The organism is Nonomuraea sp. NPDC050328 (assembly GCF_044459405.1).
In the GTDB taxonomy this organism is placed as follows: Bacteria; Actinomycetota; Actinomycetes; order Streptosporangiales; family Streptosporangiaceae; genus Nonomuraea.
The window spans coordinates 609,349-831,371 of record NZ_JBITIW010000003.1 but is presented as its reverse complement, the minus strand read 5'-3'; the positions used below and the strand labels follow the sequence as shown (position 1 = coordinate 831,371).

Below are 222,023 nucleotides of genomic sequence, written 5' to 3'. Positions count from 1 at the left end.
AGTTCGTGGAGGCCGCGCGGGTCGGCGGGGCGAGCGGGGCGCACCTGCTCTTCCGCGAGCTGCTGCCCAACCTGTCCGGGCCGGTGCTGGTCTACGTGACGCTCGCCATCCCGGCCAACATCGGCACCGAGGCGGCGCTCAGCTTCCTGGGCGTCGGGGTCCGGCCGCCCACGCCGAGCTGGGGGCAGATGCTCGACGACTCGCTCAAGTGGTACCAGGTCGTGCCGAGCTACTTCATCGTGCCCAGCCTGTGCCTGTTCCTGACCGTGCTGGCCTTCACCCTGCTGGGCGACGCGCTGCGCGACGCCCTCGACCCCCGCGAGGCCCGCTCATGATCGCTTACCTGGGCCGGCGCGTGCTGGCCGTGGCCGGCGTGCTGCTGGTCATCTGCGCGGTGACCTTCGTCATCTTCTTCGTCCTGCCGAGCGACCCGGCGCTGCACGCCTGCGGCAAGACCTGCACCACCGAGCAGGTCGACGCGGTCCGCGCCGAGATGGGCCTCGACCGGCCGGTGCACGAGCAGTTCGCCGGATACGTGGCCAAGGCCTTCACCGGCGACCTCGGCTACTCATACCAGAACTCGCTGCCGGTCTGGGACCTGCTGGCCGACCGGCTGCCGGTCAGCGTCTCCCTCGCCCTCGGCGCGGCGGTGCTCTGGCTGAGCGGCGGCGTGCTGGTCGGGCTGGTGTCGGCGCTGCGGCGCGGCACCGGGCTCGACCGCGTGCTCATGGCCGGCACGCTGGCCTCGGCCTCGGTGCCGGTCTACTTCACCGCGATGATGCTCCTGCTCGTCGTCGTGCAGCACTTCGAGCTGCTGCCCTACCCCGACTACGTGGCGATCACCGAGGACCCGGGCGCGTGGGCGGGCAACCTGCTGCTGCCCTGGCTCACCCTGGCCAGCCTCTACGCCGCCATGTACGCCCGGCAGACCCGCTCGTCCATGATCGAGACGATGGGCGAGCCGTACATCCGCACCGCCCGCGCCAAGGGCCTGCCGGAACGGACGGTCGTCGTCAAGCACGGCATGCGCGCCGGGCTCACCCCGATCGTCACCATCTTCGGCATGGACCTCGGCGGGCTGCTGGCCGGAGCGGTCATCACCGAGCACGTCTTCGGGCTGCCGGGCATCGGCCAGCTCACCTACGACGCCATCTTCAAGGCCGACCAGCCGGTCGTGCTCGGCGTCACGCTCCTGGCCGCCTTCTTCATCACCGTCGCCAACCTGGTCGTCGACCTGGTCTACGCGGTGATCGACCCCCGGGTGAGGTACGCATGATCCTCCAGGTCTCCGGCCTGACCGTCGGCTTCGGCCCCGTCACCGTGGTCGACGGGGTGGACTTCGGCGTCGAGCGCGGGCGCACGCTGGGCATCGTCGGCGAGTCCGGCTCGGGCAAGTCGGTCTCCTCGCTGGCCGTCATGGGCCTGCACCGTACGGCACGCGTCTCGGGGTCCATCCGCTTCGACGGCGAGGAACTCGTCGGCGCCCCGGCCGAGCGGCTGCGCGCGCTGCGCGGCCGCCGGATGGGGATGATCTTCCAGGACCCGCTGTCGTGCCTGCACCCCTTCTACACCGTCGGCGAGCAGATCGCCGAGGCCTACCGGCTGCACTTCCGCGCCTCCCGCCGGGCGGCGCGCGAGCGGGCCGTCGAGATGCTGGCCGAGGTCGGCATCCCCGCGCCCCGCCGGCGGGCCGCCGAGCACCCGCACCGCTTCTCCGGCGGCATGCGGCAGCGCGTGATGATCGCCATGGCCCTGGCCTGCGAGCCCGACCTGCTCATCGCCGACGAGCCGACCACCGCGCTCGACGTCACCGTGCAGGCGCAGATCCTGGAGCTCATCCAGCGCATCCAGGCCGAGCGTGGGCTTGCCGTCATCATGATCACGCACGACCTCGGCGTGGTCGCGCGGATCGCCGACGAGGTGCTCGTCATGTACGGCGGGCGTACGGTCGAGCACGCGCCGGCCCGGCCGCTCTTCAAGGACCCGCGCCACCCTTACACCCGCGGCCTCCTCGCCTCCGTCCCCGGCCTCGCCCCCTCGGTCCCCGGCCTGGCCTCCGGCGTCCCCGGCTTGGCCCCCGGGGCCCCCGGCCTGGACTCGGGGGAGCCCGGCCTGGTTCCGGGAGCCCTCGGCCTGGCTTCAGAGGAGCCCGGGCTGGTTCCGGGGCCGCTCGGTCCGGCTTCGGCGTCGCCCGGCTCCGGGCCGGAGGGCGGTGTGGAATCCGGATCCGGGCGGGCGGCCGGGGGACGCGGCTCGGGGCGGCTGCCGGCGATCCCCGGCAGCCCGCCCTCGCCGTCGGCCTTCCCGCCCGGATGCCGGTTCCACCCCCGCTGCCCCTCCGCCCTGCCCGCCTGTACGGCGGAGCAGCCCCCGCTGCGCCCGGCCGCCGGCGACCGCAAGGTGGCCTGCCACCTGGAAGGAGCGCTCCGATGAACCCCCTCGACACCCGTCCCGCCCCAGAAACCCACGACGGACCGCCCACCCCGGCCCCGCTCCTGTCGGTCCGCGACCTGCGCATGACCTTCGGCAGCGGCGTCCGAGCCGTCGACGGCGTCAGCTTCGACCTCCGCCCCGGCGAGACCCTGGGCCTGGTCGGCGAGTCCGGCTGTGGCAAGTCCACCACCGGCCGCATGATCGTCCGCCTGCTGCAGCCCACCGGCGGCACGATCGCCTTCGACGGCCACGACCTGACCCGGTTGCCGCCGAGGGCCATGCTGCCCTTCCGCCGCGACCTCCAGATGATCTTCCAGGACCCGTTCGCCTCGCTGAACCCCCGCCAGACGGTCCAGCAGATCGTCTCAGGCCCGCGCAAACTCCTCACCCGCCCGCAGGTGATCGAGCTGCTGGAACGCGTGGGCCTGGCCGCCGAGCACGCCGACCGCTACCCGCACGAGTTCTCCGGCGGCCAGGCCCAGCGCATCGGCATCGCCCGCGCCCTGGCCTCCGGCCCTCGGCTGGTGGTCTGCGACGAGCCGGTCTCCGCCCTGGACGTCTCCATCCAGGCCCAGATCGTCAACCTCCTGGCCGACCTGCAGGACGAACGCGGCCTGGCCTACCTGTTCATCGCCCACGACCTGTCGGTGGTGCGGCACATGAGCGACCGGGTGGCCGTCATGTACCTCGGCCGGATCGTCGAACTCGGCTCCCGGGCCGCCCTCTACGACGACCCGGCCCACCCCTACACCCGGGCCCTGCTGTCGGCGGTCCCGGTCGCCGACCCGGACGTCGAGGCCACCCGCGAACGCATCGTCCTGCGCGGCGACCCGCCCAGCCCGGCCGCACCCCCGCCGGGCTGCTCCTTCCACCCCCGCTGCGCCCTGGCCCAGGACCTGTGCCGTACGGCTCCGCCACCGCTGCGCGAGGTCCGCGGCCGCCAGGTGTCCTGCCACTTCGCCGAGGCAACCCCTTGACCTATGGAAGGCCAGGTCCGGGGCCGCGCAGGACGTCGCCGCGGAGGGTGCGTTCAGGTTCGGGGACCGGGCGGAACGTTGGAGCGGCCGGCGAGGTCAGGTCCGAGGATCCCGGAGGCCGCCGCTGCGATGGGTCAGTTCTGGGGATCCCGCAGGACGTTGGTGCGGATGGTCAGGAAGGTGATCAACGCCGACACCCCCATCAACCCGGCGCTGATCAACATCGCCAGCCGATAGCCCACGTCGAACACCGCCGGCTGATCGAAGGCCGTGCCCACCAGCCCCACCATGGGCGGCAGCGCGGCAACGAGGAGCAGGCTGCCGGTGCGGGCCACCGCGTTGTTGATGCCGCTGGCCGTCCCGGCGTACCGCTCGTCGGCGGTGGCCAGCACGGTCGCGGTCAACGGCGCGACCGCCGCCGACAGCCCCAGCCCGAACAGGCTCACCGCGGGCAGCACCTGCAACCAGTAGTCGGAGCCCTCGCCGATCGAGGCCATCCAGAGGAACCCCAGCCCGGCCACCAGGATGCCCAGCGTCATCGGCCACCGCGGCCCGATGCGTTTGGCCAGCTCACCCGCGGGAGCGGAGAGCACCATCATCAGCAGCGTCACCGGCAGCAGCGCCGATCCGGCCGCGATCGGCCCGAACTGCGACACCACCTGGAGCTGCAGGCCCAGCAGGAAGAAGGCGACGCCCATCGCGCCGTACATGATCAGGGTCACCACGTTCACCGCGGTGAAGACGTGGTTCTTGAACAACCCGACCGGCACCAGCGCGTCGGGGGAGCGGCGGATCTCCAGCGCCACGAACGCCACGCCGAGCACGATGCCGGCGATCAGCGGCAGCGGGGTGCCGAGGTCGATCAGCCCGTAGGTCACCCCCGCCAGCGCCAGGGCGGCCAGCGCCGACCCGGCCACGTCGAACTTGCCCGTGGACTGCTCGTCGCGGGTCTCCGGCACGTGCCGCAGGGTCACGAGCACCACCAGCGCCGCGAACGGCAGGTTGATCAGGAACGCCCACCGCCAGCCCGGCCCCTGCACCAGCCAGCCGCCCACCAGCGGCCCGATCGCGCTGGCCACACCGCCCAGACCCGACCACGCGCCCACCGCCCGGGGCCGGTCGTCCCGGCAGAAGGACGCCTGGATGATCGCCAGCGACCCCGGCGTCAGCAGCGCGCCGCCCACGCCTTGGAGCGCGCGGGCCGCGATCAGCACCTCGATGTTGGGCGCGAGGCCGCACATCAGCGACGCCAGCGCGAACCAGACCGTGCCGATCAGGAAGATCTTCCGCCTGCCGTACCGGTCGCCGAGACCACCACCCAGCAGAATCAGGCCGGCCAGGGTGAGGGTGTAGGCGTTGACCGACCACTGCAGGCCCGACATGTCAGTTTTCAGGTCCCGGCCCAGGAACGGCAGCGCCACGTTGACCACGGTGGAGTCGAGCATCGTCAGCCCCGAGCCCAGCACGGTGGCGGCCAGGATCCAGCGGCCACGCGCGGTCTTCAGGTGCACCTGGGCAAAAGACATGACGCCCATCTTGTCACCGGCCCCCGACAAGATCCCCGCAGGGATCGCCCCCGCCAGACAGCCACGACTGCCAAGACGAACCCGCCGACCAGATCCCGCCACCACGCGGCCAGACCCCGCTCACGAAGCCAGCACATGATCCCGCCGCCACATGGCCGGGAGCGCAGAGTGACCTGGGCGACCACGATCACCCACATCAGGCAGCCGGGCAGAGAAAGAGCCCGGCGACCGCGGGCGGCGGTGCCAGGTGATCAGGCACGCTGGACGAGCCCGACAAGGCCATGAGGGTCTGTGCCACGGAGCCCGAGGCACGCACGGCGGGGCCAACGACCCTAAGTGGGCGGTGTCAGGCGCCCCGGCAAGCAGGGGCGAGCCAACGACCCTAGATGACGATGTCAGGCGGCCAAGGCGCGCAGGACGAAGCCGGTGACCATGGCCGAGGCGTCCTCCAGGGCGATGGTCCCGCTGATCAGCGGCACCCGCTCGGCCCCGATCACCGCCAGCACCATCCGGGCGGTCGCTGCCACGTCCGGCGCGTGGAAGTCACCCGACTCCACCCCGTCGGCGATGATGCCCACCAGGATGGCCTGCATGGGCGCGACATGCTCGGCGAGCTGCTGGTAGGCGTCGGGCCCCAGGGTGGCCGACAGGTCGGCGGCACCGGGGTGAGGATGGGCCAGCAGCCCCGCGAGCTGGAGCCGCACGAACGCCCGCAGCCGCTCGGCGGGCGAGGCGTCGGCGGGCAGCTCGCGCTCGAAGCTCTCGATGAAGTAGTGGGTCACCCGCTCGGTGAAGGCCAGCAGCAGCGCGGCCTTGTCGGGGTAGTAGTTGTACAGCACCGTGCGGGTGATGCCGGCCTCGGAGGCGACGTCGGTCATCGAGATCGCGTCGATGCCCTGGACACGCGACAGCCGCGAGACCGCCTGCAGGATGCGATCGCGCGTCTGGGCGCGGTGCTCGCCGATCGTCGCGGCGGTGATCCGGGGCATTTGACCAGTCTAGGCCGCTGCCTTGACCACGTGCAGCAGCTCGGCCAGTACCTCGGTGTTGAGCTGGTAGGCCAGCTTCACCTCGGCGATGATCCGCCGCTGCTCGGCCTCGGACGGCTCCAGCGCGTCCAGCCGGGCGCGGTAGTCGTTCTTGAACCGCGGCAGGCTGCCGACCTCGTCGAAGAAGTAGAAGTCCACCCCGCCGCCCTTGGTGTAGCCGTAGATCTTCTGCAGCTCCATGCGGATGAACTGGCCGCCGGACAGGTCGCCCATGTACCGGGTGTAGTGGTGGGCGATGTACCCGCCGGGCCAGTCGGCGACCTGCTCGATGCGGGCCACCAGGGTGCGCGTGGCCTTGGAGGGCGCGATGCGCTCCCGCCACCCGGCGCCGTAGATCGTCTCCAGGTCACGCTCCAGCGCCGCCTCCCGATACAGCTCCGGGAAGACGAAGCGGCCCGCGACCGGGTGGTCGGCCAGTGCCCTGGAGGCGCCGTCGAGGGCGACGTAGGCGAAGTAGTGCTGCGCCACCATCTCGCCGTACTCCTGCTCCGACAGCCGGCCCCCCATCAGCTCCTTGAGGTAGCTCTCGTCCTCGGCCGACTCGTGGTCGCCCCAGGTCGCGGTCTTGAGAATCTCGGAGAAGGCGGTCACGGCTGGCTCCATGGGGGCGCGAGTGGTTATATGACGAAGTGTCACAAACGACGGAGCCGTTCGTCAAACTGTTGACGACACCATGTCATTAAACCTGCCGTCGCGACGAGCGCCAAGACCAGCACCGGCACCCACACCAGCCGCCCGGCCACCCACCCGAGATCATCGGGCCTCCCGAGCAACCCCACCCAGCCCAGCTCGTCCGGCCCGCCGTACCCCACTCGACCTGGACTCTCGGGCCCGCCATCCAACCCCTCCCGCCCCAGCTCGTCGGGCCCGCCATGCCCCACCCGCCCGAGATCATCGGGCCCGCCATGCAACCCGTTCCCGCCCAACTCGTCGGACCTGTCCCGCTCTACCCGGCCCAGCTCGCCGGACCTGCCGTGCAACCCCTCCCGGCCCGGAGCAGCGGGCCCGCCCTGTACTTCCCGGCCCGGAACGTCAGGCCCGCCCTGTCCTTGGCCCAGATCGTCGGGCCCGTCCCGCCCTTGCCGGCCCGGGTCGTCGGGCCTGTGGTTCAGCCCCAGCCAGCCGAGACCGTCGGGCCTGCCGTACAGGACGGCGGCGCAGACCACCAGCGCGACGAGTACCGTCTGGTGCCAGAGGAAGATCCGCATCGCGTTCAGGTTGACCAGCGCCACGACCGCCCACACCCGCGTTCGTCGCATGAGCCGGCCCAGTGGTTCGCGCGCCAGCATCGCCAGCCCGGCCTGGGCCAGGCCGAAGCTCACCGAGGCCAGGGTGGGCGGGCTGAGGTTGGACACGTCCGCGCCGGGCACGCCGACCATGCTCGCCGGATAGCCTGCCCAGCCGACCAGAACCGCCGTCACCGCGGCGCCGCCGCCGAGCAGCCACCAGGCCATGCTCGGGCGGACCGTCCCGCGGGCCCAGGACAGGCCCAGCAAGTACGGCACCAGCCAGGCCGCCCCGGCGTTCAGCCAGCCCACCCATGCGGGCGCGTCCAGCCCGAACCTGGCCAGATCGACCACGGCCACCACCGCGACCATCACGGGGACGCCGTGCCGTACTCGCATCAGCAGGGGAGTGGCCGAGGTCAGCAGTACGAAGACGCCCAGGAACCACAACGGCCCCAGCGCCGGCTTCCCCAGGGCCTCCAGCGTCGGCCAGGGCATGAACGCCGCCACCACCGCCCAGCACACCACCAGCGGCACCACCGGCCCTAGCAGCCGCCGTAGCCGCCCGCCCACCCACGTGCGGTACGGCTCGCGCACCCCCAGCGCGGCCACATACCCGCCGACCAGGAAGAAGACGGCCAGCGTCTGCAGCACCCAGGACGCCGGGGCGAGGTGTGGCAGGTGCACGAGCGGGCTGGAGATCCGTGGCCCGGGCTCCCACGCGGTCACCAGCCAGTGCCCCAGCACCACCCCGCCGATCGCCAGCGCCCGCAGAGCGTCGATCCCTCGGTCGCGGCTGGGCGGGGTCGCGCGATCCAACCGCCGCACCGCTGCAGCGAGGTCACCCACGGCTCACCTCGCTTGTCCGGCCGCGCGCGATGTGGTGACTGCGGCTCGCCTCGCTTGTCGGGTTGGGGGCGGTGCGGTCGCTCTGGTTCAGATCGCCGGGTGGGTTCGGGGAGGTGCGGTCGTCACGGCTCGCCTTGTCTGTTGGGCTTGGTGCGCTGCGACTCGCCTCGCCAAATGGGCTCAGAGTGCTGAGGTCAGCCACGGCTCACCTCGGCAGTTCGGCCCAAGGTGATGAGGGCGAGGTTGCGCAGTGAGGGGGTGCCTGAGTTGAAGTAGTCGCTGTGCCCGCCCGGGCCGGTCTCGAAGACGTGGCCGGTGTGCATCGGGTCGGTGCCGAATCCGAGCGGTCCGAGTCGCACGCCTGGGACGAAGCGGACCCAGTCGTTCAGTCCGCGTCCGGCCCACAATCGGGGGAGGGCGCCGGGTGGGTCGCCCAGGCCGGGGCTGCCTATCACGGCCAGTTCGTCCACCCGCGCGCCCGGTGCGCCCTGTGCGCAGACCACCGAGCCGTAGCTGTGGCACACCAGCGTGATCGGCACCTGGGGCAGGCTGCGCAGGTAGGTGCGCAATGCGGTCCCGCCGCGCCGGGCCGCTGTGTCGGTCAGGACGTCGGTGCTGAAGGTGGCCGGGCTGTCGTAGCCCAGCCATGCCACGACCGCCAGCCGTACCCCGGGTGACAGCGCGCCGGCCTCGGCGAGCAGGGCCCGGGCGGCGCCGCCGGGGCGGTGGGTGGCCTGCTCGAAGGTGGCCACCCGGGTGTCCGAGCCGGGCACGATCACTGCGATTCGGGTGGCGGTTTCCAGCTCGCCGTACACGCGCACTAGCCGTTCGGGCGGGCTCGGTGAGGGGTGGGCGGAGAGGGCCAGCAGGAGCGCGGTAGTCAAGGTCAGCGGCTTGAACATGCTGTGACGCTAGAAATCGGCGTCTGTAGTCCGCGTCCCGCCGCCGGGTGAAGCCGCGGCCTCCCTCCAAAGGGGGACGAGGCAGAGGGAGGGCGGGACTGAGGGGGCGGGGCTGAGGGGGCGGGGCTGAGGGGCGAGACACAGGGGCGGCTGGACAGAGGGAGGGCGAGGATTGCTCGCCGGGCTAGGTCGTCCCGCGCCCTCCCACGAAGGGGGCCCGGGAAAGGGGACCGGGAAGGGGATGGGGCTTGTAAGCCGGTCGACCGGTGCTCGCCGGAGGGGCAAGCCGCCTTCCGCGCAAGGAAAGGTGGCGGTGGCTCGGGTCGGTTCCGCCTTCTCCCCGTGAAAGGGGAGCACTGTTGAAGGGGGAGCCTGGCGCCGTGACTGGCGGTACGGCAGGCGCGGTGGGGAAGAGGGGGTTACTCGCCGGGGCGGATCAGGCCGGTTTCGTAGGCGTAGACGATTGCCTGGGCGCGGTCGCGGAGGCCGAGCTTCATCAGCACCCGTCCGACATGCGTCTTGACCGTCTGCTCGGACAGGATCAGCTCGGCGGCGATCTCCTGGTTGGAGCGCCCGCGCGAGACCAGCACGAGCACCTCGGTCTCCCGCTCGGTCAGCTCGGCCAGGCGGCGGCGGGTGGGGGCGCGCGGGCCGCCGAGCCGGGCGAACTCGTGGATGAGGCGCTTGGTGACCACGGGCGCGAGCAGGGCGTCGCCGCCCGCGACCACGCGCACCGCCTCGGCGAGCTGGGCGGCGGAGGCGTCCTTGAGCAGGAAGCCGCTGGCTCCGGCGCGCAGGGCCTCGTAGACGTAGTCGTCGAGGTCGAACGTGGTCAGGATGAGGATCTTGGCGGAGATGTCGGGGTGCGCGGAGATCTGCCGGGTGGCTTCCAGGCCGTCCATGTGGGGCATGCGCACGTCCATCAGGACCACGTCGGGTTGGAGGGCGGCGGCCTGGTCGACCGCCTCGCGGCCGTCGGCGGCCTCGCCGACCACGCGGATGTCCGGCTGGGTGTCCAGGAAGGTGGTGAACCCGGTGCGGACCATGCCCTGATCGTCGGCGATCAGTACCCGGATCATGTGGTCCCCTCGGCGGCCATCAGCACCCTGAGCATGTGGTCTCCTCAGCCGTGATCAGCACTCGGATCACGGCGTCTCCTCGGCCGTGGTCAGCACTCGGATCACGGCGTCTCCTCAGCGGCGATCAGCACTCTGATCACGTTGTCCCTCCGGCAGCGAGCAGCATCCGGATCACGTCGAACTCCCCGGTTGAGCAGGTGCCGCCGCACCCCGTCCCATGTCACGCCGGTTCCACCGGTAGCCGGGCCTCCACCGAGAAGCCGCCTTCCGGTGTCGGGCCGGTGGTGAGCGTACCGCCGACCAGTGCGACCCGCTCGCGCATCCCCGCCAGCCCCTGCCCCGCCCCGCCCACCGGGGGCGGGACGACCCGCGGCGCGGCGTTGACCACGCAGACCCGGACCTCGGCGGGCTCACGCACGACGGCCACCGCCACCGGCGAGCCGGGCGCGTGCCGCATGACGTTGCTGAGCGACTCCTGCACGATCCGGTAGGCCGTCAACTGCACCGCCTGCGGCACCCCGTCGGCGGATCCCGACCAGGTGAGGGCCACGGTCAGCCCGGCCGTCCGGGCGTTGGCGACGAGCTCGCCCACCCGGTCCAGCCCGGGCTGGGGAGCCGTCTCGGTACGCCCCTCGGGATCGCGCAGGACGCCGAGCACCCGCCGCAGCTCGGCGATGGCCTCCAGCGACAGGCCCCGGATGTCGGCCATGCCGGATTCGAGCTGGGCGGCGTCGCCCTGGGCGCGCAGGGGCACGGCCTCGGCCTGGATGGCGATCACCGACATGTGGTGGGCCACCACGTCGTGCAGTTCGCGCGCGATGCGCGCCCGTTCGGCCAGCGCGGCCTGCGCGCCTTCGGCCAGCCGGGTGCGTTCCTCCTCCTCGGCGAGCTTCTCGGTGGCGCTGCGCCGGGTGCGCACGTTGTAGCCGAACAGGGCGGCCACGGTGAGCCCGATGCCGCCGGCGCCGAGGGTGTAGGCGTGCTGGTCGACGCTCCACATGAACACGATCGAGACGACCCAGACGGCCAGGGTGATCTGGCGCTCGCACCGCACCGCGACCGAGTAGAGGCACATCACGGCCGCCACTCCCACGCCGGGCAGGAAGACCGGCTGCGCGAAGCGGTGCAGCTCCAGCGGGACGACGACGGTGGACAGGGTGCCCAGCAGGAGGATCCGCCAGGCGGCCAGCGGCCAGCGGTGGCGCAGCACGATGGGCAGCGCCGTGGAGATCGCGGTGAGGTAGATCATGCCGATCCCGGCGTCCAGCGGTCGCCGGTCGTGCTCGGAGATCATCATGTTGAGCGCGGTGCCGAAGACCACCCAGGCGATCACGAAGTCGGCCAGGAAGGCCAGGTGGAGACGGTGCACCGGCAGCAGGCCGAGCCAGCGGGGGGTGGTGACGGTGAAGGCCGGCCGCGCGGGCGCGGGATCGGCGGAACCCTTGACCAGCGCCAGCGTGAACGGCCGTACGAGGTCGGCGAGCACCCTGCCAGCGTAGGAGACGACGGCGTAACCCGCGTCCCTCGAAAGTAGCATCCCAATCTGGCCGATTACCTGATTACATTCGCTCACAGCGAACTCACTCAGCTTCGGGAACAACCCTCGACTCCTCTAAGTTGAGCCCGTATAACTCAACCCTTTGGAGTTCAGATGAGTGAGAGCTTGATCCTGCCGGTGCTGCCGCTCGACGACGAGGTCGTCCTCCCGGGCATGGTGGTTCCGCTGGACCTGTCCGACTCCGAGGTGCGTGCGGCCATCGACGCCGCCCAGGCATCCGGTGGCAACAAGCCCAGGGTTCTGCTCGTTCCCCGGATCGACGGCCGGTATGGAGCGGTCGGCGTGCAGGCGGTGGTCGAGCAGGTCGGCCGCCTGCCCGGAGGCGAGCCCGCGGCGGTGGTGCGCGGCGTCAGCCGGGCCCGCGTGGGCCAGGGCACCACGGGCCCCGGCGCGGCCCTGTGGGTGGAGGCGCACGTCCTGGAGGCGACCAGGACCGCCGACCCCGAGGTGGTCAAGGAGTACAAGGCGCTGACCACCACGATCCTGCAGAAGCGCGGCGCGTGGCAGGTCGTCGACCAGGTGAACCAGATCGACGACGGCGCCGTGCTCGCCGACACGGCCGGCTACGCCCCGTGGCTGAGCACCGAGCGCAAGGTCGAGCTGCTGGAGACCCCCGAGCCGGGCGACCGCCTGGCGCGGCTGGTCGAGTGGGCGCGCGAGCACCTCGCCGAGCTCGACGTGGCCGAGACGATCCGCAAGGACGTCCAGGAGGGCATGGAGAAGCAGCAGCGCGAGTTCCTGCTCCGCCAGCAGCTCGCCGCGGTCCGCAAGGAGCTCAAGGAGCTCAACGGCGACACCGACGGCACCGAGGAGGAGGACTACCGCGCCCGCGTCGAGGCCGCGGACCTGCCCGAGAAGGTGCGCGAGGCCGCGCTCAAGGAGGTCGACAAGCTCGAGCGCACCTCCGACCAGTCGCCCGAGACCGGCTGGATCCGCACCTGGCTCGACACCGTGCTCGACATCCCCTGGAACGAGCGTTCCGAGGACACCTACGACATCTCCGGCGCGCGGGCCGTGCTCGACGCCGACCACACCGGGCTCGACGACGTGAAGGACCGCATCATCGAGCACCTGGCCGTGCGCAAGCGCCGCCAGGACAAGGGCCTCGGCGTCGTCGGCGGCCGGCGCAGCGGCGCCGTCCTCGCCCTCGCCGGCCCGCCCGGAGTGGGCAAGACCTCGCTCGGCGAGTCGGTCGCGCGGGCCATGGGCCGCAAGTTCGTCCGCGTCGCCCTCGGCGGCGTCCGCGACGAGGCCGAGATCCGCGGGCACCGCCGTACCTACGTCGGCGCGCAGTCCGGCCGCATCGTCCGTGCCATCCGCGAGGCGGGCTCGATGAACCCGGTCGTGCTGCTCGACGAGATCGACAAGGTCGGCGCCGACTACCGGGGCGACCCCACCGCCGCCCTGCTGGAGGTCCTCGACCCGGCCCAGAACCACACCTTCCGCGACCACTACCTCGAGGTCGAGCTCGACCTGTCCGACGTGCTCTTCCTGGCGACCGCCAACGTCCTGGAGGCCATCCCCGGGCCGCTGCTCGACCGCATGGAGATCGTCACCCTCGACGGCTACACCGAGGACGAGAAGGTCTCCATCGCCCGCGACCACCTGCTGCCCAAGCAGCTCAAGCAGGCCGGTTTCGAGCCCGAGGAGATCACCTTCGAGGACGCCTCGCTGCGCCGCCTGGCCGCCGAGTACACCCGCGAGGCGGGCGTGCGCTCCCTGGAGCGGGCGGTCGGCCGGGTGATCCGCAAGGTCGCCGCCAAGGACGAGGTGCCCGTCACCGTGACCGCCGAGTCGCTCGTCGACTACCTCGGCCGGCCCCGGTTCGTGCCCGAGTCCTCCCTGCCCGAGTCCAAGCAGCGCACCAGCGTGCCCGGTGTGGCCACCGGCCTGGCGGTCACCGGCGCGGGCGGCGACGTCCTGTACGTCGAGGCCTCGCTGGCCGACCCCGAGACCGGCGACACCGGCCTGACCCTGACCGGTCAGCTCGGCGACGTCATGAAGGAGTCGGCGCGGATCGCGCTCAGCTACCTGCGCTCCCACGGCGCGGAGCTGGAGCTGCCGGTCGGCTCGTTCAAGGACCGCGCGGTCCACGTGCACTTCCCCGCGGGCGCCGTGCCCAAGGACGGCCCCTCGGCGGGTGTCACGCTGACCACCGCGCTCGCCTCGCTCCTGTCGGGCCGCCAGGTCCGCCCGGACGTGGCGATGACCGGCGAGATCTCGCTCACCGGGCGGGTCCTGCCGATCGGCGGCGTCAAGCAGAAGCTGCTGGCGGCGCACCGGGCGGGCATCACCACGGTGCTCATCCCGGCGCGTAACGAGCCCGACCTGGACGACGTGCCCCAGGAGGTGCGCGACCAGCTCACCATCCACGCGGTCAGCGACGTGCGCGAGGTGCTGGAGATCGCGCTCACCTCGGCGAAGGTGGCCGCCCCCGCCGCGGCCTGACCGGCCGCGCCGCGGCGCCGCCGGTCAGGCCCGCCGCACCGCTGCCCCGCCGTACCCGATCAGGTACGGCGGGGCAGCGTCATGTCTGGCGGCCGGCCGCTAGCCGCGGAAGACGAAGACGCCTTCGAAGTCGGTCTGCAGGTAGCGGTGGAAGCGCTCGGCGCGGGTCTTCTCCGCCTGCGCGCCGGTGACGACGGTGGCGACGACGTAGCGGCCGGTGCTGTTGTAGCGGATCTTGCCGTAGGCGAAGTCCTTGTGCAGCAGGTCCATCCGCCAGCGGATCGTGGTGTTGGAGTCGACCGCGATGCCCTTGAGGGCGGCCTTGGCCTGCTCCTCGTCGGGGAAGGCGAGCAGGACGACGTTCGCCTTGATCTTGCCGCCGTAGCCGGAGTAGGCCATCAGGACGCCGTGGTCGCAGTCGTTCTTGGACAGCGGCTTGTTCTTGCCGTCCAGGGGTCCGCAGGTGTCGTGCCGCCAGCCGCCGACGCGTTCGGCCTGGAAGGCGGTCTCGCCCAGGCGGAAGTTCCAGTCGGCGCCGAACTCCTCGACGGTGAGCGGCTTGCCCTGGGTGGTGGTGCTCGGGGTCTCCGAGGGCTCCTCGGCAGGGGTGGTGCTCTCCTCCGGGCTCGGCTCGGGGGTGGTCTCCTCGGGGGCGGGCTCGGTGGCGGGCTCGGTGGGGATCTTGGTGGCCTCGGGGTGGGCCACCACGGTGGTGGACGGCTTGTCGTCGAGGGCGTAGATCAGGGCGACCACCCCGCCGCCGCCGAGCAGGACCACGGCGAAGCCGATGATCAGGCCGATGACCAGGCCGTTGCTCTTGCGCGGGGGAGGGGGCGGCTGGGTGTAGCCGGGGGGCTGGCCGTACCCGGGGGGTCCGCCCGGTCCGGGTGGCTGTCCGTAACCCGGGCCGCCCTGAGGGCCGGGACCGTAAACAGGACCGGGACCGTGAGCAGGACCGGGGCCGTGAGCAGGACCGGGGCCGTGAGCAGGGCCGGGGCCGTGAGCAGGGCCGGGACCGTAAGGACCGGGGCCCTGAGCGGGACCAGGGCCGGGGCCGTAGCCGGGAGGTGGCGGGGGCTGGCCGGGAGCGCCCTGGGGCGGGCCGTAACCGGGTGGGGGAGGAGGGGGACCGCCGGGGACCTGCCCTGGTTGACGGGGGCCGTTGGGGTGGCCGGGCGGAGGTGGCGGCGGGTAAGACATGCCCTCCATTGTGCGACATGTCAGAACATGCGACTCAGCCGTCCCACGGAGTACCGCGAATGATCCACAGCGCGCGAGGGTATCGTCACGCACCGTGACCACACCACTCCTCCGCAAGGTCCGCCGCCGCCTCCTGCCGCTGGTGATCGCCTCCTACGTCATCTGCTACATCGACCGCACCAACATCGGCATGGCCCAGCTCCGCATGGGCGAGGAGATCGGCCTGGACCCGGCCGGCTTCGGCCTGGCCGCGGGCGCGTTCTTCGTCGGCTACGCGCTCTGCGAGATCCCCAGCAACCTCGTCCTGCACCGCGTCGGCGCCCGCCGGTGGATCGCCCGGATCATGGTCACCTGGGGCCTGCTGTCCGGCGCGACCGCCCTGGTGTCCACCCCCGAGCAGCTCTACGTGGTGCGCTTCCTGCTCGGCATGGCCGAGGCCGGCTTCTTCCCGGGCGTCATCCTCTACTTCTCCTACTGGTTCCCGCAGCGCGAGCGCGCCCGGCTGATCGCGATGCTGATGGCCGGCATCCCGGTCTCCTTCCTGATCGCCAACCCGGTGTCCGGCTGGCTGGTGGAGCAGGTGAGCTGGCAGGCGATGTTCGTGGTCGAGGCGCTCCCGGCGGTCGTCCTCGGCGTGGCGGTCTGGTTCGTGCTGCCCGACCGGCCCGCCCAGGCCCGCTGGCTGACCGAGGCCGAGCGCGCCGAACTGCTGGCGGACCTCGCGCGGGAGACCCCGCCGGAGCGCCCGGCCCGCGCCGGCCTGCTCAACCGGCGGGTGCTGGCCATCGCCTTCGTCTCCAGCGGCAGCGTCTTCGGCGCCTACCTGCTCAGCCTCTTCCTCCCGCAGATGGTCGAGCAGCTCTGGCCGCACGCGGGGGAGACCGGGATCGGCCTGATCTGCGCCATCCCGTACGGCTTCGCCGTCCTGGCCATGCTGGCCTGGGGCGCGCACTCCGACCGGACCGGCGACCGGGCCGGGCACCTGCTGGCCGCCTGCCTGCTCAGCGCCGCCGGTTTCGCGCTCGCCGGACTGGCCTCGGCGCCGTTGCTGGTCCTGGCCGGGCTGGTGCTCGCCGCGATGGGCAAGTTCGCCGCCGTGCCGATCACCTACAGCCTGCCCACCGAGTTCCTGTCCGGCCGGGCCGCGGCGGCGGGCATCGCGCTGGTCAACTCGCTGGCCCACCTCGCCGCCATCGCCGGCCCGCCCGTGATCGGCTGGCTGCGGCAGAGCACCGGCGCCTTCTCCGCGCCGCTGCTGCTCGCGGGCGGCTACGTGTTGCTCACCACGGTCGTGGTGGCCGGGCTGGGTGCCACCCGGCCGGACACGGTGAGGCAGATCACACCAGATGTCCGGAATAGCGGCAGGTAAAGGGACTGTTAGCACGAGCGTGAACGAGGCATACGCGAAAACCATGAGCGCCCACGGCGACCTCATGTGTCGCGTCATGCGTATGGGGCGAATGCCGAGCATGCGCGCCACCGGCGGCCTGATGTGCTGCCGACCGGCCCGCTGACCCGCCCCATCCGTTCTCCGCGAAAGTTCTGACGAACCGTGATTCCTCCCAGCTTCGTGCTGCGTCGCCTGACCCACCTGCCCTTTCCCCCGGGTACGCGGTAGCCGTACCGGCTGCGGCTCTGTTGACGTTCCATCCAACTCACGTGGGGAAATTTCGTGATCCAGGCTTCCGGCCTGCGCAAGTCGTACGGCTCGGCCGTCGCGCTCGACGGCGTCGACCTGCACGTGCGCCAGGGCGAGATCTTCGGTGTGCTCGGCCAGAGCGGCGCGGGCAAGTCGACGCTGCTGCGCTGCGTCAACCTGCTGGAGCGGCCTGACGCCGGTACGGTCACCGTCGCCGGCCAGGACCTGACCGGCCTCGGCGAGCGCGAGCTCAACCGCGCCCGGCAGCGCATCGGCATGGTCCACCAGCACTTCGCGCTGCTCAGCTCCCGCACGGTCGCGGGCAACGTGGCCTTCCCGCTGGAGGTCATGGGGGTGCCCAGGGCCGAGCGCGAGCGCCGCGTGGCCGACCTGCTGGAGCTGGTCGGGCTCGGCGGGCGAGGCAAGGACCATCCGCGCCAGTTGTCCGGCGGGCAGAAGCAGCGGGTGGGCATCGCTCGCGCGCTGGCCGGCCGGCCGGAGGTGCTGCTGTCGGACGAGGCCACCTCGGCGCTCGACCCGGCCACCACCGAGTCGATCCTGGAGCTGCTCCGCTCGCTCAACCACGAGCTGGGGCTGACCATCCTGCTGATCACCCACGAGATGAACGTCGTCAAGAGCATCTGCGACTCCGCCGCCATCATGGCCGACGGCCGCATCCTGGAGCAGGGCACCATCGCGAGCCTGCTCCGCACCCCCGGCTCGCGGCTGACCAGGGAGATCTTCCCCCTGCCCGCCGCCCGCCCGGGCGAGGTCACCGTGACCTTCACCGGCGACCCCGAGGAGCCGGTCATCTCCGCGGTCGTGCGCAAGTACGACGTGGACGTGAACATCCTCGGCGGCGCGATCGAGGAGCTGGCCGCCGGTTCGGTGGGCCGGCTGCGCATCGAGCTGGCCGGCGAGGAGCGCGAGAGTGCCCTCACCTACCTGCGCGAGCGCGGGCTGCTGGTGGAGGTGGCCGCATGACCTGGGATGAGCTGATGCCGCTGCTGGCCGAGGAGACCGGCAACACCGCCCTGATGGTCGGCTGGGCCACGCTCTTCACCGTGCTCATCGGGCTGCCGCTGGGCATCAGCCTGGTGGCTCTCGACCGCGACGGGCTGCGCCCGATGCCGGCGCTCAAGGGCGTCCTCGGGCTGGTCGTCAACGTGGGGCGCTCGCTCCCGTTCATCGTGCTCATGATCGCGCTCATCCCGTTCACCCGGCTGGTGGTCGGGACCACGCTCGGCACCGCGGCCATGGTCGTGCCGCTGACCGTGGGCGCCGCGCCGTTCTTCGCCAGGCTCGTCGAGACCGCGCTGCGCGAGGTCGGCCGGGACGTGGTGCAGGCGGCGCAGGCGATGGGCGCGAGCCGGGGCCGGATCATCGCCAGGGTGCTGCTGCCCGAGGCGCTGCCCGGCCTGGTCGCGGGGCTGACGGTCACCGTCGTCGCGCTGATCGGCTACTCGGCGATGGCCGGCACGATCGGCGGCGGCGGCCTGGGTGACCTGGCCAAACGCTACGGGTATGAGCGCTTCGAGACCGGCGTGATGATCGCCACGGTGGTCGTCCTCATCATCATCGTTCAACTGATCCAGAGCGCGGGCGACCGGGTCGCCCGCCGCCTGAGCCACAAGTAAGGAAATCTCATGAAGATCCCCGCCATCGTAGGCGCTGCCGCTCTTGCCCTGTTGCTCACCGCATGCGGCTCGTCACAGCCCGAGACGACGCCGGCCGCGGCCAAGGACGGCGCCAGCCCGGCGGCCGTGCTGAAGGTCGGCGCCTCGCCGGTGCCGCACGCCGAGATCCTGACCTTCGTCAAGGACAACCTGGCCGCCAAGGCCGGCCTGAACCTGGAGATCGTGGAGTTCGGCGACTACGTGCAGCCGAACGTGCAGCTCGACGAGGGCCAGCTCGGCGCCAACTTCTTCCAGCACAAGCCCTACCTGGACGACTTCAACGCCTCCAAGGGCACCAAGCTGTCCTTCGTCACCCCGGTGCACCTGGAGCCGCTCGGCCTGTACTCCAAGAAGATCACCGACGTGAACGCGCTGGCCAGTGGAGCCACCGTGGCCGTGCCGAGCGACGCCACCAACCAGGGCCGCGCGCTCAAGCTGCTCGCCGACAACGGCGTCATCAAGCTCAAGGACGGCGTAGGCACCGCCGCCACCGAGCGGGACGTCACCGACAACCCCAAGCAGCTCACCTTCAAGCCGATCGAGGCCGCCCAGCTGCCGCGCTCGCTGGAGGACGTCGACGCCGCGGTGATCAACGGCAACTACGCGATCGAGGGCGGCCTCAAGCCGGGCTCCGACGCGCTGGTCCTGGAGAAGACCGAGGCCAACCCCTACGTCAACGGCCTGGTCGTGCAGACCGGCCACGAGAAGGACGCCGCGGTCGTCAAGCTCGGCGAGCTCCTGCGCAGCAAGGAGGTCAAGGACTTCATCGCGCAGAAGTACGCCGGCGCGGTGATCGCCGCCGAATAGGGCCGAATTTCAGCTTTCTTTCAGGTAGGCACTTGGATAAGCTGCCTTACCTGCGGCGGGACTTCAGCGTGATCATCCGTGTTAAGTGAATGGAAAGCGTGCTGCAATCCTCGGGGCATAGGAATTGCTTTGACAAATACCTCGTCCCGAGGAGAACACCAGCCATGCGATTCGTTTCACGAATCATGATCGGCGTCGCGGCTGCCACCGCGGTAGCCGTGGGCGCGCCTGTCGCGGCGAGCGCGGCGCCCTCGAGCACGTACCCCGTCGAGGCCAAATGGGGTCCGTACTCATCGCCCAGCGGCAAGTCCACCGCAGAAGGAATCGTCAAGGTGGACAAGGTCGTCGACAAGTACAAGGTCTACAAGAAGAAGTGGAAGAAGGTCCTCGTCTGCAAGAAGAAGGACGGGAAGCTCTACTGCAAGAAGGTCTGGCGCCTGGTCAAGGTGCCGGTGTGGGTGAAGAAGACCACCTACCCCTTCGTCGTGCACAGCACTCTCCACAACAAGAAGTGGTGGGGCAAGTACGGCTGTGCGTGGGAGACCTTCAAGGTCGTCGGGCTCGACGGCTCGACCTACCACAAGTCCTTCAAGAACTGCGGCAAGCACCCGAAGGAGTACTCCTTCTCCGGTAAGAACGCCGCCCACATCACCGTCGATGTGAGCCGCGGCAACCCGTTCGAGCCGAAGACCGACCACTCCGGTTTCAAGGACGTCTACCACGCCTGACCGGAAACAACGCCGAAGCCGTGATCCCGTTTAGGGATCACGGCTTCGCCGTATCTGTGCTTCATGAGAACAATGCTGGCGGTGTGGCTCCTGATGATGCCGCAACCGCCTGTGGCGCGTGCTGTTCAGCAAAGCGAGGAAATCGTCTCGCCCGGCGTTTTCGTCCGGCGCGGCGAGCGCGAGGAGGCCGTCTGGACCGGGCCCGAGCGCCGGTTGCCGTTCGCCGCCGACGAGATCGTGCCGTCCTGGACCGCCGACACCCCGCCCGGTACGCGGCTGCGGGTGGAGCTGAAGGTGCCCGGCTCGCGGTGGTACGTCCTGGGCCGCTGGTCCTATCACGGGCCGCGCACCACCGTGGCGGGCCAGTCCGACGCGCACGGCCGGGTCCGGGCCGACGTGTTCAGCGCCCGCCGGCCGGTCACCTCCTACCGGTTGCGCGTCACGCTGAGCAGGCCGTACGGCTCCGCCGTACAGCCGGTGGTCAGGACGCTGGGCGCGGTGGCCTCGGCGCGCGGGGTGGCGTCGGCGGAGCGCGGCGGCCAGGCGTGGGGGCGGGAGCTGGCGGTGCCGCGCAAGTCGCAACTCGCCCACGCCGGGCACGGCGGCCGCGGCTGGTGCAGCCCGACCGCGACCGCGATGGTGCTGCACTACTGGCGCAAGGGCCCGCCGCCCGCCGAGCTCGCCTGGGTGGCGGCCGGCGACCCCGACCCCCGGGTCGACCACGCGGCCCGGCATACCTACGACCGCGGCTACCGGGGGACCGGGAACTGGGCGTTCAACACCGCCTACGCCGGCCGGTTCGGGCTCGACGCGCGGGTCGAGCGCTTCACCTCGCTGGCCGCGCTGGAGCGGCTGATCGTGCAGGGCGTCCCGCCGGTCGTCTCGCTCGCCTTCACCCGGGACGAGCTCGGCTACGGCAGCGAGGGGCACCTCATGGTCGTCACCGGCTTCACCCGGAACGGCAAGGTGATCGTGAACGACCCGGCCGCCTCCGGCGTGCGCGCGGTCTATCCGCGGGCCGCCTTCGAGCGGGCGTGGCTGCGCGCGAGCACCGGAACCACTTACGTGATCCGGCCCTAACAGAATACTGTTCGGTCATGTACCCCGGAGCCATCGCAGCCGTGACCCCCGACAAGCCCGCTGTGATCCTGGCGGGTTCCGGCGAGGTCGTCACCTACCGCCGGCTGGACGAGGAGTCCAACCGGCTGGCCCAGCTCTTCCGCGCCAACGGCCTCAAACCGGGCGACCACATCGCCTTCATGCTCGGCAACCACCCGCTCTTCCTGGTGATCGCCTGGGCGGCGCACCGGTCGGGCCTGTACTACACCGCGATCAGCCCCCGCCTCCAGGCCGAGGAACTGGCCTACATCGTCGAGAACTGCGAGGCCCGTGCCTTCATCACCTCGGCGGACCTGGCCGAGGTCGCCGCCGCCGTGCCCGAGGTCGAGCTCCGGCTCATGATCGACGGGGTGGCCGAGGGCTACTCCTCCTACGAGGAGGCGGTCGCCGCCCAGCCGGCCATGCCGATCCCGGACGAGTGCCAGGGCGCGGACATGCTCTACTCCTCCGGGACCACCGGGCGGCCGAAGGGCGTCAAACCCGCCCTCTCACGGGCCGAGATGAGCGAGCCCGGGGTGCTCCTGCAGCTCATCCAGTTTCTGTTCGCGCCCTCGGCCGACAGCGTCTACCTCTCGCCGGCGCCGCTCTACCACGCCGCCCCGCTGCGGTACTGCATGGCCTTCCAGAAGCTCGGGGCCACCGTCGTGGTCATGGAGAAGTTCGAGCCGGAGGCCTACCTCGCCGCCGTGGAGCGCTACCGGGCCACGCACAGCCAGCTCGTGCCGACCATGTTCATCAAGATGCTCAAGCTGCCGGAGGAGCGGCGGGCCAAGTACGACCTGTCCTCGCTGCAGTGCGCCGTGCACGCCGCCGCGCCCTGCCCGGTGCCGGTCAAGCAGCAGATGCTCGACTGGTGGGGCCCGATCGTGCACGAGTACTACGCCGGCACCGAGGGCAACGGCTTCCTGTACGTCAGCCCGGCCGACTGGCTCGCCCACCCCGGCACGGTCGGCCGCGCGTTGCTCGGCAAGGTGCACATCCTCGACGAGGACGGCAACGACGTGCCCCCGCGCACCCACGGCACCGTCTTCTTCGCCGACGGGCCCCGCTTCGAGTACCACGGCGACCCGGACAAGACGCGCGCCGCCCAGGACCCCCGGGGACGCGGGTGGACGACGCTCGGCGACATCGGCTACCTGGACGAGGAAGGCTTCCTCTACCTCACCGACCGGCGCAGCTACATGATCATCTCCGGTGGGGTGAACATCTACCCGCAGGAGGCCGAGAACGTGCTCGCCGTCCACCCCCTCGTCGCCGACGTGGCCGTCTTCGGCATCCCGGACGAGGAGATGGGCGAGCAGGTCAAGGCGGTCGTCCAGCCGGTGGACCCGGACCAGGCGGGGCCGGCGCTGGAGGCCGAACTGATCGAGTACTGCCGGTCGAAGCTGGCGCACTACAAGTGCCCCAAATCCATCGACTTCCGGGACGAACTGCCGCGCCATCCCACCGGCAAGCTCTACAAGCGGCTGCTCCGGGACGAGTACTGGGCCTGAGCCGACGCCTCCCGGGTAGGGGGTGCGTATGAAGCTGATGGATCGTTTGCGCAGATATCTCCAGAGCCCCCAGGGCCGCCGGCAGGTGGAGCAGGTGAAGCGGGCGGCTCGCGACCCGAGGAACCAGGCGAGGGTCCGCGGCTGGTTCAGCAGGTTGCGACGCCGCTGACGCGAAGTCCGTGCCCCCGGATTTCCGGCGGAGGACCACGTCCCGAGCAGGGCGGATAAGCCGTCCGTCAGCCGGACGGGCCCGGGACGATCACCGGCTTAAGCAGCTCTTATCGCACACACACCTGTGTCGTGGCCTCACTATATGCAGGTAGGCCCCCACCTGTATCGGCGACTGTTATACGGGCTATCGCCGATCTTGTGGGGGCGAGGCATCGCCGCAGGTCACGAATTAGTGCAAGGGGCGTGCGAGAGAAGCGGACGCCCGTTAGGCGTCTTCGTCGGCAGGCTCGGGGCCCACGAAAGATCCCAGGTTCGGCCGGGTGTAGATCAGGCCAGCCTCGCGCAGCGCCTTGATCGCCTTGCGCGAGGTGTTGCCGGCGACGCCGAACTCTTCCTGGATGGCGCGCTCGGAGATGAGCCGGCCGGGCGGCCACTCGCCGGACTCGATGCGTCGCCGTACGACGCGGACGATCTGCTCCCACCTGGGCAGGTCATCGCGGAAATCGAACACGTCCGCAGCGTAGGTGATCATGGTCCGGGGCCCGTCGGCGGCTGTACCCAGGGGCAGGCATGGGTACCCATAGGGCGGGGTAGTGCAGTGATCACGGCGTGGCCGGTGCGACGTCACTCGCACCGGTCCGCCGGCTACTCCGAAGGCGGCGCCACGAAGGTGCCGATGCCCCGCACCGAGTAGGCCGCGCCCTCTTCGCGCAATCTCGTCAACACCTTCTGGGCGGTGTTGGGTGCGATCTCGAACTCGGTAACCAGCTCATGCTGCGACGGGAGCTGGCTGTCGGGCGGGTAGGTGCCGTCGGCAATTCGCGCCTTCAATACCTCGGCCACCTGCTGCCACTTCGGCGCATTTGCCCGCCACTCGATCGACATGATCCAAACGTATGCAACCATGCTGACCTGCGGATACGCACGCACTACCAAGGTTGAGCATGGTTAACCACGGTCAAGCGGCGTACCATCCGATCTGAAGGCCTGCATAAGTCGGGCCCGGTAGGCGCTGACACGCCGGATCCGGGCCCTCGACCGCACGGGAAGGTGCGACCTAATGGGACACGATACGGCCACCGCGACGGTCTGCCGATACTGCGGACACGAGCTCGTCCTCAACGACATGCGCACCCGCTGGCTCCGCAAGCACGCCCCGGCCGCCGAAGACGCGGTGGTGTGCCCCCAGAGCCCGATCAAGGCCGTCGGCTTCCGCCGCCACGAGCCGCGCGAGGACCTGGCCGAGTGACCACTCCGACCGCCATCGCCTGGGTCCAGTCCGAACGTGTCCCGGAGTGGACGTACGGCTACGTCGGCAAGGTCAGGGCGTTCTGCATCGAGAACCTGTACTCCAGGGCGAGTCTCCAGCCGCACCTGCCCGGGCCGACCGGCTACCCGGCCCAGGAGATCCATCCGTCGGTGGAGGCGGCCAAGGCGCGGGCGGTCGAGATCCTGCGCGACTTCCTCGTCCACTTGGGCGAGGCGTAGACCGCGCGGCCGGCCGGTCGACCTTGCATCTCTCCCGGCCGGTCGCGCCCCCAACACGAAGAAGCCCCGCCCCGGCGGCAACCGGAGCGGGGTCCTTCCGACCCAGACACCAATCTGACCTTGGAGTCCGAGACATGACCGACCTTACGATCGCGGCCCCCGCCGCGCCAGCCGTACCGCGAGCGCCCCGCCGCTGGCCGCTCATCCTCCTCGCCCTCCCCGCCGCCGTCGCCACCTGGTCCGGCTGGGTAGGCCTCGGCGAGAAGACCGGCTTCGGCGTCGTCAAGCCACTCCCCGGCATCCTCGACGACGTCGCCATCAACACCGCGGTGATGCTCCCCATCGGCGTCGAGGCCTACGCCGCCTTCGCCCTGTCCGCGTGGCTCAACACCCACCCCGCGCTGAGCGCGAGCACCCGCCGGTTCGCCGGAGTCAGCGCGCTCGGCTCGCTGCTACTCGGCATGCTGGGCCAGATCGCCTACCACCTGCTCGCCACCCACGGGTACACCACCGCCCCCGCGTGGGTCACCACCGCCGTCTCCTGCCTGCCCGTGCTCGTCCTCGGGATGGGCGCCGGACTCGGCCACATGATCTCCCGCGACCTGCACGCCGCACCCGCCCCCGAACCCGCCGCCCTCCCCGCCGTCGAGGCCTCCGTGGAGCCCGTGAGCGAGGCCTTCGCCGAGGCTCCCGCGCCGGGTACGGCAGAGGCCCCCGCCGAGCCCGCGCAGCCCGTGCACGTACCCGCGCCGAACCCGCTCCTGCCTGCGGAGATCGCCGTCCTCGGACCCGTCCCCGACGCGCTCTATTCGACCGCCGCGTTCAGGTACGCCGAGGAGCTCGGGGCGGGCAAGACGCCCGCGCTGGCCCGGCTGAAGCGGGAACTGCGCATCGGCCAGGAGCGCGCGACCGGCCTGCGCGCGTACCTCGGGATGCTCGCCAAGGCGACCTCATGACCGACACGTTCACGCGCCCACAGACGTCACCCGAGTTCTGGACCCGGCCCCGGCGCGGCGTTCGGTTTGTCTTCCAGAAGGCGCGGCAGGGCCAGTACGTCAGCCGTACCGGCCGGGCCCTCTACCGGGCGAGCACCACCCCGGCGGCCGGAACCAGCCTGCTGGCCAAGACCGCCTGGCGGTGGATCCGCGCCGACGACTACGCCAAGACCGACGACCTCAAGTTCCTGGAGAGCGTCAGGACGCGGCGGCGCCGTACGGCGTGGCTGGCGGCGTCCGGCTACGTCGCCGTGGCCAGCATGGGCGCCTACATGGCCGGCACCACCGCGGCCCTCGTCGCCGCCGGCGCGGTCGTCACGGCCGGCACGGTCGCCGAGACGGCCAGGCGGGTCAAGCACCGCCCGGCCCGGCCGCTCGCCGGGCTCGGCAAGGGCAAGACCCCGAAGGAGGACGTCGTCGTGCGCGCTGCCATCGCGGCGAAGCTCGGCCGGCCCGAGGGGATGCGGCTCGCCGAGCCGGTCATCAGCGAAGACGGCGGCTGGGCGACCATCCTCCAGCTCACCCCCGGCGACAGGGCCCGCGCCTGCCTCGGCAAGGAAGGCGACTTCGCGTCCGCGCTGGGAGTCGGCGAGTCGCAGGTGGTGTTCGACACGATCGACGGCAACGCCGGGCAGCTGCCCATCTTCGTCGCCAAGGCCGACCCGTTCCTGAAGGTCCACCCGTCCCCGCTGCTCGGCTGTACGGAGCCGCTCGACTTCTGGGCGGGCATCGCGGCGGGGGTCAACGCGCGCGGCCGGGAGGTGCGCCTACGGCTCGTGGACGCCTCCCTCCTGGTCGCGGGGGAGCCGCGCGCCGGGAAGAGCGCCGCGGTGAACGGCATCATCGGCACCGCCGCCCTCGCGGTCACGCCGAAGATCCACCTGTGGGACGGCAAGGGCGCCGGCGACCACCGCGCCTGGCGGAAGATCGCCCACACGGCGGAGAAGCGGAACGCGGCCGGCCTGCTGGCGCACCTGCGCAAGATGCAGGCCCAGATGGAGCGCGTCTTCGACCTGCTTGACGACGCCGGCGGCTCGACCAAGCTGTCTCCCGGGCTGTGCCGCCAGCTCGGCGTCGACATCGAGCTCACCATCGTGGACGAGACCCGCTACTACGTGACCTCGCCGCACGGCCAGGAGATCGTCGAGCTGATGGTGGACATCGCCTCGCGCGGCCCGGCCGCGGGGATCCTGCTGGTGCTCGCCTCGCAGCGGATGACGGTGGACGCGATCCCCGGCCCGCTCAAGGGCGTGTGCAGCTTGAGGTGGGCGATGCGCTGCCCGGACAAGACGGCCTCCAACGCGGTGCTCGGCCAGGGGGCGGCGGGCGCCGGGTACGACGCCTCCGAGATCCCGCGCTCGCACCGTGGCGTCGGCATCCTGGACGCGGACGGCGCCGACCCGGTGAAGCTGCGCTCGTACTTCCTGGACGACACGGGCACGGACCTGGCCGACGTGGCGGCGGTGGCGTACGAGCTGCGCCGGGCGGCCGGGATGCTGCCGCCCGCTGTGCAGGCGGTGGCGACGGATCCGGTCGAGGAGATCCTGGCCGCGTTCGGCGAGGCGGACCGGATGCACACCGGCGAGCTGGTCGAGCATCTCGGCCCGGGCTGGTCGGCCGCCCGGATCGCGCAGGTGCTCAAGCCGCACGGCGTGGCTCCAGGCCAGGTTGTGATCGACGGCATCAACCGCAACGGCTACCGACGCCAGGACATCGAGCAGCTCTACGCGGCAGCCTGAGCCGGGGTCTATCCCGGCCTCTACCCGCCGAAGAGGGTCTACCCCGCCTCTACCGCCGCTGACCTGCGAGGTAGAGGCGGTAGACCCTGCGGCGGCACCCCCTGATTCGCCTTCTCCGGGCCCCGCGGAGGGCTGGAAGGAACACGCCATGGAGCTGATGCTCGCCCTCGTGACGCTGGCTTTCGCCTACTGGTGCTGGGACCGGCGGCGCCACCCGATGAAGGCGTGCCCGCGCTGCCGTCGCTCGCCCGGCCGGAAGGTCAGCTCGTGGAACGGGCAGGCGTACGGCACGTGCCGGCGCTGCGATGGCCGCGGCGAGGTGCGGCGCGCGGGCCTGAGATAGGGAGGGCGTCCGGACCCTTCCCCGAGACCGGACGCCCGGTCCCAGGCTACAGGGGCATTCGAAGCCCTGTTCGCATAGCCGACTACCGGGTCGGTTTAGATTTAGATCGGTACAGATTTGGACTGGTCTAAATCTGTACCGTATGCTCTGGGGTAGCCGATCACAGACACGGAGCAGAACATGACCTGGAACCAGCTCAGCAAGGCCCAGCAGAACACCGCCCGCAAGCTCTCCGCCGAACTGGTGGCCGCGGGTGTCGAAGACGCCACCGTCTCCCAGGTCGCCAAGCACTTCGACCAGGCGATGAGGTGGAAGCGTGGGCAGCTCGCCCTCGACCAGCTCGCCGAGACCACCGGCTGGTCTCTTCGTCGGATAGAGCCCGTCATCGAGGTCGGGAAGGCCGCTCAGGCCGAGTTCGAGAGTGCCACCGAGAAGGCCGCTCGATCCGACATCGCAACCGCCGCCGAGAAGGCCGCTAGGACAGATTTCACGCCCGCTGTCGACAAGGCCGCCGCGGAGCTCGCCGAGGCCGTCACCACCACCATCCGCGACGCAGACACCGCCATCCGCGACGCCATCCGCGCGGCCCAGGCTGCGGGCGTGTCCGCCAACGAGATCGCTCGTCGTGCGAGCTACGCGGCCACTGGCGTGCGTGGCTACAGTCGCTCGCTGGTGCTGGAGATCCTCGGTGCGGAAGACATCCTCGCCAGCGCCGTGACCGCCCTTCGCGAAGCCGAGATCAGTGTCGGCGGGCAGTACGCCGAGGAGGTGGAGGCGTGGGCCTGGCGTGACGCCTCCCGTCGCGTCCTGGTCCGCCTGTCCGACGAGATGATGCAGCGGGCGTCGGCTACTCGCTACAACCTGGCCAGCGGGATCGAGAAGGCGATTTCGCAGGCCGGTCTGATGATGTCTCAAGGGGATTACAGCCTGGACATGTGGCAGTGCATAGCCAGGGGTGAGACGGCCGAGATCAGCCGCTCCTGAGCACGACGAAAGCGCCCCCGCCCGTCCCGGAGGACGAGCGGGGGCGATCTTCCCAAGGCGAGCGGTGTAGCGAGGTCCACGGTACGCCTCGGACGTGCGTACGGCTAGAACGCCTTGTCGGAGTGCACACCCGGGTGATAGCCCGGCGTCCGGTCCGGCGCCTTGCCGTACGTCGGGGCGGCCTTCCAGCCGAGCAGCACGCCGGCGCCGGGCCAGACGGCCTCCAGGAGGCGGACGACGGTGTAGTAGCCGGAGATCGCCAGGGAGACGAGGACGACGCTGGCGGGCGCGACGGGGAGGTCGACGCCGTAGGAGGCGAGCCAGGCGGCGAGGGACGGGATCCAGGCGGCGACGTTGGTGCGCAGCCAGGAGACGAGCCAGTCGGACAGGGACATGTGCCTCTCCTTCGGAGATGACGAAGCCCCGGCCGGGAGGCTCGGGGCGGGGTTGACCCTCGAGGGTCGGGGAGCGTTGACCCTCGAGGGTCAGGGACTGGTAGGCGACGAGCTCGGGGCCGGGGTGGGGGTCGCCTTGACGCAGGCGAACTTGGGCAGTCCGGAGGTGCCGGTGCCGCCCGGCTTGCAGACGGCGGTGACGCCGTCGAAGGTGAGCTCGAAGCCCTTGAGCGGCTTGACGAGCTTGTCGACGCCCGCGCGGCTGTAGAAGGTGAGCTTTCTCTCCCGGCTGTTGCACGCGCCGTCCACCGACTTCGCCAGGTTGTCGCGCTCGAGCACTCGGAGCTGGCCGGTGCTCTTGGCGACGCACCCGCCGTACGAGCCCGCGGGCTCCTTCCAGGCGGCCGACGCGGCGCCCGCGCCGAGCAGGAGCACGGCGGCGCCGGCCGATGCGGCGATGGTCTTCTTACCGATCATGAGGGGTTCTCCTTGTCGAGTACGGCCCAGCAGGCGGCGGTCCAGCCGTAGCCGGTGCCGAGCTTGTGCTTGGCCTTGAACCGCGTGACGAGCGTCATCAGGTCGTAGTCCTCAGGCGTGTAGTCCCGGGAGGTCTGGTTGGCGGCGCCGAGCGCCTTCCGGATGCGGATCACGTGCGGGGAGGAGTCGCCCGGCTGGAGCTCGGGACGGCGCGGCGCGGCGGGCCGGGCGGGCTTGGGGGTATCAACGGGCATGCCGTCGTCGACCCAGGCGGCCAGGCGCGGGCCTGGGCAGGCGGTGGCGTACCGGTCGCCGTGGCCCAGCATCCGGAGCTTCCGGCCGGCGCGGCGGCATGCCTCCTCGTACAGCCAGCGGATCGCGCGCAGCGCGGCCGGGGAGGGGCTGTTGTCGCCGATGTACGCGACGCTGACACCGCTGCGGTTGTGCCCGGGGCAGTGCGCGCCGACGGCCAGCCAGCCGCGGCCCTCGAATAGCCGTCCGCGGTCGTCGACGAGGAAGTTGTAGCCCACGTCTGCCCAGCCGCGCTGCGGGCCCTGATGGAACGCCTGGATGCTGCGCACGGTCTGCGTAGTGGGGCCGGTCGTGTGGTGGACGAAGAACTCCGTCCTGCTCGCCCAGGGGACCGTGTAGACGGGCCCCTCAGGGGAGCGGGCGTCCCACTCGGCGCGGGTGACGACGTTCATGGTCAGCCTCCGATCCCGTTCATGACTGCGACGTTCAAGATGCCGATGACGAAGGCCAGCGCTGCGGCGATGAGCGCCGACAGCACCATGCGCCGGTCGGCCGCCCGCCCGTCCTTCTCCCGCTTCTGCTCCTCGCGGATCTGCGAGAGGTCCTCCAGGAGGGCGGTGCGGTGGGCCTCGTACAGGTCGCGGGTGACCATGAGGGAGATGCTGGTGGCGAGAGAGGCAAACCGGTCGCTTGAGTTCCGCTCGAACCTCTCCAGCGTTCGGGCGACCTCACCGAGGGTGGGCTCTTCAACGGACATGCTCAAACACGGCTCCTCGCAGGTGATACGGCAAAGCGCCGCGGCGGGTGGGAAGCGGGCCGCCCGCCCCGCGCATCCTCCAATGGGAGGGCGGGCGGCCACGATCAGGGGTTAGGCGAAGTCCATGAGCCCGGCGCTCTTGAGCGCGTCGAGGGTCGCGACCAGCCGGTTGCCGACGGAGAACAGGCCGTCGACGAGCGCCTGGCTGTGGGAGGAGCTGTAGCTGCCGGGCGCGTTGGAGACGTTGTAGCCGACCGGGTCGAACACAGCGCCGGCGGACGGGACCTCGGGCGGGATGCCGCTGTACTCGCTGCCGTCGCTGCTGCGCCACCAGAAGTCCCCGCCGCTGGCGAACAGGTAGATGCCGCCTGACGGGGTGGATGGCACGCCGTTCGGCAGGAACAGCGGCCCGCTCGTCTTCGTGACCGGGACTCCTGGCCGCTGGCCCAGCAGCTGCTCGACCCTGGACATGCGCGTCGACAGCTCTTGCAGCATCCGGACCGGGTCGTGCACTGCGGTGCCGGCGAACGGGTCCATCGGCATACCCATCTACAGGGCCTCCTGTTCGAGGGTGAGGGTGAGGGTGTCGCGGCCCTCGTTGCGCTGGGCGGGGGTGAGGGACCAGCCGATGATCCGCATCCGCTTGTTGAACGACGGGCTGCCGTTGCGGAGCGGGTAGCGCGGGTTGTTCAGGGTGATGCGCGCGTACTGGCCCAGGCAGTTCGGCGTCCAACTGGAGCCCTTGCCGAGTAGCACCGTGCACTCGAACACGCGGGGCGAGCCCTGTGTGCGGCTGGCCCAGTAGGAGGCGTAGGCGTCGACCTCGGCCTGGTCCGCCGAGTCGTGCCGCAGTCTCTTGTCGATGATGGGCCAGCCGGCCGCGCGGTGAGCGGTCGCGGTCAGCAGCTCGGACCGGGTGGGCGGTGACGCGGTGGTGATGTCGGTCTGCTCGGGGGTGCCGCCGACGACGGCCAGGCGGGTGTGGCCGGACAGCGCGCTGATGGTGCGCGACCAGGACACGATGGTGCCGCCGGATTCGCCTTCGACGAACTCGTGCTCGACCTCGGGGTGGTCGATCTTGGGGGATCCCCATTCCCAGGAGCGGAGCAGGTTGCCGCCCACGATGCGCGGGTTGATCACCGACTCGAAGCCGCCGTCGACGCGGGCGTAGTTCTGCAGGATCTGGCCGATGTAGGCGTCCTGGTCGGCGACGAGCGGCCGGTCCGTCCCGGACAGGCCGGCCTGGAGGGTGAGCCCGATGTTGGAGCCGGGGTCGTCCATCGCGATCTGCAGCAGCGCGCGAGCGTTGGCGATCTGGTCGCCCTCTTCGAGGTTGATGCCGGCCAGCAGGGCGACGTGGGCGAGGTAGCCGTCCAGAGTGACGCCCTGCAAGCCGAGGGCGACCCCGCCGCGGGCGCCGCGCTGCTCGACCGCGGTGTGGATCCAGTAGATGCCGGTCAGCTGGTCGTCGCGCCAGCAGTGGATCACCGTGCGTCCCGGGCCCGACGAGAGGTTCGTCTCGTCCTCGGGGATGATGTCCCGGATCTGCCGGGCGGCGCGGGCCGACCCCAGCGGGATCTCGCCGGCGAACGCGCCGACGTCGCCGATACGCCGGTCGTAGCCGCGCACGGCCATGGACGTCAGGTCCCCGCGGAACTCTCCGGTGAGCAGGTCGTGGGCGGTGTAGCGGGCGAGGGACAGGCCCTTGGCTGGCGCGTAGACCGGGAACGGCTGCGGTGTGGGAGTATTTCCGCCACCCGATCCTCCGCCCGTGTCCGTCGAGCGGATGAGCAGCGTGACGGCCCGTTGGGCGGTGGGGGTGGGGGTAGCCAGCATCCCGGCTGCGTCCAGCTCGGAGGTGGAGGCGTAGGGGCGGGCGGCGAGGGTGGCGGTGATCGCCCCGGTCTGGACCTGGTCCTGGGTGTAGCCGGGCAGGGCCGCCCACGTGGTCGCGCCGAAGGATTGGATGCCGGCCGAGTAGCGGATCTCGATTCCTGAGGGGCTGGAGGGGGTCAGGCCCGGCGCCATGTTGCTGGTGTCGAAGGTGACCTGGAGGCCGGCCAGGGTGGCGTTGCGGATGACGTGCAAGATGACGACGCCATCAGCCAGGGGGTCCTGGGTGACCGTGTACTCCTCCGGCTCATCCGGGCCGATCGTCTTGCCCCAGACGCGGGCTCCCGCCCAGGAGGTGGCCGGGAAGTCGCCGATCGGCTGCCAGGTGCCGCCGCCCGTGATGGTCAGGTCCGCGTTGGCCCCGAAACTCGCGGTGCTCCAGGCGAGGATGATGTCGCCCGGCTGGGCGGCGCCGCGCGCCACCGCGCCGGGGGCGACGCGGGAGACGAGAGAGCGAGTCTCGGCCGGCACGAGCTCACCCCCTTGGGTTGCTGGCTGCTCTACAGGTAGGCGTGTTTCCAGAGGACGACCGCGGGCGGGGCGCTGCCGGTCTCGCTCTCGTAGGCGATCGTGCTGATCCCCTTGCCGAGCACCATGTCCGGGATGCTGACGGATTGGTTCGTCCTGGCTTGGGACTCGTTGACCTCGCCGAGGGCGACGGTGCCGAGCGCCACATCGATCACCAACGCCTGCCCGGCCGGGATTTCGACGTCGTACTCCAGCACGCGCACGTCCTCGGTGCCGTCGGGCAGCATGCGGGTGATCTCGATCAGCGGCTGGTTGGCCGGGCCTGGGATCCGGATCAGCGGCCTGGTCGGCGTGTTGCCGGCGTTGTTGACGTCGACGTCGCCGCCGTCGGGCACGGTGGCGCTCAGCAACTGGCGGCTGTAGAAGCGCGGGTCGGCCATGGCGAACTGGGCGCTGGCCGGGATGAAGCCCAGGACGGCGAGCTGTTCGACAGGGGCGTCCCGGTTGATGCAGGCGCCGTACCCGATGAAGACCGTGTTGTAGATCTGGATCGCGATCGGGAGCTGCTCGTCCGCGTCCGGGACGGGCAGGCCGTCCAGGAAGGCGAGCGCGGCCGCCTCGGCCGCCTCGGTGTCGTTGGGGCAGGTGATCTGGAACTCGGCGGTGACGATCCGCTCCTGGGCGAGCTTCTGGCCCGCCAGCGCTCCGTGCGCGCTGGGATGGGGCACGTCGCCGTTGTCGAGCGGGGCCATGTCCCACGGCGTGCCGGTCAGCCGCATCAGTGTGTACGTGCCGGCGGAGAGCTTGAACCCGTTGTAGGACAGCTCGCCGTGCCCGGTCAGGTCGTCGCCCGGGTTAACCGGGACGGAAACCGTCGGAGCCGGGACGAGCGCGCGGGCGGCGATGAGCGGCGCCGCCACGGCCACGTTCTTGACTGTGCTGACGTCCGGTGCGGGCACCGCGGCGGTGCCGACGATCCGGGGTGCTTCGACGGGAGTGACGCCGCCGCCGACGAAGATGCTCGGTGTCGGCACCGATGAGGTGCCGCCGATGAGCGGAGCTGCGACGTTCCGGCCCAGCGAGATCGCCGGGGTGGGGACGCTCGCCACGCCGGTGATCAGTGGGGGTGTCGCCTCGGCGGGGACCTCACCGGGCAGGAAGATCCGCCGGTGGCCTTGCCTCCAGGGGATGCCGGGCCCGTCGTCCTGCGCCGCGCCGGTCCCGCCGGTCAGGGTGTTGCCGTTGCCGGACAGGTCGGCCAGGTCGGTGGTGCGGATGAGCGGGTACCAGCCGCGCAGCCCGGCCGTACGGCTGGGCATCTGCCGGAAGCACTCGGCCTCCAGCTCGGCCTGCGACAGGCTGGCCGACCACCAGCGGAAGGCCGCGAGCGACCCGTCCATGGGGACGCCGCCCTCGTAGTGGTCGCCGAGCGCTAGCCGGGAGAACTGGTTGCTGCTGGCGCTGCCGTCCGACCAGGTCAGGACAGTGAAGCTGGTGGCGGTGAGGGTGCGGATCACCCAGATGCCGTTGACGCCGTTGTTGCTGTAGCCGACGTAGTGCCACACGCCGGCGGCCGCCGCCGGCCCGGTGTGGCCGGTGTCGCCGGCGATGAGCCGGAACTCGCCCGTCTCGCTGAACAGCATCTCATCGGCGCCGGTGGAGGCGTTGTTGAGCGACCAGATACGGCCCGTCGCCACGACCGGTTTGATCCAGAACGCTACCGACCACTGGTTGCTGGTCGGCGGGCTGGCGATAGTAGCCCTGTACCGGTTGGCCTCGGCCGAGATCCGGACCGCCATCTGCTGCCTCCTAGGAGTCGGAGTAGGAGATGCGGACCTGGACGAGGGCGGCGTCGTTGGCGAGGGTGTCGGCGCCGTTGGAGCCGATCCGTCGGACGCGGAGTGCGACCCAGTCGCCCGCGGCCACGCTGTCGAGGTTGGACAAGGTCACGGTGGCCTTGTGCAGCCGCTTGCTGGTGGTGCCGAGGTGGGCGTCGTCGACCGTCTGCTCGGTGGCCAGCGCTTTGGTCTCGATGTCCTGGCTGTCGGACTCGGGGGTGATCGCGGCCAGGGACACGCCCCACCGGACGGTGCCGGTGGTGGCGTTGACCGCGTACCAGATCAGCTCCACGGTCCAGTTGCCCGACCCGTAGTTGACGGCCTCCAACGACCAGAACGCGGCCTCGTCCGCCGTGGCGTCGTACAGCAGCCGGGAGACGGGGAGGTTGGTGCCGTTGACCTTGTCGTAGGGGGCGATGTTGCTGCCTAGGTGCAGCGCCTCCTCTGGCAGGAGGACCTGCTTGACCGTTGCCACACACGCCCCCTACGGAGTCAGGTCCAGGGCGTAGATGCCGCCCGGATCGTGAGTGACGAGGAACGTGCCGTCCTGGGTCTCCTCGACCGCCCCGAACCAGGTGGCCCACAGGGCGCGGTCGGCGTGCGCGTCGTCGTAGCCCAGGTAGCCCTCGGCGGTGATCGTGCTGGACGGGATGCTGATGTTGTTCGCGTCGAACACCGCGCTCCCAGAACCGGCCAGGAACGTTGTCCCGGTCAGGACCAGACCGCCGGCGGTGTAGCCCGCGCCGGCCGCTTCGTTCGCGAGCAGCCACGTGCCCGCGTTGTAGGCGGTGTCGGTGGTGAAGTTCGGGGTGACGGTGGACTTGAAGAACGCGGCCTTGATGTCGGTCTCGCTGGTCATGTCCGTGGCGAGCTGGGTGTCGTCCCACTTGTCCACGTAGGACGCCACCATGATCCCCGAGGCGCTCCACGCCATGTCAGATCCCCTCCCCGACGTTCGTCTGCGCTCGCGCGGTCGACGGCTGCACGTTGACTGACCCCGGCGGCAGTTCTGTCGCCGGGCTCTGCGGCATCCCGGCGCCGAGCTCAGCCATCGCCTCGATGAGCGGGCCGTGCTTGGCGTGCAGCTCGGCCAGGCGCTCCTGCAGCGCCTCCCGCGCCTCGACCGCCTCGCGGTCGGAGCGGCCGTCGAGCTCGGCCAGCGCCAGGTCGGCCTTGCGGATCGCCTCCAGGGCGCGCAGCCAGCGGCGGGTCTCAGCCAGCGACTCCATCGCCGCGCGCTTGGCCGCCCTCGACTCCTCGCTGCCCTGTTCGGCGTGGGCGTCTTTGGCGTCCAGGAGCACGCCCAGCTCGTCCTCGACCGCCAGCTCCAGCAGCAGCCCGGCCCGGCGCCGCTCGTGTGCTCGCACCATCAGCGTCTCCCTCCCAGCCGGGCCCGGATCAGCGGCACCCGGACCTCCACGTCCTTGTGATCTCCGTGCACCCGGTGGTACTCGCGCGTCAGCACGAGCACCCCGGGCGCGTCAGTGCGCCGCCGTACGATCCGGACGCGGCGGCCGTTGACGATCGGCTCGCGCACATCCGGCTTGGTGGCGCCGGCGTTGGTCTGGATGCTCTTCAGCCGGGCCAGGTCGGCCGGCGTGTATCCCTGCAACCCCATCCGGGGCCTCCCTACATGCGAGGGGCGCGCAGGCCGACCTCCATGCCGACGCCCTTGATGATTCGGTTGAGGTCGGCTTCCGACCGGACGACGGCGCCGGCCAGGTTGACGTTGATGGTGATGCCGCCCGGGCCCGTCATCTGCATGCCACCCGGCCCCACTCCTCCAGCCGAGGCCGCGGCCATGGCCGGGGCGGAGAACCGGACCTGCTGCGGGCGGCTCTCGCGCGCGACGTTCCGCACGCCGGGCAGCGCGGCCTCGGCCTGGCGGAGCATCGCCCGGCCGCGCAGCGGATCCGTGAGCGGGATGACCGCCTCGGCTCCCCGCTCGCCGACCCAGGCCAGGGTGGGCGAGGTGACGATCCCGCCTCTGGCGTAGGCCGCGATCCGCGGTTCGATCGGGCGCGGCTTGGGCTTGAGGGTCCCGGTGATCGAGCTGATCTCGCCCGTGATGCTGCCGGTGTTGCTCTTCTTCTTGGGCTTCTTCTTCGACTTCGGGCCGCTGCCGGCGATCCAGCCGGGATCGTCGTCGTCCTTGCCCTTGGTCCCGGAGATGCTGCCCTGCTCCTCGGCCGCCGCCTTCGCGCCGGTCACCGCGCTGGCCAGTGCCGAAACCGACCCGGTCAGCCCGTCGATCTCGCCCGCCACGGTGTCGCCCATCCCGGTGACCGCCTCGCCCAGGGCGGCCGAGCCTTCGACCCAGCCGCCCGTCATGGCCTCGCCGATCTCACCGACGCGCTCGATCGTCCCGGTCAGAGAGCCGGTCGCACCGAGGGTGCCGGTCAGCTCACCAGTCGCCCGGGACAGCTCGCCCGTGATGCTCGCGCGGGTGGATTCCAGGGTGCCGGTCAGCTCTCCGGTCTGCTTGGAGGCCTTCGCGCTGTAGACCTCCAGGCCGAAGTCGCTGGCGACGTTGCTAAGGAGATCGATCGCGCGTTTCCGGTAGCGGGACTCGTACGGGATGAAGGCTTCCGGGGCGGCGCCCTCGCCGTACAACACGGTCGGCTTGTTGACGATGTGCGGACCCGGCCGCTTCCCGCCCGCCGCGTACGCCTCAATGCCGCCGGCCTCGTACCGGAGGATGCCGCCCGCGCGCTGGGCCTTCTTGATGAGCTGTTCGCGGGTGTATCGAACAGTCGTCTGCTGGATCGTCGTGCTGACGACCTTGCCGTCGAGCTCCTTCAGCTTCCGCTGGTACTCCTTGAGGAGCTCGTTCGCCTCCTTGCCGCCCGGCAACTTGACGTCCGTTTTCACCGCGCCGGGCACCAGGCCGAGGGCGGTTGCCAGGTTGGCGGCCTCCTTCTTCGAGAAGCCCATCGCATCGGCGGTCTTCATGAATGCCGCGCGCTGGCTCTCCAACTTGGCCGCGACCTCAGCCATCGGCGTACCCGCGTCCATCAGGGACTGCCGGTAGCTGTTCGCTGCGGTGGCCAGGTCGATCAAAGCTTGTTTGTTCGCCCGGCCCTTCTCGGTGGTCGTCGAGGTGGCCTCGCCGTTCTTCTTCGCCGCCTCCGTTGCCCGGTCGAGCGCGGCCTGCCAACCGATCTCCGTCTGGATCGCCCCCGACGTGAGCGACACCAGGCTGCTGATTTTGCCGGAGAGGTTGTCGTACTCCCGCGCCGCCTGAGCAGCACTGATCGACATTTTGCCCGTCGACCCGGCGTTCTGCTCGGCCGCGATCTGGGCTTTGGTGATGGCGAGGGAGGCTTCGCTGACGGCACCGGTCAGGTTCTTGACCGTAGTGTGCGACCGCTCCATCTCCTCCGGCAGTGAGCCGCCGAGGAAGAACTTGGACAGCCAGTTGCCGGTCCCCTCCGGATCGAGCGGAGACATGGCGATGGCCTTGACGTCATCCGCCCAGGCGAGCACCTCCGCGCCGACTTTGAGCAGATCCGTCGCATCCTGTACGAGGTCCGCGAGCATGCGCGGGTCCTCGTCAAGCTGCTTGGCGAAGAACTCGAAGGTCTCACCCAGGGTGGTCATGATCTCAGGCATCTGCTGACCCAGCGCCGTCAGCATTTTGCCGAAGCTCCCGCTGACCTTCTCCAGGGGGGGCATCAGCTGCTGGATCCCCTTGGCCACGCCGGCAAGGAACGCGTCGATATCGGGGACAAGGCCCTTGAAGATCCGCGCCAGGGCAGGCTTGATCTTCTGGAAGGTAGAAAGTGCCAGGTCAGCGGCACGAAGCAGGCTGCCTTCCAGCGGCTGCGCGGCGTCGGCCAGCTCGCGCTTGATGACGATGCCCACCCGTCCCCACCGGTTGGCCACCTGCTCCGACTGGGCGGCCGACTGGATGCCCACGGCAGCCAGGCCAGCTCCCAGCGCGAAGACGATGCCGCTGGCTGCTACCTGGGCGACGGTCGGTAGCAGCGCGATGGCGGCACCGACCTTGGCCACCTGACCGGGGCCCACCGAGCCGAGCGTCTCCAGCCCGGCCACGGCCTGGGGGCCGATCGCGCTGGCGGCCTTGCCGAGCAGGCCGAGGGACTGCAGGGCGAGGTTGGTGTCGACGTCTACGTTGACGTCGAGGGTCTGGCCGTCGATGCGCCGCATCTCTGCGAGCACCGTGCCCAGCTCAGCCATGGCCTGCCCGACCTGTGCGCGCACCTCGAACGATGCGCCGTCCTGGACGACGGCGAGCTCGGCCTCCAGCTCGGCTAGCTCGGACATCGCCGGGCCGGCGTCGATATCGACGCCGATCTTCTTCTGGGCCAGCTTCTCCATCCGATCGCGCAGTGCGGCGACCTTGACGTCCGCAGGGCTGGAGTCCGCGTCGATCTTGATGGGCGGCATCTTCCGAACCGCTGCCTCCAGCTTGGACCGGAACCCGCTGGCAAACCCCGCTGTCTCCGTGAACTGGGCGTTCATCGACTTCAAGTCCCGCTTGACGGTCGACGCCCCGGCGGTGAAGCCGCTCACCCCGAGCTTGAGGTGGGTGGTCACGGTGCGATCGGCCATAGGAGCACCCCCTCATTTGTGTCGAATGTCTCGCATGGGACGGAAGGGGCGTGTCATCATCGCCGATGGATCGGGGGGTCCCCGCTGGCGAGACGGAGCCCAACATGACGCACCAGCAGCAGCCGTACGGTCAGCCCGGCCCGGACGGGCAGCAGTCGCCGTACGGCGCACCCTCGCCCGCTTACGACCAGCCGGCCGCACCGCAGAAGGCTGCGGGCAGCAGCAACTGGATCGCCCACTTGACCGCGATCCTCGGCGTCGCCGGCGTGCTCGCGATAGCTCGCGAGAGCAAGGACGCCGCAATCGCTGGCGCCTTCATGGCCAGCCTCGCGGTGATCATCGGCCTATGCGGACTCGTCGCGTTGAAGCGAGGCACCGCGACCAACCGAAACCAGATGATCGGAAGCATCGCAGTCGCTGCGATCATGCTGGCCTACATGATCTTCGCGCTGATCGTCAGGTGATCTCGCGGGCCCGGACGCTGTAGAGCAATCCCGGCTCGCGGCGGCCGGTTTCCGCCTCCCACGCCGCCATCTCCGCTTGACGGCGGTGGACCGCCTCGCAGGCGTGGCATTGGCGCGGAGGCGGCGCTTCCCATCGGCCGGCGTTGTGCTCGCCGGTGGTCTCATCCGTCGGCAGGCCGCACTTGTCGCACCTCGACAGTTGATCGTGGTAGTCGGCCAGAGCCCAGTCTCTGTCGTCGTCGAGCCACTCGGGGTCGTGCCGCGTGACGGCCCGGGCCAGGCGGCCCTCCCCGTCGTACTCGTACGTGGTGACCGAGACGCGTCGTCGGCCGAGCCAGATCGAGCGCGGCACGCCGTACATCCGAGAAAGAGCTATCTCCTGCTGGTGCTCGACAGAATCTCGGATGCGACGAAGGAGAAAGGGACCTCACCCGACCCCGCATTCAGGGCGGCGACCTTTCCCCACAGCTCGTTCCACTGGCCGGCCGTGATCTGGTCGATCACGCGGCCTGCCTGCTCCTCGGTCATGCGCGGGCGGACGCTGCAGGCCGCCAGCGCCGCCACCGGGAACGTCTCGGGGTTGAACGCCGCGCCGGCTCCATCCTCCTTCCGCGGAGGATGGAGCTTGATGAGGTCGGACCACTCCTTCCGGGTCTTCGCCCGCAGGAGGAAGACCCGGACGTGCTCCTTCATCTCGGTGCGCAGCGCCTCCATCTGCTCGGCGACCACGCGAGTGGGATCGACGGCGCCGAGCGAGTCGTTCTTGGGCTGGCGGCGGAGGAACTCCAGCCGCTGCTCCAGCTCTTCCCACTGGGCCTGCAGATCGCCGCGCATGCAGATCGGCATGGGGGCCTCGGGCAGCTTGAGCCCGGCGAGGAAGGCGTCGACGTCGTCGACGTACTGGGTCTGCTCGCTCTGTTCGGTCATCAGACGACGACCGCCTCGGTGTCGGCGTCGGAATGGTTGAACATCGTCTGGACGATCTTCTGGACCTCGTTGAGGACCGGGGGCTGGCGCTTGTAGATGCCGCACTCCAGCGGGTAGATCTCGGCCGGGTCGCCCGCGGCCCAGGCCAGCTCGTGGTCCTTGTTCCGGCGGACCGCGAGGATGATGTCGGTCTTCGGAGTGAGGGTGTTGAAGGCGATGTCGTCCGCCTCCAGCTTCTTCCTCTTGTAGGTCAGCTCGGTGGGGTGCTTGGCCGTACCGCCGCGCTCGGTTTCGCTCCTGGAGCCCAGTGCGGTGGTGTCCACGGAGGCCTGCTCCGGGGTGACGCCGAGGCCTTCCTTGGTCAGCAGCATCTGGATGTCGATGCCGGCGTTGAGCTCGGCGGCGGGCGGCGAGCTGATCGACGACAGAGTGAGGCAGACGGTCACCTTCACCATTCCGTCGCCGAGGAGATCCTCATTGGCCATGATCTACTCCTTCTCCTTCGGCGCCGCACGGCGCGAGGTGGTCTTCGCGGGGTCGGGCTGGGCCGGCTCGTCCGGCTGGGGGGCGGGCTGGTCCAGGCGCTCGTAGTTGCCGGCGAACGCGGCGAACGCCTTCTCGTTGATCACGGCAGTGAGGCCGGTGAGCTTGGACCGGACAGTGATCATGCGGGCAGGCATCAGAGCACCGCCCAGGTGAGCGTGGATCCGGGCGTCGCCGACCAGCCGAGCTCGATGAGGTTGGAGTCCGCGGGGTCGCGGAAGCCGGGCAGCAGCCTGAGCCGGTAGAAGCCCACGGGGATGTTCCACGGCTTGGGCGGGTTGGCGACGCCGTACCCGGTGGTGCCGGGTGGCGTGACGGTGAGGGTCACGGCACCGGCGGTGGCGTTGTTGACGATCAACGTGGTCTCGCGGGTGATGCCGGAGACCTTGTCGTCCGCGGCGGCGTTGTGCATCGTCAGCGCGCCGCCAGCGACCGTAGACGGCTGTGGTGCTCGCGTGGGCATGGGCTCCTCCAGGGCATGCCGGACGCCCCGTGCACGTCACGTGCCGGGCGTGGGCGGGTGATGAGTCAGGCGCGGTCGGAGCGCGCCAGGTACTGGGCGGTCGCGAAGAACAGCTCGCCCGCGGTGTCGTCCCGCTGGACCGGCTGCGTCCCCTCCTGCCGGATCGGCCGCACTCGGCGGCCGGGGACCGACGGGACGGCGGTCAGCAGGATGAGCGCGGTTTTGTCGGCGACGAGCGCGGCCTGCTCCGGCGTCGCGCCCACCGCCGTGATCTGGAACCGCAGATCGGTCGGCACGTCGTCGGCCAGGGACCGGTCGGCCGGCGACTCCATCCCGCCGTCCGGGTACAGCACGGCGTACGGCGGGGTCGCGCCCTGCGGCGCCATCCCCCAGAAGATGCCGATCGTGTTCGGCAGGCCCGCGTCGAGCATCGCGACGATCGCGAGCACCAGCGGCCGGGACTCCAGAGGCGGCGGGGTCACAGGAAGTCCTTCATCAGCTTGTCGACCGCGGCGTTGAACTCCGGGCCGACCTTCTCGACCGCGCGGGCGCCGTCCAGGTGGGGCGGCTGCTTCACGCTGCCGTACTCGAAGCCGCGGCCCATCGAGCCCTGCTTCTTGGCCCTGTCGGGGCCGATCTCCCACTCCGGGCCGGACGTGCTGTAGAGCTGCTCGGAGGTGATCGAGTTCGGGTAGTGGCGTCCGTGCCGGCCCGCCGTCTTGCGGGCGTTGGCCCGCCACTCCTTCTCGACCTTCTTCGCGTACTCCTCGACCAGCGGATACGCCCGCCGGGCGATCTCCTCCGCTTCGTACTCGATGTACTCGATCTCGTCGAGCAGCGCGGAGAAGTCGAGCTCGGCGTCAGCCACGGTCACCCCTCCTTGTCCTCGACGAGGATGCGGCGCGTTGTGGACGTGCCGGCGAGGCTGATCGCCACGACCTCCAGCGGGCGGCCGACCAGCCATCCGTCGTCCGACGTGAGCACCGTCAGCCGGTCCTCACGCTGGATGACCGGCCCGGTGTCCCAGGGCAGGCTGACCGCGTACTGGTGGAGGGTGACCTCATGCTCGCCCCACTCCGTCTCGCTGGAGGCACGGGGCTTCACCCGGCAAATGCCGGCGTGTACGGTCGCCCAGTTCTGCACGTACAGGCCGGTATCCGGGTCGAGGACCGGCGGGCCGTCCTTGCGTTCCACCTCGCAGGTGTCGCGCATCAGCTTGAGCGCCGCCGCCCGGCCGGCCGCCAGCACGCCCTCGACGCTCACGACAGCCTCAGCGAGGTGAGGCCACCGCAGTAGCTGCGCAGCGCGTCCTTATGGTCCTTGGTGAGGCGGGCGTTGCCGACAGTCTCGGTCGCGTACGTCACCTGGTAGTCGTCGATCGACTCCGACCGCAAGCCCGCCACGTTCGTGACGTTCACCGAGGCGAGGTCGAGCACGACGTCCACGATGTCGTCCGGGATCTCGGCGTAGCCGTGGCTGTAGGTCAGCCGCACCCGGGGCGCCCACACGCCGCGCACTCTGCTGTACGGCCAGCCCATCGTCCGGGTGCCCCAGTGAGAGGGGTGGCCGCGCGTGAGCTCGTTGCCGAGCCGGGTGTAGTCGACGTCCTCGGCGAGGGTGAGGTCGATCGCGCCGAAGTCGCCCAGCTCGATCACCGTGAGCGGGTGGTCGCCGTCGACGACGAGAGGGCGCTGCGGGACACGGAGGACCCGGTCGCCGCCCTCAACATCGACGGTGTCGCCGACCACGAGCGTGAGGACCTGCCGGGTGTACTTCCGGACCCGGGCCGAGGCGCGCCGGATGGCGAGCTCCGCCTGGGCGGTCGGCAGGGTCGTCTGCAGGTGGGTGTTGAGGTCGGCCACCGTGGCAAGCGGGGGCAGGGACACGGTGGCCTCCCGTCAGTCGTTGATGATCTCGGCGAGCTTGGCCAGCAGCGTGGAGCGCGGCTTGTCCTTGGCCTGCTCGGCGGCGTGCGCCTCGGCGGCCCGGCCGGGGTCGTCGCCGACCCAGGCGAGCACCTCGTCGATCGTTCCCGTAGCGTCGAGGTCGCCGTCGGCGGGGTCGCCCGGCTGGTCGAGGATCTCGACGCGCGGGTCGCCGGCCAGGTGCTCGGCCAGGCCGCCCTTGACGACCTGCCCCTCCTCAAGCTCGTGGACCTGGTAGTTGAAGTACGCCTTAACCGGCTGGAGTGCTCGGATACGCATCCGTGCCCCCGGCTCAGCCGTGCTCGACGACGACTGCGCGCTTATACAGCGAGGCGTCGCCGTTGGCGAGAGAGTCGGTCGGGATGCCGAAGTCGCCGACCCACGACCAGGTGGTGGACAGGTTCTGCTGGAGGCGGTCGGACGGCGGGCGCACGATCAGCGCGACGCTGACGCCAGGCGCCGCCGGCACCATCGAGATCTCCGGCACGTCGTCCACACCGGTCCCGCCCAGGAGCGAGCCCATCTCGGAGAACGGGGCCGCGATGAGCGCGCTGCCGCCCATCACGATCGGCCGGTGCACGGTCACGTTGCCGGCCGAGCCGCCCAGCACGGTCGGCACCTCGTTGTTGCGGACCCAGTCGATGCCGCCGAACCGGCCGATCGACAGGTCCCGGTAGATCGGGGAGTCGACGCGGCCCTGCAGCGCCTGCTTGAAGTCGGCGTCGGAGAAGAGCTGGGCCTCGGTGTCGGGGTCGATGTGCGCGACGTAGTGGCCGCCGAACGTGGGCACGTTCATCTTCCGCAGGCGGGTGACCGCGGCGCGGAAGAGCGCGAACGTCGCGACGTTGCTCGTGGTGAGGTCGTAGGCGGTGTCGCCGGTCGGCCGGATGGTGACCGGCGCATTGGAGGCCACCACGTAGTCGCCGGCCACGTCCACCCGGGCCGAGCCGAGGGTCAGCGTGTTGGTGCCGGTGTTGACCGCGGTGACGGTGTTCGCGACGCCCTCGATCGTGACCGCGAGCGGGTTGGTCGGGCTGACCGGGGTGGGGACCCCGTTGACCATGACGTGCGTGAAGCCGTTGACCGACTGCACGATGATCGAGCTGTCGGAGGCCGCCGCCGTGGTGCACCAGGTGCGCCCGCCCGCGTAGGCCGCGTACAGCTTGTTGCGGCAGATCTGGTTCAGCGACTGGCCGGCGTTGATGCCGAGCGTCTGCACGTCGGCCGCGTACTTGCTGGCCAGCGCGTGCGCCGAGATCAGCATGTTGGTGTCGACCGAGTTGCCGTACTGGTCCATGGTGACGGACCACTGCTCGATCGAGTACGTGGCCGCGGAGGCGTCGGAGCCGGTGATCGCGTTGGTGACGGGGGCGAGCAGGCCCTTGCGGGTGAAGGTCTTGGTGTCGCCCAGGCCGCCGCCCCACGCCTCGCTGTCGGCCAGCGCCGGGAACAGGAAGTCGGGGCGCAGCGCCTCCTGGAACGTCCGGTCGAGCAGGCCGTTCTGCAGCATGGCGCGGATCGCGGCCGGGACGGTGGACCGCACGTCGTGGCGGTCGAGCTTGAACGCCCAACGGGCGGTCGAGGTGTTCATGTCACTCCTCAGTGATCGTGATGGACACGAGGTCCGGGTGCTGCTGGGCGATCGCTTCGAGCCCGAGCAGCGCGGTCTGTGTGATGGCCGACACCGCGGCGCACACGCGGCCCTGCTCGGCGTGGCCCTCGTGTCCGTCCACCTCGATGGAGGTGTGTCCGGCCCCCAGTCGGGCGCGGATGCGGATCATCGGGCGCGGATGCCCAGCTTGGCCATCTCGGCGTCGTAGGTGGCCTTGTCGACGGTGCGGAAGTCGACGGGGCCTGGTCCCGGGCGGGAGCCCTGGGAGGGGTCCGGCCGCGGCGTGCGCGGGCCTGCCTGCTTGCGCAGGTGCGGCTTGCGCTCCAGGAGCTCGTCCAGGTCGGCCTTGATCTGGACGGTGTCCACGTTGCCGTCGTCGGTGGCGTACTTGGACAGGTCGCCGAGCAGGTCAGCGTCGGTCGGGTCGGCGAACGCGTCACTCGCGAGGGCCTTCACTTCGGCCTTGACCGCTCGGGCGGTCGCGGCCTGGGCGCGCTGCTCGGCCTGCTCAGCGCGGGCGGCGAGCTTCTCGGCCTCGGACTTGTTGCGGTCCTCGAACTCGGCCACCTTCGCGGCCAGCTCGTCGGCGCGCTTCTTCTCCGCGGCGGCTTCCCGCTTGGCGGCGGCGCGCTCGGCCTTCATGGCGTCGAGCGCCCTCTTGCCCTTGTCGCCGAGGTCTTCCGGTTCCGGCTCAGGATCCTGGTTGCCAGGGTCCGGCACCGGCGGCGGGTCCTCATCGAAGCGGGCGAGGTCGAAGCGCCAGGGGGCGGTGTGCATGGTGGGCTCCCGTTGCGGGATCGGCCCGGCCGCCGTTGCGGCGCCGGGGTGAGCTGGGCATGAGAAAGCCCCGACCGGAATGCCCGGCCGGGGCTGCGGTGAAGTAGCGGGTCAGTCGCGTTTGACCATGGCGTAGCCGTTCGACCAGCCGTCCGCGCGGAGTGCTCGGATGGCGTCGGTTTCGGACGCGCCGGTCGCGCGCATCTGGCGCATGACCGCGGAGCGGGCGCTCGGCCCGCCCTCGTAGGTGATGGTGCCGTCATCGCCCAGTGTGACGCGGGACAGCAGGGAGCCGGACGCGACGGAGACGAGTTCCACGACGGTCATGGCGTCACCGTACCCCGGCGACCAGCGGCCGGTCACCGGCCGCATCCTGGGCGAGCAGGTCGAGGACACGCAGCGAGTACTCGAGCCACTCTTCCCGGCCAAGGTGCGCGAAGTCCGGGCGAAGCTGCTGCAGCCGCGTGCGAACTTCGTCGACGTCGCCAGGCGTGAGCGGGTTCCCGCCGCCGCGGGTGTACGGCTCGGAGAACTCCGAGTTGACGTACTCCAGAGTCGCGTCCCAGCCGGGGGTGATGGTCTCGCCGTACGCGAGGCCGTGGTCGATCGGCACCAGCGTGCCGTCCGGCCGCAACATCCAGTTGCCGGCGTTCCGGTCCGCGTTCTGGGTGAGCGCGTCGACCAGGCCCACGAGCATGCCCTGGTCGGAGCGGACCGCCGCCTGGAAGCGCGGGTCGAGGTCACCGCCCCAGGGGCTGGCGTCCTCGGCCGTCTGCCCGTCGGCGACGTACTCCATCCACACTTCGCCGGCGGAACGGCGGTACACCGCGGGCGCGGCCAGTCCGAGCGCCTTGGCCACCAGGCTCGTCAGGTGCTCGGCGTCGGCGTCTTGCAGCTCAGCCGTACCGGTCCTCGCCCGTTTGCGGATGACCTTGGCGCCGCCCTTCAGGGTGACGAGCTCGGTCTGTGCGCTGGCCCCGCCCAGGCGCTTCGTCTCGGCGGGCGGTTGCCCGGCCTCGACCGCTGCGGCCAGGTCGGCGATGCCGTCGAGGCTGCGGTGGTAGCGGCTGGCGGCCTTGGTCAGCTTCTGCGGAGCCGGCTCAGGGATCGGATCCGGTTCGGGGCGCGGCGCAGGGATGACGACCTGCGGCCGGTCCTGCTTCGGCTGCCGGTCGGGCTCGGCGCGAAGGATGTAGCCGTACTGCCGTAGCAGCCGGATCGCTTCCTCGCGGTTGTCGCCCGCGTCGGCGAGGATCTGCTCCGGCATCGGCCGGATCTTCTTCGACCGGCGGTAGCGCTCCCCGGCCAGCCGCCCGGCGTTGAAGTCGCGCATCTGCTTGCCGGCGATGCCGCGGACGGTGGTCCCCTCCGTGGTCACCTTCCGGCCGCCCATGACGGTGCGGATGCCGCGCCGGGCGTTGACGACCTGGCCCAGGTCGGCGCCGAGCCGGATGGCCTCCGCGCCACCGACGGTGAAGGCTCTGGCCTGCTCCTGCTCGGACATCTGGTCGAAGAGTTCCTGCGGGGTCGGCGGTGGGGTGTCGCCCTCCCGATAGGGGACCATCGTGCAGTCGCACTGCTCGTGCCGCGCGAACCCCATCGACCACGAGTAGGTGCGCCCGGCCAGGATGATGCACCGCCCGCACGCCGGCAGCGTGACGTGCCGGACGTACATGACCCACTCCCGGCGGGCGGTGATCCCGACCTGGTCAGCGGTACGGGATGCGTCCGAGATCTCGGTGTCGACGATCCGCACCAGGCTGGCCAGCCCGGCCCGGAGCGCATCCTGATCGTCGGCGCCGCGCGCCAGCAGCCCCAAAGTGCGCAGCGCTGGCTGCTTGAGCAGGCTCGCCAGCGGGCGGCCGTCGGCGGCGACGCCCGCCAACGCGGCCGGGTCCACCACGAGCGGCGCCGGTGGCAGGCCCTGGGCGGCGGCGAGCGCGTCCAGGTACGGCTGGGCCTGCCCCGCGGCGGCGAGCTGGCCGCCGGTCAGCACCCTGATCACGTCGTCGAGGACGGCGAGCCAAGAGTCGAGCACGCCGCGGGAGTCGACCTGCCCCCACAGCTCTTGCGCCTGCTGGGCGGCCTGCCGGGAGATCGCCTGCTGCAGCCTGTAGTGGGCGGCGATGATCTGCTCAACGCTGGCCATCGGCTACCCCACAGGCTCAGGCTCCGGCTCGTCCCGGGGCGGCTTAGGGCCGGTCAGCGCAGCCAGGTCGCCGGCCATCACGCGCGCGAACGCGTCCTCGGCGGCCTTCTCGTCCTCGGCTTCCATCCGCTCGATCTGGACCTGGGTGTAGCCCAGGTCCTCGCGCGTCTGCCGCAAGGGGATGATCTTCGCGGTGTGGAGCTTGACCGCGGCGTCGGCCTTCTGCGCGATCGTCGGCGTGGACGCATCCCGCCACAGCGTCTCCAGGCTCTGAATGTCGTCGCCGACCTGCTCGCCGCGCACCTTGAACACCAGCCGCTTGACCCGCTCCCACGAGCCGCCGAACGACCGCTGCCGACGCTCCGCACGCTTGATCAGCCGCGTCTCGTCCGACCGGATCGCATCCGCGCTGGCCGGGTTGTCCGTGGCGTGCCCGAGGAACCGGGACGGCAGACCGCCGAGCGAGGCGACCAGCATGGCCAGCAACCTGAGCGTCTCGTGGAAGTTCTTCAGGTCAGCCTCGGCGAACTGGCCGATCTCGACCCCGTCTTCCTGCTTGTGCTTCGGGATGGCCCAGATCCGGCCGATGATGCGCTTCAGCGCGGAGACCTTGTTGCCGTTCTCGTCGCGGAAGTCGTCGTCGTCGACCCCGATCGCGTACCGGCGCGGCGCGGCGTGGAACTCCCCGCTGACCATCATGTCCGTGGCCATCTTGCAGGCCGCGTCCGAGAGCGGCACGATCGGCTTCAGCTCGGAAACTCCGTTGGGCCGCTGCGTCCGCGGCCGGTTGACAATCGGCACGACCGGCACTTCGTCCACGCCGTGCTCATCCCGGGGGTAGGCAGCGTCTTCCTCCCAGGTGTCCTCGCCCTTCACCCACCACGACGTCGCCTCGGGCAGGTACAGCGTCGCGTGCTCAACCTGCTTGTCCCCGTCCTGCTCGGTCCACCGCTTGACGGCGGCGACAACCTGCCGGGTGCGCGGGTCGTGCTCGGCGTACACCTCCAGTGGCGACTCGACCGTCACGATCGGCGTCCGCTTGTCGTCCTCGTTCGAGCCGACGATCACGTAGGAGCGGCCCATCACGAGCGCGTCGACATGCGCCTGCTGAGAGCGCTCGTCCAGGTCGTTCGCCTGCCAGATCCGCCACAGCTCGTCGTCGGCGTCGGCCTGCTTGCCGTACCGGAAGCCCTCGACATCGAGCCGCTCCTCCAACGAGTCGACGACCAGGCGCGGCCACTCGATGACCACCTGCTGGATCCGCTCGTCGAGCTCCTGGATCAGCTCGGGCGCCATGTAGGCCAGCGGCTGCTCGCCCTCGTAGTAGGCGTCCCACTTCCGCAGCTCGGGCAGGTCCTTGTCGTGGCAGGCGATGAGGTGCTTCAGCCATTCCAGGTCCGTGCGGGCCATGTCCACCTCACCTCATCGCATCACAATCACCTTGGAGGAGCGGTTCTTCTTCTTCGCGCCGGCCGCGACCGCGTCGCACCGGGCCTCCCACGACAGGCACCCGCCCATGGCGGCGTCGATCTTCTTCGGCGAGTCGGGCCGTTCCTTGCGGATGACCCACAGGGGCTGGCCTCGCTCGTCGAGCTGCTTCAGCTTGTGCTTGCGGGCGTTGCCGACGTGCTGGGCGAATACCGGGTCGCCGCTGTTGGTTACCTCGCCGGCAGCCATCGCGGTCGCGTAGTTGCGCAGCGAGTGGGCCATCTGCAGCATGCGGTTCGTCCACCACTCGATGACCCGCTTCTCGCCGTACTTGCCGCGCCAGACGTTGATGGTGCCGTCCCAGTAGGGCGGGTCGGCGTAGACGCGCCACACCTGCCACCGGTCGAACGCTTCCTCGAGCGCCGCCGACACCTCGTGCTCGGGACACTCCCAGTCCTCGACCCCGACCGGCCGCTCCCAGATGCCGAGCGGCCACTGGAAGCCGGAAACCACGTCGGTGGCGATCAGGCCGGTCGCGTCGTGGAACTGGGCGCCGTCGAACCCGATCGTGATCAGCTCGCCGTCCGGGATGACGAGCCCCGGCCGGGACAGCTCCTTCCAGCGCGCGGCGTCGAACGCCTGCTGCCCGGCCTGCACTCGCCGGTTGAGCCAGACCCGCTCCCAGTAGGAGCGGTCGGTGTCCGGCTGGTTGTACAGCGACACGATCGCGTCGACCTGACCCTCGAAATCGGGCCACCCGGCAATCGCCGGCCCGGACGCCTCGGCGACTGCGGCCCGGATCGTGTCCGGGTCCGACAGGTCTTCCTCTGGGACCGGTGTGGCCTCGCGGTGGAAGAAGAACAGCGTCCGGTCCTGAGCCTTGCCGCGGTCGACGAGCTCGGCGTACTCGTGCGTCCCCTCGGCCACCGAGCCTTCGCCGGGCGTGTACGTCGTCGTCGTCTCCAACGACCACGGATCGGCCAGCATCCGCTTGGGGATGTTGGCCAGCATCGTCTGATGGGCCTGCTTCAACCTCGGCAGGATGAACCGGTGGGTCTCGTCGAAGTGCTGGAACGTCGTCCGCGCGCCGTCGCGGGAGTCCGGGGCCGCGGCCAGCGCGACCGCCTTCCCGTCGCCGCCGGCGCGCATGATGCGCTCCAGGCCCGGGTCGAACAGGTCGACATCCTCACCCTCCAGCACCATCACCAGCAGCGCCGCGTAGGCCAGGTCCTCGGTCTGCTCCTCGGTGTAGGCGACCATCGGAATGTACGGGTCGATCACCGGCACCCCGACCGGCTGGCCGTGGGCGTCGAACCCGTCGCAGCGAACCGGCCCCTCGGGGTGGAGCTCGGCGAACGCGACCGCCGCGGCCAGCTCGGTCTTCGCGGTGCCCTTCCGCACGCTCAGCCCGACCCGCTTGAACCGCCGCTTGCCCGCGCGCGGGTGCGTGCGCGGATACACCTCGTACCAGCGGTAGATCAGCGCCCGCTTCTCCGCATCCAGCCGGTACGGCCTCCCGCGAAGGTCGCCAGGCCCGTGCACGGCCCGCTCTTCGAGCAGGTCGCACACCTGCGGGCCCAGCGTCGGCCACGACTCTTCATCGGCGCGCGGGACGATCAGCAGCCCCACGGCCTACACCGCGTGCAGGATCGAGCGCGGATCCACGGCAGGCGCGTCGGCCTTCGCCGGGGCGGTCCGCCGCTTCTTCGTCCGGGAGGCGGCTTCGTCCCCGCGGTCGATCTCCCACTGCAGCCGCCGGCGGTCGATCGGCGACAGGCCGAACGACTGGCGCTGGAGCCGGATCTCCCCGGCGAGGTCCTTGCTCGGCTTCGTCCAGAACTCGTCGATGAGCACGGCCAGCACGAACAGGCCGTGCCGGTCGGAGGCGTCGAACTCGGGCGCCATCGGCGACGCCCACACGTCCGCCCACCAGGCGAGCGTCATCGGGTGCCACTCGCGCTCGGGCAGCTCGGGGGCACGGAGCTTGGGGTCGGCCTGCAGCTTTGCGCTCGTCGAGGCCTTGTTTCGGCGCTGGCGCATGTGCGCCGGCTTCGGTGCTGGGGGCATGACAGGACCTCATCCCGTTGCGGGGCAACCACCCCTTGCGGGCGGTCACAGAGGGTGACAGATCTCGGGGAGGAAAGTCGGGGGGTTCCGTACGCCCAGAAATCCGCCTCCCCGGCGGTCCCTGAGAATCGGACATTCGGGGGCATCCCCCCAGGGCTCTGACCTGCGGAAACGTGCGACGCTCTGACCTGCGGAGATGTGAGCGCTGGTGTCACGGTGTGTGACTGGTCTGGGCGTGCTACCTGGCGTTCCATCCGCCTGGTTGGTCGCGTGCCGTCCTGCGTGAGTGGCATGCGTGTGCGAGGGCTCGCAGGTTGTCGGGGTCGTGGCCGCGTGGCCCGTTGGGTCCGAGGCCGTCGATGTGGTCGACGTCGGTGGCCTTGGGGCGCTGGCGCAGGGGCAGGGCTGCGCAGGTAGGGCACTCGCAGTGTGGGTGGTCTCGGAGGTAGCGGGCTCTGGTGCGTCGCCATGCTGCGTCGTATCCGCGCTGTGCTGCGCTGCCTCGGGAGCGCTCGGCCTCGGCCTGGCAGGGGGTGCATCGGCCGCCTGTGCAGAGGGTGGGGCAGCCGGGGGTGGTGCACACCTTGAGGGAGGGGGGCATGGTCACCCCCTGAACATGCGAAAGCCCCGCTCGGTGGCGGGGCTGTGGGAGGGCATACCTCCGGTTGGGAGGCATCCTAGATCAGCTTGTGGATAACTGTCCACTCTTGCAGGTCAGGGGCTCTTTCGGGCGTGTCCTCAGACCCCGTAGGCGATGAGGTGGCGGGGGCCGCGGCCGAGGGTGAGGGCGGCGTCCCAGTCGGCCGGGGTGAGGCTCTTCTGGTTGCCTTCGGGGATGAGGATGGCTCCGGCGCGCGTCGCTTGGACGAGCGCAGCGTCCTGCTGGCCGCGAGTGGTGAGCCCGCGACGGTCGAGCTCATCGCGGAGGACGGCCAGGCTGACCCACTCGCAGTTGGTGCGGACCGAGTCGTAAGCGGCACGGACCGGGTCGTCCTTGCGGGCGGCGGCCTCCAAGTAGCGGAGGGACGCGAGCGAGTCCAGGTCGCCGTTCTCCTCGGCGCGGGCGATGGCCCTGGTGATCTGCTCGGTGCTCAGCATGTCGTTCTCCCTGCTAAAAGTGGCTTTCTCTTTTGCGATGACGCAACCCTAGCACAGCCCACTGGAAATTAGGAAGCCACTTCTGGCAGGATCTTCACATGGCCTCCCAGCACGAGCTCACGACCAGCACCTTCCGCCCCGAGCGCGACGAGCTCACCGCAGCCGCCGCCCAACTCCCCGCCGGCCGCACCATGGACGCCTTCCTGCGCGCCTGCCTCCGCACCCTGCGCGACGACCCCCAGCAGCTCCTCGACCTCGTCGGCCCGCGCTTCCCCGAGGAGAAGAAGCGAGGCCGGCCGAAGAAGACCGCGCCGGACGCCTGAGTCACGCCCGCCCGCTCCCGCCCGCCGGCACATCGCCCACCTCGCGCGGCCGGTCGGGCAACTTCGCCAGCCGCTCGATCGCATCCTCGGTGAGCAGCCCGGCGATCACGTCGTCGTGCACCACGCCCGCCCGCCGTCGCATCACCCTGCGCAGCCGCTGCACCCGCTGCGCGACGCCTTCGGGCAGGCGCTTGGCCAGGGCCTCCCACTGCCCGATCGGCCAGCACGGCTGACCGCGCCACCACGCGCCCACCTGGTCGGCCGGGGGGTCGCACAGGCCCTGGCACACGATGGCCACCTGCGCGTTGGGCATGTCGACCACGCGCCATGTCTGCGCGCCCCCGGCCGGGGTCTCGGGGGTGCGCCCGTTGCACCAGGGGCAGAGGACGGGGATGACCTGGCCGGTGTAGGCCATGCCGAGCGCGCGGGCGGCCTGCTCGTACATGGCGTGCACGGTTGGGGCGGCCCAGTCCTGCCACTCGGTGCCGAGCTCGATGAGGTAGCCGCGGATGCGCTGGCAGCGGACGTCCGCGCCGAGGGCACCGTGCCGGAGTGGCGGGTGCGGGGGCCGGCCGAGGGCGTTGGCGAGTTCGGCTTGGAGGTCATCGGCGCGCACGGTGATGTCGAGCGCGGTCTGGAGCACGCTGATGTCGAGCGGGGTGGGGGTCTCGCCGGGTGCTTCGGGGGTGCGCAGGAGGCGTTCCAGGCGGGCTTCGGCGTCGCGTACGGCTCGCGCCTGGGGGCTGATCTCCGACTGGGTCCAGGGCCGGCGGGTGGCCATGGGGTCGCGGGCGTCGAGGAGGTCGGGCCAGTACGAGATGAGCCAGTCGAGGGTCTCGATCGTCGGGTGGGTCACGCGTTCCCCTGGGGTGGTTGTGCTGGTTAGTGGACGCGGTAGCGGGTCTTGCCGCACCAGGCGCACCGCTGGAGGTGGATGAGGCCGTGGGTCTCGGTGGTGATCCAGCGGTGCCGGTGGAAGATGCTCACGACGGAGCCGCTCCAGGCCAGTCGTCTTCGAGGTGGTAGCAGTTGTGGTGGTCGGCGTGTCCGAACGGTCGACGGCACCAGCGGCGGTCGTCGCGCGGGTCGACGATGCCGCACTCGTTCGGCTGGGCGTTGGGGTGCCAGGTTTCGCCGTTCGCGATGAGGGAGAGCACCTGGTCGCCGGTCATGCCGTAGGGGGCCCCGGTTTGGGCGGCGGGATGGTGGAGATCATCAGCCACGGTTGGCCTCCGAGGCGTCGAGGGCGGCGAGCAGCAGTTCAGCACAGTGGCCTGGCATGTCTCGGGGACTGACGCGGTACGGCAAGCCCCAGATCTTGGTGCGCTCGGCGAAGGCGCGTACGCGGGCGATGGCGGCTTCGGCCTGCGCTGCGCGGGCCTGGGGCTCCAGACAGGTGTGGTCCGGGAGGTCGATGTTCGCCCCGGGCATCTGCTCGGTGCGCAACACCTGCTCGCCACAGATCATGCATGCGGCGTCGACGGCGAGGGTGTAGTCAGCCACGGCCGACCACCGCGTTCTCGTTGGCGGCCAGTTGGTAGCGGCGTGCCGGCACGCGCTGGTCGCTGGGGTACCGCGTGCCGTCGACCTGCTTGGCGACGCCTTCGGCGACGAGTTGCCTGAGGACGCGGCGCACGCTGGCGTCGCAGAGGCCGAGCACCCGGCCCAGGTCCCACGCCGAGAAGAGGGAGCTGGGCCAGGTGAGCAGGTGGCCGAGGACTGCTTCTCTGGCCGCGTCACGACGAGGTTCCTGAGGTGGGGGGGTGGGTTTGGGAGGGCGTGCTGGAGGGAGGTCGCCGTTTTCGCGCAGGGCTTTTGCGTACCAGCGGATCGCGTCGCGTGTGACGCCCATTTCGGCTGCGGCCTGGTCGTAGGTGAGGTGGCGTTCGCGTAGGGAGCGGTAGGTGGCGAGGCGTGCGGCCATCCCTGGCCCGTTCTTGGGGCGGCTCATGCGTTGTACCTCGCGTCCTTGAGGTAGTCGTCGACGGCCAGCTCGCTGACGCGGAAGGAGCGGCCGACGCGGATGGCGGGGAGGGAGCCGGAGTGGATGAGGCGGTAGACGGTCATCCGGCAGACGCGCATGGCGGCGGCGACCTCGTGGACCTTGAGGTAGGTGTCCTGCTCGCGCGCGGCGGCGGGGGGCAACGTTGGCCGGGTGGTGGTCATGTTTGGGGCTCCTTGATGTTGAGGAGGTAGGGCCGGCCGCAGGGTGCGGTTCGCCAGGGGTGGTCTTGGGGTGCGTGTCGGTGGGGGTTGTGGCAGTGGGGGCAGTCGCGGACGAGGAGGTGCATGTCTCCGGTGTTGGGCGAGAAGACGATGTGGGCGTCGACGCGGGTGAGGGTGATGCAGACGTCGGCTTTGTAGGGGTCGTTGGTGTGCTTGCAGGTGGTGAGGCAGGGGTTGCAGTAGCCCTCGCTGTCGGCGCGTCCGCAGGTGATGCAGTGGGGTTCGCAGTCGCCTGTGATGGGGGTTTTGGGGAGGGCTCGGTGGCGGGTGCGGGTGTCCCGGTCTGGGGCTGTCCGGGACCCCGTCCTCTCTGTAGAGAGGAGAGGACGGGGACAGGTCCCGGCCACGCTGCCCGGCTCAAGATCGTCTAGCTGTCCGGACGCTGTCCGGGACAGGTGTGAGCTGGTCTTTTCGTGGTGATCGTCTTGGGGCGCGGACAGGTCAAAAAGGGCCTCAACACCCTCGGGGGGTACTTGGACGGTTCGGCGCTGTGACCTGCGGGTACGCGTAACAGACATTTGTTCTGCCTCCTGTCCGGGACAGCTCGGACGGCAGGTCACAGCGTTGCGACACACCTGCCGGGGGGTATATAGCGATCTTGATAGGGGTCCTGTCCCGGACAGTTCCAAGATCTTTAGACAGGTCTGGACGCTGTCCCGGACAGCCGCCGCGACGCTCACGACAACCCCGCCCGACGCGCACCGATCGCAGCCGAGATCGTCTCGTTCGACGCCTTGAACCCCGCCGCCGCGAGCTCCTCCCGGATCGCGTCACGGCCCGCGTCCAACGGCACCAGCAACTGCTCCAGGAGCTCCACGAGCTGCGCAACCTTCGGCGGCAGACCGGAGCCGCCCACGGCCAGCTCGTGACGCAACGGCTCAGCCCGCCGCCGCAGCTCGATCAACGGCACGCCGTGGTTGGCCCGGGACATCTCCCGCTTCAGGTACAGCGACGTCTCCGACACCTTCACCAGCAGCCAGACCGCGTCCACGTCGGCGCCCTTGGCGGACGAGCCGCGCTGACCCTTCTCCAGGTCCTTGCCGGAGTGGTCGAGGCGGATCACGGAGATGCCGGCGCCCTTCAACGGGGCGAGAGCGTGCCGGTAGAGGTTGGCGAAGGTGTCGGCGTCGTTCTCCGACCCTTCGATCACCCGGGAGACGGTGTCGATGATGACGAGGGCGGGCTGGTGGTGCTTGGCCAGCGCGAGCAGGTGCTGGCCGCCCGCGGCCGAGTCGAGGACGGGCAGGCTCGGGAAGGAGAAGTAGATGAGGTTCCGCTGGAGCAGTTCCAGGTCGTCGGGGCCGTAGCCGAGGTTGCCGAGCCGCTCCACGATGTCGGACTGGCTGTTCTCGATGTCGACGTACACGACGACCTCGGGCGGCCGGGCGGGCTGGCCGAGGACGGGCCGGCCGGTGGCGAGGGCAGCCGCGATCTCCAGCGTGAGGAGGCTCTTGCCTGCCTTGGGCGGGCTGTAGATGGCGATGGAACGGCCGCGCTCGATGAGGTTCTCGACGAGCCAGGGGATGTCCTCGGGCTGGGCGGAGAACGCCGCGGTCCAGTCGATGGGGGTGTAGAGGCCGGCGAGGGCGTTGGCGGCGCTGGTGTTGTTCCCTGCGATGTCGCCGAGGGCTTTGCCGAGCTCGTCTTGGGCGGCGGCGAGGGCGTCGTGGACGTTGTCGGCGTCGGAGGCGTTGGTGACCCATTGGAGGCCGCGCTGGAGGGCGTGGAGGGCGCGGCGGGTGGTGGCGTGGCGGGCGACGATGCCGGCGTGCCAGGCGGGGTCTCCGGCGATGGGGGCGTTGCGGAAGAGGTCGAGGAGGTAGAGCTGGCCGCCGTCGTGGTCGAGCTGGTTGAGGGTGCCGTCGCGGGTGAGTTTGTCGGCGACGATGACGGGGTCGGTGGGGCCGTCGGCGTCGGCGAGGTCGAGGATGGCCTGGTAGATGGTGCGGTGGCCGGGGTGGAAGAACGAGGCAGGGTCGGGGAGCGCGGTTCGGATGTGTCTGACCACGTAGGGGGTGGTCATGCAGATGCCGAGCACGGCCTGCTCTGCGGCGCGGTCCCAGAGCTTGGAGTCCTGCTCGGTGATGGTCAACGGGCTCTCCGTGGCGCTTAGAAGAGGGTGTCGGGGGCGGGGCGGGGGGGGCTCTGGTGGGCTACGGCGGGGATTCGCGGGCGTGGCGTTCGAGGTGGGGCAGGTCTTCGGCGGGGATGTCGGGGATGGTCCGGCCGGTGGTGCGTGCGCGCTGCCGGGTGAGGAAGCGCTGGACGACGTCCTTGGGGACGTCGGGGTCGTGGATGAGGTCCCAGAGGTTGATCACGTAGGTCATGAGCTGCTCCTGAGCCTGCGGTTGCGCTCCTGCTGCTCGGCGACGGTGGCCTTGGCCGCGGCGTACTGCTCGGGGGAGGAGCGGCGCTTGCCGGAGGCGATGGCGCGGGCGTCGGTGACCCAGGAGTCGGAGAGGCCGGGGTAGTGGTTGACGGGCGTCCACCAGGGGCAGTCGCCGCAGTAGCAGCGCTTGGGCGCGCAGTACTGGCCGGTCGGCTCGGGCTGGCCGGCGAGGGCGGCCGGGGTGTGGGCGGGGCAGCGCATGCCGGGCAGGTAGTGGCGTGCCGGTACGGCGCCGCAGCGGGTTGCTGTGGCGCCGTACCAGTGGGTGCACGGCCCGGTCACGCCGGCACCGGGGTGAGCTCGTACGTCTCGGTGGGTTGGCCGAGCGCGAGCCGTACGAGGGCGGCGGTGCCGGGGCAGCCGTCCCAGATCGACACGACGACGTGGCCGCCCTGGCGTTCGGTCAGGGTGATGGTGGCGCGTGGCCGTGGGGGGACGGGCCCGGCCGTGCGGCCGGGCCCGATGGTGCTCGTGGTCACGGGGTGGCGCTCCACGAGTTGTCCTGGTCGTCGCGGTGGTCGCCGCCGTGGCCGAGCAGGCGGGTGCACCCGGCGGTCGGCAGGGGGCTCTTGGTGTTGCGGCAGCGGGTGGTGACGTCCTTGTCGCGGAAGACGGCCACGATGACCGGCTGGTCACGGAACTCGTCGAGCGAGTCGGTCTCGGTGTCCCAATCCTCCTGGCGCAGCTCGTCGATGAGCTTGCCGAGCACTCTCCGGGTGATCTCCTCGCTCGCGTTGGCGTCGAGGAGCGCCCGGGCGACGGGGTCGAAGATGCGGTAGCCCGCGGATCCCCAGCCCATCAGGCGCTCGCCGGGGTGCTGGTGTGATCGGAGAAGGTGGTCACTGGAGTCCTTCCAGATCGGTGGTGGTGATGAGGACAAGGCGCATGCCGAGCGCGCGGGCGATGGCGTCGGCCTCGGCCAGGGTGGTCTTGGAGGCGCCGGTCTCCCGGTCGCGGAGCTGGTGCGGGGTGAGGCCGGCGAGCCGGGCGACGGCGCCTTGGGGGTTGCCGAGGACGAGGCGGCGCGCACGCAGCTCGTGGACGAGCGGGTGCACCCGGTGGCGGCGGGCCATCACGCGACCGCCTGCCGCTGCGTGCGGAGGGCGGCGGCGTAGCGCTGCACGGTCCGCTCGGTCACCCCGAGCTCCCAGGCGATCCGGCGCGTGCTGAGCGGCGGCCGGATCGCGGCGAGCTCGGCGTACTGCTCCATGAACCGGCGGGCGGCCGGCCTGGTCGGCCGCCACGTCGAGGGCTGGATGCGGCGGGGGAACCGCTCGATGGTGCCGTGCTCCTGGTGGCGCTCGTAGCAGGCCAGGATCAGGCCGCGCCCCTGGTGGCGGCCGGTCTTACCGCAGCAGGCGCAGGTGATGGTGGGGCGGACGCGATCCATCAGCGCGGCTCCTCGGGGAGAGGTTGGCCGTACCCGGCGGCGCGCAGCAGGGTGCAAGCGTCGGCGAGCAGCATCCGGGCGCGTATGTCACCGACCTGCCTGTCGGCCACCAGGTGACCGGTGGCGACCCAGGCGGTCTGCCACGTGGGCATGTAGGCCCACCACAGGTGCGCGTTGGCGGCGCCGACGCCGTGCCGCTGGATGACCAGCACGCCGATGTCCGCGCGGGCGTTGATCCGCTCGGCCTCGGTCTCGGCCATCCACTGGGCGACGGTCAGATCGGACGGGCGCGGGTGCTTGGTCTGCTGGCCGCCCTTCACCTCCCAGCACACGCCGGGCGTGCCGGTGACGTCGCCCAGGTCGTGGGCACCCGCGAGCGCACGCCGTTCGGCGTGCGGGAAGCCCAGACGCCGGAGGGCGCGGACGACGGCGGTCTCGGCGGCGGTGCCGATGTCCTTCGGGCGGGCCGTCACCGCTGACCTGCCCAGTGCTCGACGACCTCGCGGGCCTGGCCCATCGCCTGGTTGAAGTCGCCCAGAGTCGGGGCCCCGATGAGCCGGTCGAGGACGTGCCGGTAGGCGTTGCGCTCGTCCAGAACGTCGTTGAGCACGGGCTGCTCGGCCGGCGCGGTGAGGCCGTGCTCGGCCTCCAGCACGCTGGCCGCGGTCGTCGCCGCGGTGGCCAGCTCGCGCGCCCACACCGGGTCATCGAGCAGCAGCTCCTGGGTGGCCGAGAGCGTGAGCGGCACGGCGGGCCGCCCTTCGGCGACGTACTCCAGGGCGCCGGCGTGCGGCTTGCCCAGGAGGGGGTGGCGTACGGTGCGCACGAGGTGCGTCATGACGAGGACTCCTGCCGCTGGGTCTCGATGGCGTCGAGGGCGGCGTCCCACGCGGTGATCAGGCCGTCGCAGTCGCGGAGGATGTCGGCGACGTCCACCAGCTCCTGGTCGGTCAGGTCCGCGGGCCCGGTGATGGGCCGGCCGAGCAGGCGGGACAGGTCACGCAGCCGGTCCGGGCCCGACAGGCGCGTGTCCATGCCGTCGAACAGGGAGCCGATCTGGGTCTCCATCTCGGCCCGCCGGCGTGCGTCCTGGACCTGCTGCTGACGCAGGTGGGCAATCGCGGCGTCGGCCTGGTCGGCGGTGAGGGACTTGGTCGTGCCGCTCACCTCGACGCCGAGGAAGTCGGTGAGCCAGGCGAACCGGGCCTGGTCGTTGAGCGTGGTGGAGCCCTTGCCGGTGTTCGCGGTGATGCCGCACGCCGTCATAAGCACGCTCAAGTCGCGGAGCTGGCTGTTGCTCGCCGCTCGCGGGACGTCGGGGGCGGCTGGGTTGGGCTGGCCGCGGCCGCGCAGCACCTCCTCGGAGGTGACCCGGCCGCCGGGGACGACCTCAGCGGTGTAGAAGGTGGCGTCGGTCTCCAGCTCTTCGGCGGCGTACGGCATGGCGTGGAGCACGTCGGAGGCGATGAGGCGGCAGATCTCGCCCGTCGCGCGGGCGATCAGCATCGTCTTCGGCTGCTTCTTCCACTGGTCCTTGCCGGTCAGCCCCATCTGGGCGGCGCGGTCGATCGTCCACTCGACCTCCTGCCACTCCTGCTCGCCGCGGCGCTGGCCGCGCATCACGCACCGGGTGTCGGTGGACTCGGCCAGCACGACCCGGTGCCCGCGGGCCTGGATCAGGCCGCGCATGGCGTGAGCGCGCAGGCCGGGCGTCCCCTGGATGACGTCGATCGAGCGGAGGGTGGCCATCGGCGCCAGGCCCAGCTCCTGCCCGGCGAGGATGGCGGCGGTGACGTCCTCGGGCTTGCCCCGGAACGACGCGGGCACGAACGACGTCCTGGCCAGAGACTCGGCGATCTGGGCGGCCTGGCGGGCTTCGAGCGCCCACTGCACCAGCGGGCTGGCCGGGGCAGGCGGTGCGGCGGCGGCCAGCTCCTGGCCGTGGTGGTCGGGGATGGCGAGCTCGGTCACAGAGTCTCCTCGTAGACGGTGGTGGCCCAGCGGGGCAGCGTGATGTCGTGGATCTCGTCGCCGTAGCCGGGCCAGATGCCGGTGGCGACGCAGTCGGCGTACAGGTCGAGGGCGCGGCGGTTCAGCTCGCGGCCGGCCCGGACGGCGTCGGGGTCGATGGCGACGACGTTGACCAGGTAGGGGGCGGTCTTCTCCTGGAAGATGAAGACCATGACGGGCTGCTCGGCCAGGCCGAGCGCTTCGACGCCGTCGAGGTACCAGGGCTGCTGGCAGTGGTAGCCGTAGGCGGCGACCGACTTGGCGACGTCGTGGGGGGCGGCGGACGCGGTGGTCTTGTAGTCGGCGACGATGAGGCGGCCGTCCCCGGGGTGGGGCAGCCAGTCGAGGCGGGCTCGCCGCCAGACGCCGGTGGCGGGGTCCTGCCAGATGAGCGTCTTCTCGGGCTGGCCGTGGTCGGGGTCGAGCAGCGCGGAGGCGAGCGGGTGCCGGCGGAGGGCGGCGGCCATGTCGTGGACCGCCTGGTGGTCGGCGGGCTTGAGCGGGATCGCGCCGCGCTCGCGCACGGCGGCGACCTCCTCCTTGATCTTGTTGGTGCGCCATTCGTCGGCGTCGATCAGGACGAGCTCGGGGCCGGCGCCGAGGACGAGCTGGTGCGCGGCGGAGCCGATCTCGAAGGTCTTCTTGGGGGCGGGCGCGTGGTCCTGCTCCCACCGGTACTTGGCGGGCCCGGCGGGCTGCAGGAGCCGCCGGGCGCTGGAGGAGGACAGCGAGCCGCCGGGGATCGGGTCGGCGTGGTAGGTGTCCTCGGGGATGTCGTAGATGCCGGGCTGGGTGATGACCAGCTCGGCCGTGGTGGTGGTCACGGGCGGCTGCTTTCGGTGGCCGTGAGCTCGCCCGAGCGGGTGCCCTTCGGCGCGTCGTAGGGGTGGGCCCCCGCGCGGTGCGCGGGGGCGGAGATGGCGGCGAGGTAGTCGGTGATCTCGGCGTCGCTGGGGACGTCAAGGCGGCGGCCCTGGAGGCAGGCGAGCAGGCCGGTCACGACGACGCCTCGCGGCGCACGAGAGCGAACGGGCCGAACGGCTGAACGACGTTCTCGGGGCGCTCCGGGGCCCCGGCCTCGCCGAGGTGGCTGGGTACGAGCACCGTGCGGAAGCCGTCGCCGTTGATGCCCCGCGAGTCCTCGTGGTTGTCGTAGTCCGGGATGTGCCGGGCGGCGAACCACAGGTTGCCGCGACCGTCCCGCCACAGGTCGCCGGGCTGGGGCGGCCACTCCTCGGGGGCGACGCGCTCGACCGTTACGCCCGGGGCGTCGGCCCAGATCGCGCTCGGCCATGACTCGCCGGTCTTGGACTCGTAGCGGAAGCGGAGGTCGTCGCCGTTGCCGTCACCGTGGCGGCAGACCTCGACGACGCGAGCACCCTTGATCGTGATGTCGACGATCTCGCCGGGAACGAAGTAGCTCATCGGCCACCGCCGAAGCATCCGCCCGACACGAGGTCCAGCTCCATCCCGACCGGCACGACCACGACCTGCGCGCGGGTACGGCAGCGCACGTCCTGGAAGCACACCGCCACCACGCCCGGCACCGGCGCGTGCACGCGGTCCACGCGGACAGGGTCGCCGCCGTTCCACTCCGGGGCGGAGACGACGAGCTGCGACTGGAGGTCGAAGGCCACCATCACGCACCCGCCACGGGCTGCTTGGTCCGCGCGACCGCGAGAAGCTCGGCCGGGAGCGTGGACTCGCGGCCGGGGGAGTTGCCGCAGGTGTCGCACGACGACAAGGGCCGGTGCTCGCAGACATCCTCCGCCCGGAGGTACAGGTCGAGGGGCATCCCGTGGATGCGGCCCTCGACTCGGATCTGGAAGGGGCCGGACTCCCGGAGCGACACGACGGGCGGCTCGTCCATCGTGGCGATGTACGTGAGCGCGTCGGCGAGCGCGTTGGCGCCGCTGAAGAAGACGTACTGCTCGACGCAGCCCCCGTGGTAGGGCAGGGGGATGGTGTGCTCGGCCTCCAGGAAGTCGGCGAGCTTGCGGAGGCCGCGGATGTATTCGACGCGGGTCTGGGGGATGATGGTCATGACTCGTGTCCCTTCAGGACGGTTGGGGGATTGCGGGTCTGCGAGGTCCGGCCCTGCACGGCTGGGCCTCGCCGTGGTTCAGGAGCTATGCGGAGCGGCGCAGCCCCTCGGGCTGCGGCTTCTGGCTACGGCGGCGGCGGGCGTCGGCCGCCTTCAGCGACATCCGGCGCATGTGGGCGCGGTAGTAGCTCTCGGCGGCGGCCTGGACGTCCTGCTCGCGCACGACGCCCTCGGCGCGCACCTTGGCGACCCAGTAGTCGATGTGCATGGGGGAGGCCCGACGAGCGGGCTCGGTGCGCTCGCTCCGGTTCGCGGTGCGCGCCCACGAGATGTCCGAGGCGATGGACATCTGGGCCGACTTGCGGCTGCTGTCGCTGGCCATCAGCTGGCCTCGGCGAGCGGGGCGCGGTGGGTGCGGCGGTAAGCGCGCACACTGTCGGCCGTGATGAAGACATGGTGGCCGCGCTTCTCGGCCTTCAAAACGCCGGCCTTGATGAGGCGGCGGACGGTCCAGCGGGAGCGTTCGATCTGCTCACAGGTCTGCTGGATGGTGAGGTACTTGGTCATGGTCTGGGGGACCTTCCGAATGTTGCACTCTGCGTTTCGTGCAACAAGACGCTACAACCATCAACGGCCTACGCGCAACAACGTTCACCAAGTCGCCACATTGACATGCCCTGTGGAGTGATTTGCGTCTGCCTGGGGTCCCGGAAATCCTCATGTGTGCTACAACTTGCAACATGGATGACAGCGGACTTCCCCCCGCGCGTCGCCTTTGGGAGCGCATCGAAGCTGAACGCAATTCGCGAGGCTGGACCACCCTTGAGCTGGAAGAACGCTCCGGAGTGGATCGCTCGACGGTGCACCGATGGCAGAGCGCCAAACGTGCACCCCTGGCGGATTCCGTCGTGCGGATCGCAGATGCCCTTGGGGTGCCGCGCAACGACCTGTTGCAACTCGCCGGTCATGCAGCACTGTCAGATGTCGAGCCGGTCGCGGCCCCCAGTATCGGTGACGTGGAGGGCGATGCTGAGACCGAGGCCCTACTCGCTCGTCTGCCTGAATCGCGGCGCCGCCGGCTGGAGGAGTTCCGGGAGTCTGAGCGGCGACGACTCCAGCGCATGGTGCAAGATGTGGCGCGTGAGGCCAGTGTGGCCAATGAACGATTTGCCGAGTTTGTCCGTCAAGAGGCGAATGATCCGGACTTATCGTGACATGCTAATCACTGAAAGTAGTTGAAAAACTACACCATGAGTTACTTTCATGATACTTAGGGGAAAATCTTCAACCACTGAGCGTTCCTGTGGTCTCCTGTGCCTGCCACAAGGTGCAACATCCCTGATATCGGGGATCAGCACAAACAGGTTCAAGCACGGCAAGGGGGCCCATCCATGCACAAGCTGCTGCCCGCCCTGACGATCCTCCTCTGGATCGCCAACGTCGCCGTCGTGGCCATCGAACATCTCGTATGGCCACAGATCGACGAGTACGACACGGGCCAGCGGCTCCTGCTCGGCATCACGATTACCATCACCATCGCCTGGCTGCTGCACAAGCGCGGCATCGAGTACAAGATCGGATATCGCCAAGGCCGGCAAGACCGCAGCAAGTAGTCCCACCGTCCACCCTCAACCCAGGCGGCCGGCCGCGCGTAGGTGACGATGCGCGCGACCCACCAGCCACCACCCTCCGCGACGAGAAAGCCCGGACCCTGCCGGTGAGGCTCCGGGCCATTCGCTTCTCTAGACCCGATCGCTGGGGGAGCAGCTCAGGTGCGCCGCCCGAGCGCGCTCGTTCGACAGCTCCTCCGTGTAGTGCCGAAGCATGCGATCCGACTTCCAGCCGAGATTCCGCCGGACGTTGTCGGGGTGCGCCCCAGCTTCGAGCTGCTCGTGCGCCGAGGTCCCCCGGAAGCGGTGCGGGTGAACGTTCTCGACGCCGGCGGCGGCGCCGCGGCGCTTCAGCATGTCCTGCACGCCGGCCTGGCGCAGGCGCGGGTGCTTGTACCCCCGGATGCCGAGCCACAGCCACGGCACATCAGCCCGGGCGTGCCGACTGCGAGCGCGCAGGTAGCGGTCGATCGCCTGGACGGTCTTGTGGCCAATCGGCACCCAGTGCTCGTCGCCGCCCTTGAGCGTGACGCGCAGCCGCCGCCCTCGCAGATCTACATCGTCACGGCGCAGGCCCACGAGCCCAGAGAGGCGCACGCCGTTGTCGAGCAGCACTCGGATGATCGCGGCATCGCGCAAGTCGGCGAAGTCCCTGCTGTTGCAGGTCGCCAGGAGTGCGCCGACCTCTTCGAGCGTGAGGTACTTGCGAGCCTTGCTGGGCAGGTGCGGCCGGTCGTCCTTCAGGACCGGAGAGGCGAGCGTCCGGGCGCCGTCGGAGATGAGCCAGGTGAACCAGACGCCGAGGTAGGCGTGCGCGGAGGCCGAGGTGGGCAGGCCGGCTCGCTCGCGCTCGTGTACGAGGAACCCGCGGATCTGGTCTGGTCCCACGGAGTCGGCTTCGGCCGGCTGCCCGGTGTCGTTGAGGTAGGCGACGAAGCGGCGGGCGACGCGCACGTACATCTGGATGGTGGCCGTCGCCTTGTTGGCTGCGAGCAGCGCCAGCTCCCAGGAGTCGATCAGCGTCGTGAGCGGCGTGCTTTCCGGAACGGCGGCGGTGCGACGGCGGGGGCGAGTTGTCCGGCCGCCGTGCGGGAACTCGATGACGTTTTCGGTCACGTCCTGGGTCCTCTCTCGTCTCGTCGGCGTGGTGTGCGCGGAGGAGGGTGGACGACGATTAAACGAGCCCTCATCTGTATCCATGAGCGTGACCAAAGATTTCCGATGAAGCGCCGTTCTCCACCCACGTCCCGAGCAGGGCGGATAAGCCGTCCGTCAGCCGGACGGGCCCGGGACGATCACCGGCTTAAGCAGCTCTTACGCGGGTGTTGGCACTCTTGAGTCATCGGGACTTGAGGGAGTAGACAATGAACGCGAACGAGCCGCGCGAGCCGGGCAACGAGGACCGCACCGAACAACTGCCGGCGGCGGGTGGTGGCTGGACCCAGTTCGGCGCCACCCCGCCCGCGGCGGGCGGGTTCGGACGCACTGACAGCACCACCCCGGCCGGGCCCGCAGGTCCGCCCCCGGCCGGTCCCCCCCGGACGCCGGGGTTCGCCGCGCCGCCCGCGGCGGACACGCTGATCCAGCCGCGGCCCGGGGCGGCCTTCGGGCAGCAGCCGCCGTTCGGCGCCGACCAGCCCAAGCCGAAGCGCGCCGCCTTCAGCGCCGGCCAGAAGGCGATCGCCGGTCTGGCGCTGGCCGCCATGGCCCTCGGCGGCGGCGCGGCCGGGGCGGCGATCGCCACCAGCACGGTGACCGCCAACCGCCCGGCGGCCGAGAGCCCGGTGTTCAAGCAGGCCAGCACCTCCCTGACCGTCGCCGACGTGGCCCAGAAGGTGCAGCCGTCCGTGGTCACCATCGAGGGCCGCACCGGCTCCGGCTCGGGCGTGGTGCTCTCGGCCGACGGCCTGATCCTCACCAACAACCACGTCGTCCAGGGCGCGGGCGGCGACGGCATGACGGTCAAGTTCAGCGACGGCAAGACCGCCAAGGCCACCGTCGTCGGCACCGACCCCAGCACCGACATCGCGGTGATCAGGGCGGCGGACGTCTCCGGCCTGCAGCCGGCCGCCCTCGGCGACAGCGACAAGCTGCGGGTGGGCGACCCGGTGCTGGCGATCGGCAGCCCGCTCGGCCTCGACGGCTCGGTGAGCGCGGGCATCGTCAGCGCCAAGGACCGCACCTTCAGCGTCGGCGACGACGCGCCGCAGGAGCAGTTCCCGTGGGGCAACCCGCAGCAGTCCCAGCAGCAGAGCAGCCGGACGACCATCGCCGGGGCCATCCAGACCGACGCGGCCATCAACTCCGGCAACTCGGGCGGCGCGCTGGTCAACGCCGCGGGCCAGGTGATCGGCATCAACACCGCCATCGCCACCGCGGGCAGCAACGGCAACATCGGCGTCGGCTTCGCCGTACCGATCAACACCGCCAAGAAGGTCGCCGACGAGCTGATCACTTCGGGCAAGGTCAAGCACGCCTACCTCGGGGTCAGCGTCACCGACGCCACCGGGGACGTGCCCGGCGCGCTCATCCGCCAGGTCCTGAAGGACAGCCCCGCCGCGGAGGCCGGACTGCAGGAAGGGGACCTCATCACCAAAATCGGCGACAAGCCGGTCCAGGACGGCGATACGGTGGTAGGAGCGGTAAGAGGTTTCAAAGTCGGCGAGAAGGTCAAGATCACATATATGAGGGACGGCCAGAGCCACGACGTGGAGGTCACCCTCAAGGAGAAGACCCAGTAGAGAATTCCCCCTCGCTGAACGGGTGTGCCGTCGAGATCGCTGCGGACTCGGCGGCACACCCCCCCTTTTCAGCTGAAGCGGCGGCCCTCGTCGCGCCGGTAGGCCCAGGCGGCCAGCGCCCCCAGCACCACGGTCCAGACGCCGAGCATGATGATCGGCAGCCAGTCGACCGGGAAGTCGGTGGTCGCCGCCCAGATGAGCTGCACCGCCCCCCGGCTCGGCACGTACGGCGAGACCGCCGCGATGAAGGCCGGCATGTGCGTCGGATCGCCCATCAGCCCGCCGAGCACCGCGATCGGAAAGAACAGCACCTGTGCCACCCCGATCGCCGCCTTCGACGGCAGCAGGTACCCGACCGTCAGGCCCATCAGCACGAACGGCACCGTCGCCAGCAGCGCCGCCACCAGGCCGAGCAGCAACCGCAGCGGCGGCACGGAGGCGTCGGTGAGCGCGCCGGCGATGATCAGCACCGGCAGCATCGCCAGCAACGAGATCAACGCGTTCGCGATCAGCCGGGCGGCCAGCCGGGGCCCCGGACCGGCGGGCAGCGTGCGCAGGTAGGGGTCCCACGGCAGCTCGCGGTCGGAGGCCACGCCGATGCCCAGGCCCATCAGCGACATCGACATCAGCGTGAACAGCAGCATCGACCCGGTCGCCATGGTCGCCTGAAGCTGGCCGGAGACGTTCGGGACCACGAAGGCCAGCATCGCCGCCGACGGGAAGAACGCGCTGGCCACCAGGCCGATCGGGACGCGCAACTGCTCCAGGATCTGCACCCGGGTGTGCGCCATGACCAGGCTATACATGGCTCGCCTCCGTCGTGGTGATGGCCAGGAAGGCCTCTTCGAGCGAGGTCGGGGCGACCTCCAGGTCGCTGAACGGCGCGCCGCTGCGCACCAGGGCGGTGACGAGGGCGTCGGAGTCGCTGGTCACCAGGTGCACGCGGCCGTTCTGGTGCTCGACGTCGAGCACGCCCGGCAGCTCGGGCAGGGCCGGGGTGCGGAGTGAGACCTTCTTCACCCCGACGATGCCCCGGATCGCCTGGACGGTGTCGTCGGCCAGCACCCGGCCGCCGCCGATCACCACCACGCGTTCCGCCAGCGCCTCGATCTCCTCCAGGTAGTGGCTGGTCAGCAGCACGGTCCCGCCGGAGGCGTGGAAGGCGCGGATGCCGTCCCACAGCGCGCGGCGGGCCTCCACGTCGAGCCCGGTGGTGGGCTCGTCGAGGAAGACCAGGCGCGGATCGCCGACGAAGGCCAGGGCGACGCCGAGGCGCCTGCGCTGGCCGCCGGACAACGAGCCGACCTGCCTGCGGACCAGGCCGTCGAGGCCGAAGCGGCCCAGGAGCTCGTCCTTGGCGACGGCGGCGGGGTAGTGGCGGGCCACGAAGTCGACGATCTCGCCGACGCGCAGCGAGCTGGGCAGGCCGGTCTCCTGCGGGGTGACGCCGATGCCTCGCCGTACCCGGGGGTCGGCGGGGGAGCCGCCCAGGACCTCGACCGTGCCGCTGGTCGGGCGGCGCAGGCCCACCAGCAGGTTGATCAGCGTGGACTTGCCGGCGCCGTTGGGGCCGAGCAGGCCCACGAGTTCGCCCTGCCGTACCTCCAGGGAGACCCCGTCCAGGGCGAGCACGTCCCCGTAGCGCCTGGTCACCTCGACGGTCTTCACTAATGCCGTCATGTCAGTCCTTCCCCGTGTCGAGCAGCGCGCGCAGCGCCGCGTTGTACTCCTCGAAGGCGAGCCGCCCGCGCCTGCTCAGGCAGACGTAGGTGACCGGAGTACGGCCCTTGTGGGTCTTCTCGATCTCGACGTAGCCGGCTTCCTCCAGCTTGGTGAGGTGCACCGAGAGGTTGCCCGCGGTCATGCCCAGGACGTCCTTCAGGCTCGGGAAGGCGAGGTGGTCGCCGTCGGCGAGCTTGCTCAGCGTGACCATCACGCGCAGCCTGGCCTGTGCGTGGATCACCGGGTCGAGGTCCGGGAGCTGCGCCGTCATGGGCGGTGCCTGCCGAGGACCCCGATGGTGATGAACGCACCGCCCAGCAGGAGGGAGAAGAGCAGCCACGCGATGCCCGGGCCGGCGATGGCGCCCGCCGAGACGACGACCGCGGTCCAGGCGCCGAGGAAGAACATCCGCTGGTCGCCCCAGACCGCCGAGCCCGCCATGTAGAGCACCGCGACCAGCACCAGGGTGAGGCAGGTGTAGAACAGCCCGATCTCGGCCGGCGGCAGCAGCGGGCCGAAGCGGGAGGCGGCGGCCATCGCCGTGGGGTAGGAGATGCCCCACGCCATGCCGAACATCGCCGACTTCCGCGCCGACCTGCCCTTGACCCGCAGGCTCGACCGGGTCATGCCGTAGAACATCACCCCGAAGGCGAGCAACTGCAGGGCCAGCAGGACCGCCAGCGCCCACCCCCACGGGATCGGCAGGATCGGCGTCCCGTCCAGCCCGTAGGACAGGAAGAACAGGCCGTAACCGACCAGCCAGGAGACTCCCCAGGGGGTGTAGGTGAACAAGGGGTTCGGCACCAGCCGGTGAATGGTGGCGGCCTCTTGCTGGCGGATGAGGCTGAGGCTCTCCTCGGGCGTCATCCGGGCTTCGTCTTCCATTGTCGACCCTCCAAACTAGTTTGTATCTTAAACCAGCTTGCCGGGCCAACTCCACCCCTGAACGGGTCCGGATTTATCGGAGCAAGTCCTCCAGAGCCTCCGGCAGGCTCGGGTGCCGGAACTCGAACCCCGCCGCGGCCAGCCTCGCCGGCACGCACCGGCGGCCGGTCAACGCCAGCGCCGGGTCCGTCCGCAGCACCAGCGCCCCCAGCCTGACCAGGAACTCCGGCGTCGGCGGGCTGGCCGGCCGGCGCACCGCCCGGCGGAAGGCGGCCATCAGCTCGGCGTTGCGCACCGGCTCAGGGCTGGTCACGTGCAGCACGCCCGACAGCTCCGGGTCCTCGGCCGTCCGGCGGACCACCGCGAGGAAGTCGTCGATGTGCAGCCAGCTCACCCACTGCCGCCCGCTGCCCACCCGGCCGCCCAGCCCCCACCGGGCCAGCCCGGCCAGCCGGTTCAGCGCCGGGGTGTCGCGGTCGAACACCACAGCCGTGCGCAGCACCGCCTGCCGCCCGCACGGCGCCCCCTCGGCCGCCGCCTCCCACGCCCTGGCCACCCCCGCCATCTGCGGCGGGCCCGCGGCCGGCGGCGCCTCCTCGGTCAGGACGGCTTCGCCCGCGTCGCCGTAGATCGCCAGCGTGCTGAGCTGGATCCACACCGCCGGCGGAGCCTCGGCCGCCGCCTCGGCGAGCTTCCGCGTCGGCTCGACCCTGGAGCGGGTCAGCAGCTCGATGTTCGCCGGCGTCGGGCGGCGGTCCACGAGCTCGCCCGCCAGGTTCACCAGCACCGCGCCGCCCAGCTCCTCGGCCAGGCCGGCCCGGTCCCACCCGATCGTCCGGTACGGCCCGCGGCCGTCCGGCCGCCTGGACACCACGACCACCTCGTGGCCGCGCGCGGTGAGATCCTTCGACAGGCTTCGCCCCAGAGCGCCGGTGCCACCGGCGAGCACGAACTTCATGCTTCGAGTATCACGACGCAACCACCCCCACCCCCCACCGGCTCCCTCCCCGGCGCCGCTCTCCTCCTTGCGGCCGGTCAAGCCGTACTTTCGCCCGATCCGCGCCCCTGCCCGGCCTGTCTAACCTCGTCGCTCATGACCCGGATCGCCACCCTCGACGTGCTGCGCGGCTTCGCCCTCTGCGGGATCCTGCCGGCCAACCTCGTCCCGATCGCCCAGGTGCCCCCGCCGCCGGACGGCGTCGCGCTCAACCTCCTCGTGGACCAGCGCTTCTTCCCGATCTTCGCCTTCCTCTTCGGCGTCGGCTTCACCCTGTTCCTCGACGGCTCCGCGCGACGTCACCCGCGCCCGCGGCTGCTCCTGGTCCGGCGGCTGGCCGCGCTGGCGGTGCTCGGCGCGCTCCATCACCTCGGGCAGCCGGGCGAGGCGCTGCTGCCGTACGCGATCTGCGGGCTCGTCGTGCTCCTGCCCGCCTCCTACCTGCCCCGCGCCGTGGCCCTCGCCGCCGGCCTGGCCGCGACCGCGGCCTCGCTGGCCGTCACGCAGGGCGGGATCGGGCTGATACCTGGGATGTTCCTGCTCGGCCTGGCCGCCACCCGGTACGGCCTGCCGTACCGGCTCGACAGCCTGGGCCGGCCTCTGGCGGTGGCGTTCGCCCTCTTCCTGGCCGCGGCCGTGCCCGCCGTGGCGTGGCAATGGAGCGAGGTCGAGCTCACCGGCTTCAGCCTGTCGGGCGCGGTGGCCGGACTGCTGATGGCGGGCGCCTACGTGACCGGGCTGGCTCTCCTGATGCGCACCCGGCTCGCCCCCGGCCTGGAGGCGGTGTTCGCGCCGCTCGGACGGCTGGCGCTGACCAACTACCTGGGCGCCACGCTGCTCGTCCTCGGCGCCGCCCGCCTGGCCGGCCTCGCCACCTGGGGGCACGTCCTCGGCCTGGCCGCTCTGGTGCTGGCCGTGCAGTGGCTCTTCAGCGTGCTGTGGCTCAGATCCTTCCCGGCCGGGCCGCTCGAATGGTGCTGGCGCCGGGTCACCTGGTGGGGCCGCCCACTCCCGCACCGGCCGGCGAGCGAGGTGCGTGGCTAGTGTTCAATGCAGGTAGTCGACTAGGTGAGTAGGTGGAGTCCGGTGCATCCCTTCCGCGCGGCCGTCGAGGCCCGAGACGGCGCGGCCCTTGAGGCGTTGCTGGCCGAGGACGTGGTTTTCACCAGTCCCGTGGCCTTCAAGCCCTACCCCGGCAAGGCGATCACCGCCGCCATCCTGCGCGGGGTGCTGCGGGTGTTCGAGGACTTCGAGTACGTGCGCGAGATCGGTGACGGGGCCGACCACGCGCTGGTGTTCACCGCCACGGTCAACGGCAAGCGGATCCACGGGTGCGACTTCCTGCACGTCAACGAGGACGGCCTGATCGACGACCTCACCGTGATGGTGAGGCCGCTCTCCGGGGCGCAGGCTCTGGCGGAGGCGATGGGCGCCCAGTTCGACCGCATCCAGCAGGAAGCCCTCTCCTCGTCCTGAGGGGACGGGGTCGCGGCTAGCCGAAGGCCCGGCCGATGACCTCGGTGGCCAGCAGCTTGCTCCACGGCCGGACGAGCCCGCGCAGCTCGGTGCAGGCGTCCTCGCCCAGTGCCTCGTAGGGGCGGGCCGAGCGCCGATCGGTGAGGTCTTCGATCTCCTGGCGGACCCGGGCCCCTTCCGGGGTGAGGTGCGGCTCGCTCCCGGAAGCAGCCGGGCTCAGCAGGCCACGTGCCCGCAAGCCGTCCAGCGCCTTCGCCCACCGCTGGGCCGTCCACCCGCGGCTGAGGCGGAGCACCTCGGCCGGTGGCCCGCCGGCGGCCGCGTGCGTGACGAGCGACTCGATCCCGTTGAGGCCTGCCGCCAGGAGCGCGGCGAGGTGCGCGTCGCCGCGATACTCCCGCAGCAACGTCTGCGCCTGCCAGAGCACCAGGTGGGGCGCGTCCGCCCAGGGAAGCGCCGCATGCGCGGCGTACAGCGGCCGGGCCACGGAATCGTCCCCGATGGCCTCGGCCGCCTGCCGGGCGAGCGTCGCGGCGCGCGCCATCTCGGCCGAGGCCACCGCCTCGCCCAGGACCCGCCGCAAGGTGGCGTCGACCGCCTCGAGCCGCGCGGCGAGGAGCTGCTCGGGGCCGGCGATGCCCCACGCGGCGGGTATCGCCTGCCGTACGAGCTCGGGGTTGAAGTTCGCGAACGTCGCGACGACCACCTCGGCCGAGACCGCGCCCATGGCGGCGGACCTGGAGGCGAAGTAGCCCATCCGCCCGCTCAGCCCGAGGTCGCGATAGGCGGCCTCCGCCTCGGGGGAGAAGTAGATCATCCCGTGGTACGGCTCCAGCGTGCGCCAGGTCTTGCGTGCGAGCGTCATGGGGTGAAGATACCGACCAGTAGGTATGGTGTCCATGCCGGCAGGCACTCCAGCGCGCGGACTCACCGCTGCAGGAAGCCGCCCACGACCATCGGCAGCGACGCGTCCAGCCCGGCGAGGTTCAGCACGCCGTCGTCCTCAGGATCGGCGATCGTGAGGCCGTTGGCGGCCAGGGACGCCACCACGACCCGCGCGTGTCCGGCCAGCGTCTGGCGGTAGGCGGTCAGGGCCTGGGAGGCGTGCCTGTGCCCGGCCCAGGTCTCGCTGTCGGTGAAGACCACGATGCCGTCCACCTCCATCCGCTCCTGCTGGGCCCACGAGAACGGCAGGCTGAGGTCGGTGCCGCCGCCCGAGGGGGTCCAGGAGGCGATCTCGCGCAGGTTCGTGCGCGGCGTCACCCTGGAGGCGTGCACCTGGGTGTCCACCTCGATCACGTGGGCGTCGCCGCGCTCGATCCGGCTGAGCATGACCGCCATCGCGCACCCCACCTCGTACGGCGAGCCGATGGGCGAGCCGCCGGCGTGCAGGTTCGCCCAGGTCATGGACCCGGAGGAGTCCACGGCGATCAGCAGCCGCTTGCCGGACGGCGCGACCGCGCCGAAGGCGAGCTCGTAGGTCTCCTCCAAGGCGTCGCGGATCGCCGGGACCGGCTGCCACGTCTGGACGGTGGCCCGCGGGCTCGGCTGCGATCGGCCGGAGCCGTACACCCGCAGCGCGAGCCACGCGTCCATCGGGTGGATGCGCGCCTTGCTGATCGCGTCAGCGTCGGTGAGCCGCGACACCGCACGGGCAGTGGCGTCGGCCATCGGCGCGAGGGTGCCGATGCGGGTCATCCGGGCCAGGTTCCGGATCAGGGCGGTCATGCCGATCGTGTCGACCAGCGCCTCCCAGACCGCGGGCTCCTTCAGCATGGCGTCCGGGAGGAACTCCCACGGCACCCGCGCCTCGGTGACCACCCGGACCGTCTGCTCGACGGTGGTGACCGCCTTCGCGGTCAGGAACCGGTCGACGGCCGGGAGCTCGTCGCGGGCCTCGTCGTCGGAGACGTTCCCGGCGATCCAGCCGAACAGCGCCTTGCGCTGGGCGGTGTCGGCGACCGGGTGCGCGATGCGGAGCACGTCCCGCAGGTCGAACGCCTCGCCCTGCGGTGTCTTCCGCTGCCGGGCCTTGACCGCCTTGAACGCCACCGCGTCGGGCTCGCCCTGCAAGAACCAGGAGCCGAGCGCCGTGCGCAACGACCGGCCGGCGCGCGGTGCCGTACCGCCGCGCGGGCTGGGCTTGCCGCCGAGGTTCTTGTAGTAGCCGAAGAACTGGGCCAGGTGGTCGGTGGTCCGTGCCACCTTCGCGAGCACCGCCTTGGCCGCCTGCCGGGTGCCGGCGTCGCCCTGGGCGTAGGCCGCGGCGAGCGCGAACAGGGCGGGGCGCTGCTTCGGCGCGCGGGGCGGCCGGGCGGTGGAGACGGCGGTGACCAGCTCCACGACCCGCACGCCGTCCTCGCGGATGGCCTGGAACAGGGTGCCCGCGTTGTCGGCGGTCAGCCGGTCCTGGCCGAGGTAGTACGTGCCGCCGGCGGTGCCGAGGATGAGGAAGTCCTCGACCTGCTGCCACAGGTCCTTGGCGAAGACGTAGCCGCCCGCGTTGTCGCGCACCTGCTCGTGCTCGCGGCCGGGGATCGGCTGCGACTGCGGGGTGGCGCTCGCGGAGAGCGCGGCGAGAGGATCGGTGCGGGCCATCAGGTACACCTCCATACGTCACGGTCCGACCCGCCCGTGGCGGGTCTGGTCGTCAGTCCTGCCGGAGGCGCGGATGTGGGGATACCGACCGGTCGTGAGACGTGCTGGGCCGCTGCACCACACCACCCGAAGGTGGCGCCGGGATTCGAACCCGGGTCGTCGCTATTGGAGAGCGATAACCGATCGAGATTCGACCCGCGCCACCGGCAGGACTGACGAGCTTGGACCCACCGGGCCTCGCGCTCAGGGTCCGCGGAGGGGTTGATCAAGATTCACGGTAGCGCGGGATTCGACGGGTTAGCGACCGTTTATCACCGCGGGGGCCGGGGTCAGCGGCGGGTGAGGGCCTCCGACTCCCACAGGTCCCGGTAGTAGCCGTCCCGCGCGACCAGCTCCGCGTGCGTGCCGCGCTGCACGACCCGGCCCTGCTCCAGCACGACGATCTCGTCCACCTGCTCCAGGCCGGTCAGGCGGTGGGTCACCAGCAAGGTGGTCCGGCCGTGGGTGGCGTCGAGCAGGTCGGCCATCAGCTCGTCGGCGGTCTGCTCGTCGAGCGCCTCGGCGGGCTCGTCGAGCAGGAGCACCGGCGGGTCGTTGAGCAGGGCCCGGGCCAGGGCGAGGCGCTGGAGCTGGCCGCCGGAGACCGTACGGGCGTCCTCGCCCAGCTCGGCGTCCCAGCCGACGCGTTCGATCCAGCCGTCGAGCCTGGCCTTCCGGACCGCCTGCTCCAGCTCCTCGTCACCCGCTTCCGGGCCGGCGAGCAGGAGGTTGGCGCGGACGGTGGTCTGGAAGAGGTACGGGTCCTGGGTGAGGCCGGTCATCAGCTCGCGGACCCGGTCGGAGTCGAGCTCGCGGACGTCCACGCCGTTCACCCGGATCGTGCCCGATTCGGGCTCGACCAGCCGCATCAGTGCGGCGAGCAGGGTGCTCTTGCCCGCACCGCTCGGGCCCACCAGCGCGACCCGCTTGCCCGGGACCAGGGTGAGGGAGACGCCGTCGAGCGCTGCGGCGCCGGCTGGCTCCGCCCCCGGCGTGGGGGAGGCGGCGGTCCCGGCCGGCCGGGTGGCGGGGCGGGGGGCCGGGGCGTCCGGTACGGCGTGGCGGACGACGAGGTCGCGGACCTCGACGGTGAGCGGGCCGGTGGGCGGGGAAGCCGGCCGGGAGGGTTCGGTGACGGCGGGGCGGGCGGCGCTGACCTCGCGGAGGCGGCGAACCGCGGCGAGGATGCCGGCCAGCCGCTCGCCCGCGGCGGCCAGGGGCAGCACCGGCTCGAAGGCGACCAGAGACATCAGGGCGAGTACGGCGGTGCCCACCGAACCGACGCCGGAGCGCTGGGCGAGCAGGACGATGGCGGCCACGGTCAAGCCCTGGACGAGGACCCCGAAGCCCAGGGCGGCGGCGTGGACGCGGGCCTGGCGGCGTTCGAGATCGGCCAGGTGGGCGTCGGCGTCGAGGGCGGCCTGGAGGGCGCGGCCCGTGGCGCCGTAGGCGGCCAGGTCGGCGGCGCCGTGCACCACGTCGGCGGTACGGGCGGCCAGGCCGGCTCGGGCCGGGGCGATGCGGGCCGCCCAGCGGCGGGCCGCGCCTGCCGTACCGGCGGGGAGGGCCAGCCCGGCCAGGGCCAGGCCCGCGAGCAGGACCAGCGCGGCGGCGGGGAGGATCGTGAGGCCGATGGTGACGGCGGCCAGCGCGGTGATCAGCGCCGCGGCGGCCGGGAGGAGGCAGCGGACCAGCAGGTCCTGGACCGCCTCGGTGTCGTCGACCATCCGGCTCAGCAGGTCGGCTCCGCCGTGGCGGGGGGACTGCGGCGGGATGAGGGCTTCGTAGAGGCGCTCGCGGGTGGTGGCCTGGGCGCGCAGGGCCACGTCGTGGCCGGTCAGGCGTTCGGCGTAGCGGAAGACGCCCCGGCTGGTGGCGAAGGCGCGCACCGCGACGATGGCCACGCTCAGGGCGGCCAGCTCCGGCTGCTGGGCGGCTCGGGTGATCAGCCAGGCCGCGGCGGCGATCAGGCCGAGCCCGGCCAGCTCGGCCGCCGCCCCGGACAGCACCGCCCAGAGCAGGCGGACGCCCATGCGCGGACTCTCCGCGACGGCCCGGGTCGCGCCCTGGACGCCGGTGTCGGCGGGAGGAGCGGCGGGGCCCTCGCCGGCGGCGGGACCGGGGGTGGCCGCACCGGAAGCCGGTTCGGCGGGAGGGGTGCTGCCCTCGCCAGGGCTCGGCCTGGTGGGGGCGGGGGTGCCGTCGGGGTCGGGTGGGGTGGGCGGCCGGGTCACTGGGCGTTCCTCGTGGGCGTGGGCTGGGCGAGGGGGGCGGTGGTCCGGGTGGTGTCGGAGACGATGCGGCCTCGGTGGATGCGGATGACGCGGTCGGCGAGGTCGATCATGGCCGGGCGGTGGGCGACGATGATGGCGGTGCGATCGTGGGCGAGGTCGCCGGTGGCGGCGACGATCGCGGCCTCGCTCCGGCCGTCGAGGCGGGCGGTGGGCTCGTCGAGCAGCAGGATCGAGGTGTCCGGGCGGCAGAAGGCACGGGCCAGGGCGATGCGCTGGCGTTGCCCGGCCGACAGGTTGGCGGCGCGTTCGCCGACCAGGGTGTCGTAGCCGTGGGGGAGGGCCTCGATGAAGTCGCTCGCGTGGGCGTGGGCCGCGGCTTGCCGTACGGCGGGGAGCGGGGCCTCCGGGGCGCCCAGGCGGATGTTGTCGGCGACCGAGACGGTGAACAGGTGGGGGCGCTGGGGGACGTAGGCCGTGCGGGCCCGCCACTCGGTGAGGTCGAGGTCCTGGAGGTCGGTGCCGTCGACCAGGATCCGGCCGCTGGTGGGGGTGAGGAAGCCGAGGAGGAGGTTGAGCAGGGTGCTCTTGCCGCCGCCGCTCTCGCCGACCAGGGCCACGCGTTCGCCGGGGGAGATGGTGAGGGTGACGTCCGAGAGGGCGGGCTCGTCCTGGCCGGGGTAGGTGGCGGTGACGTGCTCCAGGCGGATCTCGGGCGGGGCCGGATCGGCGGCCGGTGCCTGCTCGGGACGAGCCCGGCCCAAGGCGGGTCGGCGGTCGTCGGCGGGCTCGCCCGGAGTGGGGCGACCGTCCTCGGGGGGCTCGCCGACAGCGGGGGTGCTCGGCTTGGGGAGCTCGGTGTCGAGTCGCGCGGGGTGGGTGTCAGGACGCGTGGGGTCGGTGTCGTCCAGGACGGCGAAGGCGGCGTCGGCGGCGGCGACGCCCTCCATGGAGGCGTGGAAGCGGGTGCCCATGACCCGCAACGGAAGGTAGGCCTCCGGAGCGAGGAGCAGCACCAGCAGCGCGGTGGTGAGGTCGAGGTTGCCGCCGAGCAGCCGCAGCCCCACGGGGACGGCGACGAGCGCCAGGGACAGGGAGGCGCAGAGCTCCAGCACCAGGGCGGAGAGGAAGGCGACCCGAAGGGTGCGCATGGTGGCGCTGCGGTGGGCGTCGGCGACGGAGCGGATGACGGTGGCCTGGTGACGGGCCCGGCCGAAGGCCCGCAGGGTGGGCAGGCCGCGGACGACGTCGAGGAAGTGGCCGCCGAGCCGCGACAACGCGTGGAACTGGCGCTCGGTGACCGTCTTGGTGTGCATGCCGACCAGCGCGCCGAAGATCGGGATGAGCGGCAGCGTGACCAGGACGATGACGGCACTCGCCAGGTCGGAGGTGAACAGCCGGATGAGGACCGCCAGCGGCACCACCGCGGCGACGGCGACGGCCGGGAGGTAGCCGGTCAGGTAGGGGTCGAGCCGGTCGAGCCCGCGGCCGACGAGGGTGAGGAGCTCGCCGGAGCGCCGGGAGGAGAGCCGCACCGGGCCGAGCCGCCCGAAGCGGTCGAGGAGGCGGCGGCGCAGCTCGGACTTGGCGCCGGTGGCCAGCCGCCCGCCGTACACGCCCTGGAACCAGCCGAGCAGGGCACGCAGGCCGACGACGAGGGCGAGCCCGAGCAGGACGGCGGCCGGGAAGCGGCCGGAGAGCACCCCGGCCAGCAGTTCGGCCTGGACCAGCACGAGCACTCCGGCGAGCACGGCGGAGCCGAGCACGACCAGCAGGTGCCCCCGCACCGTGGCCCGGAGCAGCCGCATGAGGTCCTTGTGCACGTCCCCCCTAGAAGAACGACGGTTGGCGGTCGGCGCGGCGGAAGGTGCGCCACACCCATACTTGCGCCCCGACCATGATCGGCGCGAACGGCACCACCATAAGACCGAGGGTGACCAGCGTCGACGACGGGGCCGAGTGGTTGAGAAGGTATCCTGCCCCACCGACGACCACGGCCAGCGCGGGCAGGGCGGCCAGCGCCCCGGTCGCCAGGAACATCCACAGGGTGACCGGCTTGACGGCCACCATGCCCGAGGCGGCCTCGGGCGTGCGCCAGGCCAGGAAGGTACGGCCGTGCAGGGTGAACAGCAGGACCAGGACGACGCCGATCGCCAGCCCCAGCAGGCCGGGTGAGCCGGTGACCAGCGCGCCCAGCACGAGCCCCCAGCCCAGCGTGAGCCCGAGCGAGCCGAGGCCGATCGCCAGGTCCCAGGCCGCCCGCCAGCCGTCCCCGGGCAGCCGCCGCCGGAACCACAGGCCGGCGTCGCGCAGCACCCAGCTCAGGAGCATGCCCACCACGATCGGGTAGAGCGCGAAGACGACCGAGGACTCGAGCTGCGGGTAGACGCCGAACATCGCTCCGGCCAGGGCGATGAGCCAGACCTCGTTGGCCAGCACGAAGGGGGCCATCGCGGCGACCATCTCGTCCCGTTGCCCGCGCGGCCGGCCCAGCAGGTGCATGCCGACGCCCAGATCGAAGCCCTCCAGGGCGAAATATCCCACCAGCAGCCCGCCGAAGACGACGAACCAGATGATGTCCATACCGTGTTCCACCTCCACCGATGTCACTGAGTGAGCGCTAGGCGCCGAGGGCCAGCTCGACCGGGCCCCGCCGGACGATGCGCACGATGATCACGTAGTCGATCACCGCCAAAAGCCCCAATATCCCGACAAATCCCGCAAAAGAGCCGGTGATCATCCCAGGGGTGAGCCCGGGAGACATCGCGTCCTCCACGGTCAGCCGCTCCCAGATCAGCCAGGGCTGGCGGCCGATCTCCCGCGCCATCCACCCCAGGATCGAGATCACGAACGGCAGCGGCGTGAGCCCGATGAGCAGCGACTGCGCCCACCCCCACCGCGGCATCCGGCTCACCGCCGCCCCGAAGAACAGCAGCAGCGGGAACAGCACCATCTCGCCGAGCAGGATCATGAACCCGAGCCCGATCCCCGCCCCCGCGTTCCCCTCGAACTTGCCCGGCTGGATCAGCCCGAACTGCGCGTGCCCCGAGGCCACCGCGACGAAGATGCCCACCGCGGCCGTCACCACCCCGATCCGCAGCGACCGGGTGAACAGCTCCACCTCGGCGGTACGGCGCCGCAACTGGTAGGAGCTGGCCGCCGCCACCACCATCCCGCCGGTGAGCAGCGCCGCCCCGATGACGTGCGGCAGCGCCCCGACCAGGGCCGGATTGCTCACCAGTGCCCCGAAGTCGGCCAGTTCCAGCCGCCCGCCCCGCTCGACCGCCCCCACCGGGTTCTGCAGGAACGAATTGGCGATCATGATGAAGAACGCGCTCGCGTAGGCCGTGAGCACGACCATCCAGATGCACGCCACGTGCAGCCACTTGGGCAGCCGCCGCCAGCCGAAGATCCACAACCCGAGGAACGTGGACTCCAGGAAGAAGGCGACGAGCGTCTCCATGGCCAGCGGCGCCCCGAAGACGTCGCCCGCGTAGTGGGACAACCCGCTCCAGGAGAGCCCGAACTGGAACTCCATCACCAGCCCGGTGACGATGCCGAGCGCGTAGTTGACCACGTAGATCTGGCCCCAGAAGCGGGTCATCCCCTCGAAGACCGGCCGGCCGGAGCGGGCCCAGCGGGTGTTCATGATCGCGACGAGCGGGGCCAGGCCGAGGGTGAGGACGACGAAGAGGAAGTGCAGGCTGCCGGTGACCGCGAACTGCAGGCGGGCCAGATCGAGCACGTCCATGGCGGAACTCCCTTATTGAGTCTGTCTACATATAGAGAGTCTACATACAATGAGGGAGTGAACTCAGACGCGCTCCGCGGCCACATGGACGCCCTGATCCTCGCGGTCCTGGAGGATGCGCCCCTGCACGGCTACGCGATCATCGAGGCGCTCCAGGAGCGCAGCGGCGGCACGCTCAACGTGCCGACCGGCACCGTCTACCCCGCGCTCCGGCGGCTGGAGCGCACCGGGTTCCTGGCCAGCGAGTGGGCCACCGTCGGGGGGCGCAAGCGGCGCACCTACCGCCTCACCGCCTCGGGCGCCGGCCACCTGGCCGGGGAACGCACGGCCTGGGGCGAGTTCGTCCGCACCATCGGCGGCGTCCTCCAGCCCCGGACGGAGAGTTAGGACAACGCGGTCGCTCGCGTCACCCGCAGGCAGCGGGCCGCCCCGACGACCTGCGCCGCGGTGAACGCCAGGCTCGCCGCCGAGATCAGCATGCCGGGCGGGTACCCCCCGAACCCGGCCGGTCCACGCGAGCCGAACATCAGGCACAACGACAGCACGCCGGTGCACGCCAGCAGCGTCCAGGTGAAGATCCCCAGCCGGCGGGTGAGCCGCTGCGGAGGCCGGCGCCGCAGCAGGAGGATGGTCACCCCCGCGACCATCCCGGCGGCGAGCTGCAGGATGTCCAGGGCCCGGGCGACCGGGACGAACCACTCGGGCCGCTCGGTCCACTCCGCGACCGGGTAGGGGAAGACCTGCCACACCAGCGTCCAGCAGAGCGCGGTGGCCGGGACGCCGAGGAAGAGCAGCCACGCCTGCCGCCGCCCGGCGCAGGCGACGAGCTCCTCCTGGAAGCCGGGCGCGATCTCGCCCACCGGCCCGAACTCCTCCACCGCCAGCCGCTCGGCCTCGGCGCGGGCCAGACCCCCGGCCTCCAGGGCCTCGGCGGCGTCGCAGAGCCCGTCCCTGGCCTCGACGACGAGGTCGCGCTTGACCCTCGCGGGGCCGACGAGCGCGCGTTCGAGCTCGGCCACGTAGTCGTCGATGAGCACGACGCCCAGCGTAGACGCGCCGGGTGGGGCGCGGATCGGGGATGTCCCTGAGATGTCCCCAGAGCTCAGGGCGCCGGCGACCGCCACCAGCGCCGCCCGGCCTTGCGCGGCGGTTGCGTCCCGTCCAGGGCGACGCCGGAAGCCGTGTCCCGGTCGTCGATCGAGGCGCGGAGCGAGGCCTGCCCCTCCGTCGTGACCACGACCTCGACCGGTTTGCTCCACCCGCGCCAGCCGTACTCGTCGGCCAGGTGGCGACGGCGGGTGAACCAGCGCAGCGGCGGCCAGCCGAGGCTGAGCCGTACCCCGCGCGGGGTCAGCGGGAAGGAGCACTCGCGCACCCGCAGCCCGCCCGGGTGGGCCAGCCCGGCGAAGCGGCAGGTGGACAGGTCGAGCCCGGTCAGGCTCAGCTCGGGAGCCACCACCCGGCGCAGCGAGTCCAGCCCGGCCAGGCCCCGCCCGCTGAGCGCGGCCCGCCCGCGCAGGACCGCGCCCTCGAGGTCGGCCCGGGAGTCGGTCAGCCGCACGCGCACCGGCCCGTCCACGACGGCGTGCCGCAGGTCCACCCCGCCGCCGCGGACCGCGAGGTCCACCCCCGCGCCGGCCTGGGCGTGCGCGAACGACAACCGCCCGGTCACGGAGGCGTACACCGGCCCGAGCAGCCGCGCCCGCTCGAAGCAGGCCCCGCCCCGCAGCTTGCGCAGCGAGAGGGTGTGCCCGAACCGGGCCCCGCGCAGCGAGGCCGTCTCGCCCAGGACCGCCCCGTCGAAGCTGGTGTGCCCGTCGAAGTGGGCGCGCTCGGCCGACAGCCCGCGGGCGAAGACCGCCTCGCTGAACAACGCGTCGCGGGCGACGCCGGCCGCGTCGAGGCAGAGGTGGCCGAGCACCCGCGCGCCGTGGAAGGACAGCTCGCGGCCGAAGCCGGCGCCGACCAGCGAGACGTTGCCCAGGAATCGGCTGCCGTAGAAGCTGGCCAGCCGGTCGAAGCGAGCGCCGTTCAGCGACACGTCGCCGGCGAACTCCACCTCCGCCAGCCGCGCCTCGCCGGGGAAGCGGGCGTGGTCCAGGCGGGTCCGGCCGGGCCGGTGACGGACGGCGGCCAGCACGCGGGCCAGGAGGTCTGGATCGAGCCGGGTGCCCCGCAGGTCGAGCAGCCGGGCGGGGGCGAGGGCGGCCAGCTCGGCGTCGAGCCGGTCGGGCGGGAGGTGGAACAGGCAGAGACCGTACGGCGGGCGCGCGATCCCCGTGCAGGCAGCGGCGTGCGAGCAGGTGACCCAATCCATGCTGCAGTCATACCCGCCACGAGCTGCTGTCAAGGTTAGATGAATTAACGCTCTATCAACCGTTTTGTCGAAAATTGTGAGGTAAAACCGCCGTAAAGTGCAGCCCATGCGTGTTCTGTCCAGGGCCTTCGCCGCCCTCGTCGCCGTCGGCGTCAGCGCCGCCGGCCTGACGGCACTTTCCGCCCTACCGGCCTCCGCCACGCCGGGTGACGTCGTCATCAGCCAGGTCTACGGAGGTGGCGGCAACACCGGCGCCCCGTACACCCACGACTTCGTGGAGCTGTTCAACCGCAGCTCCGCGCCCGTCTCCCTGAACGGCTGGTCGGTGCAGTACGCCAGCGCCACCGGATCCGGCCACTTCGCCGCCAACACCGTCGCCATCAGCGGTTCCCTCGCCGCCGGCCAGCGTTACCTGGTCCGTATGGGCGGCGGCAGCACCGGCAGCGAACTGCCCACCCCCGACGCCACCGCCTCCATCCTGATGGGCGCGGGCGGCGGGAAGGTCGCCCTCGTCAAGTCCGACACCGGCCTCGCCTGCAACGGCGCGCCGGTCGCGTGCACGCCGGAGCAGCTCGCCCAGGTCGCCGACCTGGTCGGGTACGGCAACGCCACCTTCGGCGAAGGGAGCGCGGCCCCGACCCCCTCGGCCACGCTCGCCGCGCTGCGCAAGTCCGGCGGCTGCCTCGACACCGACGCCAACAACGCCGACTTCGAGACCGGCGCCCCCGCCCCTCGCAACACCGCGAGCGCCGCCACTCCCTGCGGCGGCAGCTCCCCCTCGCCCAGCCCGAGCACCAGCCCCACGACCAGCCCGAGCCCGAGCCCCAGCCCCACCGCCGACCCCTGCGAGGCGCCGGCGACGCACCAGATCGCGCAGGTGCAGGGCAGCGGTGACGCCAGCCCGCTGGCCGGGCAGAACGTCCGCGTCGAGGGCGTCGTCACCGGTGACTTCCAGAAGAGCACCCAGCTCAGCGGCTTCTACCTCCAGGACCCGACCCCGGACAACGACCCCAAGACCTCCGAGGGCCTGTTCGTCTTCGCGCGCGACACCTTCAAGGACGTCAAGGTCGGCGACCGCGTCCTGGTCAGCGGCAAGGCCATCGAGTTCAACGGGCTGACCGAGCTGTCCCCGGTCACCTCGGTCGGCGTCTGCGGCACCGGCACCGTCGCGGCCCAGCCGTACGAGCTGCCCCGGCCGGCCGGCGTCACCTTCGAGCCGGTCGAGAACATGCTCCTCACCTTCCCCGAGACGCTCACCGTCTCCGAGCACTACAACGTCGGCCGCTTCGGCGAGGTGCTGCTGTCCTCCGAGGGCCGGCTGTACCACCAGAACGACCGTCCCGGCGTGACCGTCGAGGCCAACCTGGCCCGCTCGCTGCTGCTCGACGACGGCTCCGGCGACTCCGACCCGCAGACCGTCCCCTACTCGGTCCGCAACGGCGACACCGTCAAGGGCCTGACCGGCGTGCTCGGCTACAGCTTCAACCTCTACCGCCTGCAGCCGGTCAAGCCGGTCGACTTCGCCGCGACCAACCCGCGCCCGGCGCAGCCGGCCAAGGTCGGCGGCAACGTCACCGTGGCCAGCATCAACACCCTCAACTGGTTCACCACCCTCGGCTCGCGCGGCGCCAGGACGCCCGAGGAGCAGAAGCGCCAGCTCACCAAGCTGGTGGCCGCGCTCAAGGGTCTCGACGCCGACGTCGTCGGCCTCATGGAGGTCGAGAACAACGGCCAGGTCGCCCTCCAGGCCCTGGTCGACGCGGTCAACGCCGAGGTCGGCGCCGGCACCTACGCCGCGCTGAAGCACCCCTTCCCGGGCACCGACGTGATCCAGGTCGGCGCGATCTACAAGCCGGCCAAGGTCAAGCCGGTCGGCGAGACCCTCTCCTCCGAGGACCCGGTCAACAACCGCCCGCCGCTGATCCAGACCTTCCGCCGCGTCTCGGGCGGCCAGCCGTTCACCATCGCGGTCAACCACCTCAAGTCCAAGCAGAGCTGCCCGGCCTCCGGCCCCGACACCGACCAGGGCCAGGGCTGCTGGAACCCCACGCGGGTACGGCAGGCGGAGGCCCTGGTGAAGCTGCTGGACACGCTGGACGTCCCGCACCCGATCATCCTCGGCGACATCAACGCCTACAGCGAGGAGGACCCGATCCACACGCTGGAGAGCGCCTCCTACACCAGCCTCACCAAGAAGTTCGTGCCGCTGGCCGACCGCTACAGCTACGTCTTCGAGGGCCGCTCCGGCGAGCTCGACCACGCCCTGGTCGGCAAGCAGCTCCTCAAGCGGGTCACCGGCGCGACCATCTGGCACATCAACGCCGACGAGCCGCGCATCCTGGCTCCGTACGGCACCGGCCACCGGCCTGACCTCTACCAGGCCAACGCCTTCCGCTCCTCCGACCACGACCCGGTCCTGATCGGGCTCGACATGCCCGGCGGCAAGTAGCCTCCACCCGGCACCGCGGCGGCCCCCCTCCCCAGCTCGGGGAGGGGGGCCGTTGTGGAATGCGTTCAGTGGGTAGGTGGTTGAGTAGGGCAAGACCGATAGACCGTGACCGAGTAACGAGGAGCCACGCGTGGCGACCATCGAAGTAACCGAGCAGAACTTCAACGAGATCGCCGACAAGGGCATCGTGCTGCTGGACTTCTGGGCCGAATGGTGCGGACCGTGCCGGGTGTTCGGCCCGATCTTCGAGAAGGCCTCGAACAAGCACGAGGACGTGACCTTCGGCAAGATCGACACCGAGGCTCAGCAGGCGCTCGCGCAGGGCTTCCAGATCACCTCGATCCCCACCATCATGGCCATCCGCGACGGCATCGTCGTCTTCGCGCAGCCGGGCGCGCTGCCCGAGCCGGCGCTGGAGGACCTGATCGGCCAGGTCAAGGGGCTCGACATGGACGCGATCCGCGCTGAGCTGGCCGACGAGATGCAGCAGGCCGCCGAGCAGAACTGAGGCCCGGCCAACCGAAAAGACCCCGCCGCGGCGGGGTCTTTCGTGTGTCCAGGGGTGTTCTGGGGATCCGGTCAGGCCTTGAAGCCGACGCCCGCGTACCCGATCGGCGGCGTCTTCTCCGGCTCGCCCTCGGGCCGCCAGTCCTTGGGGTGCACCAGCCCGGGCTCGACCAGGTGATAGCCCTCGAAGAAGCGCCCGATCTGGCTCTCGGTGCGCAGGTTCAGCCCGGCGGTGGAGCGCCGGTAGATCTCCATCGCCTCGGCCGTCAGATCGGGCGCGGCGTCGATGGCGTGGCTGACGACCAGCGCGCTGCCCGGCACGCTGACCTCGCGCAGCCGGTCGGTGAGCGCGTAGGCGGGCTCGTCGGGGATGAAGTGCAGCAGGCAGAGCATGACGAAACCGACCGGCTCGCTGAAGTCGACGTGCTCGCCGAGCTTGGCGAGCAGGTCCTCCGGCTGCCTGACGTCCGCCTGCACCACGCTGACCTGCGAGCCGGCCAGCAGCGCGCGGGCGTGGGCGCAGACGATGGCGTCGTAGTCGACGTACACCACGCGCGCCTCGGGGGCGGTCTCGTGGGTGTTGCCCTGCGTGGGCAGGCCGGAGCCCAGGTCGACGATCTGCCGCACCCCGGAGTCCACCAGGTGCCGTACGGCCCGCCGCAGGAAGGACCGGTTCTCCAGCGCCGAGTCCCGGGTGTTCGGGAACAGCCGCAGGATCTGGTCGGCGGCGGCGCGGTCGGAGGCGAAGTTGTCCTTGCCGCCGAGGTAGTAGTCGTACATCCGCGCGACGTTGGGGACGCTGGGGTCCACGCCTTCCGGAACCTGCTCGCTCACGATTTCTCCCGAAATATCACGGCATTCGGGGATGATCATACGGCTTGCGCCCCCCTCTCCGAGGGCGCAAGCCGTACAAAGTCACACCGAACGGTAGAGCTCGGCCACCCGGAAGGCGAGGTCGAGCGACTGCCCCCGGTTGAGCCGCGGGTCGCAGGCCGTCTCGTAGCGCAGGGCCAGGTCGTCCTCGAGGATCTCGGCCCCGCCGCCCACGCACTCGGTCACGTCGTCGCCGGTGAACTCGATGTGCACGCCGCCCGGGTGGGTGCCGAGCGCCCGGTGCACCTCGAAGAAGCCGCTGACCTCGTCGAGCACGTCGTCGAGGCGCCGGGTCTTGTAGCCGCCCGCGGCCTCGAAGGTGTTGCCGTGCATCGGGTCGCAGATCCAGGCGACCTGCGCGCCGCTGCCCGAGACCTTCTCCACCAGCGTGGGCAGGTGGTCGCGGATCTTGCTCGCGCCCATCCGGGTGATGAAGGTGAGCCGGCCCGCCTCGTTGTCCGGGTTCAGCTTCTCCACCAGCGCCAGCGCCTCCTCGGGCGAGGTCGTCGGGCCGAGCTTCACGCCGATCGGGTTGCGGATGCGCGAGAAGAACTCCACGTGCGCCCCGTCGAGCTGGCGGGTGCGCTCGCCGATCCAGACCATGTGCGCCGACACGTCGTACGGCAGGCCGGTGCGCGAGTCGATGCGGGTGAGCGCCTGGTCGTAGTCGAGGATGAGCGCCTCGTGCGAGGAGTAGAACTCGACGGTGTGGAACTCCTCGGGGTCGGCCCCGCAGGCGCGCATGAAGGCCAGCGCCTGGTCGATCTCCCGGGCGAGCTGCTCGTAGCGGCGCCCGGCGGGCGACTCGGCCACGAAGTCCTGGTTCCAGGCGTGCACCTGGCGCAGGTCGGCGTACCCGCCCTTGGTGAAGGCGCGGGCCAGGTTCAGGGTCACGGCGCTGGAGTGGTAGGCGCGCAGCAGGCGCTGCGGGTCGGGCGTGCGCGACTCCTCGGTGAAGTCGAACCCGTTGACCATGTCGCCGCGGTAGGCCGGCAGCGTCACCTCGCCCCGGGTCTCGGTGCCCTTGGACCGCGGCTTGGCGAACTGCCCGGCCAGCCGGCCGATCTTCACCACCGGCACCCGGCCGGCGTAGGTGAGCACGATCGCCATCTGCAGCAACGTCTTGAGCTTGTTGCGCACGTTGTCGGCGGTCGCCCCGGCGAAGGTCTCGGCGCAGTCGCCGCCCTGCAGGACGAAGGCCTCGCCCCTGGCCACCGCGGCCAGATCGGACTTGAGCTGGTCGCACTCGCCAGCGAAGACCAGCGGCGGCAGGGTGTTGAGCTCGGCGACGACGCGCCCGAGCGCGGCGGGGTCGGGCCACTCGGGCTGTTGCGCCGCGGGCAGGTCACGCCAGGAGTCGAGGTTAGAGAGTGCGCTCACGAGATACGAGGGTATTCCACCCGCTGAGCCGGTCGGCCGAGTTGTCCACGTTCTGAGAAGGGATTTTCACGTTGTGGTCGACGGAGCGTCCGGCCCGGGGGGAGGCGCGCTCGTCCGGCGCCTGCGCGTGGCCAGGGCCAGCGTGCCGGCGACGATCAGCAGGCCCACGCCGGCGGCCAGCAGCCCGCCGTACCCCGCGGTGAGCAGGGGGTCGGGCCGGACCGCCTCGATGCGGCCGGCCGGGCCGGCCACGAAGCGGCTGCCGGGGGACAGGCCGGCGGCGGGCGGGGCCGCGGTCAGCCGGTCGGCCGCCTCCAGCGCGCCCGCCGGGTTGACCAGGCCGAAGCCGAGGGCGTCGTCGTGTTCGTAGCCGTCCTGGTCCAGCCAGCCGCCGTCCGCGCCGGGGAGCCGGGCGGAGGCGAGCAGCGACTCGACGACGCGGCCCGGCCTCAGCTCGGGGGCGTGCGAGCGCACGAGCGCCGCCGCCGCGGCGACGTAGGCGTTGGACACGGGCGCTCCGGTCAGCTCCCAGAGCCGCTCGCCGGGCCCCGGCAGGGTGGTGCGCCGGCCGGGGGCGGCGAGCAGGACGCCCCCGGCGCCGGCGGCGTACTCCGGCGCCGTGGGCTCGCCCTTGTCGGTGAGGGGGGTCACGCCGATCACCCCCGGCAGGCCCGCAGGGTAGGTCTCGCCCGGGCACTTCCAGCCGGCGGGGCAGACCGGGGCGGGCGCGACGACCACGGCGCCGCGCTTCGTGGCCTCCGCGACGGCGGCCATCATGTCGGAGCCGGGCCGTTCCCAGTAGGTCTCCACGACGATCACGTCGGCGGACTGCTCCGCCGCCCACCTGATGGCGGTGCTGTCGGCCTGGTGGGGCCGCTTGTTCTTCCACCAGTCGTCGTAGGCGGCCGTGGTGGGGAAGTCCTCGGGTTCGAGGTCGACCTGCGCCGACAGGAAGCTGACGCCCGGGGCCAGGCGCTTGATCAGCGTGGCCACGGCGGTGCCGCCGATGTTCGCGGTGCCGCTGCGCCCGGTGAGGTTCTCGCGCGCCTTGACCGACCCGGCCAGGGCGGGGATCTCGGCGATGCCGCTGGAGACGAGGGCGACGCGGACGCCCTGGCCGGTGCTGCGCTCGGCGGCGGCGGTGAAGTCGGCGCCGGCGCTCTCGTAGGGGTCGCCGGCCGGGCCGAGGGCCAGCGTGGCGAGCAGGACCGCCGCGACGCTCTTGATCAGCATGTGACGAGCTCCTTGAGCGTGCAGGGGTCGGCCTTGGCCGTCATGCCCTCGGCCAGCTCGGTGGCCAGCCGGTGGGCGAACCGCGCGGCCACCCCGGACTCCAGGGCGTGCTCTGGCCGGGCGTCGGTGTAGGCCGCGGTGGCGAGCACCAGGTAGGGGCCGCCGGCCGCCACCCCGGTCTCCCGCACCTGCTCCTCCGCCAGCCGCGCGGCAGCGGTGCCGGGCACGCCGAACGGGAGCACGCCCGCCCCGGCCTCCCTGAGCTCGGCGGGCAGCGCCGAGGAGTCGTGGCCGTCCAGCACCACGAGGGCGACGTTGGCGGCGAGGGTCTGGCCCGGGTCGGCGTAGGTGGCCAGCAGCACGCTCGCGCAGGACTGCCGGAGCGCCGTGGCCGCCGCGGGCGTGAGGGAGACGGCGCAGTCGCCGCGCCCGGTGACGGCCAGTCGCTCGGCCCCGGTGGTCAGGGCGGGGAAGACCTCGCCCGCGGTCCGCGTGTACCAGCGGGCCGCGACCTCGGCCCGCTGGGCGCGCTGGATCTCGGCCACGGTGGGCGGCCTGCCGTACTCGGCGGCCAGGGCCCAGGCCCCGCCTCCGGTGAGGACGAGGCCGAGCACGGCGATCAACACAATGGCGATAAATCTGCCTTTATGTGTTGAAAGTCCCTCTTCGTTCACGAAGAGGGACAGTAGGGGATGAAAGTCTCTGAACGGTCACGTGCTCCGGCCGGACGCCGAGGCCGATGAAGCGCCTGACCAGGCGGCCGAGCACCGGGATGCGCGAGATGTCCGGCGGGACGGGCGGCCGGCCGCCGAGGGTGGGACGGATGACCCGGTTCTGGGTGACGACCTGGGCGAACTGGGTCACCTTGGTCGGCCACAGCCGCCGCTTCTGCACCAGCGCGAGCGTCGAGTCGGGGATCGGCGCGCCCGAGCGCAGCGAGCCGGCCAGCAGGTTGGCCGCGGCGACCGCGTCCTGGACCGCCAGGTTGATGCCCACCCCGAAGATCGGCGACATCGCGTGCGCGGCGTCGCCGATGCACAGCAGGCCGGGCACGTGCCAGCGGCGCAGCCGGTTGACCGCGACGGTGAGCACGCTGACGTCCTCGAAGCCGGCGATCTCGCCCAGCCGGTCGGTCAGGAACGGCAGCAGCCGCGCCAGCGGCTCGTGCAGGGCCCGGATGCCGCCGGCCTTGAGCTCGTCGAAGCCGCCCTTGGGGATGACGTAGGCGAGCTGCCAGTAGCTGTCGCGGTTGATCGCGACCATGAAGTGCCCGGCCGACAGGCGCAGGAAGGTCTCGTCCGGATCGCCGGGCAGCCGGGAGGCGCGGAACCACACCACGTCCATCGGCGCGCCCAGCTCCTCCGGGACCAGCCCGGCCGCCACGCGCAGGGCGGAGGTGCGGCCGTCGGCGGCCACCACCAGGTCGGCGCGGATCTCGTGCTCGCCTTCCGGGGTGCGGTAGCGGACGCCGCGCACCACGCCGTCCTCCCGGATCAGGCCATGGGCCTCCGCCTTCATGATCAGCCGGAAGGTGGGGCACTCCTTGGCCGCCTCGGTCACCAGGGTGAGGAAGTCCCACTGCGGGACGAAGGCGATGTAGTCGTAGTTTCCCGGCAGCCCGCGCAGGCTGGCCAGGTCGGCGGTGCCGCGGTCGGTCCACAGCCGGATCGCGCGGGTCTTGCGGTGGGGCAGGTCGTGGAAGCGCTCGGCCAGGCCGAGCTCCTCCAGCACCTGCAGGGTGGACGGGTGGATGGTGTCACCGCGGAAGTCGCGCAGGAAGTCGGCGTGCTTCTCCAGGAGGGTCACCTCCACGCCGGCTCGGGCGAGGATCAGGGCCAGGACGGCTCCGGCGGGTCCGCCGCCGGCGATCACACAAGTCATAATTCATCACCTAGTGAAATTATGCCATCGGCCACCGCAATCCGACAGCCCCGCCGCGCCGAATCACCGGTGTGACCAAGCCAACCGCGCACCCGCTGACCCCGGTGCCACGGGAGCCCGGCCTGGAAGAGCTGCTCACCGCCGTGGCGGCGGGCGGCGAACAGGCCTTCGAACGGCTCTACGACCGGCTCGCCGGCCCGGTGTACGGGCTGGTCCTGCGCGTGCTGCGGGACCCGGCCCAGGCCGAGGAGGTGGCCCAGGAGGTGCTCGTCGAGGTCTGGCGCACCGCCGCCCGCTTCGACGCCGCCCGCGGGTCCGGCCTGTCCTGGGTGATGACCATGGCCCACCGCCGCGCGGTCGACCGGGTCCGCTCGGCCCAGGCCGCCGCCGACCGCGAGCACCGCGCCGGGACGCGCTCGGCCGAGGTGCCGCACGACCACGTCGTCGAGGAGGTGACCGTCCGGCTCGAGGGGGAGCGGGTCCGGCGGTGCCTGGGCGGGCTCACCGAGGTCCAGCGGCAGGCCGTCACGCTGGCCTTCTACGGTGGCTACAGCTATCCCGAGGTGGCGGGCCTGCTGCGCGTCCCGCTCGGGACGATCAAGACCAGGATGCGCGACGGGCTGGTCCGGCTGCGCGACTGCATGGGAGTGGAACGATGAACCCCGAGATCCACGCCCTGTCCGGCGCCTACGCCCTCAACGCGCTCGGCAAGGCGGAGGAGACCGAGTTCGAGCGGCACCTGTCCGGCTGCTCGGCGTGCTCGGCCGAGGTGCGCGGGCTGCGCGAGACCGCGGCGCTGCTGGCCCTGGACGCCGCCGCGGCGCCGCCCCCGGACCTGCGCGCCCGCGTGCTCGCCGCCGCCCGGCACGTACGGCAGGCGCCCCCCGACCTGACCCCGGCCACGCGGGTCGAGCAGCGCACCGGCCCCCTTCCGCGACGCGCCCGCGCGGGAGGACGGACCGGCCCCGGCAAGCGCCGCCCCCGCCGGTCGTGGCCGGTGCGGCTGGCGCTGGGACTCACGGCTGCCGCGACGGTCGCGGCGGCGGTGCTCGGCGTGGTGGCCTTCGACGGGCTGCGCGACCTGGAGCGGGTCCGCGAGACCCAGCGGGAGCTGGTCGAGGTGCTCGCCGCCCCCGACGCCAGGACGCTGCGCCGCCCGGTCACCTCGGGCGGGACGGCGACGCTGGTGGTCTCCCGCGAACGCGGCCGCCTGCTGTTCGCCGCGCACGGCCTGCCCGCCCTGCCGGAGGGCCGCGTCTACGAGCTGTGGCTGATGGGACCGGGCGGCGCCCGGCCCGCCGGGCTGCTCACCGACGACGGCGCGGGGCAGACCCTGCCCCTGCTGACCAGCCCGGAAGCCGACGACCGCCACCTCGGGCTGACCGTCGAGCCCGCGGGCGGCTCCGCGCAGCCCACCACGGTCCCGCTCCTGCTCGCCGAGCTGCCCGGGACCTAGGCGCACCGGACCGCGGGGATCTGGAGAATGTGACATGGTTCGGCGATGATCGGGACGTCCGGAACACCCCCGAAAGGTCCCGCCCATGCGCCGAACCCTCGCCGCGCTCCTGCTGTTAGCCCTCGCCGTCACCCCCGCCGCACCCGCCCAGGCCGAGACCGCGCTTCCGAGCGCGGGGCCGGGCAGCGCCACGGTCGTCCCGGTCCAGGTGACCGGCAGCCCCGCCAAGCGCTTCAACGTCATCGTGATGGGCGACGGCTACACCGAGAGCCAGTTGCCCGCCTTCGCCGCCGACGTCGACCGCCACCTGAACGTCATGTGGTCCATCGAGCCGTTCAAGTCCTACCGCAACTACATCAACGTCTACCGGCTCGACATCGTCTCGGCCGAGTCGGGCATCGACTGCGACCCCGACCTCGGCTCGCCCCGCCGCGACACCCCGCTCAACATGGGCTTCTGGGGCGGCTGCAACCCGGCCAGCGTCCAGCGCCTGGTCACCATGAGCAACTCCGCCGCCAACACCTACGCCAACCTCGTCACCGGCACCTCCTCGGCCAACCGGCAGATCCTCGCCCTCGGCAACAGCGGCACCTACGGCGGTGCGGGCGGCGCCTACGCCACCGCGACCGGCAGCAACGCGATGTCCGCCCTGATCAGCCCGCACGAGCTGGGCCACTCGCTGGGCGGGCTCCAGGACGAGTACGACTACTACCAGCGCGGCGTGCCCGGCGGCGCCTACTCCGGCGCCGAGCCCTCCAGCCCCCACCACACGCTGCTCACCGAGGCCCAGATGGCCGAGCAGCGCCGCAAGTGGTGGCGCTGGCTCGGCGAGGAGAGCGAGTCGGGCGGCCCGATCGGCCGTTACGAGGGCGGCCTGTACTACTCCACCGGCGTCTGGCGGCCCAGCCGGCACTCGATGATGAAGACGCTCGGCTACTACTTCGACCAGGTCAGCCGCGAGATCATGGTCCGTCGGATCTCCGCGAAGACCGACCTGGTGCAGAGCTCCACCCCGGCCGGCGCGCCGGTGGGCGCCGACCGCGTGCTCTGGGTCGAGCCGATGCACCCGGTCTCGCACGCCCTCACCGTCACCTGGTCGCTCGACGGCGCCGAACTGCCCGCCACGGGCGTCGCGCTCGACCTACGCACCCTCGGGCTGAGCCCCGGCACGCACACCGTCCAGGCGGTCGTCGCCGACCCCACCGGCTTCGTGCGCGACCCGGCGATCAAGGCGGCGCTCAGCCGTACCGTCTCCTGGACCGTGGACACCGCGCTGAGCACCCCGCCGGACGGCGTCGAGCCGGGCATCGTGGCCTCGACCCCCACCGAGCGGCCGGTCGGCGGCACCGATGTGGTCTACGTCGAGACCACCCACCCCGCGCGGAGCGTCCCGCGGGTGACCTGGACGCTCGACGGCACGCCGGTCGGCGACGGCGGGCCCGCCCTCGACCTGGAGCCGCTCGCCCTGAAGCCGGGCACGCACACGCTCACCGCCACCGCCGGCGGGCAGAGCCGTACCTGGACCGTGGACGCCACCGCGCCCGCGACCGCCTACGAGCTGTCGGCGCCGCTGGTGCGCTCCGGCGACACCTACGTCTACAACGGCCCGGTCGAGATGCGGCTGACCGGCGCCGACGAGCACCCCGGCTACGTAGTCTCCGAGTCGCGGGTGGACGGCGACGGCTGGTTCAACTACTTCGGCTGGCCCACCTCCTCCGAGCTGCCCTGGCGCTTCACCGAGACCGGCACCACCATCGACCACCTGGTCTTCGGCCGGCTGCCGCGCGGCCGGCACGTCATCGACTACCGCTCCATCGACGCGGCCGGCAACGCCGGCGCGGAAAAATCGTTCACCGTGACCACCATCGCGCCGCCGCCCGCGTGCACCCGCACCGTCACCGGCGCCCACACCGGCCCGCTCACCGTCGCCTCCGGGGTGACCTGCCTGAACGGCGCCCAGGTCAAGGGCCCGGTGACGGTACGGCGAGGCGCCTCCCTGATCGTGTCCGGCGGCTCGGTCACCGGCGCCGTCACCGCCACCGGCGCGGCCGACGTCCAGGTGCTCAACGCCCGGATCACCGGCGCGCTCAGCGTGCACGGCACCACCGGCTCGCTGGTGCTGGCCGGGATGGAGCTGCGCGGCGCGGCGACGCTGACCGGCAACGCGGATCCGATCCTGACCGGCACTACGATCAACGGTGCGCTGTCGTGCGCGGGCAACACCCCGGCCCCGGTCGATCTCGGCGTCCCCAACCGCCTCACCGGAGCCGGCCAGTGCGCAGCCATCCAGGCTGCAGCCGATGCCAAGCGAGCGGCAAGCGAGCCGTACGAGGCTGTGATCAACTCCGCAGCTCCCGAGAAGGGCACCGATGACCATCTACACGACTGACCGGCTGACCGTCCGCATGTGGACCGACAGCCCGGCCGACGTCAAGCGCCTGGACGACATCATGAGCCGGGAGGAGGTCACCCGCTGGCTGCCCGGCGCGGTGCCGCCCGCGGCCGATCTCGTGCCGCGCTACCGCGCGCACAGCGAGCCCGACCCGACCCTGGGCGTCTGGGCGATCGAGGAGCGCGAGACCGGCGTCGTGGCCGGGACGATCCTGCTCAAGCGGCTGCCCAACGGCGACGACGAGGTGGAGGTCGGCTGGCACCTGCACCCGGACATGTGGGGCCGCGGCTACGCCACCGAGGCCGCCCGCGGCGCGCTGGAGCGGGCGTGGGCGGCCGGGATCGGCGAGGTCTACGCGCTGACCTTCCCCGACAACCACCCCTCGCAGGCCGTCTGCCGCCGCATCGGGATGAGCCACATCGGTCAGACCGACCGCTGGTACGGCGTGCAGGCCGAGCTGTTCAGAGTCGAGCGAGCGCTCTGACCAGCGACTCGGTGGTCAGTGCCCGGAGCGGGGCGTAGTCCTCCTCCGGGTACTGCCGCGGGCCGTTCTCCACCAGCATGATCAGGTAGAGGTAGACCCGGTAGAGCGCCAGCCGGGTCTGGTCCACCTCCAGGGGCGCCACCTCGCGGTAGCCGGCCAGCACCGGGTCGTCCTCGGCCAGCTCGCCGAAGAGCGTCGGGGTGACCAGGTCGGCCAGCGGATCGCCCCAGAAGGCGCGTTCGAGGTCGATCACGGCCTGGATGCGCGGCTCGCCGGTCAGGTCGAGGAAGACGTTGCCCGGCCACAGGTCGAAGTGCACCAGCCGCGGCTCGCGCACCGCGTCGAGGGCGGGCGCGGCCCGGTGCACCAGCGCGCGGATCTCCTCCACCGGCGCGGGCAGCGGCGTGGGATAGCGCTCGGTGTCCTTCAGCAGCGCCTCGACCATCGCCAGGTAGCCCGCCCGCCAGCTCGGCGCGGCGATCCACGGGTAGCCGAAGCTGTCGCCGCGCACCGAGTTGAGCCGGGCCAGGTGGCCGCCCAGCTCCCGGCGCAGGGCGAGCTGCCGGTCCGGGTCGAGCCGGGCGTGGTTCCAGGGCACGCCGTCGAGCTCCCGCAGCAGCAGGTAGTCGCCGCCCAGCACCGGGTCGTCGAACCCGGCCGCCAGCAGTCCGGCGAGCGGAACGCCCGCCGCGGCGGCCAGCTCGTAGGCGTGGGCCTCCATGCGCAGCAAGCCGCGCTCGTAGGTGAGCTGATCGAGGTCCGGTGAAGGTGACAGTTTCAGCACCACCCGGCGACCGTCATGGAGGCTCAGCCGCCACACCGCGTTGGCGAAGCCGTCGGTGAGCTCTTCAGAGAGGTTCACCCCGGCGCCGAGCGCGCGGCGGGCCAGCGCGTCGAGCTGCTCGGGGGTCAGACGGCGCTTGGTCCGGCTGTGCATGATCGTACGATACCGGGGCCATACACATTTCATGGTCATTCACGACTTACCGGACCCCGTGACGGAGACGAAGGGGACCAGCCACCGGCCGGTCCTCGCCGCGGGCAGCAGGCTCGCCATGGTGTGGAAGGGCCAGCGCGAGGACCGCGGGCTGTGGTTCGCGCTCTGGCAGGACAGGGAACGCCGCTGGTCGCCCCAGCAACCCGTGCGGGTGAGCGGCGGCGCGCCGGACACCCGCCACGCCCCGGGGCTGTGGTGGTCGGCCGAGGACGAGCTCACCCTCGCCTGGACCGACGCCGCCACCGCCCGCATCCAGGTCGCCAGGGCAGCCGTGGCCAGGGGGAGCACGGCCGACGAGGTGACGTGGACCGGACGGCTCGACCTCGGGCCCGACTACGTCGCCGAAGGCGGCCCGGTGCTCGGCCGCTTCCCCGGCGGCGCGCTGCACCTGGCCTGGCGGGCCAGGACCGGCACGCAGATCCGCTTCAAGCGCCGCGCCGCCGACGGGAGCTGGGGGAGCGGGCCCAAGGCCGTGCCCTCCGCCCGCTCCGACGCCGACCCGGCGATCGTGCTCGCCGACCTGGACAGCCGTCCCGGCCTGCTCTACCGCGCGCCCGACACCGGCCAGCTCAAGTACCGCTCGCTGCACGAGGCGGCCGACACCCCGAGCACCGTCAGCCTGGCCAGCGTCACGGGCGTGCCCGCCTGGGCCGAGATCCCGCACTCCTGGCAGGGCGACTACCTTCGGCTGATGGCGTGGATCCCGCAGGGCGCCGACGACGTGCAGCTCTCGACCAGCTCCGAGACCGGCGGCTGGTCGACGCCGGTCGTGGCCAAGGGCATCCGGCCGACCAAGGCCGGGCTCAGCGCGGCCGGCTACCGGGGCCGGATCTTCCTGGCGTGGTCCGGCGCCGCGCACCAGATGATCGAGTACCTCCGGCTCACTCCGGCCGAGCTGACCTGATCGTCCAGCTCGCGCTGTGGCTCTGCCCCGGCGCAAGCGTGATCAGGTCGTCGCCGGAGTTGAAGGCGTCCGGCGGGCAGGTCATCGGCTCGACCGCCACCCCGCGGTAGCCGAGCTGCGCCCCGGTGCAGACCTGCACCCACGGCAGCACGGCGGGGTCCCACTCCATCAGGACCCCGCCCACCCGGGCCCGGCCCTCGGCCAGCCCGGTGAAGGCGTGGTCCACGTCCACCCCGGCCGTCGTCCTGGCCTGCCCGAAGTCGTACGGCGTCGCCGCCACCTCGGCCAGCTCGGCCGGCAGCAGCGCCGCGTCGGTCAGGAGCACCCGCCCGGCGGGCAGCTCCAGCTCCTCGCCCACCAGCCACGGATGCGGCCCGCAGCCGTAGGGAGCCGGGTCGGCGCCCCGGTTGGCCGCGGTGAGCGTGGTGGTCAGGCCGCCGGCGTCGAGCCGGTGGGTGACCTCCAGGTCGAGGGTGAACGGATACCCCGCCACCGGCGTGACGGCGTGGGCCAGCCGGACCCACGCCTGCTCCTCCTCGACCGCGACCTGCTCCACCGGCCGCCAGTCGGCGGTGGCGACCAGCCCGTGCAGCGCATGGCCGCGGTCGGGCTCGGTCACCTCCAGGTGGTGCTCGCGCCCGCCGAAGCGGTAGCTCGCCTGCCCCACCCGGTTGGGCCAGGGGGCCAGGATCGTCCCGGCGTAGAAGGGCACCGGGCCCTCGGCGGGCCAGCTCGTGATCAGGTCGCGGTCACCGTGGCGCAGGGCGCGCACGGCGGCGCCGCGCACGCTCCACTCGGCGGTGTACCCGGCGGCGATAAGGGGGGATCCTTGCACGGTGCCAGGATACGGGCAGCTCAGGCGCTACCGCGCGGCACCAGGTGGGTGTCGAGGATGACCACCTGGTGCTGCGGCTGCTCGCCGTTGATCCGCGCCACCAGGAGCTGGGCCATCTGCCGGCCCATCGCCTCGGTCGGCTGGTGCACGGTGGTCAGCGGGGGATCGGTGTGCAACGCCACCTTGGCGTCCTCGAACCCGACCACCGCCACGTCCCCCGGCACGCGCCGGCCGGCCGTCTTCAGCGCCCGCATCGCGCCCACGGCCATCAGGTCGGAGGCGGCGAAGACCGCGTCGAGATCGGGATCGGCCTCCAGCAGCGCCGCCATCGCGGTGGCGCCGCTGGCCTCGGAGAAGTCGCCGTAGGCGACCAGCTCCCGGCGGCCGGCCGCCGACAGGGCGTCGCGGTAGCCGGCCAGCCGGTCGACGCCCACCCCCATGTCCTGCGGGCCGGCGATGGTCGCGATGCGCTCGCGGCCCAGGCCCAGCAGGTGCTTGGCGGCCTGCCGGGCGCCGGTGCGGTTGTCGATGTCGATGTAGCTCAGCCGCTGGAACTGCGCCGGGTCGAGGCCGACCGGCCGGCCGCCGAGCACCGTCGGCACGCCGCGGTCCTCCAGCCGGCCCGGCAGCGGGTCGGCGCCGTGCAGCGACAGCAGCAGCACGCCGTCGACGTGCTGGCCGGTGAGGTACTCCTCCAGCCGCTTGTGCTCCGAGCGCGACTGCGACATCGCCAGGATGAGCTGCAGCCCGGTCTCGGCCAGGTAGGTCGCGATGCCGCGGATGGTGCCGGCGAAGTACGGCTCGTCGAAGACCCGCAGCTCCGACTCCGAGACCACCAGGGCCACGGTGTCGGTGCGGCGGGTCACCAGCGTGCGGGCGGCCCGGTTCGGCACGTAGCCGAGCTGGTCGATCGCGTCGAGGACGGCGCGGCGAGCCTTCTCGCTGACGTTCGGCGAGCCGTTGATCACCCTCGACACCGTGCCGCGGCCCACGCCGGCCAGCGCGGCCACGGCTTCGAGTGTCGGTCGGTTCATGCGGACATTATGGTCCGCGAATACCAGTGGGCGCTGTCCTTGAGGATGCGCTTCTGGGTCGGGAAGTCCACGTAGACCAGGCCGAACCGCTTGCCGTACCCCCAGGCCCACTCGAAGTTGTCCATCAGCGACCAGGCGAAGTAGCCCTCCAGCGGCACGCCGGCCTCGATCGCCTCGCTGCAGGCGCGCAGGTGGCCCTCCAGGAAGGCGACGCGCTCGGTGTCGTGCACGGCGCCGTCCTCCAGCACGTCGTCGTAGGCCGCGCCGTTCTCCGAGACCACCAGCGGGATGGCCGGGTAGTCGCGCTTGAGGCGCAGCAGCGTGCGCTTGAGGCCGTCGGGCTCGACCTCCCAGCCCATCGAGGTGGTCGGCAGGCCGTCGCCGAGGAAGGAGACGTGCTCGTTGCCCACCCACGGCGAGCCGGTGTCGGTCGGCGCGGCCGAGGCCGAGGCCTTGCCGCCGGGTGCGCCGGAGACCGTGTACGGGCTGTAGTAGTTGATCAGCAGCAGGTCGATCGGCGCGCCGACCAGCTCCTGGTCCTCCTGGCTGAAGGAGACGCCCCAGTCGTCCAGCACGTCCTGCGGGTAGGCGCCCTTGAGCAGCCCGTCCAGGAAGAAACGGTTCTGGGCGCCGTCGATGCGCCGCGCGGCGTCCACGTCGCGGGGGTCGTCGCTGGCCGGCCGTACCGGGTAGAGGTTGACGCAGCCGCCGACCCGCGAGCCGGTCAGCCGCCGGGCGGCCAGGCCGTGGGCCAGGTTGAGGTGGTGAGCCGCCTGGACGGCCTGCGCGGGCTCGCGCCGGCCGGGGGCGTGCTCGCCGGAGGCGTAGCCGAGGAAGGCCGCGCACCAGGGCTCGTTGACCGTCGCCCAGGTGTGCACCCGGTCCTTGAGCGCGTCGTGCACCGCCTCGGCGTAGTCGGCGAAGCGGTAGGCGGTGTCGCGGTTCGGCCAGCCGCCGGCCTCCTCCAGCGCCTGGGGCAGGTCCCAGTGGTAGAGGGTGAGCCAGGGCTGGATGCCGTGCTCCAGCAGGTCGTCGGTGAGCCTGCGGTAGAAGTCGAGGCCCTTGGCGTTGATCCGCCCGGCGCCGTCGGGCTGCACGCGCGGCCAGGACACGGAGAAGCGGTAGGCCTTCAGGCCCAGCTCCGCCATGATCTGGACGTCCTCGCGGTAGCGGTTGTAGTGGTCGATCGCGACCTGCGCGTGGTCGCCGGCGACCACGCGGCCCGGCTGGGCGGTGAAGGTGTCCCAGATGGAGACGCCGCGACCGTCGGCCGTGGTCGAACCCTCGATCTGGTAGGCGGAGGTGGCGGCGCCCCAGACGAAGTTGGCCGGAAATTTCATGCCTTGACAGCACCTTCCATGATTCCGCCGACAATCTGGCGGCCAAACGCGACGAAAACCACGATGAGCGGAATGATAGACAGCGCGGTCCCCGCGAAGATCAATGTGTAGTTCGTGGCGAAACGCATGTTGAGCTGGGTGATGGCGATCTGCACCGTCGGGTTCTCCCCGGTCAGCACGATCAGGGGCCACATGAAGTCGTTCCACATGAGCATGAAGGTGTTGATCCCGAGCACGGCCATGCCCGGCCGTACCGCCGGGAGCACCACGCTCCACCACACCCGCAGCGTGGAGGCCCCGTCCACGCGCGCCGCCTCCACCAGCTCGTTCGGCACCGCCTGGGTGGTGTACTGCGTCATCAGGAAGACGCCGAAACCGTTGAGCAGGTAGGGCAGGATCACCGCCTGCAGCGTGCCGGTCCACTCCAGGCTGACCATCAGCCGGTAGAGCGGCACCACGCCCATCTGCTGCAGCGGCACCATCATGGTCAGCAGCACCGCCATCAGCAGGATCTTGCTGCCCTTGAAGCGCAGCCGTGCGAAGGCGAAGCCGGCCAGGGTCGAGATCAGCACGACCGAGACGGTCACCGTCGTGGCCACGATCATCGAGTTGAGCAGGCCGGTCAGGAACTTGGCGTCCTCGTGCTGGAGCACCGCCATGATGTTCTCGCCCAGGTTGCCGCCGGGCAGCAGCGGCGGAGGCACGGCCACCGCCTCGGAGTTGGAGCGCGAGGCGATGACGAGCATCCAGTACAGCGGGAAGACGGAGAGGATCACCGTGAAGGCCAGCATGACCCGCGTCATGACGGCCGGCTTCCAGTTCGTCACCTGATCCTCCTCACGAGCACGAAGTTGATCGCCGCGCCGACCAGGATCAGCAGGAACAACATCCACGCCGCGGCGGCGGCGTAGCCGTAGTCGAACTCGCGGAAGCCCTGCTTGACGATGAACATCGCCACCGTCTGGAACTGGCCCTGCGAGCCGCCGTCCACGTTGCCGTTGTAGAACGTCGTCGGCTCGGCGAACAGGGTCAGGCCGCCGATCGTGGAGTTCAGCACGACGAAGATCATCGTGGGCTTGAGCATCGGCAGCGTGATCTGCCAGAACTGCCGGCGGCGCGAGGCGCCGTCGATCGCGGCCGCCTCGTACAGGTCCTTCGGGATGGTCTGCATCCCGGCCAGGAAGATGATCGCGTTGTAGCCGGTCCAGCGCCAGTCCACCATCAGCGCGATGGCGATCCAGCTCGGCAGCCGCTCGGCCCGCCAGTTGATCGGCTCGACGCCGACCAGGCCGAGCAGCCAGTTGGCCAGGCCCCAGTCGCGCGCGAAGAGCTGGCTGAACACGATCGCCACCGCCACCACCGAGGTGACCAGCGGGAACAGCACGCTCATCCGGATCGCCAGCCGGAAACGCAGCCGCTTGTTCAGCGCGTTGGCCAGCATCAGCGCGATCAGCATCTGCGGCACGGTGGCCAGGAAGAAGATGCCCGTCGTGTTGGTGACGGCGTTCCAGAAGTCCTCGTCGGCCAGCAGCTTGGCGTAGTTGTCCAGGCCCGCCCACTCCGTGGTGCCGGCCAGGTCGTAGTCGTAGAGCGAGTACCAGAGCGTGAAGACCAGCGGGAACAGCCCGAAGGCGGCGAACAGCAGGAAGTAGGGGGAGACCAGCAGGTACGGCACGGCCTTGAGGTCGAAGGCGGACCAGCCCCGCCGGCCGGTGGAGGGCGTTCTGCGGCGCGAACCGCGGGGAGGCCGGTGGGCCGCGGGCGGCGGCGCCACGTTGAGGCTCATGGGAGACCTTTCCAGACGGGTCGGGAACGATCCGGTACGGCGGGGCGGCCGGGCCCCCGCTCGGCGAGTCGGCGGGCCGCGCCGCCGTACCGGAGTCCGGGATCTAGGTCAGCCCGCGGCCTTCACCGCGTCGTCCACCAGCTGCTGCCAGGCCTTGTCGTGCGGCACGGAGCCGTCGTCCATGCCCTGGATGACCGACTCGATGGCGTTCTTGACCTGGGCGTGCTTGACGCCGAGGAAGACCGGCTGGAGCGAGGCGGCGGACTTGGCGAAGATCTCGCCGGAGGGCGCGTTGTCGAAGAACTCGCTCTTGGCGCCCTGCACCTTCGGGTCGGCCTGGGCCTTGGTGTTGCTCGGCATGTTGCCGAACTCGGCGAAGACGTCGGCCTGGACGGCGGCGCTGGTCAGGTAGTCGGCGACCTGCGCGGCCTCCTTCGGGTGCTTGCTCTGCTTGGGCACCGCGAGCCAGGAGCCGCCCCAGTTGCCGCCGCCGCCCGGGACCGCGGCGACGTCCCACTTGCCCTTGCCGGCGTCACCGGCGTTGCCCTGGACCACGCCGAGCATCCAGGAGGGGCAGCCGAGGGTGGCGAAGGAGCCCTTCTGGGTGCCGGTCGCCCACTCGTCGGTGAAGTTGCGCAGCTTGGCGGTCAGGCCCCCCTGGCTCATCTTCTGGGCGAAGTCGAACGCCGTCCTGACCGCCGGGTTCTTGTCGACGATCAGGTTGTTGTCCTTGTCGAAGTAGGTGACGTTGCCGTTCTTGGCCGCCTCCTGGTAGAGCAGCACCTGGTAGAGGGTGTTGGTGCCGTCGGTGAACTTCGTGTCGGGCACCTTGGCCTGGAACTGCTGGCCCACCTTCATGAACTCGTCCCAGGTCGGCCACAGGGCGCTGACCTCGTCGCGCTCGGAGGGCAGGCCGGCCTTCTTGAACAGATCCTTGCGGTAGCAGAGGCTCATGCCGCCGATGTCGGTGCCGAGGGCGAAGACCTTGCCGTCGCCGGCGACGCCGTTCTCCCACTTCCAGGCGGGGAAGTCGGCCTGGCGCTTGTCGAGCCCGAACTCCTTCAGGTCGGCCCACCAGGCGCTGTTGGCCTTCGCCAGGCCCATGCCGCCCTCGTCGATGCCCACCACGTCGCCCGCGCCGCTGCCGGCCTGCAGCCACTGGATCATCTGGGGCCAGTACTGCTGCTCGAACTGGTCGGTGAGGTTCTCGTGCTTGATCTGGATGTCCTTGTGCTCGGCGTTCCACTTCTCGACCGCGGTCTTGTAGCCGAAGTTGGCGCCGCCGCCGAAGGTCTGCACGCGGATGGTGATCGGCTCGGCCTGCGCGGCGGGGGAGCCGGCGCCGCCGGTGGCCGCGGGGGTGGTGGTGCCGTTCGAGCCGCAGGAGACCAGCGCCATGGCGGCCAGGGCCGCGACCGCGCCGCGGCGCTTGCTGATGGTCATGAGGTCCTCTTTCGTGTGCGCCCGTGGGGGATTCGGGGGTGAGGCTTGGGAGCGCTCCCATGAAGAGTGGCCATGGTGGGCTCGCTCGTCAACGGGCTGAAACACAACCGTGACCGAGAGAGCGTTTTCTGGTTTCTTAAACGGATATGTCGGCATGAAGGGGACGGAGGGGATGCTGGGAGCGCTCCCATACTGGGTGTCGCGAAACACGCAAGAAACGCCCGCCCCTGGGGAGGGGCGGGCGTCTCTTGGGGAGGGGGTGCCCCTGGGAGGGGCGGGCGCTTCTGCGGTGGTCACCGGGAAGTGGAGGCGGCCCGGGGGACGGGCCGCGAGCTCCTACTTGCCGTACTCGGGGTAGCCGTAGCCGACGACCTGGGACTTCGGCCGGACACGCTGCTCGACCTTGCCGTTGCCGGTGTTGCCCTCGATCGTGGTGATCGTGCCGTTGCCGTTGTCCTTCTCGACGAAGCCCACGTGGGCGATGCCGTCCAGGCTCTTGCTGCCGGACCAGGAGAAGAAGACGACCGCGCCGGGCTTGGGCGTGGTGCCCCAGCGGTTGTTGTTCTTGAACCACTTGGCGTGGGTCACGGTGTAGGCGTCCCAGCCAACGGAGCTGCGGGCGCCGGTGTGCTCACCGACCCAGGACACGAACATCGAGCACCAGGCGGCGTTCAGGTAGGCCTTGGTGGAGCCGCCGTCACGCTTGATGGTCTCCTGGGCGCGCTTGGAGGCGGCGTACCAGTTCTGGAACTTGGTGCCTCCGCCACTGGAGTTCTCGCTCACGCCGATCTGCTGACGGGCGAGGCCGAGGACCTTGGTGAGGGACGGCTTGGCCGGCATGGCGGCCTTGGGTGCCGCGGCGGGCGCGGCGGGTGCTTCCTTGGGGGCGTTGAAGGCGAGTGCGGCGACCTCGGGGACGCCGCCGATCTCGGGCTTGACGGTGTCAGCGTGTGCGACGTGGGCGCCGAATCCGGTGGCCGCGAAGAGGGCGGCGCCGAGACCGGCGGAGACGAGCTGGGCCTTGGAAGGACGCACGCGACGGTGTTTTGCCATGAGGGAAAGGACACTCCTTGCTTCATGCCGCTTACCGGGTTAGCTGACGGGTTCGGACGTGAAGCTGCCCTACGGCGCGCCCCTGGCGGGGTCGGCGCCGATTCACCCCAGTGAGACTTTTGGGTCCCCGGTTCCGCACGGTGGCGGATTCAGCGGTCACAGGCGGGGGCCTGTGAGAGGTGGTCGGTCAAGGCAAGGAACGGATGGCCGTTCGTTTGCCGGGAGTGACCAAAAGGTAATACACGCGGCAAGGAGATTACAAATCTGTAAATGTCCGGGCAGTAAAATCGGCTGTAGATCAATAGCCGCCGATCTACGGAAAACCCCTGTGGGCAGGGCGATCGGGGAATCGGCCGGTTCGCCGGACCCCCATGAGTAGATCTTTTTCGGACCCTCCGCCAGCCCCTGACTTTACCTTTGCCGACGGCGTTCCCCCGGCCCGGGACCGGGGGAACGCAACGGCCGGGATCAGCCGAATTCGGCCGGGTCGGGACCCAGGCGCTTGCCGTTGTTCAGCGCGCCGATCGCGGCCATGTCCTCGGCGTCCAGGATGAAGTCGAAGACGTCGATGTTCTCCTTGATCCGCGACGGGGTGACCGACTTGGGGATCACCACGTTGCCGAGCTGGATGTGCCAGCGCAGCACGATCTGGGCGGGCGTGCGCCCGTGCTTCTCGCCCAGCGTGGCCAGCGCCCGCTCCTCCAGCAGCCCCCGGCCCTGGCCGAGCGGGCTCCACGCCTCGGTCAGGATGCCGTTGGCCTCGTGGAAGGCGCGCAGCTCGGTCTGCGGCAGGTTGGGGTGCAGCTCGATCTGGTTGATCGAGGGCACGATCTGCGTCTCGTCCATCAGCCGCTGGAGGTTCTTGACGGTGAAGTTGGAGACGCCGATGGCGCGCACCCGGCCGTCGTGGTACAGCCGCTCGAGCTCCTTCCACGCCTGGACGTAGAGGTCCTGCTTGGGCGCGGGCCAGTGGATCAGGAACAGGTCGAGCTGGTCGAGGCCGAGCCGCGCCATGCTCTCCTCGAACGCCTCCGCCACCCGGCCGTGGTCGTCGTTCCAGAGCTTGGTGGTGATGAAGAGCTTCTCGCGCGGCAGCCCGGAGTTGCGCACGGCCCGGCCGACGCCCTCCTCGTTGTTGTACAGCCGCGCGGTGTCGATGCTGCGGTAGCCCGCCTCCAGGGCCAGCCCGACCGCCCGCTCGGCGTCCTCGTCGGGCACCTGCCAGACGCCGTAGCCGAGCTGCGGAATCTGGACGCCGTCGGTGTTGAGCAGCAGTGAGTTCATGCATCTCATTGTTCACCCTGCGTTACCGATGGCGTCAGAGGGCCGGGTTAGTGTCGGGCCACGGTCGTCGGCCCGCGGGATCGCCCGTGCGGTTCCGTGAGGAGAGGGAGGCCCATAGCGTGTGGCCGGCCTGGGTGGAATCGCCACTCCAGATGATTTGCGCGGTGGAAGCCCACCACGCCGGCCTGCTCGGGCCCACGACGGTGATCGTGCCGCGGGCGGGCGTGCGCGCCCTGCGCGCCACCCGCGCCGAGCTCGCGCGGCTCGGCCTGCCTCTGGGGGTGGAGGTGGCCGAGCCGCGCGAACGTATGCCCAGCCGCCTGGGGGCGGTGGGCGACGCCTTCTCCGGCCGCGTGCAGGTGCGCTGGCTGACCTCGTGGCGGCCGGTGGTGATCGTGGACGACGGGCTGGCGACCATCCGGCTGCTGGAGCTGCTGGCCGCGGGTCCCGGCCGGCCGCTGGTCCGAGCCCGCGCGACGCCGGGCGTGGCCCGCCGTGCGCTGGGGCTGGCCGCCGGGCTGCGGCTGCACGCCGGCAAGCGCCGGGTGACGGTGTTCACCGCGCTGCCGGTGGAGGAGCGGCTGGCGGAAGCCGTACGATCCGCGGGGTTCGACGTGATCAGCCACGACTTCGCCTGGCTGCGGGCGCAGCCGCTCGACCGGCCTGGACCGCCGCAGCGCACCGTCGTGCTCGGCACCTCGCTGGTCCGCAACGGCCTGGTCCACCGCGACCGCTACCTCGGCTGGATCACCGCGCTGGCGGCCGACGAGCCCGTCGCCTACTTCCCGCACCGCCGCGAGGACCCGACCGACCTGGCGCTGCTGCGCGAGCGGCCCGGCATCACCGTGCACGAGCCCGGCATGCCCGCCGAGCTCAGCCTGCGAGGTCTGGGCGCCGAGCAGCGCGTGCTCAGCCTGCCCTCCACCGCGATCAGCTCGCTGCGCGTCCTGCTGAGCCCGCGCGGCGTCGCCGTCGAGCCGGTCGAGGTCCCCGACGACTGGTGGACCAGCCGCGCCGCACCCGACCTGCGCGACCATCTCACCCTCTCCGGGGGCCCGGCCTCCGGCCTCTCAGGAAGAGCCGCCCGACCGTGAAGATCCTGGCCGTCGCCGATTCCGACTCCTACCTGAAGTGGGCGGCCTGCCTCCTGGACGATCTGCCCGCCGGCTGCCACGCCGAGCTCGCCGTCGTCCGCACCCCGATCGTGCCCTCCGCCCAGCAGATCGCCGCCGCCGCGGGCGCCCGCCCGCTCGCGGGCGTCCTGTCCGCCCGGGCCCTGCGGCGTACGGCGGAGCGGCTGCGCCCCGACGCCATCGTGGTGGCCTGCACCGGCCCGGTTGTCGACGTGCTGGTCTCCTCGGTGCTGGCCGGGCTGCGGCCCCGCCCGGTGTTCGTCACCGGCCTGCCGGGGATCGCGGTGCCGGCGACCGAGAAGGCCTGGCTCTACCGCAGCGGCTGCGACCTGTTCGTGGCGCACAGCGCACGCGAGGTGGCCGAGTTCGAGGCGCTGTCCCGGCAGCTCGGCGGCGGCGGCGCGGTCGGCCTGGCCCGGCTGCCCTTCCTGCGCACGGCCCCCACGCCGGGCCGGCCGCAGGCGGCGGGGGAGCGGCGGCGCGTGGTCTTCGCCACGCAGGCCAAGGTGCCCGGCCCGCGCGAGCAGCGCGAGCGGATCCTGCTGGCCCTGGCCGAGCTGGCGGAGGCCCGGCCCGACCTGGACGTCGTGGTCAAGCTCCGCGCGCTGGAGGGCGAGCGCCAGACGCACAACGAGCGCCACCCCTACCCCCGTCTCTGGCGCGACCTGGGTGAGCCCGGGCGGCTGAGCTTCGAGGCCGGCTCCATGCAGGAGCATCTGGACCGCGCGGCGGGGTTCGTCACGGTGAGCTCGACCGCGGCGCTGGAGGCGATCGCCCGCGAGGTGCCCCTGCTGGTGCTGGACGACTTCGGGGTCAGCGCCGAGATGATCAACCTGGTCTTCGAGGGCAGCGGGGTGCTCGGCTCCCTGGCCGAGCTGGCCGCGGGGCGCTTCCGCGATCCCGATCCGGCCTGGTGCGAGGCCAACTACTTCCAGCGCGACAGCGACTGGGTGGGCCTGCTCACCGCGCTGGCCGCCGGGCCGCGGATGCGCTCGCGCTCCCTGCTCGACGGGCCCGAGCACGCCGCCGCCCGCCGCCGGGCCCGGCTGCGCGTCGAGGTGCCGCCGCGGCTGCTGCGCGCCGGCTACCGCGCCAAGCGCAAGCTGCGCCGCGCCCTGGCGTGACGCTTTGCAACCACTTCCCAATCACTTACAAGTCCCCCGTGCCAGCCTCCCCGCGTGACGCAAATCTCGCCAGAGATCGCCCCGGCGGCCCCGCCGGGCTCCCACCCGGGGACTCTCACCGCCCTGCTGCGCCTGCGCGCCGCCACCCTGCCCGACGTCGCGCCGCACGTCTACGTGCTCGACGACCAGCACCTCATCGCCGTCACGCACGCCCAGCTCGACCAGCGCGCCCAGGCGGTCGCCGCGGCGCTGCGAGGGCTGGCCGCGCCCGGCGACCGGGTGCTGCTCGCCTACGACACCGGCCCCGACTTCGCCGACGCCTTCTTCGGCTGCCTGTACGCCGGCGTGCTGCCGGTCCCGGTGCCGCCCCCGGCCGGCGGGGCGCTCAGCGAGCGCTTCGAGGCCGTCGCGCTCGACTGCGACCCGCGCCTCGTGCTCACCACCAGCGGGCTCGCCCCGCTCGTCGAAGGCGCTCTGGCCACCGACCAGCTGCCCGACCTGCCGTTCGAGCCGTTACCCGCCGACCCGGAGGCGGTGGCCTACCTGCAGTACACCGCGGGGACGACGGGAGCTCCCCGCGGCGTCGCGATCACCCACGGCGGGGCCTTCGCCAACCTCGCGCAGATCACCGAGCTGTCGGGAGCCGGCCCGCACGACCGCATGGTGGCCTGGCTGCCGCTCTTCCATGACATGGGCCTGGGCGCCCAGTTGCTCATGCCGATGTACGCCGGCTACGACTGCTGGATGATGCAGCCGCTGGCCTTCGTCCGGCGGCCTCAGGAGTGGCTGCGGCTGCTGGCCGACCTGGGCGCGACCTGCACCGCCACGCCGGGCTTCGGCCTGCGGATGGCGCTGCGCAAGACCACACCCGAGCAGCGCGCCGGGCTGGACCTGAGCGGGCTGCGCGTCGTCCTGGTCGGGGCCGAGCCGCTGTACGCCGACGACCTCGACCGCTTCCTCGCCGCCACCGGGATCTCCCCGGACGCGCTCTTCCCCTCGTACGGCCTGGCCGAGGGGGCCTTCATGGTCTCCGGCGGAGGCCGCGCCGTCCTGGAGGCCGACACCGCCGCCCTGGCCTGGGGCCGCCTGGCGCCCGGACGCGGCCGGCGCGTGCGCGGCTCGGGCCGGGTGCTGCCCGGCACCACCGTGCAGATCGCCGACCCGGTCACCGGCCGGCCGCTGGAGCCGGGCGAGATCGGGGAGATCGTCATCGACGGCCCGGCCGTCACCCCCGGCTACTGGAACGAGCCACCCAGGCACGGGCCGCTGCCCACCGGCGACCTGGGCGCCTTCCACGACGGCGAGCTGTACGTGCTGGGCCGCGTCGAGGACTCCTTCCTGCGCGACGGCCGCGTCCACCACGCCCACGACGTGGAACGCACCATCGCCGAGGTCTGCGGCGACCACGTCCGCGCGGCCGTCTTCGCCGGCGAGCACCAGGTCGTCGCGGTCGTCGAGATGGCCGACGGCCCCGACCCCGCCCCGGCCGTCTGGGAGCGGCACGGCCTGGAGCTCAAGGTCGTCACCGTCAAGCGCGGCGGCGTCCCGGTCACCACCAGCGGCAAGCCCCGCCGGGACGCGGCCCGCGCGGCGGTGCGGTGATGCGCACCCGACCCGCCGGAGCGTGGGCGCTGCCGGTGATCTGCGTCGCCCAGCTCATCCTGGTGCTCGACGTCACCATCGTGAACGTCGCGCTGCCCTCCATCCAGCAGGGCCTGGGCTTCGACCCGGCCGACCTGGCCTGGGTCACCACCGCCTACACGCTGCCCTACGGCGGCCTGCTGCTGCTCGGCGGGCGGCTGGGCGACCTGCTCGGCCGCCGCCGCACCTTCCTGGCCGGCGTGGCCGTCTTCACCCTCGCCTCGCTGCTCGGCGGCCTGGTCGACGAGCCCGGCCCGCTGATCGCCGCCCGGGCGCTCCAGGGCGTCGGCGCCGCGCTCACCTCGCCGTCGGCGCTGTCGCTGCTGCACAGCGCCTACCCAGAAGGACCCGCGCGGCATCGCGCGCTGGCCGTGTACGGGGCGCTGTCCGGGGTGGGGGTCGCGCTCGGGCTGCTGTCCGGCGGCCTGCTCACCGAGTTCCTGTCCTGGCGCTGGGTGATGCTGGTCAACGTGCCGATCGGGCTGCTCGTGCTGGTGCTCGCGCCGCTGTGCGTGCCGGTCCCGGCCCGCTCGCCGCGCCGGCTCGACCTGCCCGGCGTCCTGCTGGGCACCGCCGGCCTGGTCACCCTGGCGTACGGCCTGAGCCGCCCGGCCGAGCACGGCTGGGACGACGGCCCCACCCTGGTGGTGCTCGCCGCGGCGGCCGGCCTGCTGGCGGTGTTCGTCCTGGTCGAGCGGCAGGTGGAGCGGCTCGGCGGGGAACCGGCCATGCCGCTGGCCCTGTGGCGGCACCGCACCAGAGCCGGGGCGTACCTCATCGCGGGGCTCTTGTTCGCCTGCCTGTATCCCGCCTTCTTCTTCCTGACCCGCTTCATCCAGGACGTCCTGGGCTACGGGGCGCTCGAAGCCGGTTGGGCGGCCATGCCCATCGGCGTCGGCACGCTGGTCATCGGGCTGGTGGCCCGGAGGCTGGTCACCCGGGTGCCGCTGGCCGTCCTGGTCGCGGCGGGCGGCGCCTTCGCCGCGCTGGCCGGGCTGTGGCTGGGGCGGCTGGAGCCGGACTCCGGCTACTGGGCCGCGCTCTTCCCGGCGATGGTCGGGCTGTCGGTGGGTGTCGGCTTCGCGCTGGTCGCCAACACGTTGTCGGCGATGACCGAGGTGGCCGAGCGGGACGCGGGACTGGCCTCGGGCGTCCTGGGGACGGCGCAGCAGATCGGCGGCTCGCTCGGGCTGGCGGCCTTCGCCTCGCTGGCGGCGACGCGGTCTAAGGACGAGTTCGGCGAGTGGGTGGCGGCGCATCCGCGCACCGAGCCGGGGACCGCCGTGCTGGACGAGGCGCTGACGTCCGGGTTCAGCCTCGGGTTCGTGCTCACCGCGGGGGCGGCGGGGCTCGCGCTCGTCGTCGCGCTGCTCACTGCGGCCCGGCGGGTCCCCCCGGTGGCCAGGCCCGTCGCGGTGCCGGAGGACGCGCTGGCCACGGTCGTCTTCCGGCGCGTGGAGTGGGACGCCCGCCGCCAGGTCCCCCGCCCGGCCCCTCCACGGCCCTTCCCTCCCCAGCCTGTCCCTCCGCAGCCCGTCCCTCCGCAGCCCGTCCCTCCGCAGCCAGTCCCGCCCCAGCCCGCCTACCCGCAGCAGCAGGCGGTGCCTCCGCCGTACCCGATGCGGCAGGCCTGGCCGCCGCCGGAGCGGCGGTCATAGGGTGCGGGCCAGCCGGCGGCGGATCCGGGCCAGCGTGCCCGGCCGCTCGGCCTCGGGCAGCAGGCCCACCGCCTCCAGGCGCTGCTTCTTGAAGTAGCGCGCGCTCCCGTGCCGCTCGACCCAGGCCGCGGCGTCCTCCCGCAGCCCGGGCAGGTTCTCCGGCTGCATGCAGTACCCCACCGCCCGCACCAGCCGCGCCAGGTCGAGCTCCGGCGGGCCGGCGAGCACCCCCTCGGGGGTGAGCCGCGGCAGCCACGCGTCGGCGAGCGTGGCCGGGACCCGGTTGCTGTTCTCGTAGGGCCGCAGCCGCTCCAGCACCAGCTCGGTGCCGAGGGTGGCCACCGGCAGCCCGTAGAAGGTGCGCGCGGTGGCCAGCCCGGTGGAGAAGCACCCCGCCACCAGCTTGGGCCGCAGCGCGGTGAAGCACGCCTCGGCCGGCACCGCCCCGCCGGCCACGTGCAGCCGCACCCCGATCTCCTCGGCCGCCTGCCGCAGGAGCTGCGTGGGCCGCCGCCCGGCCGCCGGGTGCGGCTTGAAGACCACGGTGGAGTGCCCGAGCGCCGCCACCCCGCGCAGCAGCCCGGCGTGCAGCTCCGCCTCCTCCTCCAGGGTCAGCAGGTCGAGCGCGGACAGGTACTGCCCGAGGATCATGGCGTCCGCCGCCAGCATGTCCGGCGCGGTCCGCGCGACCTGCTCGACGACCGCCTCGAAGGCCGCCCCCGGCACCGGTACGGCAGGCACGCCGTACTCGGTGAGCAGCAACGGCACCAGCCCCGGCACCAGGTCGAGGTGGAGCAGCCGGCTGATCCGCCGGTGGATCTCGGCCGACAGCGGATCGCGCGTCGGTCCGTAACTCATCAGCCCGTCGGCGTAGACGGTGATCGGGCAGTCGCGGATCAGCCCCGCGATGGTCCGCGCCGGGGTGACCGCGATCGACTCCAGCACCAGCTCCTCGACCTGGTCGAGCCGCAGATGCGAGGCGAGCAGCCGCTCCAGCATCGGCACCTCGATGACCCGGGCCCGCCAGTCGGCCGGATGCAGCGGCGCGATCAGCTCGTTCCAGGAGACGATCTCGTCGAAGCGCTCGCGCAGCACGGCGAAGCCCGGCGCCTGGTCGAGCGGGACGGCCACCTCGGGGATGGCCGCGTTGGTCGAGACGATGAGCACCCGCCGCCCGGCCGCGGGCAGCAGCCCGGCGTCCTGCGCCGCCGCCAGCGTCATCGCCCCGTACAGGGTCGAGGCGTAGAAGACGGTCGTCATGCCAGATCCTCCCTCTCCCGGCGCACCCGCCGGCCGGCGGGCACGAGCTCGGGCACCAGCCCGCGCAGGATCGCCTCGCGCTCGGCGGTCATCCCGGCGACCGAGGCGGAGACCACCTCGCCCGGCAGCCGCCGCACCAGCTCGGCGCCGCGCTCGGCGAAGGCGGCGCGCAGCTCCGGCGTGAGCCGCTCCGACAGCTCCAGGTGGTGGGCCAGCAGGGCGCAGAAGTTGCGCACCGCCTTGGGCAGGTACGCCTCCTCCACCTCCTTGAAGACCAGCTCGAAGGCGTCGAAGAAGTGCAGTTGCCGCTCGTCGCCCACCTGGGTGAGCGAGCCGGCCACCTGCCGGCGGTAGAAGACCCCGGCCAGCGAGACCGCCGCGAAGGAGGCGGCCTCGCGGTGCAGCCGCCAGATCCACGGCCGGTCCTCGGCGGTGTGCAGCGAGCCGGGGAAGCGCAGCAGGTCGCCCAGCGAGCGCTTGTAGATCCCGGCCCAGGCGTAGGGATAGTCGACCATCGTCCGGACGTGCGCGGGCATGATGTGCTCGGCCGGGTTCAGGACCCGCCCGCGCACCGTCAGCGGCGCGCGGTGCAGCACCCGCTTGCGCCCCTCGGCCTGCACGTGGTCGGTCCGCACGAAGTCGCAGTCCAGCCCGTCGATCGCGGCGACCAGCCTGGCCAGGTAGCCCGGCGCCAGCCAGTCGTCGCCGTCCATGAAGGTCACCAGCCGCCCGGAGGCGGCCTCCAGCCCGGCGTTGCGCGCGTCGGCCAGGCCCTTGGGCCGCTCGTGCCGCAGCACGCTCAGCCCGGGCAGGTCCGACTCGGCGAGGATCTCCGGGGTGGCGTCCACCGAGCCGTCGTCGACCACGAGCACCTCGAAGTCGGGCCGGCTGTTGCGGGCCAGCGAGGCGAGCGCGTCCTCGATGAAGCGCTCGCCGTCGCGGATGGGGACGATCACCGAGAGCGTCGGCGCCATCAGACGGTGATACGGCGCAGCCGGGCCTTCGGGGCCTCCTCGCCCGGGAAGACGCGCTTGATGCCGTCGCCCATCGCCTGCTCGATCACCCGGATGTCGCGCACCAGGTGCTCCAGCCCGGTCGGCTCCAGCGAGGCGGCGTGGTCGCTGCCCCACATCGTGCGGTCGAGGGTGATGTGCCGCTCCACCGTCACCGCGCCGAGCGTCACCGCGGCCAGCGAGATCTGCAGGCCGCGCTCGTGCCCGGAGTAGCCGACCGGCAGGCCGTACCGCTCGCGCAGCGTGGTGATCGCCCGCAGGTTCGCCTCCTCGGGCGGCAGCGGGTAGGTGCTGGTCGCGTGCATCAGGACCAGCGGGTTGCCGCCGAGGATCTCGACCGCCTGGTCGATCTCGCTGAGCGTCGACATGCCGGTGGACAGGATGATCGGCTTGCCGGTCGCGGCCAGCGCGCGCAGCAGCTCGTGGTCGGCGACGCTGGCCGAGGCGACCTTGTGCACCTCGACCTCCATCTCCTCCAGGAAGTGCACGCTGGGCACGTCCCACGGCGAGGCGAACCACTGCAGGCCGCGCTTGTAAGAGTGCGCGGCGATCTCCCGGTACTCGTCCGCCCCGAACTCGGTGCGGATCTTGTACTCCAGGTAGGTCATCTCGCCCCACGGCGTCTGGCGGATCTGGTCGCGCTGCTCGACCGGGACGCAGATCTCCGGGGTGCGCTTCTGGAACTTCACCGCCTGGCAGCCGGCCTCGGCCGCCACGTCGATCAGTTGCTTGGCGATCTCGACGTCGCCGTTGTGGTTGATGCCGATCTCGGCGATCACGTACACCGGCTGGCCCTCGCCGACCAGCACGTCGCCGATCGCCACCGGCCCGAGCCGGCGGGTGCGCGCCGGAGCCGGCGCGGCCTCGGGCTCCGGCTCCGGCCGCGCGGCCAGGATCCGGTCGCACAGCTCGCGTACGGCTCCCGAGCCGCCCGGGGTGGACAGCACCACGCGCGCGGTCGCCCGCACCCGCGGATGCGCGTCGGGCGTGGCCACCGGCCAGCCGACCAGCGCCATCGGGCCCAGGTCGTTGACGTCGTTGCCGACGTAGGCCACCCGCGCCGGGTCCAGGCCCTCGATCGCCAGCCAGTCGCGCAGCACCGTGCGCTTGTCGGTCAGGCCCTGCAGCACCGGCACGCCCAGCTTGCGGGCGCGGGCGCTGACCACCGGGTTCTGCTCGGTCGACATGACCAGCACCTTCACCCCGGCGCGGCGCAGCAGCGAGACGCCCATCCCGTCCGAGCGGCTGACCAGGACCATCTCGCGGCCCTCGGAGTCGACGTAGGCGCGGTCGTCGGTGTGCACGCCGTCGAAGTCGGTGATCACCGCGTCCACGTCGATCGGCTCGGGGTGGTCCACGAACGGGGCCAGGGCGCGCACGATCTCCAGGTCGGCCGGCTCGTCCACCTCGACCGCGTGCCCGGCCGGGACCGGCTGCACGACGACCTCGCCGAAGAAGCGGTGACCGTGCTCGCGCAGGCCCGCCGTACGCATGACGTAGAAGGCGCCGGTCTCGCGGTAGTGCGGCTCGCGCTGCTGGCGCGGCAGCCGCACCGACGGGTCGTGGTTGACGCCCGCGCCGGCCACGGTCCACAGGAACTCGTGCGTCGGCGTGCCGGAGAAGACCACGTCGGCCTCGCCCTCCAGCACCCGGCGCACGCCCTCGTCCAGGTCGGCCGGGTCGATGAAGGCGCTGGTGCACTGGACCAGCAGCACGACCTCCGGCTCCTGGCCGCGGGCGTCGAGCGCGTGCAGCAGCGCCGACTCGCTGGAGGCGGTCGCGCCGCTCAGCTCCGCCGGACGCTCGACGACGGTGGCCCCGGCCTCGCGGGCCACCCGGGCGATCTCCTCGTGATCGGTGCTGACGACGACCTCGTCGATCAGACCGGCGTGCAGACAGGCCCTGATAGCCCTGGTCACGAGCGGCAGGCCGCCCACCGTCGCCAGGTTCTTCAGGGGGATGCCCGCCGAACCTCCACGGGCTGGAATGACGGCCAGGACTCGCAACGTGACTCCCTACGGTTTCCTCGAAGTGTCAAGGAACCTAGCCACGCAATCCGACCTCGCCGGGTGGACGGGCTGAACTGCCCGTTAACTCTCCGTGCTATCTCCGCCTGACTCCGTGTGCGGTCCGTGCCTGACTCGCGGTCCTGTTCACGGCCGACTCTCCGGGGCTTCCGGGCTCACCGGGCGGTAGCGCAGCTCGGGCCGCCCCGGCCCGCCGTACTGCGGGGCCCGGCGGGCCACCCCCGTCTCCAGCAGGTGCTCCAGATACCGGCGCGCGGTCACCCGCGACACCCCGAGCGCGGCCCCGGCCTCCTGCGCGGACACCCCCTCCGGTGTACGGCGGAGCAGTGCCACCACGGCGTCGAGCGTCTCCTGCGTCATCCCCTTGGGCAGCGCCGCCGCCGCGCCTCCGCTGAGGGCGGCCAGCGCCCGGTCCACCTCGCCCTGCCCGGCCGCCTGCCCCTCGCTCGCCCGGAAGGCCGCGTACCGGGTCAGCTTCTCGCGCAGCGTCGCGAAGGTGAACGGCTTGAGCAGGTACTGGGCGATCCCGGCCGACACCGCCGAGCGCACCATCGCCAGATCCCGCGCCGAGGTCACCGCGATCACGTCGCACGCCAGCCCCGCCGCCCGGATCGAGCGGCACACCTCCAGCCCGTGCATGTCCGGCAGGTACAGATCCAGCAGCACCAGATCCACCCGGTGCCCGCCCAGGAAGCGCAGCGCCTCCGCGCCCGTCCGGGCCACCCCGACCACCTCGAACCCCGGGACCCGGCCCACGTAGACGCGATTGGCCTCCGCGGTGATCTCCTCGTCCTCCACGACCAGGACCTTGTGCGTCACAGCGTGCAGCGTAGTCTGCGGGCATGACGCATTCGCACGACGACGGCGTGACCTGCGACCTCGCCCACGGGACGGGCTCGGCCGGCGCGCCCGGGCGGCGGGTGCTCGTCGCGGTCTTCGCCTCACCGGTGGCCGACTGCCTGCTGCGCTTCGCCGCCGACCTGGACTACGAGACCCACCTGTACGACCCCGCCGCGGCACCTCCTTCTGGTGCGCCGTCTGCCGCGGCACCTTCTTCTGGTGCGCTGTCTGCCGCGGCACCTTCTTCTAGTGCGCTGGCTCCTGCGGCACCTTCATCTGCCGCGCCGGGTCCAGGGCTCTCCGGAGTCCCGGCCCTGAAGGTCCTTCCCGAGCTGACCGGTGCGGACGTCGTGCTGACCGACCACCACCGCCCCGAGATCGGCCCCGTCCTGCGCGACCTCCTCCAGAGCCGGGCCCGCTGGATCGGCATCATGGGCAGCCCCCGCCACCCCGCCCCCCACGTCGCCGCCCTCACCGCCCTGGGCGTCCCGGAGGCGGACATCGCCCGCGTCCACCGCCCCATCGGCCTCAACATCGGCTCCCGCACCCCGGCCGAGATCGCCCTGGCCACCCTCGCCGGCCTCATCGCCGACCGCAACCACCGCCCCGGCGGCTTCACCTTCTGACGCCCGCAAGGCTTCCGAACGGCTTCCGAACGGCTTCCGAACGGCTTCCAGGGCTTCTGACCGGCCTCCGCGGCGTCTCAAAGGCTCCCCAGACGGGCCCACGGCGACCCCGGTTATCCACAGCCACCCGCCAACCCCGCACACCCCTCCCGCGAGTTGCCTACGATGGCGCCCGTGACTTCCACCTCCTCCACCTCCACCCCTCAGGCCACCGAGGTCCTGCGCCGCGTCTTCGGCTACGACTCCTTCCGCGAAGGCCAGCAGGAGATCATCGAGCACGTCGTAGCCGGCGGCGACGCCTTGGTCCTGATGCCCACCGGCGGCGGAAAGTCGCTCTGCTACCAGATCCCGGCCCTGGTCCGCCCGGGCACCGGCGTGGTCGTCTCCCCGCTCATCGCCCTCATGCAGGACCAGGTCGACGCCCTGCGAGCCCTGGGCGTCCGGGCCGGCTTCCTCAACTCCACCCAGGAGTTTGGCGACCGCGAGGTGACCGAGGCCGAGTACCTCGCCGGCGAGCTCGACCTTCTCTACCTCGCCCCCGAGCGGCTGCGTTCCGAGCAGACCCTGCAGTTCCTCTCGCGCGGGAAGATCGCCCTGTTCGCCATCGACGAGGCGCACTGCGTCTCCCAGTGGGGTCACGACTTCCGCCCCGACTACCTGCGGCTGTCCGCCCTGCACGAGCGCTGGCCCGACGTCCCGCGCATCGCCCTGACCGCGACGGCCACCCCCGCCACCCACGCCGAGATCGCCCAGCGTCTCGGCCTGGAGCAGGCCCGCCACCTGGTCGCCGGCTTCGACCGGCCCAACATCCGCTACCACATCGAGCCCAAGCAGGAGCCCAAGCGCCAGCTCCTGCGGCTGCTGCGCACCGAGCACGACGGCGACGCCGGCATCGTCTACTGCCTGTCCCGCTCCTCGGTCGAGAAGATCGCGCTCTTCCTCCAGGAGAACGGCATCCCGGCCCTGCCGTACCACGCGGGTCTCGACGCCGCCACGCGCGCCGCCCACCAGTCCCGCTTCCTGCGCGAGGACGGCCTGGTCATGGTCGCCACCATCGCCTTCGGCATGGGCATCGACAAGCCCGACGTCCGCTTCGTCGCCCACCTCGACCTGCCCAAGTCCGTCGAGGGCTACTACCAGGAGACCGGCCGCGCCGGCCGGGACGGCCTGCCCGCCACCGCCTGGATGGCCTACGGCCTGCAGGACGTCGTGCAGCTCCGCAAGCTGTCCACCGAGGGCGACGAGACCCACCGCCGCCGCCAGCTCGACCAGCTCGACGCCATGCTCGCCCTCTGCGAAACCGTTGACTGCCGCCGCGTCCGCCTCCTGGCCTACTTCGGCCAGGACGGCTCGCCGTGCGGCAACTGCGACACCTGCCTCACCCCGCCCGCCACCTGGGACGCCACCGTCCCGGCACAGAAGCTCCTGTCGACCGTCCTGCGCCTGCAGCGCGAGCGCAACCAGCGCTTCGGCGCCGGTCACCTCATCGACATCCTGCTCGGGAAGAAGACCGAGAAGGTCCTGCAGTTCGACCACGCCTCGCTGACCGTCTTCGGCGTCGGCACCGAGCTCTCCGAGGCCGAATGGCGGGCCGTCGTCCGCCAGCTCCTCGCCCTCGGCCTGCTCACCGTCGAGGGCGAGTACGGCACCCTGTCCCTCACGCCCGAGTCCGCCCCCGTCCTGCGCGGCGAGCGTCCCCTCAGCCTCCGCCGTGACCCGACGCCCCGTAAGCCCGACCGTTCGGCCAAGCCCGGCGGCTCCTCCGCCAAGCCCGCCGCCGACCTCGCCCCCGAGGCCGCCTCCCTCTTCGACCGCCTCCGCGCCTGGCGCGCCGCCACCGCCAAGGAGCAGGGCGTCCCGGCCTACGTCGTCTTCCACGACGCCACCCTCCGCGAGATCGCCTCCACCCACCCCACCACCCTGGGCGAACTCTCCGGGATCAGCGGCGTGGGCGAGAACAAGCTCACCAAGTACGGCGAAGCCATCCTCACCGTCCTGGAGGACCACCCCTAACCCACCCAACCACCCCTCAGCCCCCGCTTCCCGGGATCGGGGTCTCCGCCTTCGGGTCCCCAGCTTCGGGGTCCCCAGCTTCGGAGTCCCCGCCTCCAGAGCCCCGGGCCCCCGTCTTCAGGGCCCCCGGGTTCGGGCCCCCCGGGTTGGGGGTCTCCGGGTTCCGGGTTCCCTGCCACCCAGGGTTCCCTGCCACCCAGGGTTCCCGGCCCTCACCTCGCAGCCCCTCCAGGGCCGTAGGAGCCGCCCACCCCTCACGGACGACCAGACACCCCAGCCCGCTCATCCCGAGGCAGCAAGACGGTGAAGGTCGACCCATCCACGGTGATGGAACCCCGAAGACGGCGAACAGCGGCACCGACCAGAGCCAACCCAAGCCCGCGACCATCCCCCTTGGTGGTCCACCCACGGGTGAAGGCCGCCGGCGAGGTGAGGCCAGGCCCGTCGTCCCCCACCCGGAGAAGAAGGTCGGTGTCGGTAGCACTGACCAGAACCTCGACCCGGGCAGCGGCGGCGTCGATGGCGTTGTCCAGCAGGTTGCCCACCACGGTGACCAGATCCCGCTCGTACGGCACCGCATCGGGCAGGGCACTCTCGGGCAGGATCGCCAGCTCGATGCCCCGCTCGGCAGCTTCGGCGCTCTTGCCGAGGAGGAGGGCGGCCAGGACGGGTTCCCGGACGGCGCCCACCACCCGGTCGGTGAGGTCCTGGGCGGCGCGCAGCTCGGCGGTGGCGAAGGCGACCGCCTGCTTGGTGCGGCCTAGCTCGACCAGGGTGATGACGGTGTGCAGACGGTTGGCCGCCTCATGGGCCGAGGCCCGCAGGGAGTTGGCGAACCCACGCTCGGCGTCCAGTTGTCCGGCGAGTGCTTGGAGCTCGGTGTGGTCCCGCAGGGTGACCACGGTGCCGTGCCGGCTCGGCGCCCGGCTGACAGCCAGCACCCGATCCCCGACAAGGTGGATCTCGTCGGTCCGGCCGCCTGGGCTTGGGGGCTCGGCTGCAGTCGGAGCCTCGGTGGCGGGCCGGGCCTCGGTGCGGGGCGGGGGTCCGATGTGGGGCGGGGGTTCGGTGTGGGGCGGGGCCGGGAGCTTCGGATAGGCCTGCTCACCAGGGGCGGCCACGTCCGCTGGATCGGGCTGGGGGAGGCGCGGCGGCGGCGGTGAGCCGAGGAGAGCCGGGGCGCGCCGAGGGGGGTCCTCTTTCGTGAGATCTGGGGCCAGCCGAGGGGGGTTCTCCTGCGGAAGATCCGGGGCGGGCTGAGGGGGCTCCTGGGTCGGGAGATCCGGGGCGGGCTGAGGAAGGTCCTCCGTCGGGAGATCCGGGGCCAGCCGAGGGAGGTCCGCTGTCGGGAGATGGAGGGTCGACCGATGGGGGTCTTCGGGGGTGGGGAGGCCCACGGCTGGGAGGGGGTGGCCTTCGGGGTTCGGAGGGAGGTCGAGGAGGGTGCGGGCGGCGTCGTTGCAGAGGATGAGGCGGTCGTCCGGCCCGGCGAGGAGGAGGCCCTCGCGGACGGTGTGCAGGATGGCGTCATGGTGGTCGTGGATGCGGGCCAGCTCGACCGGGCCAAGACCGTGCGTCTGGCGGCGGAGGCGGGCGCCGACCAGCCAGGTGCCACAGGTGCCGAGGCCCAGGCCGAGCAGGCCGATGAGGGCGGCCCAGGCGAGCTGGTCACGAAGGCGCGCGGAGATCCGGTCGATGGTGATCCCGGCACTGACCAGCGCGACGACCCGCCCACCGGAGAAGACGGGGGCGACGGCACGCATGGAGGGGCCGAGGGTGCCGGTGTAGGTCTCGGTGAAGGTCTCACCCCGCAGGGCGGGCTCGATGTGGCCGAGGAAACGCTTGCCGATCTGGGCCGGGTTGGGGTGGGTGTAGCGCCGCCCGGTGGGGTCCATGATGGTGATGAAGTCGACCCCGGTCGCCTGCCGTACGGCCTCGGCATGGGGCTGGAGGCGCGCGGGCGCCGAGAGCCCGGCCACGACGTCGGGAGAGGCGGCGACGCCGGCGGCGACGGCACGGGCGGTGCCGGCGGCCTCGTCGGTGAGCAGGTCGTGCGCTTGCACCAGCGCCAGGACGGCACCCCCGGTGACGGTGGCGACGACCACCACCAGTTGGAGCGCGAGCATCTGAGCGGCCAGACTCCAGCTCCGCATGACGGCCTCCCCGCGAACGAAACTTACAAAATAGTGACCTACGTCACTGTCGGCAGCAGTATCCGGGCAACCCGAATGTTCGTCCACTGCCTGGGAGACCCGCCATGCGTGACCGCACGCGCTATCTCTACCTGGCCGTCATCGTCGCGGTGCTGGCCGGCATCGTCGTCGGCTTCGTCTGGCCGGAGCTGGGCAAGGAGCTGAAACCGCTCGGCACCGGCTTCGTGAACCTGATCAAAATGATGATCAGCCCGATCATCTTCTGCACCATCGTGCTGGGCGTCGGCTCGGTCTCGAAGGCCGCCCGGGTGGGCAAGGTCGGCGGCCTGGCGCTCGGCTACTTCCTGCTGATGTCCACCGTCGCGCTGGTCATCGGCCTGGTCGTCGGCAACCTGCTGGACCCGGGCGCGGGACTGCAGCTGACCGACGCCGCCAAGCAGGCCGCGCAGGCGGAGGCGGCCAAGGGCGGGGAGAGCGACACCGTCACCTTCCTGCTCGGCATCATCCCGACGACGCTGGTGTCGGCCTTCACCGAGGGGCAGGTGCTGCAGACGCTGCTGGTGGCGCTGCTGGCCGGGTTCGCGCTGCAGGCGATGGGCTCGCGCGGCACGCCGATCCTGAACGGCATCGCGCACCTGCAGCGGCTGGTGTTCCGGATCCTGGCCATGATCATGTGGGCCGCGCCGGTCGGCGCGTTCGGCGCGATCGCGGCGGTGGTCGGCTCGACCGGCATCAAGGCGCTGCAGTCGCTGGCGGTCATCATGCTCGGCTTCTACGTGACCTGCCTGCTGTTCGTGGCCGTGGTGCTGGGGCCGCTGCTGTGGGTGGTGGCGCGGGTCAACCTGCTGTCGTTGCTGCGTTACCTCGGGCGGGAGTTCCTGCTGATCCTGTCCACCTCGTCGTCGGAGTCGGCGCTGCCGCGGCTGATCGCCAAGATGGAGCACCTGGGCGTCAGCCGTCCGGTGGTGGGGATCACGGTGCCGACCGGGTACTCGTTCAACCTGGACGGCACGGCGATCTATCTGACGATGGCGACGCTGTTCGTGGCGTCGGCGACCGGGGCGCCGCTGTCGCTGGGGGAGCAGATCTCGCTGCTGGTGTTCATGATCATCGCGTCGAAGGGGGCGGCGGGCGTCACAGGGGCGGGCCTGGCGACCCTCGCGGGCGGGCTGCAGTCGCACCGGCCTGACCTGGTGGACGGGGTGGGGCTGATCGTCGGTATCGACCGGTTCATGTCGGAGGCTCGGGCGTTGACCAACTTCGCGGGGAACGCGGTGGCGACCGTGCTGGTGGGGACGTGGACCGGCGGGTTCGACCGGGAGCGGGCGGCTGAGGTGCTGGCCGGGCGCGATCCGTTCGACGAGGCGACGTTGCTGGATGAGGACGATGACGACGTGCAGGTGGGTGAGGGCGTCGAGGGGCAGGGGGCACCGGAGAGGCCGGAGGAGGGGCGGGTGGCCGAGAAGGTCTGACCACCGCCGAGGTGGCCGACCCAGGAAGGCTGGGCCAGGAAAGCTGGGGCCGGCGGAGGTTGGGGTCGAGGGCTGTGGTCTGCGCGTGCCGTACAGGAGGCTGGTTGAATCTTGGGCATGCGACAGAGAAGCGGTGTCTTCGGCGAAGCGGTGGGCGAGTACGAGTCGGCGCGGGCCGGATACCCGCCGGAGCTGGTCGCCGATGTGCTGGCGATGGCTCCGGCGGGGCCGGTGCTGGAGGTCGGCGCGGGGACCGGGAAGGCGAGCGTGGCGTTCGCGGCCCGCGGCGTGGACCTGACCTGCGTCGAGCCCGACCCGCGGATGGCCCGCCAGCTCGCCGGCCACTGCCCGGGCGCCCGGATCGAGGTGACCAGCTTCGAGGACTACCTCCCCGACCGCGCCTACGCCCTGGTGTTCTCGGCGCAGGCCTGGCACTGGGTGGCCCCCGAGCGCCGCTCCGAGCTGGCGCTGGCGGCGCTCGCGCCCGGCGGGGTGCTGGCGCTGTTCTGGAACCGCTACATCCTGGCCGATCCGGAGTTGCGCGAGCGGCTCAAGGAGATCGACGACCGGTTCGGCATCGCCTCCAGCCTCCACCACGCGCCGGAGGACTTCCTCGGCGACCCGTTGCTGGCCGGGGAGGCCGGGTTCCGGGACGCCGCGCATCGTCTCTACCGGCGGGAGGAGCGGTATCCGGCGGCGCGCTATCTCGACCTGATCCGGTCCGTCTCCGCCTACCGGATGCTGGAGAGCGGCGAGCTGGAGGAACTGCTCGGCCTGGTCGCGGCGGAGATCGGCTCAGGCGTGGATCTCGTCCTGGTCACGCAGCTCGACGTGGCCCGTAAGGAGGAGGCGTGAGGGAGGAGCTCGACGGGGTGGAGGTACGGGCCTTCGCCGACGGGCCGGCCTTCGAGGCGTGGCTGGAAGAGCACCACCCGCGCACGGAAGGCGTCTGGGTCAAGGTGGCCAAGAAGGGGTCGGGGATTCCCTCGGTCACCTCGGACGAGCTGGTGGACATCGGGCTGTGCTGGGGGTGGGTGTCGGGGCAGCGCAAGCCGCTCGACGAGGTCCACTACCTGCAGAAGTACGTGCCGCGGCGGCGGCGGAGCGTGTGGTCGCAGGTCAACGTGGACAAGGTCGAGGCGTTGCTGGCGGCCGGGCGGATGCGGGAGCCGGGGCTGGCCGAGGTGCGGGCGGCGCAGGAGGACGGGCGCTGGGACGCGGCCTACGAGTCGCAGCGCACCGCCGCCGCGCCGGCTGAACTGGTGGCCGCGTTGGAGGAGCGGCCGGCGGCGCTGGCGGCTTGGGAAAGGCTGGACAAGGGTGGGCGGTATCTGCTGATGCTGCCGCTGCTGAAGGCTCGGACTCCGGAGGCTCGGGCGGCTCAGGTGGACCGGATCCTCGCCACCCTGGACCCGGCCTGACCGACCCAGGAGGTACGGCAGGGCCCGGGCTTAGGAAATGCGGGGGTGGCAGGGGGCGGGTCAGGAGGGGAGCGGGGGTGCGAGGGGGAGGCGGAGCTCGAAGCGGGCGTCGCCGGCCACGCGGAGGCTGCCCCGGTGCGCCACCGCGACCTCGCGGGCGATGGCCAGGCCCAGGCCGGTGCCGCCGGCGCCCCGGCTGCGCGCGCTGTCGAGCCGGGTGAACCGCTCGAAGATGCGCTCCCGCTCGTGCTCGGGGATGGGCGCCCCGTCGTTCTCCAGGCTGAGCACGGCCTCGTCGCCCGCGGCGGTGAGCTCGACGCCGATGCTGGTGTCGGCGTGCCGTTCGGCGTTGTCGAGCAGGTTGGCCAGTAGCCGGTCGAGCTGGAAGCGCACCCCTTCGACGAACACCCCGTCGGCGAGCGTGGCGGTGATCGGGACCGGCCCGGTGCGGTCCAGAAGCGTCTTGCGCACGAGCTCGCCCAGGTCAAGCCGCTCCTTGACGATGTCCACCCGGGAGCCGATCCGCGCCAGCAGCAGCAGGTCGGTGATGATCGCCTCGACCCGGTCGGTGTCCTTCAGCGCGTCGTCGACCAGTTCGGCGATGTCGGTGTCCTCCGGGTAGAGCTGGGCGCCTTCGAGCTGGGCGCGCAGCCCGGCCAGCGGGGTGCGCAGTTCGTGGGAGGCGTCGGAGGCGAAGCGGCGTTGCTGCTCGGCCGCGTACTCCAGCCGGGCGAGCGTGCCGTTGATGGACCGGGCGAGCTTGGCGATCTCGTCCTCGCCGGACGGCTCCACGACCCGGCGGCCCGGGTCGGTGGCGTTGATGTCGTCGAGCTGGGCCCGGATCTGGTTCACCGGCCGCAGCGTACGGCCCGCCAGCAGCCAGGCGATCCAGGTGATCAGCGCGGTGAGCAGCACGACCTGGATGGCGATGACCAGGTCCACGGCCCGGCCGGCCAGGATCGACGGGGTGGGCTGCGCGACGTAGACCACGAGGGAGTCCGGTCGGGTCGACTCGCGGAGCGCGGTCAGGTGCAGGCAGCCGAAGCTGGGGCAGGCCGTGGTGTTGACGACGCGGTCGGAGGCGGCCGGCCACACGTCGCTCAGCCGGGACAGGCGTTGCGCGGCGGGGGTGGCGGCGACCACGGTGCCGTCGGCGGTGACGACCTGGACGAGCGTGGTGGGGTCGGTGTTCTTCAGCCGGAGCACGTCGCCGGCCAGGTCGCCCCCGCGGATCATCCCGGTGACCAGGGCGGCGGTGTCGCGGTTCTCGGTCCAGACCTCGGCCGCCGAGAGGGAACGCGCGAGGGCGGCCCCCGCCACTCCGGCGGGCACCAGGACAAGGGTGGCCACTGCTGCTGCGATGAGCGTGACCCGTCCGCGGAGGGTCGTCGCCCATATGCGTGCCACGTCCCGAGGCTACTCGGGCGTACTGTCCGGATATATCGGGCAACTGGAAAGATTTCCCCATTTCTGGCCACCCGCCAAACCCGCCAACCTTCGGCGGCCGGGTCAGCACACGACCGCAGCGCCGCTCGGCGAGGGTCAGCGCGCGGGCTCGACGAAGACCGCGACCGTGCGCCCCGGCACCGTGAACGTGCCGCTCTCCTGGTCGAAGGCGGCCCGCTTGACCACCGGGTCCGCCCCCGACGCCTGCACCGGATGCAACCGCGCCCCCGTCACCCCCGCCACCACCTGCCGCTGTACGGCAGGCGTCCCGTTGAACACCACGGTGAGCGCCTTCCACGCCGGATCCACCCCGGTCGCGTCCACCCGCATCGTGATCACCCCGGGCGCCGAGGCCGGAAAGGTGACCCGCCGCCGCACCTCGTCGAGCGTCGGCAACGCGAAGGCCCGCGACCCCGACCGGATACGGAGGAACTCCCCGAACCCCGCCCGCGCCGCCTCGATCGCCGCGCAGTCCGGCCGCAGCGCCGGATCGGCCAGCAGCGGCCGGGCGTAGGGCCACCGCGACGCGTTGCCCGCCTTCGGCGGCAGCCCCGCCCCGAACCCGTTGCCCTGCCGGCAGTCCCAGTGCAGCCGGTTGAACCAGTCGCCGGAGTCGTAGGAGTTGCGGTCGAGCGACTTCGACCGCAACCGCTCGCTGCCCGCGTGCACGAACGCCGTGCCCTGTCCGAGCAGCACGATCGCCAGGCAGAGCGTCTGCATCCGCACCCGGTCGGCCATCGGCGTGCCCGGCGGCAGCTTGTAGGCCAGCGCGTCGTAGAGCGTCTCGTTGTCGTGCGCGTCCACGTAGCTGACCACGTCCGGGGGATTGGCCGCGTACCCGGCGGGCGAGCCGTGGTAGGACACCTCCGAACCCTTGCGCCCGTCGGGCAGCACGTAGTCGCGCAGGTTGCCGGTCAGCCCGAGGGTGATCAGGTCCTGGTAGACCTTGAGCTGCTCGTCGGGGCGGTCGGCGCGGCCCGAGCCGAAGCCGGGCTCGCGGGGGTCGGCGTCGGAGGTGCCGCCGCCGCGCACCGCGTCGCGCAGCCGGTCGCTGAAGGTGCCGATGCCGGTGCCGGCCAGGTTGGCCTGGGTGGCCTGCTCGAAGCGGGCGTCGCCGGCGACCTCGCCGAAGTCCCAGCCCTCGCCGTACAGGATGATCTGCCGGCCGTCCACGCCGTCCCTGGCCACGGTGAGCCGGTCGAGTGCCTGCCGTACCGCCTGGATGTTGGCCTTGGGGTGGTGGCCCATCAGGTCGAAGCGGAAGCCGTCGATCTTGTACTCGCGGGCCCAGGTGACGATCGAGTCCACGACGAGCCTGCCCATCATGGTGTGCTCGGGCGCGGTGCCGGGGCAGCAGGTGGAGGTGGCGACGGCGCCGTCGTCGAGGCGGCGGTGGTAGTAGCCGGGCACGATGCGGTCGAGCACGCCGAGGCAGTGGGTGTGGTTGTAGACCACGTCCATCACCACGCGCAGCCCGGCGGCGTTGAGCGCGGCGACCATCTCGCGGAACTCGCGCACCCGCCGGTCCGGGTCGGTGGCGTAGGAGCCGTCCGGCACGGTGTAGTGCAGCGGGTCGTAGCCCCAGTTGAAGGAGTCCCGGGCCGCGGTCGCGGCGATGCGGGCCTGCTGCTCCTCGGAGTCGGGCGGGAGGGCGGCCAGGTCGCCGGCCGGTTCGGTGCGGTCGGCCCGCCGGTCCGGCACCGTCCCGAAGTCGAACACCGGCAGCAGGTGCACGTGCGTCAGCCCGTCGGCGGCCAGCTCGCGCAGCGCCCGCATGCCGGTCGAGTCCCGGCCGAAGGCCCGGTAGGTGCCGCGCAGCGGCTCCGGCACGCTGTGGTCGGTGGCGGAGAAGTCACGCACGTGCAGCTCGTAGATGGTGAGCGGACCGTCGAGGGGCGGCTTGCGCAGGCCGTCCCAGCCGGCGGGCTTCTCCCGGCCGAGGTCGGTGAGCCGGCTGGCCACCGAGCCGGGGGCCAGGTCGAGGCTGTAGGGGTCGGTCACCTCGTTGGTGACCACCTTGCCGTCGGCGGGGGAGTAGACGGTCACCAGGAAGGTGTAGTCGCGTCCGCGCCAGGTGGGCAGGCCGCGCAGCGACCACACCCCGCTGTCCTCGTCGCGGCGCATCGGGTAGGTCCTGCCGCCGATCTTGAGCTTGACCTGGCGGGCGGTCGGCGCCCAGAGGGCCAATCTGGGCAGGATCGTCCCGCTGGGCCCCAGCCGCGCGGTCGCCGCCTTGGCGTACAGATCGTCCAGGACGCCGGGGATCTGCACCCCGGTCGCGGTCAGCAGGTGGCCGGCCGCGTCCCGCTCCACCGTGACCACATGCCCGAGCAGCGCGGCCTTGACCAGGCCGGCGTCGCGCGGGTCCACCTTGAGCGCGGCGTGGTCCTTCAGGTGCGGCCACTTCACCCGCTGCCCGTCGCTCAGCGTGCCCGGGGTCAGGCGGATCACCCGGTACGGCTTCGCCAGGTCGAGCCGGTCGTCGCCGAAGGCCAGCGCGTACTGCCGGCCGGCGGCCGGGACGACCTGCCAGGCGACGGTCTCGCGGTCGATCCAGTGCGCCCGCGCCTTCGACAGGTCCGCGTCCGCGCCCCGCGGCCGGGGCAGGACGAAGCCGTCGGTCCCGGCGACCTTCCACGCCTCGTGGCCGGTGGCACCCAGGTCGAGCACCTGGTCGGCCGGCTGGTCCTTCTCCTCGCCCCGGTGCACGACGAAGCTCAGGCCGGTGGCCCCGGCGGCCAGCGGGACGCGCCAGTGGACGCCGAAGTGGTCGCGCCCGTCCGGCTGGAGCGGCGCGTCCCACTCGGTCGGGGTGGCCGCGCCGGTCCAGACGTGCAGCCCCCAGCCGTCGTAGTCGCCGTCGGGCCGGTGGTAGTGCAGCACGGCGACCTGCTCGGCGGCGGCCCTGGTCGGGTGGACCCGGGCCGCGCCGGAGTTCACGTAGGCCTCGGGGCCGGTGAAGCTCTGGTCGGGGCCTGGGTCCTTCTCCTCGCCGTTGCGGATGATGAAGGTCACCGGCGCGTCCGGCTTCCTGAGCGGGATCGTCCAGTACGGGCCGAAGGCGTCGGATCCGTCCGGCTGTCTCGGCCGTGCCCAGTCGGTGGGCTCGGCCACCGCCTCGCCCCACAGGTGCAGGCCCCAGCCGGCATGGGCGCCGTCCGGGCGGCGGTAGCGCACCGTGGCGTAACCCTGGGCGGCCTGGCGCGAGCCGTACACCTCGGGCTCGCCCTCGACGAGCCAGACCTCGCCGCGCCGGGTGACGTCGACGAGCCGCTCGCCTCCGTCCTTCTCCTCGCCCTTGTGGACGAGCAGCCCGACGCCGGTCGCGCCGGGTGTGAGCCTGATCCAGGCGAAGCGGCCGAAGGCGTCCTCACCGTGGAGGGGCAGCGGGGCGTCCCACGCGGTGGGCCGTTCCACGTCGCCCCACACGTGCAGGCCCCAGCCGTCGGGGTCCTCGCGCCGGTAGTGCACCAGGAGCCAGTCGCGCCCGGGTGCGCCGGCGGCGTCCCTGACGGCCTCGTCATCGATGATCACAGTGCCACCAGGGATACCCCGCAGACCGGGAAATACGCGAGCACCCCGGCCGGTCGGCTTGCCGCAAGTTTCAGCGGGCGAGCCAGACCGTGGTGTCCGGCGGGACCGTCTCGCCCGCCATCGGGCCGCTGGCCAGCAGCACCTCACCGGCGAGCCCCAGCGCGGAGAGCGTGACCGGGGTCTCGCCGGTGTTGGTCACCAGCGTGAAGCCGGGCTCGCGGCGCAGCACCAGCACCTCCTCGGGCGCCTCCACCCACTCGATCGAGCCGAGACCGAGCGCCGGGTGCGCCTTCCGCAGCCGCAGCGCCTCCCGGTAGAGGGTGAGCGTGGAGCCGGGGTCGTCCTCCTGCGCGGCGGCGGTGAGGGCGGCCCACGAGGCGGGCTGCGGCAGCCACGGCGCGGCCGAGCCGGCCGGACCGAAGCCGAAGCCCTCGGCCTGGGTCCCCGACCAGGGCAGCGGAACGCGGCAGCCGTCCCGGCTCTCCCCGGTGCGCAGGAACGCCGGGTCCTCGCGCAGCTCGTCCGGCAGGTCGAGCACCTCGTCGAGGCCGAGCTCCTCGCCCTGGTAGAGGTAGGCCGAGCCGGGCAGGGCCAGCATGAGCAGGGTGGCCGCCCTGGCGCGGGCCAGCGAGCCGTGCCGGGTGACGTGCCGGGGCTTGTCGTGGTTGGACAGCACCCAGGTCGTCGGCGCCCCGACGATCTCCGCCTCGGCCAGCGAGCGGTCGATGACCTCGCGGAAGGACTTGGCGTCGAAGCCGGCCATCATGAACTCGAAGTTGAACGCCTGGTGCAGCTCGTCCGGCCCCACGTAGCGGGCCAGCCGCGCGGGGGAGGAGACCCACGCCTCGGCGACCGCCATCCGCCCGCCGGGGTAGGAGTCGAGGATCGGCCGCCACTCGCGGTAGATCTCGTGCACCCCGTCCTGGTCGAAGTAGGGCACCTGCTCGTCGCCGAGCATCTCGGCCTGGCGGCCCTCCTTCGGCCCGACGTCGGGCAGCCCGGCGGCCTTGACCATGCCGTGCGCCACGTCCACCCGGAAGCCGTCCACGCCCCGGTCGAGCCAGAAGCGCAGGATCGAGCGGAACTCCGCCCGCACCTCGGGGTGGTCCCAGTTGAGGTCGGGCTGCTCGGGCGCGAACAGGTGCAGGTAGTAGGACCCGTCCGGGGCCTGAGTCCAGGCGGGGCCGCCGAAGATGGACTCCCAGTCGTTGGGCTCGTCACGGAAGATGTAGCGATCCTTGCCGCGCCCTTGCAGCGCCTCCTGGAACCAGGGGTGCTCCGAGGAGGTGTGGTTGGGCACCAGGTCCACGATCACCCGCAGGCCGCGCTCGTGCGCCCCGGCCACCAGCGCGTCGAAATCGGCCAGCGAGCCGAAGCGGGGGTCCACGTCGCGGTAGTCGGCGACGTCGTAGCCGCCGTCGGCCAGCGGCGAGGTGTAGAACGGACTCAGCCAGAGCGCGTCCACCCCCAGCTCCGCGAGGTACGGCAGGCGTCGCACCACCCCGCCGAGGTCACCGGTACCGTCTCCGTCGGAGTCGGCGAAGCTGCGGGGATAGACCTGGTAGACGACGGCGTCGCGCCACCAGTCGGCGGGGTCGGGCATGCTCACGGCGCACTTATCCTTCGGGTCGGCGGAAGGTGTGGAGCTGGTCAAGCGTAACTTGCTGCAAGTTACAGTGCCCAGTGAACTGGCCAAGACGGGACATAGGCCCGCTTAAGTGGTCGCAGTCCGGTAAAAGGTCTTTGCAAGTTCTTCCAAAACTTGCAACAAGCCGCTAACGTCCCCGTCACACCCGATGAACATTCCAGGAGGAGTCATGCGCATCCGCGCTGTGGCCGCTCTCGCGAGCCTGGCCTTCGCCGCCGCGGCCTGCGGTGGCGGCGAGACCGCCAAGCCCGAGGCCGCCCCGGAGGCCACGCCCGCCGGATCCGCTTCGAGCAGCGCCGCGCCCGCCGCCGGCGGCAAGCTGGTGATCTGGTCCGAGGGCGCCAAGCGCACCGCCGCGCTCAAGCCCTTCGCCGAGCAGTTCGGCACCGAGAACGGGGTGACGGTCGAGATCAAGGAGCTCACCGACAACCCGCAGCAGGCCTTCGTGACCGCCTCCCAGCAGGGCAGCGGTCCCGACGTCATGGTCGGCGCGCATGACTGGATCGGCAACATGGTGCAGAACGGCGCCATCGAGCCGGTCACCCTGACCGAGGAGCAGAAGGCCGCCTTCAACCCGGTCGCCATGAAGGCCGTGACCTTCAACGGCCAGGTCTACGGCGCGCCGTACGCGGTCGAGAACCTCGCGATCATCCGCAACACCGAGCTGGTCCCCGAGGCCCCCGCCACCTTCGACGAGCTGGTCGCCAAGGGCGCCGAGCTGAAGAAGGCCGGCAAGGTCAAGGAGATCCTGTGCCTGCAGGTCTCCGAGCGCGGCGACGCCTACCACGCCTACCCCCTCTTCTCCTCCGCGGGCGGCTCCCTGTTCGGCACCACCGCCGCCGGCGACCCCGATCCGGCCAAGGTCACCGTCGGCACCGGCGACTCGGTCAAGGCCTGGGCCAAGCTCGGCGAGTTCGGCAAGGCCGGCGCGCTGAAGGCCACCATCACCCCCGAGAACTCCATCGCCACCTTCGCCTCCGGCAAGTGCGCCTTCCTGGAGTCGGGCCCGTGGGCCATGAACGACGTCAAGAAGTCGGGCCTGAAGTACGACGTCTCGGCGGTCCCCGGCGTCGAGGGCGGCAAGCCCGCCACCCCGTTCGTCGGTGTGCAGGCCTTCTTCGTCGCGGCCAAGGGCAAGAACAAGACCCTCGCCCAGGAGTTCGTGACCAACTACGTCACCAACGTGGACGTCGCCAAGGCCCTCTACGAGGCCGACCCGCGCCCGCCGGCGCTGAGCGCCGCGCTCGAGGCGGTCCAGGGCAACGACCCCGACCTGGCCAAGTTCCTGGAGGCCGGCAAGGACGGCATGCCGATGCCGGCCATCCCCGAGATGTCGGCCATCTGGGAGCCGTTCGGCATCGCCGAGGTCTCCGTGATCAAGGGTGGCGACCCGGCCAAGGCCGCGGCCGCCGCGCAGACGGCCGTCGAGAAGACGCTCAAGAAGTAACCGGACATGTCCGCAGACAGCGTGACGACCCCGCCGGACGCCACCCGCCCCGCCGCCGGTTCCCCCTCGGGGACCGGCCCGGCGGGCGGGGGGCGGCACGGCCGGGTCCCGGCCCGGCGGCGGGAGCTGACCACGGGCTTCCTGCTCAGCCGGATCGCGGTGCTGGGCGTGACCGCGGCGCTCCTGCTCTTCGCGCTGCCGCCGCTGGTCTCGGCGGGCGCCTGGCCCGCCGTGGCCGTGGTGTGCGCGGCTGCCGCGATCATCGCCTTCCTCTACCTGACCCGGCGCTTCGTCCCGGCCAAGTACCTGATCCCCGGCACCGTCTTCCTGCTGGCCTTCCAGGTCTTCCCGGTGCTCTACACGGTCAGCACGGCGGTCACCAACTTCGGTGACGGCCACCGCGGCACCAAGACCGAGGCCGTCGAGGCGATCGAGCGCGGCTCGCTCAAGCAGGTCCCCGGCTCGCCGGAGTACCAGCTCACCGCCGCGATCAAGGACGGCGAGCTGGTCTTCCTGCTGGCCGACGCCAAGACCAAGCGGGTCAGCGCCGGCACGGCCGAGGGCCTGACCCCGGTCGAGGGCGCGAAGCTCGGCATCACCGGCAAGGTCGTGCAGGCGCCCGGCTACGAGGTGCTGACCGCGCCGCAGGCCGCCGCCCGCGGCAAGGAGATCTCCGCGCTGACCGTCCCCACCGAGGGCGGCGCGATCAAGGCCAACGGCCTGAGCCGCGCGGTGGAGAGCAAGGCCGAACTGGTCTACGACGCCTCCTGCGACTGCGTCCAGGGCCGCGGCGACCGGTGGACCGCCGACGCCTCGACCGGCTACTTCGTCAACGGCCGCGGCGAGCACCTCGCCCAGGGCTGGCAGGTCGACGTCGGGCTGAGCAACTTCACCCGGGTGGTCACCGACCCGACGATCTCCGGCCACTTCGCCGGCGTCTTCGCCTGGAACCTGTCGTTCGCGCTGATCTCCGTGGTCTCCACCTTCGTCCTGGGCATGGCCCTGGCGCTGGTCCTGCACCACCCGCGCATGCGCGGCACCAAGGTCTACCGGATCGTGCTGATCCTGCCCTACGCGATGCCCGCCTTCGCGATGCTGCTGATCTGGCGCGACATGTTCAACCGCGACTTCGGCCTGATCAACCAGCTCACCGGACTCGACCTGAACTGGCTGGGCGACCCGCTCACCGCCAAGGCCGCGGTGCTGCTGGTCAACCTGTGGCTCGGCTTCCCCTACATGTTCCTGGTCACCACCGGCGCGCTGCAGGCCATCCCGCGCGAGCTGACCGAGGCGGCCGGCATCGACGGCGCCTCCCCGTGGTACGCCTTCCGCAAGGTGACGCTGCCGCTGCTGCTGGTGGCGCTGGCCCCGCTGCTGATCTCGTCGTTCGCGTTCAACTTCAACAACTTCAACGCGATCCAGCTCACCACCAACGGCGGCCCGTTCGACGTGGACAACACCCAGGTGGGCGGCACCGACCTGCTGATCACCTACACCTTCCGGCTGGCGTTCGGCACCGGCTCGGCGCAGTTCGGCTTCGCCGCGGCCATCTCGGTCTTCATCTTCGCCATCGTCGCCGTGCTGTCGGCGATCACGTTCCGGATGACCCGCAAGCAGGAGGAGGTGTACCGGTGAAGATGGCGCTCAGGCACGCTTTCGTGCTGCTCGCCTGCGCCTTCGCGCTGCTGCCGATCGTCTTCGTGGTGTCGGCCGCGCTCAACCCGCTCGGCACCCTCGCCACCGCCGAACTGGTGCCGACCGGAGCGAGCCTGGACAACTTCGTCAACCTGTTCAGCTCCGACGTCTACCCCTTCGGCCGCTGGTTCCTCAACTCGGTCGGCATCGCGCTGGCCTCGGCCTTCACCAGTCTGCTGCTCAGCCTGATGGCGGCCTACGCCTTCAGCCGGATGCGCTTCAAGGGCCGCAGGATCGGGCTGCTGTCGCTGCTGTTCATCCAGATGTTCCCGCAGTTCCTGGCCATCGTCACGATCATGATGATCTTCACCAGGATCACCGAGTTCTACCCGGCCTTCGGCTTCGACACCGTCTCCGGCCTCATGCTGCTCTACATGGGCGGCGCGCTCGGCGCCAACACCTGGCTGATGAAGGGCTTCCTGGACACCGTCCCGAAGGAGCTCGACGAGTCGGCCACCGTCGACGGCGCCAGCCACGGGCAGATCTTCTGGCGGATCATCCTGCCGCTGGTCACCCCGATCCTCGCGGTCACCGGGCTGCTGGCCTTCATCGGCATCATCAACGAGTTCATCATCGCGGGCGTCTTCCTGCGCGACCCGGAGAGCAAGACCCTCGCCGTCGGCATGTTCGGCATGCTCTCCGGCGACGGGCGCAACACCAACTTCGGCATGTTCGCCGTGGCCACCCTGATCACCGCGATCCCGACGGTGGGGGTCTTCATGTGGCTGCAGCGCTACATCGTCTCCGGCCTGACCGCCGGAGCCGTGAAGGGATGAGCATGATCGGCCTGATCGACCAGCCGCACCACGACGGTTCGGCGCTGTACGTCTCCACGCTCAGCCCCAGGCTCGGCGAGCGCGTCACCGTGTGGCTGCGCGTGCCGTACCGGGTGGAGAGCGTCTCGGTGCGCACCGTCCACGACGGCGAGCCGCGCTACACCCCCGCCGAGGTCGACCACGAGCGCACCGGCCGGCCCGTGGCCGGGTACGGCGCGGCGGACACCTGGTGGAAGGCGGAGATCACCGCCCACAACCCGGTGACGCCCTACCGCTTCCTGCTCGACGGCCGCTGGTTCACCGCCGCCGGGCCGGTGGACCACGACGTGCCCGACAGCACCGACTTCCGGCTGGTGGCCCACCCCGCCCCGCCGGAGTGGCTCAAGGACGCCATCGTCTACCAGATCTTCCCCGACCGCTTCGCGCGCTCCGACCCCGAGGGCAAGATGCCCGACTGGGCGCTGCCGCGGCAGTGGGACACCGACCCGGTCATCCCGCGCGGCCCCGGCGTCGCCGAGCAGTTCTACGGCGGCGACCTGGACGGCATCACCCAGCACCTGGACCACATCCAGGCGCTCGGCGCCGACACCGTCTACCTGACGCCGTTCTTCCCGGCCCGCTCCAACCACCGCTACGACGCCTCCAGCTTCGACCGGGTCGACCCGGTGCTCGGCGGCGACGCGGCGCTGGAACGGCTGGCCGAGGCGGTGCACGCGCGCGGCATGCGGCTGCTGGGCGACATCACCACCAACCACTGCGGCGACGCCCACGAGTGGTTCACCACCGCCGTCTCCGACGTCAACGCGCCCGAGCGCGAGATGTTCTACTTCGACCCCGACACCGGCGACTACGAGTCCTGGTGGGGCGTCAAGACGCTGCCCAAGCTCAACTGGAACAGCCCGCTGGTGCGCGAGCGCATGACCGAGGTGCTCACCCGCTGGCTGAGCGTGCTGGACGGCTGGCGCGTGGACGTGGCCAACATGAGCGGCCGCTTCCGCGCCGACGACCTGGCCCACGACGTGGCCCGCTCGCTGCGCGCGGCGGTCGGCGACGTGGCCTTCATCGCCGAGCACAACCACGACGCCGCCTCCGACCTCGACCGGGGCGGCTGGCAGGGCACCATGAACTACGCCGGCTTCACCCGGCCGGTCTGGACGTGGCTGCGCGGCGAGGCTCCGGGGCTCGACACCTTCCTCGGCGTCCCCGGCGACGTGCCGCTGCGCGACGGCGAGCAGACGCTGGCCACCTTCCGCGCCTTCGCGGCCGGCATGTCGTGGCAGGCGCTGACCCACTCGTGGAACCTGCTCGACTCGCACGACTCGCCGCGCATCCGCACGGTCACCGGCTCCCGCGAGCGGCACCTGCTGGCCCTCGGCCTGCAGGCGACGCTGCCCGGCACGCCGATGGTCTTCGCGGGCAGCGAGTTCGGGCTGACCGGCATCAACGGCGAGCACTCGCGCACGCCGATGCCCTGGACCCGCGAGCGCGACGAGGAGACGCACGCCGCCTACCGCGAACTGCTCGGTCTGCGCCGCGCCGAACCGGCGTTGCGGCACGGCGGGCTGCGCTGGCTGCACGCCGACGCCGACTGCCTGGTCTTCCTGCGCGAGACCGAGGCGGAGTCGCTGCTCGTGGCGGTCCGGCGGGCGCCCGGCCCCGAGATCGAGCTGCCGCTGACCGGCACCGCGACCGGCGTCTACCACGCCGGCGACCTCGCCGAGATCCGAATTCCCTGTGAAGGTCCTGCGCTGCGGATCTGGCGGCTCGCCAGCGGGGTTGGACCGCTGTAACCTGCACCGTCATGAAGGCGATCTCCTTGACGGCGCTCCTGCTCATGCCTGCCGTACCCCTGTCGGAATCGGGTACGGCGGGCACGACGTACTTCGTGGACTCGCGCCAGGGAGACGACAACGCGGCCGGCACGAGCGCGGCCAAGCCGTGGCGCTCGCTGGACAAGGTCAACACCGCCGACCTCAAGCCCGGCGACGCGATCAGCTTCCGCCGCGGCGGGAGCTGGGAGGGCGCGCTCACCCTGGCCGCCAAGGGCACCGCGGCCCGGCCGCTGGTCGTCCAGGCCTACGGCGAGGGCGCCAGCCCGAAGATCACCGGTGACTGCGTCACGGTCAGCGGCGACCACTGGCGGATCAGCGGCCTGCGCGCCAGCAACTGCCGCTGGGCCGGCTTCGAGCTCGGCGGCAACGGCAACGAGCTGACCGGCGTGCACGCCGACCGCAACATCGCCGGGGTGCACATCATCGGCTCACGCAACGTCGTGCGCGACAGCAAGCTGATCCGCAACGACCGGATGAGCGTCAACACCGAGGGCGGTGACGACGACTCCGGCGCCTTCGGCGTGCTGCTCAACGGCGACGACAACCTGATCACCGGCAACACCATCACCGGCAGCTACGCCAAGAGCTTCGACTACAAGAGCGACGGCGCGGCGGTCGAGGTGTTCAACGGCGACCGCAACCGCGTCACGCACAACATCGCCCGCGACAACGAGACCTTCACCGAACTCGGCGCGGAGAAGGGCAAGACCGCCACCGGCAACGTCTTCGCCTTCAACGTCGTCACCTCCTCCCGCGCGCGGGCCGGCTTCCTGGTCACCCGCGGTCCCGGCCACGTGGTCGGCCCGGTCAAGGGCACCGTCGCCGTGCACAACTCGGTCAACCTGCCCGGCCGCCAGACCATCGGCTGGTCCTGCCACGACGGCTGCTCGCCGACCATCCTGCGGCTGCGGAACAACGTCATCTCGGTGGCCGGCCAGATCGGCTACGCCGACGGCAAGGGCGCCGACGAGGCGGGCAACGTCTTCTCCGGCCGCACCGCCCGCTTCCGCGTGCACCGCACCTCGGTCGTGGCCAAGCCGCTCTTCGTCTCCGCCACCGACCTGCGGCTGCGCGACGGCTCACCGGCGATCGGCCGCGCCACCCGGCTCGGCGCCGCGTGGTACGGCGGGCCCGCCCGCGACGTGCTCGGCAAGGAACTCGGCGCCAGCCCCGACGCCGGCGCCTACCAGCGCTAGGCGGCCGTCCAGACCCGGCTGCCCAGCACCCAGGCCGGGTCGAGCCGGGGCAGGCACGCCTGCACCCCGGCGGTGTAGGAGCGCTTCCGCTCGCCGGGGTCGATCGTCCAGTCCATCGCGTCCGGCCGGCCGGCGAACTGCGCCTCCAGGAAATCGTTCCACCGGCCGTAGGAGCTGAGCACGACCAGCGGCTCGGGCACCCGCAGGTCGAGGATGACGTACTGCTCGTACTCCTCCGGCGTCCTGGGGCACACCAGCAGCTCGGCGGTGAGCTGCACGCGCTCGCCGCGGTGGTCGGGGCCCGGCCAGGCCCAGATGGGCGCGTTCCCGGCGCAGTCCACCCCGCGCCGGGCCATCTCGGCCACCATCTCCGCGTAGGCGGGCAGCCAGGTGGGGACGACGCGCTCCCACCGGCCGGTGAGCCCGCCCGCCAGCTCCGTCAGCACCGCCCGGTGCTGCACCGTCCACAACCGCACGCCCTCCATCCTGGCGGCAGCCGGCCAAGCTTTGCCACGCGATTTCCGGACCGTCATGGACCCATGGCACGCGGGGCCTCATCCTGGTGAAACACCTACGGAACCCGACGGAAACCTCCCTGCGGCACCGTGGTTCGCGAGAACGAGCAGAGGACGATCGACATGCTGCTGCGACTGAGAATCTCGCTCCCGGACCGCCCCGGCGGCCTGGGGCACGTGGCCCGAGCCCTGGGCGTGCTGGGCGCCGACATCCTGCAGGTGACGGTGCTCGAACGCGAGGCCGGGCGCGCGGTGGACGAGTTCGTGGTGAACTGGCCAGGTTCGGGCGGTCCCGAGACCGTGGCCGAACGGCTCACCGGCGTGCCCGGCATCCGCGTGGAGGGTGTCTGGGCCACCCGCGAGGTGCCCGGCACCGCGCCCGACTACGACCTGCTCTGGCACGTCGCCGCCGACCCGGCGCGCGCCTACGCCACCCTGGTGGACGCCCTGCCCGCGCTGTGCGCCGGCGAGTGGGCCGCCGCCTTGCTGGGCGAGGAGGTACGGCTGCGCAGCCCGCTGGCCCCCGAGCAGGTCAAGCTGCCCGAGGTGCTGCGGCCCAGCACGCTGAGCGAGGGCGGGCTGGCCTACCTGGCGCTGCCGGCCGGCGGCCTGACGCTGGTGGTCGCCCGGGGGGACGGCCCGCCGTACCATCGGGCCGAATTGGAACGTGCCGTGCAGCTCGTGCGGGTGGTGAGCAAGCTCGCCGAGTGCTGAGCGGGCCCCGCTGGATCGAGCGGCGGTTCAGTGGCGGTTCAGCGTCGGTTCAGCGGCGGGGCGGGTCGATGCGCGCGCCGTCGACGGTGAACAGCATGAGCCGGCTGAGGTCGATGCCGACCTTGGCCGGGTCGCCCACCCGCCAGACCGGGCGGCTGCCCACCCGGACGATGACGTCGGAGCGCCGATGGATGCCGCCGACGTTCTGCCCGACCTGCTCCTGCTGCGGGAGAAGCTCCTGCTCGGAGCCGAACATGCGGCGCATGATGCCGCGCAGCCCGCCCGCCTCCTGCTTGGCCGCCTGCGCCGCCACCCGGGGGTCGGGCGGCTCGGGGACGGGCATCGAGGGGATGCCGCACTCGACGTAGGCCAGCCACTCGTGACCGTGGTACTCCAGAGCGCGCACCCGGCCGAAGATGGCCGGGCCCTCGAAGCTCTCCGGCACCGGCGCCAGCCCGTCGGGCCGCATCCCGATGAGGATGTCCTTGCCCACGTACTGGGAGGTGGCGTAGGCGCGCGGATCGCTCCAAGGCAGGATGATCGAGTGCGGGCCGAGGTCGAGCAGCACGTACTGGTTCTGCGGGGTGTGCACCCCGGCGGTCATCAGGTTGAGCTGCTGGGAGTTGAGGAAGCTCGCGGTGAAGGCGGTGGCCGGGTCGTTGAAGATCTGCGACGGGGTGCCGACGTCCTGGAGCACCCCGCGGTTGAGGATGGCGATGCGGTCGGCCAGGGTCAGCGCCTCGACCTGGTCGTGCGTGACGTAGATGGTGGTGACGCCGAGCGAGCGGACGAGGGAGGAGATCTCCATGCGTAACTCGGTGCGCATCCCCGCGTCCAGGTTGGACAGCGGCTCGTCCATCAGGAAGAGCTTGGGCTGGCGCACGATGGCGCGGCCCATCGCCACGCGCTGGCGCTGGCCGCCGGAGAGCGTTCCCGGGCGGCGGTCGAGCGTCTCGTCCAGGTGCAGCGCCTTGGACAACTGCACCACCCGCTCGCGGGTGAGGTTCGGGTCCTCGCCGGCGATCTCCAGCGGGAAGGACATGTTGCCGCGGACCGTGCGGTGCGGGTACAGGGCGCCGTTCTGGAAGACCATGGCGACGTCGCGCTCGCGAGGGCTCAGATCGTTGGCTATGCGCCCGTCGAGCCAGAGATCACCTTCCGTGACCTCCTCCAGGCCGGCGATCATGCGGAGCAGCGTCGACTTGCCGCAGCCCGAGGGCCCGAGAAGTACGAGGAACTCCGCGTTGTCGGCCTTGAGGCTGACTCGATCGACTGCCAGGTGGCCGCCTGGGTAAACCTTGGTCACCTTGTCGAGAACGACCGTGCTCATGCGCCCTACCTTGCGCGAGTGACTGATGAGGTAGTACATCGCGCGTTCACCGTGGGTGTCCAGAGATAACCCAAAAAATCATCAGGGCTCATATTTTTGTCCCATATTTCGGACATGGGGCTGACGGGTGAAACGGTTTGCGTAAACTTGCGGAAAGGAATTCCAGGCACAGTCGAGAGCAGGACACGGGGGAACCATGACGGAGTGGTGGCGCGACGCGGTGATCTACCAGATCTACGTGCGCAGCTTCGCCGACGGCGACGGCGACGGGGTGGGCGACCTCGTCGGGGCGAGGGACCGCCTGCCGTACCTGAAGGACCTCGGTGTCGACGCGGTCTGGCTGACCCCCTTCTTCACCTCGCCGATGGCCGATTTCGGCTACGACGTCGCCGACTACCGCGACGTGGACCCGCTCTTCGGCACGCTGGGCGACGCCAAGGCGCTGATCGACGAGGCGCACCGGCTCGGGCTGCGGGTGATCATCGACATCGTGCCGAACCACACCTCCTCGGCGCACCCGTGGTTCCAGGAGGCGCTGCAGGGCCGCGGCAAGGACCGCTACATCTTCCGCGACGAGCCGAACGACTGGGAGTCCATCTTCGGCGGCCCGGCGTGGACGCAGGCCCCGGACGGGTCCTACTACCTGCACCTGTTCGCGCCCGAGCAACCCGACCTCAACTGGGACCACCCCGAGGTGCACGCCGAGTTCGACTCCGTGCTGCGCTTCTGGCTCGACCTCGGCGTGGACGGCTTCCGCATCGACGTCGCGCACGGCATGGTCAAGCCCGCCGGGCTGCCCGACATCGGCCACCCCGACCAGGTCCGGCTGATCGGCACCGAGCCGGTCCCGTACTTCGACAACGACGAGGTGCACGACATCCACCGCCGCTGGCGGCGCATCCTCGACTCCTACCCCGGCGAGCGCATCGGCGTCGCCGAGGCGTGGGCGCCCACCCCGGCCCGGCTGGCCGACTACGTCCGGCCGGACGAACTGCACCAGGCGTTCAACTTCCACTACCTGTTCGCCCCCTGGCAGGCCGGCCCGCTGCGCCAGGTCATCGACGAGTCGCTGGCCACCGCCGGCTCCGTCGGCGCCCCGACCACCTGGGTGCTGTCCAACCACGACGTCAAGCGGCACGTCACCCGGTACGGCTCGCTCGCCCGCGCCCGCGCCGCCGGGCTGCTCACCCTGGCGCTGCCCGGCTCGGCCTACGTCTACCAGGGCGAGGAGCTCGGCCTGCCCGAGGTGCTCGACCTGCCGGAAGAGGTGCTGTGCGACCCGCAGCGGCTGCGCGACCCCGACAGCGGCCGCGACGGCTGCCGGGTGCCGCTGCCCTGGACGCGCGACCTCGGCTGGCGCGAGCCGTGGCTGCCCATCCCGGCGGCCTGGTCGGAGCTGAGCGTCGAGGCCCAGCAGGGGGCCGCCGGCTCCACGCTGGAGCTGTACAAGGCGGCGCTGCGGCTTCGCCGTACCCTCGACGGGCCGCTGACCTGGCACGCCTCGCCCGAAGGCACGCTGCTGTTCTCCCGCGGCGACTTCGTCTGCTCGGTCAACCTGACCGGCTCCACCGCCGGGCTGGTCCGCGGCGAGGTGCTGCTCTCCAGCGACACGCCGGAATCGCTTGATTCCACCACGTGGTGGAGAGGCAGGGTTGCGTAAAGTGTCCCTCATGAATGGCCATGCCCGTCTCGCCGACATCGCCGCCCAGGCCGGAGTGAGCGAGGCCACCGTCAGCCGGGTGCTCAACGGCAAGCCGGGCGTCTCCCACGCCACCCGGCAGGCGGTGATGACCGCGCTCGACCTCATGGGCTACGAGCGTCCCCAGCGGCTGCGGCAGCGCAGCAACGGGCTGGTCGGGCTGGTCACCCCTGAGCTGGACAACCCCATCTTCCCCGCCTTCGCCCAGGCCATCGAGAAGGCGCTGACCCAGCACGGCTACACGCCCGTGCTGTGCACCCAGCTGCCCGGCGGCGCGCCCGAGGACGAGTTCACCGAACTGCTCGTCGACCGCGGCGTCAGCGGCATCATCTTCGTCTCCGGCCTGCACGCCGACACCACCGCGCGGATGGACCGCTACACCCGGCTCATCGACCGCGGCCTGCCGATCGTGCTGGTCGACGGCTACAACGACCGCATCGACGCGCCGTTCATCTCACCCGACGACCGGCTCGCCTCCCGGCTGGCCGTGCAGCACCTGGTCGACCTCGGGCACGAGCGCATCGGCCTGGCCCTCGGACCCCGGCGGTTCGTGCCGGTCATCCGCAAGATCGACGGGTACAAGCAGGCGATGGCCCAGCTCCTGGGCGCTCCCGACGTGGACGACCTGGTGTCCCACTCGCTCTTCTCCGTCGAGGGCGGGCAGGCCGCCGCCGCGCAGCTCCTGGCGCGCGGCTGCACCGGCATCGTCTGCGCCAGCGACCTCATGGCCCTCGGCGCGATCCGCGCCTGCCGCGAGCGGGGACTGTCGGTGCCGGGCGAGGTGTCGGTCGTCGGCTTCGACGACTCGCCGCTCATCGCCTTCACCGACCCGCCCCTCACCACCGTCCGCAAGCCCATCGGGGCGATGGCGTCTGCGGCCGTCCAGACCCTGCTCGAAGAGGTCAACGGGGCGCCCGCGCGGCACATCGAGCTCATCTTCCAGCCCGAGCTCGTCGTGCGCGGCTCCACCGGCTCCGGCCCCCTCGTCAACCGCTGACCCGTCCTTGCTTCGGCTCCGCCCGCCAGCGGACCGATCGGTGACCCACCCGCCGAGCTCCGCGCCCGCCTGCGGACCGATCGGTGACCCACCCGCCGAGCTCCGCGCCCGCGAGCCGGCCTCACCCTTCTCCGGTTTGGACGTCCCGTGATCGACCTGCTCGTCATCGGCGGTGCCGGCGTGGACAGCACCGTCCAGGTGCCCGCCCTCCCGCTGCCCGACGCCGACACCCACCCCGTGCCCCCGATCATCGACCGCATCGGCAACACCGGCGCCGGCGTCGCCCTCGGAGCCGCCGCGCTGGGCCTGTCGGTGCGGTTCGCCGACCTCATCGGCGAGGACCCTCAGGGTGAGCTCATCCGCGCCCGCCTGTCCGGCCTCGACTTCGCCTGGGCGCCCGCCGCCGCCGGAACCCGCCGCAGCGTGCTCCTCGTCGACCCGGCGGGCCGCCGCACCTCCCTGCACGACCCGCGCCCCACCCCCGGCGAACGCCTGCCCCGTGACCTGTACGCGGTCCCGGCCAGGCACGCGCACGTCTCCATCATGGACTTCGCCCGCCACGTCTACGCCGACCTCGACGGCGTCCCCACCTCGACCGACCTGCACGACTGGGACGGCGTCAACCCCTACCACCTCGACTTCGCGCGCGAGTCCGACCTGGTCTTCCTCAGCGCCACCGCCCTCGGCGACCCCGAGGCCGCCATGCGCGCCATCCTCGGCCTGGGCCGGGCCGGACTGGTCGTCTGCACGCGGGGCGCGGACGGCTGTCTCGTGCTCGCCCGCGGCGGCGCCGTCCGCGCCTTCCCCGCCGCACCGCTGCCCGGGCCCGTGCTCGACACCAACGGCGCGGGCGACGCGTTCGTCTCCGGCTTCCTGTACGGCAGGCTGCGGGGCGCGTCGGTGGAGCAATGCGTCCGCTACGGCGCTTTGGCCGGTGCGCACGCCTGCACCTCGGCCGGCACCCACGAACAGCCGATCACCGAGCCCGAACTCCTCAAGCGCGCCACCGCCTGACCACCGCTTGGCCGTGCGTCAGGCGAGCGGGAGGCGGACGCCCCGGCTCAGGGCCGAGTCGTGCAGTTCCAGGCTGTGCGGGCGGCTGTTCCTCGGCAGCAGGAACTCCAGCGTCGCGGCGAACGAACCGCCGGGCTCGACCCGGGTCGGCGTCAGCGCCTTGCCCGCCCGGTCGAGCAGCCGGGCCGCGGCGTAGCGGGCCTCCTTGGTGTCGACCAGCTTCTGGAAGCCCGGGTACACCACCCGGCCCTCCTGGCCGACGTTCCGCACCCGGATGCTCACCGTGCAGGTGCGCGTCGCGGCCGACTTGGCCGCCTTGGCGCAGCTCGACCTGGTGACGGCGAAGGTCAGCTTGCCGTCCTGGGCGGTCGGGGTGTCGGCGTTCACCGCGGAGGAGCGGAAGAACATCGACACCAGGCCGATCACGATGGCCAGCATCACCACCGCGATCAGGATCAGCGCCAGGCAGCCGCCGCTCGGGCCCCTTCTGGTCTTGGGCGGGGTGAAGGGGGGCGGCTGGGGCAGGCGGCCGCTGCCGGTGTGGCCGTGCGGGTGCGGCATCCGCGCCGTCCCGCTGGGTCCCGGGCCACCACCGCCACGCCGTCCCACGGGCCCGCCGGCGCCGGGCCGGGGGCCACCGGGTCCGCCCGAGGGCAGGCCGGTGGGGGGGCCTGGCCGAGGGCCGCCCGCCGGGGCTGCCGGAGGGTGGCCGGGCTGGGCGCCTGGCGGTGGGGCGGAGTGGCTGGTGACGGTGTGGCCAGGCGCGCCGGGGTAACCGCCCGGAGGCGGCTGCGGCAGCCGGCCGGAACCGGTGTGCCCAGGCGACAGCCCACCGGCGGGCGGCCCGGCCTGTGCGGGCTGCGGTCCACCGGGTGGCGGCCCGGCCTGTACACCGGGCTGCGGTCCCCCGGGTGGCGGCCCGGCCTGTGCACCGGGCTGCGGCCCACCCGGCAGAGGCCCGGGCTGCGGGCCGCCCTGAGGTCCACCTTGGCTCCCACCCTGCGGCCCGCCCAGGGGCGGCGCACCCTGCGGTCCCGCTTGGGGGCCACCCTGCGGTCCACCTTGCGGTCCGCCGTGGGGGCCGGCCGGGGGGCCCGCCAGAGGGGCGGGAGGGGGGACGTTCTGGGGGTGGGGGTGTTGTTCGGGGAACTGGCCGGTGCCCAGACCTTGCGGCGGGGGGACGGGGGAGGGGCCGCGGCTGCCGGGAGGGGGCGGCGGCGGGGCGTCCGTGCGGGGGTAACGGTCGGGGCCGCGGTGCGGGGCGTGGCGGGGGTCGGGGCCGCCGCGGTGGGCGTCGGGCGTGTGGCGGGGGTCGGGGTTGCGGCGGGGGTCGGGGGCGGGGCGGCGGTGGGGTGGCTGGGGGTGGCTCGGGCGGGGGTGGGGGAAGGCGGCCGGGTCCCAGGAGTCGGTCAGGAAGCGGGTGGCCGCCTGCTGGGCGCCACTGCCCTCGGCGCCGACCAGCTCCAGCAGCAACTGCGTGGCCGTGGGCCGCCGGGACGGGTCGGGGTGGATGGCGGCGGCGACCAGCCGGTCGAGGGGCGCCGGCAGCCCGCGCAGGTCGGGCGGCGCGGTCCGGGCACGGGCGGCCATGACGTAGGCGTCGCCCTCCCCGAACGGGTGCCCGCCCAGCCCCGCGTAGGCGATGAGCGACCCCCAGGCGAAGACGTCGGCGGCCGGGCTGGTGCGCCCCTCGAAGACCTGCTCGGGCGCGATCCACCCCGGCGTGCCCATGACCATGCCGACGTTGGTGTGCCGGGTGCCCAGGTGCGTGGAACGGGCCAGACCGAAGTCGATCACGCGCGGCCCGGCGAGGGTGAGCATGACGTTGGCCGGCTTGAGGTCACGGTGGACGAGCCCGGCGGCGTGGATGGCGGTGAGCGCCGCGGCCACCCCGACCCCGACCGAGTGCAGCATGGAGTGCGGCAGCGCGCCGTGCGCCAGCAGGTGGTCCTCGAGCGAGACGCCGTCGATGTACTCGGTGACGAGGTAGAGCACCCCGTCGTCCTCGCCGTGGTCGAGCACGCGCGCGGTGCAGAACGAGGCCACCCGGCGCGCGTTGGAGACCTCTTCGTGGAAGCGTTCGCGGTAGACCGGGTCGGCGGCGTAGTCGCGGCGGATCGCCTTGACCGCCACCTGGCCCGCCGCGCCGCCGCCCTCGCCCGCCTCGTCGGCCCGGCGGGCCAGGTAGACCGTGCCCATGCCGCCCGTGCCCAGCCGGCGGGTCAGCTGGTACGGACCGATGGTGGCGGGGTCGTTGGGGGTCAGCGGACCCTGCTGTCCCACCGCCGCCTTCCCTTCGCCGTTGTCGCGCCCCAACCCGGTCTCGTCCCCTAGAGTCAAACGCCCGATTCACCCAAGACTCTAGTGGAGGAAGGACGTTTCGGCGTGCCGGTGGAGTTCCTGGGCGGCTCGGGCGAGATCTCCCGAGGCACGCTCGCACCGCCGTACGTGGTCGGTGAGGGCGGCGCTCAGCCACGGCGGCGGGTCGGTGAGGGCGGCGGCGACCCCGCGCAGCCGCTGGGCGAGCTCGGCGAGCTCGGCGGCGTCGCCGCGCAGGCGCAGGACGAGGGCGTTCATCGGGCCTCCCGGTCGTGCAGGCGGTACACCTGGGAGCGCAGCACCGCGCCGCGGTAGGCGGCGAGCCGTTCGTCCAGGTGGGCACGGGCGGCGGGCAGGTGTTCGCGCAGGTCGGCGAGGTAGACGCCGATGCTGTGGCACTGCGGGAAGCGGTGGCTGGGGTGGGTGTAGTCGACGACGTACCAGCCGGGGTGCAGGTCGGCGAAGCAGCTCCCGGTGCCCAGGCCGTCGAGCGCGGGGACGATGTCGTGCTGGTTGGTGACGGAGGCGACCCAGGTTTCGGGGTCGGCGCAGACCTTGAAGTCGATGGGGGAGCCGACGCAGACGACGTGCGTGACGCGGTAGCGGGCGCAGAAGGCCGGGTTCTGGGCGAGGTTCATGACGGCCGCGCCGCCCTCGCTGTGCCCGATCAGCGCCAGCGGCGCGCCGTCGGGCACGCCGAAGGCGCGGATCGCCTTGGCCAGCGCCCGGACGTACGGCGAGTCGTTCAGCATGGCGTTGCGCCCGGCGCCGACGAAGTCCTGCGGGGTGTCGTTGATCGGCCGGCCGAAGCCCATGCCGGGCGCGTGCAGCACGTACCGCCCGCCTTCGACCTCCTGCAGCAGCACGCGCCCGTCGGTGCCGAGGGCGGCGATGTTGCCGAGGAAGCCGAGCACACCGCCGCGGGTGGCCAGGCCGGGCGGGGCGTCGGCGGGGGTCGCCGAGCCTTCGCCGCGGTCCCAGCGGGTGATCGCGCGGGTGGCCAGGCCCAGCAGCGGCTCGGCGTCGGGCCGGCGGCCGGTGGCGATGGCCCAGCCGCACCCGTCGTTGAACGGGTTCTCGTCCACCAGCGCCCGCGCGGCCAGCACCTCCATGATGATCGGCGCGACGGCCGACATCGCCTCTGAGGCGCCGCGCTCGGCGACCATCGCCCGCAGCAGCCGGCCGGCCTCGATCTCGCGGTCGCCGGTGGCGGCGTCGACCAGCGCGCGGGTGGCCGGGTCGGTGAGCAGTTCGGGGTGGGTGAGCGCGACGGCGGCGATGCGCAGCCGCAGCGAGGTCACGGCCACCTGGCGGGCCAGGCTCTCCATGCCGGCCACGCCGCCGAGCCGGGCGAGGGTCCCGCCGAAGGCGAAGCCCAGGCCGCGCCGGCTGGTGACCGCCTGCAGCAGCGCCGCGTGCACGCGCAGCGCGCTCACCGGCCGCGCCAGGGCCGAACGGGTCAGAACGGGGTCGAGCAGGGCGGACGCCGTGCGCTCACCGGTCGCGCGGATCCGCTCGGCGACGCGGGCCAGTTCCAGCGCGGCGGCCTTGAGCCGCGCCTCCCGCTCGGCGACCCCGGCCGGGGCGCCGCCGCCGTGCTCGTCGAGACAGCCGCTCATCGTTCCTCCAGGGTCAGCCGCAGCCGGGGCGTGTCCAGCATCAGCGGCAGCGGGTCGGGCAACCACGGCCCGCGGATCGCGGCCCGCGCCATCAGCTCGCCGAGGAAGGCCGAGCCGGTGTGCAGGGCCAGCTCCATGCCCTTGCACCGGCCGTCGCCCCGGCTGAACGGCCCGAGCAGCCACTCGCGTTCGGCGGTGCCGTCCTGCCAGATCGCCGGGGTGAAGCGGTCGGCGTAGGGCAGCGACGGATCGCGCTGGTGCAGCACGAGCGGGATCAGCACGCTGGTCCCGGCCGCCAAGGGCGCGCCCTCCCAGGTGGTGTCCTCGGTGAGTGTCCGCATCAGCGCCGGCACCGGCGCCCACAGCCGCAGTCCCTCCAGCAGGACGGCCCGCGGATCGTCCCCACCCGGTACGGCAGGCCGCCCCGCCAGCAGCGCGAGCGCCTGCATGAGCCCGGGCGGCGGCACGGTGAACCCCATCAGCCAGAAGGCCGCCTGCCGTACCGGGCAGACCGGCGGCCGGGGCGCGAGCCCGGCGGTGAGCCCGGCGAGGCTGCCCGGCTCGGCCCGGCGCAGGTGCGCGGCGATGAGCGCGTCGTAGCGGGCCGACAGCTCCCGCTGGCGGGCCTGCCGCAGGCCCATCCAGTTGCCCGCCCCGCGCAGCGCGGCCAGCAGGCGGCTGAGCTCGACCGCGTCACGGGCGCCGTCGCCGTAGATGCAGCGGCGCGCGACCCGGTTCCAGGCGTCGTTGAGCCGCGCGTAGGTGAGCACGCCGGGCACCAGCGCCGCGGCCTCCTCGCGGGCGACCTCGGCGAAGCGCGGTTCGAGCTGGGACAGCACGTCGGTGACGAAGGCCCGCCTGGCCTCGCGGTCGGAGCCGGACGACAGCAGCAGCGTGCCCTCCAGGAAGGGGCCGAGCCCGGCGACCTTCTCCTTGCTGGCCAGCGTGTAGAGGTCGGTGGGCGCCTCCAGCACCCGGCGCACCCCGTCGCGGCCCAGCACCAGCAGCGTGTGCCCGGCCGGGCCGCGGGTCAGGACCGCCTCGCCGTACCGCTCGCGCAGCCGGGCCAGCACCCGCTGGGCCCGGCCCAGGGTGCCGAGGCGGGTGGTGAGGGTGTGCGCGGCGGGGATCGAGGCGATCGTGCCGCGCAGCAGGCTGGGGGCGTAGAAGGTGGCGGCCAGGGCGGCGTTCTCGCGCGCGGTGGCGCGGGGGATCGGATCAGACATGGAGCACCTTGCCCGGGTTGAGCAGTCCGGCGGGGTCGAAGAGCCGTTTGAGCCCGCGCTGGAGCTCCAAGGCCGCGGGGTCGAGCTCGCGGGCGAGCCAGTCGCGCTTGAGCAGGCCGACGCCGTGCTCGCCGGTGATCGTGCCGCCGAGCTCCAGCCCGGCGGCCATGATCTCGTCGTAGGCGGCCGAGGCGCGGGCGACGGCGGCGGGGTCGTCGGCGCAGAAGAGCACGATCGGGTGCAGGTTGCCGTCGCCGGCGTGGCCGGTGGTGCCGATGAACAGCCCGGCCCGGGCGGCGATCGTCTCGACCCGGTCGATCAGCGCCGCGAGCTCGCTGCGCGGGACGGCGACGTCCTCGATGAAGGCCGTGGGCCGGCCGGGCATCCCGGCCATGATCCGGCCCATCGCCGGGGCGATCAACCGGCGCAGCTCCAGGGCGTGCTCGGTCGCGGTGCCGCCGATCAACTCGGCGATGTCGGGCAGGCTGCCGTCGTCGCACTCGACCACGAGGGTGGGCGCGGCGGCCAGGTCGTGGCCAAGGTCGCGGATGGCGCCGCACACGTGCCGGTCCATCAGCTCCAGCGCCGAGGGGGTGTGCCCGGCGGCGACGACGGCGGCGACCGCCTCGCCGGCCTCGGCGGCGCTCCCGAACTGGGCCAGCAGGCCGCGCACCGGCCCTCGGGCGGGCCGCAACGCCAGGGTCGCCTCGACGATCACCCCCAGCGTGCCTTCGGAGCCGACGAACAGGCTGGTCAGGTCGAGCCCGGCCACGCCCTTGACGGTCCTGCGGCCGGTCCGCACGAGCCGCCCGCCGGCCAGGACCACGCTCAGGCCGAGCACGTAGTCGCCGGTGACGCCGTACTTGACGCAGCACAGCCCGCCCGCGCCGGTGGCGATGTTGCCGCCGATCGTGCAGGTGTCGCGGGAGACTGGGTCCGGCGGGTAGTGCAGGCCGTGCGCGGCGACCGCCTCCTGCAGCGCGCGGGTGGTGACGCCGGGTTCGCAGCGGGCCAGCCGGTTGGCCGGGTCGATCTCCAGGATGCGGTTCAGGCCGGTCAGGCTGAGCACGACGCAGCCGTCCACGGCGTTGGCGCCGCCGGCCAGGCCGGTGCGGGCGCCCTGCGGCACCACCGGCACGCCGTAGGCCGCGCTCACCTCCAGCACGTGCCGGACCTCGGCCACGCTCGTCGGCAGGGCCACGGCGGCGGGCAGGCCCGCCGGGCAGAAGGGGGCGCTGTCGCGCGCGTACGGCTCGCCGCCGGTCAGCACGCGGCAGCCCTCGCTCAGGGTTTCCACCAGGTCCACAGGACAGGTCCTTTCAGAGAATCGGGGCCTCGACCAGCACCGGCGCACCGGAGGCGCAGCCGTCGCGCACGGCGTCGGCGAGGTCGGCCGGGGTGGCCACGCGGCGGGCGGGCACGCCGTAGCCGCGGGCGATGGTGGTGACGTCGAGGCCGGGGATGTCCAGGCCGGGCACGCTGCGCCCGCCGGCGAACCACTTCAGGACGCCGTACTCGCGGTTGCTCAGCACCACGAAGGTGACCGGCACCTGGTGCGCGGCGGCGGTCCACAGCGCGGTGATCGCGTACTGGGCCGAGCCGTCGCCCAGCACGGCCACGATCGGCCGCCGGTGGCCCGGCTCGGGGCTCTGGGCGGCCAGCCCGGCGCCCACCGCCGCCGACAGGCCGTACCCGAGCCCGCCGCCGGCGGCGAAGTAGAACGAGCCGGGCAGCCCGGGGCGGATGCGGTCGTGGAAGGCCGGGCGGTTGGAGGGCGACTCGTTGAACCAGATCGTGTCCGGCGGCGCGCCCTGGGCGAGCGCGTCCATGACCGCCGCCGCGCTCATCCCCCCTCCCTCGGGCAGCGCGGCGGGCGCGGGGCGTGGCCGTGGCCGGGTGGTGCCGCCCGCGCAGAGCTTGGCCAGCGCGGCCAGGGCCAGGCCGGGGTCGCAGACCATCGCCTCGCCCACCGGCGCCCGGGCGGCCTCGTCCGGGTCGGCGGTGAGCTGCACCAGCGTGGCCCCCTGCGGCAGGTAGGGGCCGGGCACGTGCGGGTAGTAGCGGAAGACCGGCGCCCCGGCGACGAGCACCAGGTCGTGCCCGGCGAGCTGGGCGGCCAGCGGCGCGATCGCGGGCGGGAGCTGCCCCTGGAAGTAGGGGTGGTCGTGCGGGAAGCCCAGCCGCCCCTCCAGCGGCGCCTCCCACACCGGCAGCCCCCGGTGCTCGGCCAGCTCCACCGCCGCCGCCCAGCCCGCCTCCGCGCCGACCACCAGCACCGGGTTGGCCGCCGCGTCCAGCCGCCGGGCCAGCTCGCCCAGGTCCGGTACGGCGGAGCAGCCCACCCGGCGGAGAGCGACCGGCCCGGCGCAGGGCGCGTCGAAGTCGTCCATGGGCAGCGACAGGAAGACAGGCCCGCGCGGCGGCGTGTTCGCGATCAGGTAGGCGCGTTCCAGCGCGGCCGGGACGTCCTGCGGACGGGCCGGCTCGCAGGCCCACTTGACCGCCGGCCGGGGAAGCGTGGTGGCCTCGACGTTGGTCAGCAGCGGCTCGATGGCGAGCATCTCGCGGGTCTGCTGCCCGGCGGTGACGATCAGCGGCGTGCGGTTGGCCGCGGCGCCCAGGATCGCCCCCATGGCGTTGCCCACGCCCGGTCCGGTGTGCAGGTTGACCAGCGCCGGGCGCCCGGTGACCGCGGCGTAGCCGTCGGCCATGCCGGTCACCACCGCCTCCTGCAGCCCCAGCACGTAGCGGAAGGGGAAGCCGTCGAGCATCGGCAGCTCGGTCGAGCCGGGGTTGCCGAACAGCGTGGTCAGCTCCCGGCGGCGCATCCAGTCGAAGACCGCGTCATGGACGATCATGCTCGGGCCGCCTTCCAGGGGGTGAAGGGATTCCGGACGCCCGGATCCAGTTCCGGGTGGTGGCGGCGCAGGACGTCGCGCATCCGGGTGCGCTCGATCCAGGCCAGGCCCTCGGGGCTGTAGACCTCGGGGGTGTAGTGCGTGGTGAAGAACGGGTCGCTCTTGAGCCGCCGCGAGGCCATCAGGATGAACAGCCGGAAGGCGGTGTCGGAGAAGGCGAAGCCGGGCGGGGGCTGCTCGGCGTACATGCCGACCATCGCGTCGATGCGGTGGATGTCGCCCTCGTAGACGTCCTTGAGCGCCACGTCGTCCGACAGGTCGGAGAAGTCGTGGATGGGCGGCTTGTGCAGGGCCTCGCGGAGCTTGGTGTACCTCGGGACGCCGCGCTCGCGGTCGCGCAGCACGTCCACCGCGCCCAGGTCGAGGTGCTCGCCGAACATGCCGCGCAGGTTGCGCAGCGCCTCCGGGTGGTTGTGCAGGGTGATCGCGCCGGGGTGGGCGGTGCCGAAGGTGTAGAACCAGTCCGACCAGCCGTGCTCGTCGATCGCGGCGCGCGTGCCGTACCCCTGCAGAGGGGTGAAGTCGGTGGTGGCGACCACCTCGCCGGTGCGGTGGGAGCGGATCTCCCAGTCGTCGGGGATCAGGGGGTGCATGCGGTAGCAGGTCACGAACTCCTCGGTGATGGAGTACGGCACGCCGTGGTGGTCCATGGGGGAGCGGCGGATGCCGCCGAGCACCTCGCCGCGGAACGGCTTGCCGAGCAGGCCGCGCCAGTTGATCGTCATGCCGAGCCGTACCGCGCGGTTGTCCAGCAGCGCCGGGGTCCAGTCGATGGTGTGGATCTTGGCCATCACCGCGGCGTTCACCAGCCGGGCGGTCTGGAACAGCCGCTCGTCGCCCCAGCGCGGATGCGCCCGGCGCAGGTGCGCGCAGATGGCGTTGTGCTCCTTGACGAACAGGGTGTGCAGCAGGGACAGGCCCACCCAGTAGTTGTCGGAGAAGCCGGTCAGGTCGAGGCCCAGCGGGCCCAGCGGCAGCCGGCCGTCCTCGACCCGCATCCGGCCGTCCTCGCCGGTGCGCAGCTCGCGGCAGGTCCGCTCGTCGCTGCCGTAGAGCTGGGAGCCGTCCCACCAGTGCGTCACGGTGTTCTCGAAGGTGGGCGGGGCGCCGGGGACGGCGTGCGGCACCGGGTCGGGCTGGGTGCGGCGCACCCGCATCGGCCGGCTCGGCCACGGGTCGTCGTCGGCCAGCGGCACCTCCATCGGGTCGCCGACCGGGTTTCGGCCATGGCTGAACCAGTCGTGGTTCTGGAAGTGGATCCACGCCGCGGCGAGCACGTTGAGGGTGGTGGCCGGTTTGAAGACGGTCCGGGCCAGCAGCCGGTTGCTCACCTCGCGGGGGCTGGGCGACATCAGGCTCGCCGGGTCGCCGTGCGCCAGCTCCAAGGGGACGTTCCGGTCGAAGCGGGTGTGCGCCGCGCCCATGTCCGCGTCGTCCGGGTCGTAGCCCGAACCGTCGTAGGACCGGCAGACACGGCCGGGGGAGGGGCGTCGTGGCCGCTCGCCGCCGGCGCCGTAGGTGTCGTGCAGGTTGTCTGAACGAAGCCGGTCCCGCATCCGCGCCAGCTCGCGGAGCTGGAGCGGGAGGGGGAGGTCATACCATTCCCGAGTCACGATCCGATCACAGCGAGTCATGATCCATGGGGTCAATCGGTGGTCCTGATCAGCGGAACGCCCCTCTGGCGGGGCGTGCCGATCGTTCCGTGGGCTGGAACCGGACGGGACTTCGACCCGGTGCGGGACGGACCGAAACCGGGTGACCCGGATTCCGGTCCGACAGTTATTCGACCCCCCGGGTCCGTGGAAGGGCCCGGGATCTCGGCGGAGGACACCGGCCGGTTCGAGCCGGTGGTCCGCGAGATCCCGGGCCCGCGTGGTCCCGCTGGAAGGTCAGGCGGCCACGGACAGCGCCGTCGAGATCGCCTGGGCCGCCCCCCGGACCGCGATCCCGACCCGCCCCAGCCGCATCGCCGACGTCCGCCCGGCGATCTCCACCGCCATGGTCACCGAACCGCCGGGCCCGATCACCGGGGCCGCGACGCTGGTGAGCCCGGGCGCGAACTCCTCCTGCGAGTAGGCCAGCCCGTGCCGCCGCACCAGCGCCAGCTCCCGGTCGAGCCCGAGCAGGCCGGTGATCGTCCGTTGCGTCATCCGCGCCAGCCGTCCGTGTTCCAGCAGCGCCTTCCGCGCGTCGTCGTCGTAGGCCAGCAGCACCTTCCCGGCCGCCGTGCAGTGCAGCGGCGCCCGGTCGTGCTCGTCGGACGGGCACGCCACCCGGTCGTGCCCGTAGATCCGCTCGACGTAGATCGCCTCCGGCCCGGACGCGACGGCCACGTTCACCGTCTGCCGGGTCGTCTCGTACAGGTCCATGAGGTACGGCAGGACGAGGGGGCGAGAGCCCGGGATGCGCTCCCGGGTCAGGGTGGTCAGCAGGTCGCCCAGCACGTACCCGGTGCCCGCCCGTTTCACGAGGTCGCGTGCGCACAGCACGCCGAGCAGGCGGTGGGTCGTGGACTTGGGCAGACCCGTCTCCCGCGCGAGCCTGGACAGGCTCAGGGGGGCTGAGTGGCCGCTCAGGCTGGTCAGGAGGTCGATGGCCCTTTCAAGGCTGCCGCCAGGGCTGGTCCTCGGCATGTATCCCGCTCTCTAAGCCGAGGAGAAGGGAGGGACTTCCCCGTTACTGTGGATTGCCATTTCTTGACTACCCGAAATGGCGCTCCACGACACCCGTTTCCACGATCTCGGCCCGCGGTTGACCAAGGAACCTCGCCTCAGGCGGCGCGGACCTCCGTGGCCTCGCAGACCGGCAGCCGGGCGCCGGTGATCTCCAGCAGCCTCCGGACCTTGGGCCTCGGCGACGCGAGGCGGAGGTCGTCGCCCTGCATCACAGCCTGCACGTAGGCGGACATCAGCAGGTCGAGGGCCCGGCCGTCCAGGAACGGCACCTCGGTGAGCTCCACGGTCACCGGGCCGCCCATGGCCAGAGCCCGGTCGAGCGCCGAGGCCAGCTCGTCGAGGTTGGTGGCGTCGATCTCGCCCGCCGGATGCAGGACCGGACCGGCCGGCGACGGCCGGAGGTCCAGGACCAGCGGCGTCACCGGATCCGCCCCGGTTCGAGGCGGGCGCTCCGGGTGGAGCGGGCTGCTGCAGAGGTGCCCATGACGCCTCCAGTCGCTGGAGAAGGGTCCGTATCGCCCACGGTAATACATGAAGCGGGTTTCAGGAAAGCGGCTTCGGTAGCCAATGCTCCGCCGGGTCAGCCGCGCCGCCGGGCGCGGTAGGCGCTGGCCTTGGCGCGGTTCTGGCACGACAGGTCGCAGAAGTGGCGGGAGGTGTTGCGTGTGCTGTCGAAGAACACCAGGTCGCACCCATCGGCCCGGCATCGGCCGAGTCTGGCCGCCTGGCCGACGCCGATGACCATCACCAGCGCGGCGCCCAGGTCGGCCGCCCAGGCGTCGGCGAGGGTGGCGTCCGGGCGGTGGAAGGCGAGGACGAGCGGGCCGCCCGGAGCGCCGTGCAGGTTGGGGACGGCGCCGTGCCGGACCAGCAGGTCGTTGAGGCGGGCCGCGACCCGCTCCGCCGGTTCGCCGGTGCGGAAGGCGGGGGCGAGCTGGACCGCGACGCCGGCGAGGTGGTCGGCGTCGGCCGGGGAGAGGCCGGCGGACGGCGAGTGCGCGAGGATCGCCGCCAGCCGGGCCTCGGGCGAGGACGGGGGCGTGACGGGGCGGCCGTGGGCGGTGGTCACGGTCAGGCCGTTCACCAGCATGGCGGCCGATTCCACCGACCGGGTGAGGTAACGGTCTATTTCCGGTTGACCAGTGATGCGTACCGAATCTAGGGTCACTGGCTAAGTATATGTAGACAGTGAGGTGCGGCGATGATGTCCAGCAGATGTGCCGCGATGAGGCGGCTCACCGGGGATCAGGTGCTCGCGCACGCCGGCGAGCTGACCGAGATCTACCGCACCGCGTTCAGCGGGCCGCCGTGGTACGAGGACGGGTACGGCGCCGCCGACTTCGCCCGGCGGCTGCCCGGCGACGCGAGCCGCCCGGGCTTCGTCGCGGTGCTGGCCACCCAGGACGGCCGGCCCGCCGGGTTCGGCACGGCCTGGCCGACCGCCGGGCCCTTCCCGTCGGGCCGCGCCTACGACCGGGTGCGCCGCGCGCTCGGCGCGGCGGTGGAGGCGCGCCTGGTCGGGGCGCTGGAGGTCGACGAGCTGGCGGTCAGCCCGGACGCGCGCGGCCAGGGCCTGGCCGCGCGCATCCTCGACCTGCTCTGCGCGGACGCCCCTCGCGCCTGGCTGCTGACCTCGCCCCAGGCGGACGACGCGATCCGGCTGTACGAGCGGACCGGCTGGCAGCGGCTGACCGGCCCCGAGGCGGACGTGGTGGTCTTCCTGCGGGACCGGTCGTAGGAGGCGGACGTGGTGGTCCTCGTGCGGGACGCGTCGTAGGAGGCGGTGCGGTTACTTGGCGGCGGCGTAGGCCGCGGCCAGCTTCGCCCACGTCGCCCCGGCGGCATCGGTCTCGGTCAGCCGGTTGTTGACCACGGCGATCGTCACCCCGCCGGCCCGGTCGGTGGCGGCCATGGAGGTGAAGCCGCCCCAGCCGCCGCTGTGGCCCTTCCAGGCGAGCCCAGCGTACTCGACCGTGAGGGCGGCCATGCCGTACGGCATGTTGGCGGCGACCGACAGGGCGGTGGGCTTGACCATCGCGTCGAGGGTGGCCGGGTGCAGGAGGCGGCGGCCGGTGAACAACGCGTCCAGGAAGCGGGCGGCGCCGAAGGCGGTGCCGGCGAACATGCCGTCGCCGAACGGCAGGCCGTACACGTCGGTGGGCACGCCGGTGGCCCCGAACGCGGTGAAGTAGTCCACGAGCTTGCCGTTGCCGCCGTCGAGGTAACCGTGCGCGAAGCGGAGGCGATGGCGCGGGGCGCGCTCGCCGGTGAGGTGGTCGCCTCGCTCGCCCGCCTTGGCGAGGAAGCGCCGCACGTCCCGCTCCAGCGCCTTCTCGCCGCCGGCGATCTCGGTCAGCACGTGGGCCAGGATGATGAACCCGGTGTTGGAGTAAGCGAAGCGGGTGCCCGGCTTGACCGGCTCGCTGATGCCCGGCGCGAGCATGGCGAAGGTGAACGGCCGGTTCGGGTCGTACTCGGCGCCCCGCGGCAGCAGCGGCGCGGTGCTGGGATGGCTGTACAGGTCCGGGTAGCCCGCGGTGTGCGTGAGCAGCATCCGCGGCGTGACCACCTTCGCGCCGGGCAGCTTGGTCCCGATGTGGGCGGAGATGGGCTGGTCGAGGGGGAGGGCGCCCTTGTCGGCCTGGTGGAGGGCGTAGGCGCCCAGGATGAGCTTGCCGAAGCTGGCCAGGCTGAACAGCGTCCGGCCGGTGACCGGGGCGGGCGGGTCCTCCACCGCCCGGCCGGTCCTCGCCGACCAGATGACCTTCCCGTTGCGCATCGCCACGGCCTGGACGCCGGGGCCGTCCGCGCCGCCGGTCGCCTCGGCGAAGGCCTTGTCCAGCGCGGCCCGCACCGGGTCCGGTCCGGTGCGCGCCGATGCCGTGGCGGTGTGGGGGACGGCCACGATGGTCGCCGCCAGCAGGCCGGCCGCAACCGCGATTCTTCTGAGCACAGGTGCCTCTCAACTGGTGTCAGGGGGAGTGCACTTCCGAGACTCGCAGCGGCGAGGCGGCCTCTCGTCCTTCTGCCTGATGAACCGCTCGTGGGACTTCGGGCCGGACGGCATAGACCTAAGTTCAATGGGACCCCCTACGAGGTGTGCACCCGGCCGAGGAAGTCGCGGACCAGCGGGACGATCTCCCCGAGGCTGGTCTCCAGCGCCCAGTGCCCGGCGTCGAGCACGTGCAGTTCCGCGTCCGGCAGGTCGCGCAGGTAGGCCCGGGCCGACTCCTCGGGCATGTAGCCGTCGTGGGGCCCCCAGACGATCAGCGCCGGCGGGCGGTGCTCGCGCAGGTACTGCTGCTCCTTGGCGAACCAGCCGAGGGTCGTCGCCTGGTCCTCGAACAGCCTCACGACGTTCCCCCGGCGCCGCGGCGTGTCCATCAGGCTCCAATGCAGCTTCCACAGGTCGGGGCTCACCCGCTCGGCCAGGCGCGGGGGCAGGTCGCCGGCGAACTCGTCGCGGAAGCCCTCCTCCGAGACGTTCGCGGCGAGCTTCGCCCGGCCCTCCGGCGTCGGGTCGGACCAGTACGCCTTCAGCCCGGCGTACTTGGGCCCCATGGTGTCCTCGTAGATGTCGCCGTTCTGGATGACGAGGGCGGCGACCCGCTCGGGGGCTCGCAGGGCCAGCCGCAGGCCGAACTGCGAGCCGTAGTCGTGCAGGTAGAGCGCGTAGCGCGACAGTCCCAGCACGTGGGTGAAGCGCTCGAGGAAGTCGGCGTAACCGTCGAAGGTCCACGCGAACCCCTCGGGGGTGGCGCTGTAGCCGAAGCCCGGCAGGTCGGGCGCCACCAGCCGCCAGCGGTCGCCGAGCGCGGGCATCAGGTCGCGGAACTCGTAGGACGAGCAGGGATAGCCGTGCGGCAGCAGGAACACCGGGGCGTCCGGCGGCCCCGCCTCCCGGTAGAAGGTCTCGACGCCGTCGACGTCGATCGTCCGGTGCGTGACTGGTGCGTGCATGGGCCACCCCTGCCCGCTCCGGCTCGGGGCTACCCGCCGGCGCTTTGACAGGGGTCACGGCTAACCGCTATCTATTAGCCAACCGTTAGGGGGTCCCGTGCAGGACGCAGTGCTGGCGATGCTCGCCAAGGAGCCGGCCCACGGCTACCACCTGCATGCCCGGCTCCAGCGCAGCCTCGGCCCGCTGGGCGAGGCGATGAACCGGGGCCAGATCTACGTGACCCTGGGCCGCCTGGAACGCGCGGGGCTGGTGGTGTGCGAGCGGGCCGAGGGACTGCCCGAGCGGCCGGAGCGCAAGGTCTACGCGCTGACGCCGGCCGGGCAGCAGCGGGTCGCGGCGTGGCTGGCCGAGGTGGGCTGGCCGAAGCCGGACCTGGCGGAGTTCCATCTCAAGCTCGCCGCCGCGGCGGCGGCCCGGCTGGCCGACCCGGTGGAACTCGTCGCCGCTCAGCGCCGGGAACTGCTGCGCCGGCTGCGGGAGGTGCAGGGGGCGGTGCTGGCCGAGGCGGCGGGCTCGCCTGCCGTACTGCTGCTGGAAGGGGTCGTGTTGCGGCTGCAGGCGGACCTGCGCTGGCTGGAAGCCTGCGAGCGCGCCTGGTCGAGGCGCGGGAACGAGAACGGGGTCGAGGGCGGATGAACGGACCGGACGTCGCGTTGCGGGCCGTGGGCCTGGTGAAGACGCACGGGCAGGGGCAGAGCCGCGTCTTCGCGGTCGACGAGGTCGACCTGGAGGTGCCGCAGGGGCAGACGCTGGCCGTCATGGGGCCGAGCGGGTGCGGGAAGTCCACCCTGCTGCACCTGCTGGGCGGCCTGGAACGCCCGACGAGGGGCGAGGTGTGGGTCGCCGGGCGGCGCGTCGACCCGCTGAGCGAGCGAGCCCTGGCGCGGATGCGGCGCAGGTCGGTGGGCTTCGTCTTCCAGGCCTTCCACCTGGTCGAGGAGCTGACCGCCGCCGAGAACGTGGAACTGCCGGCCCTGCTGGCCGGCCGCTCGCCCCGCCAGGCCAGGCGGCGCGCCGCCGCCCTGCTGGAGCGGGTCGGACTGGCCGCGCGGGCCCGGCACCTGCCCTCCCAGCTGTCCGGCGGGCAGCGCCAGCGGGTCGCCGTCGCCCGCGCGCTGGTCAACGAGCCGCTGGTGGTGCTGGCCGACGAGCCCACCGGCAACCTCGACAGCGCCGCCACCCTCGACGTGCTGAGGATCTTCGAGGAACTGCGGGCCGCGGGCCAGACCCTGGTCCTCGTCACGCACGACGAACGCGTGGGAGCCACCGCCGACCGGGTGGTCTCGATGCGCGACGGGCGGTTCGTCGACGACACGTGGCTGGCCCGCGCCCAGCCGCGCGGGCTCGGCAGCCTCGGCGGGCTGATCGGCCTGGACGGGTGAGCGGAGTGGGTCGCATCTTGGACCCCCGGTCGTGCTCGGGTCTGGCCGGCGGCGTGGGCTCCGCCGTCCTCGTCGCCCGGCTGGTGCTGGCCGACCTGCGGCGGCACAGGCTCCAGGCCGCGCTGCTGACGCTCGCGGTGACCGTGGCGACCGCGACGATGGCGCTCGGCCTGTCGCTGGGCGGCGTCACCGACGCCCTCTACGAGCAGACCCGCGCGGCCACCGCCGGGCCGGACGTGGTGGCCCTCTCCGGCGACCCCGGCCCGGCCGTGCCCTCGATCCTGGCCGCGCTGGCCGAGGAGACCGAGGTCGCCGCCCACCACGGGCCCTACCGCATCGTCTACGCCACCCTCACCACCCGCGACGCCGTCTCCTCCCCGGTGGTGGTGCACGGCTTCGCCGAGCGGCCAGGCCCGGTCAACCGGCCGCTGGTGACCTCCGGCGCGTGGGTGCGCTCCGGCGGCACGGTGCTCGAACGCGGCTTCGCGACCGCGCTCGGCGCCGGCGTCGGCGACCGGGTCACCATCGCCGGCCGCTCCTACCCGGTCGTCGGCATCGCGGTGACCGCGGCCACCTCCGTCTACCCCGGAGCGGCGCAGATCGGCCCCGGCGGCGGCCCCGTCGACTACAGCGGCCTGGCCTGGATGACCCGGGCGGACGCCAAGGCCCTGGCCGCCTCCCGCGACCTGCCGGTCACTCTGGCCATGGACCTCGACCTGCGCGACCCGGCCGCCACCGAGGCGTTCGCCGAGGCCCACCAGCTCTCCGGCGCGCGGATCACCTTCCACACCTGGCAGTTCAGGGCCGAGCGCGACCTGGCCATCCTCCGCGTCAGCCGGCCCATCCTGGTCGTGGGGGCCTGGCTGCTCAGCCTGCTGGCCGTCACCGGCGTGGGAGCCCTGGCGGCGGGGCGCGCCGTCGAGCAGACCCGCCGGGCCGGGCTGCTCAAGGCCGTCGGCGCCACCCCGGGGCTGATCGCCGCCGTGCTGCTCGCCGAGTACCTGGCGTTGGCGCTGGCCGGGGAGGCGGCAGGGCTGGCGCTGGCCCGGCTGACCGTGCCCGCCATCGCCAGCCCCACCGCCAGCCGGATCGGCGACGCCGCCGGGCCGGGCGTGGCCACCGTCGTCGCGGCCACCGTCCTCGCCGTGGCGGTGGCGGTCCTGTCCACGCTGCGCCCGACGCTGCGGGCCCTGCGCACGGCGACCGTCACGGCGTTGTCGGCCCCCGTGCACGAGCCCCGGCACCGGCCGCGGCTCACCGCGCTGTCCGCGTTGCTGCCCACGCCGCTGCTGCTCGGGCTGCGGCTGACCGCCCGCCGGCCGGGCCGGGCCGTCCTGCAGGCGTGGTCCACGGCCACCACGGTGATCGCGCTGGTCGCCCTGGTGTCCATGCACGTCCAGCGGCCTCGGGGGTACGGCCTGGACGGCTCCGGCGCGCTGCCCAACCTGCGGGACGTGCACGACCGGCGGCTGATGCTCGCCGTCACCCTCCTGCTGATCCTCCTGGCCGTGGCGAACACCGTCACCTTCACCTGGACCACCGCCATGGAATCCCGCGCGACCATGGCCATCGCCCGCACCCTCGGCGCGACCCCCGGGCAGATCGCCGCGGGACTCTCCTTCGCCCAGCTCCTGCCCGCCCTGCCGGGGGCCGTCCTCGGCGTCCCGCTGGGCGTCGGGCTGCTGTCGTTGTTCGCTGCCCGGAACGCGGTGGATCCGCCGGCTTTCTGGCTGTACGGCGCCGCCGTCGTGGCCGTCCTGGCGACGGCCGCCCTTACCGCCCTGCCGGCCCGCCTGGCCGCCCGCCGGCCCGTCAGCCAGGCCCTCAGCGCCGAAGCGACCTGACCCGTCAGCCGATCGCACCGCCGGCCCAGAAGGCCGGGGATGAAGGTCGGGGGAGGAGGGCCGGGGATGAAGGTTGGAGGGGAAGGCCGGGGAAGCCCGAGTAAGGCCGGGTCAGGCCGGGGGAGGCCGGGGGAGGCCGGGGAAGGCCGGGGTCAGACCAGGGCGTCGTAGACCAGGCTGTACCGCCAGAACAGCCGCCGCCGGATACGCGCCCCGGGCAGTTCCCGCGCCGCCGCGGCCCGGATCTCGCCCAGCGTCTCCCGCGGCTCGGCGACAGGTGCCGCCATGTGCGCGGGCGTCGCGACCGCCCGGCGCGGGTGCTTGAGCAGCCCCACGACCGGATTGGCCACCACGGCCGCCAGCGCCGCGAACAGGTCACCGGCCCCGTCCTGCCGATAACACCCCACCACCACCAGCCGCCCACCCGGCACCAGGCACTCCCGCAGCTCCCGCAACGTCGGCACCAGCGGCAGATGGTGCAGCACCGCCACCAGCGTGACGGCGTCCCACCGCCGCCCCGGCTCCCGCCCGTCGAATCCGGTCCGCACGATGGCGACCCCGGGGTCGCCGGCGAACCGCTCCACCGCCAGCCGGGCCGTCGCCGGATCGGGCTCCAGCCCGGTCACCGCGGCGCCACCCCGGCGCAGCAGCGCGACCAGGTTGCCGGTCCCGCACCCCACGTCGAGCACCTGCCGCGCGCCGCGCACCTGGCGGGCGATCCAGGGTCCGTAGTGGTCGTTGTGGCTCCACGGATGCCGCCGGTTGAACCGGTCGAGGTGAGCCAGCAACGCCATGACGATCACCCTACCGAGCCCCCGGCTCCATCAGCAGGCGCACGCGGGCGAAGTCGACGTCACCGCGTAGGGAGTGAAGGGGCGGTGTATCGGACTGATCAGGCGGGCTCGATCCGGAAGCGGTGCGCGCCGACGAACGGCAGGAGCCGCTCGGTCTCGGCCACGAGCTCCGCGCCGGCCTCGTCCGGCAGCGGCCGGAACGGCTGGAGCAGCAGTTCCGTGCCCCGCACCGCCCAGAGCCCGTGCACGAAGCCGTCGACGAGGAAGGTGGGGCGGACCATCGCGCCGCCGGGCATGACGAGCTTGCGGTCCGCGTCGGTGATGATGCGGGTCCGGTCGGCGTGGGCGAGCAGCACGTTGTCGAAGGCGGGCAGGAAACGCACCGGCGCGGGCCGGCCGGGGTCGGCCGGCCGCAGGTGGGGCAGGTCGAGCAGGTCGCGGCCCTCCTCGTCGCGCAGGCGCCTGAGGTCCATCCGGTCGGTCACCTCGCGCAGCCGGGTCAGTCCCGACCAGGCCTGGACGTCCTTGACGGTGGCCGGGCCGAAGGCGGCGAGGTAGCGGGCGATCACCTCGTCGGGGCGGGCCTCGGCGGGCAGCGGGCGGCCGAGCCAGTCCTCGGCGCGGGCCACCGGCATGCCGGGCCGCGTGCCCCAGCCGCCCCAGGTCCCGCCCGGGTTGGGATGCACCAGCGGGGTCCGGAGCTCGACGGCTCCGGCGAGGATGGAGCCCTTGCGGCCGGGGAAGCGCGCGGCGAGCAGCGTGCCGTACTCCCGGCGGCTCAGGGTCCGCCCGGCCAGCAGTTCCGCGCCCGCCGCGAGCAGGTCGGCGAGGTCGAGGCCGTCGGTCTGCGCGGTGAAGTACGGCGAGCGCGCCGACCGGTCCAGCACCGGCTGGACGACCGGCCGGAGCAGGGCGAAGACCTCGGCCGTGGCCAGGTGCTGGGTGCCGCGGATCAGCGTGGAGCGCACCACGGAACGGTCGGCGAGCAGGCCGGTGAGGTCGGCGTGGGTGAACTCGGCCAGCCTGGTCCACAGGCCCACGTAAGGCCAGTTCGGCTCCTGCGACTGCAGGGCGAGCAGGTGCTCGGTCATCTGGAGCGCCGACAGGTCCGTGCTGCGGGTGAGCAGGTGTTGCCGCTGGAGCAGGGTGCGGTTGAGCGTGCGCCGGCTGAGCGCGGGTTCGGGGCTCACGGGCGCGGCGCGCCGTACCAGCGCCAGCCGGTGAGCTGCGGGCGGCCGGGCAGGGAGGTGCGGCCGGTGGCCCAGAGCAGGACCTCCCACGGGTCGCCGTCCGCCGTGACGTGCGGGAAGAGCCGCTCCAGCACCTTCGAGCACAGCTCGCGGGGCGGTGACCAGGCCAGGCCCAGGCCCTGGGCGAGGTCGTGGGTGTGCACGAGGGTCTCCACCACGCCCATGGCGGCGAAACCCTCCGGGTCGGAGGGGCCGAAGACGTGGTAGGCCAGGGTGTCCGGCGGCGCGGTGCGCACGATGGAGGCCAGCAGCCCGCCGCACGCCTCGACCAGGAGCAGCAGGCCGTCCGGCGGAGCCGCCGGGTCGGCGAAGATGATGCTCTCCGGTCCGCCCGGCCGTTCGGTGACGCGCCGGAAGGGCAGCAGCCGGGTGGTGGGCGGCTTGGCCAGGCCGAACCGGGAGGCGTAGCTGAACAGGTCGTCGGCCAGGTGCTCCAGGGTCTCCCGGCAGGTCCACTCCAGGGTGCCGGCCTTCGACTCCCACGCCGCGGGGTCGGCGTCCTTCAGCGTGTCGATCGCCAGGCCGACGGCCAGGCGAACGTCTTCTCCGTCAACGGTGGCGCGCATGCGGAGAGCGTAGCGGGCGCCCCCTCACGACGACGACGGGCCGAGGTGGGGCCGCAACCGCGCCATCAGCCCCTCCGGGTCGGCCACCGTGACGGTCAGCCCCGGGTGGCGCACCAGGCCGGTCGGCTCGCCGCCGCGCACCGGCCGGTGAAAGCGCAGGCAGACCCCGCGGCGGGCGTTGGTGCCGAAGGTCGCACCGCGGTCGGCCAGCGACAGGTGCGGCCCGATCACCTTGATCGCCTGGTACGGGCCGGTGATCTCGGCCCCGGCCAAATTGTCCAGCCCGGTCGAGACCTCCCACGGCCCGAAACGCACCCGGATTCCGGCGTCCGACACCACCAGGCCGCAGTTCGCGGGCCGGATCCCCAGCACCGAGAGCCACCGCCGGTAGCGGTCGTCGAACGCGAACCCGAAACACCCGTCCTGCACCGAATCACCCATGAGGTCGGGCTGCCCCCCGTCCACCTCCCGAAACAGCGTCTACAAGGTGTCATCGCGGGTAGCCGTACCCCATCCGACGAACGAAGGAGGAGTCATGAGCTCGGCTTCAGCCCGTACGGCCCGTACTCCCGTTCAACTGGCGTCGCTGATCGTGGGCATCGTCTTCCTGCTGGTCGGTGTGGCCGGCTTCATCCCCGGCCTCACCACCGACACCGGCGACCTGCAGGCCGCCGGCCACCACTCGGGCGCGATGCTCCTGGGCGTCTTCCAGGTCTCCGTCCTTCACAACATCGTCCACCTGCTGTTCGGCGCGGCCGGAGTCGTGCTCTCGCGCACCTGGAGCGGCGCGCGCGGCTTCCTGATCGGCGGTGGTGTCGTCTACCTCGTGCTGTGGATCTACGGCCTGCTCGTCGATCCCGACAGCTCGGCCAACTTCGTCCCGCTCAACGCCGCCGACAACTGGCTGCACCTGGTGCTCGGCCTCGGCATGCTGGCCCTGGGCCTGCTGCTCGGCCGGCGCGCCGCGGTCACCCGCCACTAGGCGCGGGCGGGCCTCCGCCGGGCCGGACCGGCGAGCACCGGGGGGTGCTCACCGGCTCCGGGCCTAGGCGGTGATCCACTCTGTGCGCAGCTCGCCCGCGGCCAGCCGTACCCGCAGGCTCAGCGGCCCGGAGGCCAGCCCCGCGCAGGTGAACCGCCCCAGGGCGTCCGCCCGTACGGCCCGCGACCAGGACGCCCCCTCGACTACCACCTCGGCCGGCTCGGGCGGCTCGACCGCGCCGACCAGGCGGCCACTGCCGTCGGTGAAGGACAGTTCCACCTCCACCTGGTGCTCACCGGAGGAGAAGCCGAGCACCCGCACCCCGCCGCCGGAGCGGACGGCGGCGGCCTCGGCGAGCGAGTCGAAGGTCAGCGTGGCCAGCTCGGCGTCGAGCGAGCGCAGCGTGAAGGCCGCCACCGCGCTGTCCAGGAGCGCGGCCGGCACGGGGTCCAGGAACTCCGCGGCGCGGCGGAGATCGTTCTCGAGCATGTCGTCGTCCTCGGTCACGGCCCGCCACCCTCGCTCATCAGCACGCGCAGCCGGCGCAGGCAGCGCTGGCGCATCGGCCCGATGCTGCCGATCTGCAGCCCGAGCGCGGCGGCGGCCTCCTGGTAGCTGTGCGGGGGCGAGCCCATCAACACACGAAGCAGCCGCTGGCACTTGTCGCCGAGCTGCTGGAAGGCCGCCCAGAGCCGGCGATGGCGCTCGGCCTCGGCGGCGGCCTCCTCGGATTCGATGACCACCGTCTCTGGAGTGCGCTCGTCCGGGATGCGGTCGAAGGTGTCGGCTTCGCCCGCGACGAGCTTGCGGCCGGACCGGATGATCTTCCGGCACTCGTTGCGCGCGGTGGTCGCCAGCCAGGTGGAGACGCGTTCGGGCTCACGGATGCGATCGAGGTGCTGGGCCAGCCGGAACCAGGTCGTCTGGTAGGCCTCGTGCCCGTCGGCGTCGGACAGGCCGTGGGCGCGGACCACCGACCACACCAGCGGGCTCAGCGCCTCGACGAGGCTCCGCCAGGCCGCGGCGTCGCCTTTCGCCGCGGTCTGGAAGAGCCGTCCGATGGATTCGTGATCCACGATGACTTCCCTAGGTCCGGGGAGTGTCATCGTACGTCTCCGATCACTGCCGCAGATAGGGCGCGCGCTCAGGCCGGCCCGTACGGCAGGGGCCGCCAGGTGGGCGGCGTCAGCGTCGTGCCGCTCCCTCCGCCGCCGATGGCGACCGCCTGCTTGGCCAGCAGGTGCTGCGCCGCGACCACGGGGTCGTCCTCGCCGGACTCGAGCATCTGGTTGACGATCATCCCGGCGACGATGGGCGTGGAGAAGGAGGTGCCGCTCCAGCGGGCCAGCCCGGTGAAGGCCTTGCGGGTGGCCGCGATCCCGGCGGCGTTGCCGTCGCGCGCCAGCGAGCGCTCGCCGTCGATGCGCGGCGTGACGCAACTGCAGTCGGCGTAGGGCGGCTGGTGGGTGAAGCGGCACTCCTCGAAGGTGGAGTGCCGGTAGACGTAGAGCGGCGGGGTGTGGTCGGCCGCGGTGAACACCGAGGAGATCCGCTCGCCCGGCGCGTAGACGGTCACCCACTCCCCGTGGTTGCTGAAGCAGGCGCGGCCCTGGCCGTCGGCGCGCAGCGCCCCCACCGCGATCACCTTTCCGGGCATGCTCTTCGCGTGGTAGGCGGGGTAGAAGGGCTCGTCCCTGCCGTTGTTCCCGGCCGAGCACACCAGCACCGTGGGTTCCTGCGCCAGCCGCTCCATGAAGGTCTTCAGGCCCAGCAGCGCCCGGTCGTCCTCGGTGACCGCGCCCGCCGACAGGCTCAGGATGGGCGGCCAGCCCTTGTCGTCGAGCACCTCCAGCAGGGCCTCGCCGAAGACGTCCTCCGGCACCGCGGCGGCCATGATCGCCGGGATGGCGTCGTCCACCTCGACGGCGGCGTCCGGCGCCACCGCCTTCAGGACGGCCGCGATGAAGGTGCCGTGGCCGACGTACTGCGCCAGCGGCCCGAAGTCGGGCTCCAGCTCGTCGTCGGTCACCACGTCACGCAGCCACGGGTAGGTCTCGGTCACCCCCGCGACCAGGCCGGTGTCGACGACCAGCACCCGAACGCTCCCGTTCCCGCGCGCCGCCGCCAGGCCCGGGTTGAGCGCGGCCGGCGCGATGGTGGAGACCGGCTCCGGCTCGTCGTTGGGGCAGCCGTTCACCTCGGTCACGCTGACGATGTGGTTGCGGGTCGCGTACGGCCCCAGCTCGCCGCCCCGCCGCGGCAGCTCGCCCAGCACCCGGCGCACGTCCTCGTCGGCGTTGTCACCGTCGCGGAACGGATCACCGAAGCGCAGGGCGCGGATCCCGCTGCGCTCGTTGCGCGTCTCGCCGCGCCTGGTCAGCTCCAGCCGGTCGATGGTGGCCGCCACCACCTCGGCGTCCTCGCCCTCGCGGGCCAGCAGGCACCCCTTCTCCCAGGTGAAGAACCGCTCGGGGTCGTAGGCGAGGGGACGGCCGCGCTCCCTGGCGCCCTCGTTCATCGCGTCGAACTGCTCTCGGAAACGGTCAGGCCTCATGGTGGCTCCCTGTGCGCCGGTGGCTGTCGCTTGTTAGGAGTCGGGCCACCCCCAGTTGATTCACCCGTCGTGGACTCCTCAGCAGTTCCACGTCTAGCATCGATGCGTGATCACGGGAAGCGCCGTGGAGCTGTTGCCCCTGGTGTTCGCGCGTCCCCAGGAAGCGCTCGCGCGGGCGCGCGAGCTGCTCGGGTCCGCGCCGGGGCCGCACGACGCCTCGGTGGCGCATCAGGTGATCGGCATCTGGGAGCGCGACTTCGGCGACCTGCGGGCCGGGCTCGGCCACCTCAACCGCGCCCGCCGCCTGGCCCGGGAGTCCGGGTCGGCCGAGCGGGAGGCCGACGTGCTGGCCACCCTCGGACTGGGATACGTGCACGCCGGGCGGACCGGGGCCAGCATCCAGGCGCTCACCCGGGCCTGCGAGCTGGCCACCGGGGCGACGTTGCCGCGGGTGCTGTTCCGGCGGGCGTACGTGATGTGGGTGCTGGGGCGGCACCAGGAGGGGCTGGAGGACCTGCGGCGGGCCATCCCGCTGCTGCGCCGGGGCGAGGACACCATCTGGCTGGCCAGGGCGCTCACCCTTCGTGGAACGCTCTATCTCGCGCTCGGGTCGGTGGAGCGGGCCCGGGCGGACTTCGACGGCGCCGAGGCGCTCTGGGACACCACGGGGCAGGAGCACGACAAGGCCATCGCGGTGGTCAACCGGGGGGTGGCCGCCTTCCGCAGCGGCGACCTGCCCGCGGCGCTGCACCACCTGGAGCAGGCCGAGCGGACGCTGGCCGAGCTGGGGACGCCCTCCTACGTGGTGGACCTGTGGCGGTGCGACGTGCTGCTCACCGCCGGGCTGGCCCGCGACGCGCTGCGGGAGGCCGACGCCGGGGCCGAGCGGATGGACCGGCTGGGCGGGCCGGCCTCCCGGCGGGCCGAGCTGGTGCTCACCGCCGCGCGGGCCGCCCTCGCCTTCGGCGACCACGCCACCGCCATCGACCGGGCCGAGGCCGCCGCCCGCGCCTTCACCGCCCAGCGCCGCCCCTGGTGGGCCGCCCACGCCCGCCTCACCCTAGCCACCGCCCGCCACGCCACCCCCCGCCCAGAAGCCCCGACCACCCCGACCACCGCCCCCCACGCCGAAGCCCCGCCCTCGCCGACAACCACCGGCCACCTCGAAGCCCCGGCCTCCCGGGAGGCCACCGTTCACTCCGAGGAGCCAGGCTCCCCGGAACCCGCCCCTCATCCGCAGGAGCCGGCTTCCCGGGAACCCGTCCGCCACCCCCGCCCGGATGACCCCGCCGCCCTCGCCCAGGAGGCCGCCGCGGTGGCGGCCCGGCTGCAGGAGCTGGGCTCGCCGGACGCCCCCCGGGCCTGGTTGCTGGCCGGCCGTACCGCAGCCGCCGCGGGCCGTACGGGCGAGGCCGGGGCCCACCTGGCCAGGGCGGCCAGGGCCCGCCACCGCGGCCCCGCCTACGCCCGCGTGGACGGCTGGCTAGCCCAGGCCCTGCTGGCCGGCATGGCCGGCCGGGAGGCGGGCGTGCTGGCCGCCTGCCGCCGCGGCCTCGACCTGCTGGACGAGCACCGCATGACCCTGGGCGCCGCCGAGCTGCGGGCCGGGGTCGGCGCCCAGGGCGCGGAGCTCGCCACCTTGGCCCAGCGCGTCGTCGGCGACCACCCCAGACGGCTGCTGGCCTGGAGCGAACGCTGGCGGGCCAGCGCGCTGTCGGTCCCCCCGGCCCGCCCGCCCGAGGACCCCCTCCTGATGCGCGACCTGACCGCCTTCCGCGAGATCTCCGGCCGCGTCGAGGAGGCCCGCTCGGCCGGCAAGGCCGTGCCGCAGCTCCAGCGCGAGCAGCACCGCCTGGAGCGCGCCATCCGCGACCGCCTGCTCGCCCTGGGCGCCGAGGGCGGCCGGGCGGCCCGGCCGGGTCCCGGCGGGCTCGCCCGCGAGGTGCTGCGCGAGCTCGGCCCGCGCCGGCTGGCCGAGATCGTGGTGATCGACGGCCGGCTGCGGGTCCTGCTGTGCGGCGGCGGCCGGGTGCGGGCCTACCCGGCGGGCACACTGACGGGGGCCGCCGCCGAGGCCGCGCACGCCAACGCCGCCCTGCGCCGCCTGGCCTACGGCGCGCCCGCCGCCGGCCTCGAACGCGCCGCCCGCCGCCTGGAGGCCGAACTGCTCGGCGAGGCCGCAGCCCATCTGGGGTCGGCCCCGCTGGTGCTGGTCCCGCCCGGCCACCTGCACGACGTGCCGTGGGCGCTGCTGCCCTCGCTGCGCGAGCGGGTGCTGAGCGTCTCGCCCTCGGCCGCCGCGTGGCTGCGCGCCGCCCGCATCCCGCCGCCGGACGGCCCGGTGGTGCTGGTGCGCGGGCCCGGCCTCGGCGGCGGCGGGGCCGAGGTTCCGGTCCTGGCCGGCCGGTACGGCGCGGCCACCGTGCTGGAGAACGGCCAGGCCACCGCCCAGGAGGTGCTCAAGCGCATCGACGGCAGCAGCCTGGCGCACATCGCCGCGCACGGCTCCTTCCGCGCCGACAGCCCCATGTTCTCCAGCCTGCACCTCGACGACGGCCCCCTGACCGTGCACGACGTGGAGCGGCTGAGCCGCGCGCCGTACCGGATCATCCTGTCGAGCTGCGACTCCGGCCGGATGGAGCCGGTCGGCGGCGAGGAGCTGCTGGGCCTGTCGGCGGCGCTGCTGCCGCTCGGCACCGCCGGGATCGTGGCCAGCACCGTCCCGGTGCACGACGAGGCGGTGGTCCCGCTGATGCTCGCCCTGCACGACGGCCTGCGCGCCGGGCTCGGCACGGCCGAGGCGCTGCGCGACGCCCGGGCCGCCCTGCCGGACGACCCGTTGCACCGCGCGACCGGGCTGTCCTTCTCCGCGATTGGCGCCGCCTGACACCCGGACGGGAAGCCGCGACAAAGGGCGATCGGCCGCACGTGAAAGCTGAGTTTGGTGACATAACCGAAATGGAGTGCGCCATGATGGGCCTGGTGCCCCCGTGAGAGTCCCGTTGAGGGAGCGCAGTCCCCTGGAGAGCGCATGTCCCGACCGCTGATCGGTATCACCGCCTACTACGAGGCCGCCAGGTGGGACACCTGGGTCCGCGAGGCGGTGTTGTCCCCACCGGCCTATGCCAAGGCGGTCGAGCGGGCCGGCGGCGCGCCGGTGGTCCTGCCCCCGCTGAGCCCCCAGGCGGTCGACGACTACGTGCGGGGACTGCGCGGCCTGGTGCTGGCCGGGGGAGTGGAGGTCGGCCCGGAGGCCTACGGCGAGGAGATCGAGGACCGGGTGCCCGAGCCGCAGCCGATGCGCGACCGTTTCGAGCTGGCCCTGGCCCGCGCCGCCGTCCAGGCCGACCTGCCGATCCTGGCCGTCGGGCGCGGCATGCACGTGCTCAACGTCGCCCAGGGCGGCTCGCTGATCTCGTGGCTGCCCGACGTGGTCGACCACGACCGCCACCACGAGCCCGGCCGCCCGCACGTCATCCAGGTCAGCGTCTCCAGCAAGCTCGGCAAGGCGGTCGGCGACCGGGTCGAGGTCACCGCCCCGCACCACCAGTCGGTGAAGCGCCTGGGCAGCGGCCTGCTGGCCGTCGCGTGGGCCGACGACCAGATCGTCGAGGGCATCGAGCTGCAGGGCCACCGCTTCGGCGTGGGCGTGCAGTGGCATCCCGAACGGGCCCGGGAGGACCGGCTCGTCGAGCACTTCGTCGAAGCCGCCCGCTAGATTCGTCACCATGCACCCTCAGGCAGCGGCCTTCGTCGCGAGCTACCCGTCCGACCTCGGCGTGGACCTCGGCTCGCTCGACCTGGCCACCATCCAGGCGATGCGCGCCCAGGACGGGTTCGCGCTGCAGCGCGGCCCCCGTCCCAAGCTCCCCTACGTCCGTGACGAGCGGGTGGGCGAGGTGCCGGTCCGCGTCTACCGCGCCGACCCGGGCGAGGACGCGCTTCCGGTCGTCGTCTACTTCCACGGCGGCGGCTGGGTCTTCGGCAGCGTCCGCCGCAACGACGCGCTCGGCCGCGACCTGGCGTTGCGCACCGGCGCGGTCGTGGTCTCCGTCGACTACCGGCTGGCCCCCGAGCACCGCTTCCCGGCCGCCGCCGACGACGCCTGGGCCGTGGTGCGCGACATCTTCGCCCGCCCGGCCTTCTACCAGAGCAACGGCTCGGTCGCGGTGATCGGCGACAGCGCGGGCGGCAACCTGGCCGCCGTGGCCGCCTGGCAGGCCCGTGACGCCGGGCTGCGCCTGGCCCACCAGGTGCTCGTCTACCCGGTGCTCGACACCGCCATGGACACCGCCAGCTACCGCGAGTTCGCCACCGGCTTCGGGCTGGACGCGGCCGAGATGGCGTGGTTCGCCGAGCAGTACGCGCCCGGCGCCGACCCGGCCGACCCGCGGCTGTCGCCGCTGCGGCTGCCGTCCTGCGCGGGGCTGCCGTCCGCGACCGTCGTCACCGCCGGCTGCGACGTGCTGCGCGACGAGGGCGAGGCGTACGGCAGGCGCCTGGCCGAGGCCGGCGTGCCGGTCGAGACCCGCCGCTTCGACGGCGCCGTGCACAGCTTCTTCGGCCTGCCCGGCCTGTTCGACCAGGCCGTCGAGGCCCGTGAGTACGTCGCCGCCCGGCTGAAGGAGTTCCTGTGAGCCTCGAGCTCGACCGCCCCGCCGAGGGCGTCCTGCGCGTAACGATCAGCGAGCCGCGCCGCCTCAACGCGGTCAGCATGGCCGACCACGCCGCGCTGGCCGACGTCTGGCGCGAGGCCGACCGCGACGAGGAGGTCCGCTCGATCCTGGTCCGGGGCGAGGGCGAGGCCTTCTCCGCCGGCGGCGACCTGGCGATGATCGAGGAGATGATCGTCGACCACGCCACCCGGCTGCGCGTCTTCGCCGAGGCCCGCGAGATCGTCTACAACGTGATCAACTGCTCCAAGCCGGTCGTGTCGGCGATCCGCGGCCCGGCCGTGGGCGCGGGGCTGGCGGTGGCGTTGCTGGCCGACATCTCGGTGGCCGGCCGCACCGCCCGCATCATCGACGGCCACACGCGCCTGGGCGTCGCCGCGGGCGACCACGCGGCGATCATCTGGCCGCTGCTGTGCGGCCTGGCCAAGGCCAAGTACCACCTGCTGCTGTGCGAGCCGGTCTCCGGCGAGGAGGCCGAGCGGATGGGCCTGGTCAGCCTCTGCGTGGACGACGACCTGGTCGAGGAGCGCGCCCTGGAGCTGGCCGTACGGCTGGCGCAGGGCTCGGCCGAGGCCATCCGGCTGACCAAGTACTCGCTCAACAACTGGCTGCGCAGCGCCGGACCGGCCTTCGACGCCTCCCTGGCGATGGAGTTCCTCGGCTTCACCGGCCCCGACGCCGCCGAGGGCGTGCGGGCCCTGCGGGAGAAGCGCGCCCCCCGCTTCTCCCGCTGACCGGCCCGCCTAGAAGCAGCCCAATGAGAAGCTGCCCGTCTAGAAGCTGCCCGTCTAGAAGCTGCGCGGGAGGCCGAGCACCTGCGTGGCCAGGTAGTTGAGCAGCAGTTCCTCGGTCACCGGCGCCACCTTGCCGATCCGGGCGTCGGTCAGCAGCCTGGCCACCGGGTACTCCAGCGAGTAGGCCATCCCCCCGTGTGTCTGGAAGGCGGCGTCGGCCGCCTCCCAGGCCGCCTGCGAGGCGGTCAGCTTGGCGATGTTGGCCTCGGTGCCGCACGGCAACTGCCGGTCGAAGGACCACGCCGCCTTGTAGAGCATCAGCCTGGCCAGCTCGATCTTGGCCTTGACCTGCGCCAGCGGGAAGGCGATGGCCTGGTTGGCGCCGATCGGCCGGCCGAACACCTCACGCTGGCGGGCGTAGTCCACCGCGACCCGCAGCCCCACCTCGGCCCCGCCCAGCGCGCTGGCCGCCAGCAGGATGCGCTCCGGGTTGAGGATGTCCCACAGCACCGCCGCGCCCGCGTCCACCTCGCCCACGACCGCCGAGGCCGGCACCCGCAGGTCGTCCAGGAAGACCATGTTCGACGGCGTGGTGTTGGCGCCCAGCTTCGGGATCGGCTGGTAGCTGAGCTGCCCGGCGGCGACCGCCTCGGGCACGTTGACCAGCAACACCGTCAGGCCGTTGGTGCGGGGCCTGGCCTCGCCGGCCGGGATGGTCCTGGTGACCAGGAGCATCCAGGTGGCGCGCTGCACGCCGGTGATCCAGATCTTCTGGCCGTTGACCACGAAGTCCGAGCCGTCGCGGCGGGCGTGCGTGGTGATGGCCAGCGAGTTGGAGCCGGCGTCCGGCTCGGTGAGCGCGAAGCAGGTCTCGAGCTCGCCGGTGGCCAGGCGCGGCAGCAGCTCGGCGCGCTGCTCCGCCGTACCGTGCCGGGCCAGCGTGAGCGCGCCGAAACCGGGGGTCAGCACGTAGGTGAAGGCGGAGCCGCCCGCCGCGCCCGAGGCCGCCAGGGCCTCGGTCGCGACGGCCAGTTCCAGCAGGCCCTGGCCGCCGCCGCCGTACTCCTCCGGTACGGCCAGCCCGAGCCAGCCGCCCTTGGCGAGGTCGGCCCAGACCTCCTCCGGCCAGCGCTTGTCACTCTCGCAGCGCTGCCAGTAGTCCAGGTCGTAACGGGCACAGAGCTCGGCTACGCCGCGCTGGACGGCCAGCGCGCTCTCGGGGAGGGTGAAGTCCATGCGCGCATGTTAGAACGATATTCTGGGCCGGCGCGCGTGGAAGACGAAGGCGGGCGGCGGATTGCCCCACACGGTCCGGCCGGCGACGACCTCCTCGAACCGGTTGCCCAGCAGCACCCGGAAGCGCCGGGCCGACGGCAGCGGGATCGCGTGGATGTAGGAGAACGTGGTGAACGCCCCGCCCGGCGTCAGCGCCGCGGTGACGGCGTCCATCAGCTTCTCCTGCACCGTCGTGGGAAAGGCCGCCCACGGCAACCCGCTCACGATCACGTCCGCGTGTCCGAAACCACGCTCGGCCAGCACCTTCGGCAGGTCGGCGGCATCGCCGCAGACCAGGTCGACCCCGGGGAAACGGGACGCCAGGCGGGTGGCCAGCCGCTCGTTCAGCTCCACCGCGAGGTGGTGGCCGCGGCCACCCAGCCTGCGCTGGATCTCGGCCGTGAACGATCCGGTGCCGGGTCCGAGTTCGACCACGACCGGCTCGCCTCGTTCCGGCACCGGCTTGCAGACGGCGTCGGCCAGGCGGGGGGAGCTGGGGGCCAGGGCGCCGATGGTCCCCGGGGATCGGACGAACTCCCCGAAGAAAAGCCCTGCGTCGTTAGCCATGGGGTAGAGCCTAAGCGCGGACTTCTCGGCCTCCGATCTATCTTGCGGGCGATTTTCCGGCCGATAGGAGGAGGACCTCCTCGTCCGAGGGGAGGACGGGCGGCTGCCTCCCTCCCGCTACCGTGGGCGGATGCGCTGGCGGGAACTGCGCCTCGACGTGCCGCTCGGGGTGGCCGGAAGTGGACTCGACCTCATGGTCTCGGCCTGCGACACCGAGGACTCGGTCTCGCTGCTGCGGCTGGCCGGGATGGCCCTGCTCGTCGGCGCGCCCATGGCCCTCGTGCGCCACCGCCCGGTCCCGGTGACGCTCGTCCTGGCGGCGGTGGCCGTCCTCACCGACCAGATGGGCTCCTTCTCCGCCAACACCGCCCAGATCATGCTCTGCCTCGCCACCGGCGTGGTCGCCTACACCCACGGCTGGCGGGTCACCCTGGCGGTGCTGCCGGTCACCGCGGCGGCCACCGCGGTCAACCTGGCCGACCCCGGGCTGGCCCTGACCGCCACCGCCTGGTTCTTCACCGTCGCCATCTCCCTGCTGCCCTGCCTCATCGGCCTCTACCTGCGCCGGCCGGCCCTGCGCGGCGTCCACCTCGACCTCACGGCCGATCTCATGCTGGCCGGGGCCGGCCTGGCCATCTCGGTGCTGAGCACCTGGTCGGACTGGAAGAGCGGCTTCGAGCCGATCTGGGTGAGCGGCCTGTTCGTCGTGCTCGGCGGCGCGGTCCTCGGCCTGGCGCGGCGGCTGCCCGGGCTGGTGTTCCTGCTGGAGGCGGCCATGCTGGTCGTCGGCGACCGGTACTTCCCCGCGGTCAGCGGCACCTTCATGATCCTCATGGGCATCTCGGTCGCCGTCTTCGCCATGCGGGTCGGCTCCTGGGGCTGGACGATCGTCGTCTACCTGGTCAGCTCCGCGGTGGCCGCCTCCCGCTTCGTGAACGCGGTCGCCGACATCACGCCGGTCCGGGTGCTGACCCTGGTCAGCCTCACCGTCGTGCCGGTCGCGATCGGCCGCTACCTCGGCGCGCGCCAGGCCGCCGCCGAGGCCGAACGGCTGCGCGCCGCCGAGAGCGTGCGCCTGGCCGCCGCCCAGCTCCGCGCCGACCGGCTGGCCGAGCGCGAACGGCTGGCCCGCGAGGTGCACGACATCGTCGCCCACCACGTCGGCGCGATGGTGCTGCGGGCCGGCGCCGCCCGCTACGCCGCTCCCGAGGGCCCGGCCGCCGAGGCGCTGGCCGACATCCGCGAGACCGGCCACCAGGTCCTGGAGGACCTGCGCGGGCTGCTGGAGGTCCTGCGCGACCCGGAGGCGGAGCCCGAGCTGCTCGCCGACCCCGCCGACGTGCTGCGGGAGTCGGCCGAACGGATGAGCGCCGCCGGGCTCCACGTCGAGCTCGACCTCGATCCCGAGGCGTCCCAGGCGCCGCTCGTCACCCGCGCCTCGGCGGCGCGGATCGTCCAGGAGGGACTCACCAACGTGCTCAAACACGCCGGGCCCGGCACCACCGTGCACGTCCGCGTCGCCGGCGCCGCCGGGGGCGGGCTGGACATCGAGATCGCCAACACCCGCCCGCCCGCGCCCGGGCCGGTGCTGCCCTCCTCCGGCCAGGGCCTGACCGGGATGCGCGAGCGGGCCCGCGCCCTGGGCGGCTCGCTGAGCGCCGGGCCCGACGGCGAGGGCGGCTGGCGCCTGACCGCCCTCCTGCCGGCAGGCCGGTCGTGACCCCTCCCTCTCCCGCCGCGCCCCTGGAGATCCCGCTGTGATCCGCGTCCTGATCGCCGACGACCAGGCCCTGGTCCGGGCCGGGGTGCGCATGTTGCTGCAGGCGGCCGGCGACATGGAGGTGGTCGGCGAGGCCAAGGACGGCATGGAGGCGGTCCGCCTGGCCGAGCAGCACCTGCCCGACGTGATCCTGATGGACCTGCGCATGCCCCGCCTCGACGGCCTGGAGGCGGCCCGGCGCATCCTGTCCGCCCGCCCCAGCGCCCGCATCGTGGTGCTCACCACCTTCGCCGAGGACGCCAACGTCTTCGCCGCCCTGCGGCTGGGCGCCCTGGGCTTCCTGGTCAAGGACGACGAGCCCGAACGCATGGTCGACGCCGTGCGCCGCGCCGCCTCCGGCGAGCCGCTCCTGGCCCCCAGCGTGCTGCGCCGCGTCGTCGAGCGCGCGGTCAGCGCGGCGGAGGCCGCCACCCCGCCGGTCCCCGCCAACCTGACCGAACGCGAGCTCGACGTGCTGGCCCTGCTCGGCGCCGGCCTGTCCAACGCCGAGATCGCCGAGCGCCTGCACGTCGGCGTCACCACGGTCAAGTCGCACGCCGCCGCCGCCATGGACAAGCTCGGCCTGCGCAACCGCACCCAGGCCGCGGTGCTCGCCTACCGGATGGGCCTGGTCGACTCCCGCTTCCGGCCGGTCGAGCGCCATCCGCCTGCCGGGTGAGTGCCCCTTCCCCCCGCAGGCGGACGACCCGCCACCCGGGTTCTGGGGAGCATGTGGGCCTATCGCCCACCAGGAAGGACTCACCTCCCCATGCAGGACATCTCCTCGACGACGCCCACGGCGACCAGGCCGGTCGCCGCGGGCCTGGTCTACACCCTGCGCGTGCTCATCCTCGTGCACGCCGTCTCGCTGATCGTGGCCGCCGCCATGGCCGGCTCCTCCTTCGCCTACCAGGGCGAGGCGCTCACCTTCGACAACACCGCCACCGAGCCGCACGTCATGGTCGGCATGGTCTCCCACCTGCTCAGCCTGCTGCAGCTCATCGCCGCGATCCTGTACTGGCGGCCGGGCCGCGGCGCCGGCTGGCCGGCCCTGGTGAGCCTGCTCCTGCTGGTCATGAGCATCGGGCAGCACTTCCTGCTGGCCGTCGGGATCAACGCGCACCTGCCCAACGGCGTGCTGCTGTTCGGCCTGTCGTTGTGGCTGACCGTGTGGAGCTGGTCGCAGCGGGCGACCGTACGCCACGGGTAGGCTCGACGGCGTGTTCGTGAAGATCTGCGGGCTGCGCGAGCCCGAGCACGTCCGAGCCGCCGTCGAGGCGGGCGCCGACGCGATCGGCTTCGTCATGACGGCCAGTCCGCGCCGCGTCTCCCCGGAGGAGGCCGCCGCCCTGGCGGCGCTCGTCCCGGAGCACGTGCTGACCGTCGGGGTGTTCATGGGCGAGAGCCCCCAGGAGGTGCGGCAGGCCGCCGCGATCTCGGGAGTGCGAGGCGTCCAGCTGCACGGCCGGCACCCGCACGCCGACTTCACCGCGCTGAAGGACCTCGGCCTCACCCTGCTGCGGGCCGTACCGTCCGATGCCGACCTGCGCTGCGGCGCCTTCGACGAGGACCTGCTGCTCGTCGACGCCCCCAGGGCCGGCGCGGGTGAGCCCTGGGACTGGGCGGCCGTGCGCGGCCGGCCCTCCGGGCGATGGATCCTGGCCGGCGGCCTCGACCCTGGCAACGTGGCCGCCGCCGTCGAGGCGGCGCGGCCGTGGGGCGTGGACGTCTCCAGCGGCGTCGAGGTGTCGCGCGGCGTCAAGGACGCCGGGCTGATCCGCGCCTTCCTGGACGCCGCCCGCGGCTGAACCCGCCGCTGGGCCCGCGCGCTGGGCCCGCCGCGACTTTGGTCGGTCCCGGCTCCGCCTCGCGGGGGAGACGGCGGCTCGGTCCTCAGCCCGAGGCGAGGCGATCTTCCATCTGAGAAAGTCGGGAATGTCCCGCATCCTCCGGTGGAAGGAAGAGCGATGATCTTACTGAAGGCGGCGGCCGCGTTCCTGGGCGGCGTGCTGCTCGCCGGCGTCGTGGCCGCCCCGGCCGCGGCCGGTCCCGAGCTCGACCGGCGCGCGCTGCGCGAGACCCTCGACGAGGTCCCCAAGGGCGGCATGTACGGCATCTACTCGGCCGTCAGCGCCGGCCGGCAGCACTGGCGCGGCGCGGCCGGGTTCGCCGACCCGTTCGCCGGCCGCCCCATGCGCCCCGGCATGCACCACCGCGTCGGCAGCATCACCAAGTCCTTCACCGCGACCGCGGTGCTCCAGCTCGTGGACCGGGGCCGGCTGGAGCTCGACGCGCCGGTCGAGCGCTACCTGCCCGGCCTGCTGCCCGACGCCCGGATCACCGTGCGGATGCTGCTCAACCACACCAGCCACCTGGGCGACTACGACGAGGCGCTGATCGCGAAGCCCGAGGACCTGGAGACCATGCGCACCCGCTCCTACACCAAGCGGGAGCTGATCGGCCTGGGCCTCGGCCGGGGCAGCACCGGCGTGCCCGGCCAGACGCCCGGCGTCTACTCCAACACCAACTACATCGTCCTGGCGCTGCTGATCACCGAGGTCACCGGGCAGGAGGCCGAGGACGTCATCACCCGCAACGTCATCCGCCGCGCCGGGCTCGGCGACACCTTCTTCCCGCGCACGCCGTACCTGCCCCGCCCGCACGCCAACGCCTACACCTCCTTCGGCGGCTACTGGGACCCGCCGCGCGACTTCACCGTGTTCGACATGTCGTGGGCCTCGACCGCGGGCGCGATCGTCGCCACGATGCCCGACCTCAACCGCTTCTACCGGGCGCTGCTCGGCGGCAAGCTGGTCAGCGCGCAGGCGCTGGCGCAGATGAAGCAGACGGTGCCGGTCCAGCCCGGCGCGGGCATCCCCGACACGATGGCCTACGGCCTGGGCATCTACGCCGTCGACCTGCCCTGCGGCGGCCGGGTCTGGGGCCACGACGGCGGCGTGATCGGCATGGCCACCGTCTCGCTCACCACGGAGGACCTCCAGCGGCAGGCCTCGACCGGGGTCAACCTCACCTGGCACCCCGGCACCGAGGACTCGGCGGCGGCCGAGGGCGTCCACTTGCTGACCGCGCTGTGCGGCACCCCGCCCGCCGCGGCCAAGAGCACCTTCACGCTGCCCAGAGCGGACGCCCCGATGCCGTCGGCAGGAGGCGCGGCACAGTAGGTTTGAGCACGTGAGTGAGATTCCCGCCGAGGACCGGATCTGGACGATCCCCAACATCCTGAGCTTCCTGCGGTTGCTCGGCGTGCCCGTGTTCCTGTGGCTCGTCCTGGGTCCACGGGCCGACGGGTGGGCGGTCGCCCTGCTCATCGCGGCGGCCGCCACCGACTGGCTCGACGGGAAGATCGCTCGCGCGTTCAACCAGACCAGCAGGCTCGGCCGCATCATCGACCCGGCGGCGGACAAGCTCTACGTCTTCGCCACCGTCGTCGGGCTGGTGCTGCGCGAGGCGATCCCGTGGTGGCTGGCGGCGATCGTCTTCGGCCGCGAGCTGTTCGTGGCCTGCTTCATCCCGGTGCTGCGCAAGTACGGCTACAAGGCCCTCCAGGTGCACTTCCTGGGCAAGGCCGCGATGGCCAACCTGATGTACGCCTTCCCGCTGCTGTTCCTCGCCTCGCACACGGGGGAGTGGTACGCCGACTTCACCCGGATCATCGGCTGGGCCTTCGCCGTCTGGGGCGTGGGGCTGTACTGGTGGGCCGGCGTGCTGTATGTGGTACAGGTGCGGCAGCTCGTAAAAGCCTCGAAGCGGGACAACAGCGGCTCTTCGGGTAGCACTGCCGCTTCCAGCGACACGGGTGGCGCCACGGCGAAGGAGTGATCGGGTGAAGGCGGTCGTCATGGCGGGCGGGGAGGGGACTCGGCTGCGTCCGATGACCGCCAACCAGCCCAAGCCCCTCCTGCCGGTGGTCAACCGCCCGATCATGGAGCACGTGCTCCGGCTGCTCAAACGGCACGGCCTGACCGAGACCGTGGTCACCGTCCAGTTCCTCGCCGCGTTGGTACGTTCCTACTTCGGCGACGGCGACGAGCTGGGCATGACCCTGCACTACGCCACCGAGGACCTGCCGCTCGGCACCGCCGGCAGCGTCAAGAACGCCGCCAGCCGGCTGGCCGACGACCGCTTCCTGGTCATCTCCGGCGACGCGCTGACCGACATCGACCTGTCGGACATGATCCGCTTCCACCGGGACAACGGCGCCCTGGTCACCGTCGGGCTGAAGCAGGTGCCCAACCCGCTGGAGTTCGGCATCGTCATCGCCGACGAGGCCGGCCGTATCCAGCGCTTCCTGGAGAAGCCCACCTGGGGCCAGGTCTTCTCCGACACCGTCAACACCGGCATCTACGTCATGGAGCCCGAGGTCCTGGCCGAGGTGCCGGACGGCGTGGCCGCCGACTGGGCCGCCGACGTCTTCCCCCGGCTGCTGGAGCGCGGCGCGCCCGTCTACGGCTACGTCGCCGAGGGCTACTGGGAGGACGTCGGCACCCACGAGAACTACCTCAAGGCCCAGGCCGACGCCCTGTCCGGCCGGGTGCGCCTGGACATCGACGGATTCGAGCTGTCGCCGGGCGTCTGGGTCGCCGAGACCGCGGCGGTCGACCCCGACGCGGTGCTCAAGGGCCCGCTGCTGATCGGCGACTACGCCAAGGTCGAGGCCGGGGCGGAGTTACGCGAGTACACCGTGCTCGGCGACAACGCGGTCGTGCGCGAGGGCGCCTTCCTGCACCGGGCGGTCGTCCACGACAACGTCTACCTGGGCCCCGGCACCCACTTACGCGGCTGCGTGATCGGCAAGAACACCGACGTGATGACCGGCGCCCGCGTCGAGGAGAACGCCGTCGTCGGCGACGAGTGCGTGATCGGCGCCGAGGCCTACGTCTCCAGCGGTGTCAAGGTCTACCCCTTCAAGACCATCGAGGCCGGGGCCGTGATCAACACCAGCGTCATCTGGGAGTCACGCGGCCAGGCCAGCCTCTTCGGCCGCCGCGGCGTCAGCGGCCTGGTCAACGTGGAGATCACCCCGGAGCTGTGCGTACGGCTGGCCAGCGCCTACGCCACCACCCTGAAGAAGGGCGAGTCGGTCGTCACCTCCCGCGACTCCTCCCGGGCCGCCAGCGCGCTCAAGCGGGCCGTGATCAGCGCCCTGACCGCCAGCGCGATCAACGTCATCGACCTGGAGGCCACCCCGCTGCCGGTGGCCCGCTTCGCCACCTCGCGCAAGCACGCCTCCGGCGGCATCGCCCTGCGCACCACCCCCGGCGACCCGCAGAGCCTCGACATCGTTTTCCACGACGGCCGCGGCGCCGACCTGGCCCCCGCCACCCAGCGCAAGCTGGAGCGCGTCTACTCCCGCCAGGAGTTCAGGCGCGCCTTCCCCGGCGAGATCGCCGAGCTGAGCCACCCGGCCAGGACCATCGAGGACTACGCCCACGAGCTGCTGCGCTGCGTGGACATGAGCGGCGCGGGCGACCTCAAGGTGGTCGTCGACTGCGCGGGCGGCACCGCCTCGCTGGTCATGCCGGTCCTGCTCGGCCGGGTCGGGCTGGAGGTGCTGACCGTCAACGCCCGGCTGGACGAGGCCTCGCCCACCGAGACGCTGGCCGAGCGCCGGCGCGACCTGCAACGGCTGTCGGAGCTGGTCAGCTCCTCGCGGGCGCACTTCGGCGTGCGCTTCGACCCGGTCGGCGAGCGCATCGCGCTGGTGGACGAGAAGGGCCAGTTCATCAGCGAGGAACGCGCCCTGCTGGTCGTGCTGGACCTGGTCGCCGCCGAGCGGCGCACCGGGCGGGTGGCGCTGCCGGTGACCACCACCCGCGTCGCCGAGCAGGTCTGCCGCTTCCACGGCGTGCAGGTCCAGTGGACGCCCACCGCGCTCGACTCGCTGACCGCCGCCGCCCGCCAGAGCGAGATGATCTTCGCGGCGGACGGGCGCGGCGGCTTCGTGGTGCCCGAGTTCGCGCCCACCGTCGACGGGCTGGCCGCCTTCATGCGGCTGCTCGGCCTGGTGGCCAGGACCCGGCTGTCGCTCAGCCAGATCGACGCCCGCATCCCCGAGGCCAAGCTGCTGCGCCGGGCCGTGCCGACGCCGTGGGCGGCCAAGGGCGTCGTCATGCGCTCGGTGATCGAGGCGGCCGAGGGACTGCGCACCGACACCACCGACGGGGTGCGGGTGCTGTCGGCCGACGGCGGCTGGGTGCTGATCCTGCCCTCGGCCACCGAGCCGGTCACCGACCTGTGGGCCGAGGCGGCCGACGTGGACGCCGCACAGGCCCTCCTGGAGCGCTGGGGGCGAGTCGTGGAGGAGGCGTCGGGATCTTGACCCGGCTTTCACCTCGGTGTTGGACCTTGGGGTGCGCTGGGCGGTAACTTTGTCCCCGACCAGACTCAGGAAACGTACGAGCGTGTCGCCAGCGGCTCGTCTTGACCTTTGCGGCGCTACAGCGTAAGTTGCGGCATTCGCAATGTTGACAGCGATACAAGCGAAGGCGCGCCCGGGCACCGAAGCAGCGCCGTCGCGGTAGGAGGCCGAGCCGATCGATGCCGAGCGTCTACTGCACGCAGTGCGGGCACGCCAACCCCGAGGATGCCCGTTTCTGTTCCCGCTGTGGATCACCCCTGACCAGGTCCGAGGTCACGGGGGACACCACATCGACGATCTCCGTCGCGGGAATCGAGGCGTACGAGGCTGAGACCGGGGAGTTCCTCTTCGCCGAGCGGCAGTTGGTCGAGCAGCTCCCGCCGGGCGCCGCGCTGCTGACCGTCGTGCGCGGGCCCAACGCGGGCAGCCGCTTCCGGCTGGACCAGGACCTGACCACCGTCGGCCGGCACCCGGAGAGCACGATCTTCCTCGACGACATCACGGTGTCGCGCCGGCACGTGGAGTTCTACCGCCACCCCGGCGGCCGCTTCACCGTCCGTGACGTGGGCAGCCTCAACGGCACCTACGTCAACCGGGAGCGCATCGAGGAGGTGCCGCTGCACTCGGGGGACGAGGTCCAGATCGGCAAGTTCAGGCTGGTGTTCCTCTCTCGATGAGCGCGCAGGCGGCTCGCTCGCACATGAGCATCGGCGAGGTCCTCGCCCTGCTCAAGTCCGAGTTTCCAGACGTCACCATCTCCAAGATCCGTTTTCTGGAGGGGGAGGGGCTGATCGAGCCGGACCGCAGCCCCTCCGGTTACCGCAAGTTCACCCACCTGCACGTCGAACAGCTCCGCTTCATCCTGCGCGAGCAGCGTGACCACTACCTGCCGCTGCGCGTCATCAAGGACAAGATGCTGGAGGAGCTGTCCCGGCCGCGTGCCGTACCGGACAGCAAGGAGGTACGGCTCAGCCGCGACGAGCTGCTGGAGGCGGCCGGGCTGACCGAGGAGGCGCTGGCGGAGCTGGAGGACTACGGCCTGCTGGCGCCGGTCGCCCGGCGCTACGACGAGGAGGCGCTCCAGATCGCGCGGACGGTCGGGGCGCTGGCCCGTTTCGGTCTGCACGCCCGCCACCTGCGGGCGGTCAAGGCGGCGGCCGAGCGCGAGTGCGGCCTGGTCGAGCAGACCGTGGCCCCGGTGCTGAAGCGGCGCGCCCCCGGAGCGATCGGCGAGGCCCACGAGAACGCCCGCGAGCTGACCGGCCTGCTGCTGGATCTGCACGCGGCCCTGCTGCGCTCCGGCGTCCGGTCGGTGCTGGGCGGCTGAGGCATCGGGCACATTCCGGGCCTTGCGGGTGTTACGTTGGAAGAGCCTGTCGCTCGCTTTTCAGTCGCCATTTCGGATTTCGGAGCAGCCCGTGGTGCAGATGGAAGTAGTGGGCGTTCGCGTTGAAATGCCCACCAATCAGCCGATCGTTCTGCTCAAGGAGGCGAGTGGTGACCGATTCCTGCCTATTTGGATAGGAATGACAGAAGCGCAGGCGATCGCGCTCGCCTCCGCGGAGGAGCCGCCGCCCAGGCCGCTCACCCACGACCTGTTCCGCGACGTGCTCAGCGCCCTCGGCGTCAGCCTGCGCGCGGTCAACATCGTCGCCCTGCGTGACGGCATCTTCTTCGCCGACCTGGTCTTCTCCAACGGCGTCGAGGTCAGCGCCCGCCCGTCCGACTCCATCGCCCTCGCCCTGCGCACCGGAGCGCGCATCTACGCCAGCGAGGAAGTCGTCCAGGAAGCCGGTGTCGTCATCCCCGACGACCAGGAGGACGAGGTGGAGAAGTTCAGGGAGTTCCTTGACCAGATCACGCCCGAGGACTTCGGCCGCGCGGGGTAGCTATATAAGAGCATTTACGCTTCACGACTCGCCGGGGCGGATCGTTGACTGAGCATGGTCACGGTCCTACGGTGCAAGTGAAACCCGCGGTCGCCCGAAGAACCCCCAGATCAGGCCGCGGGATGAGAGAAAGCCGGAGGTCCGCGTGGCGGTCAGCAGCGGCGAGGGAAACAGGGCCGGCCAGGAAGATCCGGCCCGGCGCGAGGACGCGCGCCAGCGTGCCGGTGAACAGGGGCTGCTCTTTGACCAAGAGCCCGCCTCCCAGCCTGGCAACCTCGGCTACCGCGGCCCTACGGCCTGTGCGGCGGCCGGCATCACCTACAGGCAGCTCGACTACTGGGCGCGCACGGGTCTGGTGGAGCCGACGATAAGAGCCGCGCACGGCTCGGGCTCCCAGCGCCTGTACAGCTTCCGCGACATCCTGGTGCTCAAGGTGGTCAAGCGGCTGCTCGACACCGGAGTCTCGCTCCAGCAGATCCGCACGGCCGTGCAGCACCTGCGCGACCGCGGCGTGGCCGACCTGGCCCAGATCACGCTGATGAGCGACGGGGTGAGCGTCTACGAGTGCACCTCCGCCGACGAGGTCATCGACCTGCTCCAGGGCGGTCAGGGCGTGTTCGGCATCGCGCTGGGCCGCGTGTGGCGGGAAGTCGAGGGATCGCTCGCGGAGCTGCCGGGGGAACCCACGGCGGCCGAGGACGGCAACGCCTCGGCCGGCCACCCGGCTGACGAACTCGCGCAGCGCCGACGTGCGCGGAGGATTGGCTGAGGGTAATCTGGGCAGCGAAGCTTTCGACCCCGTGCGGGAGAGTCCCCAGCAACTGTGGGGCGCCGAAGGAGCAACCCTCCCCGGAATCTCTCAGGCACCCGGTACCGCTCGGGCGAGGCGACTCTGGAAAGCAGGCGCGCCCGCCAGGCGCGTCTCACCGACGGTGAAAGCTCCCTCGGGAGTGAAGCTCTCAGGTTGCGATGACAGAGGGGGAGACTCGGCACCCGCCTGCGCGCTGTCTCCAGGAGGCACCCTTCATGTCTGAGCTTTTCTCCAGCCGTCACATCGGCCCGTCCGACGCCGAGCAGCAGCGCATGCTGGAGGCCGTGGGCTTCGAGTCCGTCGCGGATCTGGTCGCGGTAGCCGTACCGGAAGCGATCCGGGCCAAGGACGCGCTCAAGCTGCCCGCCGCGGCGAGCGAGATCGAGGTCATCGGCGAACTGCGCGCCCTGGCCGATCGCAACCAGGTCCTGACCAGCATGATCGGCCTGGGCTACTACGACACGGTCACCCCGGCGGTCATCCGCCGCAACCTGCTGGAGAACCCGGGCTGGTACACCGCCTACACGCCCTACCAGCCGGAGATCTCGCAGGGCCGCCTCGAGGCGCTGCTCAACTTCCAGACCGTGGTCTCCGACCTCACCGGCCTCGACGTCGCGGGCGCCTCCCTGCTGGACGAGGGGACGGCCGCCGCCGAGGCGATGACCCTGGCCCGCCGGGCCGGCAAGGCCAAGAGCAACGTCTTCGTGGTCGACAACGACGTGCTGCCGCAGACCAAGGCGGTGCTGGCCACCCGCGCCGAGCCGCTCGGCATCGAGCTGGTCTTCCAGCGCCTCGACCAGGAGCTGCCGGAGTGCTTCGGCGTGCTGGTCCAGTACCCCGGCGCCACCGGCGCCGTGCGTGACTTCCGCGCCGTGGCCGAGCGGGCCCACGAGCTCGGCGCGCAGGTCGTCGCCGCCGCCGACCTGCTGGCCCTGACCCTCATCGCCTCGCCCGGCTCGCTCGGCGCCGACATCGCGATCGGCTCCTCGCAGCGCTTCGGCGTGCCGTTCGGCTTCGGCGGCCCGCACGCCGCCTACATGGCCGTGCGCGAGGGCCTGCAGCGGCAGATGCCCGGCCGCCTGGTGGGCGTCTCGGTCGACACCGACGGCGACCCGGCCTACCGGCTGGCCCTGCAGACCCGCGAGCAGCACATCCGCCGCGAGAAGGCCACCAGCAACATCTGCACCGCGCAGGTGCTCCTGGCCGTCATCGCCGGCATGTACGCCGTCTACCACGGCCCCGAGGGGCTGCGCCGGATCGCCTCGCGCGTGCACGCCCAGGCCGCCGCGATCGGCCACGCGCTGTCCGGCGCCGGCGTCCCGGTGACCGAGCACTACTTCGACACCGTCACCGCCTCGGTGCCGGGCAAGGCCGCCGCGGTCGTCGCCGAGGCGCTCTCGCGCGGCGTCAACCTGTGGCAGGTCGACGCCGACCGCGTCACCGTCGCCTGCGACGAGAAGACCGGCCCGGCCGAGGTCGCCAAGGTGCTGGAGTCCTTCTCCGCCGCGCTCGGCCTGCCGATCGAGGCGCCCGCCGCCGGCGAGGAGCTCACCGCGCTGCCCGAGGCGCTGCTGCGCACCGACGACTACCTCACCCACCCGGTCTTCCACACCCACCGCTCCGAGACCTCGATGCTGCGCTACCTGCGCCGGCTCCAGGACAAGGACATCGCGCTCGACCGCTCGATGATCCCGCTGGGCTCGTGCACGATGAAGCTCAACGCCACCACCGAGATGGAGCCGATCACCTGGCCGGAGTTCGCCGGCATCCACCCCTACGCCCCCGAGGAGCAGTCCGAGGGCTACCGGGAGCTGATCGAGACCCTGGAGAGCTGGCTGGCCGAGGTGACCGGCTACGACGCCGTCTCCATCCAGCCCAACGCCGGCTCGCAGGGCGAGTTCGCCGGCCTGTTGGCCATCCGCGCCTACCACCGCGCCAACGGCGACGCTGAGCGCGACGTCTGCCTCATCCCGTCCTCGGCGCACGGCACCAACGCGGCCAGCGCGGTCATGGCCGGCATGCGCGTCGTCGTGGTCGCCTGCGACGATGACGGCAACGTCGACCTGGCCGACCTCGACGCCAAGATCGCCAAGCACGCGGACAAGCTGGCCGCGATCATGGTGACCTACCCGTCCACGCACGGCGTGTACGAGGAGACCATCACCGAGGTCTGCGCCAAGGTCCACGAGGCCGGCGGCCAGGTCTACGTCGACGGCGCCAACCTCAACGCGCTGGTCGGCCTCGCCAAGCCGGGCGAGTTCGGCGCCGACGTGTCCCACCTCAACCTGCACAAGACCTTCTGCATCCCGCACGGCGGCGGCGGCCCCGGCGTCGGCCCGGTCGCCGTCCGCGCCCACCTGGCCGCCTACCTCCCCGGCCACCCGCTGCGCGAGGGCTCGGCGGTCGGTCCCGTCTCCGCCGCGCCGTACGGCTCGGCGGGCATCCTGCCGATCTCCTGGGCCTACGTCCGGATGATGGGCGGCGACGGCCTGCGCGCCGCCACCGAGCAGGCCATCCTGTCGGCCAACTACCTCGCCCGCCGGCTGGCCCCGCACTACCCGGTGCTCTACACCGGCCGGGGCGGGCTGGTCGCCCACGAGTGCATCGTCGACCTGCGGCAGATCACCAAGGAGACCGGCGTCACCGTGGACGACGTGGCCAAGCGCCTCATCGACTACGGCTTCCACGCGCCGACCATGTCCTTCCCGGTGGCCGGCACGCTGATGATCGAGCCGACCGAGAGCGAGAACCTCGCCGAGCTCGACCGCTTCGTGGACGCGATGATCGCCATCCGCCAGGAGATCTCGCGGGTGGCCGACGGCGGCTACGACCGCACCGACAACCCGCTGCGCAACGCCCCGCACACCGCCGAGTCGGTCACCGCCGACGAGTGGACCCACCCGTACTCGCGCAGCGAGGCGGCCTACCCGGTGCGCTCGCTGCGGGAGAACAAGTACTGGGTGCCGGTCCGCCGCATCGACCAGGCCTACGGCGACCGCAACCTGGTGTGCGCCTGCCCGCCGCTGGAGGCCTACGAGGACTGATCCCGCTCGGGTGACGGAGCCCGCTCAGGCCGTTCTCCGGCCGGGGCGGGCTCTCTCGCGTCCGGGCCGGGCTCGGTGAGACCCCGCGCGTCGAGTCGCGCGACGTGATCGCCGGGAATCGTTAGGCTCGGGGGCAGCCTCGTGAAGACGCGAAGGAGTTTCGTTGACCCCCCAGGAGCTCGACGCCTCACCCCTCGACACCGCCCGGCGGCTGGCCGAGGAAGGCGATCTCGGCGGAGCCGCCGCCATCCTCACCGGACTGGCCTCCGACCCCGAGGCGCCCGACCGCGCCCAGGCGGCGGTCGGGCTCGCCGTGGTGCTGGACGAGCAGGGCGATGTCCGGGGCGCGCGCAACGCCGCCCGCTCCGCCCTGGCCACCGGACACCCCGAGTACGCCGCCCAGGCCGCCTGCCACCTCGCCCAGGGCTTCGAGCGCGAAGGGCTCGACGAGCAGGCCCGGGGCGCGTGGCAGGCCGTCCTCGGGCTCGGCACGGCCGCCTACCTGCCCGTGGCGCACCTCGCCCTGGCCCGGCTCGCCGAGAGCGACGAGGAGGCCGAGGCGCACCTGCGCGGGGCCCTGGCGGCCGGTGGCCCGATCAGCGCCGCCCAGCAGCTCGCCGACCTCCTGCTGGCCCGTGGCGAGCCCGAGGAGGCCGTGGCGGTGCTGGAGGAGACGCTGGAGGTGTGCGACGAGGTGGCCGCCGCGCAGGTGCGGGTCCGGCTCGGGATCGCGCACCTCGAACTCGCCTGCGCGCACTTCGCGGTCGCGGTGGAGGAGGGGCGGGACCGGGAGACCGTCTCGCTGGCCATCGAGCTGCTCGCCAGGACGTTGCCGTTGCGGGGGCGGGGGGACGACGCGGAGCAGGTGTGGGCTTACGGGCTGGGGCACGGGGACGCCGAACTGGCCGACCAGGTCCGCCTCCGCCACGACCGTCCCTGACCGCTCCCCGGCCCCGGTTTCGCGCCGGCCCCCGCCCTCTCGCGCAGGCCGTCCTGCGGCCACCTTCCCCCGGGGGGCGGTCAGCGGCGGTTGCCGACGGCTACGGCGATGTTGACCACCGCGATGCCGATCCACGCGATCAGCAGCCCGAGCGGCCCCGCGGTCCCCGCCGCGATGGCGGTGAGCGGGATGCCGAGACCCAGCGAGGCGATCGCCACGGTGGTGGTGACCTCCGCCTGGGTCTTGGCGCGCTTCTTGGCCGAGGGCCCGGCGGCCTGGATCTCGGCCTGCACCCGGGCGGCGATGACCTGGTCCAGCCGGTCGGCGAAGGACTCCGCCAGCGCGGTCTCGTATTCCGGTCCGAGATCGCGGCGGGCGTCGAGGGTGGCCCGGTAGTCCCGGCCGATCTCGGAAGGAGTGTCAGACATAGCAGCCAATCTGGCACACCGGCCGGGCGGGCGCATCCCTCCTGAGGGGCAGGCGTCCCTCCTTCCCGGGTCGGTGGTGGGAAGGCGTGCCGTACGGCAGGCGGAGCAGCGGGCTGTGCCACCATGACAGATCATGGAGATCAGTGCCGCGGGGGGCGGCGGAGACGAGCCCGGGACCGCGGCGAGCGCGGCCGCGAAGGGCCTTGAGGTTCTGGAGTTCGACACCTCGCGCGGCCCGGCCCGGGTGCTGGTCGAGACGCCGGCCGGGCGGGCGCGGCTGCTGCTGGTGCTGACGCACGGCTCGGCCGGGGGAGTGGACGCGCCCGACCTGCTGGCCGTCCGGGACGCCGCGCTGGCCGGCGGGGCCGTGGTGGCGCGGGTGCTGCAGCCGTTCCGGCTGGCCGGGGCACGCGCGCCGGGATCGCCGGACCGGCAGGACGAGGCCTGGGCGGAGATCGTCGCCAGGCTGCGGGAGGAGCGGCCGGACCTGCCGCTGGTGCAGGGCGGGCGGAGCAACGGCGCTAGGGTCGCCTGCCGTACCGCCGGAAAGGTGGGGGCGGTGGCCGTGGTGGCCATGGCCTTCCCCCTGCACCCGCCGGGCAGGCCGGAACGTTCCAGGGCGGAGGAGCTCAGGAACGCGGGCGTCGACGTGCTGGTGATCAACGGCGACCGGGACCCGTTCGGTGTGCCGGACGCCGCGGACGCCTCGTGCCTGGTGGTCCTGCCGGGGGAGGGCCACGATCTGAAGAAGAACCCCGTGAAAGTGGGCGAAGTGGTCGCCGAGTGGATCGCGGGTCACACCCGCTGATCAGCAGGCCGTGACTGGCACGGGCCGGTGCGGGGCGATGACTGCCCCGCTCGGCAACAGTTCACCGGTGTCCTCGAACAGGACGACCCCGTTGCAGAGCAGGCTCCACCCCTGTTCGGGGTGGCAGGCCATGGTGCGCGCGGCCTCACGGTCGCGTGCGTCGGCCGGCGGACAGGCCGGGTCGTGCGGGCACATCGGCGTGCCTCCGAAATCTCGTGAACAATCGGTCCCAGCAAGTGTGCGATGCAGATCACACATTCCGACATAGCCCGTTAGGACGGTTGAAGGAGGAGGTTCGCCGGAAGGGCGTGCGACCTGAGAGACAGAGTGCCCATGTTCCGGCCCTGCTCCAACGCCGACACGCCGGTTTTTCGCGACAGTTCCGGGTGGGGTGCGGGGGTGGTCTTTGTTCGGTGTACGGCGGGCAAAGCCGGAGGGTGTGCGGGGTTATCGGGGGGTCTGGGGGTAGGCGGGCTGGTCTGAGAGGGGAGCGCCCGGAAGGAGAAGGCCGTGAGCCAGCACACCCCTGAACACGAACCGGAGCTCTCGGAGCCGTCGTCGGCTGAGTCCTTGGAGTCGCGAGGCTCTTCGGAGACGCCCGGCTCGCCTGACCCGTCGCTCTCGCCGCCCCGTGGACCGGGATTGCCCGACCCCGACGTGCCCAGTGGTCCGGGGTCGCCGCCCGGCCCCAACGACCCCGCCACCCCGCCTCCCGACACGCCGGACGCTCCGGACACCCCCGGAACGCCGGGCATCCCCGACCCCGGCCTTCCCGACCCCGATGCTCCGGAACCGGGTCTGCCGGATCCGGACGTCCCGGAACCGGGGCTGCCTGACCCTGACCTGCCGGATCCCGATGCGCCCGATCCCGGGCTTCCCGACCCGGACGTTCCCGGGTCGGCCGTGCCGGACGCGGACGGGCTCAACGGGCCCCGTCCCGGGCCGCCCGATCCCGACCGGGCCGTCCTGCCCGACGGCTGGGACGACCTCGGCGCCGGCCGCCCCACCACCGGCTGGGACGACCTGGGCCCGGAAGGCCGGCGAGGCGAGGGCGGCCCGGCCTCCTGACCGCCGCCGGGGTGACGGGCGCTGCTCACCCTGCCCCGGCCCGCTCACCCCGGCCCGCTCGCCCCGGCCCCTCACCCTGCTCACCGGTGGCAGAGGGTGGGGCTGGGTACGGCGGGCGGCGGGTGAGGCGATGGAAAGGGTGGGGTCAGGAGGAAGTGAGGCCGCGGAGGAGGGCGTCCAGGCCCCGTTCGAAGTCGGCGTCGGCGCCGGGGTCGCGGCGAGTCCAGGTGTCGGCCTCGGGGTCGGCCCAGCCGCTGGCCTGCACCTCCACCGCGACACTCCCGAACACGAAGGCGCGGAGCGAGCGGACGGCCTCGGCGGCGTCGGGCAGGCCCAGGTCGGTGAGCTGGTCGATCTGCTCGCGGATGGCCAGCGCGGTGGCGCCCTTGGGCGGCTTGGTGAGGGCCAGGGCCAGGACACCGGGGTGGTCGCGCAGGGCCTCACGGCCGGCCCGGCACCAGGCGCGGGCGGTGTCCTCCCAGGTGGTGCCGCGTTCAACCTGGACGGCGGTGACATGCTCGGCGAGGGCGTCCATCAGGGCTTCCTTGCCGCAGGGGAGGTGGTGGTAGATCGCCATGGCCTCGACCTCCAGGGCGTCCCCGAGCCGTCGCATGGTGAGCCGGCGCAGGCCCTGGCTGTCGGCGATGTGCAGGGCGGCGTCGATGATGCGTTCCCGGGAGAGCGGGACGGGCGGGCGTTTGGCAGGCATGGAGATCATCCTGCTCGCTGGTGACTTACTTTGTAAAGGCCGCCGCGCCGTACAGAACCACCGGAGGTCCGGTGCGTGGCGCGCGGGGCGGTGGGGCTACGCTTAGCCTCGACAAGCTGACAGAGGGAGCGAAGTTCCGATGGCGTTTTTCCGTCCGCGTGTGAGCCGTGAGGCCGAGGTCCGCTACCTCGCGGACCAGGAGATCTCCAAGAGCCTTCCCGAGCTGCTGGAGAAGGCCCGGCTGGCCGAGCAGCGGGTGCGGGAGCTCCAGGCGGCGCAGGCGTCCGAGGAGGAGCTGCGGGAGGCCGGGCTGGTCCTGGACAAGGCGCTCACCGAGGCGCTGCGGGCGGCCGAGAGCGGGCAGCGCAGCACCTTCGGGGTGCGCAGCTACGACGACCGGATCGCGCGGCGCAAGGCCAAGGCGACGCCCAAGGGCGCCATGTGGACCGCCGAGGTGGACCGGCTGCGCACGCTGCGCGAGCAGAACCGCATGTGGGGGATCCCGCGGGTGCCCGCCGTCCGCTGACTTCTTCCTGCCGGAAGCGGTGCGTGCCCTCGCAGGGTGCGGCACCCCGCGCAGGTCGTTTCGCCGATACGAAGAAGCCCCGGAACCTGGTGGTTCCGGGGCTTCGCCGCTTCCGCGGACGGGCCCGGAGGCCCTCGCCGAGTGGCCGGTCCGCCGCTCAAGGGGTGACGGGGACCGGCCTGGCCCGGTGCCGCGGAAGGGGGGCCAGAGTGGTCTGGCTGTTGCTCAGCTCGCCCAGTCCAGCAGCGGGCGGGTGTTGCTCGGGTGGCGCAGCTTGGACAGCGACTCCTTCTCGAGCTGCCGGATCCGCTCCCGGGTGAGCCCCAGGTGCTTGCCGATCTCGTCGAGGGTGTGCGGCTTGCCGTCGATGAGCCCGAAGCGCAGCGCCATGATGCGCGCCTCGCGCTGCGACAGGTTGCCGAGCACGCCCCTGAGCTGGTCGGCCAGCAACTGCCGGTCGACGATCTCGGAGGCCTCGGGCGAGTCGACGTCCTCGATCAGGTCGCCGATGGTGGTCTCGCCGTCCTCGCCGATGGTCGCGTTGAGCGAGATCGGCTGGCGAGCCGTGCGCAGCAGCTCCTCGATCTGGTCGGGCGTCTTGTCGAGCTCGACGGCCAGCTCCTCCGGCGTGGGCTCGCGGCCCAGCCGCTGGTGCATGTCCCGCTCGATGCGCGACAGCTTGGAGAGCATCTCCAGCACGTGGACGGGCAGCCGGATGGTGCGGGCGGAGTCGGCGAAGCCACGCTGGATGGCCTGCCGGATCCACCACATGGCGTAGGTGGAGAACTTGAAGCCCTTGGTGTAGTCGAACTTCTCCACCGCCCGGATGAGCCCGAGGTTGCCCTCCTGGACCACGTCGAGGAGCGCCATGCCGCGGTCGGTGTACTTCTTGGCCACCGAGACCACCAGGCGGAGGTTGGCCTCCAGCATGTGGTCCTTGGCGCGGCGGCCGTCCTCGGCCACCCACTCCAGGTCCTCGCGCCGGCGCGGGGTGAGACCGGGCTCCGACTCCAGCTTGTACTCGGCGTACAGGCCGGCCTCGATGCGGCGGGCGAGCTCGACCTCCTCGGCCGCGGTGAGCAGCGTGCGGCGGCCGATCGACTTGAGGTAGGTGTGGACCGAGTCGCCCATCACCGACTGGGTGTCGTCCAGGTCGAGCGACTCCTGCTCCAGCTCGACGTCCTCGGGGGAGATCTCCACCGGGCCGTCCTCGTCGGAGGCGGGAGTGGCGGCGGCCGGGGCCGCTTCCGCGGCCTTTTTGGCGATCTTGGGCTTGGTGGCGGTAGTCTTCTTCGCGGTGGCCTTCTTACGGGGCGCGGGGGTCTTCTTGGTCAGGGACGGCTCGTCCTCGGCGGCGAGGCTCACCCCCGACTCGGTCAGCTCACGCAGGATCGACCTGCCCTGAGCGGGGCTGATCCCGGCCTCGGCGAAGGCGTCGCGCAGCTCGGCAAGGGACAGGTGACCCTGGGCTCGCCCTCGGGTGAGGAGCTGGTCGAGCGTCGCGGGTGTCGCGGGCGCGGCGGCTGTGGGCATGAGGACACCTCCTCCTCGCGGAGTGTCGGCAAGTTCTGGCACAGGTTCTGACATCGGGTGGGGCGGCTGTGGCCGCATCAACGCACCAGTACCAATAACGCCGAATTTCGCGTTTTGTTCCCGCCCGTTCCCGGCCGCATGGGAAAAACCCCTGGTGGGGCGGGCAGCGGCCGGAATGGTGGGCTATCTCACTCTGATCCCAGCCGTGTCGTCCGGTCCGTTCAGTCGCCGGAGGGGCGCTGGACCACGGTCGGCATGGGCATGGGCTCCGCGCCCTCCATGCGCTCGCTGCTCCAGAACTGGAGCACGTCGCCCGGGTTCTCGTTGACCTCGTGGGAGACCACGATGTCGGAGGGCTCGGGGGTGGGCGTGCCGGCGGGCTCGGGGGCCTCGGCGGGTCCGCTCGCGGGTTCGGGCATCTTGTTGACCACCGCTCTGGTCTCCTGGCTGACCTTCTCCAACCGGCCCGCCGAGGCGGCGGCCGCGACGTAGAGGCCGCCGGCGACGACGACGCCCACGACCGCCGCGGACACCCACATCTTGCGGGTCTGCTTCATGGAGGATCCTCCTTCGACGCTTGCCTCACTATGACGCATCGCCGTGGCCCCGCGTTCCATGCCGGAGGCTTTCGAGGTCGGTCTTGCCGTTCGGCAGGAGCGGCAGGCGGGGGAGCAGCCGCAGGTCACGGGGTGCGGCGTGCGCGGGGAGGCGGTCTTTGGCGAACGCCCGCAAATGGGCGAGGCTCGGCGCGTTCGCCGGCGTGCGGGGCACGACGACGGCCACCACGATCTCGCCCCACTCGGCGTCGGGGCGGCCGACGACGGCGACGTCGGCGACCTCGGGGTGCTGGGCGAGCACGCCGGCGACCTGGGCGGCGACCACCTTCTCGCCGCCGGTGTTGATGACGTCGTCGGCGCGGCCGAGCACCCGCAGCCGGCCGCCGGACAGCTCGCCGAGGTCGGAGGTGGTGAACCAGCCGCCGTCGAAGGCGGGGCCGCCGCGGTAGCCGGCGAAGAGCACCGGGCCGGCCAGCAGGATGCGCCCGTCGGGGCCGATTTTGAGATCTACATTGTCAAGGGGTCGGCCGTCGTACACGCAGCCGCCGCTGGTCTCGCTCATGCCGTACGTGGTGACCACCCGGGCGCCGAGCTCGCGCGCCCGCTCCAGGAGCGTGGGGGAGGCGGCGGCGCCGCCGAGCAGGATGGTCCGGAAGACCGACAGGTCGGCGCCCCTCTCGACCAGGCGGTGGAGCTGGGTCGGGACGAGCGAGACGTGCGCGGCGCCGGAGGCGAGCACCGCGGCCGGGTCGAAGCGCTCGTGGATGATCGGCTCGGTGCCGCCGAGCAGCGACCTGACCAGCACCTGCAGGCCCGACACGTGCGAGGGCGGCAGGCAGCACAGCCAGCGCTCGCCGGGGGCGGCCTCCAGGCGGCTCAGCGAGGCCGCCGACGAGGCGCGCAACGCCGTGGCGCTGAGCTGGACGCCCTTGGGACGGCCGGTGCTGCCGCTGGTGGCGATCACGACCGCGACGCCGGCCGGGACGCCCTCGCCGCCGGCCTGCCGTACGCCCTGCTCGGTCTCCACCTCGGTCGGGCCGAGCGCGGCGAGCGCGCCGGCGGCGTGGGAGGGCGGCAAGGGCAGCACGGCGGGTCCGTCACCGGCCAGAGCGCGCGTGATCGCCTCGAACAGGCGCGGGCCGGGCGGCAGGACCACCGCGCGCAACGCGCGGTCCGGGTGCGCTGACTTCCCCTTCATGTCCGTAAGGTTAGTCATGTGATCGAGCCCGCCAGCCCACCACGCCCCGTGGTCTTCCGCATCCCCATGAGCACCCGTTTCCGCGGCCAGACGGTCCGTGAGGGTGTGCTGATCAGGGGAGCGGCCGGGTGGGGCGAGTTCTCCCCGTTCCCGGAGTACGGGCCGCGCGAGAGCGCCCGCTGGCTGGCCTGCGCGCGTGAGGCCGCCGAGCTCGGCTGGCCCGCGCCGCTGCGCGCGCGGGTGCCGGTCAACGCGACCGTGCCCGCCGTGGGCCCCGAGCGCGCCCACGAGCTGGTACGGCAGGCCGGCTGCGGCACCGCCAAGGTCAAGGTCGCCGAGCGCGGCCAGAGCTTCGCCGAGGACCTGGCCCGCGTCGAGGCCGTGCGCGACGCCCTGGGCCCGGGCGGCCGGCTGCGCGTCGACGCCAACGGCGCCTGGGACGTGGACGAGGCGGTCCGCAACCTCAAGGAGCTCGACCGCTTCGAGCTGGAGTACGCCGAGCAGCCGTGCGCGACGCTGGAGGAGCTGGCGCGCGTGCGCCGGGCGGTGCGGGTGCCGATCGCCGCCGACGAGTCGATCCGCCGCGCCGAGGACCCGTTGAAGGTGCGGGCGGCCGAGGCCGCCGACATCGCCGTGGTGAAGGTGCAGCCGCTGGGCGGGGTGCGCAACGCGCTGCGCGTGGTGGAGGCGTGCGGGCTGCCCGCGGTGGTCTCCAGCGCGGTCGAGACCTCGGTCGGGCTGGCCGCCGGGCTGGCGCTGGCGGCGGCGTTGCCGGAGCTGCCGTACGCGTGCGGGCTGGGCACCATGAGCCTGCTGACCGGCGATGTCACGAAAAATCCCCTTATCCCGGTCGATGGGATGCTTGAGGTGCGCAGCGTGGAGGTCGACCCCGAGCGCCTCGCCGCCGTCGAGATCGACTCCCCGGCCTGGTTGCGCCGCCTGCAGGAGGCTGAGCTGTGAATCCCGCCATCGCGCTGGCCACGGTGCTGATCGACGAGTTCGTCCGCTGCGGCCTGAGCGAGGTCGTGCTCGCCCCCGGCTCCCGCTCGGCCCCCCTCGCCCTGGCCGCCCACGCCGACTCCCGCATCCGGCTGCACGTGCGCATCGACGAGCGCTCGGCCTCCCACCTGGCGCTGGGCCTGGCCCGCCGCTCGGAGAAGCCGGTCGCGCTCATCTGCTCCTCCGGCACCGCGACCGCCAACTTCCACCCCGCGGTGATCGAGGCGAGCGAGTCGGGCGTGCCCCTGCTCGTCCTCACCGCCGACCGCCCGCCCGAACTGCGCGGCACCGGCGCCAACCAGACCATCGACCAGCTCAAGCTGTACGGCACCGCGGCCCGCTGGTTCTTCGAGGTCGGCGTGCCCGAGGAACGTCCCGGCCAGGCCGCCTACTGGCGCTCCCTGGCCTGCCGAGCCTGGCAGCGCGCCTCAGGCCCGGCCGACCCTGGACCGGTCCACCTGAACCTGCCCTTCCGCGAGCCGCTGATCCCCGACGGGGACACCACCTGGTGCGAGTCGCTCGACGGCGACTCCGGCGGCGGTCCCTGGATCCGGGCGCGGGTCGCCCCGCCGCCCGTGGCGCTGCACCTGCCGCCGACCCGCCGGGGCGTGCTGGTGGTCGGCGACGGCGCGGCCAACGTGCGGCGCTACGTCGCCGCGGCGGGCATGGCCGGCTGGCCGGTGATCTCCGAGCCGAACGGCAACGGCCGCTACGGCGACCACGCCGTATCCACCTACCACTTCCTGCTCGGCTCGCCGGAGTTCGCCGAAGCGCACCGGCCCGACGTGGTCGTCACGCTCGGCCGTCCCGGCCTGTCCCGGCCGCTGCTGTCGTGGCTGCGGCACGCCGAGGAGCACATCGTGGTCGCCACCGACCTGACCCGCTGGCCCGACCCCACCCGGTCGGCGACCCAGGTGGCGCAGGCGGTCGAGATCCCGGTCGCCTCGGGCGACGACGAGTGGCTCAACTCCTGGCGCCGGGCCGACCTCGCGGTGCGCGCGGCGATCGACGGGCTCCTGGACGTGAGCGGCATGAGCGAGCCGCGGCTGGCGCGCGACCTGGTCGAGCTGCTGCCGAACGGGTCGCTGCTGTTCACCGCCTCCTCGATGCCGATCCGCGACCTCGACACCGTCATGCGGCCCCGGCGCGGGCTGCGGGTGCTGGCCAACCGGGGCGCCTCGGGCATCGACGGCATCGTCTCCACCGCGATGGGGGCCGCGCTGGCGCACAACGGGCCCTCCTACGCGCTGGTGGGCGACCTGTCGTTCCTGCACGACCAGAACGGGCTCATCCTCGGACCGCGCGAGCCGCGGCCCGACCTGTGCCTGGTGGTGGTCAACAACGACGGGGGCGGGATCTTCTCGCTGCTGCCGCAGGCGGCGCTGCGTGACCCGTTCGAGCGGGTCTTCGGCACGCCGCACGGGGTGGACCTCGGCTACGTCGCGGCCGCCACCGGCACGCCGTACACGCTGGTGGAGGATCCGTCGGAGGTGGCCAAGGCGATCCGGGGCGAGGGGGTGCGGATCGTGGAGGTCCGCTCCGACCGCGAGCACAACGCCCGCCTGCACGCCGACCTGCGCGAAGCCGCCCAGACGGCCCTGTCGCTGACCGGGTGAGCCCCCGGCCGCGGGGTACGGCTCAGCGGTGCTTTTGAGGAAGGTGGGCGACCATCGGCAGGAGCGCCAGCGGGACCAGCGGGGGAAAGCACGACAACAACCCGGCCAGGGCGGCGCGGCGGACATCGGACAGGTTCACGCCGCGCGACGCTACCGAGCGCCCCTGTCGAGGCGTTGTCAGCGCTCGATGAGGGTGACCTCCAGGGAGTAGAGGGAGGCGCGGTAGATGTGCGAGCCGTGCTCGACCGCGCGGCCCTGGTCGTCGTAGGTGGTGCGGACCATGGTCAGCAGCGGCGCGCCCCGCCGCTCGTCGAGGAGTTTGGCCTCGGCCTGGGTGGCGGCGCGGGCGCCGACGCGCTGGTTGGCCACGCGCATCCGGACCCCGGCCTGGCGCAGCAGCTCGTACAGGCCGCGGTGCTGCAGGCTCTCGGCGCTGAGCTGGGCCAGGCCGAAGGGCAGCCAGTTGTGCATCACGGCGAGCGGCTCGCCGGCGGCGAAGCGCAGCCGCTCCAGGTAGAGGACCTGCACGCCGGTCTCGACGCCGAGGATGCGGGCGATCTCCTCGTCGGCCGGGCGGGGTTCGAGGGCGAGCACCTGGGTGGCCGGTTCCTGGCCGGCGCGGCGCAGGTCGTCGTAGAGGCTGGTGAGCTCGACCGAGCGCTTGACCTGGCCGTGGACCACCTGGGTGCCGACGCCGCGCTTGCGGACCAGTAGGCCCTTGTCCACGAGGTACTGGATCGCCTGCCGTACCGTGGGCCTGGACAGGCCCAGGCGGTCGGCGAGCAGGATCTCGTTGTCGAGGCGCGATCCGGGGGCCAGATCCCCGCGCCGGATGGCTTCGGCGATCTGCTCGGCGACCTGGAAATACAGGGGTACCGGGCTGGAGCGGTCCAGGTCGATGGCCAGGTTAGCGGTCATGCGATCAGCGTAATGGGGTCAGAATGTCCTGACAAACGGCTACCGTGGAATTATGGCGACGAATGATGATCTTCTGGACATCGCGGTCGAGGCGGCCACCGGAGCCGGCACCCGGCTGCGCGAGGTGTTCCGCACCGGGGCGCGGGTGGCGACCAAGACCGACTTCCACGATCCCGTCACCGAGCACGACCTCGCGGCCGAGGAGCAGATCCGCGCGGTGATCGGCAAACGCGCCCCCGGCAGCGTGATCGTGGGGGAGGAGGGCGGCACGCAGCCCGGCTCGGGCGAGGTCACCTGGTACGTCGACCCGATCGACGGCACCGCCAACTTCGCCGCCGGAGTGGCCTTCTTCTGCGTCTCGATCGGTGCGGCCGTCGGCGGCGAGCTGGTCGCCGGGGCGATCTACGACCCGGTCCGCGACCAGCTCTTCACCGCCGGCGACGGCGGCGCCCGGTGCGACGGGGTCCCGCTGACCAGCGCGGGGCCGCGCACCGACCGGGAGGCGTTGCTGCTCACCAGCTACCCGAGCGCCTACGACCTGGCCCAGCAGGGGGAGGAGGCGCTGCACCGGTTCGGGCGGCTGGTCACCTCCTTCAGCGCGGTGCGCCGGCCGGGCAGCGCGGCGCTGAAGCTCGCGCACGTGGCCGCCGGCTGGGCACACGCCTGCTTCGGGCTCGGCGCGAGCCCGTGGGACGTGGCGGCGGGCGCGTTGCTCGTGCGCCGCGCGGGCGGCCGCTACCTGGGCGACCCGTTCACCGTCGGTCCCTACCTGGCCACCGTGGGCGGCTTCGACCTGGCCGGCTCCGCCCTCGCGGAGCTGGTCCCCGCATGATCCCCGGCATCGTGGAGCACAGCCGCGTCCGGCTCGGCGAGGGCGTGGACAACGTCGCCTGGGAGATCAACGGCGAGTACGTGGTGCGGGTGGGCAAGGGCGCGGTCAACCCCGCCGAGGTGGCGATCCTGCGCGCGGTGGCCGAGGTCTCGCCGCTGCCGGTGCCCGTCCCGGTCCACGCCGACCCGGAGGCCGGGGTGCTGGCCTACCGCAAGCTGCCCGGCGTGCCGCTGATCGACGGCCCGGCCGTCGATCCGGTACGGCTGGCGCCCGCGCTGGGCGGGTTCCTGACGGCGATCCACGGCGCGCTCATCGGGGCCGAGCGCGACGACTACCCGCTGAGCGGCCTGCTGGAGGAGGCGGAGGAGAGCTTCGCCGAGGTCGCCCCGGAGTTGCCCGCCCGTGCCCGCGCGAGGGTCGAGGAGTTCCTGGGGACCGCTCCGCCACCGGCCGGCGAGGCGGTGGTGTTCTGCCACAACGACCTGGGCGCCGAGCACCTGCTGGTGGAGCACGGGTCGATCAGCGGCGTGATCGACTGGGGCGACGCCGCGCTGACCGACCCGGCCCGCGACTTCGCGCTGCTCTGGCGCGACCTGGGGCCGGCCACCTACGCCCGGATCCTGGAGTCCTACGGCGGCCCGGCCCCGGAGCACGCCCGCGTGCTGTTCTACGCCCGCTGCTCGCTGCTGGAGGACCTGGTCCACGGCCTGAGCACCGACCGGCGCTACTTCGAGGCGGGCCTGGCCCACCTGGACTGGACCTTCGGCTGACCGGCTGACCGGCTACCGGCCGGCCGGTTAGCCGGTGCGGTGCGCGCCGCCCTGCTCGACGTGCTCGACCATGACGCGCTCGGCGGCGGCCCCGTCGCCCGCCTCCAGCGCGGCCAGCAGCCGTTCGTGCGCCTCCAGCAGGTCGGCGGCCAGGGCGGGGTCGAGCCACAGCGAGTCGCCGGGCCGCACGGGAACGGTGTCGCGGACCGCCCGGATCTGCCGGCCGAGGAAGGCGGGGCCGCCGATGTCGGCCAGGGCCAGGTGCAACTGCTCGCTCCGGCCGCCGAGGGCTTCCAGGCGGCCGGCGGCCAGGTCCGCGCGCATCGACTCGTGCAGGGCGCGCAGCCGCTCCAGGTCGGCGGGGGTGAGCCGGGTGGCGGCGCGGCGGGCGGCGTAGCCCTCCAGGACCGCGCGCACGCCATAGAACTCCTCCAGGGCCTCGCCGGTGAGGTCGGCGACGGTGGCGCCGTGGTGCGGCTCGTAGCTGATCAGCCGATCCTGCTCCAGGCGGCGCAGCGCCTCGCGGACCGGGGTGACCGAGACGCCCAGCCGCTCGGCGACGGCCGCGGCGCGCAGGGCCGTGCCGCCGGGCAGGCGCGCGGTGCGGATCTCCTCCAGGAGCACGGAGTAGACGTAGTCGGCTTTGCTCATCGGTGCGGGCACATCTTATAAGATATAAGACTATGGGAGCTTTGGATGGTATCCGGGTGATCGACGCGGCCACGCTCTTCGCCGGCCCCTCGGCGGCGATGCTGCTGGGCGACTTCGGCGCGGACGTGGTCAAGATCGAGCATCCGCGGCGGCCCGACCCGGCGCGCGGGCACGGCCCCTCCTCGCGCGGCGTGGGCCTGTGGTGGAAGACGCTGGGCCGCAACAAGCGGACGGCGGCCGTCGACCTGTCGCAGCCCGGCGGCCAGGAGATCCTGCGCAGGCTGGCGGTGGAGTCCGACGTGCTGGTGGAGAACTTCCGTCCCGGCACCCTGGAGCGCTGGAACCTCGGGCCCGAGGTGCTGCACGAGCTCAACCCGCGCCTGGTGGTCGCGCGGATGACCGGCTTCGGGCAGTTCGGGCCGATGGCCTCGCGGCCGGGGTTCGGCACGCTGGCCGAGGCGATGAGCGGCTTCGCGGCGATGACGGGGGAGCCCGACGGGCCGCCGACGTTGCCGCCGCTGGCCATGGCCGACGGCATCGCGGGGCTGGCGATGTCCTACGCGATCATGGTGGCGCTGCACGCCCGGGAGGCGACCGGACGCGGCCAGGTGATCGACATGGCGATCATCGAGCCGATCCTGGGGCTGCTCGGGCCGCAGATGACCGCCTACAAGGAGCTGGGCGTGGTGCCGCCGCGCACCGGCAACCGCTCCAGCAGCAACGCGCCGCGCAACACCTACCGCACCCGCGACGGGCGGTGGCTGGCCATCTCGACCAGCGCGCAGAGCATCGCCGAGCGGGTGGTGACGCTGGTGGGGCGGGCCGACCTGGTGGCCGAGCCGTGGTTCGCCACCGGCAGCGGGCGGGTGGCGCACGTGGAGGAGCTGGACGCGGCCGTGGGGTCGTGGATCGCCGAGCGGGACGCCGAGGAGGTCATCGCCAGGTTCGAGGAGGCGCAGGCGGCGGTGGCTCCGATCTACAATGTAAAGGACATCGCCGTTGACACCCAATACGAGGCGCTGAACACCTTCGTCGAGCTCCCCGACGAGGAGCTCGGCTCGGTGACCGTACAGAACGTGTTGTTCCGGCTGTCGGAGACGCCGGGGGAGGTGCGGTGGGCGGGGCCGCCGCACGGACGGCACACCGAGGAGATCCTCGGCGAGCTCGGCTACGCCGCCGAGGCCGTCGCGACGTTGCGCGCCGACGGGGTGATCGCGTGAGCGTGGCACCGCTGACCTGGCTGTACGTGCCGGGGGACCGGCCCGAGCGGTTCGCCAAGGCCGCCGGGTCCGGGGCGGACGTGGTCATCATCGACCTGGAGGACGCGGTCGCGGCCGAGCGCAAGGCGGAGGCCCTGGCCAACGCGCTGGCCTACCTCGCCGCCCGTGAGGGCGGGCCCGCCGTGCACGTGCGGGTGAACGACCCGGCCACCGAGCGCGGGCGGGCCGACGTGGCGGCGCTGGCCGGGGCGGGCGCCGACGGGCTGCGCGTGCCCAAGGTGGAGTCGCCGCGGGCGCTCGACCTGCCGGGGGAGACGCCGCTGTACGCGCTGGTGGAGTCGGCGGCGGGCGTGCTCGCCGCGCCGGCGATCGCCGCGCACCCGCGCGTGGCGGGCATCGCGCTCGGCGAGCAGGACCTGGCGGCCGAGCTGTCCATCACCGCCGAGAGCGCCCTCGATCACCTGCGGCTGCAGGTCATCCTCGCCGCGGCGGCGGCCGGGCTGCCGCCGGTGCCGATGTCGGTCTACCCGCACGTGCGCGACGAGGAGGGCCTGCTCGCCTCGTGCGTGCGCGGGCGCTCCATCGGCCTGTACGGCAGGGCCGCCATCCACCCCGCCCAGCTCCCCGTCATCTGCCGGGCCTTCCGCCCGAGCGCGGAGGAGGTGGCCAGGGCCCGCGAGATCGTCGAAGCGGCCGGCCGGGGCGCGGTGGCGCTCGCCGACGGGCGCTTCGTGGACGCGCCGGTCGTCGCGCGCGCCCGCCGGGTGCTGGACCTGGCCGGGGAGGAAGCCCCCTAGAACACCGCCCGCGCGAGGGCCGGCCCGCCCAGAATGGAGGTGGGGCGAGCCGAGGGAGGCGCGGTGGGGCTGTTCCGGCGGTTTCGAACTGATCTGGTGCAGCGCAGAAATCTCGAGGCCTACGCGCTGGCGGCGGCGGCGTTCGTCTGCGCCGTGGTGACGGCGGTGGACGACGTCCTCTCGGAGAACCTGCGCTGGGCGGTGGTGCTGGGCGGGATCGCGCTGCTGGTCTACCGGCTGACCCTGCCGCCGGAGCGGCTGGACCGCGACGCCGTACGGCCGGCCGACCGGCTGTCGTTCGAGGGCGAGCCGCTGTCGCAGCTGTTCGGCAAGGCCAAGGACGTGCGGATCTACGCGCCGACCGGGGTGAACCTGCTGTCGGCCCAGAACTGCCAGATGTTGTGGAACGGCCTGCTGGCCAAGCGGGGCGGCTCGTTGCAGGTGATCGTGCTGGACCCGGAGGCGGCCGAGGGGCTGCGGCTGGCCGAGGCCCAGCTCGACGGCTCGGAGGAGCACCAGGTGCAGGGCCTGCGCGAGGGCCTGGCCGGCACGCTGGGCCGGCTGGAGCGGATGCGCGACCCTGACCGGGTGGCCTACCGGCTGCTGGGCTTCAACCCGGGCTTCAGCCTCGTGCTGATCGACCCGAGGACCAGGCACGGGCGGGTCATCGTCGAGTTCCACGGGGTGCGCAACGAGTCGATCGTGGCGCGCATGCACCTGGAGCTGACGAAGGAGGCCCACCCGCGCTGGTTCGCCTACTGGTTCCGGCAGTTCGAGCGGTTGTGGGAGCTGGCCAGGACGCCGGATCAGCCGGTGTAGACCCAGCGCTGGCCGATCTCGGCGGCGGTGGGCGGCGGGCCGGGCAGCGGGCTGACGGCCGGGGGGTTGCGCAGGGCGTCGAGGATCAGGGTGAGGTAGCGCTCGCGCAGCTCGGCGATGCGTTCGGCGTCGCCGAGCTTGATCGAGGCGAGCTGCTCGAAGACCATCGCGAGGTCGTCCACGACCAGGCCGGGGCGCAGCACCCCGGCCTGCTGGGCCCGCTCGAAGACCTCGGCGCTGAGCTGGAAGGCGAGCTGGGAGTCGCGGAAGAGGTCCTCGGTGGGCGGGAAGGTGCCGGCCAGGGCGATGGTGAGCGAGTGGCTGTCGTAGGCGACCACGCCTCGCACGAAGGTGGCGAAGCCTTCCCAGGGGTCGTCCACGGCCAGGCCCTCGCGGGCGGCCTTGAGGAAGAGCTGCAGCCCGTCGGAGCAGAGTTTCTGCAGCAGCGCGTCCTTGCTGGGGTAGCGCCGGTAGAGAGCGCTGATCCCGACGCCCGCGCGGTCGGCGACGGCGGAGATGGGGGCTCCCGGATCGGTGGTGAACACCGTGCGCGCGGCCTGCAGGATCAGCTCGTCGTTGCGTGCGGCCTGCTTCTTGCGGCCGCTCATGGGTGGGCTGGTCATGCCGTCCACTATAAGGGAACGAATGATTCCGTTCTAGTAGGGCTAGCGCCGGTTGAACAACATCTTGGACCACGCGTACCCCGCCACGGCCAGGACGAGGCACCAGGCGACGGCGATGATCGCGTTGTCGCCGACCGGCAGGCCGAGCAGCAGGCCCCGCAGCGTCGCGTTGATCGGCGTGAAGGGCTGGTACTCGGCGAACCAGCGTACCGCCGACGGCAGCGTCTCGGTGGGCACGAAGGCGCTGCCGAGGAAGGGCAGGAGCTGGAAGAGCAGCGGCGTGTTGCTGGCGCCCTCCGGGTTCTTGGCCAGCAGGCCGAGCGCGACCGACAGCCAGGTGAGCGCGAAGGACAGCAGCGTGAGCAGCCCCAGCGCGCCGAGCCACTCCAGGACTCCGGCGGTGGGGCGGAAGCCCATCGCCAGCGCGATGCCGGCGACCAGGATCACCCCGGCCATCGCCTGGACCACGCTGCCGACGACGTGCCCGGTCAGCACCGAGGTCCGGGCGATGGACATGGTGCGGAAGCGGTTGACGATGCCCTTGGTCATGTCCACGCAGACCGCGACCGAGGTGGCCACCCCGGCCGCGGCCGCCGCGACGACCAGCACGCCGGGGGCGACGAAGTCGACGTACTCCAGGCCGTCGGCGGCGGTGCCGGCCAGGCCGGCTCCCATCGACCTGCCGAACAGGCCGACGAACAGCAGCAGCATGAAGGCGGGCATCAGCACGGTGCTGATGGTCATGGACGGGTAGCGCAGCGCGTGCTTGAAGCTGCGCCGGATCATGGTGGCCGAGTCGGCGAGGGTGAGAGCCAGCGGGCTCAGCCGCCGGACGCCGGGGCCGGTGGTGGGGACCGTGCTCATCGGGCGGGCTCCTTGTCGGGGGCGGGCCGGCCGGTCAGGGCCAGGAAGACGTCGTCGAGGTCGGGGGTGTGCACGGTGCAGGACTCGGGCTCCAGCCCGGCCCCGTCCAGGCGGTCGAGCAGGGTCCTGAGCGCGCGGACGCTGCCGTCGCCGGGCACCTGGAGGCTCAGCGCGGCCTCGTCGCGCCGCGCCGGGCCGAGCAGCCGGGCGGCGGCGTCGAACGAGTAGGGGTCGGCGAAGCGCAGGCTGACGTGGCCGCCGGGGACCATGCGCTTGAGCTCGTCGGGGGTGCCGTGGGCGGCCAGCCGGCCGTGGTCGAGCAGGGCGATGCGGTCGGCGAGCTGGTCGGCCTCCTCCAGGTACTGGGTGGTGAGGAAGACGGTCATGCCCTCGCTGAGCAGGTCGCGGATGATCTGCCAGGTGGTGTGCCGGCTGCGCGGGTCGAGGCCGGTGGTCGGCTCGTCGAGGAAGATCACCTTCGGCTCGCCCATGAGGGTCATCGCCAGGTCGAGGCGGCGCTGCATGCCGCCGGAGTAGGTGCCGGCGGGGCGTCTGGCCGCCTCGCCGAGCTCGAACCACTCCACCAGCGCGGTGGCGCGGCGGCGGCCTTCCGCGCGGTCGAGGTGGAGCAGGTCGGCCATCAGGCGGAGGTTCTCCTCGCCGGTGAGCAGCTCGTCCACGGCCGAGAACTGGCCGGTGACGCCGATCAGCGCGCGCACCGCGTCGGGGTCGGCGCGCACGTCGTGGCCGCCGACCCAGGCGCGGCCGGAGTCGGCGGTCAGCAGGGTGGACAGGATCTGCACGGTGGTGGTCTTGCCGGCGCCGTTCGGGCCGAGCAGGGAGAAGACGGTGCCGGCGGGGACCTCGAAGTCGACGCCGTCGAGGACGGTCTTGTCGCCGTAGGCCTTGCGCAGGCCGGAGACGGCGATGGCGGGGGCGGGCATGGGACCTCGTTTCGTCGGGCAACCCGGAGGACCGGGAGCCTGGGGGATCGGGAGGTTCATCCGTGGATGGGAAGGAGGTTCTTTCGGGGATCGGAAGGGGCGACCAGCAGGTTCTTGGGGGATGGGAAAGCGGGGGGTCAGCGGGCGCGGCGGACGCGGATGTCGCCGTAGCCGGCGCGGGCGGTGATCTCGGCGGTGCGCAGGGCGACTCCCGGGCCGTCGCCGGTGTCGAGGCCGACGGAGACGGTGCCGTATCCGGAGCTGACGTCGAGCCAGGCGGCGGTGCCCTCGGCGATGCCGATCTCGATGCCACCGGTGTTGGTCTCCAAAGTGACGGTGCCGCCGGAGACCTCGGCGACCCGCAGGTCCCCGTAGGCCGTGCTGATCGCCACGTCGCCGCCGGCGCGGCCGAGGAAGACCAGGCCGGAGGCGTGCCGGACGCGCAGGTCGCCGCCGGTCTCGGCGATCCGCACGTCGCCATGGGTGGCCTTCACGGCGGTGTGGCCGCCGAGCCGCCCGGCCTCGATCGCCCCGTAGGCGGAGGTGATCGTGGTGGTCCCGCCGACCGAGCCGACGAAGACGTCGCCGTGCGCGGCGCTGACCCGCAGCGCCGCCGCGTGCTCGACGCGGACGTCGTGGTAGGAGGAGGTCAGCGTGCACTCGCCGAGCTCGCCGCTGGTGTGGATCTCACCGGCCGCGTCGACCTCGATGGCGGAGCCCGCGGGCAGGCCGATGTCGATGACGGTCTCGCCGCTCGCCCCGATGAGCCGGCTGAGCGGTCCCTTCTTGGGCCGCCGGACGACGAGCCGGCCGGCGGTGAACTCCACCCGGGTCTCGGCGGCGGCGCGGGCGTCCTCGGGGTCGGCCGGGTTGCCGGGCCGGACGAGGACCTCGGTGGTGGTGCGCGGGCCGGCGTGGACGCGGATCGCGCCGTAGACGCCCTCGACGACGGCGGTGATGGGCTCTGGGGTGTCGTAGACGGGCACGTCAGCTCACCCATCCGGTGAACCGCTGGCCGGTCGCGCCGCTGTCGGGGGTGGCGGTGCGGCGGCGGGTGCGCTGGTCGAGGGCGGAGGCGACGACGCGCACCAGCCAGGAGTTGACCGACAGGCCCTCGCGGCCGGCCGCCTCGTCGATGCGGGGCTTGAGCTGTTCGGGGACGCGCAGGGCGACGCGGACGACGGCGCCGTCCTCGGCCTCCGGGACCGGCGCTTCGTCGGCCGGCGCTTCGTGGTGCCGCGTGGTGCCGGCGGTGGGCGGTGATGGTGTCACGACGAACTGGGGGTCGCGTCCGCGCAGCCGTACGTCCACCGAGCCGGGGGCCAGGTCGCGGGTGATCTCGTCGGCCGCGGCGGAGAGGGCTTCGAGCAGGGCGAGGCGGGCGGCCGACTCCACGGTGGCAGAGAGCCGGACGGCCAGGGCGCGCGCCTCCTCGCCGCCGGCTTCCGCGGCGAGGGCGATCTCGCGGCGGATGGTGTCGACGTAGGGCGTGAGATCCATGGCACCAGAATGGCACCAGAATGGTGCCACGGCAAGCGCGTGACCCACGTCCTGACAGCCGGTGGGCTGCTCCTCTAAAGGTCATTATGTCTTGACAAATGGTTCATCTGGCGTTCATTTTGTAGGCATCGCCAGCCGGAACGGGGGCCCGGCCGCTCTCTCGAAGGAGCCGTTCATGCGCACCGTTCCAGCCCTTTTAACCGCGGCCGTCCTCGCCACCGCCTGCGCTCCGTCCACCCAGGGCCCGGCCGCCGCCCCGGCGCCCGCGCCCAGCGCCTCCCAGGACGCCGCCTTCGACCTGGCGGCGCTCGTCGCCGCCGCCAAGGCGGAGGGCAGCGTGACCGTCTACGACTCCAGCGGCGACATCGAGGACGTCGCCAAGGCCTTCACCGCGAAGTACGGGATCCAGATGGAGGGCGTCAAGTCCGACTCCCCGGAGACCGCGGAGAAGATGATCCGCGAGCACGCCGCCGGCAACGTGACCATCGACGCCACCATGTACGAGGACGGCGGCGTGCTGGTCGGCCAGCTCCTGCCCCAGCAGATCGTGCACACCTGGATCCCCGGCGACCTGGCCAAGGACATCCCGCCGGAGAACCAGAACCCGCTGATGGCCCTGGCCAAGGCCACGATCTTCGCCTACAACACCAAGCTGTCACCGGACGGCTGCCCGGCCAAGAACGTCTGGGACCTGACCGAGCCCGAGTGGCGCGGCAAGGTCGTCATGCAGGACCCGCTCGGCAAGCCGACCGTCCTGTCGTTCTTCACGCAGCTCGACGCGCACGGCAACCAGGCGCTCGAGCAGGCCTACCAGGCCAGGTACGGCAAGCCGCTGGAGACCAAGGAGAAGAGCGCCGCCTACGAGTGGATCAAGCGGCTCTCGGCCAACCAGCCCGTGCTGACCGGCTCCGACGAGGACATCTCCGGCGCCGTCGGCGCCCCCACCGCCAAGGACTCCAAGATCGGCTTCATGTCCATCTCCAAGTTCAGGAACAACGAGGAGAAGGGCTACACCCAGGCCGCCTGCACCGGCATGCAGCCCTTCGCCGGCTTCAGCTATCCGAAGTACGCGGCCATCGCCACCAAGAGCAAGCACCCCAACGCCGCCAAGCTCTTCGTGCACTTCATCATGACCGAGGAGGGCGTCAAGCACGAGATCGCCGAAGGTGGCGTCTCCGGCAACTCCACCGTCAAGCCGCTCGTGGTGCCCGAAGGTCTCAAGGACTGGAAGAGCGAGCTGTTCCACACCGACTCGGCCAAGCTCCTGGCCGACTTCCAGAACCGGCAGGTCGTGTCGGACTTCTGGCGGATCAACCACGGATGACGGGCCGGTTGCGCCGGGCGTGGGACGACCTGCGCGGCGCCTCGGGCGCCAGGATCGTGGCCCTGGTCAGCGCCCAGATCGCCACCGCGCGGGCGGGCGCGGTGCTGACCGTGGGCCGGGTGCTGGGCGACCCGGCCTCGGTCACCGCCTGCGCCCTGGCGGCGCGCAAGGCCGGCAGCCGGGTGCGCCAGCACTTGACCCCCTGGACCTTGAGGAGACGATGAGATGACGACGGTCACCGACCGGCCGCCGATCCGGCGGCGGGTGGTCTACCGCTTACGCGTGCTGCGCCACGAGCCCACCGCGGCGATGGGCCTGATCCTGGTGATCCTGCTGCTGTACCTGGTGGTGGCCCCGCTCGGCGCGGTGATCTCCGACGCCTTCCGCGTCCAGTATGGGGACGAGGTGCACTCGGGCCAGCGGCCCGGCGAGTGGACCGGCTACTACCTGTGGCGGGTGTTCCGCTCGCAGATCAGCGGGCTGCTGTTCTGGGAGCCGCTGGTCAACACGGTGGTGGTCAGCGTCGGCACGGTGCTGTTCGCGCTGGTGGCCGGGGGCGGGATGGCCTTCCTGGTGACGCGCACCAACGTGCCCGGCCGCCGCTTCCTGGCCGGGGCGCTGGTCGTGCCGTACATGCTGCCGTCGTGGACGTTCTCGCTGGCGTGGCTGACGTTGTTCAAGAACGAGCGGGCCGGCGGGCAGGCGGGCATCCTGCAGTCGGCCGGGATCCGCACGCCCGACTGGCTGGCCTACGGGGCGGTGCCGATCATCGTGACGCTGGGGCTGCACTACTTCCCCTTCGTCTTCCTCCTGGTGGGCAACGCGCTGCGGCGCATCGACTCGCAACTGGAGGACTCGGCGCGCATCCTGGGCGCCTCGCGGGCCACGGTGGTGCGGCGCATCGTCGCGCCGCTGATGCTGCCCGCGTTGTCGAGCGCGGTGCTGCTGGTGGTGGGGCGCGTGCTCGGCACCTTCGGCACGCCGTACATCCTGGGGTTGCCGGCCGACTACCGGGTGCTGTCGACCGGCCTGTACCAGTCGATCCGCGACCGGAGCACGGGCGTGGCCTCGGTGCTGGCCTCGGTGATCGTGGTCATCGGCGTGCTGGTCGTGCTGGTGGACATGCGCCTGCTGCGCGAGCAGCGCCGGTTCGTGACGGTGGGCGGCAAGGGCGCGATGGACCGGCCGGCGGACCTGCGCCGCTGGCGCTGGCCGGCCGCCGCGCTGGCCGGGCTGACCCTGCTGGTCAGCGTGGCGATCCCGGTCGGGACGCTGGCCCTGTCCACGGTGACGCGCACGCCGGGGGTGTGGCGGGCCGACAACTTCACCCTCGACTTCTGGCTGGGCGAGCACCTGCCGGGCGCGGTCGGCTTCCCGCACGGGGTGCTGCGCGGCAGCGAGCTGTGGGAGGCGGCCTGGAACAGCCTGGTGATCGTCGGCAGCGCCGCGCTCATCTGCGGCGTGCTCGGGCTGCTGGTCGGCTACGTGGTGGTCAGGGGGACGGCCGGCCGGGTCGCCGGGTTCCTGCGGCAGGTGTCCTTCCTGCCCTACCTGATCCCCGGCATCGCCTTCGCCGCCGCGTCGCTGTCGCTGTTCGCCGTGCAGCGCGGACCGGTCCCGGCGCTGTACGGCACGACGGCCCTGCTGGTGATCGTGATGGCGGTGACGCATCTGCCGTACTCCTCGCGCTCGGGGATCGCGGCGATGACGCAGCTCGGCCGCGAGCCCGAGGAGGCGGCGCAGGTCAGCGGCGCCTCGTGGGCGGCGCGGATGCGGCTCATCGTCTTCCCCATCCAGAAGGGGGCGCTGGTCACCGGGGTGGTGCTGCCGTTCATCTCGGGCCTGAAGGAGCTCAGCATCGTGATCATGCTGACCACGACCGGGACCCAGTTGCTCACCACGCTCTCGATCAACCTCGTCGACTACGGCTACACCCAGCTCGCCAACGCGGTCGTGCTGATGATCGCGCTGGTCTCCTTCACCATGACCTATCTCGCGCAGCGCCTGACCAGGAGTTCCCTGGCGGCCGGGCTCGGAGGATGAATGATCACCTTACGCGGCGTGTCGAAGAGCTACGGCGGCTCCGCCCACGCGGTCAAGGACCTGGACCTGGTCGTCCCCGACGGGGCCTTCATGTGCCTGCTGGGCCCGTCGGGCTGCGGCAAGACGACGACCCTGCGCATGATCGCCGGGCTGGAGCAGCCGAGCGCCGGGACGATCGAGGTGGACGGCCGGGTGCTCGACTCGGTCGAGCAGGGCCGCTACGTGCCGCCGGAGAAGCGGCAGATGGGGCTCGTCTTCCAGAACTACGCGCTGTGGCCGCACCTGACGGTGCTGGGCAACACCGAGTTCGGGCTGCGCATGCGCAAGGTGCCCGGGCCGGAGCGGCGGGCGCGGGCGGAGGCGGCGCTGAAGATGGTGCACGTCGAGGACGCCATGGACCGCTACCCCTCGCAACTGTCCGGCGGGCAGCAGCAGCGGGTGGCCCTGGCGCGGATGCTGGCGGTCGGCCCGTCGGTGCTGCTGCTGGACGAGCCGCTGTCCAACCTGGACGCGCGGCTGCGGCTGGAGATGCGCGCCGAGCTCAAGCGCATCCACGAGGAGTCGGGGGCGACGATCGTCTTCGTCACCCACGACCAGCTCGAGGCGATGACCATGGCCACCCAGATCGCGGTCATGGAGGGCGGCACGCTGCAGCAGGTGGCGCCGCCGCTGGAGATGTACGCCCGGCCGGCCAACCGGTTCGTCGCCGAGTTCGTCGGCAGCCCGCCGATGAACCTGGTCGACACGCCGGGGATCGCGTCACTGCTGCGCTACGCCTGCGCCACGGATATAGCGGATAAAGCGGTCGCGACGGTCGGGGTCCGGCCGGAGGCGCTGCGGCTGGGCGAGCCCGCACCCGGCGCCTGGAGCGAGGAGGCGGTCGTCGAGGCGGTGCTCCCGGCGGGTTCGTCATGGACCACCCGGTTGCGCATCCAGGAGACTGAGCTGTTCGCGTTGTCCTACGAGCCGGTCGAGGCGGCGACCGGCGAGGTCGTGCGCTGCTGGGCGCGCGCGGCCGACCTGCACCTGTTCGGCGAGGATGGGAAGCGTTTGTGAAGGCGTTGCTGCTGGACTTCGGCGGGGTGCTGGTCGAGGGGGCCAAACGGCCCTCCTGGCCGGCCGAGCTGGCCAAGGAGGTGCACGGGCGGCTGGCGCGGGCCGGCTGCCTCGACCTGGACGTGGCGGAGGTGGAGCTCGACATCCGCGCGGGGGCCGACGCCGACCGCTACTGGAAGGACGCGATGTCGCGCCTGGCCGCGCCGGCCGAGATGACCCATCGCCAGTTCTGGGGCGACTACGTCGCGGCCGACTGGCCGGCCGCGGCGCGCGAGCTGGTGCTGGCCGAGGCGAGCGCGTTGTGCCGGCTGATGGGCGAGCTGCGCCAGGAGCGGCGGTTGCGGCCGGGCGTCCGCGAGCTGCTGGCGGCGTGCGAGGTGCCCGTGGCGGTGGTCAGCAACGCCCTGTGCGGCGCGGTGCACCGCGACTTCGTCGCCCGCCAGGAGCTGCCGGTGGCGCTGCAGGTCTACAGCGACGAGGTCGGGGTGCGCAAACCGAATCCGGAGATGATCTGGATCGCCACCCGCGCGCTCGGGGTCGACCCGGCCGACGTCTGGTACGTCGGCGACAACTTCGACCGCGACGCGCTGTGCGGGGTGCGGGCGGGCGTCGGCACCACGGTGATCGTCCGTTCCTCCAGCACCGACAAGATCCCCTACCGGGTACGGCAGCGCCCGAGCGCCGTCGTGGACGACATCCCCGCCCTGATCGCCCTGATGTCCGCCAGCTAACAGATTAGTCCTCATGTCTGGACAAACTATTGACCTTCGCGGACCGGGCGGTTAGAACAAGGTCACTCACCGGTCTTGGAGGTAGCCGTGAAGCGAACGCCGATCATCCTGGCTCTGCTGGGCTCGCTGGTCCTGGCCGGCTGCAGTTCCGGGGGCGGCGGCGGCCAGACGCAGCCGCCCGTCCAGGCCGGGGGCGGCCAGAGCCCCGCCGCCAACCAGGGCTCCTTCGCCGTCGTCACCCACGGCGGCGCGGGCGACTCCTTCTGGGACGTGGTCAAGAACGGCGCCGAGGCCGCCGGCAAGCAGTACGGGGTCACCGTCACCTACCAGGGCGACGGCGACCCGGGCAAGCAGTCGCAGCTCATCGACCAGGCGGTCGCGCAGAAGGTCGACGGCATCGTGGTCTCCATGGCCAACCCCGACGCCCTGAAGGAGGCCATCGGCAAGGCGGTCGCCGCCAAGATCCCGGTGATCACCATCAACTCCGGCGCCGACCGCTCCAAGGAGTTCGGGGCGGTCGCCCACGTCGGCCAGTCGGAGGACGTGGCCGGGCGCGGCGCGGGCGAGCAGCTCAAGGCGGCCGGCGTCACCAAGCTGCTGTGCGTCGTGCACGAGGCCGGCAACGTCGGCCTCGACCAGCGCTGCAAGGGCGCGGAGGAGACGCTCGGCGGCACGGTCGAGCGGCTGCAGGTCGACATCGCCAACCTCGCCGACGTCACCTCGAAGGTCACCGCGAAGCTGCAGTCGGACAAGGCGGTCAACGGCATCCTGGCGCTGAACAACGCCGTCGCCATCGCCGCCCGCGACGCCGTGCGCGACTCCGGCTCGCAGGCCAAGCTGGCCACCTTCGACCTGTCCGCCGACGTGGTCGCCGCGATCAAGGACGGGCAGATCCTGTTCGCCGTCGACCAGCAGCAGTACCTGCAGGGCTGGCTGCCGATCACCTTCCTCACCCTGCACAAGAAGAACCTCAACACCGTCGGCGGCGGCCTGCCGGTCAACACCGGACCCGGCTTCGTGACCAAGGACAACGCCGAGGCCATCGCCAAGCTGGCCGAGGGCGGCACCAGGTGACGAGCGCCGCCGTGGACGAGCGGCTGGCCCACGCCGGACCGCTGCGCCGCCTGCTGATCCGCCCCGAGCTCGGGGCGGTGGTCGGCGCGGTCGTCGTCTTCGCCTTCTTCGCCGCCCAGTCGGAGGTCTTCCGCTCGGTGGCCGGCGTCGCCAACTGGCTCGACCCGGCGGCCACGCTGGGCATCATGGCGGTCGCCGTCGCCCTGCTCATGATCGGCGGCGAGTTCGACCTGTCGGCGGGCGTGCTGACCGGCACCAGCGGCCTGGTGCTGGTCATCCTGGCCACCCGCTTCGGCGTCAACGTCTGGCTGGCGATGCTGGCCGGGCTGGTCGTCGCGCTGGCGGTCGGCTTCCTCAACGGCCTCATGGTCACCCGCACCAAGCTGCCGAGCTTCATCGTGACGCTGGGCACCTTCCTGATGCTGCAGGGCGTCAACCTGGGCGTCACCAAGGCGCTGACCGGCACCGTCCAGGTCAGCGGCCTGGCCAGGGCCGACGGCTACGAGCTGGCCCGCACCCTGTTCGGCGGCACGATCACCGTCGGCGGGGTCGGGTTCCGGGTGGCGATCCTGTGGTGGCTCGGCCTGACCGCGCTCGCCACCTGGTTCCTCATGCGCACCCGCGCGGGCAACTGGGTCTTCGCCGTCGGCGGCAACGACCTGGCCGCCCGGGCGGTCGGGGTGCCCGCCGCCCGCACCAAGATCGCGCTGTTCATGACGACCGCCTTCGCCGCCTGGCTGGTCGGCTCCATGCTCGCGCTGCGCTACACCAGCGTGCAGGCCAACATCGGCATCGGGCAGGAGTTCATCTACATCATCGCCGCCGTCATCGGCGGCTGCCTGCTCACCGGCGGGTACGGCTCGGCCATCGGCGCCTCCATCGGCGCGGTCATCTTCGGCATGGCCGACAAGGGCATCGTCTTCCTCGGCTGGGACGCCGACTGGTTCATGTTCTTCCTCGGCGCGATGCTGCTGCTGGCCACGCTGGCCAACCGGCTGGTGCGCCGCTACGCCGAGCAGGTGAGACATTGATCCTCGAGACCCGCGCCATCGGCAAGTCGTTCGGCTCGGTGCTGGCCCTGCGCGAGGTGTCGATGCTGGTCGAGCCCGGCACCGTGACCTGCGTGCTGGGCGACAACGGCGCCGGCAAGTCCACCCTGATCAAGATCCTGGCCGGGGTGCACCAGCACGACTCCGGCGAGTATCTGCTCGACGGCCAGGCCGTACGGCTGGCCAGCCCGCGGGCGGCGCTCGACCGCGGCATCGCCACCGTCTACCAGGACCTGGCGATGATCCCGCTGATGTCGGTCTGGCGGAACTTCTTCCTCGGCTCCGAGCCACGCAAGTCCTTCGGCCGCTTCGACATCGCCACCGCCAAGCGGGTGGCCCGCGAGGAGCTGCGCGCGATGGGCATCGACATCCGCGACGTGGACCAGCCGGTCGGCACCCTGTCCGGCGGCGAGCGGCAGTCGGTCGCCATCGCCCGCGCGGTGCACTTCGGGGCCAAGATCCTCATCCTGGACGAGCCCACCTCCGCCCTCGGCGTCAAGCAAGCCGGGGTGGTGCTGCGCTACATCGTGCGGGCCCGCGACCGCGGGCTCGGCGTCGTGTTCATCACGCACAACCCGCACCACGCCTACCCGGTCGGCGACCGCTTCCTGCTGCTCAACCGCGGCGCCAGCCTGGGCCTGCACGCCAAGGCCGACATCGCGCTGCAGGAGCTGACCTCGCTGATGGCCGGCGGCGCCGAGCTGGAGCAGCTCGCCCACGAGCTGGCCGGACCTGGAGCCGATCCGAAGCGGACCTGAAGCGCGTCCCGGCACGGTGGGTCCCATGAACAAGCCCTCTGTGACAGTGCTCGGCCTCGGCCTCCTGGGACACGCCGTGGCCCGCACCTTCCTCGACGCCGGCCACCCGACCACGGTGTGGAACCGCACCGCGGCCAAGGCCGACGACCTGGTCGCCGCCGGAGCCGGCCGGGCCGCCGACCCGGTGGCGGCGGCGCAGGCGAGCGACCTCGTGGTGCTCGTCGTGCTCGACCAGGCGGCGGCCGGCGAGCTGCTGGCCGCGATGGGGGAGACGCTGGCCGGCCGTACCGTGGTGAACCTCACCAACGGCACGCCCGAGCAGGCCCGCGAGCTCGACACCCTGGTCCGCGGCTTCGGCGCCCGCTACCTGGACGGCGGCGTGATGGCGGTCCCGCCGATGATCGGCTCCCGTGAGGCGCTGATCCTCTACAGCGGCGCTGCCGACGCCTTCGCCGAGCATCGCGCCACCCTGGACGTCCTGGCCACCCCCGACTTCGTCGACACCGACCCCGGCACCGCCGCGTTGTACGACCTGGCCCTGCTCAGCGCCATGTACGGCATGTTCGGCGGCGTCTACCACGCCCTGGCGATGATCTCCAACGCCGGGATCAAGACCACCGAGTTCGGCCCGCGCATCGAAACCTGGCTCCAGGCGATGCTCAGCGTCGTGCGCGAGGGCGCCGAGGAGGTCGACAGCGACCACTTCGCCACCGACGTGTCCAACCTGGCGATGAACGACCTGATCTTCCCCAACTTCTTCGCCGCCAGCGAGGAGCTGGGCGTGCGCACCGACTTCCTGGAGCCGCACCGCCGGCTGATGGCCGAGGCGGTCGCCGCCGGGTACGGCGGGGACAGCCTGATGCGGGTGGTCACGCTGCTGCGCAGGCCGCCGGGTAACGTGAGCGCGTCCGACTGAGCACGACGAAGGGATGGGCGCGATGTCTCGCGACGCCGTCTGGGCGGTCATCACCGGCATGTACGACGCCTACGCGCGAGGCGACCGGGCCGGGATCGACCGGCTCCTGCACCCGGAGGCGACCATCTGGGACTCGGCGGCGCCCGAGCTGATCACCAGCCGCGCCCAGCTCGACGCCGTCCGGGACGCGCGGCCCGCCGGCGGGCCGGCGGAGACCGGCGTCCATCCCCTCGACGAGGTCGTGGACGTGTGGGGCGAGACCGCCCTCGCGCGCTACGTGCTGCGCATCGACTTCGCCGACGGCCCGCCGGAGCTGGTCAGGACGACCGCGGTGCTCCGCCGGGCCGACGGGGCGTGGCTGATCGTGCACGTCCACGAGAACACCATCTGACCTGCGGGTATGCTGGCCGTACCGGGCGCGGCGCACAGCCGCGGGTGATCGAGACAGGCGTCTGGCACAGTCGCCGGACGAGGGGGCGGGCCTAGGGTCGCAACAACTTCTACGCCCCCCTCCGAGGAGTTCCATGACTGCCACAGACACGCGGACGCTGCCCATCGGCGCGGCTTTCGACCGCATGCCGTTCACCCGGCGGCACGTGCTCATCGCGCTGGCGCTCTTCATCGCTTTCGTCATCGAATCCTGGGAGCAGCTCGCGCTGATCTACGTCGCCGACGACCTCGGCACCTCCTTCGGCATCGACGAGGGCGGCGTCGGCCTGGTCCTCTCGGCGGTGGCCTTCGGCATGATCCCTGGGGTGCTCATCTGGGGGCCGATCGCCGACCGCATCGGACGGCTGCCGACCAGCTTCTGGTCGCTGGTCGCCTACGGGGTGATCGCCCTGGCCTCCGCCTTCGCGCCCAACCTGCCGGTCCTGCTCACCCTGCGGGTGGCCTCCGGCCTGGCGCTGGCGGGCGTCTACACCATCACCTTCCCCTACTTCCTCGAACTGCTGCCCACCAGGCAGCGCGGCAAGGCCGCGGTCTACCTGTCCATCGGCTGGCCGATCGGCATCCTGGCCGCCATCGGCGCCTCGCTGGCCCTGGGCCACCTGGGCTGGCACGTCGTGGCCATCGCCAGCGCCGCCGCCGGGCTGTGGGCCTTCGCCATCCGCGCCTGGGTGCCGGAGTCGCCCTACTGGCTGGCCGCCCGCGGCCGGCAGGCCGAGGCCCGCGCGGTGCTGCGCGAGCTGGGCAGCCCCGACTGGGACGCCACCTTCACCGTCACCACCGAGCGCGTCGGCAACCCGCTCGACCTGTTCCGCGGCAAGCTCGCCCGGATCACCGTGCTGATGCTGCTGCTCAACTTCGCCTTCAACTGGGGCTACTGGGGGCTGCAGACCTGGCTGCCGACGCTGCTGCAGGAGAAGGGTTTGACGTTGTCGGCCTCGCTCGGCTTCGCGGCGCTCAGCGCGCTGATGATGATCCCCGGCTACGTCAGCGCCTCCTGGCTGACCGGGCGCTTCGGCCGCAAGAAGGTCTTCCTCTCCTACGTCGCGGCCGCGGCCGTCGGCGGGCTCTGGTTCGCCACCGCCTCGGCCACCTGGGAGCTGTACGCGGGCAACTTCGTGCTCTCCTTCTTCAGCCTCGGCGCGTGGGGCGTCTGGAACACCTGGAACGGCGAGTTCTACCCGACCGCGCTGCGCGGCACCGGCTACTCCTGGGCCACCGCCGCCCAGCTCGTCGCCACCACCGCCGCGCCCTCCGCGGTCGGCGCGCTGCTCGCGGCCTCGACCGGGTTCACGCCGACCATGCTGATCATCAACGCCTTCCTGGCCGTCACGGTGCTGCTGGCCCTGCCGCTGCCCGAGACCGAGGGGCGCGAGCTGGAGTGATCCTCGGCGTCGCACTCGGCCGGCCGGCGAACACCCTCGTCGCCGTCCGCTCCGACGCCCGTTTCCACCACCCGCCGCCCGACGGCGCCGCCTACCGCGCCGTCTGCGTGGCCGCCGACCTCGACGCGGTACGGCAGGCGCCGGTGGCCGCGCTCCGGGTGGCCGGGGCCTGCCCCGACTCCCTGCGGCCCCGGGTCGGGCCGGGCGGCGCCGCGGCCATCGTGCGCGGCGGGCACACCCTCACCGGGCGGGCGCTGGCTCCGCTGGACACCTCCGCCGTCCGGCGCTTCGCCGTCGAGTGCGGGCTGCGCGACTTCGCCATCACCGCGACCGGCTCGCCCGCCCTGGCCGACCACGAGCTGGAGGCCGCCGCGGTGGTGGCCGACGCGGTGCCGGGAGCGCGGATCACGCTGTCGTACGAGTTCGGCCGGCCGGGGTTGCGGGAGCGGGAGGCCGAGACGATCCGGAACGCCGCCCTCGGGCCCGCGGCGGAGGAGCTCGCCGAGGAGGTGACCCGGCAGTGGCCCGGCCTGCCGGTGTACTTCGCCCGCAGCGGGGAGGGGCTGGTGTCGGCCCACTACTTCCGCCGCTACCCGCTGGCCTGCCGGCTGGGCTGGACCACCAGCCGCGACCGCGGCCTCACCGCCCTCACCCCCGGCCACGAGCAGGGGACGCCCCTCCTCCCAACCGTTGAGCAGGACACGCCGGGCCTCGGGCGGAGCGGGCTCGATGGCGGGCCGGGCGTGCCGGAGCCCGAGGTGGCCGCCGCGTACGGGGCGGTGCTGGCCTGGCCGCGGGCCGGGGTGGAGCGGATCGTGCGCGCCCGCGGCAAGGCCGAGCTCGACCGCGCCCTGCAGG

The 222,023-nt window shown here is 72.3% G+C and carries 230 protein-coding genes, 1 tRNA gene and 2 riboswitches (2 of these 233 only partly in view); of the genes, 95 read left to right on the top strand and 136 right to left on the bottom strand.

The window, feature by feature from the left end; translation table 11 throughout:
- The 4 genes in view from ACIBG7_RS15445 to ACIBG7_RS15430 are tightly spaced (each overlapping or abutting the next) and all read left to right on the top strand, a layout consistent with a single transcriptional unit that may run on beyond the window.
- On the top strand, positions 1-335 hold the final stretch of the coding sequence (locus ACIBG7_RS15445) for an ABC transporter permease (protein ID WP_357931247.1). 568 nt of this gene lie to the left of the window's left edge; only the last 335 of its 903 coding nucleotides appear in the window; its start codon lies off the left edge, out of view; its stop codon occupies positions 333-335.
- Positions 332-1,276, top strand: coding sequence for an ABC transporter permease (locus ACIBG7_RS15440; protein WP_397336605.1), 945 nt, complete (start codon positions 332-334; stop codon positions 1,274-1,276). The genes ACIBG7_RS15445 and ACIBG7_RS15440 overlap by 4 nt, the downstream gene beginning before the upstream one ends.
- Complete coding sequence (locus tag ACIBG7_RS15435) at positions 1,273-2,433, top strand: ABC transporter ATP-binding protein (protein WP_397336604.1); 1,161 nt, start codon at positions 1,273-1,275, stop codon at positions 2,431-2,433. The genes ACIBG7_RS15440 and ACIBG7_RS15435 overlap by 4 nt, the downstream gene beginning before the upstream one ends.
- On the top strand, positions 2,430-3,410 hold the full coding sequence (locus ACIBG7_RS15430; protein WP_397336603.1) for an ABC transporter ATP-binding protein: 981 nt from the start codon (positions 2,430-2,432) through the stop codon (positions 3,408-3,410). The genes ACIBG7_RS15435 and ACIBG7_RS15430 overlap by 4 nt, the downstream gene beginning before the upstream one ends.
- 134 nt (positions 3,411-3,544) lie before the next feature.
- Here the strand turns inward: ACIBG7_RS15430 and ACIBG7_RS15425 are convergent, their stop codons facing one another.
- The 7 genes from ACIBG7_RS15425 to ACIBG7_RS15395 all read right to left on the bottom strand — a co-directional run bounded on the left by ACIBG7_RS15425 (position 3,545) and on the right by ACIBG7_RS15395 (position 11,527).
- Positions 3,545-4,936 carry an MFS transporter gene (locus ACIBG7_RS15425; RefSeq protein ID WP_397336602.1) on the bottom strand — a complete coding sequence of 464 codons (1,392 nt, stop codon included), beginning with the start codon at positions 4,934-4,936 and terminating at the stop codon, positions 3,545-3,547.
- 395 nt (positions 4,937-5,331) lie between these two features.
- Positions 5,332-5,925 carry a TetR/AcrR family transcriptional regulator gene (locus ACIBG7_RS15420; RefSeq protein ID WP_397336601.1) on the bottom strand — a complete coding sequence of 198 codons (594 nt, stop codon included), beginning with the start codon at positions 5,923-5,925 and terminating at the stop codon, positions 5,332-5,334.
- A gap of 9 nt (positions 5,926-5,934) precedes the next feature.
- Positions 5,935-6,588, bottom strand: coding sequence for a biliverdin-producing heme oxygenase (locus ACIBG7_RS15415; RefSeq protein WP_357931231.1), 654 nt, complete (start codon positions 6,586-6,588; stop codon positions 5,935-5,937).
- Positions 6,589-6,617: 29 nt separating this feature from the next.
- Positions 6,618-8,060 (bottom strand): acyltransferase, encoded by a 1,443-nt coding sequence (locus ACIBG7_RS15410; protein WP_397336600.1) that lies wholly within the window; start codon positions 8,058-8,060, stop codon positions 6,618-6,620.
- Between the two features lie 194 nt (positions 8,061-8,254).
- Entirely contained in the window at positions 8,255-8,962 is a 708-nt protein-coding gene (locus ACIBG7_RS15405; RefSeq protein ID WP_397336599.1) for an alpha/beta hydrolase, read from the bottom strand.
- A gap of 419 nt (positions 8,963-9,381) precedes the next feature.
- Complete coding sequence (locus tag ACIBG7_RS15400) at positions 9,382-10,041, bottom strand: response regulator transcription factor (RefSeq protein ID WP_357931224.1); 660 nt, start codon at positions 10,039-10,041, stop codon at positions 9,382-9,384.
- Between the two features lie 220 nt (positions 10,042-10,261).
- The gene (locus tag ACIBG7_RS15395) at positions 10,262-11,527 is read right to left on the bottom strand and encodes a sensor histidine kinase (protein WP_397336598.1); all 1,266 of its coding nucleotides are present in this window, start codon (positions 11,525-11,527) and stop codon (positions 10,262-10,264) included.
- A gap of 165 nt (positions 11,528-11,692) precedes the next feature.
- On the opposite strand from ACIBG7_RS15395, the gene lon reads away from it, so the two are divergent.
- A complete protein-coding gene (gene lon / locus ACIBG7_RS15390; RefSeq protein WP_357931220.1) occupies positions 11,693-14,047 on the top strand; it encodes an endopeptidase La in 2,355 nt (784 codons plus the stop codon).
- 99 nt (positions 14,048-14,146) lie between these two features.
- Here the strand turns inward: lon and ACIBG7_RS15385 are convergent, their stop codons facing one another.
- Complete coding sequence (locus tag ACIBG7_RS15385) at positions 14,147-14,824, bottom strand: hypothetical protein (protein WP_397336597.1); 678 nt, start codon at positions 14,822-14,824, stop codon at positions 14,147-14,149.
- A gap of 517 nt (positions 14,825-15,341) precedes the next feature.
- Between ACIBG7_RS15385 and ACIBG7_RS15380 the strand changes: the two genes are divergently transcribed.
- The 7 genes from ACIBG7_RS15380 to ACIBG7_RS15350 all read left to right on the top strand — a co-directional run bounded on the left by ACIBG7_RS15380 (position 15,342) and on the right by ACIBG7_RS15350 (position 22,709).
- Complete coding sequence (locus tag ACIBG7_RS15380; RefSeq protein WP_397336596.1) at positions 15,342-16,616, top strand: MFS transporter; 1,275 nt, start codon at positions 15,342-15,344, stop codon at positions 16,614-16,616.
- 303 nt (positions 16,617-16,919) lie between these two features.
- A complete protein-coding gene (locus tag ACIBG7_RS15375) occupies positions 16,920-17,870 on the top strand; it encodes an ATP-binding cassette domain-containing protein (RefSeq protein WP_357931212.1) in 951 nt (316 codons plus the stop codon).
- Positions 17,867-18,523: a methionine ABC transporter permease gene (locus tag ACIBG7_RS15370; RefSeq protein ID WP_357931209.1), complete on the top strand. Its 657-nt coding sequence runs from the start codon at positions 17,867-17,869 to the stop codon at positions 18,521-18,523. Before ACIBG7_RS15375 ends, ACIBG7_RS15370 begins: the two co-directional genes overlap by 4 nt.
- 9 nt (positions 18,524-18,532) lie before the next feature.
- Positions 18,533-19,369, top strand: coding sequence for a MetQ/NlpA family ABC transporter substrate-binding protein (locus tag ACIBG7_RS15365; RefSeq protein ID WP_357931207.1), 837 nt, complete (start codon positions 18,533-18,535; stop codon positions 19,367-19,369).
- Positions 19,370-19,533: 164 nt separating this feature from the next.
- Positions 19,534-20,097, top strand: coding sequence for a hypothetical protein (locus tag ACIBG7_RS15360; protein WP_357931204.1), 564 nt, complete (start codon positions 19,534-19,536; stop codon positions 20,095-20,097).
- A gap of 63 nt (positions 20,098-20,160) precedes the next feature.
- A complete protein-coding gene (locus ACIBG7_RS15355) occupies positions 20,161-21,177 on the top strand; it encodes a C39 family peptidase (protein WP_397336595.1) in 1,017 nt (338 codons plus the stop codon).
- A gap of 17 nt (positions 21,178-21,194) precedes the next feature.
- Positions 21,195-22,709 carry an acyl-CoA synthetase gene (locus ACIBG7_RS15350; RefSeq protein WP_397336594.1) on the top strand — a complete coding sequence of 505 codons (1,515 nt, stop codon included), beginning with the start codon at positions 21,195-21,197 and terminating at the stop codon, positions 22,707-22,709.
- A gap of 436 nt (positions 22,710-23,145) precedes the next feature.
- Here the strand turns inward: ACIBG7_RS15350 and ACIBG7_RS15345 are convergent, their stop codons facing one another.
- Positions 23,146-23,391, bottom strand: coding sequence for a winged helix-turn-helix domain-containing protein (locus tag ACIBG7_RS15345; protein WP_397336593.1), 246 nt, complete (start codon positions 23,389-23,391; stop codon positions 23,146-23,148).
- 134 nt (positions 23,392-23,525) lie between these two features.
- On the bottom strand, positions 23,526-23,765 hold the full coding sequence (locus tag ACIBG7_RS15340) for a GntR family transcriptional regulator (protein ID WP_397336591.1): 240 nt from the start codon (positions 23,763-23,765) through the stop codon (positions 23,526-23,528).
- Between the two features lie 175 nt (positions 23,766-23,940).
- Here ACIBG7_RS15340 and ACIBG7_RS15335 point away from each other — a divergent pair, with 175 nt between their 5' ends.
- The 6 genes from ACIBG7_RS15335 to ACIBG7_RS15310 all read left to right on the top strand — a co-directional run bounded on the left by ACIBG7_RS15335 (position 23,941) and on the right by ACIBG7_RS15310 (position 28,429).
- Entirely contained in the window at positions 23,941-24,129 is a 189-nt protein-coding gene (locus tag ACIBG7_RS15335; protein ID WP_397336590.1) for a hypothetical protein, read from the top strand.
- Complete coding sequence (locus ACIBG7_RS15330; protein ID WP_397336589.1) at positions 24,126-24,368, top strand: hypothetical protein; 243 nt, start codon at positions 24,126-24,128, stop codon at positions 24,366-24,368. Before ACIBG7_RS15335 ends, ACIBG7_RS15330 begins: the two co-directional genes overlap by 4 nt.
- Positions 24,369-24,502: 134 nt before the next feature.
- A complete protein-coding gene (locus tag ACIBG7_RS15325; RefSeq protein WP_397336588.1) occupies positions 24,503-25,324 on the top strand; it encodes a hypothetical protein in 822 nt (273 codons plus the stop codon).
- Entirely contained in the window at positions 25,321-27,102 is a 1,782-nt protein-coding gene (locus ACIBG7_RS15320) for an FtsK/SpoIIIE domain-containing protein (RefSeq protein WP_397336587.1), read from the top strand. The genes ACIBG7_RS15325 and ACIBG7_RS15320 overlap by 4 nt, the downstream gene beginning before the upstream one ends.
- Before the next feature lie 148 nt (positions 27,103-27,250).
- Positions 27,251-27,445, top strand: a complete 195-nt coding sequence (locus ACIBG7_RS15315) for a hypothetical protein (RefSeq protein ID WP_397336586.1) — start codon at positions 27,251-27,253, stop codon at positions 27,443-27,445.
- Between the two features lie 180 nt (positions 27,446-27,625).
- On the top strand, positions 27,626-28,429 hold the full coding sequence (locus tag ACIBG7_RS15310; RefSeq protein ID WP_397336585.1) for a hypothetical protein: 804 nt from the start codon (positions 27,626-27,628) through the stop codon (positions 28,427-28,429).
- A gap of 104 nt (positions 28,430-28,533) precedes the next feature.
- Here ACIBG7_RS15310 and ACIBG7_RS15305 read toward each other — a convergent pair whose 3' ends face one another.
- The 12 genes from ACIBG7_RS15305 to ACIBG7_RS15250 all read right to left on the bottom strand — a co-directional run bounded on the left by ACIBG7_RS15305 (position 28,534) and on the right by ACIBG7_RS15250 (position 39,084).
- Positions 28,534-28,824, bottom strand: coding sequence for a hypothetical protein (locus tag ACIBG7_RS15305; RefSeq protein ID WP_397336584.1), 291 nt, complete (start codon positions 28,822-28,824; stop codon positions 28,534-28,536).
- A 90-nt stretch (positions 28,825-28,914) separates the two neighbouring features.
- Positions 28,915-29,301: a hypothetical protein gene (locus tag ACIBG7_RS15300; protein WP_397336583.1), complete on the bottom strand. Its 387-nt coding sequence runs from the start codon at positions 29,299-29,301 to the stop codon at positions 28,915-28,917.
- Entirely contained in the window at positions 29,298-30,005 is a 708-nt protein-coding gene (locus ACIBG7_RS15295) for an N-acetylmuramoyl-L-alanine amidase (RefSeq protein ID WP_397336582.1), read from the bottom strand. Before ACIBG7_RS15295 ends, ACIBG7_RS15300 begins: the two co-directional genes overlap by 4 nt.
- A 2-nt stretch (positions 30,006-30,007) precedes the next feature.
- Complete coding sequence (locus ACIBG7_RS15290; protein WP_397336581.1) at positions 30,008-30,205, bottom strand: hypothetical protein; 198 nt, start codon at positions 30,203-30,205, stop codon at positions 30,008-30,010.
- A 216-nt stretch (positions 30,206-30,421) separates the two neighbouring features.
- Positions 30,422-30,859 carry a hypothetical protein gene (locus ACIBG7_RS15285; RefSeq protein ID WP_397336580.1) on the bottom strand — a complete coding sequence of 146 codons (438 nt, stop codon included), beginning with the start codon at positions 30,857-30,859 and terminating at the stop codon, positions 30,422-30,424.
- Positions 30,860-32,674 carry a hypothetical protein gene (locus ACIBG7_RS15280; RefSeq protein WP_397336579.1) on the bottom strand — a complete coding sequence of 605 codons (1,815 nt, stop codon included), beginning with the start codon at positions 32,672-32,674 and terminating at the stop codon, positions 30,860-30,862. It abuts the gene before it with no gap.
- A gap of 29 nt (positions 32,675-32,703) precedes the next feature.
- On the bottom strand, positions 32,704-34,470 hold the full coding sequence (locus ACIBG7_RS15275; protein ID WP_397336578.1) for a hypothetical protein: 1,767 nt from the start codon (positions 34,468-34,470) through the stop codon (positions 32,704-32,706).
- A 10-nt stretch (positions 34,471-34,480) separates the two neighbouring features.
- Entirely contained in the window at positions 34,481-34,984 is a 504-nt protein-coding gene (locus tag ACIBG7_RS15270) for a hypothetical protein (protein WP_397336577.1), read from the bottom strand.
- Between the two features lie 9 nt (positions 34,985-34,993).
- On the bottom strand, positions 34,994-35,443 hold the full coding sequence (locus ACIBG7_RS15265; RefSeq protein ID WP_397336576.1) for a hypothetical protein: 450 nt from the start codon (positions 35,441-35,443) through the stop codon (positions 34,994-34,996).
- A 1-nt stretch (position 35,444) separates the two neighbouring features.
- The gene (locus tag ACIBG7_RS15260; RefSeq protein WP_397336575.1) at positions 35,445-35,879 is read right to left on the bottom strand and encodes a hypothetical protein; all 435 of its coding nucleotides are present in this window, start codon (positions 35,877-35,879) and stop codon (positions 35,445-35,447) included.
- Entirely contained in the window at positions 35,879-36,127 is a 249-nt protein-coding gene (locus ACIBG7_RS15255; protein ID WP_397336574.1) for a hypothetical protein, read from the bottom strand. Before ACIBG7_RS15255 ends, ACIBG7_RS15260 begins: the two co-directional genes overlap by 1 nt.
- Before the next feature lie 11 nt (positions 36,128-36,138).
- Entirely contained in the window at positions 36,139-39,084 is a 2,946-nt protein-coding gene (locus ACIBG7_RS15250; RefSeq protein WP_397336572.1) for a hypothetical protein, read from the bottom strand.
- 104 nt (positions 39,085-39,188) lie between these two features.
- Here ACIBG7_RS15250 and ACIBG7_RS15245 point away from each other — a divergent pair, with 104 nt between their 5' ends.
- Positions 39,189-39,548, top strand: a complete 360-nt coding sequence (locus ACIBG7_RS15245; protein WP_397336571.1) for a hypothetical protein — start codon at positions 39,189-39,191, stop codon at positions 39,546-39,548.
- Here ACIBG7_RS15245 and ACIBG7_RS15240 read toward each other — a convergent pair.
- The 19 genes from ACIBG7_RS15240 to ACIBG7_RS15150 form a co-directional block, all read right to left on the bottom strand.
- On the bottom strand, positions 39,541-39,900 hold the full coding sequence (locus ACIBG7_RS15240) for a hypothetical protein (protein ID WP_397336570.1): 360 nt from the start codon (positions 39,898-39,900) through the stop codon (positions 39,541-39,543). The two genes, ACIBG7_RS15245 and ACIBG7_RS15240, sit on opposite strands and share 8 nt — an antisense overlap.
- A gap of 20 nt (positions 39,901-39,920) precedes the next feature.
- Positions 39,921-40,475 (bottom strand): hypothetical protein, encoded by a 555-nt coding sequence (locus tag ACIBG7_RS15235; protein ID WP_397336569.1) that lies wholly within the window; start codon positions 40,473-40,475, stop codon positions 39,921-39,923.
- Positions 40,475-40,960, bottom strand: a complete 486-nt coding sequence (locus ACIBG7_RS15230; RefSeq protein ID WP_397336568.1) for a hypothetical protein — start codon at positions 40,958-40,960, stop codon at positions 40,475-40,477. Before ACIBG7_RS15230 ends, ACIBG7_RS15235 begins: the two co-directional genes overlap by 1 nt.
- A gap of 3 nt (positions 40,961-40,963) precedes the next feature.
- The gene (locus tag ACIBG7_RS15225) at positions 40,964-41,143 is read right to left on the bottom strand and encodes a hypothetical protein (protein WP_397336567.1); all 180 of its coding nucleotides are present in this window, start codon (positions 41,141-41,143) and stop codon (positions 40,964-40,966) included.
- Between the two features lie 11 nt (positions 41,144-41,154).
- The gene (locus ACIBG7_RS15220) at positions 41,155-41,481 is read right to left on the bottom strand and encodes a hypothetical protein (RefSeq protein ID WP_397336566.1); all 327 of its coding nucleotides are present in this window, start codon (positions 41,479-41,481) and stop codon (positions 41,155-41,157) included.
- Between the two features lie 65 nt (positions 41,482-41,546).
- Positions 41,547-41,963: a hypothetical protein gene (locus ACIBG7_RS15215; RefSeq protein ID WP_397336565.1), complete on the bottom strand. Its 417-nt coding sequence runs from the start codon at positions 41,961-41,963 to the stop codon at positions 41,547-41,549.
- Entirely contained in the window at positions 41,960-42,349 is a 390-nt protein-coding gene (locus tag ACIBG7_RS15210) for a hypothetical protein (protein ID WP_397336564.1), read from the bottom strand. Before ACIBG7_RS15210 ends, ACIBG7_RS15215 begins: the two co-directional genes overlap by 4 nt.
- Positions 42,350-42,351: 2 nt before the next feature.
- Positions 42,352-42,744: a DUF6093 family protein gene (locus ACIBG7_RS15205; RefSeq protein WP_397336563.1), complete on the bottom strand. Its 393-nt coding sequence runs from the start codon at positions 42,742-42,744 to the stop codon at positions 42,352-42,354.
- Positions 42,741-43,367 carry a hypothetical protein gene (locus ACIBG7_RS15200; protein ID WP_397336562.1) on the bottom strand — a complete coding sequence of 209 codons (627 nt, stop codon included), beginning with the start codon at positions 43,365-43,367 and terminating at the stop codon, positions 42,741-42,743. Before ACIBG7_RS15200 ends, ACIBG7_RS15205 begins: the two co-directional genes overlap by 4 nt.
- A 12-nt stretch (positions 43,368-43,379) precedes the next feature.
- Complete coding sequence (locus tag ACIBG7_RS15195) at positions 43,380-43,685, bottom strand: hypothetical protein (protein ID WP_397336561.1); 306 nt, start codon at positions 43,683-43,685, stop codon at positions 43,380-43,382.
- Between the two features lie 13 nt (positions 43,686-43,698).
- Complete coding sequence (locus ACIBG7_RS15190; RefSeq protein WP_397336560.1) at positions 43,699-44,997, bottom strand: hypothetical protein; 1,299 nt, start codon at positions 44,995-44,997, stop codon at positions 43,699-43,701.
- Between the two features lies 1 nt (position 44,998).
- Positions 44,999-45,187 carry a ribosomal-processing cysteine protease Prp gene (locus ACIBG7_RS15185; RefSeq protein ID WP_397336559.1) on the bottom strand — a complete coding sequence of 63 codons (189 nt, stop codon included), beginning with the start codon at positions 45,185-45,187 and terminating at the stop codon, positions 44,999-45,001.
- Positions 45,184-45,795 (bottom strand): hypothetical protein, encoded by a 612-nt coding sequence (locus tag ACIBG7_RS15180; RefSeq protein ID WP_397336558.1) that lies wholly within the window; start codon positions 45,793-45,795, stop codon positions 45,184-45,186. The genes ACIBG7_RS15185 and ACIBG7_RS15180 overlap by 4 nt, the downstream gene beginning before the upstream one ends.
- 111 nt (positions 45,796-45,906) lie before the next feature.
- Positions 45,907-46,122 carry a hypothetical protein gene (locus ACIBG7_RS15175; protein ID WP_397336557.1) on the bottom strand — a complete coding sequence of 72 codons (216 nt, stop codon included), beginning with the start codon at positions 46,120-46,122 and terminating at the stop codon, positions 45,907-45,909.
- 4 nt (positions 46,123-46,126) lie between these two features.
- A complete protein-coding gene (locus ACIBG7_RS15170; protein ID WP_397336556.1) occupies positions 46,127-47,944 on the bottom strand; it encodes a hypothetical protein in 1,818 nt (605 codons plus the stop codon).
- Between the two features lie 3 nt (positions 47,945-47,947).
- Positions 47,948-49,354 (bottom strand): phage portal protein, encoded by a 1,407-nt coding sequence (locus ACIBG7_RS15165; RefSeq protein ID WP_397336555.1) that lies wholly within the window; start codon positions 49,352-49,354, stop codon positions 47,948-47,950.
- Between the two features lie 12 nt (positions 49,355-49,366).
- Positions 49,367-51,001 carry a hypothetical protein gene (locus ACIBG7_RS15160; protein WP_397336554.1) on the bottom strand — a complete coding sequence of 545 codons (1,635 nt, stop codon included), beginning with the start codon at positions 50,999-51,001 and terminating at the stop codon, positions 49,367-49,369.
- Positions 51,002-51,004: 3 nt separating this feature from the next.
- On the bottom strand, positions 51,005-51,439 hold the full coding sequence (locus tag ACIBG7_RS15155) for a hypothetical protein (protein ID WP_397336553.1): 435 nt from the start codon (positions 51,437-51,439) through the stop codon (positions 51,005-51,007).
- A 738-nt stretch (positions 51,440-52,177) separates the two neighbouring features.
- Positions 52,178-52,537: a hypothetical protein gene (locus ACIBG7_RS15150; RefSeq protein ID WP_397336552.1), complete on the bottom strand. Its 360-nt coding sequence runs from the start codon at positions 52,535-52,537 to the stop codon at positions 52,178-52,180.
- A gap of 98 nt (positions 52,538-52,635) precedes the next feature.
- On the opposite strand from ACIBG7_RS15150, the gene ACIBG7_RS15145 reads away from it, so the two are divergent.
- Positions 52,636-52,860 carry a hypothetical protein gene (locus ACIBG7_RS15145; RefSeq protein WP_397336551.1) on the top strand — a complete coding sequence of 75 codons (225 nt, stop codon included), beginning with the start codon at positions 52,636-52,638 and terminating at the stop codon, positions 52,858-52,860.
- Position 52,861: 1 nt separating this feature from the next.
- Here ACIBG7_RS15145 and ACIBG7_RS15140 read toward each other — a convergent pair whose 3' ends face one another.
- The 22 genes from ACIBG7_RS15140 to ACIBG7_RS15035 all read right to left on the bottom strand — a co-directional run bounded on the left by ACIBG7_RS15140 (position 52,862) and on the right by ACIBG7_RS15035 (position 63,486).
- Entirely contained in the window at positions 52,862-53,716 is an 855-nt protein-coding gene (locus tag ACIBG7_RS15140) for a hypothetical protein (protein ID WP_397336550.1), read from the bottom strand.
- A 127-nt stretch (positions 53,717-53,843) separates the two neighbouring features.
- Positions 53,844-54,083, bottom strand: a complete 240-nt coding sequence (locus ACIBG7_RS15135) for a hypothetical protein (RefSeq protein ID WP_397336549.1) — start codon at positions 54,081-54,083, stop codon at positions 53,844-53,846.
- Positions 54,076-54,363 carry a hypothetical protein gene (locus tag ACIBG7_RS15130; protein WP_397336548.1) on the bottom strand — a complete coding sequence of 96 codons (288 nt, stop codon included), beginning with the start codon at positions 54,361-54,363 and terminating at the stop codon, positions 54,076-54,078. The genes ACIBG7_RS15135 and ACIBG7_RS15130 overlap by 8 nt, the downstream gene beginning before the upstream one ends.
- Positions 54,356-54,811, bottom strand: coding sequence for a hypothetical protein (locus ACIBG7_RS15125; protein WP_397336547.1), 456 nt, complete (start codon positions 54,809-54,811; stop codon positions 54,356-54,358). Before ACIBG7_RS15125 ends, ACIBG7_RS15130 begins: the two co-directional genes overlap by 8 nt.
- A complete protein-coding gene (locus tag ACIBG7_RS15120) occupies positions 54,808-55,026 on the bottom strand; it encodes a helix-turn-helix domain-containing protein (RefSeq protein WP_397336546.1) in 219 nt (72 codons plus the stop codon). Before ACIBG7_RS15120 ends, ACIBG7_RS15125 begins: the two co-directional genes overlap by 4 nt.
- Positions 55,027-55,762: 736 nt before the next feature.
- A complete protein-coding gene (locus ACIBG7_RS15115) occupies positions 55,763-57,178 on the bottom strand; it encodes an AAA family ATPase (protein ID WP_397336545.1) in 1,416 nt (471 codons plus the stop codon).
- Between the two features lie 61 nt (positions 57,179-57,239).
- Positions 57,240-57,413 (bottom strand): hypothetical protein, encoded by a 174-nt coding sequence (locus ACIBG7_RS15110; RefSeq protein ID WP_397336544.1) that lies wholly within the window; start codon positions 57,411-57,413, stop codon positions 57,240-57,242.
- Positions 57,410-57,757, bottom strand: a complete 348-nt coding sequence (locus ACIBG7_RS15105; RefSeq protein ID WP_397336543.1) for a hypothetical protein — start codon at positions 57,755-57,757, stop codon at positions 57,410-57,412. Before ACIBG7_RS15105 ends, ACIBG7_RS15110 begins: the two co-directional genes overlap by 4 nt.
- Complete coding sequence (locus ACIBG7_RS15100) at positions 57,754-57,954, bottom strand: hypothetical protein (protein WP_397336542.1); 201 nt, start codon at positions 57,952-57,954, stop codon at positions 57,754-57,756. The genes ACIBG7_RS15105 and ACIBG7_RS15100 overlap by 4 nt, the downstream gene beginning before the upstream one ends.
- Positions 57,951-58,274 carry a hypothetical protein gene (locus ACIBG7_RS15095; RefSeq protein WP_397336541.1) on the bottom strand — a complete coding sequence of 108 codons (324 nt, stop codon included), beginning with the start codon at positions 58,272-58,274 and terminating at the stop codon, positions 57,951-57,953. The genes ACIBG7_RS15100 and ACIBG7_RS15095 overlap by 4 nt, the downstream gene beginning before the upstream one ends.
- Positions 58,275-58,314: 40 nt before the next feature.
- The gene (locus tag ACIBG7_RS15090) at positions 58,315-58,551 is read right to left on the bottom strand and encodes a helix-turn-helix domain-containing protein (RefSeq protein WP_397336540.1); all 237 of its coding nucleotides are present in this window, start codon (positions 58,549-58,551) and stop codon (positions 58,315-58,317) included.
- Positions 58,548-58,865 (bottom strand): hypothetical protein, encoded by a 318-nt coding sequence (locus ACIBG7_RS15085; protein WP_397336539.1) that lies wholly within the window; start codon positions 58,863-58,865, stop codon positions 58,548-58,550. The genes ACIBG7_RS15090 and ACIBG7_RS15085 overlap by 4 nt, the downstream gene beginning before the upstream one ends.
- On the bottom strand, positions 58,865-59,338 hold the full coding sequence (locus ACIBG7_RS15080; RefSeq protein WP_397336538.1) for a hypothetical protein: 474 nt from the start codon (positions 59,336-59,338) through the stop codon (positions 58,865-58,867). The genes ACIBG7_RS15085 and ACIBG7_RS15080 overlap by 1 nt, the downstream gene beginning before the upstream one ends.
- Positions 59,335-59,703, bottom strand: a complete 369-nt coding sequence (locus ACIBG7_RS15075; protein WP_397336537.1) for a hypothetical protein — start codon at positions 59,701-59,703, stop codon at positions 59,335-59,337. Before ACIBG7_RS15075 ends, ACIBG7_RS15080 begins: the two co-directional genes overlap by 4 nt.
- Positions 59,700-60,836 carry a hypothetical protein gene (locus ACIBG7_RS15070; protein ID WP_397336535.1) on the bottom strand — a complete coding sequence of 379 codons (1,137 nt, stop codon included), beginning with the start codon at positions 60,834-60,836 and terminating at the stop codon, positions 59,700-59,702. Before ACIBG7_RS15070 ends, ACIBG7_RS15075 begins: the two co-directional genes overlap by 4 nt.
- Positions 60,833-61,699, bottom strand: coding sequence for a PD-(D/E)XK nuclease-like domain-containing protein (locus ACIBG7_RS15065; RefSeq protein WP_397336534.1), 867 nt, complete (start codon positions 61,697-61,699; stop codon positions 60,833-60,835). Before ACIBG7_RS15065 ends, ACIBG7_RS15070 begins: the two co-directional genes overlap by 4 nt.
- A complete protein-coding gene (locus ACIBG7_RS15060; RefSeq protein WP_397336533.1) occupies positions 61,696-61,875 on the bottom strand; it encodes a hypothetical protein in 180 nt (59 codons plus the stop codon). Before ACIBG7_RS15060 ends, ACIBG7_RS15065 begins: the two co-directional genes overlap by 4 nt.
- The gene (locus tag ACIBG7_RS15055; RefSeq protein ID WP_397336532.1) at positions 61,872-62,300 is read right to left on the bottom strand and encodes a hypothetical protein; all 429 of its coding nucleotides are present in this window, start codon (positions 62,298-62,300) and stop codon (positions 61,872-61,874) included. The genes ACIBG7_RS15060 and ACIBG7_RS15055 overlap by 4 nt, the downstream gene beginning before the upstream one ends.
- Positions 62,297-62,515: a hypothetical protein gene (locus tag ACIBG7_RS15050; protein WP_397336531.1), complete on the bottom strand. Its 219-nt coding sequence runs from the start codon at positions 62,513-62,515 to the stop codon at positions 62,297-62,299. Before ACIBG7_RS15050 ends, ACIBG7_RS15055 begins: the two co-directional genes overlap by 4 nt.
- A complete protein-coding gene (locus ACIBG7_RS15045) occupies positions 62,515-62,919 on the bottom strand; it encodes a hypothetical protein (RefSeq protein ID WP_397336530.1) in 405 nt (134 codons plus the stop codon). Before ACIBG7_RS15045 ends, ACIBG7_RS15050 begins: the two co-directional genes overlap by 1 nt.
- Before the next feature lie 85 nt (positions 62,920-63,004).
- A complete protein-coding gene (locus ACIBG7_RS15040; protein ID WP_397336529.1) occupies positions 63,005-63,301 on the bottom strand; it encodes a hypothetical protein in 297 nt (98 codons plus the stop codon).
- Complete coding sequence (locus ACIBG7_RS15035) at positions 63,301-63,486, bottom strand: helix-turn-helix domain-containing protein (RefSeq protein WP_397336528.1); 186 nt, start codon at positions 63,484-63,486, stop codon at positions 63,301-63,303. The genes ACIBG7_RS15040 and ACIBG7_RS15035 overlap by 1 nt, the downstream gene beginning before the upstream one ends.
- Positions 63,487-63,659: 173 nt before the next feature.
- Here ACIBG7_RS15035 and ACIBG7_RS15030 point away from each other — a divergent pair, with 173 nt between their 5' ends.
- Positions 63,660-64,133, top strand: coding sequence for a helix-turn-helix domain-containing protein (locus tag ACIBG7_RS15030; RefSeq protein WP_397336527.1), 474 nt, complete (start codon positions 63,660-63,662; stop codon positions 64,131-64,133).
- A 177-nt stretch (positions 64,134-64,310) separates the two neighbouring features.
- Positions 64,311-64,532: a hypothetical protein gene (locus tag ACIBG7_RS15025; RefSeq protein ID WP_397336526.1), complete on the top strand. Its 222-nt coding sequence runs from the start codon at positions 64,311-64,313 to the stop codon at positions 64,530-64,532.
- Positions 64,533-64,661: 129 nt separating this feature from the next.
- Here the strand turns inward: ACIBG7_RS15025 and ACIBG7_RS15020 are convergent, their stop codons facing one another.
- Positions 64,662-65,645: a tyrosine-type recombinase/integrase gene (locus ACIBG7_RS15020; protein WP_397336525.1), complete on the bottom strand. Its 984-nt coding sequence runs from the start codon at positions 65,643-65,645 to the stop codon at positions 64,662-64,664.
- A gap of 248 nt (positions 65,646-65,893) precedes the next feature.
- On the opposite strand from ACIBG7_RS15020, the gene ACIBG7_RS15015 reads away from it, so the two are divergent.
- Positions 65,894-67,270, top strand: a complete 1,377-nt coding sequence (locus ACIBG7_RS15015) for a S1C family serine protease (RefSeq protein ID WP_397336524.1) — start codon at positions 65,894-65,896, stop codon at positions 67,268-67,270.
- A gap of 68 nt (positions 67,271-67,338) precedes the next feature.
- On the opposite strand, the gene ACIBG7_RS15010 is transcribed toward ACIBG7_RS15015, so the two are convergent.
- The 5 genes from ACIBG7_RS15010 to ACIBG7_RS14990 form a co-directional block, all read right to left on the bottom strand.
- Positions 67,339-68,076, bottom strand: coding sequence for an ABC transporter permease (locus ACIBG7_RS15010; RefSeq protein ID WP_357931195.1), 738 nt, complete (start codon positions 68,074-68,076; stop codon positions 67,339-67,341).
- A complete protein-coding gene (locus ACIBG7_RS15005) occupies positions 68,069-68,950 on the bottom strand; it encodes an ABC transporter ATP-binding protein (protein WP_357931192.1) in 882 nt (293 codons plus the stop codon). Before ACIBG7_RS15005 ends, ACIBG7_RS15010 begins: the two co-directional genes overlap by 8 nt.
- A 1-nt stretch (position 68,951) precedes the next feature.
- The gene (locus ACIBG7_RS15000) at positions 68,952-69,263 is read right to left on the bottom strand and encodes a transcriptional regulator (RefSeq protein ID WP_357931190.1); all 312 of its coding nucleotides are present in this window, start codon (positions 69,261-69,263) and stop codon (positions 68,952-68,954) included.
- Entirely contained in the window at positions 69,260-69,877 is a 618-nt protein-coding gene (locus ACIBG7_RS14995; protein ID WP_397336523.1) for a hypothetical protein, read from the bottom strand. The genes ACIBG7_RS15000 and ACIBG7_RS14995 overlap by 4 nt, the downstream gene beginning before the upstream one ends.
- Before the next feature lie 73 nt (positions 69,878-69,950).
- Positions 69,951-70,835 (bottom strand): TIGR01777 family oxidoreductase, encoded by an 885-nt coding sequence (locus ACIBG7_RS14990; protein ID WP_397336522.1) that lies wholly within the window; start codon positions 70,833-70,835, stop codon positions 69,951-69,953.
- Between the two features lie 135 nt (positions 70,836-70,970).
- On the opposite strand from ACIBG7_RS14990, the gene ACIBG7_RS14985 reads away from it, so the two are divergent.
- Together ACIBG7_RS14985 and ACIBG7_RS14980 are read left to right on the top strand one after the other, a co-directional pair.
- A complete protein-coding gene (locus ACIBG7_RS14985) occupies positions 70,971-71,918 on the top strand; it encodes a DUF418 domain-containing protein (protein ID WP_397336521.1) in 948 nt (315 codons plus the stop codon).
- A 42-nt stretch (positions 71,919-71,960) separates the two neighbouring features.
- A complete protein-coding gene (locus ACIBG7_RS14980) occupies positions 71,961-72,350 on the top strand; it encodes a nuclear transport factor 2 family protein (RefSeq protein WP_357931182.1) in 390 nt (129 codons plus the stop codon).
- A 16-nt stretch (positions 72,351-72,366) separates the two neighbouring features.
- Here the strand turns inward: ACIBG7_RS14980 and ACIBG7_RS14975 are convergent, their stop codons facing one another.
- From ACIBG7_RS14975 to ACIBG7_RS14945, 7 genes are all read right to left on the bottom strand, one after another.
- Entirely contained in the window at positions 72,367-73,215 is an 849-nt protein-coding gene (locus tag ACIBG7_RS14975) for a hypothetical protein (RefSeq protein ID WP_397336520.1), read from the bottom strand.
- Between the two features lie 62 nt (positions 73,216-73,277).
- Positions 73,278-74,948 (bottom strand): TROVE domain-containing protein, encoded by a 1,671-nt coding sequence (locus ACIBG7_RS14970; protein WP_397336519.1) that lies wholly within the window; start codon positions 74,946-74,948, stop codon positions 73,278-73,280.
- A gap of 130 nt (positions 74,949-75,078) precedes the next feature.
- Positions 75,079-75,153: transfer RNA gene (locus ACIBG7_RS14965), tRNA-OTHER, on the bottom strand.
- 124 nt (positions 75,154-75,277) lie between these two features.
- Entirely contained in the window at positions 75,278-77,221 is a 1,944-nt protein-coding gene (gene cydC, locus ACIBG7_RS14960) for a thiol reductant ABC exporter subunit CydC (RefSeq protein WP_397336518.1), read from the bottom strand.
- Complete coding sequence (gene cydD, locus ACIBG7_RS14955; protein WP_397336517.1) at positions 77,218-79,041, bottom strand: thiol reductant ABC exporter subunit CydD; 1,824 nt, start codon at positions 79,039-79,041, stop codon at positions 77,218-77,220. Before cydD ends, cydC begins: the two co-directional genes overlap by 4 nt.
- A 7-nt stretch (positions 79,042-79,048) precedes the next feature.
- Entirely contained in the window at positions 79,049-79,801 is a 753-nt protein-coding gene (locus ACIBG7_RS14950; RefSeq protein WP_397336516.1) for a cytochrome d ubiquinol oxidase subunit II, read from the bottom strand.
- Between the two features lie 37 nt (positions 79,802-79,838).
- Positions 79,839-80,969: a cytochrome ubiquinol oxidase subunit I gene (locus ACIBG7_RS14945; protein WP_397336515.1), complete on the bottom strand. Its 1,131-nt coding sequence runs from the start codon at positions 80,967-80,969 to the stop codon at positions 79,839-79,841.
- Between the two features lie 57 nt (positions 80,970-81,026).
- Between ACIBG7_RS14945 and ACIBG7_RS14940 the strand changes: the two genes are divergently transcribed.
- Positions 81,027-81,356 (top strand): helix-turn-helix transcriptional regulator, encoded by a 330-nt coding sequence (locus tag ACIBG7_RS14940; protein ID WP_357931166.1) that lies wholly within the window; start codon positions 81,027-81,029, stop codon positions 81,354-81,356.
- Here the strand turns inward: ACIBG7_RS14940 and ACIBG7_RS14935 are convergent.
- Entirely contained in the window at positions 81,353-82,006 is a 654-nt protein-coding gene (locus ACIBG7_RS14935; RefSeq protein WP_397336514.1) for a permease prefix domain 1-containing protein, read from the bottom strand. The genes ACIBG7_RS14940 and ACIBG7_RS14935 overlap by 4 nt on opposite strands.
- 65 nt (positions 82,007-82,071) lie before the next feature.
- Entirely contained in the window at positions 82,072-83,286 is a 1,215-nt protein-coding gene (locus tag ACIBG7_RS14930; protein ID WP_397336513.1) for a pentapeptide repeat-containing protein, read from the bottom strand.
- A gap of 106 nt (positions 83,287-83,392) precedes the next feature.
- Here ACIBG7_RS14930 and ACIBG7_RS14925 point away from each other — a divergent pair, with 106 nt between their 5' ends.
- Together ACIBG7_RS14925 and trxA are read left to right on the top strand one after the other, a co-directional pair.
- A complete protein-coding gene (locus tag ACIBG7_RS14925; protein WP_357931158.1) occupies positions 83,393-85,735 on the top strand; it encodes an ExeM/NucH family extracellular endonuclease in 2,343 nt (780 codons plus the stop codon).
- Between the two features lie 130 nt (positions 85,736-85,865).
- Entirely contained in the window at positions 85,866-86,243 is a 378-nt protein-coding gene (gene trxA / locus ACIBG7_RS14920; RefSeq protein WP_357931156.1) for a thioredoxin, read from the top strand.
- A gap of 71 nt (positions 86,244-86,314) precedes the next feature.
- On the opposite strand, the gene ACIBG7_RS14915 is transcribed toward trxA, so the two are convergent.
- From ACIBG7_RS14915 to ACIBG7_RS14895, 5 genes are all read right to left on the bottom strand, one after another.
- Positions 86,315-87,076: an SAM-dependent methyltransferase gene (locus ACIBG7_RS14915; protein ID WP_357931153.1), complete on the bottom strand. Its 762-nt coding sequence runs from the start codon at positions 87,074-87,076 to the stop codon at positions 86,315-86,317.
- Positions 87,077-87,157: 81 nt separating this feature from the next.
- Complete coding sequence (locus ACIBG7_RS14910) at positions 87,158-88,495, bottom strand: class II 3-deoxy-7-phosphoheptulonate synthase (protein ID WP_357931151.1); 1,338 nt, start codon at positions 88,493-88,495, stop codon at positions 87,158-87,160.
- A 66-nt stretch (positions 88,496-88,561) separates the two neighbouring features.
- Positions 88,562-89,728: a hypothetical protein gene (locus tag ACIBG7_RS14905; protein WP_397336512.1), complete on the bottom strand. Its 1,167-nt coding sequence runs from the start codon at positions 89,726-89,728 to the stop codon at positions 88,562-88,564.
- Positions 89,722-90,354 (bottom strand): hypothetical protein, encoded by a 633-nt coding sequence (locus tag ACIBG7_RS14900; protein WP_397336510.1) that lies wholly within the window; start codon positions 90,352-90,354, stop codon positions 89,722-89,724. The genes ACIBG7_RS14905 and ACIBG7_RS14900 overlap by 7 nt, the downstream gene beginning before the upstream one ends.
- Before the next feature lie 19 nt (positions 90,355-90,373).
- Positions 90,374-91,609, bottom strand: a complete 1,236-nt coding sequence (locus tag ACIBG7_RS14895; RefSeq protein ID WP_397336509.1) for an FAD-dependent oxidoreductase — start codon at positions 91,607-91,609, stop codon at positions 90,374-90,376.
- Between the two features lie 71 nt (positions 91,610-91,680).
- Between ACIBG7_RS14895 and ACIBG7_RS14890 the strand changes: the two genes are divergently transcribed.
- From ACIBG7_RS14890 to ACIBG7_RS14875, 4 genes are all read left to right on the top strand, one after another.
- Positions 91,681-92,268: a sigma-70 family RNA polymerase sigma factor gene (locus ACIBG7_RS14890; RefSeq protein ID WP_397336508.1), complete on the top strand. Its 588-nt coding sequence runs from the start codon at positions 91,681-91,683 to the stop codon at positions 92,266-92,268.
- Positions 92,265-93,065 carry an anti-sigma factor gene (locus ACIBG7_RS14885; RefSeq protein ID WP_397336506.1) on the top strand — a complete coding sequence of 267 codons (801 nt, stop codon included), beginning with the start codon at positions 92,265-92,267 and terminating at the stop codon, positions 93,063-93,065. Before ACIBG7_RS14890 ends, ACIBG7_RS14885 begins: the two co-directional genes overlap by 4 nt.
- 85 nt (positions 93,066-93,150) lie before the next feature.
- The gene (locus tag ACIBG7_RS14880; RefSeq protein WP_397336505.1) at positions 93,151-95,454 is read left to right on the top strand and encodes a M64 family metallopeptidase; all 2,304 of its coding nucleotides are present in this window, start codon (positions 93,151-93,153) and stop codon (positions 95,452-95,454) included.
- Positions 95,435-95,941, top strand: a complete 507-nt coding sequence (locus tag ACIBG7_RS14875; RefSeq protein ID WP_397336503.1) for a GNAT family N-acetyltransferase — start codon at positions 95,435-95,437, stop codon at positions 95,939-95,941. The genes ACIBG7_RS14880 and ACIBG7_RS14875 overlap by 20 nt, the downstream gene beginning before the upstream one ends.
- Here ACIBG7_RS14875 and ACIBG7_RS14870 read toward each other — a convergent pair.
- On the bottom strand, positions 95,919-96,878 hold the full coding sequence (locus ACIBG7_RS14870) for a phosphotransferase (protein WP_357931138.1): 960 nt from the start codon (positions 96,876-96,878) through the stop codon (positions 95,919-95,921). The two genes, ACIBG7_RS14875 and ACIBG7_RS14870, sit on opposite strands and share 23 nt — an antisense overlap.
- A 58-nt stretch (positions 96,879-96,936) precedes the next feature.
- Here ACIBG7_RS14870 and ACIBG7_RS14865 point away from each other — a divergent pair, with 58 nt between their 5' ends.
- Positions 96,937-97,842: a hypothetical protein gene (locus ACIBG7_RS14865; protein ID WP_397336501.1), complete on the top strand. Its 906-nt coding sequence runs from the start codon at positions 96,937-96,939 to the stop codon at positions 97,840-97,842.
- Here the strand turns inward: ACIBG7_RS14865 and ACIBG7_RS14860 are convergent.
- From ACIBG7_RS14860 to ACIBG7_RS14825, 8 genes are all read right to left on the bottom strand, one after another.
- Positions 97,820-98,677: an aldose 1-epimerase family protein gene (locus ACIBG7_RS14860; protein ID WP_397336500.1), complete on the bottom strand. Its 858-nt coding sequence runs from the start codon at positions 98,675-98,677 to the stop codon at positions 97,820-97,822. The two genes, ACIBG7_RS14865 and ACIBG7_RS14860, sit on opposite strands and share 23 nt — an antisense overlap.
- A 20-nt stretch (positions 98,678-98,697) precedes the next feature.
- On the bottom strand, positions 98,698-99,711 hold the full coding sequence (locus ACIBG7_RS14855) for a LacI family DNA-binding transcriptional regulator (RefSeq protein WP_357931129.1): 1,014 nt from the start codon (positions 99,709-99,711) through the stop codon (positions 98,698-98,700).
- Positions 99,708-101,051 (bottom strand): GH1 family beta-glucosidase, encoded by a 1,344-nt coding sequence (locus ACIBG7_RS14850; RefSeq protein WP_397336499.1) that lies wholly within the window; start codon positions 101,049-101,051, stop codon positions 99,708-99,710. The genes ACIBG7_RS14855 and ACIBG7_RS14850 overlap by 4 nt, the downstream gene beginning before the upstream one ends.
- Positions 101,048-101,878: a carbohydrate ABC transporter permease gene (locus ACIBG7_RS14845; protein ID WP_357931123.1), complete on the bottom strand. Its 831-nt coding sequence runs from the start codon at positions 101,876-101,878 to the stop codon at positions 101,048-101,050. The genes ACIBG7_RS14850 and ACIBG7_RS14845 overlap by 4 nt, the downstream gene beginning before the upstream one ends.
- A complete protein-coding gene (locus tag ACIBG7_RS14840) occupies positions 101,875-102,837 on the bottom strand; it encodes a sugar ABC transporter permease (RefSeq protein WP_357931120.1) in 963 nt (320 codons plus the stop codon). Before ACIBG7_RS14840 ends, ACIBG7_RS14845 begins: the two co-directional genes overlap by 4 nt.
- Before the next feature lie 108 nt (positions 102,838-102,945).
- Positions 102,946-104,280 carry an ABC transporter substrate-binding protein gene (locus ACIBG7_RS14835; protein WP_357931117.1) on the bottom strand — a complete coding sequence of 445 codons (1,335 nt, stop codon included), beginning with the start codon at positions 104,278-104,280 and terminating at the stop codon, positions 102,946-102,948.
- 336 nt (positions 104,281-104,616) lie between these two features.
- Positions 104,617-105,333 (bottom strand): CHAP domain-containing protein, encoded by a 717-nt coding sequence (locus ACIBG7_RS14830; RefSeq protein ID WP_357931114.1) that lies wholly within the window; start codon positions 105,331-105,333, stop codon positions 104,617-104,619.
- A gap of 11 nt (positions 105,334-105,344) precedes the next feature.
- Positions 105,345-105,498: riboswitch (cyclic di-AMP (ydaO/yuaA leader) on the bottom strand.
- Positions 105,499-105,801: 303 nt separating this feature from the next.
- Entirely contained in the window at positions 105,802-106,617 is an 816-nt protein-coding gene (locus tag ACIBG7_RS14825) for an aldo/keto reductase (protein WP_357931112.1), read from the bottom strand.
- Positions 106,618-106,781: 164 nt separating this feature from the next.
- Here ACIBG7_RS14825 and ACIBG7_RS14820 point away from each other — a divergent pair, with 164 nt between their 5' ends.
- Genes ACIBG7_RS14820 through ACIBG7_RS14805 form a run of 4 tightly spaced genes read left to right on the top strand, consistent with a single transcriptional unit; the run spans position 106,782 to position 112,173 of the window.
- A complete protein-coding gene (locus tag ACIBG7_RS14820) occupies positions 106,782-107,711 on the top strand; it encodes a hypothetical protein (protein WP_397336498.1) in 930 nt (309 codons plus the stop codon).
- Entirely contained in the window at positions 107,708-108,874 is a 1,167-nt protein-coding gene (locus ACIBG7_RS14815) for a DUF6716 putative glycosyltransferase (RefSeq protein WP_357931108.1), read from the top strand. Before ACIBG7_RS14820 ends, ACIBG7_RS14815 begins: the two co-directional genes overlap by 4 nt.
- A gap of 54 nt (positions 108,875-108,928) precedes the next feature.
- Positions 108,929-110,476 (top strand): AMP-binding protein, encoded by a 1,548-nt coding sequence (locus ACIBG7_RS14810; protein WP_397336497.1) that lies wholly within the window; start codon positions 108,929-108,931, stop codon positions 110,474-110,476.
- Positions 110,476-112,173, top strand: coding sequence for an MFS transporter (locus ACIBG7_RS14805; RefSeq protein ID WP_397336496.1), 1,698 nt, complete (start codon positions 110,476-110,478; stop codon positions 112,171-112,173). The genes ACIBG7_RS14810 and ACIBG7_RS14805 overlap by 1 nt, the downstream gene beginning before the upstream one ends.
- On the opposite strand, the gene ACIBG7_RS14800 is transcribed toward ACIBG7_RS14805, so the two are convergent.
- From ACIBG7_RS14800 to ACIBG7_RS14785, 4 genes are all read right to left on the bottom strand, one after another.
- Positions 112,168-113,433 (bottom strand): polysialyltransferase family glycosyltransferase, encoded by a 1,266-nt coding sequence (locus tag ACIBG7_RS14800; RefSeq protein WP_397336495.1) that lies wholly within the window; start codon positions 113,431-113,433, stop codon positions 112,168-112,170. The genes ACIBG7_RS14805 and ACIBG7_RS14800 overlap by 6 nt on opposite strands.
- On the bottom strand, positions 113,430-114,407 hold the full coding sequence (locus ACIBG7_RS14795; RefSeq protein ID WP_357931098.1) for a glycosyltransferase family 2 protein: 978 nt from the start codon (positions 114,405-114,407) through the stop codon (positions 113,430-113,432). Before ACIBG7_RS14795 ends, ACIBG7_RS14800 begins: the two co-directional genes overlap by 4 nt.
- On the bottom strand, positions 114,407-116,452 hold the full coding sequence (locus tag ACIBG7_RS14790) for an N-acetylneuraminate synthase family protein (RefSeq protein WP_397336494.1): 2,046 nt from the start codon (positions 116,450-116,452) through the stop codon (positions 114,407-114,409). Before ACIBG7_RS14790 ends, ACIBG7_RS14795 begins: the two co-directional genes overlap by 1 nt.
- 147 nt (positions 116,453-116,599) lie before the next feature.
- Complete coding sequence (locus ACIBG7_RS14785; protein WP_357931092.1) at positions 116,600-117,292, bottom strand: response regulator; 693 nt, start codon at positions 117,290-117,292, stop codon at positions 116,600-116,602.
- A 23-nt stretch (positions 117,293-117,315) separates the two neighbouring features.
- Here ACIBG7_RS14785 and ACIBG7_RS14780 point away from each other — a divergent pair, with 23 nt between their 5' ends.
- The gene (locus tag ACIBG7_RS14780) at positions 117,316-117,939 is read left to right on the top strand and encodes an XdhC family protein (RefSeq protein WP_397336493.1); all 624 of its coding nucleotides are present in this window, start codon (positions 117,316-117,318) and stop codon (positions 117,937-117,939) included.
- 165 nt (positions 117,940-118,104) lie between these two features.
- Positions 118,105-119,952 (top strand): DNA helicase RecQ, encoded by a 1,848-nt coding sequence (gene recQ, locus ACIBG7_RS14775; protein ID WP_397336492.1) that lies wholly within the window; start codon positions 118,105-118,107, stop codon positions 119,950-119,952.
- Between the two features lie 254 nt (positions 119,953-120,206).
- Here recQ and ACIBG7_RS14770 read toward each other — a convergent pair whose 3' ends face one another.
- On the bottom strand, positions 120,207-122,105 hold the full coding sequence (locus tag ACIBG7_RS14770; RefSeq protein ID WP_397336491.1) for an ATP-binding protein: 1,899 nt from the start codon (positions 122,103-122,105) through the stop codon (positions 120,207-120,209).
- Positions 122,106-122,209: 104 nt separating this feature from the next.
- On the opposite strand from ACIBG7_RS14770, the gene ACIBG7_RS14765 reads away from it, so the two are divergent.
- The 3 genes from ACIBG7_RS14765 to ACIBG7_RS14755 all read left to right on the top strand — a co-directional run bounded on the left by ACIBG7_RS14765 (position 122,210) and on the right by ACIBG7_RS14755 (position 124,998).
- Complete coding sequence (locus tag ACIBG7_RS14765) at positions 122,210-123,577, top strand: cation:dicarboxylate symporter family transporter (protein WP_397336490.1); 1,368 nt, start codon at positions 122,210-122,212, stop codon at positions 123,575-123,577.
- Positions 123,578-123,694: 117 nt separating this feature from the next.
- Positions 123,695-124,432, top strand: a complete 738-nt coding sequence (locus ACIBG7_RS14760) for a class I SAM-dependent methyltransferase (protein ID WP_397336489.1) — start codon at positions 123,695-123,697, stop codon at positions 124,430-124,432.
- Positions 124,429-124,998, top strand: a complete 570-nt coding sequence (locus ACIBG7_RS14755; RefSeq protein ID WP_397336488.1) for a YdeI family protein — start codon at positions 124,429-124,431, stop codon at positions 124,996-124,998. Before ACIBG7_RS14760 ends, ACIBG7_RS14755 begins: the two co-directional genes overlap by 4 nt.
- Positions 124,999-125,058: 60 nt before the next feature.
- Here ACIBG7_RS14755 and ACIBG7_RS14750 read toward each other — a convergent pair whose 3' ends face one another.
- From ACIBG7_RS14750 to ACIBG7_RS14740, 3 genes are all read right to left on the bottom strand, one after another.
- Positions 125,059-126,405, bottom strand: a complete 1,347-nt coding sequence (locus ACIBG7_RS14750) for an ATP-binding protein (protein WP_357931072.1) — start codon at positions 126,403-126,405, stop codon at positions 125,059-125,061.
- A 135-nt stretch (positions 126,406-126,540) separates the two neighbouring features.
- Positions 126,541-129,978 (bottom strand): pullulanase-type alpha-1,6-glucosidase, encoded by a 3,438-nt coding sequence (pulA, locus tag ACIBG7_RS14745; protein ID WP_397336487.1) that lies wholly within the window; start codon positions 129,976-129,978, stop codon positions 126,541-126,543.
- Positions 129,979-130,048: 70 nt separating this feature from the next.
- On the bottom strand, positions 130,049-131,581 hold the full coding sequence (locus ACIBG7_RS14740; protein ID WP_397336700.1) for a glycoside hydrolase family 13 protein: 1,533 nt from the start codon (positions 131,579-131,581) through the stop codon (positions 130,049-130,051).
- A 214-nt stretch (positions 131,582-131,795) separates the two neighbouring features.
- Here ACIBG7_RS14740 and ACIBG7_RS14735 point away from each other — a divergent pair, with 214 nt between their 5' ends.
- From ACIBG7_RS14735 to ACIBG7_RS14715, 5 genes are read left to right on the top strand one after another with little or no spacing between them, the layout of a single operon-like run.
- Positions 131,796-133,073: a maltose ABC transporter substrate-binding protein gene (locus tag ACIBG7_RS14735; protein ID WP_357931067.1), complete on the top strand. Its 1,278-nt coding sequence runs from the start codon at positions 131,796-131,798 to the stop codon at positions 133,071-133,073.
- 6 nt (positions 133,074-133,079) lie between these two features.
- Positions 133,080-134,708, top strand: coding sequence for an ABC transporter permease subunit (locus ACIBG7_RS14730; RefSeq protein WP_397336486.1), 1,629 nt, complete (start codon positions 133,080-133,082; stop codon positions 134,706-134,708).
- Positions 134,709-134,710: 2 nt separating this feature from the next.
- Positions 134,711-135,544 (top strand): sugar ABC transporter permease, encoded by an 834-nt coding sequence (locus ACIBG7_RS14725; RefSeq protein WP_357931259.1) that lies wholly within the window; start codon positions 134,711-134,713, stop codon positions 135,542-135,544.
- 2 nt (positions 135,545-135,546) lie between these two features.
- Positions 135,547-137,334: a glycoside hydrolase family 13 protein gene (locus ACIBG7_RS14720; RefSeq protein WP_357931061.1), complete on the top strand. Its 1,788-nt coding sequence runs from the start codon at positions 135,547-135,549 to the stop codon at positions 137,332-137,334.
- Between the two features lie 11 nt (positions 137,335-137,345).
- The gene (locus tag ACIBG7_RS14715) at positions 137,346-138,572 is read left to right on the top strand and encodes a hypothetical protein (protein WP_397336485.1); all 1,227 of its coding nucleotides are present in this window, start codon (positions 137,346-137,348) and stop codon (positions 138,570-138,572) included.
- On the opposite strand, the gene ACIBG7_RS14710 is transcribed toward ACIBG7_RS14715, so the two are convergent.
- On the bottom strand, positions 138,569-139,048 hold the full coding sequence (locus ACIBG7_RS14710) for a hypothetical protein (RefSeq protein ID WP_397336484.1): 480 nt from the start codon (positions 139,046-139,048) through the stop codon (positions 138,569-138,571). The genes ACIBG7_RS14715 and ACIBG7_RS14710 overlap by 4 nt on opposite strands.
- A 162-nt stretch (positions 139,049-139,210) precedes the next feature.
- Between ACIBG7_RS14710 and ACIBG7_RS14705 the strand changes: the two genes are divergently transcribed.
- Positions 139,211-139,801 carry an amino acid-binding protein gene (locus tag ACIBG7_RS14705; RefSeq protein ID WP_397336483.1) on the top strand — a complete coding sequence of 197 codons (591 nt, stop codon included), beginning with the start codon at positions 139,211-139,213 and terminating at the stop codon, positions 139,799-139,801.
- Positions 139,802-139,850: 49 nt separating this feature from the next.
- Here ACIBG7_RS14705 and ACIBG7_RS14700 read toward each other — a convergent pair whose 3' ends face one another.
- Complete coding sequence (locus tag ACIBG7_RS14700) at positions 139,851-141,131, bottom strand: ATP-binding cassette domain-containing protein (protein ID WP_357931051.1); 1,281 nt, start codon at positions 141,129-141,131, stop codon at positions 139,851-139,853.
- A 196-nt stretch (positions 141,132-141,327) separates the two neighbouring features.
- Here ACIBG7_RS14700 and ACIBG7_RS14695 point away from each other — a divergent pair, with 196 nt between their 5' ends.
- The 3 genes from ACIBG7_RS14695 (at position 141,328) to ACIBG7_RS14685 (ending at position 144,841) form a co-directional block, all read left to right on the top strand.
- A complete protein-coding gene (locus ACIBG7_RS14695; protein WP_397336482.1) occupies positions 141,328-142,791 on the top strand; it encodes a glycoside hydrolase family 13 protein in 1,464 nt (487 codons plus the stop codon).
- A gap of 10 nt (positions 142,792-142,801) precedes the next feature.
- Positions 142,802-143,827: a LacI family DNA-binding transcriptional regulator gene (locus ACIBG7_RS14690; protein ID WP_357931046.1), complete on the top strand. Its 1,026-nt coding sequence runs from the start codon at positions 142,802-142,804 to the stop codon at positions 143,825-143,827.
- Positions 143,828-143,974: 147 nt separating this feature from the next.
- Entirely contained in the window at positions 143,975-144,841 is an 867-nt protein-coding gene (locus ACIBG7_RS14685; RefSeq protein WP_397336481.1) for a PfkB family carbohydrate kinase, read from the top strand.
- Positions 144,842-144,859: 18 nt separating this feature from the next.
- Here ACIBG7_RS14685 and ACIBG7_RS14680 read toward each other — a convergent pair whose 3' ends face one another.
- The 10 genes from ACIBG7_RS14680 to ACIBG7_RS14635 all read right to left on the bottom strand — a co-directional run bounded on the left by ACIBG7_RS14680 (position 144,860) and on the right by ACIBG7_RS14635 (position 156,688).
- Positions 144,860-147,124, bottom strand: coding sequence for a protein kinase (locus ACIBG7_RS14680; protein ID WP_397336480.1), 2,265 nt, complete (start codon positions 147,122-147,124; stop codon positions 144,860-144,862).
- A gap of 78 nt (positions 147,125-147,202) precedes the next feature.
- The gene (locus ACIBG7_RS14675) at positions 147,203-147,418 is read right to left on the bottom strand and encodes a hypothetical protein (RefSeq protein ID WP_397336479.1); all 216 of its coding nucleotides are present in this window, start codon (positions 147,416-147,418) and stop codon (positions 147,203-147,205) included.
- Positions 147,415-148,779, bottom strand: coding sequence for a hypothetical protein (locus ACIBG7_RS14670; protein ID WP_397336478.1), 1,365 nt, complete (start codon positions 148,777-148,779; stop codon positions 147,415-147,417). The genes ACIBG7_RS14675 and ACIBG7_RS14670 overlap by 4 nt, the downstream gene beginning before the upstream one ends.
- Positions 148,776-150,005 carry a cytochrome P450 gene (locus ACIBG7_RS14665; RefSeq protein ID WP_397336477.1) on the bottom strand — a complete coding sequence of 410 codons (1,230 nt, stop codon included), beginning with the start codon at positions 150,003-150,005 and terminating at the stop codon, positions 148,776-148,778. Before ACIBG7_RS14665 ends, ACIBG7_RS14670 begins: the two co-directional genes overlap by 4 nt.
- A complete protein-coding gene (locus ACIBG7_RS14660) occupies positions 149,998-151,311 on the bottom strand; it encodes an FAD-binding oxidoreductase (RefSeq protein WP_397336476.1) in 1,314 nt (437 codons plus the stop codon). Before ACIBG7_RS14660 ends, ACIBG7_RS14665 begins: the two co-directional genes overlap by 8 nt.
- Positions 151,312-151,324: 13 nt before the next feature.
- Positions 151,325-152,863 carry a benzoylformate decarboxylase gene (mdlC, locus tag ACIBG7_RS14655; protein WP_397336475.1) on the bottom strand — a complete coding sequence of 513 codons (1,539 nt, stop codon included), beginning with the start codon at positions 152,861-152,863 and terminating at the stop codon, positions 151,325-151,327.
- Positions 152,860-154,536 carry a peroxidase family protein gene (locus ACIBG7_RS14650; RefSeq protein WP_397336474.1) on the bottom strand — a complete coding sequence of 559 codons (1,677 nt, stop codon included), beginning with the start codon at positions 154,534-154,536 and terminating at the stop codon, positions 152,860-152,862. The genes mdlC and ACIBG7_RS14650 overlap by 4 nt, the downstream gene beginning before the upstream one ends.
- Before the next feature lie 276 nt (positions 154,537-154,812).
- Positions 154,813-155,556 carry an IclR family transcriptional regulator gene (locus tag ACIBG7_RS14645; RefSeq protein ID WP_357931021.1) on the bottom strand — a complete coding sequence of 248 codons (744 nt, stop codon included), beginning with the start codon at positions 155,554-155,556 and terminating at the stop codon, positions 154,813-154,815.
- A gap of 137 nt (positions 155,557-155,693) precedes the next feature.
- The gene (locus tag ACIBG7_RS14640) at positions 155,694-156,020 is read right to left on the bottom strand and encodes an STAS domain-containing protein (protein WP_357931019.1); all 327 of its coding nucleotides are present in this window, start codon (positions 156,018-156,020) and stop codon (positions 155,694-155,696) included.
- Positions 156,021-156,178: 158 nt separating this feature from the next.
- Positions 156,179-156,688 carry a CGNR zinc finger domain-containing protein gene (locus ACIBG7_RS14635; protein ID WP_397336473.1) on the bottom strand — a complete coding sequence of 170 codons (510 nt, stop codon included), beginning with the start codon at positions 156,686-156,688 and terminating at the stop codon, positions 156,179-156,181.
- Positions 156,689-156,823: 135 nt separating this feature from the next.
- On the opposite strand from ACIBG7_RS14635, the gene ACIBG7_RS14630 reads away from it, so the two are divergent.
- A complete protein-coding gene (locus ACIBG7_RS14630) occupies positions 156,824-157,336 on the top strand; it encodes a GNAT family N-acetyltransferase (protein WP_397336472.1) in 513 nt (170 codons plus the stop codon).
- 51 nt (positions 157,337-157,387) lie between these two features.
- Here the strand turns inward: ACIBG7_RS14630 and ACIBG7_RS14625 are convergent, their stop codons facing one another.
- Complete coding sequence (locus ACIBG7_RS14625) at positions 157,388-158,551, bottom strand: serine hydrolase domain-containing protein (RefSeq protein WP_397336471.1); 1,164 nt, start codon at positions 158,549-158,551, stop codon at positions 157,388-157,390.
- A gap of 137 nt (positions 158,552-158,688) precedes the next feature.
- Positions 158,689-159,558, bottom strand: a complete 870-nt coding sequence (locus ACIBG7_RS14620; RefSeq protein WP_397336470.1) for an alpha/beta fold hydrolase — start codon at positions 159,556-159,558, stop codon at positions 158,689-158,691.
- A gap of 97 nt (positions 159,559-159,655) precedes the next feature.
- On the opposite strand from ACIBG7_RS14620, the gene ACIBG7_RS14615 reads away from it, so the two are divergent.
- From ACIBG7_RS14615 to ACIBG7_RS14605, 3 genes are read left to right on the top strand one after another with little or no spacing between them, the layout of a single operon-like run.
- Positions 159,656-160,195, top strand: coding sequence for a PadR family transcriptional regulator (locus ACIBG7_RS14615; RefSeq protein WP_397336469.1), 540 nt, complete (start codon positions 159,656-159,658; stop codon positions 160,193-160,195).
- The gene (locus tag ACIBG7_RS14610) at positions 160,192-160,941 is read left to right on the top strand and encodes an ABC transporter ATP-binding protein (RefSeq protein WP_397336468.1); all 750 of its coding nucleotides are present in this window, start codon (positions 160,192-160,194) and stop codon (positions 160,939-160,941) included. The genes ACIBG7_RS14615 and ACIBG7_RS14610 overlap by 4 nt, the downstream gene beginning before the upstream one ends.
- Positions 160,942-160,946: 5 nt before the next feature.
- Positions 160,947-162,785, top strand: coding sequence for an FtsX-like permease family protein (locus ACIBG7_RS14605; protein ID WP_397336467.1), 1,839 nt, complete (start codon positions 160,947-160,949; stop codon positions 162,783-162,785).
- Positions 162,786-162,937: 152 nt separating this feature from the next.
- Here ACIBG7_RS14605 and ACIBG7_RS14600 read toward each other — a convergent pair whose 3' ends face one another.
- The 4 genes from ACIBG7_RS14600 to ACIBG7_RS14585 form a co-directional block, all read right to left on the bottom strand.
- On the bottom strand, positions 162,938-163,579 hold the full coding sequence (locus tag ACIBG7_RS14600) for a class I SAM-dependent methyltransferase (protein ID WP_397336466.1): 642 nt from the start codon (positions 163,577-163,579) through the stop codon (positions 162,938-162,940).
- Positions 163,580-163,677: 98 nt separating this feature from the next.
- A complete protein-coding gene (locus tag ACIBG7_RS14595; protein WP_397336465.1) occupies positions 163,678-164,769 on the bottom strand; it encodes a winged helix DNA-binding domain-containing protein in 1,092 nt (363 codons plus the stop codon).
- Positions 164,766-165,395 carry a maleylpyruvate isomerase N-terminal domain-containing protein gene (locus ACIBG7_RS14590; RefSeq protein ID WP_357930994.1) on the bottom strand — a complete coding sequence of 210 codons (630 nt, stop codon included), beginning with the start codon at positions 165,393-165,395 and terminating at the stop codon, positions 164,766-164,768. The genes ACIBG7_RS14595 and ACIBG7_RS14590 overlap by 4 nt, the downstream gene beginning before the upstream one ends.
- 24 nt (positions 165,396-165,419) lie before the next feature.
- Positions 165,420-165,836, bottom strand: a complete 417-nt coding sequence (locus ACIBG7_RS14585) for a hypothetical protein (protein ID WP_357930993.1) — start codon at positions 165,834-165,836, stop codon at positions 165,420-165,422.
- A gap of 94 nt (positions 165,837-165,930) precedes the next feature.
- Here ACIBG7_RS14585 and ACIBG7_RS14580 point away from each other — a divergent pair, with 94 nt between their 5' ends.
- Positions 165,931-166,377, top strand: coding sequence for a DUF4383 domain-containing protein (locus ACIBG7_RS14580; RefSeq protein ID WP_357930991.1), 447 nt, complete (start codon positions 165,931-165,933; stop codon positions 166,375-166,377).
- A gap of 63 nt (positions 166,378-166,440) precedes the next feature.
- Here ACIBG7_RS14580 and ACIBG7_RS14575 read toward each other — a convergent pair whose 3' ends face one another.
- The 3 genes from ACIBG7_RS14575 to ACIBG7_RS14565 form a co-directional block, all read right to left on the bottom strand.
- Positions 166,441-166,884: a hypothetical protein gene (locus tag ACIBG7_RS14575; RefSeq protein WP_357930989.1), complete on the bottom strand. Its 444-nt coding sequence runs from the start codon at positions 166,882-166,884 to the stop codon at positions 166,441-166,443.
- Positions 166,881-167,453 (bottom strand): RNA polymerase sigma factor, encoded by a 573-nt coding sequence (locus ACIBG7_RS14570; protein WP_397336464.1) that lies wholly within the window; start codon positions 167,451-167,453, stop codon positions 166,881-166,883. Before ACIBG7_RS14570 ends, ACIBG7_RS14575 begins: the two co-directional genes overlap by 4 nt.
- Positions 167,454-167,521: 68 nt before the next feature.
- Positions 167,522-168,931 carry a S8/S53 family peptidase gene (locus ACIBG7_RS14565; protein ID WP_357930983.1) on the bottom strand — a complete coding sequence of 470 codons (1,410 nt, stop codon included), beginning with the start codon at positions 168,929-168,931 and terminating at the stop codon, positions 167,522-167,524.
- A gap of 106 nt (positions 168,932-169,037) precedes the next feature.
- Here ACIBG7_RS14565 and ACIBG7_RS14560 point away from each other — a divergent pair, with 106 nt between their 5' ends.
- The 4 genes from ACIBG7_RS14560 (at position 169,038) to ACIBG7_RS14545 (ending at position 174,338) form a co-directional block, all read left to right on the top strand.
- Positions 169,038-171,818, top strand: a complete 2,781-nt coding sequence (locus ACIBG7_RS14560; RefSeq protein ID WP_397336463.1) for a CHAT domain-containing protein — start codon at positions 169,038-169,040, stop codon at positions 171,816-171,818.
- Between the two features lie 144 nt (positions 171,819-171,962).
- Positions 171,963-172,649: a gamma-glutamyl-gamma-aminobutyrate hydrolase family protein gene (locus ACIBG7_RS14555; RefSeq protein ID WP_357930978.1), complete on the top strand. Its 687-nt coding sequence runs from the start codon at positions 171,963-171,965 to the stop codon at positions 172,647-172,649.
- 10 nt (positions 172,650-172,659) lie between these two features.
- Positions 172,660-173,568: an alpha/beta hydrolase gene (locus ACIBG7_RS14550; protein WP_397336462.1), complete on the top strand. Its 909-nt coding sequence runs from the start codon at positions 172,660-172,662 to the stop codon at positions 173,566-173,568.
- Positions 173,565-174,338: an enoyl-CoA hydratase/isomerase family protein gene (locus tag ACIBG7_RS14545; RefSeq protein ID WP_357930973.1), complete on the top strand. Its 774-nt coding sequence runs from the start codon at positions 173,565-173,567 to the stop codon at positions 174,336-174,338. The genes ACIBG7_RS14550 and ACIBG7_RS14545 overlap by 4 nt, the downstream gene beginning before the upstream one ends.
- Positions 174,339-174,392: 54 nt before the next feature.
- Here the strand turns inward: ACIBG7_RS14545 and ACIBG7_RS14540 are convergent, their stop codons facing one another.
- Both ACIBG7_RS14540 and ACIBG7_RS14535 read right to left on the bottom strand, forming a co-directional pair.
- Positions 174,393-175,574 carry an acyl-CoA dehydrogenase family protein gene (locus tag ACIBG7_RS14540; protein ID WP_397336461.1) on the bottom strand — a complete coding sequence of 394 codons (1,182 nt, stop codon included), beginning with the start codon at positions 175,572-175,574 and terminating at the stop codon, positions 174,393-174,395.
- 9 nt (positions 175,575-175,583) lie between these two features.
- Positions 175,584-176,180: a methyltransferase domain-containing protein gene (locus ACIBG7_RS14535; protein WP_357930968.1), complete on the bottom strand. Its 597-nt coding sequence runs from the start codon at positions 176,178-176,180 to the stop codon at positions 175,584-175,586.
- A 130-nt stretch (positions 176,181-176,310) separates the two neighbouring features.
- On the opposite strand from ACIBG7_RS14535, the gene ACIBG7_RS14530 reads away from it, so the two are divergent.
- From ACIBG7_RS14530 to ACIBG7_RS14470, 13 genes are all read left to right on the top strand, one after another.
- Complete coding sequence (locus tag ACIBG7_RS14530; RefSeq protein ID WP_357930965.1) at positions 176,311-177,900, top strand: histidine kinase; 1,590 nt, start codon at positions 176,311-176,313, stop codon at positions 177,898-177,900.
- Between the two features lie 37 nt (positions 177,901-177,937).
- Complete coding sequence (locus tag ACIBG7_RS14525; RefSeq protein ID WP_357930962.1) at positions 177,938-178,618, top strand: response regulator transcription factor; 681 nt, start codon at positions 177,938-177,940, stop codon at positions 178,616-178,618.
- A gap of 90 nt (positions 178,619-178,708) precedes the next feature.
- Positions 178,709-179,149: a hypothetical protein gene (locus ACIBG7_RS14520; protein ID WP_397336460.1), complete on the top strand. Its 441-nt coding sequence runs from the start codon at positions 178,709-178,711 to the stop codon at positions 179,147-179,149.
- Positions 179,150-179,159: 10 nt separating this feature from the next.
- Positions 179,160-179,747 (top strand): phosphoribosylanthranilate isomerase, encoded by a 588-nt coding sequence (locus ACIBG7_RS14515; protein ID WP_357930956.1) that lies wholly within the window; start codon positions 179,160-179,162, stop codon positions 179,745-179,747.
- Positions 179,748-179,906: 159 nt separating this feature from the next.
- Positions 179,907-181,121 (top strand): serine hydrolase domain-containing protein, encoded by a 1,215-nt coding sequence (locus ACIBG7_RS14510; protein ID WP_397336459.1) that lies wholly within the window; start codon positions 179,907-179,909, stop codon positions 181,119-181,121.
- 10 nt (positions 181,122-181,131) lie between these two features.
- On the top strand, positions 181,132-181,779 hold the full coding sequence (locus tag ACIBG7_RS14505) for a CDP-alcohol phosphatidyltransferase family protein (protein ID WP_357930950.1): 648 nt from the start codon (positions 181,132-181,134) through the stop codon (positions 181,777-181,779).
- 4 nt (positions 181,780-181,783) lie between these two features.
- Entirely contained in the window at positions 181,784-184,279 is a 2,496-nt protein-coding gene (locus tag ACIBG7_RS14500; RefSeq protein ID WP_357930947.1) for a mannose-1-phosphate guanyltransferase, read from the top strand.
- Positions 184,280-184,497: 218 nt separating this feature from the next.
- On the top strand, positions 184,498-184,995 hold the full coding sequence (locus ACIBG7_RS14495; RefSeq protein WP_357930945.1) for an FHA domain-containing protein: 498 nt from the start codon (positions 184,498-184,500) through the stop codon (positions 184,993-184,995).
- Positions 184,992-185,645, top strand: a complete 654-nt coding sequence (locus ACIBG7_RS14490) for a MerR family transcriptional regulator (protein ID WP_357930943.1) — start codon at positions 184,992-184,994, stop codon at positions 185,643-185,645. Before ACIBG7_RS14495 ends, ACIBG7_RS14490 begins: the two co-directional genes overlap by 4 nt.
- A gap of 91 nt (positions 185,646-185,736) precedes the next feature.
- A complete protein-coding gene (locus tag ACIBG7_RS14485) occupies positions 185,737-186,207 on the top strand; it encodes a bifunctional nuclease family protein (protein WP_357931256.1) in 471 nt (156 codons plus the stop codon).
- Between the two features lie 145 nt (positions 186,208-186,352).
- Positions 186,353-186,976, top strand: coding sequence for a MerR family transcriptional regulator (locus ACIBG7_RS14480; RefSeq protein ID WP_357930940.1), 624 nt, complete (start codon positions 186,353-186,355; stop codon positions 186,974-186,976).
- A 24-nt stretch (positions 186,977-187,000) separates the two neighbouring features.
- A riboswitch (glycine riboswitch) is annotated at positions 187,001-187,093 on the top strand.
- Between the two features lie 140 nt (positions 187,094-187,233).
- Complete coding sequence (gene gcvP / locus ACIBG7_RS14475; protein WP_357930937.1) at positions 187,234-190,062, top strand: aminomethyl-transferring glycine dehydrogenase; 2,829 nt, start codon at positions 187,234-187,236, stop codon at positions 190,060-190,062.
- A gap of 163 nt (positions 190,063-190,225) precedes the next feature.
- Positions 190,226-191,002, top strand: coding sequence for a hypothetical protein (locus tag ACIBG7_RS14470; protein ID WP_357930934.1), 777 nt, complete (start codon positions 190,226-190,228; stop codon positions 191,000-191,002).
- 80 nt (positions 191,003-191,082) lie between these two features.
- Here ACIBG7_RS14470 and ACIBG7_RS14465 read toward each other — a convergent pair whose 3' ends face one another.
- Positions 191,083-191,430 (bottom strand): hypothetical protein, encoded by a 348-nt coding sequence (locus tag ACIBG7_RS14465; protein ID WP_357930931.1) that lies wholly within the window; start codon positions 191,428-191,430, stop codon positions 191,083-191,085.
- 211 nt (positions 191,431-191,641) lie between these two features.
- Here ACIBG7_RS14465 and ACIBG7_RS14460 point away from each other — a divergent pair, with 211 nt between their 5' ends.
- Complete coding sequence (locus ACIBG7_RS14460; protein WP_397336699.1) at positions 191,642-192,238, top strand: alpha/beta family hydrolase; 597 nt, start codon at positions 191,642-191,644, stop codon at positions 192,236-192,238.
- Here the strand turns inward: ACIBG7_RS14460 and ACIBG7_RS14455 are convergent, their stop codons facing one another.
- Complete coding sequence (locus ACIBG7_RS14455; RefSeq protein ID WP_357930925.1) at positions 192,239-192,433, bottom strand: DUF5999 family protein; 195 nt, start codon at positions 192,431-192,433, stop codon at positions 192,239-192,241.
- A gap of 447 nt (positions 192,434-192,880) precedes the next feature.
- On the opposite strand from ACIBG7_RS14455, the gene ACIBG7_RS14450 reads away from it, so the two are divergent.
- On the top strand, positions 192,881-193,306 hold the full coding sequence (locus ACIBG7_RS14450; protein ID WP_357930922.1) for a hypothetical protein: 426 nt from the start codon (positions 192,881-192,883) through the stop codon (positions 193,304-193,306).
- 145 nt (positions 193,307-193,451) lie between these two features.
- On the opposite strand, the gene ACIBG7_RS14445 is transcribed toward ACIBG7_RS14450, so the two are convergent.
- Complete coding sequence (locus ACIBG7_RS14445) at positions 193,452-194,015, bottom strand: TetR/AcrR family transcriptional regulator C-terminal domain-containing protein (protein ID WP_397336458.1); 564 nt, start codon at positions 194,013-194,015, stop codon at positions 193,452-193,454.
- A 160-nt stretch (positions 194,016-194,175) separates the two neighbouring features.
- Between ACIBG7_RS14445 and ACIBG7_RS14440 the strand changes: the two genes are divergently transcribed.
- Positions 194,176-194,541 (top strand): hypothetical protein, encoded by a 366-nt coding sequence (locus ACIBG7_RS14440; RefSeq protein ID WP_357930916.1) that lies wholly within the window; start codon positions 194,176-194,178, stop codon positions 194,539-194,541.
- Positions 194,542-194,766: 225 nt separating this feature from the next.
- Here the strand turns inward: ACIBG7_RS14440 and ACIBG7_RS14435 are convergent, their stop codons facing one another.
- The 3 genes from ACIBG7_RS14435 to ACIBG7_RS14425 form a co-directional block, all read right to left on the bottom strand.
- The gene (locus tag ACIBG7_RS14435) at positions 194,767-196,074 is read right to left on the bottom strand and encodes a sigma-70 family RNA polymerase sigma factor (RefSeq protein ID WP_397336457.1); all 1,308 of its coding nucleotides are present in this window, start codon (positions 196,072-196,074) and stop codon (positions 194,767-194,769) included.
- A gap of 221 nt (positions 196,075-196,295) precedes the next feature.
- Positions 196,296-196,631 carry a hypothetical protein gene (locus ACIBG7_RS14430; RefSeq protein ID WP_357930911.1) on the bottom strand — a complete coding sequence of 112 codons (336 nt, stop codon included), beginning with the start codon at positions 196,629-196,631 and terminating at the stop codon, positions 196,296-196,298.
- 28 nt (positions 196,632-196,659) lie between these two features.
- Positions 196,660-197,829: an AMP-binding protein gene (locus tag ACIBG7_RS14425; RefSeq protein WP_397336456.1), complete on the bottom strand. Its 1,170-nt coding sequence runs from the start codon at positions 197,827-197,829 to the stop codon at positions 196,660-196,662.
- Between the two features lie 18 nt (positions 197,830-197,847).
- Here ACIBG7_RS14425 and ACIBG7_RS14420 point away from each other — a divergent pair, with 18 nt between their 5' ends.
- Positions 197,848-198,789: an o-succinylbenzoate synthase gene (locus ACIBG7_RS14420; protein ID WP_357930907.1), complete on the top strand. Its 942-nt coding sequence runs from the start codon at positions 197,848-197,850 to the stop codon at positions 198,787-198,789.
- A complete protein-coding gene (gene menD / locus ACIBG7_RS14415; RefSeq protein ID WP_357930905.1) occupies positions 198,786-200,444 on the top strand; it encodes a 2-succinyl-5-enolpyruvyl-6-hydroxy-3-cyclohexene-1-carboxylic-acid synthase in 1,659 nt (552 codons plus the stop codon). The genes ACIBG7_RS14420 and menD overlap by 4 nt, the downstream gene beginning before the upstream one ends.
- Positions 200,445-200,621: 177 nt before the next feature.
- Here the strand turns inward: menD and ACIBG7_RS14410 are convergent, their stop codons facing one another.
- Positions 200,622-201,362 (bottom strand): GntR family transcriptional regulator, encoded by a 741-nt coding sequence (locus ACIBG7_RS14410; protein ID WP_357930902.1) that lies wholly within the window; start codon positions 201,360-201,362, stop codon positions 200,622-200,624.
- A 52-nt stretch (positions 201,363-201,414) separates the two neighbouring features.
- Between ACIBG7_RS14410 and ACIBG7_RS14405 the strand changes: the two genes are divergently transcribed.
- Positions 201,415-202,194, top strand: a complete 780-nt coding sequence (locus ACIBG7_RS14405) for an inositol monophosphatase family protein (protein WP_397336454.1) — start codon at positions 201,415-201,417, stop codon at positions 202,192-202,194.
- Positions 202,191-202,964 carry a phosphotransferase gene (locus ACIBG7_RS14400; protein ID WP_397336453.1) on the top strand — a complete coding sequence of 258 codons (774 nt, stop codon included), beginning with the start codon at positions 202,191-202,193 and terminating at the stop codon, positions 202,962-202,964. Before ACIBG7_RS14405 ends, ACIBG7_RS14400 begins: the two co-directional genes overlap by 4 nt.
- Before the next feature lie 27 nt (positions 202,965-202,991).
- Here the strand turns inward: ACIBG7_RS14400 and ACIBG7_RS14395 are convergent, their stop codons facing one another.
- Positions 202,992-203,615: a GntR family transcriptional regulator gene (locus tag ACIBG7_RS14395; RefSeq protein WP_397336452.1), complete on the bottom strand. Its 624-nt coding sequence runs from the start codon at positions 203,613-203,615 to the stop codon at positions 202,992-202,994.
- A gap of 32 nt (positions 203,616-203,647) precedes the next feature.
- Between ACIBG7_RS14395 and ACIBG7_RS14390 the strand changes: the two genes are divergently transcribed.
- The 3 genes from ACIBG7_RS14390 (at position 203,648) to ACIBG7_RS14380 (ending at position 206,451) form a co-directional block, all read left to right on the top strand.
- Positions 203,648-204,835, top strand: a complete 1,188-nt coding sequence (locus ACIBG7_RS14390; RefSeq protein ID WP_397336451.1) for a CaiB/BaiF CoA transferase family protein — start codon at positions 203,648-203,650, stop codon at positions 204,833-204,835.
- Positions 204,832-205,632 carry an HpcH/HpaI aldolase/citrate lyase family protein gene (locus ACIBG7_RS14385; RefSeq protein ID WP_397336450.1) on the top strand — a complete coding sequence of 267 codons (801 nt, stop codon included), beginning with the start codon at positions 204,832-204,834 and terminating at the stop codon, positions 205,630-205,632. Before ACIBG7_RS14390 ends, ACIBG7_RS14385 begins: the two co-directional genes overlap by 4 nt.
- A 96-nt stretch (positions 205,633-205,728) precedes the next feature.
- Positions 205,729-206,451 carry a hypothetical protein gene (locus tag ACIBG7_RS14380; RefSeq protein ID WP_357930888.1) on the top strand — a complete coding sequence of 241 codons (723 nt, stop codon included), beginning with the start codon at positions 205,729-205,731 and terminating at the stop codon, positions 206,449-206,451.
- Here the strand turns inward: ACIBG7_RS14380 and ACIBG7_RS14375 are convergent.
- The 5 genes from ACIBG7_RS14375 to ACIBG7_RS14355 all read right to left on the bottom strand — a co-directional run bounded on the left by ACIBG7_RS14375 (position 206,439) and on the right by ACIBG7_RS14355 (position 210,382).
- On the bottom strand, positions 206,439-207,074 hold the full coding sequence (locus ACIBG7_RS14375) for a TetR/AcrR family transcriptional regulator (RefSeq protein WP_357930887.1): 636 nt from the start codon (positions 207,072-207,074) through the stop codon (positions 206,439-206,441). The two genes, ACIBG7_RS14380 and ACIBG7_RS14375, sit on opposite strands and share 13 nt — an antisense overlap.
- A 42-nt stretch (positions 207,075-207,116) precedes the next feature.
- The gene (locus tag ACIBG7_RS14370; RefSeq protein WP_397336449.1) at positions 207,117-207,938 is read right to left on the bottom strand and encodes an ABC transporter permease; all 822 of its coding nucleotides are present in this window, start codon (positions 207,936-207,938) and stop codon (positions 207,117-207,119) included.
- Positions 207,935-208,882, bottom strand: coding sequence for an ATP-binding cassette domain-containing protein (locus tag ACIBG7_RS14365; protein WP_357930884.1), 948 nt, complete (start codon positions 208,880-208,882; stop codon positions 207,935-207,937). The genes ACIBG7_RS14370 and ACIBG7_RS14365 overlap by 4 nt, the downstream gene beginning before the upstream one ends.
- Positions 208,883-209,019: 137 nt before the next feature.
- A complete protein-coding gene (locus tag ACIBG7_RS14360; protein WP_397336448.1) occupies positions 209,020-209,868 on the bottom strand; it encodes a DUF4097 family beta strand repeat-containing protein in 849 nt (282 codons plus the stop codon).
- A gap of 1 nt (position 209,869) precedes the next feature.
- Positions 209,870-210,382: a hypothetical protein gene (locus ACIBG7_RS14355; RefSeq protein WP_397336447.1), complete on the bottom strand. Its 513-nt coding sequence runs from the start codon at positions 210,380-210,382 to the stop codon at positions 209,870-209,872.
- Positions 210,383-210,557: 175 nt separating this feature from the next.
- Between ACIBG7_RS14355 and ACIBG7_RS14350 the strand changes: the two genes are divergently transcribed.
- The 12 genes from ACIBG7_RS14350 to ACIBG7_RS14295 all read left to right on the top strand — a co-directional run.
- Positions 210,558-211,706 (top strand): ABC transporter substrate-binding protein, encoded by a 1,149-nt coding sequence (locus tag ACIBG7_RS14350; RefSeq protein ID WP_397336446.1) that lies wholly within the window; start codon positions 210,558-210,560, stop codon positions 211,704-211,706.
- Positions 211,703-211,930: a hypothetical protein gene (locus ACIBG7_RS14345; RefSeq protein WP_397336445.1), complete on the top strand. Its 228-nt coding sequence runs from the start codon at positions 211,703-211,705 to the stop codon at positions 211,928-211,930. The genes ACIBG7_RS14350 and ACIBG7_RS14345 overlap by 4 nt, the downstream gene beginning before the upstream one ends.
- Before the next feature lies 1 nt (position 211,931).
- On the top strand, positions 211,932-213,749 hold the full coding sequence (locus ACIBG7_RS14340) for an iron ABC transporter permease (RefSeq protein ID WP_357930871.1): 1,818 nt from the start codon (positions 211,932-211,934) through the stop codon (positions 213,747-213,749).
- Positions 213,750-214,805, top strand: a complete 1,056-nt coding sequence (locus ACIBG7_RS14335) for an ABC transporter ATP-binding protein (protein WP_397336444.1) — start codon at positions 213,750-213,752, stop codon at positions 214,803-214,805.
- On the top strand, positions 214,802-215,536 hold the full coding sequence (locus ACIBG7_RS14330; RefSeq protein WP_357930864.1) for an HAD family hydrolase: 735 nt from the start codon (positions 214,802-214,804) through the stop codon (positions 215,534-215,536). The genes ACIBG7_RS14335 and ACIBG7_RS14330 overlap by 4 nt, the downstream gene beginning before the upstream one ends.
- A gap of 87 nt (positions 215,537-215,623) precedes the next feature.
- Entirely contained in the window at positions 215,624-216,610 is a 987-nt protein-coding gene (locus ACIBG7_RS14325) for a sugar ABC transporter substrate-binding protein (RefSeq protein WP_397336443.1), read from the top strand.
- The gene (locus ACIBG7_RS14320) at positions 216,607-217,641 is read left to right on the top strand and encodes an ABC transporter permease (protein ID WP_357930858.1); all 1,035 of its coding nucleotides are present in this window, start codon (positions 216,607-216,609) and stop codon (positions 217,639-217,641) included. The genes ACIBG7_RS14325 and ACIBG7_RS14320 overlap by 4 nt, the downstream gene beginning before the upstream one ends.
- The gene (locus tag ACIBG7_RS14315; protein WP_357930855.1) at positions 217,638-218,417 is read left to right on the top strand and encodes an ATP-binding cassette domain-containing protein; all 780 of its coding nucleotides are present in this window, start codon (positions 217,638-217,640) and stop codon (positions 218,415-218,417) included. Before ACIBG7_RS14320 ends, ACIBG7_RS14315 begins: the two co-directional genes overlap by 4 nt.
- Before the next feature lie 25 nt (positions 218,418-218,442).
- Positions 218,443-219,333 carry an NAD(P)-dependent oxidoreductase gene (locus ACIBG7_RS14310; RefSeq protein ID WP_397336442.1) on the top strand — a complete coding sequence of 297 codons (891 nt, stop codon included), beginning with the start codon at positions 218,443-218,445 and terminating at the stop codon, positions 219,331-219,333.
- Positions 219,334-219,355: 22 nt separating this feature from the next.
- Entirely contained in the window at positions 219,356-219,724 is a 369-nt protein-coding gene (locus ACIBG7_RS14305) for a nuclear transport factor 2 family protein (RefSeq protein ID WP_397336441.1), read from the top strand.
- 133 nt (positions 219,725-219,857) lie between these two features.
- Positions 219,858-221,165 (top strand): MFS transporter, encoded by a 1,308-nt coding sequence (locus ACIBG7_RS14300; protein WP_397336440.1) that lies wholly within the window; start codon positions 219,858-219,860, stop codon positions 221,163-221,165.
- Positions 221,162-222,023: the 5' portion of a hypothetical protein gene (locus tag ACIBG7_RS14295; RefSeq protein ID WP_397336439.1), read on the top strand. Its footprint extends 149 nt past the window's final position; 862 of the gene's 1,011 nt are visible here — the first part of the coding sequence; the start codon lies at positions 221,162-221,164; its stop codon lies beyond the right edge, outside the window. Before ACIBG7_RS14300 ends, ACIBG7_RS14295 begins: the two co-directional genes overlap by 4 nt.

Coding starts and splice junctions, on each gene's coding strand:
- ACIBG7_RS14340 (WP_357930871.1), top strand. CDS start 211,932: ATGACGACGGTCACCGACCGGCCGCCGATCCGGCGGCGGGTGGTCTAC.
- ACIBG7_RS15275 (WP_397336578.1), bottom strand. CDS start 34,470: ATGGCGGTCCGGATCTCGGCCGAGGCCAACCGGTACAGGGCTACTATC.
- ACIBG7_RS15340 (WP_397336591.1), bottom strand. CDS start 23,765: ATGTCGATCGAGTGGCGGGCAAATGCGCCGAAGTGGCAGCAGGTGGCC.
- ACIBG7_RS14395 (WP_397336452.1), bottom strand. CDS start 203,615: ATGAGCAAAGCCGACTACGTCTACTCCGTGCTCCTGGAGGAGATCCGC.
- ACIBG7_RS15310 (WP_397336585.1), top strand. CDS start 27,626: ATGACCTGGAACCAGCTCAGCAAGGCCCAGCAGAACACCGCCCGCAAG.
- ACIBG7_RS15145 (WP_397336551.1), top strand. CDS start 52,636: ATGGCCTCCCAGCACGAGCTCACGACCAGCACCTTCCGCCCCGAGCGC.
- ACIBG7_RS14675 (WP_397336479.1), bottom strand. CDS start 147,418: ATGAACGCCCTCGTCCTGCGCCTGCGCGGCGACGCCGCCGAGCTCGCC.
- ACIBG7_RS14825 (WP_357931112.1), bottom strand. CDS start 106,617: ATGAACTCACTGCTGCTCAACACCGACGGCGTCCAGATTCCGCAGCTC.
- ACIBG7_RS15010 (WP_357931195.1), bottom strand. CDS start 68,076: ATGTATAGCCTGGTCATGGCGCACACCCGGGTGCAGATCCTGGAGCAG.
- ACIBG7_RS14530 (WP_357930965.1), top strand. CDS start 176,311: ATGCGCTGGCGGGAACTGCGCCTCGACGTGCCGCTCGGGGTGGCCGGA.
- ACIBG7_RS15360 (WP_357931204.1), top strand. CDS start 19,534: ATGCGATTCGTTTCACGAATCATGATCGGCGTCGCGGCTGCCACCGCG.
- ACIBG7_RS14565 (WP_357930983.1), bottom strand. CDS start 168,931: ATGAGGCCTGACCGTTTCCGAGAGCAGTTCGACGCGATGAACGAGGGC.
- ACIBG7_RS14950 (WP_397336516.1), bottom strand. CDS start 79,801: ATGGACATCATCTGGTTCGTCGTCTTCGGCGGGCTGCTGGTGGGATAT.
- ACIBG7_RS14520 (WP_397336460.1), top strand. CDS start 178,709: ATGCAGGACATCTCCTCGACGACGCCCACGGCGACCAGGCCGGTCGCC.
- ACIBG7_RS15295 (WP_397336582.1), bottom strand. CDS start 30,005: ATGAACGTCGTCACCCGCGCCGAGTGGGACGCCCGCTCCCCTGAGGGG.
- gcvP (WP_357930937.1), top strand. CDS start 187,234: ATGTCTGAGCTTTTCTCCAGCCGTCACATCGGCCCGTCCGACGCCGAG.
- ACIBG7_RS14805 (WP_397336496.1), top strand. CDS start 110,476: ATGCGCACCCGACCCGCCGGAGCGTGGGCGCTGCCGGTGATCTGCGTC.
- ACIBG7_RS14410 (WP_357930902.1), bottom strand. CDS start 201,362: ATGACCGCTAACCTGGCCATCGACCTGGACCGCTCCAGCCCGGTACCC.
- ACIBG7_RS15030 (WP_397336527.1), top strand. CDS start 63,660: ATGGATGACAGCGGACTTCCCCCCGCGCGTCGCCTTTGGGAGCGCATC.
- ACIBG7_RS14400 (WP_397336453.1), top strand. CDS start 202,191: ATGATCCCCGGCATCGTGGAGCACAGCCGCGTCCGGCTCGGCGAGGGC.
- ACIBG7_RS14550 (WP_397336462.1), top strand. CDS start 172,660: ATGCACCCTCAGGCAGCGGCCTTCGTCGCGAGCTACCCGTCCGACCTC.
- ACIBG7_RS15300 (WP_397336583.1), bottom strand. CDS start 29,301: ATGATCGGTAAGAAGACCATCGCCGCATCGGCCGGCGCCGCCGTGCTC.
- ACIBG7_RS14430 (WP_357930911.1), bottom strand. CDS start 196,631: ATGAAGCAGACCCGCAAGATGTGGGTGTCCGCGGCGGTCGTGGGCGTC.
- ACIBG7_RS14945 (WP_397336515.1), bottom strand. CDS start 80,969: ATGGACGTGCTCGATCTGGCCCGCCTGCAGTTCGCGGTCACCGGCAGC.
- ACIBG7_RS14435 (WP_397336457.1), bottom strand. CDS start 196,074: ATGCCCACAGCCGCCGCGCCCGCGACACCCGCGACGCTCGACCAGCTC.
- ACIBG7_RS14985 (WP_397336521.1), top strand. CDS start 70,971: ATGACCCGGATCGCCACCCTCGACGTGCTGCGCGGCTTCGCCCTCTGC.
- ACIBG7_RS15350 (WP_397336594.1), top strand. CDS start 21,195: ATGTACCCCGGAGCCATCGCAGCCGTGACCCCCGACAAGCCCGCTGTG.
- ACIBG7_RS14495 (WP_357930945.1), top strand. CDS start 184,498: ATGCCGAGCGTCTACTGCACGCAGTGCGGGCACGCCAACCCCGAGGAT.
- ACIBG7_RS15325 (WP_397336588.1), top strand. CDS start 24,503: ATGACCGACCTTACGATCGCGGCCCCCGCCGCGCCAGCCGTACCGCGA.
- ACIBG7_RS15370 (WP_357931209.1), top strand. CDS start 17,867: ATGACCTGGGATGAGCTGATGCCGCTGCTGGCCGAGGAGACCGGCAAC.
- ACIBG7_RS15405 (WP_397336599.1), bottom strand. CDS start 8,962: ATGTTCAAGCCGCTGACCTTGACTACCGCGCTCCTGCTGGCCCTCTCC.
- ACIBG7_RS14405 (WP_397336454.1), top strand. CDS start 201,415: ATGGCGACGAATGATGATCTTCTGGACATCGCGGTCGAGGCGGCCACC.
- ACIBG7_RS15170 (WP_397336556.1), bottom strand. CDS start 47,944: ATGGCCAGCGTTGAGCAGATCATCGCCGCCCACTACAGGCTGCAGCAG.
- ACIBG7_RS15265 (WP_397336576.1), bottom strand. CDS start 35,443: ATGGCGTGGAGCGCCTCGGGGATCATGGTGGCGTCCTACGTGGACAAG.
- ACIBG7_RS15025 (WP_397336526.1), top strand. CDS start 64,311: ATGCACAAGCTGCTGCCCGCCCTGACGATCCTCCTCTGGATCGCCAAC.
- ACIBG7_RS15085 (WP_397336539.1), bottom strand. CDS start 58,865: ATGGATCGCGTCCGCCCCACCATCACCTGCGCCTGCTGCGGTAAGACC.
- ACIBG7_RS14885 (WP_397336506.1), top strand. CDS start 92,265: ATGAACCCCGAGATCCACGCCCTGTCCGGCGCCTACGCCCTCAACGCG.
- ACIBG7_RS15420 (WP_397336601.1), bottom strand. CDS start 5,925: ATGCCCCGGATCACCGCCGCGACGATCGGCGAGCACCGCGCCCAGACG.
- ACIBG7_RS14600 (WP_397336466.1), bottom strand. CDS start 163,579: ATGGCGTTGCTGGCTCACCTCGACCGGTTCAACCGGCGGCATCCGTGG.
- ACIBG7_RS15150 (WP_397336552.1), bottom strand. CDS start 52,537: ATGCTGAGCACCGAGCAGATCACCAGGGCCATCGCCCGCGCCGAGGAG.
- ACIBG7_RS15075 (WP_397336537.1), bottom strand. CDS start 59,703: ATGACGCACCTCGTGCGCACCGTACGCCACCCCCTCCTGGGCAAGCCG.
- ACIBG7_RS14990 (WP_397336522.1), bottom strand. CDS start 70,835: ATGAAGTTCGTGCTCGCCGGTGGCACCGGCGCTCTGGGGCGAAGCCTG.
- ACIBG7_RS14850 (WP_397336499.1), bottom strand. CDS start 101,051: ATGAAATTTCCGGCCAACTTCGTCTGGGGCGCCGCCACCTCCGCCTAC.
- ACIBG7_RS14795 (WP_357931098.1), bottom strand. CDS start 114,407: ATGGCGCCGACGCTCTCGGTGATCGTCCCCATCCGCGACGGCGAGCGC.
- ACIBG7_RS15165 (WP_397336555.1), bottom strand. CDS start 49,354: ATGGCCCGCACGGACCTGGAATGGCTGAAGCACCTCATCGCCTGCCAC.
- ACIBG7_RS14760 (WP_397336489.1), top strand. CDS start 123,695: ATGCGACAGAGAAGCGGTGTCTTCGGCGAAGCGGTGGGCGAGTACGAG.
- ACIBG7_RS14610 (WP_397336468.1), top strand. CDS start 160,192: ATGAACGGACCGGACGTCGCGTTGCGGGCCGTGGGCCTGGTGAAGACG.
- ACIBG7_RS14455 (WP_357930925.1), bottom strand. CDS start 192,433: ATGTGCCCGCACGACCCGGCCTGTCCGCCGGCCGACGCACGCGACCGT.
- ACIBG7_RS14555 (WP_357930978.1), top strand. CDS start 171,963: ATGTCCCGACCGCTGATCGGTATCACCGCCTACTACGAGGCCGCCAGG.
- ACIBG7_RS14390 (WP_397336451.1), top strand. CDS start 203,648: ATGGGAGCTTTGGATGGTATCCGGGTGATCGACGCGGCCACGCTCTTC.
- ACIBG7_RS14590 (WP_357930994.1), bottom strand. CDS start 165,395: ATGCGCGCCACCGTTGACGGAGAAGACGTTCGCCTGGCCGTCGGCCTG.
- ACIBG7_RS14765 (WP_397336490.1), top strand. CDS start 122,210: ATGCGTGACCGCACGCGCTATCTCTACCTGGCCGTCATCGTCGCGGTG.
- ACIBG7_RS14875 (WP_397336503.1), top strand. CDS start 95,435: ATGACCATCTACACGACTGACCGGCTGACCGTCCGCATGTGGACCGAC.
- ACIBG7_RS15260 (WP_397336575.1), bottom strand. CDS start 35,879: ATGGTGCGAGCACACGAGCGGCGCCGGGCCGGGCTGCTGCTGGAGCTG.
- ACIBG7_RS14620 (WP_397336470.1), bottom strand. CDS start 159,558: ATGCACGCACCAGTCACGCACCGGACGATCGACGTCGACGGCGTCGAG.
- ACIBG7_RS15195 (WP_397336561.1), bottom strand. CDS start 43,685: ATGCGTATCCGAGCACTCCAGCCGGTTAAGGCGTACTTCAACTACCAG.
- ACIBG7_RS14840 (WP_357931120.1), bottom strand. CDS start 102,837: ATGAGCCTCAACGTGGCGCCGCCGCCCGCGGCCCACCGGCCTCCCCGC.
- ACIBG7_RS14670 (WP_397336478.1), bottom strand. CDS start 148,779: ATGAGCGGCTGTCTCGACGAGCACGGCGGCGGCGCCCCGGCCGGGGTC.
- ACIBG7_RS15430 (WP_397336603.1), top strand. CDS start 2,430: ATGAACCCCCTCGACACCCGTCCCGCCCCAGAAACCCACGACGGACCG.
- ACIBG7_RS15180 (WP_397336558.1), bottom strand. CDS start 45,795: ATGCACACCGCCCCCTGGCGCTTCGACCTCGCCCGCTTCGATGAGGAC.
- lon (WP_357931220.1), top strand. CDS start 11,693: ATGAGTGAGAGCTTGATCCTGCCGGTGCTGCCGCTCGACGACGAGGTC.
- ACIBG7_RS14830 (WP_357931114.1), bottom strand. CDS start 105,333: ATGGCAAAACACCGTCGCGTGCGTCCTTCCAAGGCCCAGCTCGTCTCC.
- ACIBG7_RS15315 (WP_397336586.1), top strand. CDS start 27,251: ATGGAGCTGATGCTCGCCCTCGTGACGCTGGCTTTCGCCTACTGGTGC.
- ACIBG7_RS15055 (WP_397336532.1), bottom strand. CDS start 62,300: ATGAGCTACTTCGTTCCCGGCGAGATCGTCGACATCACGATCAAGGGT.
- ACIBG7_RS14645 (WP_357931021.1), bottom strand. CDS start 155,556: ATGCCGAGGACCAGCCCTGGCGGCAGCCTTGAAAGGGCCATCGACCTC.
- ACIBG7_RS15320 (WP_397336587.1), top strand. CDS start 25,321: ATGACCGACACGTTCACGCGCCCACAGACGTCACCCGAGTTCTGGACC.
- ACIBG7_RS14335 (WP_397336444.1), top strand. CDS start 213,750: ATGATCACCTTACGCGGCGTGTCGAAGAGCTACGGCGGCTCCGCCCAC.
- ACIBG7_RS14970 (WP_397336519.1), bottom strand. CDS start 74,948: ATGGCCCGCACCGATCCTCTCGCCGCGCTCTCCGCGAGCGCCACCCCG.
- ACIBG7_RS15155 (WP_397336553.1), bottom strand. CDS start 51,439: ATGCCCCCAGCACCGAAGCCGGCGCACATGCGCCAGCGCCGAAACAAG.
- ACIBG7_RS14880 (WP_397336505.1), top strand. CDS start 93,151: ATGCGCCGAACCCTCGCCGCGCTCCTGCTGTTAGCCCTCGCCGTCACC.
- ACIBG7_RS14800 (WP_397336495.1), bottom strand. CDS start 113,433: ATGACGACCGTCTTCTACGCCTCGACCCTGTACGGGGCGATGACGCTG.
- ACIBG7_RS14445 (WP_397336458.1), bottom strand. CDS start 194,015: ATGCCTGCCAAACGCCCGCCCGTCCCGCTCTCCCGGGAACGCATCATC.
- ACIBG7_RS15035 (WP_397336528.1), bottom strand. CDS start 63,486: ATGACCAAGTACCTCACCATCCAGCAGACCTGTGAGCAGATCGAACGC.
- ACIBG7_RS15255 (WP_397336574.1), bottom strand. CDS start 36,127: ATGGGGTTGCAGGGATACACGCCGGCCGACCTGGCCCGGCTGAAGAGC.
- ACIBG7_RS15040 (WP_397336529.1), bottom strand. CDS start 63,301: ATGGCCAGCGACAGCAGCCGCAAGTCGGCCCAGATGTCCATCGCCTCG.
- ACIBG7_RS14905 (WP_397336512.1), bottom strand. CDS start 89,728: ATGCTGATCAAGAGCGTCGCGGCGGTCCTGCTCGCCACGCTGGCCCTC.
- ACIBG7_RS14705 (WP_397336483.1), top strand. CDS start 139,211: ATGCTGCTGCGACTGAGAATCTCGCTCCCGGACCGCCCCGGCGGCCTG.
- ACIBG7_RS15225 (WP_397336567.1), bottom strand. CDS start 41,143: ATGATCACTGTCCGGTCCAAGCTCACCGGCCTCACTGCCGTGATCAAC.
- ACIBG7_RS15045 (WP_397336530.1), bottom strand. CDS start 62,919: ATGACCATCATCCCCCAGACCCGCGTCGAATACATCCGCGGCCTCCGC.
- ACIBG7_RS14510 (WP_397336459.1), top strand. CDS start 179,907: ATGATCTTACTGAAGGCGGCGGCCGCGTTCCTGGGCGGCGTGCTGCTC.
- ACIBG7_RS14355 (WP_397336447.1), bottom strand. CDS start 210,382: ATGGATCTCACGCCCTACGTCGACACCATCCGCCGCGAGATCGCCCTC.
- ACIBG7_RS15435 (WP_397336604.1), top strand. CDS start 1,273: ATGATCCTCCAGGTCTCCGGCCTGACCGTCGGCTTCGGCCCCGTCACC.
- ACIBG7_RS14700 (WP_357931051.1), bottom strand. CDS start 141,131: ATGAGCACGGTCGTTCTCGACAAGGTGACCAAGGTTTACCCAGGCGGC.
- ACIBG7_RS14835 (WP_357931117.1), bottom strand. CDS start 104,280: ATGACCATCAGCAAGCGCCGCGGCGCGGTCGCGGCCCTGGCCGCCATG.
- ACIBG7_RS15290 (WP_397336581.1), bottom strand. CDS start 30,205: ATGGTCACCCGCGACCTGTACGAGGCCCACCGCACCGCCCTCCTGGAG.
- ACIBG7_RS14740 (WP_397336700.1), bottom strand. CDS start 131,581: ATGCCCGACCCCGCCGACTGGTGGCGCGACGCCGTCGTCTACCAGGTC.
- ACIBG7_RS14465 (WP_357930931.1), bottom strand. CDS start 191,430: ATGTCTGACACTCCTTCCGAGATCGGCCGGGACTACCGGGCCACCCTC.
- ACIBG7_RS15095 (WP_397336541.1), bottom strand. CDS start 58,274: ATGGGCTGGGGATCCGCGGGCTACCGCATCTTCGACCCCGTCGCCCGG.
- ACIBG7_RS15175 (WP_397336557.1), bottom strand. CDS start 46,122: ATGACCGTCGTGGAACTCGTCTCCGTCGCGTCCGGCTCCCTGCTGTCC.
- ACIBG7_RS15245 (WP_397336571.1), top strand. CDS start 39,189: ATGACGCACCAGCAGCAGCCGTACGGTCAGCCCGGCCCGGACGGGCAG.
- ACIBG7_RS14770 (WP_397336491.1), bottom strand. CDS start 122,105: ATGCGGAGCTGGAGTCTGGCCGCTCAGATGCTCGCGCTCCAACTGGTG.
- ACIBG7_RS14930 (WP_397336513.1), bottom strand. CDS start 83,286: ATGGATTGGGTCACCTGCTCGCACGCCGCTGCCTGCACGGGGATCGCG.
- ACIBG7_RS14370 (WP_397336449.1), bottom strand. CDS start 207,938: ATGAGCACGGTCCCCACCACCGGCCCCGGCGTCCGGCGGCTGAGCCCG.
- ACIBG7_RS14995 (WP_397336523.1), bottom strand. CDS start 69,877: ATGGAAGACGAAGCCCGGATGACGCCCGAGGAGAGCCTCAGCCTCATC.
- ACIBG7_RS14715 (WP_397336485.1), top strand. CDS start 137,346: ATGAAGGCGATCTCCTTGACGGCGCTCCTGCTCATGCCTGCCGTACCC.
- ACIBG7_RS14665 (WP_397336477.1), bottom strand. CDS start 150,005: ATGTCTGATCCGATCCCCCGCGCCACCGCGCGCGAGAACGCCGCCCTG.
- ACIBG7_RS15005 (WP_357931192.1), bottom strand. CDS start 68,950: ATGACGGCATTAGTGAAGACCGTCGAGGTGACCAGGCGCTACGGGGAC.
- ACIBG7_RS15230 (WP_397336568.1), bottom strand. CDS start 40,960: ATGGCCAATGAGGATCTCCTCGGCGACGGAATGGTGAAGGTGACCGTC.
- ACIBG7_RS14690 (WP_357931046.1), top strand. CDS start 142,802: ATGAATGGCCATGCCCGTCTCGCCGACATCGCCGCCCAGGCCGGAGTG.
- ACIBG7_RS15400 (WP_357931224.1), bottom strand. CDS start 10,041: ATGATCCGGGTACTGATCGCCGACGATCAGGGCATGGTCCGCACCGGG.
- ACIBG7_RS15125 (WP_397336547.1), bottom strand. CDS start 54,811: ATGAGCCGCCCCAAGAACGGGCCAGGGATGGCCGCACGCCTCGCCACC.
- ACIBG7_RS14870 (WP_357931138.1), bottom strand. CDS start 96,878: ATGCACAGCCGGACCAAGCGCCGTCTGACCCCCGAGCAGCTCGACGCG.
- ACIBG7_RS14735 (WP_357931067.1), top strand. CDS start 131,796: ATGCGCATCCGCGCTGTGGCCGCTCTCGCGAGCCTGGCCTTCGCCGCC.
- ACIBG7_RS15220 (WP_397336566.1), bottom strand. CDS start 41,481: ATGCCCACGCGAGCACCACAGCCGTCTACGGTCGCTGGCGGCGCGCTG.
- ACIBG7_RS15285 (WP_397336580.1), bottom strand. CDS start 30,859: ATGGGTATGCCGATGGACCCGTTCGCCGGCACCGCAGTGCACGACCCG.
- ACIBG7_RS14490 (WP_357930943.1), top strand. CDS start 184,992: ATGAGCGCGCAGGCGGCTCGCTCGCACATGAGCATCGGCGAGGTCCTC.
- ACIBG7_RS14535 (WP_357930968.1), bottom strand. CDS start 176,180: ATGGCTAACGACGCAGGGCTTTTCTTCGGGGAGTTCGTCCGATCCCCG.
- ACIBG7_RS15185 (WP_397336559.1), bottom strand. CDS start 45,187: ATGATCCGCATCCGCGCCCGACTGGGGGCCGGACACACCTCCATCGAG.
- ACIBG7_RS15110 (WP_397336544.1), bottom strand. CDS start 57,413: ATGACCTACGTGATCAACCTCTGGGACCTCATCCACGACCCCGACGTC.
- ACIBG7_RS14540 (WP_397336461.1), bottom strand. CDS start 175,574: ATGGACTTCACCCTCCCCGAGAGCGCGCTGGCCGTCCAGCGCGGCGTA.
- ACIBG7_RS15235 (WP_397336569.1), bottom strand. CDS start 40,475: ATGACCGAACAGAGCGAGCAGACCCAGTACGTCGACGACGTCGACGCC.
- ACIBG7_RS15440 (WP_397336605.1), top strand. CDS start 332: ATGATCGCTTACCTGGGCCGGCGCGTGCTGGCCGTGGCCGGCGTGCTG.
- ACIBG7_RS14305 (WP_397336441.1), top strand. CDS start 219,356: ATGTCTCGCGACGCCGTCTGGGCGGTCATCACCGGCATGTACGACGCC.
- ACIBG7_RS14635 (WP_397336473.1), bottom strand. CDS start 156,688: ATGCTGGTGAACGGCCTGACCGTGACCACCGCCCACGGCCGCCCCGTC.
- ACIBG7_RS15250 (WP_397336572.1), bottom strand. CDS start 39,084: ATGGCCGATCGCACCGTGACCACCCACCTCAAGCTCGGGGTGAGCGGC.
- ACIBG7_RS14425 (WP_397336456.1), bottom strand. CDS start 197,829: ATGAAGGGGAAGTCAGCGCACCCGGACCGCGCGTTGCGCGCGGTGGTC.
- ACIBG7_RS14300 (WP_397336440.1), top strand. CDS start 219,858: ATGACTGCCACAGACACGCGGACGCTGCCCATCGGCGCGGCTTTCGAC.
- ACIBG7_RS15050 (WP_397336531.1), bottom strand. CDS start 62,515: ATGGTGGCCTTCGACCTCCAGTCGCAGCTCGTCGTCTCCGCCCCGGAG.
- ACIBG7_RS14365 (WP_357930884.1), bottom strand. CDS start 208,882: ATGCCCGCCCCCGCCATCGCCGTCTCCGGCCTGCGCAAGGCCTACGGC.
- ACIBG7_RS15015 (WP_397336524.1), top strand. CDS start 65,894: ATGAACGCGAACGAGCCGCGCGAGCCGGGCAACGAGGACCGCACCGAA.
- ACIBG7_RS15000 (WP_357931190.1), bottom strand. CDS start 69,263: ATGACGGCGCAGCTCCCGGACCTCGACCCGGTGATCCACGCACAGGCC.
- ACIBG7_RS14630 (WP_397336472.1), top strand. CDS start 156,824: ATGAGGCGGCTCACCGGGGATCAGGTGCTCGCGCACGCCGGCGAGCTG.
- ACIBG7_RS15190 (WP_397336560.1), bottom strand. CDS start 44,997: ATGAACACCTCGACCGCCCGTTGGGCGTTCAAGCTCGACCGCCACGAC.
- ACIBG7_RS14580 (WP_357930991.1), top strand. CDS start 165,931: ATGAGCTCGGCTTCAGCCCGTACGGCCCGTACTCCCGTTCAACTGGCG.
- ACIBG7_RS14975 (WP_397336520.1), bottom strand. CDS start 73,215: ATGACGCTCGCACGCAAGACCTGGCGCACGCTGGAGCCGTACCACGGG.
- ACIBG7_RS14345 (WP_397336445.1), top strand. CDS start 211,703: ATGACGGGCCGGTTGCGCCGGGCGTGGGACGACCTGCGCGGCGCCTCG.
- ACIBG7_RS14730 (WP_397336486.1), top strand. CDS start 133,080: ATGTCCGCAGACAGCGTGACGACCCCGCCGGACGCCACCCGCCCCGCC.
- ACIBG7_RS15120 (WP_397336546.1), bottom strand. CDS start 55,026: ATGACCACCACCCGGCCAACGTTGCCCCCCGCCGCCGCGCGCGAGCAG.
- ACIBG7_RS15335 (WP_397336590.1), top strand. CDS start 23,941: ATGGGACACGATACGGCCACCGCGACGGTCTGCCGATACTGCGGACAC.
- ACIBG7_RS14310 (WP_397336442.1), top strand. CDS start 218,443: ATGAACAAGCCCTCTGTGACAGTGCTCGGCCTCGGCCTCCTGGGACAC.
- ACIBG7_RS15355 (WP_397336595.1), top strand. CDS start 20,161: ATGAGAACAATGCTGGCGGTGTGGCTCCTGATGATGCCGCAACCGCCT.
- ACIBG7_RS14725 (WP_357931259.1), top strand. CDS start 134,711: ATGGCGCTCAGGCACGCTTTCGTGCTGCTCGCCTGCGCCTTCGCGCTG.
- ACIBG7_RS15305 (WP_397336584.1), bottom strand. CDS start 28,824: ATGTCCCTGTCCGACTGGCTCGTCTCCTGGCTGCGCACCAACGTCGCC.
- recQ (WP_397336492.1), top strand. CDS start 118,105: ATGGCGCCCGTGACTTCCACCTCCTCCACCTCCACCCCTCAGGCCACC.
- ACIBG7_RS15365 (WP_357931207.1), top strand. CDS start 18,533: ATGAAGATCCCCGCCATCGTAGGCGCTGCCGCTCTTGCCCTGTTGCTC.
- ACIBG7_RS14780 (WP_397336493.1), top strand. CDS start 117,316: ATGACGCATTCGCACGACGACGGCGTGACCTGCGACCTCGCCCACGGG.
- ACIBG7_RS14585 (WP_357930993.1), bottom strand. CDS start 165,836: ATGGGTGATTCGGTGCAGGACGGGTGTTTCGGGTTCGCGTTCGACGAC.
- ACIBG7_RS15415 (WP_357931231.1), bottom strand. CDS start 6,588: ATGGAGCCAGCCGTGACCGCCTTCTCCGAGATTCTCAAGACCGCGACC.
- ACIBG7_RS15425 (WP_397336602.1), bottom strand. CDS start 4,936: ATGTCTTTTGCCCAGGTGCACCTGAAGACCGCGCGTGGCCGCTGGATC.
- ACIBG7_RS14925 (WP_357931158.1), top strand. CDS start 83,393: ATGCGTGTTCTGTCCAGGGCCTTCGCCGCCCTCGTCGCCGTCGGCGTC.
- ACIBG7_RS14695 (WP_397336482.1), top strand. CDS start 141,328: ATGACGGAGTGGTGGCGCGACGCGGTGATCTACCAGATCTACGTGCGC.
- ACIBG7_RS14375 (WP_357930887.1), bottom strand. CDS start 207,074: ATGACCAGCCCACCCATGAGCGGCCGCAAGAAGCAGGCCGCACGCAAC.
- ACIBG7_RS14855 (WP_357931129.1), bottom strand. CDS start 99,711: ATGAACCGACCGACACTCGAAGCCGTGGCCGCGCTGGCCGGCGTGGGC.
- mdlC (WP_397336475.1), bottom strand. CDS start 152,863: ATGATCGTCCATGACGCGGTCTTCGACTGGATGCGCCGCCGGGAGCTG.
- ACIBG7_RS14720 (WP_357931061.1), top strand. CDS start 135,547: ATGATCGGCCTGATCGACCAGCCGCACCACGACGGTTCGGCGCTGTAC.
- ACIBG7_RS14895 (WP_397336509.1), bottom strand. CDS start 91,609: ATGACTTGTGTGATCGCCGGCGGCGGACCCGCCGGAGCCGTCCTGGCC.
- ACIBG7_RS14350 (WP_397336446.1), top strand. CDS start 210,558: ATGCGCACCGTTCCAGCCCTTTTAACCGCGGCCGTCCTCGCCACCGCC.